We start from the raw sequence: 230686 nt of genomic DNA, 5'->3' as shown, positions 1-230686 counted from the left end.
CCGCGAAGCAGCAGACCACAGTTCTCGCCGGCCCAGGCCTCGTCGAGCTGCTTGTGGAACATCTCGATACCGGTGACGATCGTCTTCTGCGTCGGGCGGATGCCGACGATCTCGACCTCGGAGTTGATGGCCAGCGTGCCACGCTCGGCGCGGCCCGTGACGACCGTGCCACGACCGGTGATCGTGAAGACGTCCTCGATGGGCATGAGGAAGGGCTTGTCCTTGTCGCGCACCGGGTCCGGGATGGACTCGTCGACGGCGTTCATCAGCTCGACGATCGACTCGACCCACTTCTCGTCGCCCTCGAGAGCCTTCAGGCCCGAGACTCGAACGACCGGGGCGTTGTCGCCGTCGAAGTCCTGCGAGCTGAGCAGCTCACGGACCTCGAGCTCGACGAGCTCCAGGATCTCCTCGTCGTCGACCATGTCGCTCTTGTTGAGCGCCACGAGCAGGTAGGGCACGCCGACCTGCTTGGCGAGCAGCACGTGCTCGCGCGTCTGCGCCATCGGGCCGTCGGTGGCGGCGACCACGAGGATCGCGCCGTCCATCTGAGCGGCACCGGTGATCATGTTCTTGATGTAGTCGGCGTGGCCGGGCGCGTCGACGTGCGCGTAGTGGCGCTTCGGGGTCTCATACTCGACGTGCGAGATGTTGATCGTGATACCACGCTGACGCTCTTCGGGAGCCGAGTCGATCGACGCGAAGTCACGCTGCACGTTGGTCGCCGACGGGTACTTGTCGGCGAGCACCTTCGAGATCGCAGCGGTGAGCGTGGTCTTGCCGTGGTCGACGTGACCGATCGTTCCGATGTTGACGTGCGGCTTGGTCCGCTCGAACTTGGCCTTGGCCACTGGGTCCTCCTCAGGACGTTCATGTAGAGGTTCCGGTCGCTGGATTGCGACCGGTGCTCTACGGGGATGGGTGTCAGTCTAGACGACTGGGTCTGTATTCAGTTTGTGCGGCGTTTCGACTCGGCCCTGCGGGCCTCGCTCAACGACCGGGCGGGTGGTTACTCGCCCTTGTTCTTCTGGACGATCTCGTCGGCGACGGCCTTGGGGACCTCCGCGTACGAGTCGAACTCCATCGAGTACACGGCCCGACCCGAGGTCTTCGAGCGCAGGTCGCCGATGTAGCCGAACATCTCCGACAGCGGGACGAGGGCGCGCACGATCTTGATGCCCGACCCGTCCTCCATCGACTGGATCTGGCCACGACGCGAGTTCAGGTCGCCGATGACGTCGCCCATGTACTCCTCGGGCGTGCGCACCTCGACCGCCATGAGCGGCTCGAGGATGGCGGGGTTCGCCTTGCGGATGGCCTCCTTGAAGCCCATGGAACCGGCGATCTTGAACGCCATCTCGGACGAGTCGACGTCGTGCGAGGCACCGTCGAGCAGGATCGCCTTGACACCGACGACGGGGTAGCCGGCGAGGACACCCACGTTCATCGCGTCCTGGAAGCCCTGGTTGGTCGGCTCGATGTACTCGCGCGGGATACGGCCACCGGTGACCTTGTTCTCGAACTCGTACGTCTTGTCGGCCGTGACCTCGAGCGGCTCGAGCGCGAACTGGATCTTCGCGAACTGACCCGAACCACCGGTCTGCTTCTTGTGGGTGTAGTCGTGACGCTCGACGGCCTTCTTGATCGTCTCGCGGTACGCCACCTGCGGCTTTCCGACGTTGGCCTCGACCTTGAACTCGCGCTTCATGCGGTCGACGAGGATGTCGAGGTGCAGCTCGCCCATGCCCTTGATGACCGTCTGACCGGTCTCGGGGTTGAGCTCGGTGCGGAAGGTCGGGTCCTCTTCGGCCAGCTTCTGGATCGCGGTGCCCAGCTTCTCCTGGTCGGCCTTGGTCTTCGGCTCGATGGCGACCTCGATGACGGGCTCGGGGAAGGTCATCGACTCGAGGACGACGGGCTCGTTCGGGTCGGCGAGGGTGTCACCGGTGGTGGTGTCCTTCAGGCCGATCACGGCGTAGATGTTGCCCGCGGTGACCGAGTCGACCGGGTTCTCCTTGTTGGCGTGCATCTGGAAAATCTTCCCGATGCGCTCCTTCTTGCCCTTGGTCGAGTTGATGACCTGCGCGCCCGAGTCGAGGTGACCCGAGTAGACGCGGATGTAGGTCAGGCGACCGAAGAACGGGTGCACGGCGACCTTGAAGGCGAGCGCCGCGAACGGGTCGTTGGCGTCGGGGTGACGCTCGATGATCTTCTCTTCGTCCTTGGGGTCGTGCGCCTCGATGGCGGGCACGTCCAGGGGCGAGGGCAGGTAGTCCACGACCGCGTCGAGCATCGGCTGCACGCCGCGGTTCTTGAACGCCGAGCCACAGAGCACCGGGTACAGCTCGCCGGCGACGGTGAGCTTGCGGATGGCGCCCTTGATCTCGGCGAGCGTGAGCTCCTCGCCACCGAAGTACTTCTCCAGCAGCGCCTCGTCGGACTCGGCGACCGTCTCGAGCAGCTTCTCGCGGTACTCGGCAGCACGGTCGGCGAGGTCGGCCGGGATCTCCTGGACCTCGTACTTGGCGCCCATGGTCACATCGCCCTTGGCGTCGCCGGGCCACACCAGTGCGCGCATCTCGACGAGGTCGATGACACCCAGGAAGTCGTTCTCGGCGCCGATCGGAAGCTGAAGCACGAGGGGCTTGGCGCCCAGGCGGTTCACGATCGTGTCGACGGTGAAGTAGAAGTCGGCGCCCAGCTTGTCCATCTTGTTGACGAAGCAGATGCGGGGCACGTCGTACTTGTCGGCCTGGCGCCACACCGTCTCGGACTGGGGCTCGACGCCCTCCTTGCCGTCGAACACGGCCACGGCGCCGTCGAGGACGCGCAGCGAGCGCTCGACCTCGACCGTGAAGTCCACGTGTCCGGGGGTGTCGATGATGTTGATCTGGTGCTTGTTCCAGAAGCAGGTCACGGCGGCGGACGTGATCGTGATGCCGCGCTCCTTCTCCTGCTCCATCCAGTCGGTGGTCGAGGCGCCGTCGTGGGTCTCGCCCAGCTTGTGGTTGACACCCGTGTAGAACAGGATGCGCTCGGTCGTCGTCGTCTTGCCGGCATCGATGTGCGCCATGATGCCGATGTTGCGGACCTTGTTGAGGTCGGTGAGCACTTCTTGTGCCACGGGGTGTCCTTACGTGTGGTGTGACGGATGTCGTGGGGTGGCCAGCCGGGTGCGTACCCGGCCGGCCACCGAATCGCCGCTGGTTACCAGCGGTAGTGCGCGAAGGCGCGGTTCGACTCGGCCATCTTGTGGGTGTCTTCGCGGCGCTTGACCGCGGCACCCAGGCCGTTCGAGGCGTCGAGGATCTCGTTCTGCAGACGCTCGGTCATCGTCTTCTCACGACGACCCTTCGCGTAGCTGACGAGCCAGCGCAGCGCGAGCGTGTTCGCGCGGTGCGGCTTGACCTCGACCGGCACCTGGTAGGTCGAGCCACCGACGCGGCGGCTCTTGACCTCGAGGGTGGGGCGGACGTTGTCGAGCGCCTTCTTGAGCGTTGCGACGGCATCCTGGCCGTTCTTCGCCTCGACGCCCTTGAGGGCGTTGTAGACGATCGACTCGGCCAGCGACTTCTTGCCGTCGACGAGGATCTTGTTCACCAGCTGGGTGACGATCGGAGCACCGTAGACCGGGTCGTTGACGACGACGCGGCGGGGTGCGGGTCCCTTGCGAGGCATCGGACTCAGCCCTTCTTGGCGCCGTAGCGGCTACGGGCCTGCTTGCGGTTCTTGACTGCCTGGGTGTCCAGGGCGCCGCGAACGATCTTGTAGCGGACACCGGGGAGGTCCTTGACACGGCCTCCACGGACGAGCACGAGCGAGTGCTCCTGCAGGTTGTGGCCCTCACCCGGGATGTAGGCCGTGACCTCGGTGCCGTTGCGAAGCTTGACACGGGCGACCTTGCGCATGGCCGAGTTCGGCTTCTTGGGCGTGGTCGTGTACACGCGGGTGCAGACACCCGCCTGCTGCGGGTTCGCCTTCAGGGCGGGCGCCTTGGTCTTGGTGACCTTGGGCGTACGTCCCTTGCGAACCAACTGCTGAATGGTTGGCACGTTCTCTCCTTGTAAAGCTGTGCCGGCTCTCGCCTGCACAGGTGCTGCACGGTGACAGCGATGGTGGCTTCACCACAGATCCACCGGCGCGGCGGATGCCGAGCATTGGGTGGTGGATATGCCGTGGGGGCGGCCTGTTCGCAGACCGGTCCCGATCGTGTGCCGAACCCCGTCCGGATGCCGTGGCACGGCGGACGGCGCGCGTATACGCACACCCGGTCAATACTACGCCGTATGACGAACTCGGGCAAACGCGCCCGGTGAGTCGCGCTCTGCTCTCGCGACGCTCGTCTCAGCGTTCGATGCGCGCGAGGTGGAACTCCTCGTCGCCGAGGAAGAACCGCTCCCCCGCGTCGATCTTCGAGCCCGGCTCCACCTCGACCTCCTCGCCCATGAAGGTGCGAACGAGCACCCCGTTCGTCGAGGCCAGATCGGTGATCGTCCAGACCTCGTCGTGCCGTTCGAGACGGGCGTGGGTCTTGGACACGGTGAGGGCCTCGCCGGCAACGGCGATGAGCTGGGCCTTCGGGAAGGCCGCGTCGGCGGCCGGGCGGCGCCCGAGGATGACGACGTCTGCCGTGATCGCGACCGGCGCACCGGATGCCGGGACGAGCTGCCACACCGCCGCGCGAACCCGCCGCGTGATGACCGTCTGGTCGATGTCGTCGTCGGCGCTCTCGCCGCGGAGGTGCTGGGCGGCGACCGCGCCCGCGGCCGAACGCGGCGATCCCGCAGCCGGAGAGCCGATGACCGCCGACACCTCGCCCGACAGCTCCGGGAAGCCGTCGGGCTCGTTCGGAGCGACCGCGAACGCCGGCCACGGTCGCGCGCGGCGCAGCGGCGGCTCCGCCGCGTCGGGCGTGACCTCGGGCGCGGGGGCGGGGTCCGCTGCGGGGGCGGGCGCGGACCCGGGTGCCGCGGAGACAGGGATGTCCGAGGCCGTGTCGGCCGAGGGGCCATGCGAGGCGCGCGCCGCCGCTGCGGCGGCGGACACCCGCGGCGCGGGTGCCTCGGCCCCCGTCGCCTCGGCGGCGTCGTGCGGCGACGGCAGCGCGGTGCTGCGGCGGCCCGGCACGAAGTCGATGGGCGCATCGTCGGTGACCGGCGGCATGGCGTGGCGCCAGCCGGCGCCCGAGCTGGGCGGGAACGGGGACGGCGCGATCGCCGAGACGTCGTCGATCTCCGATGGCCAGGCCGCGTCGTCGTCGACGGCTTCTCCGGCGCGGACGGCGGCGGATGCCGACACGGGCGCCGGCGCCGGCGGGCGGACCACGGCGGCCGGCGACGGCGACGGCGACGGCGACGCGGCAGGATCATCGAGCGCATCGGCGTCGACGGCTCCCGCGGCGCGCGCGGTGGGGACCGCGTCTGCGGAGGGCGGCGCTGCGGGCGGTGCGGCTGCGGGCGACGCGGGCGAGGGCGGCACCGTCGTCTCCGGCGGTGTCCACGCCGGCGCGGCGGCGGCCTCCGGGGGCGCGAAGAGCCGTGCCAGGTCGTCGTCGTCCTCGCGCGCCCCCTCGGAGCGCCCGGCGGGCGCGGCCGCGTCGGGCGCTGCCGCCAGGGGCGCCGGCCCCGGAGGCAGCTCAGACACGACCGCGGCCTCCTGCGGGGTCGGCGCCAGGTCGGCGAACACTCCCCCGAGGCTCGCGCGGGGCTGCTCGCGCGAGGCCGCCGCCGCGCCGCTCGCGCGCGCGCCGAGCCACCGCGAGGGTCCGAAACCGAGGATGCTCGCCCAGACGACGAACAGCACCGCCGCGAGGACGGTCATGCCACCGCCGTATCCGAAGCCCGGATTGATCCGGTGAGCCGAGATGATCACCAGCACCCACAGCGCGATCGGCCCGAGCACCGGAAACAGACCGATCAGGATGAGCCACGGACTGAACCCTCCCCACCCGAGCACGGTGGCGACGTTGAGGACGGGCACCCACCCCTTGTAGGGGGCCTCGCCCATCTTGCGGAACATCGCGGCCAGGGCCAGGGCGGTCCAGACGTACAGGGCGAGGCCCGCCGCGAGGGCGACGAGGCCCAGCAGAGCGCCGACGGAGTCGCCGATGGGTGCGTTCATGCGGTGCGCCGCGGGCGCGAGGCCGCGCGGCTCCCCCTCTCGAAGTGTGACCGGAACGATCGCGGGACGAACGATCTCAACGATACGGCTGCACGCAGCCGGCGCCACCTGCTCGTCGTGAGCGCAGCACGCTCGTCCTCGACGATCCGCCAGAACTCATCGGCCTCGTCGGGGGCCATCGGGCGGGCGGAGAACACCGCTTCGTCGGCGGTGCGCGCCAGCGTGCCCGCCGCCGGACGCGCGAGCGCCTGTGCGATCTCGGAACGCGTGGCGGCCGGTGGCGGGCGGCGACCGGCGTCGACCGCGACATCGAGGTACTCGTCCCACCCCCCGGCGATCGCGTCGGCGGGACGGTCCTGGCGCCGCCGCCGGCGCCGCCGCAGCGCCTTGGCGATCACGATCGCCGCGAACGGACCGGCGAGCACGAGCAGAACCGCCAGGACACCTCCCGTTATGCCCAGCGTCGTCCACAGCCAGCGCAGGTCGAGAGGGTCGGAGCGGTCGGTCGGCGCGGCACTGTCTTCCTGCGCGGGACGCTGGGGCTGCACCTCGTCGACCCCGTCGGGGCGCACCGAGGTGGCGATCTGGGGGTCGGGCTGCTCGGTGCGCTCGGTGCGCGGCGGGCGCACGTGCTGGGGGGTGACGTCGACCGGGATCCAGTCCCCCGACGCGACGCGCACCTCCACCCACGCCGAGACGTCGCCGGCGCGACACACCCCGCCGGCGCAGGTCGCGGCATCCGGGTCGCTCGACGTGAGGCGCGTGCCGACGACCACCCGCGCCGGAAAGCCCAGCTCACGGGCGATGAGGGCGACGGCGGCCGAGAACTGCTCGTCGTCGCCGACGGCGGCCACGAGGTCGTCCGCGGCGACGGCGGCGGGGTCGGCCTCGCGGGCCAGCAGCGCCGTGAACATGGCGTCGATGCGCGCCAGCGAGTGTCCCGACGCGCTCGGTGCGAAGGTGTAGCCCGCCCCGAGCTGCTGCATCCAGGCGGCGCCGACAGCGGGCGGGCGCAGCGCGTGGCTCAGGTAGCCGCGGGAGCGCAGCAGCGTGACCAGGCCGTCCAGAGCCGCCCCGCCCGTGCCGACGGCATGCTGCTGCACCCAGGTGCGCAGGCTCGCCGGTGCCACGAGTTCGCTGCCGTCGGCGGCGGTCACCGACACTCCCGCCTGCCCACCGGGAGCAGTGACCGAAGACAGGGCGCTCACCGCCGGCGCGGCAGCGCGGAGACGGTAGGTGTCACCGGCGCTCCAGGGGGCCGTCTCGACCGCCGCCTCCCGTGCGCCGCTCACGTAGAAGCCGTCGGCCAGTGCGGCGGCGCGCGGCCCGGCGAAGTCGACGGATGCCACGGCTCCGGCCGTCGGCATCCAGATGCCGTCCAGCGCGCCGATCGTCACCTCGGCGTCGATGGGAGCCCCCTCACCGAGGACGCGTGCCGCGGCGAGCCGCACGAACGGCTCGCCGGCCGGGTCGGTGCGCCAGACCGCGCCGTCGTAATCGTCCAGAACAGCCAGTCGCACCCGGTCGGGAAGAGCGTCGCCGGTGACCCGGAACAGTTCTTCGTCGACGCGCGCGTCGGCGAACAGCGTCCGATACGAGCTCAACGGGCTGATCGCGCGGGAGATCTCCTGCCGGGGCCCCGTCGCCTCGCGCAGCACGTCGCGCTGCGTCGGCACCGCCACCGCCGGCACCGAGACGGCGACGGCCGCGGCGACGGCGACCATGCCGAACCCGAGCCCGAGCCGGCGCAGTCGCGGGCCCGCTCCCCGCGCGGCGTCGCCGGCCACTCGCACGCGAGCCGCGCCCGACCCTCGTCGAAGGGCCTGCACGCGCGCGGCGCGGCTGCGCCACGACAACCACAGCACGCCGGTCAGCAGCACTCCCGCTCCCACGGCCGCCTCGACCGGGGCAGGAAGGACGAGGGGGCCCACGACCAGGGGGGCGCTGACCTCGGTGCTGCCGAACAGCAGCCCGAAGCCGGCCATCGCGATCGCGACGGGCACGGCGAGCACGGCGAGCGCGTCCCTGCGCCAGCTCAGCAGCAGGACGCTGGCCGTACCGACCAGGAACACCACGAGCGCGGGCACCAGCAGGTTGCGATACGACCCGACCGGCAGGTCGACGGTGAGCAGGTCCTTCCAGCCCCACAGCAGTCCCGTGACGAGATCGCCCAGTCCCTGGAGGAACGGTGCCGGCGCCCCCGCACGGGAGGGGACGGCCAGGGGCACTCCCGCCACGAGGACGGCGCCGGCGAGCAGTCCGGCCGCGGCCCAGCCGCTCCACCGTCGCCAGGCGACGAGGGCCGCGATGGCCGCGGCGAGCACGGATGCCGCGGCCACCAGCAGCAGGAACGATCCGGACCGGTAGATGGGCCACGCCGCGACGGCGGCCAACACCACGGCGGCGAGCGCGTAGAGCGCGCCGGCCACGACCCTCACGAGCGCGCTCCGCGCAGGAGCAGTCCGGCGAGGTCCTCGAGCGCACCGATGGTCACGACGGTGAGCGGACCGACCGTCTGTGCGCGCGGGTGGGCGCGCTCGTCGCAGCGGACGGCGATGACCGCGGCATCCACCGGAAAGGCCAGCGTCGCCAGGCGCAGAGCCGCGAGAGGAACGCCCGAGCCGGCGACGAGGACAGCGACCGAGAGCCGTTCGTTGGCCTCGGCGGTCAGCCGGCACACCTCCGGGAACGGCATCGTCTCGACGAGGCGATCGACGCCGCTGAAGCCGTCGAGCACGGCGCGCGGGGCGCCCGCGGCGATGTGGCGGATGGCGCGCAGGCGCCCCCGGACGACGCGCGGGATCTCGGCACCGACGACGATGTCGAGGTCGCGCGCGTCGTGCACGGCGCGCAGGGCCAGGGAGGATGCCGCGCTGACGGCGAGTTCGAACTCGTCTTCGGATGCGTACTCCGCGCTCGACAGTCCCAGCACGACCGCCATCCGCGAGCGGCGCGACTCCTCGTACTGCCGGACCATGAGCCGGCCCGTCTTCGCCGTTGACTTCCAATGGATCTGGCGGCGGGCATCACCGGGCGCGTACTCGCGGATCGCGTGGAAGGACATGTCCGCATCGACGAGGCGCCGCGTCGCACTGCCGTCGAGGTCGCGGATGAGTCCGGCGCTGGTGGACGGCACGGCGACGGTGCGCGGGTGGACGAACAGCTCCTGTACGTCGTCGAAAGCATGCTCGCGGCGCAGCAGCCCCAGCGGATCGGAGCGGATCGTGGTCGCCGGACCGATGCGCACGATGCCGCGACGCTGCGGCGGCAGGTCCACCGCGTGACGGGAGACCTCGTCGGCGGCGAGGAGCGGAACGCCGAATTCGACCAGTCCGGGCCCGATCGGGATGTCGATGCGGCCGGGCAATGCCGTGGCGCGCCCGATGTTGCGCACGACGACGGTCGCCCGCGCCGCCACCCCCGCGACGACGCGCTCCCGGTCGAGCACGAGGCGCACCTCGTACGTGCGGGCACCGAGGAGGAACGGCAGGGCCATGGCGAGCAACGCCGCCGCGGCCGCGCCGGCGACGAGGGCCTCGACCCATCCGAACGCGAGCCCGGCCGAGAGGCCTGCGGTCGCCGTCAGCACCGCCAGGGCCCCGGCGGGCCTGATCGTCGCGCGGCACCACGCGGTGGCGGCGCGGACGGCCGCGCGCCCGCTCGCCCAGGCCCGCGAGGCGCGGACGGCCGCGCCCACGAGGCGACGGCCGCGGCGCGCCGTGACCTCGGTCCGCTCGCCGGTGAGTCCGGTGGCCGAGGTGCGCGTGAGCCGGGTGTCGGTCACGGACGAGCGGCTCTCGACGCTGCTCACGCGCTGTCCCGGCGGGTGGGCGGCGGCACGTCGAGAAGGACCTGGCCGATGACTGCCTCGGGGGCCACACCGTCGAACTCGGCCTCCGCATGCAGGATCAGCCGGTGGGCGAGAACCGGGACGGCGAGACGCTTGACGTCGTCGGGAGTGACGTAGGTGCGACCGTGGGCGGCGGCGGTGGTGCGCGCGGCACGCGTCAGGGCGAGGGCCCCGCGGATGCTGACGCCGAGGCGCACCTCGTCAGCGGCTCGTGTCGCATCGACGAGCCGCGCGATGTAGTCGAGCACGAGCGCGTCCACGTAGACGTCAGCGGCCAGTTCGCTCATACCGACCAGCGCGCCCGGAGTGAGCACGGGCGCCAGCTCCGCGGTCGCGACCGCGGCGCGATCGAGGATGCGGACGGTCGCCGCATGATCGGGGTAGCCGAGCGCCGTGCGCAGCAGGAAGCGGTCGAGCTGGGCCTCGGGCAGTCGGTAGGTACCGGCCTGCTCGACCGGGTTCTGCGTGGCGAGCACGAGGAAGGGGGCGCCGACGGCGCGCGTGACGCCGTCGATGGTCACGCTCCCCTCCTCCATCACTTCGAGCAGCGCGGCCTGCGTCTTCGGACTCGCGCGGTTGATCTCGTCGGCGAGGACGATGTTGGCGAAGATGGGGCCGGGGTGGAACTCGAACGCGCCGGTCTTCTGGTCGTAGACGGTGATTCCGGTGATGTCGCCCGGAAGCAGGTCGGGGGTGAACTGGATGCGGGTCGTCGTCCCCTGCACCGACTGGGCCACGGCGCGAGCGAGGGAGGTCTTCCCCGTGCCCGGCACGTCCTCGACGAGCACGTGTCCTTCGCTGAGCATGGCGGTCAGGATGAGCTCGACGACGTGACGCTTGCCGAGCACGGCGCGCTCGACGTTGTCGGCCAGTTGCGCGAAGGTCTGGGCGAACCAGGTCGCCTGCTCGGTGGTGATCGTCATGAGGACTCCGTCGGGTCAGCCGGCCGGGTTCGGCGCGGTGGAGGGCGTACAGCGTGTCGCGAGTTCTGCGCTCGCGGGGGCGAGGTTCCAGCCCTGCCCGGACCAGTCGACGACGACACGGATGCCGGTGACGCGCACGGCCTCCGCGGGCACCGTCCACGGGTCCGTGCCGGGAACCAGCAACGCGTCGTTCTTGTCGTAGTAGCGGATGCCGGTGGCATCGAACGTCACCGCGGCATCCGAGCCGCTCGCTCCGGCGTTGCGGGAGAGCGTCGTGCCACCGGTGCACGTGCCGAGCGACCACGAGGCCTGCACCTGATACGGCGCGCTGCCGGCAGCGGGGGTCACGTCGCCCCATGCCGACTGCCACCATCCGTCCTTGTGCTCGTAGCGCACCTCGATTCCGGGGTCTTTGTCGAACACGCTGCTCGGCAGTGCTCGGAAGACCACGTTGTTGTCGTTCGGTGGAGTCTCGGGCGACGTCGGCGTCTGATCGATCGTCCACGTGGCGCGACCCGAGGGGGTGCCGTCGCCGGCGAGGTGGGCGGTGGGACCGACCACGAAGGTGTAGCCGGTGGGCGCAGCACCGCTCTGCACCGCGCGCACCGTGTCGGTGACGGTGACCCGACCGAAGGAGCGGGAATCGAACCACGACTCCGCGCAGAGGGCGAAGGTGTACAGGCGCCCGTCCGGAAGACCGCGAAAGACGCGCTGTCCGCCGTCGTCGCTCGTGCGACAGCTGTCGACGGAGACCGGGGCGCCGTCCTGGCCGACGGGGCCGTCGAGACGCACGATGCCATAACGCACGCGGGCGCCGTCGCCCCCCGGCGTCGCCGTTCCCACCGCCGTGATGTCGACGCGGCCGCCGCCGACGTTGACGGCCGTGAGGGTCAGCGCGCCCTGCGTCGGCGCACCGATGCCGTGCGCCGACACCGTCATGGAGCCGATGGCGGGGCCGGGCAGGCCCGGCGGGGCCGTGTACCGCGACAGCGGTGTGATCGTCACGTCGGTCGCCGTGTTCGCGCCCACGCGGAACGCGGGCACCGTGACGCTGGTCTGCGACGAGCCGACGGCGATCGTCTGCGTCTCGCCGACCGGACTGGTGATCTGCAGAGATCCGGTGTTCGCGGCATCCACCCCGGAGATCGCCAGCGACGCGACGCCGCCGTCGGCGCCGGCGACGACGGGAGCCGCGGTCGCACCCGTGGGAGCGGACGGCGGATCGTACGCCCACGCGGTCGTGCGCACGGCGGTGAGCGAGGAGCCCACCGCGTTCACCGCAACGGCCTCGTACGAGCGCTGCTCGCCGTTCGGGGCGCTGATCGGCGGGCAGATGCCCTGCGGCGTGCACACGGCCACGCGCTGGCCGCCCTGACGGACCTCGAACCCGGTGAGCGCGGGGTAGGCGGCCTGCGCGGGCCCCGGATCGACCCGGAGGGTGAGCGAGCCGTCCGCGTAGGCGGACTGCGCCACGCTCGCCGGGGCCTTCGGGTAGCCCTGCAGGTCGAGCAGGATCCGTCCGTCTCGGGCGCTCGCGCTCTGGCGCCCCTGGGCGTCGCGGACGGTGAAACTCGCCGCGCATGTCGCACCGGGCGCATCCGAGGTCCACGTCGCGGAAACACGGCTGGGCGAGACCACCGCAAAGCTCACGCCGGTGCAGACGCCCGCCGGGGCGACGGAGACCACCTGCAGCGGTGTGCTCGGCAACGGGTTGACCTCACCGGCTGCGCCGACGACATCGATCGTGCACGAGGTGCCCGACGCCTGGCTGCACTGCTGCTGCACCGAACCGCCCTGCGGCAGCGTGGACGGGGCGGCGCCGACCCGCAGGGAGATCCGCGCCGGTGCGACACCCGGGTGGGAGGTCACCTGGACCACGACGCTCTCGATCGTTCCGGGCGCGGCCGCATCACGGCCCCGGACGCTCAGCTGCGCGCCCTGCAGCGCGAGGTCGAAGGATGCCGGGGTCCCGTCGACGCGGTAGACGATCGCCTCGGGGCGCCCTTGCCAGGTGGTCATCGCGCCGAGGTCGAAGACCTGGGTGTCGCCCGGCGCGACCTCGAGCGCGGCCGGCGACAGCCGCGGCTGCGGGGCGATCGGGGTCACCACGACCGGGATGGCCAGGACGGTCCAGGCCGGCTGACCGGCCAGGCGTACGAGCACCCGGCAGGTGTCCGTCCACGGCGCGTCCGCGCCGGCCGCGTAACGCAGGGTGGTTCCGCCGACGGCGGTGCACGATGCCCCGGGCCGCGCGCCCGAGGCGCGGGTCTCGCCCGACAGCTCCAGGGCGCGACCGCGCGGCACCGTGATGAGCGCGGCGAGGTCGACATCGGCCTGCGCGTTCTCGCCGACGGTGAGCGGGGGCGCCCCGGCACGCAGCGCCAACGGCGTATCGGCGGCGGCCGGGATCCTCAGGAACGCGTACGTCGTCACCGGCCCGGCGGACGTCTGCCCCGTGACCGAGAACGGGATCACGTGGGCGCGGTCGTCGACGGTGCCCACCAGGCGCGTCCCCTCGACGGTGATGCCGTCCACCGGTGCCCAGAGCCCGACCGACAGGTCGCCCGTGTCGCCTCCGGACCACAGCACCTTGCCGGAGAGCACGTCGATGCCTCGCGCCAGATCGGCGCGTCCGTCGGCGTCGAGCACGGTGTCGGAGACGACCGGGAAGTCGGCGACGCGCTGGTCGACCACCCGCACGACGATGAGGCCGCGGGCGGTGTTTCCGGCCGAGGAGACCACGTCGTAGAGGAACGACATCGTCCCGGGTGTCGGTCCCGCCGCGATCGTGACCGTGTCGTCGCTCTGCGACACGAGTCGCTGTTGCAGACGAGTGAACTCCGCCGTCGGCGACCCGTCCAACGCGAACTGAGGCACGTCGGGGCGCACCCGCTGCAGGGTCAGCGTGTCCTGCAGGGGGTCGATGTCATTGGCGAGGGGATGCACGCGCAGCACGTTGCCGTCACCGGCTTGCACCTGCACGTAATCGGTGTAGGTGATGGGGGCAGGACTGGCATCGCCGCTCAGCACCCCGACGCGGACGGTTCCGACGCCCGCGGCGCCGGACGGGTCCACCACCCGATAGGTGAACGTGTCCTGCCCCGAACTCCCGGCATCGCTGGAGTAGACGATGGACGCACCGTCGGCGGAGATGACGGCCGAGCCGTGCGCGGGCTGATCGACGATGCGATCCAGACGCACGACGTCGCCGTCCGGATCCATCCCGAAGCCGTCGAACGCGATGACCGTGGACAGTCCGCTGAGCACCCGCCCCGAGAGCGTCCGCGGCAGGGGGTCGCGGTTCGCTCCGTCGCCGACCACAATCAGGTGCACCGTGGCGGTGTCGCCGAGCGCCGGTGCGCCGGTCGTGAACGCCCGATAGGAGATCGTGACGTCCCCCGGCGTCGTGGGAGCCAGCACCCGCAGCACATCGCCGGCGGCGAAGGCGAGGACGTCGGGGCGCGAGGCGACGATCGACTCCGGGTCCAGGCGAGGGCGGGTGCCGACCGCCGCGACGTCGTTGTCCAGCACCGGGATGTCGATCTGCGCGCCCGCGCGCACGACGGCACGATCGTCGACGGCGATCGGCGCCTGCTCGGCGGCGGGCGGCAGCAGGTACACCGTCGCTTCACCGGTGATGGCCGAACCCTCGTCGGTCGTGCCGTCGCCGACCCGGTACGAGACGGTTCCCAGCAGACCCGACGCGCCGGATGCCGTCGAGCCCGACACCCGCAGCTGGCTCTGGGCCACGACGTCGGCCGACAGGGACGCACCGGTGACCGGGCGGATGACCAGATCGCTCAGCAGCAGCACCCGCCGGGTGGGGTTGGTGACCGCGGCCAGGACGTCGACGGTGGCATCGGCCTGCGGACGCACGAAGGCGACGACCGGCGAGGTGGACAGGTCGGCGGGCCCGCCGGGGTCGAGCAGCGTGAGTCGGACGGTGCCGGTGGCCTCGTGCCCTCCCGAAGACACCGTGACGGCGACACGGTAGGCGCCCGGCGACGCCGCGACGACATCGAACGTGGTCGAGCCGCCGACGACGGTCGCGGTGGCCGCCGCATCATCGAGCACGCGCGCCGCGGTGAGCGTCAGGTCGCCGGCGGTCCCCGTGACGTGCGGGGCGACGTCGACCGACACGCGCGAGCCCGCCACGTCGACGACCGCGAACGACTGCAGGGCCGGCTGCGCGTCGCCCCGGATCCGCACGACGAGCTGCCGGGTCGCGGTCGCGCCGCGGACGTCGGCGACGGTCACCGTGATCGACTCGGCCTGCTCGCCGGCCACCCCGGCGTCGCGGTGCTGGAACACGACGTCGCCCTCCGGGGTGGTGGCGACCTCGCCGAGACCGGAGTCGTCGCTCGCCGACAGGAGCAGAACGGGGTCGCCTTCGGGGTCCACCCAGTCGCCGAGCACGGGAACGGTCACCGTGCCCCCGGGAGCCACCTCGGGGCTCGGCCAGTCCTGGCGGCACCCCTCGACGCCGCACCACACCGGGGCGGAGTTCTCGTCCTCCGCCGCGACGCGCAGCGTCACCGTCGCCGGCGGCGACACGAGCCCGTCCGCCGTCGTGCCGTCGGTGACCGCATAGCTGAACGTCGCCGATCCCGTCGCTCCGGGGGCGACCCGCACCGCAAGGCGCTGGCGGTCGTCGGTGGTGGTCACGGTGCCGAAGGCGGGGTCGAGGCCGGTGACCGATGCCGGGTCGACGGCGAGGACGTCATCGTTGGGATCGTGGTCGTTCAGCAGGACCGGAAGGCTCACGAGCGCACCCGGCCGCACGCCGAACGCACCGTTCTCGGCGACCGGAGGGCGCGGGTCGATGATGGGCGGCGGCTTCTGGTCCGACGTCTTCGGCGCCGTCTTCACCTCGTCCTCGATGTCCCAGTTCTGGCTGGAGGGCAGCAGGCGCCCTTCCGGGACGGACCAGACCCACCCTGATCGCGCATCGTTGAGGATCACGCTGTCGCCGGCATCCACGAAGACGGGGCGCCGCTGGGAGCCCAGACCCTGCCCGCCGTAGTCCAGCGGCACATCCCCTCCGTTGGAGGTCCACAGCGTGCCCCCGCGCGTGCCCTCGGCAAGCCACGCGGCACTGATGACGCCGCCGCGACTGACCGGACGGGCGGGGGTGCCTCGCGAGGTGGTGCTGTCACCGAAGATGCGCTCGGCCGCGACCGCGGAGACGGGAATGCGCACCAGACCCGTGTCGTCGGCGACGTAGACGGCATCGCCGTCCACCGCCGGTCGGCTGACCGCGATGGTGCCCGTCAGCGAGATCGTGCCCGTCCCACGGCTTGTCCAGAACCGTCCCGCACCGCTGCCGGCAGTGTCCAGGAGCACCCAGTCATCGCCGGCGGCAGTGAGGACGGGGCGCTCCACCGTGGCCGCCACCTTGTCGGCGGCGGCGACCCTTCCCGAGGCGAGGTCGATCCGCGAAACCGTGCCGGCCGACGCCGAATAGCTGAAGACCACGCCCGACGATGCGGCCGCGACGGCGGCGGCGGCCGGAACGTCGATCGGCGCGGCGGGTCCGGCCGAGAGCCGCCCCGCGAAGACCGCCCCCGCATCGGTGCGGTAGGCCACGACGTCACCGGAGGCGTCGATGTCGGCCGTCCCGGCGGGCGCCGGCGTCGCGGTGCGCAGCCCCTCGGCGTCGAGATCGACCGGTGCGGCGTCGTCGATGCGCTCGACCTTGGCGTCGTTGTCGGTGAACATGTACGCACCGTCGGCGGAGGTCACGATCCGACTCGGATTGCTGACGGCGCGCACCGTGTCGATCTCTCCGATCGCGGTGTTCACGCGCGCGTAGCGCAGCGTGTCGGCCTGCAGAACCCACGCGGAGCTCTGCGACGGCGGGGTGCGCTGCGCGTCCAGCCCCGGCCAGACCACGCTGACCCCGGTGATGAGCGCCAACGCCGCACCCGCGGCGGCGAGACCGACGACGCTGCCCCGCTTCATCAGCGGATCACCGTCCACAGCGCTGCTCCCGCGGCGAGCAGTCCGCCCGCCGCCACCAGCGCGCCGACGATCGAGAGGGCGATCACCCGGGGCGACCACAGTGCGCGCGGGGAGGAGGCGCTCAGTCCGGTCGCGTCCTCGTCCGCGCTGGGCGTTCGACGCGCCGTGACCTCCGGCATCGATCGCCGGCGACCCTCCGCCACGCGGCTGCGCGCGGGGCCGCGCGCCGACACGTCGGTGAAATCGATCGCGTCGGATGCCGGCATCCACTCCTCCGTCGGCACCTCCAGCGGGGTGGGCGCGATCCCCGCCGCACGCTGGACCTCGCGGACGGCCTCGCCGAACTCCCGCGCCGAGGCGTATCGGCGGTCGGGGTCCCGGGTCATGGCCGTCGCGAGGACCTGCTGCAGCGCGTCGGGCACATCCGGACGGGCGATCGGCACGAACGTCGCCCGCGCGATGCGGCGACGCATCAGCTCGCGGGTGTTCTGATCCTTCTCGCGCCTCTCGAACGGGCTGTGACCGGCCAGCAGCGAGTACACGGTCGCGCCCAGGCTCCACACCTCGCTCGCGATCGTGCCGCCGCTGTGCTCGGCGACGACTTCCGGAGCGCTCCACGGGATCGACATCGCGAGGACGTCGGATGCCGCGCTGCGCTGCAACGACGCGGAGATGCCGAAGTCGGCCAGCACCGCCGACCCGAAGCTGGTCACCAGGATGTTGCTCGGCTTGATGTCGCGGTGGATCAGACCCGCGCGGTGCGCGGACTCGAGTGCCCCGGCCAGACGCACCGCGACGGCCATCACCTCGTCCACCGGCATCCGTTCGATGCGATAGCGCTGCGCGAGCGAGCCGGGGCAGTACTCCATCACGATATACGGGCGTCCGTCGGCGGAGATTCCCGCCTGATAGACCGTGACGATCGCCGGATGCGCCGACAGATGCGCCAGAACGTCGGCCTCGGCGTTGAACATGCGCAGCAGATCGGGGTCACGCTCGCCGGCCGGCAGCACCTTCACCGCGACCGCACGCCGCGGCATGTCCTGTTGATAGAGGAAGACGTCGGCGAAGCCGCCGGATCCCAGCGGACGCACGTAGTCGAGCCCCGGCAGCTGCGGCGGCGCAGACGGGAGCCTGCGCGTCATGGCACCCCTCAGTCATCTCGCGACCCCATCCCCGACGACCTCGGGAACCCGGCCATGCTAACAAAGCCACCTCGACACACCGCGGCGCCCGCTCCGCACCGCGTCGAGCCGGCACCGATCAGAGCTCGGGCAGGCCGGGGTCGGCGTTCGGCTCGAACGGTGCATCCAGCGAACGCGTGAGCTCCTCGAGCATGGCGGCGATCTGCGGCTCGACGTACTGCGCGATAGCGGCCTGGATACGCAGGCGATGGTGCAGCAGCACGGCGCAGACCTCGCGACCCACCATGTTCGCGTAGTCATCGGCCAGTCCGACCTCTTGACGGAGGGCCGCCTTCGCATCGTCGCTGAGCGGCGGCAGGGCCGGGATGTCGGCGTCCTCCTGCTCCGCGAGCCCGCCGATCGTGAAGAGGAACGGTGCTCCCGGGACCGGATCCGGATCGAGGGGAAGTCCTTCGAACTCGGGGTCGAGCCCTTCCGCGGGGCGGTAGCTGCGCGCCCGGTTGCGGGCGGCCTGCTGGTCGAGTTCGGCCTGCAGCATCGGGAGGTTGCGCGACGTGTACTCCGCGACGGCGTGATCGACGATCGTCTTGATGCGGGTTGAGAGCCCGTGCTGCACGCCGTGCGGAACATCCGCTCCCAGCCCCGCGGCCGACAGCACCGGCGAGCCGAAGCAGCGGCGGCACGGCGCGACGCGCCCGCGGTGGGTGGCAGGCTCCCAGCGCGGCAGCCAGCGCAGCCAGGCGTCCACCGCCTGGCTGACCTGGGTCTCGATCGACCGCTCCACGGCTCCATTGTTGCGGCATCCACGCGGATCGCGGGGGATTTCCGGCCACGACTCAGTCGTCGTCGCGCTCCCACGGCCAGCGAGGCCGTTCGGCTGCGGTGCGCACGAGCGCGATCGCCCCCCATCCACCCACCAGCGCGGCGGCCGCCAGCACGACGGCGAACCACGAGGTCGCGAATGCGCCCACAGCGGCCACGATGCGCGCGCCGTCCACTCCCGAGAGCACACCGCCGGCCAGTACACCGAACAGGTAGGCGAGCACCGTCGCCACCGTCACGATCGCCGCGCTGCCGTATCGCGTCCGCTCGGGGCGGACGGCGAACCAGGTCGACAGGGCGAAGGCGCCGACGGCGAACGCGCCCCCGACGATGCCGGGCAGCTGCCCCAGCCCGGAGACCGGCAGCACCTCCGCGCCCGTGAACAGGCTGAGCATCCCGAACCCGCCGATCAGCAGGGCGAAGAACCCCACGACGGCGAACGCGGTGGCCACCGGCGGGGTGAGCCCGCCTGCGCCACCGCGTTCGCGCGGATCGGTCATCAGCTCTGGTGCAGCCGCGGGCCCGCCTCGAGCGTGCGCTCGTACTCGCGCTGTGCCTCGTCGTTGAGCTCGGTGACACGCTTGCCCCGCGCGGCGACCCACGCGCCGAACCAGATCGTCAGCTCACGTCCGAGCACGAAGGCCACGATCGCGAGCGGGGCGAGTAGCTGCCCCTGAACGAGGTCGGCTCCCTGCCGCGCGGTGAGCGACCAGAACGGTGCCTGGAACAGCTGGCCGAGGAGGTGCCCCGCGTAGGCGACGACGCCGACGAGCAGGCCGAAGACGACCCAGTGGCCCCAGCGTCCACGATTGATGACGGCGCCGAGCAGCCAGAAGCCGATGAAGAAGACGACGACCGGCACCCACAGCCACCACGACTGCACCGCAGCGAGCGCGGCGGTGCCCACATTGGCTCCCGTCACCTCGCCCCGGATGGCCTGCAGACCGAGGGCGGCGCCGAGGTACAGGATGCCGAAGGCCACCGCCGCCAGCAGGCCGATCGCGCCCGCAGCGCCGCGGTTGCCGCGCTGACGCGGCGGCTCGGGAGCCTGGACGAAGATCGGCTGCGGTGCGGGCGTCACGACGGGCACGACGGGGACGACCGGCTCCGCAACGACGGAGGTCTCGGTCGAGGACGAGTAGGCACCCGGCACGTAGGTCTCATCGACCGGATCGTCGGCGAAGGAGGATCCGTAGACCGGCTCGGTGTGGGCGGCGGGCATCGACTCCGCGGGCGTGGGCTCGGCGACCACGGCCTGGGGCTCATGCTCCACGGCGTCCGACGACGGCGCGTGGACCGTGTCGCCGGACTCGGCATCCGCGGTCGCGGGGGCGTCGACGGCGGCCTGGCGCGAGGCGGCCTCGGCGTCGGCGAGCCCCGCATGGGCACTCGCGACGGCCTCATCGACCGACGTGGTCTCGACCGGGGTGGGCTCCTCGATCGGTTCGCCGTACTTGGGGTCGCTCATGGCGTGTGCTCCTCACGCGGGACGTGTGCCGCCGCACAGCGAGCGTAACGCCGGGGCAGGGCGCCGACGCGGAGCCATGCCGACGTGTCTTTACCCCGGCGCTGCCCGAGCCGCTTATCGTGAGGCCATGACGTCACGCCGACTCGCCGCCCTCGGGATCACGCTGTTCGCGGCTCTCGCGCTGACCGCCTGCGCCGGCACTCCCGACACCGTCGGGACGAGCGCGTCCGCCCCGGCGTCGCCTGCCGCGCCGACGCCGGCGATGACACTCGCCCCGTTCCCGATGGGCCCGGCCACCTCGACGACGCCGCTGCCGTCGAACCTGCCCCAGGGATGCCGGGACATCCTCACCGCGAGCGTCCTGCAGGAGCTCGACGGCGTGCCGCTGAACGCCGAGGGGATGGGCGGCGGCATCCGCAGTGACAGCACGCGCGTGTGCGTCTGGGGGGAGCCCGGCGCGGTTGGCACCCGCCTGGTGACCCTCATCGGGTATGCACCCGACCAGCCGGCGCGCGACGCGCTCTACGCCCTCGGCAACGACGGGTACACGTGTTACGAGCCGCACGGCGGCATCCGCTGCGAGAAGACCTGGCCGTCCGCGACTCTTCCCGTCCAGGAAGGACGCACGCTCTTCTACCGTGACGGCGTCGTCATCGACACGCAGTATTCGAACCTGGCCCCCGCCGGCTACACCGACGCCATCATCGACGCGCTCTGGCCGCCCGCCGGATCGGTGCCCCGGACGCCGGCCCCGACTCCCTCACCGTCCGCGACGCGATAGCGGTCGGCGCTCAGCCCCACACACGCTTCGCGATGCGGGTGACGTAATCCGACGGGTGCCAGCCCGTCTCGCTGGTGGACAGCCATCGCCCGCCACCTGCCTCGATCGTCTCCGTCAGCTCGCCCTCGGTCCGCGTGCACCGCGTGCGCTCAGCCTGCGATGAGCAGGTGAAGCCGGCCGACGGCAGCGCAGCGGCGGCGATGGGCCCGGCATCCGCCGGAACGGTCGCGAGCGTCGTGGTGACGGTTCCGGCGTCGGCACGCCACGCGCACGTGAAGACGACCTGCGGTCGGAGGGCGTCGACCAGCTGCGACGCGGTGGTCGTCGGGGCGTCCGAGGATGTCGTCAGCCCGGCAGCCCCGGGAGCGAAGGTCAACGCGGCATCGAGCGCCTCGTCGTAGAGGTCGGCGCAGCGGGTAGGCGCGCCATCGACGGATGCGACCTTCCCGGTCGCCTCCGCGGCCGGAGTCGACGTGGACGGGCGCCCGGCCGCCTCTGCGAGCCAGGACACGGATGCCGGGATCATGGGAATCGCGAGGAACGCCAGCACGCCGACGGTCGCCGCGCAGGCGAGGCCGACGACCCACGCGAACGCCGCGTTTCTTCCTCCGACCCGAGCCATGCGCCCAGGCTATCGCCGCGCCCCCGCACACCCCCCGCGCCCTTCCGCGAGCCGCCAAGATCTGGCCGAGCCGCCACGTTCCGGCGCGCCAGATCATGGCGGCTCGCGCGGAACGTAGCGGCTCGCGGGGATGGGAAAGGGCCCCGGGGACGGCTGTTCCCGGGGCCCTTTCGCCTCGATCAGTTGTAGGTGCCGGGCGTGAAGTCGTCCGTCGAGAAGCTGTCGAAGTCGACATAGCTCAGGTCGGCGTCACTGTAGGCGCCGTCCGAGGCGAAGATGCGGTTGGGGTACCGCTCGCTCTTGGCCTCCTCCGTCGCCTCGACCACGACGTTGCGGTACTTCGCAAGGCCGGTGCCGGCGGGGATGAGCTTTCCGATGATGACGTTCTCCTTGAGGCCGACGAGCGGGTCGCTCTTGCCCTCCATGGCCGCCTGCGTCAGGACGCGGGTGGTCTCCTGGAACGATGCCGCCGACAGCCACGACTCCGTCGCGAGCGACGCCTTCGTGATACCCATCAGCTCCGGACGACCCGATGCCGGGCGCTTGCCCTCGGCCACGGCCTCGCGGTTGATCTGCTGGTAGCGCTTGAAGTCGACCAGCTCACCCGGAAGCAGCGTCGTGTCGGCGTGGTCGACCACAGTGACCTTCCGCAGCATCTGGCGCACGATGACCTCGATGTGCTTGTCGTGGATCGGCACACCCTGCGAGCGGTAGACGCCCTGCACGCCGTTGACGAGGTACTTCTGCACCTCGCGGGCGCCCATGACGCGCATGACCTCCTTGGGGTCGAGCGTGCCCACCAGGATCGGCTGACCGACCGTGACGCGCTGGCCGTCCTCGACCAGCAGCGTCGCGCGCTTCAGGACCGGGTAGACGTGCGGCTCGTCGCCGTTGTCGGGCGTCAGGATGACCTTCTTGGCCTTGTCGGTCTCGTCGATCTTGATGACGCCGTCGGCCTCGGCGATCGGGGACGCACCCTTGGGGGTACGCGCCTCGAACAGCTCCTGCACGCGGGGCAGACCCTGCGTGATGTCGTCGGCCGACGCGGAACCACCGGTGTGGAAGGTACGCATCGTCAGCTGCGTGCCGGGCTCACCGATCGACTGGGCCGCGATGATGCCGACGGCCTCTCCGATGTCGACGAGCTTGCCGGTCGCGAGCGAACGGCCGTAGCACTTCGCGCAGACACCGACGGCCGAGTCACAGGTGAGCACGGAGCGCACCTTGATGGTCTCGACACCCGCGGCCACGAGCTTGTCGATGAGCACGTCGCCCACGTCGTCTCCGGCCTCGGCGACGATCTCGCCGGACGGCGCGACCACCTCGGCGGCGAGCGTACGGGCGAACACCGAGTTCTCGACGTTGGCGTCGCGCACCAGGGCGCCGTCGGCACCCGCAGCGGCGATCGTGAACTCGAGGCCCTTGGAAGTGCCGCAGTCGTCCTCACGGATGATGACGTCCTGCGAGACGTCGACGAGGCGTCGCGTCAGGTAACCCGAGCCAGCGGTACGCAGGGCTGTGTCGGCCAGACCCTTACGGGCACCGTGCGTCGCGGTGAAGTACTCCGCGACCGACAGCCCCTCGCGGTACGAGGAGATGATCGGGCGGGGCATGATCTCACCCTTGGTGTTGTTGACCAGGCCTCGGATACCGGCGATGTTTCGGATCTGCAGCCAGTTACCACGGGCACCCGAGCTCACCATGCGGTTGATGGTGTTGTCGGCCGGGAAGTTGGCCTTCATCGCCGCCTGCACCTCGTCGGTCGCCTCGGTCCAGATCTTGATCTGCTCCTGACGACGCTCGGCGTCGGTGACGAGACCCTTCTCGAACTGGCCCTGGACCTTCTGCGCCTGCTTCTCGTACTTGGCGATGATCTCGCCCTTGTTCGGCGGGGTCAGGATGTCGCTGAGCGCGACCGTGACACCCGAGCGCGTGGCCCAGTAGAAGCCGGCATCCTTGATGCGGTCCAGCGACGCCGCGACCTCGACCTTGGGGTACTCCTCGGCCAGCTTGTTGACGATCTGCGACAGCTTGCCCTTGTCGGCCTGCTCGCGAACGAACGGGTAGCCCTTGGGGAGCGTGTCGTTGAAGATCGCCTGGCCGAGCGAGGCGTCCACGAGGCCGTGGCGCTCGTAGCCCTCGGGGGCTTCGCCCTCGAGGAAGGTGAGACCCGGGATGCGGATGCGGACCTTGGCCTGCAGGTCGAGGGTGCCCTCGTCCTTGGCCAGGATGGCCTCGCCGACCGAACCGAACACGCGACCCTCGCCCTTGGCACCCTCGATGACCGTGGTCAGGTGGTGCAGGCCGATGATCATGTCCTGCGAAGGCAGGGTGACCGGACGGCCGTCGGAGGGCTTGAGGATGTTGTTCGAGGCGAGCATCAGCACGCGGGCCTCGGCCTGAGCCTCGACCGACAGCGGCAGGTGCACGGCCATCTGGTCACCGTCGAAGTCCGCGTTGAACGCGGCACACACGAGCGGGTGCAGCTGGATGGCCTTGCCTTCCACGAGCTGAGGCTCGAAGGCCTGGATGCCGAGGCGGTGCAGCGTGGGCGCACGGTTGAGCAGCACCGGACGCTCGCGGATGATCTCCTCGAGCACGTCCCAGACCTCGGGACGGGTGCGCTCGACGGCGCGCTTGGCGGCCTTGATGTTCTGCGAGTGACCGAGATCGATCAGGCGCTTGATCACGAACGGCTTGAACAGCTCGAGGGCCATCTGCTTGGGCAGACCACACTGGTGGAGCTTGAGCTGCGGGCCGACGATGATGACCGAACGGCCCGAGTAGTCCACGCGCTTGCCGAGCAGGTTCTGACGGAAACGGCCCTGCTTGCCCTTGAGCATGTCGGACAGCGACTTCAGGGCACGGTTGCCGGTACCGGTGACGGGCCGGCCGCGGCGGCCGTTGTCGAACAGGGCGTCGACGGCCTCCTGCAGCATCCGCTTCTCGTTGTTGACGATGATCTCGGGAGCACCGAGGTCGATCAGACGACGAAGACGGTTGTTGCGGTTGATCACGCGGCGGTACAGGTCGTTCAGGTCGCTGGTGGCGAAGCGGCCACCGTCGAGCTGGACCATCGGGCGCAGCTCCGGCGGGATCACCGGAACGACGTCCAGAACCATGGATGCCGGGCTCATACCGGTCTGCAGGAACGAGTTGACGACCTTGAGGCGCTTGATCGCACGGATCTTGCGCTGGCCCTTGCCCTCGGAGATCTGCAGGTGCAGCGACTCCGACTCGGCGGCCAGGTCGAACGCCTGCAGGCGGCGCTGGATGGACTCCGCACCCATGTAGGCCTCGAAGTACTGCCCGAAGCGGTCCTGCAGCTCGTGGAAGACGTCGTCTTCCTGCTTGAGCTGGCCGACCTCGAGGCCGCGGAACTCGTCCCACATGCGCTCGAGCTTGGCGACCTGGTCGTCCGCGTTCTTGCGGATGGAGGCCATCTCCTTCTCGGCGGCGTCCTTGACCTTCTTCTTCTGGTCGGCCTTGGCACCCTCGGCCTCGAGGGCCGCGAGCTCCTCCTCCAGCTTGGCCAGACGCGCCGCCACGCGGGCGTCGCGGCGGTCGCCGAGGTTCTTGATCTCCAGGCGCAGGTTCGCCTCGTGGGTCGGCATGTCGCGGTGACGGGCATCCTCGTCGACCGAGATCACCATGTACGCGGCGAAGTAGATGACCTTCTCGAGGTCCTTCGGCGCCATGTCGAGCAGGTATCCGAGGCGCGAGGGAACGCCCTTGAAGTACCAGATGTGGGTAACGGGGGCGGCGAGCTCGATGTGGCCCATGCGCTCACGGCGGACCGAGCTCTTAGTGACCTCGACGCCGCAGCGCTCGCAGACGATGCCCTTGAAGCGCACACGCTTGTACTTGCCGCAGGCGCACTCCCAGTCGCGCGAGGGGCCGAAGATCTGCTCGCCGAACAGACCGTCCTTCTCGGGCTTGAGGGTGCGGTAGTTGATGGTCTCGGGCTTCTTGACCTCGCCGAACGACCAACGACGGATGTCGTCAGCAGTGGCCAGGCCGATACGAAGCTGATCGAAAGTGGTGGACTCGAGCACTGGTTCTCCTGTGTCTCAGAAAAGTTTCGAAATCAGGCCGCGGGTCAGATCTCGTCGATCGACGAGGACTCGAAGCGGCTGGAGATGTTGATGCCGAGCTCCTCCGCGGCGCGGAAGGCCTCGTCATCCGTGTCTCGGAGGTTGACGGGCGTGCCATCGGCCGAGAGGACCTCGACGTTCAGGCAGAGCGACTGCATCTCCTTCATGAGCACCTTGAACGACTCGGGGATGCCGGGCTCCTGGATGTTCTCGCCCTTGACGATGGCCTCGTAGACCTTCACGCGGCCGACGATGTCGTCGGACTTGATCGTCAGGAGCTCCTGGAGCGCGTACGCGGCGCCGTAGGCCTCGAGGGCCCACACCTCCATCTCACCGAAACGCTGACCGCCGAACTGCGCCTTACCACCGAGCGGCTGCTGGGTGATCATCGAGTACGGGCCCGTCGAGCGCGCGTGGATCTTGTCGTCCACGAGGTGGTGCAGCTTCAGGATGTACATGTAGCCGACCGAGATGGGCGCCGGGAACGGCTCGCCGGAGCGACCGTCGAACAGCGTCGTCTTGCCCGAGCTGTCGATGAGACGCTCGCCGTCGCGGTTGGGCAGCGTCGAGTCGAGCAGACCCGCGATCTCCGCCTCGTGCGCACCGTCGAACACCGGGGTCGCGACCTTGGTTCCGGGAGCGGCCTCACGGGCCTCCTCCGGCAGCTGCACGGCCCACTCCGGGGTGCCCTCGACCTTCCAGCCCTGCTTGGCGATCCACCCGAGGTGGGTCTCCAGCACCTGGCCGAAGTTCATTCGACCGGGGATGCCGAGCGGGTTGAGCACGACGTCGACCGGCGTGCCGTCCGCGAGGAACGGCATGTCCTCGACGGGCAGGATCTTCGCGATGACGCCCTTGTTGCCGTGGCGGCCGGCGAGCTTGTCGCCCTCGGTGATCTTGCGCTTCTGGGCGATGTAGACCACGACGCGGCGGTTGACGCCCGAGCCCAGCTCGTCGTCGCCGTCCTCGGCGTTGAACTCCTTGACGGCGATGATCGTGCCCTGCTCACCGTGGGGCACCTTCAGCGAGGTGTCGCGGACTTCGCGGCTCTTCTCGTTGAAGATCGCGCGCAGCAGGCGCTCCTCGGCGCTGAGCTCGGTCTCGCCCTTGGGCGTGACCTTGCCGACGAGGATGTCACCGGGACGCACCTCGGCGCCGATGCGGACGATGCCGCGCTCGTCGAGGTCCTTCAGCAGGTCGGGGCTGACGTTGGGGAGGTCACGGGTGATCTCCTCCTTGCCGAGCTTGGTGTCACGAGCATCCACCTCGTACTCCTCGATGTGGATCGAGGAGAGGGTGTCGTTCTTGACGAGGTCCTGGCTGAGGATGATGGCGTCCTCGAAGTTGTGACCCTCCCACGTCATGAACGCGACGAGCAGGTTCTTTCCGATCGCCAGCTCGCCGTTCTCGGTGGCGGGGCCGTCGGCGATGACCTCGCCGACCTCGACCCGGTCGCCCGCCGAGACGATGACGCGCTGGTTGTAGGAGTTGCCCTGGTTGGAGCGGTCGAACTTGCGGAGGAAGTAGTCCTTCGTGCCGCCCTCGTCCAGCTGCACGGTGACGACGTCGGCGGAGACCTCCATGACGACACCGGCCTTGTCGGCGGTGATGACGTCACCGGCGTCGATGGCGGCGTAGCCCTCCATACCGGTTCCGACGAACGGCGAGTCGCTGCGCAGCAGCGGCACGGCCTGACGCTGCATGTTCGCACCCATGAGGGCGCGGTTGGCGTCGTCGTGCTCGAGGAACGGGATGAGGGAGGTACCGACCGACACCATCTGGCGCGGCGAGACGTCCATGTAGCCGATCTCGTCGGCGTGGAACAGGTCGACCTCGCCGCCCTTGCCGCGACGGGCGAGAACGCGATCGGTGGCGAACGAGCCGTCGGCGGTGAGCTCGGCGCCCGCCTGCGCGACGATGTAGTCGTTCTCCTCGGATGCCGTGAGGTAGTCGATCTGGTCGGTGACCTTGCCCTCGACCACGCGGCGGTACGGCGTCTCGATGAAGCCGAACGCGTTGATGCGGGCGAACGAGGCGAGCGAGCCGATCAGACCGATGTTCGGGCCTTCCGGCGTCTCGATCGGGCACATGCGGCCGTAGTGCGACGGGTGGACGTCGCGAACCTCGACGCCGGCGCGCTCACGCGACAGACCGCCCGGGCCCAGGGCCGAGAGGCGACGCTTGTGCGTCAGACCCGCGAGCGGGTTGTTCTGGTCCATGAACTGCGACAGCTGCGACGTGCCGAAGAACTCCTTGATCGCCGCCACGACGGGACGGACGTTGATCAGGGTCTGCGGCGTGATCGCCTCGATGTCCTGGGTGGTCATGCGCTCGCGGACGACGCGCTCCATGCGCGACAGGCCGGTGCGGACCTGGTTCTGGATGAGCTCGCCGACGGCGCGGATGCGACGGTTGCCGAAGTTGTCGATGTCGTCGACGTCCAGGCGGATCTCAGCGGCCTGGCCGTTACGCACGCCCGGGATGCTCGCGTCGCCGTTGTGCAGGGCGACGAGGTACTTGATCGTGGCGACGATGTCGTCGACGGTGAGCACCGAGTCGCTCAGCGGCTTGTCGAGGCCGAGCTTCTGGTTGATCTTGTACCGGCCGACCTTGGCGAGGTCGTAGCGCTTCGGGTTGAAGTAGAAGTTGTCCAGCAGCGCGCGGGCGGCCTCGGCGGCGACCTGCTCGCCCGGACGGAGCTTGCGGTAGATGTCGCGGAGCGCGTCCTCCTTGGTGAGGATCGTGTCCTTGCTCAGGGTGTCGGCGATCGACTCGTAGCCGGCGAACTCGGCGAGGATGTCTTCGCTGGACAGGCCGAGGGCCTTGAGGAAGACGGTCACCGACTGCTTGCGCTTGCGGTCGATGCGCACGCCGACCTGGTCGCGCTTGTCGATCTCGAACTCGAGCCAGGCGCCACGGCTGGGGATGACGCGGGCCGAGACGATGTCCTTGTCGCTGGTCTTGTCGGGGGTCTTGTCGAAGTAGACACCCGGGCTGCGCACCAGCTGCGAGACGACGACACGCTCGGTGCCGTTGATGATGAAGGTTCCCTTGCCGGTCTGCAGCGGGAAGTCGCCCATGAAGACGGTCTGCGTCTTGATCTCACCCGTGAGGTGGTTCATGAACTCGGCCTCGACGTACAGCGGGGCGGCGTAGGTCTTGCCGCGCTCCTTGCACTCCTCGATCGAGTACTTCTCCGGCTCGAGGTACGGGTTCGTGAAGCTCAGCTGCATCGTTTCGCCGAGGTCCTCGATGGGCGAGATCTCCTCGAAGATCTCCTCGAGGCCGCTGGTCTCCGGCACGTCGGTGCGACCGACGGACTTCGCCTCTGCGACGCGGGCCTTCCAGGCGTCGTTGCCGACGAGCCAGTCGAAGGATTCCGTCTGCAGCGCGAGAAGGTCGGGGACCGTCAGCGTGTCGGAGATCTTGGCGAACGACAGGCGCGAAGCGCCGCGGCCGTTCTTGGGGGTGGTGGTGGAATTGGTTGCGTTGCGCGCAGCAGCCAAGGGGATTACCTCCATGAGCCCGGGCAGGGGCTGGTTTCCTTGTCGTCAGGTGGAGTGCTCCGTTCCACTCCTGCGCGACGCCTCCGATGATCCGGGGGCACGTTCACTCAACGCAGGCACAAGCCGACCACCATATGAGGGCATGGGGGAAGGGAGCGCAACTACCCACTATAGTCCGCACGACGCGCCATGTCCAGTCGATTCTTGACGCGCCTCCCCGGCTGCGGTATAACCGCGCGGACGCGCTCTCAGAAGCGGCGCGACGATGTCCCGCCGGCGTGGCGGAAGCGCAGCCGCGTGCCCGGCCGCGCCTGGCCCAGCAGATCGCGATCGGCATCCGTCACCACCGCCACGACCGGGTAGCCGCCGGTGACCGGACCGTCCGGGCCGAGGATGACGGGGCGCCCGTCCGGGGGCACCTGGATCGCGCCGGGCAGCATGCCCTCGCTCGCCAGCTCCGAAGTATCGGTGCGCTCGAGCGGTGGTCCGTCCAGGCGGATGCCCACCCGGTCGGCCTGGGTGGACACCGTCCAGACCTCTGCGAACAAGGGCGCCAGCGTGGCGAACCGCTCGGCGCGCGGACCGGGCGCCACCGTGATCTCGAGCTGGGCGGCGGGCGGGGTCCACGGTCGCAGATCGACGGCGGGCACGGCCCCGACCACGTCGCCGCCCACGGCGAGCACATCGCCCGCCGCGAGCGGCGCCGGGCCGAGCCCCGCGAGAGTGTCGGTCGCCCTCGAGCCGAGCAGTGACCGCGCGGCGACGCCGCCGCGGACGGCGAGGTAGGCGCGCGTGCCGTGCGTGAACCCCTCGATCTCCAGCTCCGCGCCCGCCGGCCAGCGGTAGGCGACATAGGGATCGAGTGGGCGGCCGTCGAGGCGCATCGGCCCCCAGGCACCCGCGAGGGCGAACCAGAGGTCGTCCGCGGATGCCGCGGCATCCCGCACCGCGCGGAACCCGCCCATCGTGATCTCGATGCCGGCCGCGGCCGCCGCGGTGCCGACGAGCCGGTTGGCGACGCGCAGCGCCGCACGGTCGGCCGCACCGGACACCGCGACACCGGACGCGAGCGTGCCGCGCCGCCCCTGATCCTGCACGGTCGCCGCGAGGCCGGGCGCCTGCACCCGGATGCCGCCGCCGGCGCGCGACGCCGGTGACGCACCGCGAGCATCCACCGGGCGTTCCGCGGTGGAGCGGCCGGTCACGGGGACGAAGCGCACGAGGTCGCCGGGCTGCAGCAGGGCGGGGGACGCGGCGTCGGGGTCGAACAGCACGGCGGGCGTCGTGCCGATCAGCTGCCAGCCGCCGGGCGTCGACCGCGGGTACGCACCGGAGAAGCGTCCGGCGAGCGCGACGGCGCCGGCCGGCACGCGCGGCCGTGGGCGCGACCGCCGCGGCACGTCGTAGTGCCAGTCCGCGCTGACGAGATAGCCGAACCCGGGGGCGAACCCCGTGAACGCGACCGTCCAGTCGGCCGCCGCGTGGCGCGCCGTCAGCTGCGCGACGCTGATGCCCAGCTCGGCGGCGAGCGGGTGGAGGTCCTCACCGTCGTAGACGACCGGGATCTCGACGGTGCGGCCCGGCGTCGCGACGTGCGCGACGCCCGTCGGGGCCGAGAGCACCCACGTCCGCGCCGACGCGAGCGGCAGCATCGTCGGGTCTACGACGACGAGCACCGTCCGCGCCGCCGGCACGAGGTCGACGACGCCGGGCGGCCGTGTCGCCGTCAGCCGAGCGTGCAGCGCGAGAACGGCGTCGAGGTCGTCCACCTCCGCGAGCAGAGCGCGCTCACCGAAGGGCCGCAAGCGGATGCCGCCGGCAATCACCCCATCGCCGGGAACTACCATGGCGCGGCGATGTCGACGCCCGCGGCATCCAGGGCCGCACGCACGGCACGGGCCATGGCGAGCGCACCCGGCGAGTCACCGTGCACGCACAGCGACGCCGCCGCGGCCTCGACGAGGCTGCCGTCGATCGCCTCGACGACGCCGCCGAGGGCCAGACGCACGGCGCGCGCGGCCACCGCCTCGGGGTCGCGCAGGAGCGCACCGGGATCGCTCCGCGGCACGAGGCCGCCGTCGGGCAGGTAGCCGCGGTCGAGGAACGCCTCGCGCACGAACGGAAGCCCGGTGCGCGACGCCTCGTCGGCGATGACGCCGTCCAGACCCAGGATCGGAACGGCGCGGCCGAGCGCGGCGGACACCGAGGCCACGGCATCCACCACCGCGCGGGCGTGCCCGACGTCGGCGCGGACGGCGTGATAGAGCGCCCCGTGGGGCTTGACGTAGCGAATGTCGGCGACGGCGGCGAGGGTGCCGAGCTGGTCGTCCAGGCTCCGGCGGAGATCGGCTGCGCTCATCGCGAGGGGCGTCCGTCCGAAGCCGGCGCGATCGGGGTAGGAAGGGTGCGCTCCGATCGCGACGCCGGTGCGGGCGGCGCGCTCGACCGCGGCGCGCATCGAGGCCGTGTCGCCGGCGTGGCCCCCGCACGCGATCGACGCGCTCGAGATCAGCGCGAACATGGCGTCGTCGTCCGCCGTGGGCAGCCCGCCGACCGTCTCGCCGAGATCGGCGTTGAGATCGATGACCGCCACGATCCGAGCGTACCGGCGGCCGACCTCCGTCGGTGGGCTCGGCCGACCTGCCTCCGGTCACCTGACTGCGGCGTGCACAACTCCGCCTCACACGCGCCGACCGCGGCCCCCACACCCGGCAACGCCGATTCAGGCGGAGTTGCGCACGCCACGAGCCGAGTGCGGGCGCGCGAGTACCGTGGGAGGCATGGCTCGCGCGCACGTGGAGAACGACGAACCGCAGGCGCGCCTGTCGGACGGCACGATCGCGCGGGTCGTGCCGAGCCGCTACGCCGGCGGCTACGAGCTGGATGTGGACGGCACACCGCAGTCGCACGTCGACCTCGACGACCCCGGGCACCTTCACTTCGAGTACGTCGCGCGGATGGGCGCGGTCATCGACCGGCTGCGGATGCCGGGGCAGCCGCTCACCGCGATCCACCTCGGCGCGGGAGCGCTCACCCTCCCCCGCTACGTCGAGCACACGCGCCCCGGCTCGCGGCAGCAGGTGATCGAGCTCGAGCAGCCCCTCGTCGACCTCGTGCGCGCCCGTCTGCCGCTGCCGCGCGGCGCGCAGGTGCGGGTGCGCATCGGCGATGCGCGCGACGTCGCCGGTCGCCTTCCGGCCGGGCTGCAGGGTACCGCCGACCTCGTGGTCTCCGACGTGTTCGCCGGTGCGCAGACGCCCGCGCACCTCACCACCGTCGAGTACTTCCGCATCCTCGGCGGGCTGCTCGCGCCCGACGGGGTACTTCTCGTGAACGTCGCCGACGGCGCGGGACTCGCCTTCGCCCGCCGCGAGGTCGCCACCGTGCGGGAGGTGCTTCCCGAAGTCATCGTGCTCGCGGAGGTGCAGACGCTGAAGGGTCGCCGCTTCGGCAATCTCGTCATCGCGGCCTCCCCCTCTCCCCTGCCCGTCGAGTGGTTGCCGCGACTGATGGCCGCCGGTCCCCACCCGGCGAAGGTCGCGCAGGGCGCAGAGCTCGACGAGTTCGTCCGAGGCGCCCGAGTGGCGACGGATGCCGATGCCACCGCATCGCCCAAGCCCGCGGCATCCGTGTTCGAACGCTGAGAATCGGCGGCCGCGGCGTGTACAAGCGGGCCCCCCGACGGCCTCGGGTCACACTGGAGTGGTGCGCCTCACGCGGGCGCGTTCGCACGACGATTCGCACGACGAAGGGGGCCTGCCCGTGAGCTACATCAAGGGATACGACCCGCAGACGCTGCGCGAGACGGTGGACCCTCGCGAGTGCCAGGAGCGCCTCGACGAGTTGGGCGACCAGCGCAGCCTTCCGGCTCTGCTCGAACGGGTGTGGCTGCTGAAGGTGCTCGGTCGGTGGGACGAGTCCCTCGTCGTGTCGGAGCAGTCGGTGCGTGTGGCGCGGATGGGCGGGACCCGCAAGGATCTGCTGCGCGCGCGGATCCTGCACGCGAGCGTGCTGCAGGTGCGGGGAGCGTACGCCGCGGCCCACCAGGAGCTGACCACCTGCGCCGAAGAGGCGGAAGGACAGGGCTGGGCCGCCCTTGCGGCGTTCGCCTTCCAGCATCGCGGCAAGGTGAGCTACGACGCCGAGGACTACGCCGACGCCCGCGCCGACTTCAAGCGCGCGCTGTTCCTGCGTCAGCAGACGGGCGCGCCAGAGGAGCAGCTCGAATCGACGCTGCTGGCCATCGAAGCCGCCGACCGCCGTCGCAGCACGGCCGTCGCGAGCTGAGTGTCGGACATCCGTTCTAGCGTGTCCGTATGACCGATCTGGACGTCGTCCGGCGCGAGGCCGAGGCTCTCATCCGTGCGCATCTCGATGCGTCGTGGACGTTCGCCTTCGACAATGCGAAGCGGCGCGCGGGAGCCTGCGACTACACGCGCCAGCGCATCACCGTCTCCCGGTACCTCGCCGCGCGATACGACGACGAGACCAACCGCCAGACGCTGCTGCACGAGGTCGCGCACGCGCTCGCCGGTCCGCGGGCCGGGCACGGCGCGGCGTGGAAGCGCACGGCCCGCTTGCTCGGCTACACCGGCGGCACGACCCATCACGGCGAGACGGCCACCGAGCTGGCCCCGTGGGTGGGCGTCTGCCCCACCGGTCACATCGCCTATCGTCATCGCCGCGCCACGAGGCCGACGTCGTGCGCGCGCTGCTCGGCATCCTTCGACGACCGCTTCCTCTTCGTCTGGACGCGCCGCGAGATCTCACCGGCCACGCGTCGGGCGGCGATGACGCCGCGGGAGGCGGTCGGCGCGCCGCTCTGAGCGCGACTCAGGCGCACGCCGCGAACGTCCCGTCACGCAGCACGGGCGTCGACGACACGGCATCCACCTGCGCGGCGGCGAGCACGTCATCGCGCAGGCCCCGGTCGATGAGCTCCTGCCCCGATCCGCCGGCGGTCAAGAGGTGCCGCAGCGCAGGGCGCAGGCCCCGGAACGCCTCACCGGCGGCCGCCGCCTCGGGCGAGGTGTGGTCGATGCCGAGCGCTCCGAGCGCATCGACGATCGCGCCGGCGCCGAGGAGGTCTTCGACCGCGACGCGAAGGGCGGCGCCGGGTTCACGGGACGAGAGCTCGCCGGCGGCGATGACGAGGATGCTCGTGCGCGCCGCGCGGCGCTGCTGCTCGGCCATGACGGCGGCGGCCACCGCGGCGGCATTGACCAGTGCTCCCAGGAACACCACCGCGTCGCTCTCGGCGGCGCGGGCGGCGACGGCGGCGCCGTTCAGCGACAGGGCGTGGGCGGCGGCATCCAACGCAACGGTCTCGCCCGCCTCGATGCGCCGCGCGACCGTGCTCGAGAATCGGAGCACGTCGACGACGACCACGACATCGGATGCCGCCACGCGCTCGAGCCCCGAGGCGCCCCATTCCATGCGCACCTGATAGCGGGACTGATCGAACGGGGAGGCCATGTCTCCAGGCTACGGGCAGGCGGATGCGAGACTGGGCACATGCGGATCATGCTGAAGCTCGTCCTCGACTGCGATGCGGATGCCGCGTGGCGAGCGCTGCACTCGCCGCGGGCGGTGGCCGATCTGTACGGCCCCTTCGTGCAACTGGTGCCGATGGCGGCAGAGGGGCTGCCGTCGCGGTTGGAGGCGGGCGCCGACGTTCCCGTTCGCATGAGCGTCGCCGGGCGGATCACGCTCGGACAGCAGCTGATCCACGTGAGTGAGCGTCACGTGGACGATGCGAACGGTCCCGTCCGCATCTTCCGCGACAGCGGCATCCCGCTCACCGGTCCCCTCGCGGCCCTCGATGTCTGGGACCACCAGATGGCCGTCTCCCCCGCGCCGGGCGATCCGTCTCGCACGCTCTGGCGTGACCGGCTCGTCATCGGCGGTGCGGCGGCGGCCCCGCTGTGGCCCGTGCTCTGGGCGACGTGGCAGTGGCGCGGCACGCGGCTGAAGGCGCTGGCGCCGACCTGGGCGTACGACCCCGAAGCCGCGGAGGACACCTCCGTCGACCCGTCCGAGCGCTGACGGCCGCCTTCCCGAAAAAGCCGGCGGCCGCGGTCGAAGCCGTGACCGCGGCAGCCGGCGTCCGGGCGCTCCCGACGCGCCCGGATTCTCACTCGGCGAGGGCCTCCACGGCACTCACCCGCGTCGCCAGCCGCGTGGGAACGACCGTGGCGACAACGGTCAGCAGCGTCGTCGCCGCGACGACGCTGAGCACCGGCATCCACGGCACGGCGGGGGCCACGACCGTCGGCGCCGCGAACGACGGCGGCAGCGCGACCGAGCCGAGCAGCGACTGCGCCGCCACCCAGCCGTAGACGACGCCGAGCACGAGCCCGAACGCCAGCGCCGTGATCGTCACGTGCACGGCCTCCAGCAGCACCACGGTGCGCACCTGCGCGGACGACAGCCCCAGCGCGCGCAACAGGCCGAGCTCACGCCGACGCTGCACGACACCGATCGTCAGGAGGTTGACGAGTCCGACGGCGGCGATCACGGCCGACACCGCGACGAGCCCCATCATGATGGCCGCGAACGTGTCGAGCACGCGGCTCAGCTCGGCGGCCGGAACCCCATCGGCTGCGGCGGTCAGCAGCGCTTTCACCGACGCACTCGCGACCGCGAACATCACCACGAGGGTCACCCCCATCACGACACCGATCGCCATCCGGCTGGCGCGCTCGGGGTAGCGCAGCGCATTCTCGGCGGCCAGACGCGCGGGCGCGGAGCGTCCGAAGGCGCGTCCGCTCAGGCGCAACAGCGGCGGCATGACGAGGACGGCCCCCAGCGCGAGAGCGGTGAAGGACAGCACGCCCCCGAAGAAGGCGACGATGACACCCAGCGGCGATGCCGTCCCGACGACCACGCCGCCGGCGAGCAGCGCCGCACCGGAGGACCCGAGCGCGACCGCGACCGCGGTACGCCCGCGCGATCGGGCCTCGTCGCGCGTGCGCGGCGTCGCCCCACCGAGCGCCTGCAGGGGCGTCACCGCCAGCACCCTGCGCGACCCGCTCCAGGCGCCGGCCCAGGTCGTCAGCGCCACGACGGCAGCCGGAACCAGCAGCACCGGCTGCAGCACGGCATAGCCGACGGTGACGTGCAGCAGTGCGTCGGCGGCATGAACGAGCGCGGCGGCGACGGCCGCTCCCACGATGAGGCCCGTCGTGGCTCCGATGACGCCGACTCCGACGCCCTGACTCCCCACCTGGCGGCGCTGAGCCCGCGCGGACGCGCCGATCAGCCGCATCAGGGCGATCTGACGGGTGCGGCCGGCGACGATGGTCGCGAAGGTGTTGGCCGTCACGATCGCGGCGACGTACACGGCGACGCCGACCAGCAGGACGCTGAGGATGCCGAGGACGATCGCGACCGTCTCGCTGTCTCCCAGGTAGGGGTCGGTGCGCGCCCACGTCGCGATGTAGCCGGTGGCGGTCAGCAGCAGCACGCCGAACGCGGACGAGATCGCGGCGACCAGAATGCTCGCCCCCATGCCGCGCTCGCGCAGCCACGCCCCTCGTGTCCAGGCGCGGCGGGGCGCAGCCGTCGGCGGCGCCGCGCGGCCGGCGAGCGCGCTCACGCCCTCACCTCCGCGGCCAGCATGAACGCCGCGACCTGCTCGGCGGTCTGCGCGGGCTTGTCGGCGACGACACGGCCGTCACCGAGGAACAGCACGCGATCGGCATGCGCGGCGGCCACGGGGTCGTGCGTCACCATCGCGATGGACTGTCCGTGCTCACGGCTGGCGGCGGCGAGAAGGGAGAGCACCTCGCGGCTCGAGCGCGAGTCGAGGTTGCCGGTCGGCTCGTCGGCGAAGACGAGGTCGGGCGCCGTCGCGAGGGCGCGGGCGATGGCGACGCGCTGCTGTTGGCCGCCGGACAGCTCGTGCGGCCGGTGCTGCAGGCGTGCCCGCAGCCCCAGGGTGTCGATGAGGGCGTCGATGCGAGCCCGCTCCAGCGCCGTCGGGCGCCGTCCGTCGAGGTCGAAGGGCAGCATGATGTTGCCGATCGCGTCGAGGGTCGGCACGAGGTTGAACGCCTGGAAGACGAAGCCGATCCGACGCCGGCGAAGAATCGTCAGCTCGAGGTCGGACAGACCCGTGATCTCGGTGTCGCCGATCCACGCCCGACCGCTGGTGGCGCCGTCCAGCCCGGCCATGATGTGCATGAGCGTCGACTTGCCCGAGCCCGAGGGGCCCATGATGGCGGTGAACTCCCCGCGGCGGATGCCGACGGTGACGCCGTCGAGGGCGCGCACCCCGCTCTCGCCGCCGCCGTAGGTCTTGGTGAGGCTCTGCACGCGAGCGGCGAGCCCGAGTTCGGTCGTGGTGATCTGCATGATCTCGACGTTACGGAAGGCGTCTGCAGCCCCGCGTCGGCCTCGCGTCGCGGAGACGTACATCGCAAGGATGATGCGGCGACGACGCGCTCTCAGGCCAAGCCGTGCTCGAACGCGAAGACGACCAGCTGCACGCGGTCACGGAGTCCGAGCTTTCCCAGCACGCGGCTGATGTGGGTCTTCACCGTGGCCTCGGAGAGGAACTCACGCTGGGCGATCTCGGCGTTGGAGAGGCCGCGGGCGGCGAGGGCGAAGATCTCCCGCTCCCGCTCGGTGAGCTCGGCGAACGCCGGAGGTGCGGCACGCAGAGGGGACGAGAACTGGGCGAACAGCTCACGCGTGGCCGCGGCGGCGATGACCGCCGAGCCCGACTGCACCGTGCGGATGGCCGCGAGGAGGAACTCCGGATCGGCGTCCTTCAGGAGAAAGCCGCTCGCCCCCTGACGAATGGCCCGCGCGGCCGCCTCGTCGAGATCGAAGGTCGTGAGCATGACGATCCGCGGGGGTGCGCTCGCCAGCGTCGTATCGGACAGCAGCTCCGCGGTCGCAGCGAGGCCGTCCATCACCGGCATCCGGATGTCCATGAGCACGACGTCGGGGCGCGTCTGTCGGACGACCCGCACGCCTTCCGCCCCGTCGCCGGCTTCACCGACGACGGTCAAGTCCGGCTGCGAATCGATGACCATGCGGATGCCGGCGCGAAAGAGGGCCTGGTCGTCGACGAGGACGACACGGATCGGCGCGCTCACCGCGCCGCCTCCGGGACGTGCGAACCCGGCAGCGTCGGCCCGGGCACGCGGGATCCCGGCGTCATCGCTTCGGCGATCGGCAGCGAGGCACTCACCACGAAGACCCGCCCGCGGGGAGCCGCCTCGAGGTGCCCGCCGACGAGTTGTGCGCGCTCCCGCATGCCGATGAGCCCGTGCCCGCGCGCCTCGCCGTCGGCCCGGTCGCCGTGCGCGCCGGCAAGCGGCGACGGCGGATCGATGGGATTGCTCACGGTCAGCTCCACCCCTTCAGGGTGCCACGCCAGCCGCACGCTCACCTCGGAGCGTGCGCCGTGGCGCAGCGCATTGGTGAGCGCCTCCTGCAGGATGCGGAAGACGGCGAGCTGCACGGCCGAGGGCACCTCGGCGGCCGGCATCGGGTCGACATCGACGCGCAGTGCGACCCCCGCCGCGCGCACCTGCGCGTAGAGCTGTTCCAGGTCGGCGAGCGTCGGCTGTGGCCCTTCGGCCTGCGTGTGCCGCAGCTGCGTCAGCAGCATCCGGACGTCGGACAGCGCGGCGCGAGCCGTGGCCGAGATGGTGCCGAGCGTCGCTGCGGCAACGGCGGGGTCGGATGCCGCCGCGTAGCGCGCACCGTCGGCCTGAGCGATCACGACCGCGAGCGAGTGGGCGACGACGTCGTGCATGTCGCGGGCGATGCGGGTGCGCTCGGCCTCGGCGACCGCCGTCGCCTCGGCGAGTTCTTGCGCGCGGCGGTTCTCGCGCGCACGCAGCGTGGTGCGCACCAGCGCACCGGTCGTCCACGACAGCAGCAGGGCGAACGCGGCGGAGGCGAAGGTGGCGACGCTGGCGAACACGTACGTGCCGATGCCGTTCGGCGTGCCCGCTCCGAGCAGGAGCGGCACCACGACGATGTAGGCGGCGATCGCGAACGCACCGACCAGGGATGAGGCGAGCCCGAGCCAGAACGTGCGTCGGGCGCCGTATGCCGCGGTGGTGTAGAGCACACCGAAGATCACGACGTTCGCCGGCAGGGGCGGCAGGCCGCTGGCCATCTGCATGATCGCGGCCACCCAGCAGACCGCGAGCGCCAGCTCCGGCGCGAGGCGCCGGATCGCGCCGGCGGCCGAGAAGACCACGGTGAGAACCAGCGCGACGGCGAGCGCCACGTGCGGCGGCAGCACGCCCGAGCTCACCGAGTCCCAGGGGACGAGGGTGGCCAGCACGGCGAACATCGCGAAGACGCCGGCGGCGACGATGTCGACCGTCAGCTGCGTGCGGGTGAGCGCGCGGAACACGCTTCGACGCTACGCGACGGCGCGTGTCGCGGCATCCATCGCGGGATGTATTGCAGTCGGCGGCGCCCGGCGGCGCTAGGACGCGCCGAGCGGCACGATCGGCCGGTGCTCGTAGAACGTCTGCAGCACGACGGTGGTGCGCGTGCGGACCGACGCGGCGAGACGGATGTCGCGCACGAGGTCTTCGAGTGCGCGCGGCGAGGCGACCCGGGCGAAGAGCATGTAGCTGGCGTCGCCCGCGATGGAGTGGCACGCCTCGATGGCGTCGAGGTGCTCGAGCAGTTCGGGCGCATTGTCGGGCTGGGCGGGATCGAGCGGGGTGATCTCGATGAATGCGGCCAGAGGACGTCCGGCCGCGTCGGCATCGACGATGGCGCGATACCCGGTGATGACCTCGCGGGACTCGAGGCGCTTGAGCCGCGCCTGCACCGCCGAGACGGACAGTCCGACCGCGGCGGACAGGTCGGCGAGGGTCATCCGCCCGTCACGGGAGACCTCGGCAACGATTCGACGGTCGACATCATCTTCCACACATGGAAGAATATCCGATGCGAGCCGCTCAGGCCGTAAATATTCCTGTCAAACGATCGGAGGTGCCCACCATGTCCCTTCTCACGCCCGCGAAGTCCGTCATCGGAGAGCCCGAGGTCGTCGAAGACGACCGACCGATCACGCAGCTCGTCGAAGACGACCGACCGATCACGCAGCTCGTCGAAGACGACCGACCGATCACGCAGCAGCCCGCGTGGCTGGCCCTGAAGGATGCCGTCTCGCAGCTGCAGCCGCTGCAAGCGCAGGACGGCTCGGTGGCGGATCCCGCCCACCGTGATCACGCCGCGGAACTGGTCGCCGTGGTCGCGGAGGCTATCGCGAGCCTCGCCCCGCTGTTCCCGCACGATGGCGCCTACCTGTCGGCGTGCGTCGTCGACCTGCACCGGTGGGCCGACAGCGGCTTCGGCGTGCCCGACTTCCTCGACTCCTTGGTGACCTTCCAGCCGCAGCGCGACCGCGTCGACGGCCTGCGCCATCTCGTCGTCTTTCCGATGTACACGCAGAACGGCTCCCGCGACCGGCACCTGGAGGCGGTGCTCTGCGAAGTGATCTGGCCGGAGTTCATCGCCGAGGTGGAGCACACGTACACCAACGGCCTGTTCGTCTCCCTGCGCCTGCTGGATTTCACGTCCGGCTATGACACGAACTCCGCGGTGCTGTTCCCCGAGACGGTCGCCATGCGTGAGATTCCGGCGTTCACGTGGGGCGCGATCTTCCAGGATCGCGAAGCGGCGCGCTTCCGGCGCGTGGTGGCCGCGGCATCCGAGATCACGAAGCTCGACGTACCGGAGGGCGTCGCGCGCATGCTCACCGACCAGGGCCTGACCGAGCAGACCTTCGTGATGTGGGACCTGATCCACGACCGCAGTCACATGCGCGGCGACCTGCCGTTCGACCCGTTCATGATCAAGCAGCGCATGCCGTACTTCCTGTATTCGCTCGAGGAGCTGCGCTGCGATCTGACCGCGTACCGGGAGTGCGTCGGCATCGCCGCACGGCTGAGCGCGCGGGCCGATCAGGGCGAAGATCTGACGGATGCCGAGCGGGAGATGCTCGATCACGCGCGACTCGTCCCGTACGCCGTGCTCTTCGACCGGATCTTCCGGTTCGCCATCACCGGGACGCGGGTACGCAACTACGACGGTCTCGGCGGGCAGCTGCTCTTCGCCTGGCTGCACCAGCGCGGCGTGCTGCACTGGACCGACACCGCTCTCGCCCTCGACTGGGACGAGGTGCCGGCGGCGGTCATCGCCCTCAGCGATGCGATCGACCGGCTGTACTGGGAGTCGATCGACCGACCGAAGGTCGCGCACTGGCTCGCCGCCTACGAGCTCGTGAGCAGCGTCGTGACCCCTCACCCGGCGTCGCTCTGGGCGCGCGGTCTGCCCGACGACGTGCTGGCCGGAGCCCCGAAGGGCTACACCGACGCCGTGCTGGACGACGAGTTCCCGCTGTCGATGTTCTTCGAGGCGCTCGACAAGAAGATGCAGAGCGTCATCTCCTCGACCACGGGCATCACGGGCCGCGATGGGTGACGGCGTGCGCGGGCGCTCGGTCATGATCGCCGGTGCGACGAGCGCGAGCGGGCACGCCGCCGCCCGCGCGCTCGTGGCGGCCGGGGCGAGCGTCATCGCGGTGGGGCGCCGCGATGACGCTCTCGCTCCCCTGCGCGACCTGGGCGCGCGCACGGCCGTGTGCGACCTCGCCGACGAGGCGGAGGTCGCGGCGTTCGCGGCGATGCTCGCGGCGGACGGCGTGCGTGTCGACGGGCTGCTGCACCTCGTCGGGGGGTGGCGCGGCGGCGGCGGGCTGCGCGGCCAGACCGAGGCCGACTACCGCGCGCTGGAGAGCGGGCTGAGCGCCCTGCGACACGTCACGCGCGCGTGGTGGGACGACCTGAACGCCTCCCCCGCCGCCCGGACTGCGATCGTGTCGTCCACGGCGGTCGCGCGCCCCCTGGCGGGCGGGGCCAACTACGCCGCCGTCAAGGCCGCGGAGGAGGCATGGGCCCGCGCGATGGCGCAGGGCTTCGCGAAGGACGCGCGCGATCGCGGGGTCGCGCAGACCGCGGCATCCGTCATCTTCCGCGTCCGGGCTCTCGCGGGCCTGGAGGAGGCGCTCGGATCGGCCTTCGTCGGGCTCTGGGATGCCGACGCGGCCGAGGTCAACGACACGATCGTCGGCCTCGGCGCGCCGAACTAGATTGGATATCCGTGACCACCCTGCATGACACGACCGTCCGCGGCTTCGCCAGCGACAACTACTCGGGCGTCCACCCCGAGATCCTCGAAGCCATCGCCGCCGCCAATCACGGGCATCAGATCGCGTACGGCGAGGACGCCTACACGGCCCGGCTGCAGGAGGTGTTCCGCCACCACTTCGGCGACCACGCCGAGGCGTTCCCCGTCTTCAACGGGACGGGCGCGAACGTCGTCGGGCTGCAGTCGATGCTGCCGCGGTGGGGCGCAGTGATCGCGGCATCCACCGCGCACATCAATGTCGATGAGGGCGGCGCTCCCGAGCGCGTCGCGGGGATCAAGATCCTGAACGTCCCCACCGACGACGGCAAGCTGACTCCTGAGCTCGTCGACCGTGAGGCCTGGGGATGGGGCGACGAGCACCGCGCGCAGCCGCTCGTCGTCTCGATCACACAGTCGACCGAGCTCGGCACGCTGTACACGCCCGACGAGATCGCCGCCCTCGCCGACCATGCGCACGCCCGCGGTATGCGCCTGCACCTCGACGGCGCCCGCATCTCCAATGCGGCCGCGGCGCTTGACCTGCCGCTGCGGGCCTTCACGACCGATGTCGGCGTCGACGTGCTGAGCTTCGGTGGGACGAAGAACGGCGCGCTCGGCGGAGAGGCCGTCGTCGTCCTCGACCCGGCGGCCTCGGAGGGGCTGCTGTTCCTGCGAAAGCTGAACATGCAGCTGGCGTCGAAGATGCGCTTCATCTCCGCGCAGCTGGTGGCACTGCTCGAGGGCGACCTGTACCTGCGCAATGCCCGCCACGCCAACGCGATGGCCCAGCGCCTGCGAGCCGGTGTCGAAGCCGGGATCGCCGACGGGTCGATCGCGGGGGTGTCGTTCAGCCAGCCGACGCAGGCCAACGGCGTGTTCGCGGTGCTGCCCGACGGCGTCGCCGATGCCCTGCGCGAGAGCTTCCGCTTCTACGACTGGGGCCCCGCCGGCGGAGGCTCGACGGAGCGCGACGGCGATCCGTCGAGTGCCGGTGGGGAGGATGCGGCGAAGAACGAGGTCCGCTGGATGTGCTCGTTCGACACGTCCGAAGACGACGTCGACGCGTTCGTCGCCGCTCTCGCGCGCCTCACCTGACGCGCGCCGGCTCGACGCCGACCCGTCACCGGGTCAGGCGCCGGCGAGCCACGCCCGGTACGCGTCGAAGGAGTACGGCCGTCCGAGGAAAGCCTCGACGAGCGCGGTCGCGTCCCGGCTGCCGCCGGGCTCGAGGATCTCACGGCGGTAGCGGGTCGCCGCCTCGGCATCCATGAGGTCGCCGCCGAAGCCCGAGAGCAGGTCGCGCGCGATCACGAGGCTCCACTGGTACGTGTAGTAGCAGGCGCCGTACCCCGTGAGATGCCCGAATCCGGCGTACGAGTGCAGCCCGCGCAGCGGCTGCACCGGGCTCGTCGCGGCGTACCAGTGCTCGGTGGCCGCCTGCAGGTCTTCCGGACGGTCGACGTGCAGGTGGTACGACACGTTCGCGTGGCCGAGCTGGCGGCGCACCTCCAGGGCCCGCCCGAACCCGTCGGCGACGCGCATCTTGGCGACCAGATCGGCCGGGATCGGCTCGCCCGCGGCGTTCGCGGTGAACGAGGCGAGGACCTCGGCATCCCACGCCCACTCCTCCAGCAGCTGGCTGGGTGCCTCGACGAAGTCCCACTCCGTCGCGACACCCGAGAAGCGCACGAAGCGCTGCGCGCCGCCGAGGATGTCGTGCACGAGATGGCCGAACTCGTGGAAGAACGTGACGACTTCGTCGTGGGTCATCAGCCCGCGCGCGAAGTTGCACAGCAGCACCGCCTCGGGCAGCACACGCCCCGCGACGCCGGGGGCGAGGGGGAAGCAGGCGGCGTGGTTGTACTTGCCGTCACGCGGATGCAGGTCGAGGTGGATGCGTCCGAGCCGCTCGCCCGTGCGGACGACGTCGTACGAGCGCACATCGTCGTGCCAGGTGGGGATCTCGACGGGCACGTACTCGACGTCGAGCAGGCGCGCGGTCGTGCCGAGCACGCCCGGCAGCACCCGATCGAAGGAGAAGTACGAGCGCACGAGCTGAGCGTCCACGTCGTGACGCTCACGGCGCAGCGTGCTGAGAAGGTAGAAGAAGTCGGCGATCGTGACCTCGGTCGCCGCCGGGTCGTCCTGCTGCAGCCGTTCGAGCAGCACGGGGTACTCCGCCGCGGCGGCGGCCTGAGACGCCTCGTCGAGCCGCGCGAGGAACTCCGCGATCGCGGCGCTGCCGCCGTCGGGGCGACCGGCGCCGATCATGCGGGTCTCGGTCTCGTAGTCGGCCCAGTCGCGGTAGCCGAGCAGTTGCGCGCGCTCGGCCCGGACCGCGAGCAGCTCGGCGAGGACCGCGTCGTTGGCCGGCCAGGCGAGGTCGTTGTACGCCCCGACCAGCGCCGTGCGCGTCGCGCGATCGGTGGCGTATTCCCGCACCGGCATAAGGTCGGTGTACTCCGTCGTCAGGACGACGAGGCCGTCGTCGTCGGCCGGATGCGCGTCGATGAAGTCCTGCGGAAGGCCGGCGAGCGCCTCCGGCGCGACACGGATCTCGCGCCGTCCGTCGCGGATGTTGCGGGAGAATTCCAGGCTGAGCTCGGTGTCACGGTCGGTGAGCGCGCGGACCCGCTCGCGATCGGCCTCGGCGAGGGCGACGCCGCCGCGGCGGAAGTCGCGGCGCACGTGCGCGAGCAGGCGGGGTTGATCGGCGTCCAGGCCTTCGTCGGAGAGACCGTCGAAGGCGGCGAACAGGCGACCGTCGAGAAGGCGGGATGCCGAGAGCGCCTCGAGCGCCTGCACCTGCTCCTCCGCGATGCGGCGCACCTCGGCATCCGGGTGCGCCTCACTCAGCAGGTAGGCCTCGCACGTGGCCTGCCGGAGCGCCAGATCGGCGTCGTTCCACAGGTCCAGGCGCGTCGCGGCATCCATCTCGTCCGCCGCATCGATGAGGCGGGCGTCGACATCGGCGACGAGAGCGACAGCGGCGGCGGGTCGTCCGGACGCGAACGCCACCCAGTCGTCGGCGTCGGTCGGGAAGACGAGAGGCTCGATCGAGGTCATGATCCGAGCCTACGTCGGGGCTGCGACCTCAACGATCGGCGATCACGCGGGCGTCTGATCGCCGTCGTTCTCGGCTCTGCGAATGCCCGGTAACGGTGTCGATGATCTTCTGGGCCTTGACGCTCGCGCGATCGAGGATCTCGCGTGAGCGCAACCGCGCGTCGGCCTCGTGCTGCTGAGCCTGCGCGCGCATGAGCTTGTCGAAGTCGTCGGCCTTCGCCGTGATGCGCTGCGCGTGCTCCAGCGACGCGGCGACCTGCTCGTTGGCGTCCTGCGTGATGCGCTCGGCGTCCTCCGCCTCCGCGCGGAGCTGCTCCGTGTCGCCCAAGACGAGAGCACGCAGGGCCGCGGCGCTCTTCTCGGCTTCGGTGCGGATGGCAGCGGCCTCCTGTTCGGCCTGGGCGACCTTCTCGGCGGCGTGCGCCGCTTCGCGCTCGAGCTGGGCGGTGTGCGCCGTCAGCTCAGTATCGATCGTCAGTCTCGCCTGTGCGGCATCCGTCGCCGCCTGGGCGCGCACCGTCTCGATATCGGCGTGAGCCGCTGCGCGCTGCGCGGCGATCTCCTCGCGGGCGGCCTGGAGAAGACGCTCCGCCTGCACGCTCGCGTTCTTGATGATCACGGATGCCTGGTCCTCCGCGACCCGCAGCACGTCCTCGAACCGCTCGCGTTCGTGGGAGGACTCCGCGGCGGAGCTCACGAACTCCGCCGTCAGCGACGCCCGAGCACAAGATCGGTAAGGGTGGGCCGGAAGTGCCGGGCGACGTAGGTCACGGCTTCGTCGACGCCGAACGCGCGGGTCGAGTTGCCGACCCGCACCCACAACTCGCTGCCGCCCCCCTGGGCGACGAAGACGGGCTCGGGCGCTCGCGGGCAGCGTACGGCGCAGACCGTGGCGCCGTCGACCTCGGCGAAACGGATACGCGGCATGGCGGCGGCGTTCTTTCCGAGACTCGCCGTCAGCATGTCGCGCAGCCAGAGCTCGAAACGGTCGGCGTCGGGGGTGCGGAGGGTCGCGAAGTCGCGATCGAGACCCTGCACGCGGCCGTCGTCGTCGACGCCGATGAGCAGTGTTCCGCCCGAACTGTTGAGGAAGGCGGCGACGGTCTTCGCGACCACCTGCTCCATCCGCGCGTCCTTCTTGTCGTCACGGACGTTCCAGCGCGCGGTCTCCTTGAACTCGACGCGGTCGCTCTCACCCTTCTCCAGGAGCGCGGCGACGTCAATGGCTCCGTCGCGGCGCAGCAGCGCCGCGACTCCGGCGACGAGGAACGACAGCCCGAGGCTGCTGCCGACCGCAAGCAGCAGCGCCGTCGGCATCCACAGTCTCAGCCCGACGAAGAACCAGCCCGCCAGGAAGAGCCCGAGGCTCACTCCCAGCAACGACACGATCGTCATGACCGACAGCGGCAGGGACAGCCGAGCGCCGAAGAGGCGACGCAGCACCCACGCGATCATGAAGGACAGCAGCAGCGCGAGCGGCAGCGCGCCGGCGACCTCGACGAGCATCTCACTGCGGGGCACGGTGATCACCTGAAGACGAGGGACAAGGGACGACGGGCGATCAGCGCAGCGCGCCGACGCTGGCCAGAGCCAGGCGGATGAGCGTCGAGCGCCCGCCCTCCATCTCGGCAGCCAGCGCCTCCGACGAGGCCTCTTCGGGGGTCATCCAGGTGACCTCCAGAGCATCCTGGCGCGGCTCGCACGTGCCGGTGACCGGGATGACGAACGCCAGCGACACCGCATGCTGACGGTCGTCGTGGAAGGCGCTGACCCCGGGCAGGGGGAAGTACTCGGCCACCGTGAACGGCACCGGTTGCGGCGGAAGCTGCGGGAACGCCATCGGACCGAGGTCGTTCTCGAGATGACGGAAGAGGGCGTCGCGCACCGTCTCGCCATAGCGCACCCGCCCCGACACGATCGACCGGGTGATCTCCCCCAGCGGCGTCGCCCTCAGCAGCACGCCGACCTGCGTCACCGCACCCACGCCGTCCGTGCGCACCGGCACCGCCTCGACGTAGAGGATCGGCAGCCGCCGACGGGCCTCGGCGAGCTCGACGTCGCTCAACCAGCCGGGGTTTCCGGCGCTTTCCGGAGCCGGCGAGCCGAACGTGCCGTCGCCGAGGGGGTGGCCGGGCCGTCCCCCGCCGCTGCCGAAGCCGCGCAGCGGGTCACGGGGGTTCCCGTCGTCGTCGCGTTCGTTCGGATCGGGGTCGGGGGTGCGAACGGCCATGCCTCCATGTATACCCGTACCGCCGCCGGTGGCGCGCCCGTGCCGTCGGCCGGGCGGCGACGCGAGTGTCGGCGCCCCCTGCGAGGATGGTGGTCATGAGCGCGATCGCGATCGACGACGAGGCCGTCCTCTGGTCGGAAAGCCCCGAGACGCGGGCGGGCAGACCCCTCCTGCTGCTGCTGCACGGATACGGCTCGGATGAGCGCGATCTTTTCGGGCTCGCTCCCTTCCTCCCCGACGCGTTCGTGCTGGCCGCGGTTCGTGCGCCGCTGGCGCCGCCCTTTCCCGCCCCCGGCTGGTCGTGGTATCCCATCGAGGGACTCGACGGCCGCTCGAGCGGAGCGGTGACGGCCGCCGCCGACGCCCTGATCGCGTGGATCGATCGGGCGACGGATGTCGAGACGATCGGCATCCTCGGCTTCTCTCAGGGCGCCGCGGTCGCTCTGCAGGCTCTGCGCCTGCAGCCCGAGCGTTTCGCCTTCGTCGTGAACCTCGCCGGCTACGCAGACCCGTCACCCCTTCCGGGCGACGAGGTGCTCGCCGAACGTCGCCCCCCGGTCTTCTGGGGCCGCGGCGCCCGCGACGAGGTGATTCCCCCCGCTGCGGTGGCCCATACGGTGCAGTGGCTGCCCGCACACGCGGAGCTGAGCGGCCGGGTCTACGCCGGGCTCACCCACAGCGTGTCGCAGGAGGAGCTCGACGACGTCCACGTCTTCCTCGACAAGCAGCTCGCCGCGCTGTGATCCCGCGCTGAGCCGTCGATCCCTCCGTCCCTCCTCGGACACCGGGTTCTCCGACGCGTCGGCGCATCTTTATCCGCGCCGGCCGTCGATCCCTCCCGTCGTCCGGGAACAGTGTCGTGCGCGCCTGCGCTCCGACACTGATCTCGTCAGTGTCATCGACACCGACAGGAGGCACCCATGCCCCACGCTTCTCCCGCGGTCGTGCTCGACCGCGTCACCTTCACCTGGCCCGACGGCACCGTCGCTCTCGACGACGTCTCCGGGGCCTTCGCCGCTGTGCACACCGGACTCATCGGACGCAACGGCGCCGGCAAGTCCACGCTGCTCGGCCGCATCGCGGGCACCCGCGTCCCGGCATCCGGCACCGTCTTTCGCAGCGGCACCGTCGATGTGATGCCCCAGCGGCTCACCGCCGACACCCGCGTCGCGGCACTCTTGGGCGTCGATGCGGCGCTGGATGCCGTGCGGGCCATCTCGTCCGGCGACGTCGATCAGCGCGACTTCGACGCGGTCGGCGACGACTGGGACATCGAGGCACGCGCCACGGCTGCGCTCGCCGAAGCGGGCCTTCCCGAGGACGCTCTCGACCGACGGGTGGGCGCCCTCTCGGGTGGCGAGGCCGTCCTCGCCGCCCTCGTCGGCGTGAGACTGCGCGGAGCCCCGATCGCGCTTCTGGACGAGCCGACCAACAACCTCGACCGTGACGCGCGGGCGCGCGTCCACGATCTGGTGCGCAGCTGGCGCGGCACGCTCATCGTCGTCAGCCACGACACGGCGCTGCTGGAGCTGACCGACTCGCGCGCTTTCTGCTCCGCGCAGACACGGTGCTGCGGCCCGTGGCGGAGCTGTCCGGCGGCGGGCGCTTCCGGCTGGCCCTGGCCTGCCTGGTGATGGCCGACCCACCGCCGCAGCTGCTGGTGCTCGACGAGCCGACGAACAACCTCGACCTCGGCACGGTCGACCAGCTTGTCGCGGCGCTGGCCGCGTTCCGCGGCGCCGTCGTGCTCGTCAGCCACGACGACGGGTTCCTCGAGCGGATCCGCCCCCACCTCGTGCTGGAGCTGCGCGAGGGCGTGCTGACCGAGATGCGGTTCGAGTGAGCGCGGATGCCGCGGGTCGCGGCATCCGCGGGGTCGACCGGCGCGAGCGCCGCGGCACGGGTCGGCTCGTCCGTTCCGTATTCAGTCCGCGCGAACGCGACGGCGGCGCGCGGACCCGGGTTCTCCAGGCGCCGGCGGGGTCCGGGGGCGGAGAGACTGAGGACGGAACAGGGCGAGCGGGGGACGGCGGGGCGCGCGCCGCAGCCGCGGCGTCCGGGTGCGCCCGTGTACGCCCGGCGCGAGCATCCGCCCGCGTGTCGGAGGTCCGCGGGATGATGGAGCGATGGCTGATGTGCTGGAGCGGTTCGGTCCTGCGACCCAGGACTGGTTCCGCGGCGCCTTCGCCCAGCCCACGAGCGCTCAGGCGGGGGCGTGGGATGCGATCTCCGCCGGCAAGCACGCCCTCGTCGTGGCTCCCACCGGCTCGGGCAAGACCCTCTCGGCGTTCCTCTGGGCCATCGACCGCGTCTTCCGTGAGAAGGCTCCGGCGCCGCGAGCGTCCGAAGCGGCGGAAGACCCCGCTGCGCCCAAGCAGCCCGCTGCCGCCCAGCAGCCCCCTGGCTCCCGGAAGAAGGCGGCGAGGAAGAAGGATGCCGCCGGCACGCGCATCCTCTACATCTCTCCGCTCAAGGCGCTCGGCGTCGACGTCGAGCGCAACCTCCGCTCGCCGTTGGTGGGAATCGGGCAGGCGGCGAGGCGCCTCGGCATCCCGCTCCCCGAGGTCACCGTCGGCGTGCGCTCGGGAGACACTCCGGCCGCCGATCGCCGCAAGCTCATCGCCGACCCGCCCGACATCCTCATCACGACGCCCGAGTCGCTCTACCTGATGCTCACGTCGCAGGCGGCCGAGACCCTACGCGACGTCCACACGGTGATCGTCGACGAAGTGCACGCGGTCGCGGCGACCAAGCGCGGCGCGCACCTCGCGGTCAGCCTGGAACGGCTCGACGCCCTGCGTCGCGACGACGATCTCGATCGCCCTGCCGCACAGCGCGTCGGGTTGTCGGCGACGGTGCGCCCGATCGACGAGGTCGCGCGCTTTCTCGGCGGCTCCGCGCCGGTCGAGATCGTCGCCCCGCGTGCGACGAAGGCGTTCGATCTGCGCGTCGTCGTGCCGATGGCCGACATGCTCAACCCGCCCCCGCCACCCGAGCGGGCCGACCCCGAGACGAGCGCGGAGACGGATGCCGAGGGCGACGGGGACTGGTTCACTCCGTCACAGCCGTCCGAGATCACCGGATCGGTCTGGCCGCACGTGGAGGAGGCCATCGTCGACCGCGTGCTCGCTCACCGCTCGACGATCGTGTTCGCGAACTCGCGACGTCTCGCCGAGCGTCTCACGGGCCGCCTCAACGAGATCTACGCCGAACGGCTCGGTCTCGACCTTCCCGAGCAGACCGTTCCCGCCGCCACGATGGCCCAGGCAGGAGCGAGTGCCGGCGCCCCACCGGAGCTGGCAAAGGCCCACCACGGCTCGGTCTCGAAGGAGCAGCGTGCCCAGGTCGAAGACGAGCTGAAGCGCGGCATCCTGCGCTGCGTCGTCGCGACGAGCTCGCTGGAGCTCGGCATCGACATGGGCGAGGTCGATCTGGTGATCCAGGTCGAGGCGCCGCCGTCCGCCGCCTCGGGCCTCCAGCGCGTCGGACGCGCGGGCCATCAGGTGGGCGAAGTGAGCCGCGCCGCCCTCTTCCCCAAGCATCGCGGCGATGTGCTGCACACCGCCGTCGTGACGGAGCGGATGCTGGCGGGCCAGATCGAGGCGATCAGCGTGCCGCAGAACCCGCTCGACATCCTCGCGCAGCAGACGATCGCCGCGTGCGCGGTGGGGCCGGTCGACGTCGAGGGGTGGTTCGAGACGGTGCGGCGCTCGGCACCGTTTCGCACGCTGCCCCGCTCGGCCTACGAGGCCACGCTCGACCTGCTCGCGGGCAAGTATCCCTCGGACGAGTTCGCCGAGCTGCGTCCCCGCGTCGTCTGGGACCGCGATCACGGCACGCTCACGGCGCGCCCCGGTGCGCAGCGCGTGGCGGTCACGAGCGGCGGCACGATCCCCGATCGTGGCCTGTTCGGCGTCTTCGTCGCCGGCGAGACGCGCAACGCCCGCGTGGGCGAGCTCGATGAGGAGATGGTCTACGAGTCGCGCGTGAACGATGTGTTCACCCTGGGCACCACGAGCTGGCGCATCGTCGAGATCACCCACGATCGCGTCAACGTCCTGCCCGCGTTCGGTCAGCCGGGAAAGCTGCCGTTCTGGCACGGCGACGGGCTCGGCCGCCCCGCCGAGCTGGGCGAGGCCCTCGGCCGGTTCTCGCGCGAGGTGGCGGCGGCGGATGCCGAGAAAGCGACCGCACGCCTGCGCGAATCGGGGCTCGACGACAATGCGATCGGCAACCTGCTGGCCTACCTCGACGAGCAGAAGGAGGCGACCGGCAGTCTTCCGACCGACCGCACCCTCACAGTCGAACGCTCGCGCGACGAGGTCGGCGACTGGCGGATCATCCTGCATTCCCCGTACGGCATGCACGTGCACGCGCCGTGGGCCTTGGCCGTCAACGCGCGCATCCGCGAGCGCCTGGGTGTCGAGGGCTCGGCCGTCGCGAGCGACGACGGCATCATCGCGCGGGTACCGGATGCCGAGAGCGAACCGCCCGGAGCGGAACTGTTCGTCTTCGAACCGGACGAGCTCGGACAACTCGTCACCGACGAGGTCGGCGGCTCGGCGCTGTTCGCCTCCCGCTTCCGCGAGTGCGCGGCACGCGCCCTGCTGCTGCCCCGCCTCAACCCCAACAAACGCTCGCCGCTGTGGCAGCAGCGTCAGAAGTCGGCCCAGCTGCTGGAGGTGGCGAAGAACCACCCCACGTTCCCGATCATCCTCGAGACGCTCCGCGAAGTGCTCCAGGACGTCTACGACCTCCCGGCGCTGCTGCGCATCGCCCGCTCCATCGGCGACCGCCGCATCCGTCTGGTCGAGACCACCACGAGCACCCCCTCGCCGTTCGCCCGCGACCTGCTGTTCGGCTACGTCGGCGCCTTCATGTACGAGGGTGACTCGCCCCTCGCCGAGCGGCGCGCGGCGGCACTGTCGGTCGACCCCGCCCTGCTGGGCGAGCTGCTCGGCAAGGTCGAGATGCGCGAGCTGCTCGACCCCGCCGTCATCGCGCAGTTCGAGCGCGAGGCCCAGCGGCTCGACCCGTCGCGGCGCGTCCGCGGGCTGGAGGGCGTCGCCGATCTGCTGCGCCTTCTCGGACCGCTCGACGCCGCCGAGGTCGCGGCGCGACTGGCAGAGACGGCCACGCCGACGCAGGATGCGTCTGCCGGCGCCCCGCACACCACCACCGCGACCGCACCAGCACCTCCCCCGTCGGATGCCGAGACCGACGCGGCCGCACACGCGGCGGCATCCGCTTTCCTCGACCAGCTCGTCGCCGCGCGCCGCGCGATCCGCGTGAGTGTCGGCGGCGTGGAGCGAGTCGCGGCCATCGAGGACGCCGGCCGGCTCCGCGACGCTCTGGGAGCCGCGCTGCCCGTCGGCATCCCGCTGGCCTTCCTCGAACCCGTCGTCGACCCGCTCGCCGACCTGATCGCGCGCCACGCGCGCACGCACGGCCCGTTCCGCACGGCCGATGTCGCCCGGCGGCTGGGCATCGGCGCCGCCGTGGCCCGCCAGACGCTGCAACGACTGGAGTCGCAGGGGCGCGTGGCGAGCGGCTTCTTCCTGCCCGAGGGGGCGGCCCCGCGATCGGTTCCCGGCGACGAGGGCGGCGCCCGCACCGGCGTCGACGACGTGGAATGGTGCGACAGCGAGGTGCTGCGACGCCTGCGCCTGCGCTCCCTCGCCGCGATCCGCGGCACCGTCGAACCGGTGGCGCCGGCCTCCTACGCGCGCTTCCTCCCGGCGTGGCAGCACATCGCCGGGGCGGCCGGCGGACGTCCACTCGAAGGCGTCGACGGTGTGCTCGCCGTCATCGAGCTGCTCGCGGGCGTGCCCCTTCCGGCGAGCGCCTGGGAGTCGCTGATCCTGCCCCTGCGGGTGAGCGACTACACACCGGCGATGCTCGACGAGCTCACCTCGACCGGCGACGTCGTCTGGTCGGGCCACGGCTCGCTGCCGGGCCGCGACGGTTGGATCGCCCTCCACCCGGCCGACACCGTGACCCTCACCCTCATCCCGGCCGAAGACCCGGAGGAGCCCTCCGCAGCGGAGCAGCGCATCATCGACGCGCTTCGCGCCGGTGGCGCGTTCTTCGCCGGTCAGCTGGCGGCGATGACGCAGGCGACGAGCGAACAGGCCGTCGTCGACGCGCTCTGGAACCTCGCCTGGACCGGACGGGTGACCAACGACACGTTCGCGCCCGTCCGCGGGCTCCTCGCCGGGGGCTCGCAAGCCCATCGCACGACACGACGCGCGCCCCGCGCCCGGATGTTCCGCGGCACCTCCATCCCGACGACCCTGACGGCCGCGCGCGCCGCCGCACCGCGCGCGCCGATGGCCGGGGGACGCTGGTCGCTGCTGCCCGAGCCGTCCGCCGACGGCGCACTGCGCGCGACGGCCTCGGCGAGCCTTCTCCTGGAGCGCTACGGCGTCGTCACGCGCGGCAGTGTGCAGGCCGAGGGCATCCCGGGCGGGTTCGCGCAGGCGTACCGTGTGCTCGCCGGATTCGAGGATGCCGGGCACTGTCGCCGCGGCTACTTCATCGAGAAGCTCGGGGCCGCACAGTTCGCGGCATCCGCCACCGTCGACCGCCTCCGCGAGTACGCCGCTCTTGCCGACCCGCCCCCGCGTCGCGCCGTGACACTCGCGGCCACCGATCCGGCCAACCCGTACGGCGCCGCGCTCGCCTGGCCGGCGCTCGAGGGCGTCGCGCATCGTCCGGGACGCAAAGCCGGCGGACTGGTCACGCTCGTCGACGGTGAGCTGGTGTTCTACCTCGAACGCGGCGGCCGATCGGCGCTCGTGTTCGACGACGACGACGAGGTGCTGGCCGCCGCGGCCGCGAGCCTCGTCACGACGGCGCGCACCCATCGCCTCGACACGCTCACGGTCGAGCAGGTGTCCGGAGCCTTCGTGTACGGCACCGCGGCGGGGCGCGCCCTGCAGGCCGCAGGGTTCGTCGAGTCCAGCCGCGGCCTCACTCTGCGGCGTCAGCGATGAGCCGCCTCACCGCGTGCCCGCCGGGAGCCGGTCGTGCCTGAGGGTGACACCGTCTTCCGCACGGCGCGGCGGCTGCACGAAGCGATCGCCGGCGCCGAGGTCGCACGCTTCGAGCTGCGCGTGCCGCGGTATGCGACGGCCGACCTCACCGGCGAGGTCGTGCACGAGGTCATCCCGCGCGGGAAACACCTCCTCATGCGCATCGGCTCCTTCACGCTGCACTCGCACCTGAAGATGGAGGGGCGCTGGCTGGTGTTCCGCCGCGGCGAGCGGTGGCGCGCCCCGGCGTACCAGGCGCGCGCGATCGTCGGCACCGCGGAGGTGGATGCCGTGGGCTTCGAGATCGCGATGGTCGACCTCGTTCCCACCGCCGACGAAGACGAGCTGGTCGGCCACCTCGGCCCCGACCTGCTCGGCCCGGATTGGGATGCCGAGGAGGCCGCGCGGCGCATCCTCGCCGATGACCGGGCCGTCCACGTCGCGATCCTCGATCAGCGCAACCTCGCGGGCCTGGGCAACGAGTACGCCAACGAGCTGCTGTTCGTCCGCGGCATCCTTCCGACCACGCCCGCCGCCGCCGTCGATGCGGCCGGTCTCGTCGAGACGGCCTCGCGCATGATCCGGGCGAACCGCGACCGCGCGTCGCGCACGTTCACCGGCGACACGCGTCCCGGTCGGCAGAACTGGGTGTACCGCCGCGAGCGCAAGCCGTGTCTGCGCTGCGGCACGCCGATCCGCCGCACCGAGCTCGGCGCCACCGAGACCAGCGAGCGCATCGTGTTCTGGTGCCCGCTCTGCCAGACCTGACCGCACCCTCCCGCCCCGCCACGACGGCGGAGCCGCCGCAACAGATGCGGATCGTCGCAACAGAATCGGATGCCGCGGCATCCTTCGATCCGCATCCGTTGCCGATCCCCGCATCCGGTGCGGGCCGGGCCGCCGCGCCGGGCCGGGCCGGGCCGGCCCGCACCTCAGCGGCCGAGGTAGCGGCCGGGGCGGTGGTTGAGGGCGAGGACGAGGTTGAGGAGGATCGCACCGACGGCGCTCATCACCACGTTCGGCCAGGGCACCACCAGCAGCGCCAGCGCGACGATCAGCACATCGAAGATCATCATCGTCCAGCCCGCGCGGAAGCCGGTGCGGTCCTGGATCTCGAGGCCGACGATGTTGATGCCGCCGACGCTGCCGCGGTGCCGGAAGAGGATCAGCACCCCGACACCGGCGAGCAGGTTCCCTGCGAGAGTGCCGTACAGCGGCTGGAGACCGCTGATCGGGAAGAGCGCGTCGTGCAGCGGGGCGAGCACGGAGACCAGCGCGATGCAGACGATCGTGCGGATCGTGAAGTCCCACCCGCGCCGCCATACGGCCAGCAGCGCGAACGGCACGTTGACGGCGGCGAACAGCACCCAGAACGGCCATCCGGTGGCGTACCCCAGCAGCAGGGAGAGCCCGGCGGTGCCGCCGGTGACGGCGCCCGCCGCATGCAGCAGGTGCAGGCCCACGGACACGAGGAACGTTCCTGTGAGGATGCCGAGAATGTCCTCCGCGACCGAGTGATCTTGGGTCTTGGCTTCGAAGACAAGAGTGGGACCGGTCGTCGGGTCGCCCTCCGCAGGTGTGTTCACAGCATCCATCTTCGCAAGCCACACGCGACCCGGCGTCACGGGACTGGCCGTGGGAATGATCCGGCGGTCACCACCGTTGCGGATACCAGGAGGGATTCGTGGGTAAGAACTACATCGACATCGAAGACGAGCGCGGACAGACGCTGCGTTATCGCAAGCACGTCAACGGCCGCGGTCTGATCGCCAACGGCGCGAAGGTGCACGCCTCGGCCCTGGTCGAAGCGGGCGCGTATGTCGAACCGGGCGCGCAGATCGCTGCGGGCGCTCACATTGGCCGCGGCGCATGGATCGAACCGGATGCCGTCATCGGCCCGGACGTCGAGATCGCCCCGCACGCGCACATCGGATCGGGCGCGGCGATCGGCCCTCGCGCCAAGATCGGCGTTCGTACCGTGGTCGGCGCGCACGCACGCGTGGCGGGCGGATCGCTCATCGGCGACGACGAGCAGATCGCCGACGGCGAGCGCGTCGCGACCGACCGTCGGGGCCTTCGCCTCGCCGCCTGAGCCGCGGCGCCGGCGGCGGGATACGCTGGCCTGCATGGCCGGACGCGGAGCAGGAGGAGCAGGCGGGCGTGGCGGCAAACCCGCGCGCCCCTCGGCATCCTCTCGCCGTGCTCCTCAGAAGAGCGGGACGAAGAAGGGTGCTGCCCGCACGGGTGCGGCGCCCAAGCGCGCGAGCCCGAAGCCGGAGACGCCAACGGTGCCCGACGTTGCGCGCGGCCCGTTCCGCCTCGGCGCGGTCGAGGGCGCCACTCCCGGCAAGTGGATCGGCACCTGGCGTGAGCGGATGCCGCACGTGGCCCTCGAGCTCGTGCCGCTGACCGTCGCCGACCAACAGCAGGCGCTGGCGACGGCATCCGTCGACGCGGCACTCGTGCGACTGCCGCTAGACCGCACCGACCTTCACCTGATCCCCCTCTACGACGAGGTGCCCGTCGTCGTCTGCGCGGCCGACTCCCATCTCACGGCCGCCGACGAGCTGACCCTCGCCGACCTGGTCGGAGAGGTGATCATCGCGCCGCAGCATCCTCCCCTGGAGCTCGAGGTGGCGGGCGGCGAGATGCCCCGCTTCGCCCCGCCGGAATCCGTCGCCGACGCGATCGCGATCGCGGCGTCGGGTGTCGGGGTCGTGATCGTCCCGATGTCGCTGGCGCGCCTGCACCACCGGAAGGATGCCGCGCATCGCCCGCTCGCCGACGGGCCCACCTCGAGCATCGCCCTGGCGTGGCCGGCCGCCCCGGCGACGGCATCCGACGCCGCGTCCGGTGCGTTCGTGGAGACCTTCATCGGCATCGTGCGGGGGCGCACCGCCAACTCGTCGCGGTGAGCGGCGTCACACACCTGCCCCGTCGGAGCATGCCCGCCTAGACTCTCGACATGTCTCCGCTCGTATACGTGTGCGCACGCCCGCAGCAGGGCGCGGCAGCCGCTGAGTACGAATCGTTCCGCCAGGCGATGCGCCTGGACGAGAACGAGCTGGAACGCTGGGACCTCGTGCGCGATCCGTGGCCCACCGACGCCGCCCGGCGCTGGCGGGGTGCGGTCGTGGGCGGCAGCCCCTTCAACGTGACCGATCCCGAGTCGGCCAAGACCGACGCGCAGCGGCGCCTGGAGGGCGATCTCGCCCAGCTGGCGCACGCCGCGGCATCCGGCGAGACCGCCGTACTGTTCACGTGCTACGGCATCGGCGTCGCGACGCGCGCGCTGGGCGGCGAGGTGACCCGGGCGTACCCGGAGGACACCGGACCGACCACGGTCACACTGACCGCGGACGCCCAGCAGGATCGCCTCTTCGGGGGTCTCGCGTCGACGTTCGCGGCGCTGACGGCGCACAAGGAAGGCATCGGGCGCCTCCCCGAGGGCGCCGTGCTGCTGGCGACCAATGACGCCTGCCCCGTTCAGGCCTATCGGCTCGGCGACACGCTCTACGCGACCCAGTTCCACCCCGAACCCACCGGCCGGGCATTCACCGAGCGCATGGCCGTGTACCGCGACGACGGCTACTTCGCGGCCCCCGACTACGACCGCATCGCCGCCCGCGTGCTCGCCGCGTCCCTCACCGAGCCGGTGCGGATCCTCCGCGCCTTCTCGCAGACCTTCTGAGCGGGCAGGTCCGCGCGGCGTCGTTCAGTCGCCGATCGACCCGGCCACCACCCGACGCCGCAGCGTCGCGACCACGGCGGCGATCAGGATGACCGCCGCGACGACGAAGGCGGCCGTGGCGACGGCGGGCGCGTGCGGTTCACCGCTGGTGCGCGCGACACCGATCCACACGAGTCCCCACGACATCGCGAGAGCGGGAGCGATACGCCCGCCGGTGCCGAACGCGATCGCGATGCCCACGAGTGCGACCACCACGAGCACGATGACCCCCCAGAGCTGCTGACTGTCGGCATCCATCGGCGAGACGACCTCGGCGGACAGCCACGCCGTGATGTTCGCGACGGTGGCCAGGCTCACCCATCCGAGGTGGATGCCGACGGTCGCGTCCATGAACAGTCGCCGTTCAGCACGGCGGTGACGGCGATCCACCAGCCGGCGCGGCGCTGACGCTCCCGCGCGCGCTGGCGCGGCACCGCCTGCCAGATCGTGTACGCGATCATCAGCAGGTAGACGAGCGACCAGATCGAGAAGGCCGGTGTCGCCGGCGCGAGCACGGTGGCATCGGCATCCAGCGCCCCGCCCTGCAGCTCGCGCACATTGGTGCCGCCGAACAGGCCCGTCCCCACCATCGCCGCGATGATCATGAAGACCACGGTGGAGATGACCACGATCTGGCGGGCGAGGTCGGTTCCGGTCGGACGGGAGTCGTCCATGCGACCCACGGTATGAACGGATGCCGCCGCGCACCAGACCCTTGACACGCGCCCCACCGGCGCGCGACCAGCGGCCTCGCCCCCACGGATGCCGCAGAACGCGACACCGATTCAGCTCGCCGGCGCGCCGCCCACGCACCCGAGCGGGCGCTCAGTCCGCGGGCGTGTACACGGCGTGACCGCGGGTCGGTACCAGGCCGTCGCCGCCACGCGCACCGACGACAGCGGCGGAGTCGGCCGAGAGCACGAGGGGCCCGGCATCCACGAGATGCTCGTGCGCCGTCGTCGTCGCGAGCCACACCTCACGATCCGTGAGATCGACGGTCCACGGCTCGGGCGAGAGGTTCACGTACACCGACGCGGTGTCGCGGTGAAGGATCCATCGTCCGTCGCCGACGCTCTCGGCCGCATGGCCCCGGTGGTCGGGATCGGTCAGCTCGGCATGATCCCGCCGCAGTCGTGCGAGTGCCCGGTACAGCGACAGCAGGCGCGCGTGGGCGGGTTCGTCGAGTTCGGACCAGTCCAGCTTCGACCGCTCGAACGTCCCCGGGTCGTTGGGGTCGGGCACGAGCGACTCGTCCCACCCCATCCGCGCGAACTCGGCCTTGCGTCCCTCGCGGGTCGCGGCGGCGAGCTCGGGTTCGGGGTGCGAGGTGAAGAACTGCCATGGCGTGCAGGCCCCCCACTCCTCCCCCATGAACAGCATCGGAGTGCCGGGCGCCGTCATCGTGAGCACCGCCGCGACCTCCAGGCGTGCCGGCGTCAGCGACTGGCTGAGCCGGTCACCGGCCGCGCGGTTGCCGATCTGGTCGTGGTCCTGCGCGAACGTGACGAGGCGCCACGACGGTACCGCCGCAGGAAGGGGCGCGCCCCACTCGCGACCCCGGAAGGACGAGAACGTGCCGTCGTGGTAGAAGCCGCCCGTCCACGTCTTCGGCAGTGCCTGCGGATCGGCGAAGTCGGCGTAGTACCCCTCGGTCTCCCCGGTGAGGGCGACGTGCACGGCGTGGTGCCAGTCGTCCACCCACTGCGCGGTCAGCCCGTACCCGCCGGCCTCGCGCGGCAGGATCATGATCGGATCGTTCAGATCGCTCTCCGCGATGAGGCTCAGCGGACGGCCGACGTGCGCCGACAGTGCGTCGACCCGCTCGGCGATCTCCTGCAGGATGTGCACCGGGCTCGATGCGGACTCGTGCAGCGCGTGCACGGCGTCGAGCCGCAGGCCGTCGACGTGCATCTCACCGAGCCACATCAGCGCATTGTCGATGATGTAGTCGCGCACCGCCCGCTGGTCGAGGTCGATGCTCGATCCCCACGTGGTGCTCTGCCCGTCGCGCAGGTACGGTCCGAACTCGGGCAGGTAGTTCCCGGAGGGGCCGAGGTGGTTGTAGACGACGTCCTGCACGACCGCCAGTCCCGCTCCGTGAGCCGCGTCGACGAAGCGTCGGTAGGCCTCCGGGCCGCCGTAGTCCTCCTGCACGGTGTACCAGAGCACGCCGTCGTAGCCCCAGTTGTGGGTGCCGTTGAAGCCGTTGACCGGCAGCAGCTCGACGTGTGTGACACCCAGCTCGACCAGGTGGGGCAGGCGGCCGATCGCGGCATCCAATGTGCCCTCGCGGGTGAACGTGCCGACGTGCAGCTCGTAGATCAACCCCCCGGCGAGTTGCCGTCCGGTCCAGGCGGCATCGCTCCATACGAAGGATGCCGCGTCGTCCCACGCCGACAGATCGTGCACCCCGCGCGGCTGGCGGCGGGAGCGCGGGTCGGGGCGCACGTCGCCGTCGTCGAGCACGAATCCGTACTCCTCGCCCGGGTCGGGCGTCGCGAGAGTCGTCCACCAGCCGGCATCCCGCGGCGTCATCTCGATGTCCGGAGCGCCGTCCGGGAGACCGGCCAGACGCAGTCGCACCCGCGCCGCACGCGGCGCCCACACCTCGATCGTCATGCGACCATCCTGCCTGTCACGGACGGGTGCCCCGCACCCCTTGACGCGGAACGGCCTACGACGTGCCGTCGGAGTTGCCGTCGTCGTCTTCGTCGGGTGTCGGGCGGCGTCCGAGGAAGAAGAAGACGACGGCGAGCACGCCGAACGGCAGCGCCACCGTCCAGTTGTGCATCGTCAGCCCCATCGAGACGGCGATCGCGAAGAACGCGATGGCCACCCCGAGATAGCTCTGCTGCTGCCCGCTCGGCTCGGCCATGACTCGACGCTAGCGAAGACCTCCTGCCGCGGCATCCCCCGTACGACGAATCGACGCGCTCGCATCCTGCCGCGAACTCCGCAGAATGTGACGTACTCCGCACCGGATGCCGCGTCTGCGTGCGGAGTTCGTCAGGATCTGCGGAGTTCGTGGGGGCGGTCGCCGCGGGCGGCCACGAGCCTCAGTCCTCCCAGCGCGAGGGACCGCCGGATGCCGCGAACTCCGCGGCCGCCGCGGCGCGCAACTGCGGGTCGGCCGTGTAGGCGACCGCCGTGGCGGCGAGGGCCGCCGCGGCATCCACCAGGGCGTCGACGGCCGCGGGGAGCACGGTGAGCTCGGCGAAGGCCGCGTTGTGCGGGAACACGTCGTCGGGTCCGCCGAGTCCCAGCGACGGGTGGATCGACGGGACGAGCCGGCTGACGTTTCCCATGTCGGTCGACGGTCCGCCCTGCGGCGGCTCGCCCGGCGGCGGGACCTCGTGCCCGCGTGCGGCGAAGGCATCCACCCAGCGCGAGGTCAGCGCAGTGTTCGTCTGCAGCGGCAGGTACGGCGGGACCGGGTCGACGTCGATCTCGGCGCGGGTGCCGGTGGTGAGCGCCGCGCCCTCGAGTACCGCGACGACGCGATCGGTGAGCTCACGCAGCTGCCCGACGTCGGCGGATCGCACGTAGAAAAGAGCCGACGCCCGCTCGGGGACGATGTTCGGCGCGGCGCCTCCGTCGGTGATGATGCCGTGCAGGCGGTCGCTCGGCAGGATGTGCTGACGCAGCTGGGCCACGCTCTGGTAGGCGGTGACGACCGCGTCGAGGGCGTTGCGTCCGAGCCACGGCGCTCCCGCCGCGTGCGCCGCACGCCCGTGGAATGTCACCGCCACGCGGCGCACACCCGTCGTGCGCTGTCCGAGCACGGAGCTCGTGCCCGATCCGCTCGAGGGGTGCACCATGCCGGCGGCATCCACGTCGTCGAAACCGCCGGCGCGGATGATGAGCTCCTTGCCGCCGCCGTTCTCCTCCGCAGGGGTGCCGATCAGCGACAGACGTCCACCGAGGTCGGCGACCACCGGCGCGGCCGCGAGGAACGCCCCCACCGCGACCGCCGCGATGACGTTGTGCCCGCAGGCGTGACCGATGCCCGGCAGGGCGTCGTACTCCGCGATGATCGCGAAGTGCGAGCCGGATGCCGCGGCATCCGCGCCCGCCGTCGCCCGCAGGGCGGTGTCGAGGCCGAACGCGCCCACCTCGGCGTCCACACCGTGCGCGGCGAGCAGCGCCGCGATGCGCGCGACGGACGCATGCTCCTCGAAGCCGATCTCGGGCTCGCGCGCGAGCCGCGCGAGCTCGGGACGCAGGCGCTCGACGGCGGCCGCGAGGCCCGCGTCAACCGCGGCCGGCGACGGCGCCGCCTCGGCGCTCACAGCTCGACGAGCTCGCCGTCGGCGCGGCGCAGCGTGATCCGGAACCCCGGCTCCTCGCCCGTCACGACCTCCGCGACGCCGTCGCCCAGGCCGAACGCGGCGAGGATCTCCTGCAGCGGCGCCGGGTCGGGCTCGGTGCGCACGAGCGAGACGAGCTCGATGGTGGGGATGTCGCTGAGCCCCGGCTGCGCCGTGGTGCCCCAGTCGATGAGGAACGGCACGTCGAGGCGACGGTTCTCGCCGCGGGTGAGCCGCCACTCCAGCAGCGTTCCGTCGGGCGTGCGGCGCGAGAGGTCGCTGACATCGCCGGGGTCGTAGCCGCCGGCGCGCGCCGTGGCGACGGTGGCCTCGATGTCGGCCGGGTGCACCGCGTAGGCCTGCACACTCGGCCCGGTGAGGGTCGAGATGCCGAAGGTCTCCGGCAGTTCCGGCTCGGAACGCGCGGGGTTCGGGCCGATCAGCTCGATGTACTGCGGGCCGCGACGGCCGTCGACGGTGAGCGCGACGAGCGCGTTGGCGGTGCCGGTCGGGTGGGCGCCGCCGGGTGCGGCGACGACGCCGGTGCGCTCGGCGAACCACTCGACCAAGGCGGCCAGGTCGGGGCCGGCGATGACGACGTGGTCCAGAAGGGTGGGAATGCTCATGGTGTCCTCGTTCTCGGTTTATCGGGCGGACGGGCGGCGGGCGGGCACTTCGGGCTCGCCGAGCGACAGCATGAGCCGGTTCGCCCAGTTGAAGAAAGCCGCGCCGCCGATGACGTCGACGATCTCGGCGTCATCCAGACCGGCCGCACGCAGCCGTGCGATGGCGGCGTCGCCGAACGCGAGCGGGGTGTCGGCGAGCGCCACGGATGCCGCGACCACCGCGTTCCACGTCTCGTCGCCGAGGTCGGCCTCCACCCCCTCGTCGAGAAGGCGCTGCACGTCGGCCTGCCGGCCCGACTCGCGCGTGGCGGAGGCCGCATGCACCGACGCGCAGAAGACGCAGCCGTTGTGGCGCGAGGTCGCCGCGGCGGCGAGCTCGCGTTCGGCGCGGCCGATGCCGCCCGACACGTTGTAGAAGATGTCGAGGTCGGTGAGGGTGCGGGCGCGCAGCGCCTCGGGGTCGCGGGCGAGCAGCCGGAAGTACGGCATCTTCGCGCGCGCGGGCTCGATGAGCGCGTCGCGCTGCGCGTCGGTCAGCTCGTCCTCGGCCACGGGAAGAAGCCACGGCACCCAGCCGAGGCCTTCCTGCGTGAACGCGTCGGGTCGAGCCAGCTCGGCGTAGGTGGTGACGACGTCGGTCATGTCAGGCTCCTTCGGAGACGGTGGCGGACGCGGCGGAGGTCGCGAGCGGCGCGGATGCCGCGGCCAGCACGCGCAGCCCCCAGGCGACCCGCAGTTGGAAGCTCAGGAAGGCGACGAGCTGCGACAGCGACACGATGTCGTCGGGGCTCCACCCGGCATCCACGAGCGCCTGCAGCGCCTCGGCGCGGACCTCGCGCGGACGGAAGACGAGCAGGTGCGTGTGCGCCAACCCGGCGGACAGCCGCGGGCCCAGCGCTGCGGCTGTCTCGGCATCCGCAGCCCAGCGCACGCCGTCGGTCGACTCGTCCTGCAGGTTCGGCTCGCGGTACGCGCCGAACGGACCGGTCGCGGCGGCGTCGGTCGCGGCATCCGCGACGACGGCGATCAGCGCGGGCGCCTCGTCGCCGAGAAGGTCGCCGTAGAACGCCGTCGCCTCGGCGAAGCCGTGCAGCTGCGAGACGAACGAGGCGACGGCGTAACGCTCCGCCAGCGCGAACGTGCCGGGCGCGGACGGCTCGAGCAGCGCCTCGAAGCTGCGCTGCGCGTTCTCGCGGGCCTGGGCACGCTGGTCGCGTACGGCGGCGAGCGGGTCGTTCGCGGCGATGCCGGCGAGCAGGTCGATGATGTCGGCGGTGGGGGTGCTCATGCGAGTCCTTCCGAGGGGGCGGCGAGGGCGAGCGGGCGGTGGGCGTGGTGGAGCGCGGCGGCGGCATCCGCTCCGACGGCGAAGCCGAGGCGGGGGGCGACCTCGCCGGCCAGCAGCTCGAGGGAGCGGAGGGTCAGCTCATGGGTCGCCGCGATCGAGTGCACCTGGAACGAGACGTCGCTGGCGGCCGGCAGCGTCCGGTCGGCCGACAGCGATGCGACGACCTCGTCGACCGTGCCCACATGGGTGTCGGTGATCCGGACGAGCTCGTCGAGCGCGACCCCGTCGGTGTCGATGCCGAACATCGTGCGGGCGAGGTGGCGGAGGCCGTCACCAGCGAGTTCGAGAGCGCGCGTGCGGTCCTCGGGGTCGACGACGAGCGCGGTTCGCGACGCGAGCACGCGGACCGGCGCCCCCTCGGGCAGGGCGGCCCGGTAGGCCTCGATGATCGGCAGCTGCAGCTCGTGCAGGGGGGCGCCGGGAGCTTCCGGCGTACGGGGCTGGGTGCGCGAGAGCAGCAGACCGTCGCCGCGCTCTCCCGCGCGGCGGCCCCCGTCGACCGAGAACGTCGCCTGCCAGATACGGGACGACAGGTCGCCGGCGGCGGGATAGATGCGCGAGTCGGTCCCTCGGATGCCGCGACCCTCGAGCGCGTCGAGGAGCACGTCCAGGTGATCGGCGAAGATCTCGCGGCGACGGTCGGACTCGCGTCCGAACGCCGCGAACGAGGAGGGCGTGCCGCCGGTGGCGAGGCCCAGCTGCACACGTCCGCCGCTGAGCTGATCGAGCACGGTGGCGTCCTCGGCGACGCGCAGGGGGTCATCGAGCGGAAGCGTGACGACGCCGGTGGCCAGCGCGATACGGCTCGTGCGTTCCGCCGCGGCGGCCAGCAGCACGAACGGCGACGGCAGTCCTCCCTCGTGCTCGCCGAAGTGGTGCTGCGCGAGCCATGCCGAGGCGAAGCCGTGGCGCTCCGCGTGGGCGATCTGCTCGATCGCGAACCGGTAGCGATCGACGGCGGAGGCCTCTTCGAGCACACGGCTGAAGAAGCCGAGACGGGGACCGCTCATGCGGATACCTCTTCCTTGCGGGGGATGGACGGGGACGGCGATGCCGGGAGCTCCTCGCGCAGCGACGCCCCCGGGATCGCGGCGAGCAGCTCACGCGTGTACGCGTGCTGCGGACCGGCGAAGACCGCGGCGGCCGCGCCGTGCTCCACCTGACGGCCGCGGCGGAGCACCGAGACGGTGTCGGCGATCTGGCGAACGACGGCGAGATCGTGCGAGATGAACACGTAGGTCAGTCCGAGTTCGCTCTGCAGCCGCGCGAGCAGCCGCAGGATCTGCGCCTGGACCGTCACATCGAGGGCCGAGACGGCCTCGTCGAGCACGACCAGCTCGGGCTCCACGATCAGCGCACGGGCGATGGCCACGCGCTGGCGCTGCCCGCCGGAGAGCTCCCGCGGATGCCGCGACGCGATCTCGGGCGCGAGGGCGACGAGCTCGAGGTGATGCGCCACCCGGTCGGCCCGCTCGCCGCGGGTGCCGATGCCGAAGTTGCGCAGGGGCTCGGCGAGGATGTCGGCGATGCTCTGGCGCGGATCGAGCGACGCGTACGGGTTCTGGTAGACGAGCTGGGTGGTGCGGTGGAACGCGCGGCGTGACCGTCCGCCGGCGAGCGCGGTGACCTCGGTTCCGCCGACACGGATCGTGCCGCGCGTCGGGCTGTTGAAGCCCGCGATCGAGCGCCCTGTCGTCGTCTTGCCCGAGCCCGACTCCCCGACGAGGGCGTGCGTCGTGCCGCGGGCGACGGTGAACGACACGTCGTCGACGGCGACCAGCGGCGAGCGTCCCGCGCGGCGGAACTCCTGCGTGAGCCCGGAGACCTCGACGAGGGTGTCGGCGAGGGCGGCAGCATCCGGCGCCGTGCGCTCGACGACGCGGGCGAGTGAGGGTGCGTCGGCGAGGAGCGTGCGGGTGTAGTCCGACGTCGGCGCCGGCAGGACCTCAGCCGTGGGCCCCGCTTCCTGCACGCGGCCACCCTGCATCACGACGAGCGCGTCGGAGCGGTCTGCGGCGACGGCGAGGTCGTGCGTGATGAAGAGGATGCCGGTGCCCGTCTCGGCGCGCAGCTCGTCGAGAAGGTCCAGGACGGTCCGCTGCACCGTCACGTCGAGCGCGCTCGTGGGCTCGTCGGCGATGATCAGCTCGGGCTGCAGCGCGAGCGCCGCAGCGATCAGCACCCGCTGGCGCATACCCCCGGACAGCTCGTGCGGATACTGACGTGCGCGAGCCTCGGGGTCGTCGATGCCGACGCGTTCGAGCAGGTCGATGACGCGCGCCTGGATCTTGGCGCGGTCCTTCCACCCGTGGATGCGGAGGGCTTCGCCGACGCTCCAGCCGATGGTGGCCACCGGGTTGAGCGAGTTGCCCGGGTCCTGCGGGATGAGCGCGATGCAGCGTCCGCGCAGATGCCGCCAGCGGCGCTCGCCGAGACCGACGAGCTCGGTCGGCCCGTCGGTGCGCTCGGACAGTCGGATGCTGCCGCCGGAGACGCGGCCGTTGGCGGCGAGCAGGCCGATGACCGACTGGGCGACGGTCGTCTTGCCCGAACCGGACTCGCCCACCAGAGCCGTGACCGACCCCGCCTCGACGTCGAACGAGACCCCGCGGACGGCCTCGACGGCACCGCGACGCGTGCGGTACTGCACGGCGAGGTCGCGGATGGACAGCAGTGGCTGCGCGCTCATGCGGCATCCCCTCCTCGAAGGGCCTGGCTGAGGCGGTTGGTCGCCAGCACGACGAACACGACGATCAGGCCGGGCAGCACCGTGAGCCACCAGGCGGTGGCGACGTAGTTGCGTCCCTCGGCGATCAGCAGGCCCCACTCGGGCGTGGGCGGCGGGGCGCCGTAGCCGAGGAAGCCGAGGGTGGAGATCTGCAGGATCGCCGAGCCGAACTGCAGCGCCGCCAGCGCGATCACCGGAGTGAGCGAGTTGGGCAGGATGTGGCGCCACAGCACGCCGAAGAACGTGCCGCCCGAGCCGTAGGCCGCCTCGACGAAGTCGGTGACCCGAACGCTCACGACGCGCGAGCGCGCCAGGCGCGCGAACACCGCGATCGAGGTGACCCCGACCGCGACGGCGGCGCTCGTGGTGCCGAAGCCCAACAGGATCACGACGCTCAGCGACAGCAGCAGTGCGGGGATCGCGAGCAGCACGTCGACGACGCGCATGAGCACCTCGTCGACGGCGCCGCCGAGCGCTCCGGCCGCGAGGCCGATGGCGGTGCCCACGACGAGGCCGACGAGCACGGCGACGAGCGCGCCGATGATCGACTGCGAGGCGCCGTAGACGACACGGGCGTAGAGATCGCGGCCGGTGGCGTCGGTGCCGAACCAGTGCTCGGCGCTGGGCGCCTGCAGCGCGGGCGCGACCGTCTCGGTGGGGTTCTGGGCCGTGAACAGGCCCGGGAACAGCGCCCACAGCAGGGCGACGAGGATCACGAGCGCCGGCAGGACGAACCCGACGCGCGAGACGAGGCTCCGCCAGCGCAGGCGCCGGTCGGGAGCGGGGGCGCCGGGGCCCGGGTCGCCGGGTGCGGTGTCGCCGGCGAGTCCAGCGGTGGTGGCCAGGGCGGTCATCGGTTCCCTCCTCGGGAGGCGGCGGCCGCCACGGTGGCACCGACCTCGGCATCCACGAGCTCGTCGACGGCGCGGTCGGCGGCATCTTCGCGCGGTGCCGCGACCGACCCGCGGGTGGGCCCGGAGGTGCGCAGCCTCGCGTCGAGCACGGGGTACAGCAGGTCGACGATCAGATTGATGACGACGAAGGCGACGGTGGAGATCACGACGACGGCGAGCAGCACCGGGGTGTCGCGGTTGGCGACCGCCTGCGCCGTGAGCTGGCCGATGCCGGCGCGGGCGAAGACCGTCTCGGTCACGACCGCACCGCCCACGAGCTCGCCGAAGAGCAGTCCCGCCATCGTCAGGGTCGGCAGCAGCGCGTTGCGGGCGACGTTTCGCCACAGCAGCCACGGCGTGCTCGCCCCGCGCGCACGCACGACGGCGACGAACGGCTGCTCGCGCACCTCGTCGATCGAACGCATCAGCACCTGTGAGAGGGGCGCCGCGATCGGGGTCGCCAGGGTGATCACCGGCAGGATGAGCGCCTGCACGGGGTTGGCCCCGATGACGGGCACGAGCCCGAGCCGGAACGAGAACACCTGGATCAGGATGATGCCGATCCAGAACACCGGCAGGGAGACGAACAGGGGCGGGATGCCGCGGAACACCCGACGCAGCCCGCGACCCGCACCGTACGTCGCGGTGAAGGCGATCGTGACCGCGAGGAACACCGCCAATGCGAGACCGAGCACCGCCAGGGTCAGGGTGGGCGGCAACGCCGTCGCGATGAGGTCGGAGACGGCCGCGCCGCTGGCCACCGAGTAGCCGAAGTCGCCCGTGAGGAAGCCCGCGATCGAGCGGACGTATTGCACGATGAGGGGCTGATCGGCGCCGAGCGACTGGCGGATGGCCTCGATCTGCTCAGGGGTGAGGCCGAGCTCCGGCGCGCCGTACCGCGCGATGACGGCGTCACCGGGGAGGGCCGCCAGCAGCAGATATGCCGCCGTGTAGGCCAGAGCGAGGACGAGCACCGCCTGGCCCACACGACGAAGGACGTACGACATGGATTCTCCGTGAACCGATCCGAGGGCCGGTCGCTCAGCCCGCGAGCCAGGTCGAGGAGAAGGTCGGGCGACCGACCGACTCGGTCGCGAAGCCCTGGACCTTCGCGGTCAGGCCGAAGACCTGGGGCTCCTCGAAGATCGGCAGGATGTAGGCGTTCTCGGCGAGGTAGGTCTGCGCCGCCTCGGATGCCGCCTGACGCTCGGCCGTCGTGGGCTCGGACGCGATCGCCTGCAGGAGCGTGTCGAGCTGCGGGTCACCGATGCTGCCGTCCGCGGGGTTCAGGTTGAGCAGCGTGTTGCGGTTCTTCGAGAAGTACTGCGACTTCAGCACATCGAAGTCCGCGCGGCCGACCATGGAGTGGTACACCTGGATGACGCTCTGGTCGGTGGACGCCTTGGTCTGCGCGGCCATGTCGCCGGCGAACAACGACACCTGGATGCCGAGCTTGCCCAGCTGCTCCTGGATGAGGGTCACGACCTCCTTCGAGCGCGGCTGCGGCAGCGCCTCGTTGAAGCTCAGCGTGAGCTTCTCGCCGTCCTTGGCACGGATGCCGTCGGATCCGAGGGTCCACCCCGCGGCATCCAGCAGCGACGCGGCCTTGGCCGGGTCGTACGTGTAGTACGAGGAGGTGTCGACGTAGCCGAGGGCGGTCTTGGCGAGCGCGCCGGTGGCCAGCGGGTAGTTCTTCGTGAACAGGGTGTCGACGATCTTCTGACGGTCGATGCCCGCGATGATCGCCTGACGCACACGCACGTCGGCCAGACGCGGCTCACGGAAGCGGAAGCTCAGGCCGTTGTTGACGCCGTTGGTGGCGGCGGCGTGCAGCGACAGGCCGCCGGCGGCGAACTGCGCCTCGTCGGGGGCGGGGATGTTGCGGGCGATGTCGGCTTGGCCTGCGACGACGGTGCCGACGCGCACGCTGTTCTCGGCCGCGACGACGTAGTTGACGCCCGCGAGGTAGGCGGCGCCCTGATGCTTCAGCGACGGCGGCGCCCAGTTGTAGTCCTTGCGCGCGGTGACGCTGGTCTGCGTGCCGATCTGCTCGTCGGAGATGACGAACGGGCCGCTGCCGATGATCTTGGTGGCGTTGCCCGGTCCGAACTGCTCGCTCGTGCGGTCGAGGGTCGCATCCGACAGCAGGCCCGAGTTGATGGTCGAGACGGCCTGCGCGAAGCCGGGCGACGGCGCCGTGAAGTGGAAGACGACCGTGTGGTCGCCGGTCACCTCGCCGTGGTCGTAGTTGTTGATCGCCTCCGACACCGGAAGCGCCCGCGCCTTGTCGCCCTTGCCGTAGAGGTCGATGTTCTTCACGACGTTCGCGGCGGTCAGCGGCGTGCCGTCGGAGTACGTGACGTCGGTGCGCAGGTCGAACGTGTACTCGGTGGCATCGTCGTTGACCTTGTAGTCGGTCGCGATCCACGGCTCGAGTTCGAGCGTCTCGGGGTTCTGGTAGAGCAGGCGATCGGTCACGTTGTTGACGATGCCGCCGTTGGGGTAGAAGCCCGCGGACGGCGGGTACAGCGTCGTCCACGTCTGCGGCTCCAGGTAGGTGAGCGTGCCGCCGGTCTTCGGCTCGCCTCCGGCGGAGGCGGCGGGGGCGGCACTGCCGGAAGCGCAACCGGCGAGGAGGGCGACCGCGGCGAGGGTGGATGCCACGACGAGGGTCGTGCGGGTCAGTCGGGACATGGTGGTCTCCTGGTGTGCGCCGGGCGGCGCTGCGGTGAGCGGGATGATCCACCCCACCACGGCTGCATCCGGCGGGACCAACCGGCGGTCACGTGACGTAAGCGATCGTCACGAAACGTCATACGCACCCCTTTTCGACTCGCTGCGCTCGCTCGCGCCGAGCGGTCAGTCGGCCGCGACCAGCAGCGCGACCGGCAGGTCGGCGAGAACGACGGCCAGGGGCGCGGCCCCGCCGGCGAGCTCGCGTCCGGTGAACGCATCGCGCCAGCGTCCCGTGGGCAGCAGCACCGCGGTGTCGCCCCAGCCGCCGCGCGCGGCGAGCCCGACGGGCAGACGCGTCGCGACGGCGATCGCACCGCCCCGGTCGAACGCGACGGCGTGCGCGGATGCCGCACCGACGACGGGCAGCGGCGTGTACCGCGTGAACAGGTCGGGCCGGGCACGGCGCAGCCGCAGGGTCCGCGACACGACGAGGAGCTTGGCGGCACCGGTGTCGTCGACCGACGGCATCCATCCGTCGTCGAGCCGTGCGAGCAGCGCGCGGCGGCGGGCGACATCGACGGGGCGCCGGTTGTCGGGGTCGACGAGCGAGAGGTCCCACAGCTCCGTGCCCTGGTAGACGTCCGGCACGCCGGGTCCGGCCAACTGCAGCAGCTTCGCCGACAGGGAGTTCGAGCGGCCGGCATCCACGACGTCGGCGACGAGCGCCTCGACCGTCGGCCGCGCGGCATCGAACGCCGCGTCGACGAGTCCGTGGACGCGCGCTTCGAACGCCTCGTCGGGATCGGTCCAGCTCGTGCCGACGTCGCCCTCACGCGCGGCCTTCTCGGCGTACGCGTGCAGCCGCTCGGGCAGGGCCGGATCGTCCGACCATGCACCGATCACCGCCTGCCACAGGAGCGCATCGAGCGGGCCGTCCCCGGTGGATGCCGTCGCACGCAGCGCGTCCAGCGCCGCCGCCCAGCGGTCGGGGATCTCCGCGAGCACCGACAGGCGCGCCCGCACGTCCTCGGAGCGCTTGGTGTCGTGCGTCGTCAGCGCCGTGAGCGCGTGCGGCCACGACGCCTGACGACGCGTGAACGCCGCGTGGAACCCGGGGACGTCGAGCGCGAACCACGACGGGTCGCCGCCCACCTCGGTGAGCGAGCTCAGCCGCGTGTACCGGTAGAACGCGCGGTCCTCGACGCCCTTGGCGGTCACCGGGCCGGTGGTCTGCATGAAGCGCCGCGACAGTTCGGCGTCGGTATCGGCGACGAGCTCCGCCAGCACGACGAGGGCGTCGGCGAGGTCGGGCCGGCGCGCGGATGCCGTGGCCACGGCATCCGCCAGCAGCTCGCGGCCGGCCGGAAGGTACGCGCGGTAGACGGGGAAGGCGGCGAGCAGCTCGGCGAACGCGTCACGGGCACGGTCGTCGCCCAGGTCGGCGCGCACGGCGTCCGGCAGGCAGCGGATGAGGCGACCGACCTCGGCGGCCTGCGACGTGTCGGCGATCTCGCGCTTGGTGCCGGCGATCATGTCGTGCCAGTCCACGGGCCCGCCGCGCAGGCGCTCGTCGAGCGCGGTCAGCGCCGGCGCGCCGGCCGGGTCGACGAGCACCCGGTCGATCTCGCCGAGGGCGTCGTAGCCGGTGGTGCCGTCGGTGGCCCACCAGCCGGGCAACTCCTCCCCCGGCTCGAGGATCTTCTCCACGTAGACGGGAAAGGCGGGGGTCGACGCGGCGCCGCGGGCCTCCACGACCGCGGCCGCGAGTGCGTCGAGGTAGCCGCCCGGATCGGCCAGGCCGTCGGGATGGTCGATGCGCAGACCGTCGACGAGCCCCTCGCGCACCCATCGGAGGATCTCCCCGTGCGACGCGGCGAACACGTCGGGCAGCTCGACCCGCACGCCCGCGAGTGAGGTCACCGTGAAGAAGCGACGGTAGTTCAGCTCCTCGGCATCCCGCCGCCACGACGTCACCCGCCAGTGCTGGCGCTCCAGCACGTCGCGCACCGCGAGGCGGTCGGTCGTCGCGTGCAGCGGCGCGGTGCCGGGGGCCAGCGGCAGCACGAGGTCGTAGTAGCGCGCCGTGCCGAAATCGTCGTCGTCGGCCGCCGGGGGTGCCACCTCGATCTCGCCGGCGCCGAGCACCTCGTCGAGGGTGCCACCCAGCACGGGCAGCACGACACGCTCGGCGCCGTGCGCCCAATCGATATCGAACGCGTGCGCGTGCCGTGACGCCCGTCCGTGGGTCAGGACGTCCCACCACCACGGGTTCTCGGTCGGATCGGCCACGCCCTGATGGTTCGGCACGATGTCCACGAGGATGCCGAGACCGGCCTCCCGTGCCGCGGCGACGAACCTCTCGAGTCCGCCCGGGCCGCCCCGGTCGGCGTCCACCCGCGTGGGGTCCACCACGTCGTAGCCGTGGTCTGAGCCGGAGGCCGCCTGCAGGATCGGCGACAGGTAGGCCCAATCGACGCCGAGATCGTGCAGGTAGCCGGTGACGGAGGCCGCGGCATCCAGGTCGAACGACGCGCGCACCTGGAGGCGGTAGGTCGAGGCGGGCGCGCCGCGCGGGTCGTCGGCCACGGTCAGTGCGGCAGCTCGGGCTGCGGGGCGGGCGAGCGGACGATGTCGATCGGTACCGTCAGCGCCGCCAGCGACGCGGCGACGGAGTGGTCGACGTCCGGCTTCTCCTCCTGGTAGTCGCGCAGGACGACGAGGGAGCGTCCGGCCAGGTCGATGGCGTCGCCGCCGCGGAGCGGCTCGGTGTCGGTGAGCTGGCCCGTGGTGTCGACGACGATCTCCCACTGCGGGCTGAACTCCGCGCGGGGGATCGTGAAGGAGAGCCCTTCATCACCCGCGTTGAACAGGATGAAGAAGTGACGATCGACGATCTGCTCGCCGCGGCGGTCGCGCTCCCGGATGCCGTCGCCGTTGAGGAAGACCCCGACGGACCGGCCGAAGCCGGACTCCCAGTCCTCGGGCTGCATCTCGGTGCCGTCGGGGCGCAGCCACGCGATGTCGGGCAGCGGCGCGCCCTCCTCACGTCGGACGGGCCTGCCGTCGAAGAAGCGGCTGCGGCGGAACGTCGGGTGCTCGCGGCGCAGCCGGGCAAGGGCCGCCGTGAACTCGACGAGCGGCTGGTCGACGTGGTTCCAGTCGATCCAGGTGATGTCGTTGTCCTGCGCGTACCCGTTGTTGTTGCCGCCCTGAGTGCGGCCGAGCTCATCGCCGTGCGAGATCATCGGCACGCCCTGGCTCAGCAGCAGCGTCGCCAGGAAGTTGCGCTGCTGACGCGCACGCAGCGTCAGCACCCCCTGGTCGTCGGTGGGGCCTTCGACACCGCAGTTCCACGAGCGGTTGTGCGATTCACCGTCGTTATTGTCCTCGCCGTTGGCCTCGTTGTGCTTCTCGTTGTACGAGACGAGGTCGCGGAGCGTGAAGCCGTCGTGCGCGGTGACGAAGTTGATGGATGCCACGGGTCGACGTCCCGAGTTCTCGTACAGGTCCGCCGAACCCGTCAGACGTGACGCGAACTCTCCGAGCGTCGCGGGCTCGCCGCGCCACAGGTCGCGGACGGTGTCGCGGTACTTGCCGTTCCACTCCGTCCACTGCGGCGGGAAGTTGCCGACCTGGTAGCCGCCGGGTCCGATGTCCCAGGGCTCGGCGATGAGCTTGACCTGCGAGATCACCGGATCCTGCTGCACGATTTCGAAGAACGCCGCGAGCCGGTCGACCTCGTAGAACTCGCGGGCGAGGGTGGCCGCCAGATCGAACCGAAAACCGTCGACGTGCATCTCCAGCACCCAGTAGCGCAGCGAGTCCATGATCAGCTGGAGCGTGTGCGGGTTGCCGACGTTCATGCTGTTGCCGGTGCCGGTGTAGTCGGTGTAATACCGCTTGTCGTCGGCTTCGAGACGGTAATACGCCTCGTTGTCGATGCCGCGCATCGACAACGTCGGACCCATGTGGTTGCCCTCGGCCGTGTGGTTGTAGACGACGTCGAGGATGACCTCGATGCCGGCGGCGTGCAGCGCCTTCACCATGCTCTTGAACTCCTGCACCTGCTGGCCACGCTGGCCGGTCGAGGCGTAGGTGTTCTGCGGCGCGAGGAAGGCGATCGTGTTGTAGCCCCAGTAGTTGCTGAGGCCCTTCTCCTGGAGGGTCGAGTCGTTCACGAACTGGTGCACCGGCATGAGCTCGATCGCCGTCACGCCGATGTGTTTGAGGTGCTCGATGATCGCCGGGTGGGCGATCGCGCTGTAGGTGCCGCGGATCTCCTCGGGGATCTCGGGGTGGAGCTCCGTCAGGCCTTTCACATGGGCTTCGTAGATGACGCTCTCGGCATATGGCGTCTTCGGCAGCCGGTCACCCGCCCAATCGAAGAACGGGTTGACGACGACGCCCTTCATCATGGCGTGGGCGGAGTCCTCGTCGTTGCGGGAGTCGGGGTCGCCGAAGTCGTAGCCGAACACCTCCTGACCCCACTGCACCTGCCCCTCGACGGCCTTCGCGTAAGGGTCGAGCAGGAGCTTGTTCGGGTTGAAGCGCTGACCGTTGGACGGATCGTTCGGCCCGTGGACGCGGTAGCCGTAACGCTGGCCCGGCTGCACGGTCGGCAGGTAGACGTGCCACACGAACGCATCGACGTCGCGCATCTCGATACGCGTCTCCTTGCCGCGATCGCCGAACAGACACAGCTCGACGCGCTCAGCGCCCTCGCTGAACAGCGCGAAGTTCGTCCCGCTGCCGTCGAACGTCGCCCCGAGCGGGTACGCGGATCCTGGCCATGACTGCATGTGCGACTCCCTGTTCGGTGACATCGTTCGGTGACACCGTTGCCACACGCTCGAACCGTGACGAGACCATCCCGTGACGAGTTCAGCCTAGGCCTCGGACCCACTCGTCGGGGTGTGGCACGGTGGGTCTGGACGCGGGCGCGCGGAGTTGCTATACGCCGCGGCATCCCGCGAGAAACCAGCCTCGGAGCGAGAAACACGTGCAGACGTGATGTCTCGCGGCGGGGATGGTTTCTCGCTGGCTGCAGGACGCCGGCGGTGCGGGATGCCGTCAGGCGGAGAAGAGGCGGACGGCTTGACGGGCGGCCCCGAGCGCGACGTACTCGCCCACCGCGGGCACGTCCACCGGCACGCCGAGGACGTCGGGGGCGATGCGCCGCACCGCCTCGGACTGCGCGCCGCCGCCGACCAGCAGCGCCCGTTCGATCGGCACACCGAGCCCGCGGATGGCATCCAGGCCGGCCGCGAGTCCTCGCAGCATGCCCTCCACCGCCGCGCGGGCGAAATTCTCGCGCGTCGTGGAGGCGAGCGTCATGCCCGTCAGCTCCGCGGTGGCGTCCGGCAGGTTGGGCGTGCGCTCCCCCTCGAAGTAGGGCAGCAGGCACAGCCCCCCGGCGCCGGATGCAGCGGTCAGCGCGAGCCGGCTGAGCTCCCCGTGGTCGACGGCGAGCAGCCGGGCGGTCACGTCCAGCACGCGTGCGGCGTTGAGCGTCGCCACCAGCGGGAGGAAGTGGCCGTCGGCATCCGCGAAGCCCGCTACGGTGCCGGTGGGGTCGATCGTGCGCTCCGCACTGACCGCGAACACCGTGCCGCTCGTGCCGATCGAGACGACGACGTCGCCGACGTCGGCACCGACGCCCAGGGCGGCGGCCGCGTTGTCGCCCGCGCCGGGGCTGACCCGACGGCCCGCGGCATCCGACACCCACTCGTCCGGGCCGAGCACCCGCGGCAGGGCGGCGTCGTGACCGAGCGCGGCGACGAGCAGATCGCGATCGTAGGCGCCTGTCGCGGGGTTCCAGTAGCCCGTGCCGGAGGCGTCGGAACGGTCGGTGATCAGCTCGTCGAACGCCGCGGTGCCCTCAGCCACGGGCCCGAACCCGCGCAGACGCCAGGTCAGCCAGTCGTGCGGTAGCGCGACGGCGGCGACGGCCGCGGCGTTGTCGGGCTCGACGTCACGCAGCCATCGCAGCTTGGTGATCGTGAAGGATGCCACGGGCACGAGACCCGTGCGCGTGGCCAGTGCCTCGGCGCCGAACTCGGCGACGAGGTCGGCGGCGGCGGCCGCCGAGCGGGTGTCGTTCCACAGCAGCGCGTCGCACACGACCGCGCCGCGCGCATCGAGCGCGACCATGCCGTGCTGCTGGCCGCCGATCGCCCAGGCGGCGACGTCGGCGATGCCCCCGGCATCCGCGATCGCCTCCTGCAGCGCGACCCACCACGCCTCGGGATCGACGCTCGTGCCGTCGGGGTGCGCCGCGCGCCCCGAACGGACCACGGCTCCCGTCTCCGCATCGACGATCACGACCTTGCAGGACTGCGTCGACGAGTCGACGCCCATGACGAGTGCCATGTCGGCATCCTCTCTCGGTGGACCGCCACCACCCGCCCAGACACCGGATCCGCACCGAGACACCGGCGTGCGGCGGGTGTCTCGGTGCGGACGTGGTGTCTCGCGGGCGGGGCGGTCGGGCGGATGCCGGGGTCAGCGGGCGCCGAGCAGGTGCTCGGTGGCCAGCTGCTGCAGGCGGACGAAACCGAAGCCCTTGCCACCGAGGTAGGCGTCGGCGTCGAAGTCCTCGTAGGCGGAGCGGTCGGCCACGAAGTCGTCGTAGCTCTCGCCCTCGGCGAACGTCGGCTGAGCGAGCTCAGCCACGCGCGCAGCGGCGAGTGCCTCCTGCACCTCCGGATCGGCGCGGAAAGCGGCCGCGCGCTCCTTCAGCAGCAGGTACGTGCGCATGTTGGCGGATGCCGAGTCCCAGACGCCGATCTCGTCCTCGGTGCGCGAGGGCTTGTAGTCGAAGTGGCGCGGTCCCTCGTAGGCCGGGCCGCCGTTCGGACCCCCGTTTTCGAGCAGGTCGACCAGCGCGAACGCATTGTGCAGGTCGCCGTGGCCGAACACGCCTCCCATCCTCGCACCAATATGTTTCACATGACAACAAATATGGACCCGCGGCACCGAGCGCGCCGCGACGGGCGAGAACCAGCGGCGCACCGTGCGGCAGCGCAGCCGCGTCAGCGCAGCGAGAGCTGGTCGTCGAGGTAGTCGGCCAGCGGCCGACGCACGCCGGCCGCCGTCCACGTCACCAGCGGGATGCCGTCGACGAGCACCAACGGCCCGGAGCGCTCACCCCGGCGCACGGCGTCGAGGTCGATCTGCGTCGCACCCAGGTGCAGCACCTCGCCGTCGGCGAACCCGCCGCGCGCCGCCGCGGCCGCACGCTCCGAACGGGCGCGCTGCGCCTCCGCCGTGTAGCCGCGGACCGCCTCGGCGCGGGCGCGGAGGATCTCGCCGGTGGCATAGACCTCGGCATCCGCGATGAGAAGCACGCCGACGTGCCACGCCTCGCCGACCGGCACGATCCGCGGAGCGCGGCCGAAGCCCAGCAGCCGCCGGCTGTGGGCCCAGTCACCCAGACGTTCGCGCGGCGATCCCGCCAGACGACGGCGGGCGTCGGAGAGCACGGTGTCGAGCAGGTCGGCGCCGGCGGCGACCTCGTCGGTCATCGCGGGCCGGGTCGGACGGTCAGATCGCTGATGACCGCGTCACGCGGAAGATCGAGCGCCGTGAGCACGGCCGTGACGACCGACGCCGGGTCGATCCACCGGTCGGGGTCGTAGTCCGCCCCCTCCTGCGCGTGGACCTGCGCCTGCATGGGGGTGGCGGTGCGCCCGGGATACACGCTCGTCACGCGCACGCCGTGCTCGGCCTCCTCGCCGCGGAGGGCGTCGGCGAGGGCCTTGAGCCCGTGCTTGGATGCCGCGTACGCCGCCCACTGCGGATGCGCGGTGAGACCCGCGCCCGAATTGACGAACACCACCTGGCCACGGGCAGCGCGCACCCGCGGCAGCAGCAGCCGGGTCAGCTCGGCGGGCGCGGTCAGGTTCACGGCCAGCTGGCTCTCCCACGCCGATACCGGCAGATCGCCCACGCGGCCGAGTTCGACGATGCCCGCGGCGTGGATGACGCTGTCGATCCGGTCGGGGATGCCGTCGGCATCCTGCACCGCGTCGGCGAGCACGCCCGGGCGCGTGAGGTCGGCGACCACCGTGACGCTGCCCGGGAACGCGTGCGCCAGATCGTCGGCACGGGCGGCATCGCGCACGACGAGCACGAGGCGGTCGCCGCGCGTCGCGAGCCGCTCGGCGATGAGGTTTCCGATGCCGGAGCCCGCTCCGGTGATCACGTGGGTGGTCATCTGACCATCCTCGCACCGCGGTGGTTCAGACCGCCCTGTCCTCCATCCCCCACGGCGATCCGTAGCCGGCGGGCGCGGGCGCGGCGAGCAGGTCGAGGAACGGCTTCGCGTCGAAGGCCTCGGGGCCGAGCACGCCGGTACCGGTCCACACCCTCGTGGCGAGCAGCTCGAGCGCGATGACCGGGTTGATGGCGGTCTGCCAGACGACCGCCTGCGAACCGTACTCGCGCATCGTCTCCTCGTTGTCGGCCACGTGGTACAGGTACGTCGAGCGCGGCCGGCCGTCGATGCCCGTGCCCGTCACCCACACGCCGGCGCACGTCTTGCCGCTCATCTTGTCGCCGATGGTCGCGGGGTCGGGAAGGCACGCGGCGACCACGTCGCGCGGCGAAACCTCCACGCCCTTGACGTTGACCTTCGCGGTGCTGTCCAGGCCGAGCTTGTGGAGGGTCTTCAGCACGCCGATGAACTCGTCGCCGAGGCCGTACTTGAACGTCACGCGCTTCGCCTTCGTCCAGCGCGGCATGAGCAGCACCTCCTCGTGCTCGACGTTGACGCATTCCACCGGACCGATCCCGCCCGGAAAGTCGAACACCTCGGGCTCGCTGAACGGCTCCGTCGTGTACCAGCCGCGGTCCTTCTCGTAGATGACAGGCGGGTTGAGGCACTCCTCGATCGTCGTCCAGATCGAGAACGACGGTGCGAAGTCGTAGCCGGCCACCACGAGGTTCGCTCCGTCGCGCACGCCGAGCTCGTCGATCTCGCTGAACAGGTGATCTTCGGCATAGCGGGCGAAGACGTCCGACAGCCCCGGCTCGACCCCGATGCCGACGAGGGCGAGCCGACCGGCATCCTTCCACTGGCTGTCCTTGGCGAACTGCTCGTCGCCGAGCTTGACGCCCGGCAGCGCGTGCGGCTGCTCCGGGTGGGGCGTGGAGAGGCTCATCGCCATGTCGAGGTAGGTCGCTCCGGCGGCCAGCGCACCGTCGAAGATCGGCATGACGAAGCGCGGGTCGACCGCGTTGAGCACGTGGGTGATGCCGTGCGCCTCGATGAGCCCCGCCACCGCATCGGCGCGCGAGGCGTCGACCTGCGCCGCCTCCACCCGCGGGTCGGCGACCTCGTCGACGAGCGCCTGCGGGCGCGCCGGGTCGTAGTCGGCGACGACGAGCTTCTCGAAGAAGTCGCGGCGGACGGCGATGCGGACGGCGGCCGAGCCGACGCCTCCGGCGCCGACGATGAGGATACGCATGAGATTCCTTGTCGTTGAGAGGAAGGGGATGCCGACAGGCGCGGTCGTCAGATGCCGCCGTCGATGGAGCGGATGATGTCGCCGGGCTCCTCGGGAACGAGCACCGGGGTCTCGCGGTTCAGAGAGCGCCCCTGGAAGAACGGCTTCGAGCGCGGGAAGAGGTACCAGACGAACATCAGCACGACGCCGACGAGCAGCGCTCCGATGCCCACGACGAAGGTGCCGCCGATGCCGAGCAGCACCGTGTTGCCGTAGTTCACGTCGAACATATCGATGGCGGACTGCACGAAGGCGAAGGTCAGCATCAGGGCCCCGAGCAGAGGGAAGATGCCCTTCACCCACAGCTCACGCGTCGAGTTGCGCAGGTCACGGCGGAAGTACCAGACGCAGGCGTAGCCGGTGATGGCGTAGTAGAACGCGATCGCGAGGCCGAGCGAGGAGATCGAGTCCTGCAGGATGTTGTCGCTGATCAGCGTCATGCCGAGGTAGTAGCAGATGGCCACGGTGCCGCCGACGATCGTCGAGAACGACGGCGTCTTGTACACCGGGTGCACGTCCTTGAACCGCGCGGGCAGTGCGCGGTAGACGCCCATCGCGAGCGTGCCGCGCGCGGTGGGCAGGATGGTCGTCTGCGTCGAGGACACGGCCGAGATCAGCACGGCGACCACGAGCAGCCAGCCCCACGGGCCGAGCAGGCCGTCCTTGATCGCGAGGAAGAAGTCGTCGGCGTTGTCGGGGTTGGCCAGACCCGGCCCGTCCTCGCCGAGCCCGGCGTACATCATGGCGGCGATCGTGACCGAAACGTAGGTGAACAGCAGGATGACGGTGGTCAGCAGCGCCGCGCGCCCCGGGATGCGCTTGGGGTCCTTGGTCTCCTCGTTGAGGGCGAGGCACGAGTCCCAGCCCCAGTAGATGAACAGGGCGAGCAGCACGGCCTCGGTGAAACCGTGGTAGTCGGTGAACGCGAACGGATTCAGCCAGTTCCAGTCGAAGGGGGTGGGAGCGGGGGCGTTGCCCGCGAAGAACTCCCAGAGCGCCGCGACGACGAAGATCGCGAGGGCCAGGTACTGCACGCCGAGCAGCACGTTCTGGATGCGCTCGCCGATCTCGACACCGCGCCAGCTCACCCACGTCATCGATGCGATGAACAGCACGGCCACGAGGATGATGCGCCAGTCGTTGTTCTCGAGTTCCATGCCGAACAGCGCCCAGAAGTAGATCGAGCCGATCTGCGCGAGGTTGGCGAGCACGACCATGCCCGCGATCGCGACGCCCCAGCCGCCCATCCAGCCCACCCACGGCCCGAAGGCCTTCGTCCCCCACGTGAAGGTCGTGCCGCAGTCGGGGATCTTGTTGTTCAGCTCGCGATACGCGAACGCCGTGAACAGCATCGGGACGAACGCGATGATGAAGGCGATCGGCGCCTGCGCCCCCACGGCGAGGACGACGAAGCCGAGCGTCGCGACCAGGGAGTAGACGGGGGCCGTCGACGCCAGGCCGATGACGGTCGACCCCCACAGCCCCAGGGTGCCGGCGGCGAGGCCCTTGCCGTCGCCGCGTTCCAGATGAATCGGTGTGGTGCTGCCGAAGTCGCTCATCGCTCTTCTCCGCCCTCGCAACGTCATGGGTGCACCGTCGTCCCCAGTGACGCGGTGAGGGAAGACTAGAACGACACGATGCGCACGCGCGCACGACGCGAGGGCGAATCTGTGGCGCCCCCTCCGCCACCGCGTACATCACCCCGCCCGCCGGCACCCCCGCCCCCGGTCGTTGAGCGAGCGCAGCGAGTCGAAACGCCGACACCCTCAGTCGGCGGCGCCCTCGGCATCCACCAGGGCGGCGGCGGTCTCGAGACTGCGTATCGCTTCGGGAGCCGACGGGCGGACGAGAGCGAACGCCGCGACGACGAGCCCCGTGACGGCGTCGGCGAGGCGCGCACGGCGCGCGGCGGATGCCGCGGGCACCGCGACATCGACGCCGCGGCCGATCGCGGTCCGCAGCTCGGCACGGTAGTCGTCGATCACGTGCGCGACGTCGGAGTCGCGCGCGACGGGCGCTCCGGCGGCGTTGATGAGCAGGCAGCCGTGCGCGGCGGGCATCGAGCCGACACGGGCGAAGGCGTCGGCGAGGCCGCTGAGGTACGCGCGGAGCGCCCCGGCCTCGACGGTCTCCGCCTCGAGCGGGGCGAGTCGCGGACGCACGACCTCGTCGAGGTAGCTCTGCACCGCCTCGTCGAACAGGCCGCGCTTGGAGTCGAATGCGTTGTAGATGCTGGAGCGGTTGAGCCCGGTCGCCGCCTCGAGCCCCGCGATCGAGGCGTCCTCGTACCCGTGCTCCCAGAAGAACTGGCGGGCGGCGCGCACGACGGCGCCGCGATCGAACTCCCGAGTTCTCGCCATGACATCCACCCCGATTTCTAAAACGACCGTTTCAGTATATATTGAACCAGTCAGTTCAGAAACAGGAAGATCCCCCATGGTCGTCGTCGGTCTCGTGCTCGCCTCCCTCGCGGCACTCCTACACGTGTTCATCTTCTGGCTCGAGTCCATCGCCTGGACCACGCCGCGCGCCCGTGCCACGTTCGGCACCAGCGCCGAAGAAGCTCAGGCCACGCGCGAGATGGCCTTCAACCAGGGCTTCTACAACCTGTTCCTCGCCGTGCTGGTCGCCATCGGCGTCGTCCTCTTCGCCACCGGCGCCACCGCGGCGGGTGCGGCCCTCGTCTTCGCCGGCACCGGCTCGATGACCGCCGCGGCGCTCGTGCTGCTGCTCTCCAGCCCCGACAAGGCCGCCGCCGCGCTCAAGCAGGGCACCCTCCCCGCGCTCGGCATCGTCGCCCTCGCGATCGGCCTGCTGATCTGACGCACCGTCGTCGCGCGCCCCCGACCTCACTCCATCCCACAAGGAGAACGAATGACAGACGCCACCAGCACTCAGATCCAGCTCGCCGCCCGCCCCGTCGGGTGGCCCACCCGCGATGACTTCCACGTCGCGACGGTCACCTACGGCGCTCCGCCGGCCGGCGAGGTGCGCGTGCGCAACGAGTTCGTCTCCGTCGACCCCTACATGCGCGGCCGCATGAACGACACCCGCAGCTACGTCGCCCCCTACGCCCTCGGCGAGACCATCACCGGCGGCGCGGTCGGGCGTGTGGTGGCCTCGGCATCCGACGACCTTCCGGTGGGCACCGTCGTGCTGCACCAGCACGGCTGGTCGGACGTGGTCCAGGCGGATGCCGCGACCTTCCGCACCATCCCGGAGATCCCCGGCGTGCCGCTCTCACTGAACCTGCACATCCTCGGCATGACCGGTCTCACCGCCTACGTCGGACTCACCGCCATCGCGCACCTGAAGCCCGGCGACACCGTGTTCGTCTCCGGCGCCGCCGGCGCCGTCGGCACCGCCGTGGGCCAGATCGCCAAGCGCCTGGGCGCTGGTCGGGTCATCGGCTCGGCCGGAACTCCGGAGAAAGTCGCCCTCCTGACCGAGAAGTACGGCTATGACGCCGCTTTCAACTACAAGTCCGGAGATGTGCGCACACTTCTCGCGGAGGCCGCGCCCGACGGCATCGACGTGTTCTTCGACAACGTCGGCGGCGACCACCTCGAGGCGGCGCTCGACGCCTTCAACGACGGCGGACGAGCAGCTCTGTGTGGCGCCATCACCGGCTACAACAGCACCGAGCGCCGGCCCGGTCCCGACAACATGTCGAACATGATCACGCGCGCCCTCACGATGCGGGGCTTCACGCTCGCCGCGTACCTGCACCTGGCCCCCGAGTTCCAGCAGAAGATGTCGGGCTGGTTCGCCGAGGGCGGCATCGTCTACGACGAGACGATCGTCGACGGCATCGAGAACACCGTCGACGCCTTCCTGTCCATGATGCGCGGCGCCAACACGGGAAAGATGCTCGTGCGCATCTGATCGCCCGCCCACCCGGGCAGACCCGCAGAATCGGGGTCGCGTTGCGTCGCCAGCTGAGGCTGGTTACGACGGAATGCGACCCCGATCCGCGTGTGAGGCCGCAGAGGGGCGGGTCAGCGCAGGGCGAGCAGGCGCGCGGTGTCGCCGAAGACCTCCAGCCCCGCGCACGCGCCGACGCCCTCCAGGAGCACGCGCCCCGCGGCATCCGTGTGCCGGATGATCACGCGGGCATCGAGCGTCTCTTCCACGCGCTGGTGCATCGCGGTGCGCAGCGGCGCGTGCAGCAGGCCCCCGCGCACGCGCTCGGCCTCGAGTTCGAGCCGCCCGTCGGGACCCTCCATGCTCCACCCCACGCGGTCGTCGTCGATGGTGAGGCTGCGCTCCCGGGACCGGTTGTAGGTGGTCCAGCGGTGCAGACGACCGCCGTGGCGAAGTCCCACGATCGAGCCGCGGAACGAGCCCCGCAGCCACGGGATGATGGCGACGGATGCCACGAGTGAGGCGTCCGTCGCACCGCCGCCGACCGGGTCGATGTGGTTCGACGCAAGCCAGACGTACCCCGCGGGAAACGCCTGACCCCAGTCCTTCTCGATGTAGCCGCGCCCGCCGTCGAACGCGACCTGCTCGCCCTCGACCTGCAGCGTGCCGGTGAGGTCGTGCCCGAACGACACGACGCCGTGGAAGCACTCCATGAACGGCACGAGCCCGTACCAGCCCATGATTCCCGGCTCGCGAAACGTCACCGGCCACGGCTGCAGGGGTGTGGCGTACGAGATGCGCCCCCGCAGCTGGGGCAGATCGAGGGTCACTCCTTCGGAATCGAAGGTGTTTGCGCCCACGCGCACCTCGAACCGCCGGTCGGATGCCGCGAACTCCTCGAGGTCGAAGCGGTGGTACCACGCCCGACCCCCGACGCCGTCGAGCACCTGGACGAACGCCTCGTCTGCCGGCATGTCGCCGCGGCCATCGCCGCGGAACACTCCCGGGATCACGGCCCACCGATGCGCGCGGTCGGCGGAGACGAGCTTGACGTACCAGCCCTCGAAGTACGGCCGCCCGGCGCCGCGGCCGTGGAAAGCCTCGGGATGCCGGGCCCCGCGCAGATACGCCATCGGAGTCCGCATGCGGCTCACCCTACGCCGGGCGCACGCCGACGCGGTGGGTCAGCCGACGGCGGTGCCGAAGAGGGTGCCGACGAGGAAGGTGGCACCCAGCGCGAGCGCGCCGCCGATGACCGTCCGCATGATGGCGCGGCCGCGGTTGGCGCCGCCCAGCCAGGCGGCGAGGTAGCCGGTGACGGCGAGGGCGAGCAGCACGGACACGAACGTCCAGACGAGGCGCGCCGGATGCGGCAGGAGGAGGATCGTCGCCATCGGAAGAAGAGCGCCCACGAAGAAGGCGACGGCCGAGGCGAACGCGGCGTGCCACGGACTCACCACGTCGTCCTGCTCGATGTTCAGCTCGGCCGACAGGTGCGCGGCGAGCGCGTCGCGCGCGGTCAGCTCGGTCGCGACGCGCGTGGCCGTCTCCTCGCTGAGTCCCTGCTCGCGGTAGAGACCGACCAGTTCGACGAACTCGGCCTCCGGATCGTCGGCGAGTTCTTTGCGCTCCTTCTCGATGAGCGCGTGCTCGCTGTCGCGCTGGCTGGAGACCGACACGTACTCCCCCAGCGCCATGGAGATCGCCCCGCCGACGAGGGCGGCCGACCCGGCGAGCAGAACCGGCATGACCTCGGCCGTCGCGCCGGCCACGCCGACGACGACCGCCGCCGTGGAGACGATGCCGTCGTTCGCGCCCAACACTCCGGCGCGCAGCCAGTTGAGCCGCTGCGCGACGCCGCCGCGGTGCGGCTCGTCGGGGTGCGAGGATTCCATCTCGGTCATCCCGTCACCGTATGCCGACCGCCGCGGGCGGCGCCACCAAGGCAAGCCTAAGCAAACCCCGCATCCCCGCGCGCCCGCCGGTCATCGAGCGCGCGCAGCGAGCCGGAACGCCGACACCGCGGTCACGAACTCCGCAGAAAGCGACGAACTCCGCACCGCTCAGCGGCGATGGATGCGGAGTACGCACGATCCTGCGGAGGTGCGCGGTGCGGCGCGTCAGGCCAGTGCGTGCTCGTGCAGCGCCGACGACAGGCTCGTCCCGTTGACGTCGAGGTAGAGCTGGGCCTCCGTCACGGAGAGGGTGACGGCGTTGCGCCGCTCGACGGCGTCGGCGGCGGCATCCACGAATCCGGCATCGAACGTTCGCAGCACGATGTCGTCGGCGCGGTGGATCTTCTTGCCCGCCCACAGGGGCAGCAGCTTGGCCGGGTCGCGGTGACTGTAGACGACGGTGCGCTCGGCGAGCTTGCTGCCGCGGTGCAATCGGTCGGCGTCGGGAGCCCCGACTTCGATCCATGCCGTGATCGCCCCGGTCACGTCCCGCGCGAGAACGGCGGGTTCGTCGGTGGCCGAAACACCCTCGGTGAACGCGATGCCGTCCGCGTACTCGAGGCAGTAGGCGAGCAGGCGCGTCACCATGAACGCGCCCGTCTCGGACGGATGCTGCGCCATCCGCAGCGACAGTTCTTCGTACACGCCGCGGTCGATGTCGGCCACCTGGACGTCGAAGGTGTGCATCACTGCGCCGGTCGCCATGGGTCCAGCCTAGGTGCCCGCCACGGCGGAGCCCGCCGTTATCCTGGTCACAGCCGACAGGAGAGAACGCGTATGCCGATCACCGACACCGCTGCCCGTCTCGAGGCGATCGCCGACTACCGCATCGTCGGCGCACCGGCGGAGCCGAACCTCGAAGGCCTGGCTCGGCTCGCGAGGACGCTGTGCCACGCCGGCGGCGCCGCGGTGAACATCATCGACGACCGCTACCAGTATGCGGTCGCGACCGTCGGGATCGAGCCGGGCACCTGCACGCGCGAGGACTCGATGTGCGCCGTCGTGCTCCCTGACGCCCGGCACGTGTTCGTCACCGACGCGAGCATCGACGAGCGCTTCGCCGAGAACCCCTTCGTGACCGGCGTACGCGGCCGCGTGCGCTTCTACGCCTCCAGCCCGCTCATCACTCCGGCGGGCGTCGCGATCGGAACGCTCTGCGTCTTCGACGAGCATGCCGGCACTCTCACCGCGGAGCAGAGCTCCGCCCTGGATCTGCTGGCCGGGCACACCGTGGAGGTGCTGGAACTGCGCCGGCTGACGCACGAGCTGGAGCGCTCCAACGATCAACTCGCGCACTTCGCCGGTCAGATCAGCCACGATCTGCGCAACCCGCTCACGGCTCTCATGGGCCAGATCGATCTCGCCCTGGACGGCGTGGACGACGGCGACGGGTCGCGCGCGACCCACGCGCTACGTCGGGCGGATGCCGCGGCGGCGCGGATGAACGTCATGATCACCGAGCTGCTCGCCTATGCACGGGTGGGCGGCGCCGAGGCCCACCGCGAACGCGTCGCGCTGGGACCGATCGTGGAGGGCGTGATCGCCGACCTCGAACGAGCCGTCGCCGCGTTCGATGCCCGCATCACCGTGCGCATCGATCCCGACGACGCCATCGTCTGCGACCCGGCACTGATCGCGGTGCTGCTGCAGAACCTCCTCGCCAACGCCCTCAAGTTCGCGGCATCCGCCGGTGTCGCGCCCGTCGTCGAGCTCGACGCGCAGCACGGGCCGACGGGGTGGGCGATCACCGTCGACGACAACGGTCCGGGTGTGGCGGCGCCGCTGCGCGACCGCGTGTTCGACATCATGGAGCGCGGCGACGCCGCCGACGTGCCCGGACTCGGGCTGGGCCTTGCCACCTCCCGGCGCATCGTGCAGGCCCACGGCGGGCGCATCGGCATCGAGGACGCGGCGCTCGGGGGCGCACGCCTGCGGGTGAGCCTCCCCTCGGACTGACCGCCTCCGGACCGTCCGGATCGTCCGGGCGGCCCCGGGGTCGCAGGCATGCGGCAGAGTGGAGCGCGTACGTCGTCGTACGACCGACCGGAAGGAACCCCATGCAGCAGCGCACGATCGGACCGTTCACCGTCTCCGCGGTCGGGCTGGGCGCCATGCCGGTCTCGATGAACAACGACAACGAGCTGCCCGACCGCGCCGATGCGATCGGGACGGTGCACGCCGCGCTGGATGCCGGGGTCACCTTCATCGACACCGCCGACATCTACGCGCCCTCGTGGGATCAGATGGGTCACAACGAGCGCATCGTGCGTGACGCGCTCGCTTCGTGGGACGGCGACACGAGCGGCATCCTGGTCGGAACGAAGGGCGGCATCACGCGCACCGCCGAGAAGGACTTCGGCCGCGACGGATCGCTCGGCTACCTGCGCTCGGCGGTGCAGCGCTCGATGGAGAACCTCGGTGTCGAGGTCATCGACTTCTACCAGTACCACCGCCCCGACCGGTGGATGGTGTACGGCGAGATCATGCAGAACCTGAAGATCTTGCAGGACGAAGGTCTCGTGCGGGCACTGGGCATCTCCAATGCGAGCGTCGAGGAGATCGCGATCGCCGAGCAGGTGCTCGGCGCGGGCAACCTCGTGAGTGTGCAGAACCAGTTCTCGCCGCGGTATCCGGGCAGCTTCGGCGAACTGCGGTACTGCGACGCGCACGGCATCGCCTTCCTGCCGTGGAGCCCGCTCGGCGGTACCGGCGGGGCAGGACGCACGGTGGGCGAACGCTTCGGCGTCTTCCGCGAGATCGGCGAGGCGCACGGGGTGAGCGCGCAGCAGGTCGTGCTCGCGTGGGAGCTCTCCCTGAGCCCTCGCGTCGTGCCGATTCCGGGGGCGCGACGCGCGGCATCCATCACCGACTCCGCACGCGCCGCCGATCTCGTGCTCGACGCGGACGAGCTGGCGCGCTGCTCCGCCGCGGTCGGCCTCGAGCTCTGACGCCGCGTCTCGACTCGCTGCGCTCGCTCAACGACCGGGAGCCGCCGTCCCCAGCCGATCGTTGAGCGGGCGGCACAGTCGTGAGTCGAAACGCCCCCGACCATCGGCTGATTTTTCACGACACGCGTGCGCACGTGCCACACGGGCGAAATACGCCGCCTCCATGATTGCGGGATGACGGACAACGAGGCGCTCTCGCGCATGGATCCCGAGGACGCCCGCGAGAACGCGCGCGAGCTGACGGGAGATCGCACCGAGGCCGCGCAAGACTTCTCCAGCGAGGACGCCGGGTACCACAAGACGCTGCGCCCACGACAGATTCAGATGATCGCCATCGGCGGCGCGATCGGAACGGGTCTGTTCATGGGCGCCGGCGGCCGCCTCGCCTCCAGCGGCCCCTCGCTGATCCTCGTCTACGCCGTGTGCGGGTTCTTCGCCTTCCTCATCCTGCGCGCGCTCGGCGAGCTGGTGCTGCACCGCCCCTCGTCCGGCTCCTTCGTCTCGTACGCCCGCGAGTTCTACGGCGAGAAGCTCGCGTACGGCGCGGGGTGGATGTACTTCCTCAACTGGGCCATGACCTCCATCGTGGACGTCACCGCGGCGGCCCTGTACGTGAAGTTCTGGGCACAGTACTGGCAGCCGTTGCAGCAGGTGCCGCAGTGGACGATCGCCTTGATCGCCCTGGTGGTCGTGCTCTCGCTCAACCTCGTGAGTGTCAAGCTGTTCGGCGAGATGGAGTTCTGGTTCGCGCTCATCAAGGTCGCCGCGCTCGTGATCTTCTTGATCGTCGGCACCTGCTTCCTGATCTTCAACGGTGCGACCGATGTCGGAGCCACGGGCTTCAGCGTCATCGCCGACAACGGCGGGATCTTCCCGATGGGCTTCGTCGCGCCGCTCCTGGCGATCTCCGGCGTCGTCTTCGCCTACGCCGCGATCGAGCTCGTCGGCACCGCCGCGGGCGAGACCGCCCACCCGGAGAAGGTCATGCCGAAGGCGATCAACACGGTCGTCTTCCGCATCGCGATCTTCTACGTCGGGTCGATCCTGTTGCTGTCTCTCCTGCTGCCGTTCAGCACCTACGAGGCCGGACAGTCGCCGTTCGTGACGTTCTTCTCGCACATCGGCTCCCCCGAGACCGGTGCGATCGCGGGTTCGGTGATGAACTTCGTCGTGCTGACCGCCGCACTGTCGAGCCTCAACGCGGGCCTGTACTCCACGGGCCGCATTCTCCGCTCGATGTCGGTGAACGGCTCGGCGCCCGCCTTCACCGCGAAGATGAGCAGGAACGGGGTGCCCTACGGCGGCATCCTGCTGACGGCCGTCATCACCCTCGCGGGCGTCGGCATCAACGCACTGTGGCCCTCGCAGGCGTTCGAGATCGTGCTCGAGGTATCAGCTCTCGGCATCATCGGCGGCTGGGCGACCATCATCCTCTGCCAGCTCAAGCTCGTGAAGTGGGCCAAGGAGGGCAGGCTCCAGCGTCCGTCCTTCCGCCTGTTCGGGGCGCCGTTCACGTCATATCTCACGCTCGCGTTCCTCGTCTTCGTGCTCGTCACGATGGGCTTCTCCGAGACCGGCAGGTGGGTGCTGGCGTCGCTCATCGTGCTGATCCCGGCGCTCATCGTCGGCTGGTTCGGAGCCCGCGGCAAGATCCAGGTCGCCGTCGCGGCACGGGAGGGCTACACGGGCACCTACCCGGTGATCGCCGAGCGCCAGGCGACAGAGGCGGCCAAGCGGCGCCGTTGATCGAGTTGTCGTTACTGATCAGCGATCCAGATGCGAGAGGTGCTCGAGGAGCGACATCGGCGCGGCCGAACGTGGGCCGAAGAACTCCTCGTCGGCCGCCTCGACCGCGGCGTTAGCTGTGCGTGCTTTGTCGGCCCCTGCAGCGGTGGCCAGCACGCGCCGCGCCCTGGCGTCAGCGGGGTCGACGCGCCGTTCGACGAGCCCCTTTGCTTCCAGCGCGCGGAGCACCTGCGAGACCATCATCGGGTCGGTGCGCACGGTCTGGGCGAGGTCGACCTGGGTCATCCCCTCGGGGTCGGCTCGCCAAGTGAGGGCGGCGAGCAGCACGAATTGCACGTGCGTCAGGTCGAAGGGTGCGAGCGTCCGGCGCATCACGGCCTGCCAACGATTGGTCACGCGCCAGAGCATGAAGCCCGGGCTGGCATCGTCGGACTCGAATCGCGTGTTCAACCCCGCTGTCATGCGTCGTTCTTCGTCTCCTCGATCGGCACCGAGAACCACTCTGTCACGGGGTCTCGACGAGTGCGATGAGACGATCGAGATCCTCCGGGACCGAGCCCGAGAACCCCTTGAAGGCCGTCCGCGCCCACACCCGCGCGAGGGGACCGGTCATCCACACGCGGACGGTGAGCGTGGACCCATTGGGCGCGGACTCGACCGTGTGTCGGAACGTGAGGCGTGCCCCCGGCACGCTGCTGACGTCGGTGTACACGCGGTCCTGCTCGCACTCGGAGATCGTGAACCGGGTCTTCGGGCCGCCCACCGGCTTCAATACGCCCCGTGTGCCGGCGCGCACGGGGCCCTCCACACGCACCCACTCGGTGTCGGGCGACCACTCCGGCCATGACGCGTGGTCGATCCATCGCGCGAAGTAGTCTGCGGGAGCAGCGGAGGAGGTGCGGACGGCGGCAGCGAGTTCGATCATGGATTTAATATGCGCGCTTACTATGCGGATGTCAAGTGCCGTGACATTCGGGCCTGCCCGGTGCTCGTGATCAACGAGCACCGGCGCCGATATGGTCACCTCATGTCGATCCCCGCTGACAGACCCCTCGCCACGACCGCAACGGACTCGCGCTCGCGGGCGTCGTCATCGCAGGCGTCGGCGTCGCCGTGACGCTGGTGATCGTGTTCATGCTCGGCGCCACCCTGGTGGATGCCGGGCAGACCTGCGCTCGCCTCGGAGAAGGCGTGCACACCGTGGGCCCGCGACCTATACCTGCGGCCCCGGCTCCTTCTACGTCCGCTATGGCGGCTGACCGGCAGCGAAAGCACCGACGACGAAGGCCCCGACATCCGCGCGATTTCGCGGGAGTCGGGGCCTTCGTGATGGCGGTGACGGTGGGATTTGAACCCACGGTAGGGGGTTACCCTACACAACTTTTCGAGAGTTGCACCTTCGGCCGCTCGGACACGTCACCGCCGACTAGCTTACGACACTCCGCGGGATGCCGCGAACCGGCTGCAGCGAGGGCGGCCCTGCCCACCGCCTTCACGATGTCGCCGGGGCCGCCTAGCGTGAGGGGCATGGGTAAGCACCGGTGATGGCGCCGCCGATGACACCGCAGCAGCGGCTCGTGCTCCTGATCGCCATCCTGGGATCCTTCGTCGCTTTTCTCGACGGCACGATCGTCAACGTCGCCCTGCCGGCCATCGCCCGCGACCTGGGCGGCGGCCTGTCCACGCAGCAGTGGACGGTCGACGCGTATCTGGTCACCCTCGGCGCGCTCATCCTCGTCGCGGGCGCCGTGAGCGATGCTTTCGGCCGCATCCTCGTGCTGCGCATCGGCCTCATCGGCTTCGGCATCGCCTCGGTCGCCGTCGCCCTGTCCCCCTCCCCCGAGCTGCTCGTCGCGGCGCGCGCGGTGCAGGGCGCGGCGGGGGCATTCCTCGTCCCGAGCTCGCTCGCCCTCATCACCGCCACGATGCACGAACCGCTGCGCTCCCGCGCGATCGGCATCTGGACGGCATCCACCACCGCGGCCATGATCGTGGGCCCCCTGGTGGGCGGACTGATCGTCGACAACTCCTCGTGGCGATGGGCGTTCGGGATCAACCTCCTTCCCATCGTCGTCGCCCTGTGGCTGCTCACCCGACTCACCCACCGCGACGAGCGCCGCGCCGGCGCCCACGTCGATGTGCTCGGGGCGATCATGTGCACCCTCGGCCTCGGCGCGGCCGTCTTCGCCCTCATCGAGCAGCCGAACCTCGGCTGGGGGTCCCCGGCGATCTGGATGCCGGGGCTCGCCGGCCTCGTCCTGCTCGCCGGGTTCGTGTGGCGCCAGCGTCACGTTCCCGATCCGATCCTGCCCCTCGACCTCTTCCGCAGCCGCAACTTCTCCGCCGGCAACCTCTCGACTCTCTTCATCTATGCCGCCCTGTCGCTCAACGGCTTCGTGCTCGCGATCTATCTGCAACAGGGCGCGGGCCTCAGCGCCACCCTCGCCGGACTCGCGAGCCTGCCGACGACACTGCTCATGATCGCCCTGAGCGCACGCATCGGCGCTCTGGTCGGACGGTGGGGACCCCGGCTGTTCATGACCGCAGGCCCGCTGATCATGGCCGGCGGCGCCCTGCTCCTGCTTCTCGTCGCCGATGACTTCGACTACTGGTGGCAGGTGCTGCCGGGGATGATCGTGTTCGGTCTGGGACTCGCGCTCACGGTGTCGCCGCTGACGTCCACGATCCTCGGCGCAACCGACCCGCACCGCTCCGGCATCGCCTCGGCCGTCAACAACGCCGTCGCCCGCGTCGCGGGGCTCCTCCCGATCGCCGCGCTTGCGGTCATCACGGGCGGAACCCTCGATCTCGCGGGCTTCCACCGCGCGGCGATCACGACGGCCGCGCTCCTCGTCGTCGGCGGCCTCGTCGCGCTCGGCGGCATCCGCAACCCGACCTCCGCCGGGCGGGCTCAGCCGGCCGCGGATCCTCCCGGCCCGTAGAGCGCTGCAATGCCGGCCGACCCGATGCCGCCCTCGTACGTCGGATGCTGCGGCCACCCTGGCGGCGAATCCTCCCACGCCTCCTGGCGCCCGTAAGGCAGCACATCGACGAGGCCGTGGAGGTGCCCGAGTTGCTCGGTGCCGCGCCCGTCGGTGTGCCACGTGCGGTACACCTTCTCGCCGTCGCGCAGGAACACGTTGACCGCGAACCCCGCGTCCGGCGGCGCCCCCATGTCGACCCCGAACGGACTGTGCGCCGTCGAATACCAGTCCATGCGATTGCCGACCCGCTCCTTGTAGGCGAGCGCCTCATCGATGGGTCCCTGCGTCACGATGACGAACCGCGCGTCGTAGTCGTCGAGGAACTCCAGCCGCGTGAACTGGGCCGTCCAACCCGTACAGCCCGGACACTGCCACTGCTTCCCGTCCGTCCACATGTGGCTGTAGACGATCAACTGCCGCCTGTCGCCGAAGAGGTCGACGAGCCGCACGGGACCGTCGGGACCCTCGAGAACGTAGGCGGGCAGCTCGACCATCGGCAGGCGCCGCCGCTGGGCCGCGATCGCGTCGAGCTCGCGCGTGGCCGCCTTCTCGCGCACGCGCAGAGCGGCCAACTCGCGTCGCCACGTCTCGAGATCGACCACCGGGGGCAGCGCAGGGGCATCTTCCGTCATGCGGCCATCGTTCGCCCCTCGGATGCCGGCCGCAAGACCCCCTGCACGCCACGGTTTCGCACGGCTGCTGCACGCGGTGGCCGCGGCATCCCCCGGCCTGTCAGACTGGAGCCATGAGCGTGATCGAGAACTCGAAACTGACCGTCGTCGGCGCAGGAGCGGTCGGATCGTCCGTGGCCTACGCGGCCCTCATCCGCGGCTCCGCGCGCCACGTCGCCCTCTACGACATCGCCGCCGAGAAGACCGAGGCCGAGGTGCTCGATCTCGCCCACGGCGCCCAGTTCACCGGGTCGAGCGACATCATCGGCGGTGCCGACATCTCGGTCGCGAAGGGCTCGCACGTCGTCGTGATCACCGCCGGCGCGAAGCAGAAACCCGGCCAGACGCGCATCGAGCTGGCCGGCGTCAACGCCAACATCCTCAAGTCGATGATGCCGCAGCTGCTCGACGTCGCCCCCGATGCCACGTTCGTCATCGTCACGAACCCGTGCGATGTGCTGACGGTGCTCGCGCAAGAGGCCACCGGCCTGCCCTACGAGCGGATCTTCGCGTCCGGCACCGTGCTGGACACCTCGCGCCTGCGCTGGAAGATCGCGCAGCGCGCGGGCGTCTCCATCTCCAGCGTGCACGCCTACATCGTGGGCGAGCACGGCGACACCGAGTTCCCGCTGTGGTCGCACGCGACTGTCGGCAACGTCCCGATCCTCGACTGGCAGCCGCTCGACGGCCAGCCGAAGTTCACGGTCGAGGAGCTCGACCAGATCGCCGTCGACGTGCGGGATGCCGCTTACAAGGTCATCCAGGGCAAGGGAGCGACCAACTACGCCATCGGCCTGTCCAGCGCCCGCATCGTCGAGGCGATCCTCGACGACGAGCACGCGGTCATGCCGGTCTCGGCGGTGCTCGACGACTTCCACGGCGTCAGCGGTGTCGCCCTGTCGGTGCCCGCGGTCGTCTCGGCCGCCGGCGCCGTGCCGATCCGCGAGACGTCGTTCTCCGGCCACGAGCTCGGCCTGTTCCGTCGCTCGGCCGATGCGCTCCGCGAGGTCGCCGATTCCCTGCGCTGATCGTTCGCCCCGCCCGCGGGGCGCCCGACGCCACTGTCGGATGCCGCGACTAGCCTGAATGCATGGCATCCAAGCGCACCGCGACCACGAGCGCGTACCGCTGCACGGAGTGCGGCTGGACGAGCGCGAAGTGGGTCGGGCGGTGCGGCGAGTGCCAGCAGTGGGGAACGGTGGTCGAGGCGGTGTCGTCGGCTCCGGTGCACGCGGTGGCGCCGCTCACTCCCACCCGTGCGGCGCGCCCCATCACCTCGATCGACACCCGCGAGACACCGCGACGGACCACCGGCGTCGGCGAGTTCGACCGCGTGCTGGGCGGTGGGCTCGTGCCGGGAGCGGCGATCCTGCTGTCCGGCGAGCCCGGCGTCGGAAAGTCGACGCTGCTGCTCGAGGTCGCCGCACAGACCGCCCGGGCCGGTCGGCGCGTACTGTACGTCAGCGCCGAGGAATCGCTCGGACAGGTGCGGTTGCGCGCTGAGCGCACGGGGGCCCTCCACGACGAGCTCTATCTCGCGAGCGAGACCGACCTCGCGACCATCCTGGGCCACGTCGACGACACACGTCCCGAGCTGTTGATCGTCGACTCGGTGCAGACGGTCGCCTCCAGCCTCGTCGACGGAGCCCCGGGGCATCCCAGCCAGGTGCGCGAGGTGGCGTCGACGCTCATCCGCGTGGCGAAGGAACGCGATCTTCCGGTCATCATCGTCGGCCACGTCACGAAAGACGGGCAGGTCGCGGGGCCGCGCGTGTTGGAGCACCTGGTCGATGTCGTGTGCCACTTCGAGGGCGATCGGCAGACCGCGCTGCGTTTCGTCCGCGCCCTGAAGAACAGGTTCGGTGCGACCGACGAGGTCGGCTGCTTCGAGCAGACCAGTAGCGGCATCGCCGAGGTGCCCGACCCGAGCGCCCTGTTCCTGGGCCACGGGTCACGCGAACCCGGCACCTGTGTGACGATCGCCATGGAGGGGCGCCGCGCCCTGCCGGTCGAAGTGCAGGCGCTCACGCTGCCCGGCTCGGGACCGAACCCACGACGCATCGTCAGCGGCGTCGACGGCGCGCGCGTGGCGATGGTGCTCGCGGTGCTGGAGAAGCGCGCCGGCATCCGGGTGTCCGACCAGGACGTCTACGTCTCCACCGTCGGCGGCGTGCGCCTGATCGAGCCGGCCGCCGACCTCGCCATCGCCCTCGCCGTCGCGAGCGCGATCACGGGGCGCGCCACCCCGAAGGGGCTGGTCGCCATCGGCGAGCTGAGCCTCGCCGGCGAAGTGCGAGCGGTCACCTCCCATGAGCAGCGCCGCAACGAGGCGAACCGGGTCGGCTACCGATCCGTCGTCGACACGGCATCCCGCGACCTGCGCGGCGCCCTGCGTGACCTCGCACAACGCCATCCCGTCGAACCGGGCGACCGCCCCGACTTCTGATCGCACCGCGTTTCGACTCGCTGCGCTCGCTCAACGCCCGGGGGGTATCCATCTGTCGTTGAGCGAGCGCGCGCAGCGTCCGAGTCGAAACGCCCGCACCGGCCGCCGCGACGCGCGTCAGGCTTCGACCGCGAGCGCCGCCAGCAGATCCGCCGGGGCAGCCTGCATCGCGTGCGGTCCCGCGATGTCGAAGAACACCGTGGTGATCTCGGATTCGTGAGCCGTGAGGAAGGCGCGCAGCCAGTCGGGCGACTGCAGCGCGACGGCTGGGGGAAGAGCGGCGGGCTTGTTCGCGGCATCGCTGAACAGCAGCAGCGCGATGTCGCCGGTGTTCGAGTCGCGGTACGTCCAGACCTCGCCGGTGTCGCGCGGATCGTCGCGCTGCCCCGGCCGCAGGAGGGGGACCACCGTCGGACCGTGCCGCAGGGCGAACGCCAGCGCGGCCATGTCCTGCGTCTGCAGGGCATCCGCGAGCTGCGTGTTGCGGAATTCGAGCGGAGTCTTCGCGCGCTTCTTCCCGGCCATCCCTCCAGCATACGAGGGGCCTCGCACGCCGCGGCGGCTCGCCGGCCGCGCGCGACATCACGGACCCCGGCCAGAAAAGGCGGGCCCTCTCGATCCCCACATTGGGGGCTGGGAGGATCGAGAGGGCCTGGGCTCATCGGGCAATCTGCCGAACGCCGGTCTTGGGGGTGACACGACGACCGCCGTTGGGGGCGACGGTGGCTCACCACGAGAGCTAAAAACAAGGGTAGCCGCGCCCGCGGCGTGCAGGGACGCTCTCAGATGAGAAATCCCCCAGAGTCAGAGATATATCGCTATCTAGATATCGCCGACGGGCAAGAACACGGGTTCAGCGCAGTTCGAATACCTTCGTGTCCGCCGCCTGGATGCCGCCGATCGAGACCGACAGGTGGTAATAGCCGGGCGAGGCCTGCGGCCGCGACGATCCGCAGGTGTCGACCGACGATCGCGTGCGGTCCCACTGCAGCGGCGTCACGCTCGAGACCGTCTGGCCCGCTGCCAGCTGAACGACCTGATCGCTCGACTCCGACTGGCAGTCGGTCGAGCGCCACCACGTGTCGGTGCCGCTGGTGATCACGAACGACTGTGTGGCGGTTCCCACGTTGATCAGGCACGGCGCACCCGATGTGTTCGAGAGCGTGATCGACAGTTTGGGCAGCTCGCCGGCGCTGTACACGTCCTGATCAGTGACCGCCTGCACCGAGATGGCCGCAGTCGAACACGCCGCAACCGTGGGCGCCGTCCCCGACGCGTCGGAGGTGGGGTTCGGTGCCACCGGCGCCGCTGAGGCTTCCGCGGGCGCCGCCGACGCGGGAGGAGTCGACGCCGACGCGACGGGCGTGGTGACCGACGGGCTCGATGCGGGCACGGCAGCCTGTGACCCGCGCCACGGCTGCCAGATCGCGAGGACGATCGCCGCGATGATGACGAGGACGATCAGCACGGCGACGAGCCGGCGGCGCCGGTAGACGGCGGGGCTGGGGCGTCGCGAACGGCGCGTCGGGGTGCTCACTCCTCCAGGCTAGGGCGCGGCATCCCCGTCTCCTGCCGGGGCGCGCGGGGCTCAGAGGTTCTTCAGCATGCGCGTATTGCCGAGCGTGTTCGGCTTGACGTGCGCGAGGTCGAGGAACTCCGCGACACCCTCGTCGGGGCTGCGCAGCAGCTGCGAATACACGTCGGGGTCGACGACCTGCTCACCGATGGGCGTGAAACCGCGACGACGGAAGAAGTCGACCTCGAAGGTGAGACAGAACAGCCGCGACAGACCGAGGTCGATCGCGCGGGCCTCCAGCTGCGTCACGATCGCGCCGCCGACACCGTGATGCAGCCAGTCCTCCGCGACGATGAGCGTGCGAATCTCGCCCAGGTCCTCCCACATCACGTGCAGGGCGCCGCAGCCGATGAGCTCGCCGTCCTGCTCGGCGACGACGAACTCCTGCACCGATTCGTACAGGGTGACGATCTCCTTGCCGAGGAGGATCCGCCGCTGCACCCACGGCTCGAGAAGGGTGAGGATGCCGCGGACATCCGAGGTCCGCGCGGGCCGGACGACGGGGCGGGCCGGGCTGGTGCCTTCGGTGGGGTCGGCAAGGGTCACCGATCCACTGTATTGCCCCCTACGCTGGAGCCGGGAAGGACTTCGCCGTGAGTGTGTTGCGCGACTATGCCGCGACGGTGTCGCAGCCGACGCTGCCCTTGTCGCCGTCGGCCGAGGCGGTTCGCTACGACGAGTTCGTGGATGCCGACGGCTCGCTGCGCCCCGGGTGGAAGGCGCTGGCGGCGCACGCCTTGAGCCTCACCGGCGAGGATCTGCAGCGCGTCGACGGCGAGATCGCCCGTTTCCTCGCGGACGACGGCGTCTCGTACCTGCGCGGCGACTCCGGACCGCAGCCCTGGCAGCTCGATCCGGTGCCGTTCGTGTTCGACGCGGCCGGCTGGTCGCCGTTGGAGGTGGGCCTCGCGCAGCGCGCGGAGCTGCTGAACGCGCTGCTCGTCGACCTGTACGGGCCGCAGAACCTGATGCGCGAAGGCATCGTGCCGTCGGCCGTCGTGTTCGGCCACTCCGGTTTCACTCGACCGTTGGCGCGCGCCAGCGCCGTGGACCCTCACCCCCTGCTGCTCGCCGCCACTGATCTCGGGCGCGACGCCGAGGGCGAATGGCACGTCCTCGCCGACCGCGTGCAAGCACCGTCGGGCCTGGGCTTCGCCGCGGAGAACCGTCGGGTGATCTCGCAGGTGCTGCCGGACCTGTTCCAGGAGGAGAACCTCCACCGCATCGATCCGTACTTCTCGGCGCTGCGCGCGGCGCTGCTGTCGTCGGTGCCGGCTGAGATCGACGATCCCCGCGTCGTGATCCTCTCCCCCGGAACCCTCAGCGAGACGGCGTTCGACCAGGCCTTCCTGGCAAGCGCGCTCGGTTTCCCCCTCGTGCAGGGCAGCGACCTCGTCGTCCGCGACGGGTTCGTCTGGATGAAGCCCGCCGGCTGGCCCCGCACCCGTCCCGCCGACCGCATCGACGTCATCATCCGGAGAGTGGATGCCGCGTGGTGCGACCCCTTGGAACTTCGCGGCGACTCGCGGCTGGGCGTCGCCGGGCTGAGTGAGGCCGTACGCCGCGGCCATGTGCGCCTGGTGAACGGCCTCGGAGCCGGCGTGCTGGAGAACCCGGGGCTGCTCCCCTACCTTCCGGCGGCGTGCGAATACCTGCTCGGCGAGCAGCTGCGCATCCCATCGGTGCCGACCGTGTGGTGCGGCGAGCCGAAGGCCCGCGACAGCGTCCTGTCCCGCCTGCGCGCGGGCGACCGCGGTCTCATCGTGCGCACGATCGACGAACCGCGCAAGGCGTTCAGCGAGATGTCGGCCGACGACCTGATCGCGCGAGTCCAGTCGGCTCCGCACCGGTTCGTCGGGCAGGACCTGCTGCCGCTCTCGCAAACCCCGGTCTGGTCGAGCACCGACGATCTCGGTGCGCGTATCGACGCGCTGCCGTTGACGCTCCGCGCGTTCGCGTTGCGCTACGGGTCGGCGTACCGCCCGCTCGTCGGGGGTCTGGCGACCGTGCGGGAGAGCCCCGACGCTCTGCCGCGGACGAAGGACGTGTGGGTACTGAAGGCGTCGGAGGACGACCCCGACCAGAACCTGACCGAGATCGCACCCGCGCCCACGGCCCGCAGCATCCCGCCGCTGGCTCCCCGCGCACACGCCGACATGTTCTGGACCGGCCGCTACGCGGAGCGCGCGGAAGATCTGCTCCGGCTGCTGTTGACGGCGAAGACCGAACTCGACCAGCCGCGCGCCTATGTGGCGGGCCGGCTGGCCGAGAGCCCCCGCGTGCTGTTGGACGTGCTCGGGCGCCTGGCCGGCATGCGTTCGCTCGACCCCGAGGCGGAGTTCCGATCGCTGCTGCTGGACGTGCGCCGCCCCGGCTCGGCCGCGCACGCGATCGCGCGCCTGCGCGAGGCGATGGAAGGCGTCCGCGACCAGCTCTCCGGTGACACCTGGCGGGTCTTCGCGACGATCGATCGCGCCACCCGTGCACTGCGCGGCTCCGCGCACCCGCACCGGACGGCGGAGTCGGGGGGCCGGATGCTGTCGGCCATGCTGTCGCTGTATGGCATCACGGCGAACATGATCCGCGACACCGGCTGGCACATGATCGAAGCGGGCCGCTTCCTCGAGCGCGGGCTTCAGCTGTCCGAACTGCTGGCGACGGGTCTGGCTGAACGCCATGCTCCCCGCGCCGAGCGGAGCGTCTTGGAGGCGGTGCTCCTGGCCGCCGAGAGCGTCGTGACGCACCGCCGGCGCTACCGCGGATCGATGCGGGCGGCGGACGTGCTCGATCTGCTGTTGCTCGATCACAGCAACCCCCGCTCGCTTGCGTTCGCTCTCGCACGTCTGCGCGAGCATCTGGCCGCCATGCCGGCATCCACGGGCTCGACCCGCGCGGAGCGCCTGCTCGATCACCTCGAGACGGAACTCGCGGCCATCGATGTCGCCGCGCTGGATGCCGTCGAGAACGGTCGACGCGATGCGCTCGTCGAGTTCTTGGCCGGCGTGACGGCGCAGCTCGAACAGCTCTCGGATGCCGTCACCCATCTCCATTTCGAGAGCGGACCGCCGGCCGTCGCGATGACCGAGCTGTCCCTCGTCGAGTTGATGGAGGCGCGCGCGTGAGGCGTTACCGTGTCTGGCACCGCACCGCCTACACCTACGGCAAGCCCGTGCAGGACAGCGTCGGCCAGTTCCATCTCGTACCCCGCGGCCTGCCCTGGCAGGAGGTCACCGAAGCGAGCGTCCAGGTCGACCCGGCGCCGGGCGACATCGCGCCCGACACCGACGCGTTCGGAAACGCGGCCACCTACTTCCACCTCACCGACCCGCACGAGGCGCTGACGATCACCGCGTCGAGCGTGGTCGCCGTCGAGACGCCCGCGTACGATGCCGAGGCGCTCGCGCGCCCGTGGGAGCAGGCTCGGCCGATGCTGAACACTCATCTGCCCGAGGCGTGGCGGGCCGTCGAGTACGCGCTGGAGTCGCCGCGGGTGCGCCACGAACCGGAGGCCGCGGCGTACGGTGCCGTGTCGCTCACGCCCGGTCGGCCCATCGGCGAGGCCGCGACCGATCTGATGCAGCGGATCTACCGCGACTTCGACTACGACAAGACCGCGACCACCGTCACCAGCACCGTGGCCGATGCGATGCGCGCACGGGCCGGGGTCTGCCAGGACTTCGCGCACGTCGCACTCGCGTGCCTGCGCTCGCACGGGATCGCCGCGCGCTACGTCTCGGGCTACCTGGCCACCCAGCCGCCGCCCGGCAAGGAGCGGGTGTTCGGCGCCGATGCGTCGCACGCCTGGCTGGCCGTGTGGCTGCCCGGCACCGACCAGTGGCTGGCGATCGACCCGACGAACGATCAATGGGCGAACGACCGTTACGTGACGGTGGCGTGGGGACGCGACTACGGGGATGTCGCGCCGGTACGCGGCATCATCTTCACCAAGGCGAAGAACTCGACGTTGCGCGTCTCGGTCGACGTGGCTCCGCTCGGCGAGGCGACGCCCGCTTCCTCCCTCCCTCCCGCAGCGACAGGAATCGTATGAGCGCGCCCACCGCCGGCCGACGGCCCGTCGTCGGCCTCACGACCTACCTCGAGCGCGCCCAGCAGGGCGTCTGGGATGTGCGGGCGGCGTTCCTGCCCCAGGTGTACCTCGACGCGATCACGGCGGTCGGCGGCGCGGGGGTGCTGCTGCCACCGCAGCCCGACCCGGATGCTGCCGCCGACGCGGTGCTCGACGGTCTGGACGGGCTGGTCCTCACCGGCGGCCTCGACGTCGATCCCGCTCTCTACGGCGCCGCGCCCCACCCCGAGACCGACGAGCCCCGCACCGATCGCGATGCGTGGGAGTTGGCGCTGCTGGCCGGCGCACGTCGTCGCGGGATGCCCGTTCTCGGCATCTGCCGGGGTCTGCAGCTGGCGAACGTCGCCGCGGGTGGCACACTGCACCAGCACCTGCCCGACGCGCTGGGCACCGGTCGCTACCAACTCGGCGGCGGCGTGTTCGCGACGAACACCGCGACGGTCGAAGACGGCACACGACTGGCGGACATCGTCGGCGCCGGCGACCTGTCGGTGCGCAGCTACCATCATCAGGGCATCGACCGGGTCGGCGACGGTCTCGTCGTCAGCGCCCGCAGCGACGACGGTCTCCCGCAGGCGATCGAGACGATCGAAGGGCCGTGGTTCGTCGCGGTGCAATGGCACCCCGAAGAGGATGCCGCCGACCGGCGCCTGTTCGCCGCGCTCGTCGCCGAAGCCCGCCGCTTCCACGCCACGCGGTAGGCGTTCCGACACGCTGCGCTCGCTCAACGACCGGACAGGACCCCACCCGGTCGTTGAGCGAGGCGCGCCGCGCCGAGTCGAAACGCGCCGCGCCGCTGCGCGGACGCCGAAGGGGCGGATGCCGCAGCATCCGCCCCTTCGTACAGTGATCGAACCCGGTCAGCTTCCGGCGACGATGTCCGGCGTGGCCTCGATGGCGCCCGCGGCACCGACACCCACCGCGACCTTCTCGCCGCGGGGACCGTGCTCGAACAGGAAGGTGCCGTTCTCGGCATCCACCTTGACGTGGTCACCGGGGTTGAGCTCGCCGTGCAGGATCCGCTCGGACAGCTGATCCTCGACCTCGCGCTGCATGGCGCGGCGCAGGGGGCGGGCGCCGAGGGTCGGGTCGAACCCGATCTCGATGAGGCGGTCCTTGGCGGCGTCGGTGAGCTCGACCGTCATGTCACGGTCGAGCAGACGCTCGCTCAACCGCTTGGTGAACAGACCGACGATCTGGCGGAGCTCCTGCTTGTTGAGCTGCGGGAAGACGATGACGTCATCGACGCGGTTGAGGAACTCCGGCTTGAAGTGACGCTTCAGCTCCTCGTCGACCTTGCCCTTCATCCGCTCGTAGGTCGTTTGCGAGTTGCCTTCGACCTGGAACCCGACCGGGCCGCCGGCGATGGCCGACGATCCGAGGTTGGTGGTCATGATGATGACCGTGTTCTTGAAGTCGACGACGCGGCCCTGACCGTCGGTCAGGCGCCCCTCTTCGAGGATCTGCAGCAGCGAGTTGAAGATGTCCGGGTGAGCCTTCTCGATCTCGTCGAAGAGCACCACAGAGAACGGCTTGCGCCGCACCTTCTCGGTGAGCTGGCCGCCCTCTTCGAAGCCGACGAACCCCGGAGGGGCACCGAACAGCCGCGAGACGGTGTGCTTCTCGCCGAACTCGCTCATGTCGAGCGAGATCAGCGCACCCTCGTCGTCGAACAGGAACTCGGCGAGCGCCTTGGCCAGCTCCGTCTTTCCGACGCCCGTGGGGCCGGCGAAGATGAACGAGCCGCTGGGACGCTTCGGGTCCTTGAGGCCGGCGCGCTGACGACGGATCGTACGGCTGAGCGCGGCGATCGCCTCCTCCTGGCCGATGACACGCTGGTGCAGCGCCTTCTCCATGAAGACGAGACGGCTGGTCTCCTCCTCGGTGAGCTTGAAGACGGGGATGCCGGTGGCCTGTGCGAGCACCTCGGCGATCAGACCCTCGTCGACCACCGCGTGGCTCGCGACGTCGCCGCTGCGCCACTGCTTCTCGAGGCGCAGACGCTCGGCGAGCAGGGACTTCTCCTCGTCGCGGAGGGCCGCGGCTTTCTCGAAGTCCTGCTCCTCGCTGGCGGTCTCCTTGTCCTCGCGGACCTTGGCGATCTTCTCGTCGAACTCGCGCAGCTCCGGCGGGCTCGACAGGATCGACAGACGCAGGCGCGCGCCGGCCTCGTCGATCAGGTCGATCGCCTTGTCGGGCAGGAAGCGGTCGCTGATGTAGCGGTCGGCCAGGTTCGCGGCGGCGACGATCGCGCCGTCGGTGATCTGCACCTTGTGGTGCGCCTCGTAGCGGTCGCGCAGCCCCTTCAGGATGTTGATCGCGTGGGGCAGGCTCGGCTCTGCGACCTGGATCGGCTGGAAGCGGCGCTCGAGGGCGGCATCCTTCTCGAAGTGCTTGCGGTACTCGTCGAGGGTCGTGGCGCCGATCGTCTGCAGCTCGCCGCGGGCCAGCAGCGGCTTCAGGATCGAGGCGGCGTCGATCGCGCCCTCGGCAGCGCCCGCACCCACGAGGGTGTGGATCTCGTCGATGAAGACGATGATGTCGCCGCGCGTGCGGATCTCCTTGGTGACCTTCTTCAGGCGCTCCTCGAAGTCACCGCGATAGCGAGAACCGGCGATGAGCGAGCCGAGGTCGAGCGAGTAGACCTGCTTGTCCTTGAGCGTCTCGGGGACGTCGTTCTTCACGATCGCCTGGGCGAGTCCCTCGACGACGGCGGTCTTGCCGACGCCGGGCTCACCGATCAGGACCGGGTTGTTCTTCGAACGGCGCGAGAGGATCTGCATGACCCGCTCGATCTCCTTCTCGCGCCCGATGACGGGGTCGAGTTTGTTGTCGCGCGCGGCCTGCGTGAGGTTGCGGCCGAACTGGTCGAGCACCGCCGAACCGCCCTGGGCGGCCTGCTGGTTCTGCTCGCCGGCACCGGCGGCGACGCCCGCGGGCTCCTTGCCCTGGTATCCGCTGAGCAGCTGGATGACCTGCTGGCGCACCTTGTTGAGGTCGGCGCCGAGCTTGACGAGCACCTGGGCGGCGACGCCCTCGCCCTCGCGGATGAGACCGAGCAGGATGTGCTCGGTGCCGATGTAGTTGTGGCCGAGCTGCAGCGCCTCGCGCAAGCTCAGCTCGAGCACCTTCTTCGCACGGGGCGTGAAGGGGATGTGGCCGGTCGGCTGCTGCTGACCCTGGCCGATGATGTCCTGGACCTGCTCGCGGACGGCGTCCAGCGAGATCCCCAGGCTCTCGAGCGCCTTGGCGGCGACGCCCTCGCCCTCATGGATGAGACCGAGCAGGATGTGCTCGGTGCCGATGTAGTTGTGGTTGAGCATCTTCGCCTCTTCTTGGGCGAGGACGACCACACGACGGGCACGGTCCGTGAATCTCTCGAACATGTCAGGCTCCTCCGGGTGCCCAGTGTTCTGGCACCTACGTAGAGGCTAACGAGAGGCGGATGCCCGCATGCCCGTGTTCGCTGGGGGCGTGATGCCCCGGGGGGCTCTGCGCCCGCTCGCCGGCGCCGTGTTGCGGGTGCGTGCGTCCCGGTCCCGCACATCGGCGCCTCCGAGCCGCCGCGTCGCGGTGCTTGACCGGGGCACCCTTCGGGCCATATCGTTTCTCGATAACATCGACTATCGATATGGAGGATGCCATGAGCGTGGGAGGCCAGAACCTGTGGGCGTCGGTGCTGTGGTTGGCGCTGTTCGTGGCCGTCGCCGCCGTGATCGTGCTGATCGTCGTGTGGATCGGGCGCCGTCGCGGCAGCACGACGATCGCGTTGGATGCCGCGGACACGCTGTCGCGCGTATGGCTCGCCGCCGTCGTGCTCGGCGTCATCGCCGTCGTCATCCAGGGGTTCCAGCCGTTCGTCTCGCTGGCCGACGTGCCCGCGGCCCTCGACTGGCCCGGACGACCCGACGGCAGCATCGCTGTCACCGGAGACGTGCCGACTCTCGAATCCGCCACCGCACGAGCCGTCGACATCACCGCCGTCGGCGTCACCGCGGGAACCCGCGCGGCGATCGCCACCGGGGCCCTGCTGAGCCTCGCGCTGTGGGCGCTGCCGGCGGCGATCGTGCAGGTGATCACGCGCCAGACTCTGACCGGTCGCACGTTCGCGCGTCGGACCGCGAGCGCCCTCACCTGGGGCGCCATCGGCTTCCTCGTGTTCGGCACGACCGCCGACGTCGCCCAGCAGATCGGGAGGAATCTGCTCGCCCGAGAGGTTCTGCCCGCCGCGCACTCCGGTGGGGCGCTCACCTCGTTGGACTACCTCTCGCTCACCCTGCCCCTCTGGCCGGCGGCGGTCGCCCTCGCCCTCGCGGCGCTCGCGACCGTCTTCCGCTACGGCGCGGCCCTCGAAACCCAGACCGCTGCGCTCCGGCGCGACACCGAGGGGCTCGTGTGAGCCCTGCCGAGGACGACGAGCTCAGTGGCATCCATTGTCGACTCGACGAGCTGCTCGCCGAGCGCGGCATGACGCTCGCGCGGCTCAGCGAGCTTGTCGGGGTGTCGGTCGTGAACCTCTCGATCCTGAAGAACGACCGAGCCCGCGCGATCCGCTACTCGACCCTGTCGGCGATCTGCCGCGCGCTCGACTGCCAGGTGGGCGAGTTGCTCGTGCGCGCCGACTGACGGCGCTCGTGTAGGTTCAGCGGCGCCGATGTGCGGGTGATGCGCCGTGGCATCCACGATTCGACGCCACTGAAGCCGCGCCACCGGTCACCCGCGCGCGCCGACGGCGCGCCGGATCCGCTCGATGAGCCTCGCGGGGTCACGGAACACCTCCGACTTCGTGACCCGGATGACGCGCCACCCCGCTTCGACCAGGCGATCCATGCGGGCGATGTCCTCCGCCCACTGGGCGGGATCGGTGAGGTGGTGCTCACCCTCGTACTCGATCGCGATCTTCAGCTCGGCGTAGGCGAGATCGACCTGAGCCAGCCACCGGCCCTCCTCGACGACGTCGTAGTTGACCTGCGGCTCGGGGAGCCCGGCATCGACGACGGTCAGACGCAGCCACGTCTCGGCCCGTGAACGCGACCGCGTGCTCACCCGGGGGATGGCGATGCGCAGCAGATCGCGACCGACGCGACGGCCGGCGTGGAGCGCGCTCGTCAGGTGCCCGACCGAGGTGAGAGCGGGCGGGTCGCGGGGGTGCAGCGGCTCGCGCACGGCGGCATCCGCCACCGCGACGAGGTCGTAGAGATGCGGCATGCGCGCCGCGAGCATCGCCACGGTCGACGCAGGGCTCGCCACCCGCACCCGGCGCGCGGGATGGGTCACGACGTGGGCGAGACCCCTCCTCACCGTGTGTCCGGACACTCCGACGGATGCCGGGGCGCGCCGCGGCGCGAACACCGAGACGTCGAGACCGCTCGTGCGCACCGACGCGATGGGCAGCGGCAGCCCCCAGAGCACAGACGCCGCCGCATGGCTGAAGAACTCGTGTTCGGTCATTCGGCAGGCGTACTGCTCGACGAGTTCGAGCACCGCCGCTTCGGGACTGACCTCTATCCTGCGGCCGAGCGGCGCGACACGGACACCGTGGAACGGGTGGCCGAGGTCATGAGCGCGCAATCGCGACGCCGTGACACCGGCGGCGCGCGCGTCTGCGACGGCGAAGGCCGGGCCGAGCGACCTCGGCAGAGGTTGGCGATGCATCCAGCCACCGTGCCCGGCTCCGGCGCGCTCGACGCCGTTGTCCACAGGACGAGCGCCGCGCCCCCGCAGAAGCCGCCCTGTGGAGGAGGCGATCACGCCCGTTCGGCGGCGTCGATGTGCGGGTGTTGCGCCGCGGCATCCACGATTCGGCGCCGGCGAACCGGGCCCCGCCGGCGAACCGGGCCCCGCCGGCGAACCGGCAGCCGCCCGCGTCAGCCGATCACGGGCACCGTGACGGGCGTCGCGAACTGGGCGTCGGCGCCCGACAGGGTGATCGTGGTGCCGTCGTCGTCGGCGCCGAGGCCGGCGACCGAGACGAGGGTCGCGCGGGGCGCCATGTCCATCGTGCAGGGCTTGTCGTCCTGGTCGGCGAAGGTCACCGTGACGTTCTTGGGGTCGGATGCCGAGACCTCGGACACCACCGGGGCGCACGAGGACGACCCCCACGTGAGCACCGCGATCAAGTCGTCGTCGACCCACCCGGCCGACGGGGCGTAGTCGGTCGCACCGCCCGCGACGAGCCCGGCGACCCCGTCGAGGTCGGTGTCACCGCGCGTCCCGTGCGCGTCCGTGACGACGAGGTCGAGGTCCTTGGTCGGGACGACGCCCTCGGGCACCGGCACGAGGGTCACGCGGGGCGCGTAGTCGGCGGTGCACGCCGTGTCGGCCGGCCCGTCGTCGAGCGTGACCGCGAGCGCGCCGTCGGCCTGCACCGTGGCATCCGTCGCCGTCGGCACGCATCCGGACGAGCCCCACGTGACGAGCGCGATCTGACGGCCGCCGTCGAGCCAGCCGGCCTCGACTTCGAGCTCGCCCGCGGGCGTCACGGCGCCGGGGGTGCCGGAGGCGTCCGAGCCCGGGGTCGCGCCGGATGCGCAGCCGGCGAGGAGCAGCGCGCCGGCGCCGATCAGGGCGAGAAGCGACAGAGAGCGAGATGCGGCGGTAATGGGATCATCCTTGCGTGTTCGGGTCGACGATGCACGGAACGTGCGGCGGACGACGCGGGAGGGTGCACCTACTCGAACAGTGTCGCGTGCGAGGCATCCGTCTCACCTCACATCGGTGCGGGTCGCCGAGCCTCACTGCAGCGCCGAGGTGAGCCGGGCCAGATTGTCGAGCACGGTCGAGCGCAGGGGCTGCTTCTCCCACTCCTCGAGTGTGAGCTCGCGGCTCAGCGCCCGATACTCGTCTTCGACGGCGCGCAGTTGCGAGACGAAGTCTTCGCCCCGCACGAGGAGGGAGATCTCGAGGTTCAGACCGAAGCTGCGCATGTCCATGTTGCTCGAGCCGATGACGGCGACCTCGTCGTCGACGGACATCGACTTGGAGTGCAGGATGAACGGCTTCTCGTACATCCAGATCTTGACGCCGCCGCGCAGCAGCGCTTCGTAGTAGCTGCGCTGCGCGTGGTAGACCATCGCCTGATCGCCCTCTTCGGACACGAACAGTTCGACGTTCACGCCGCGTTGGCAGGCGGTCTGGATGGCGAGCAGCAGCCCCTCGTCGGGGACGAAGTACGGCGAGACGATGATGATCTTCTCGCGCGCGGAGAACAGCAGCGTCATGAACAGCTTCAGGTTGTTCTGGAACTCGAACCCGGGACCGGAGGGGATGACCTGGCAGTCGAGGTCACCGCTGCCGGTGTGCACCTGGAACAGTTCGATGCCCTCGAGGATCTCGTCGGTCTCGCTGTACCAGTCGCTGAGGAAGACGGCGTTGACCGACGCCACGACCGGCCCCTCCAGACGCGCCATCATGTCCACCCAATGAAGTCCCCGCTTGATGTTCTTGCGCAGGTTGTACGTGGAGTCGGTCACGTTCTGCGAACCCATGAACGCGATGTGGCCGTCGACGACGAGGAGCTTGCGGTGGTTGCGCAGATCGGGACGCTGGTACTTCCCGCGCAGCGGCTGCACCGGCAGCATCAGCTGCCACGTCGCTCCCATCGCATCGAGTCGCCGGCACGTCTGCGCGTAGAACGGCTTGCCGCGGTTGGCCCAGTGATCCAGCAGCACCCGCACGACGACGCCGCGCTTCACGGCATCCTCGAGGGCATCGAAGAATCCGGCCGTGGTGTCGTCGCACTGCAGGATGTAGAACTCGGCGTGCACGTACGTGGTCGCCTGACGGATCGCCGCCGCCATCTCGTCGATGCTGTGTTGATAGCCGGAGATGATGGTCGCGGCGTTCTCGCCCGACAGCGGCATCGCCCCGAGGTTGCGGTTGAGACGCACGAGCTGCGCAAACCACAGGGGCGGGTCGGGGCGGAGGGTTCCGAGGTCGAGCCCGTGACTCGTCGTGCGGATGTAGTCGTTGATCTGCTGCTGCTTCTTGCGGCGCTTGCGAGGCAGCCGAGGATTGCCGATCAGCAGGAACAGCAGCACACCGATGATCGGGATGAAGTAGATCGCCAGCAGCCAGGCCATCGCGGCCGTCGGGCGGCGGTTGCGAGGCACGATGATGATCGCCAGGATGCGCACGGTGACGTCGGTGACGAAGACCAGGATCACCCAGGCGAGCGCCCATCCGGTCTGATCCACGTCGCTCTCCCCGCTGTCGGACTCCGCTCAGCGTATCGAGAACGGGCGACTCAGGTGGCGCGCGGCGCCTCGGGGCTCGCCGGGTCGGCAGCGCCGACGGGCGGCAAGCCGCGCTTGGCGCGTTCTTCGTTCTCGATGCGCGCGTAAACGCGGCGCTCGGAGCGATCCATCCGGATGATGGCGCGCAGCACGAACACGAACAGTCCCAGCACGACGACGGTCGGCAGCAGCGACCAGGCGACGGCGGTCCAGTACGAGTCCATGGCTCCATGGTACGCCGCCGCGTGCAGGCTCCTCCCCAGACGCCGCGTGGTCACGGGTTCTCCACGGCGGCGCCGCCTCCCCGCATCCCTCGCGGCGAGAAGCCCAGACTCTCCGCATGTCCACGATCGTCCGCGCCGCCGATGCGGCACAGTTCCTCTCCGTTCTTCCCCACCTGCTCGGCTGCACGCCGCGCGACAGCATCGTGGTCGTCCCCCTGTTGCAGGGGCGCACCCTCGGCGTGATGCGGGTCGACCTTCCGTCCGAGACCGCGGCGGCCGGCGCCGCCGCCAGCATCATCGGCATGGCCTGTCGGATCGTCGACGTCGAGGCGGTGATGCTGGTCGTCTACACGGATGCCGAGATCAGCACCGATCCGTCGCCCGTTCTCCCCCACCGCGCCGTCATCGCCGCCCTCCGGACGCGCGCCGACGAGTGCGGGCTGCCGGTCGCGGAGGTCTTCGTCGTCGCCGCGAACGGCTGGGGCTCGGCGCTGTCGAATCGGCTGCCGCCCGGCGGCCACGACCGCGCACGCATCGCCCCGCGCGACGATCTGCCGCCCGAAGCCGTGGACGGCCCACCCGCGGTGGACCAGGCGGCCGGCGCACAGTTGCCGATACCCGGCGCTGCGCGTCGGCGGGCCGTCGGACAGGCGCTGCGGTCGCTGGACGCGGCACTCGAGACCATCTGCGGCATCCCGCGGGTGAGTGGGGCCGCGCCCGATCGCATCGACCCGGCGGCGCTGGAGGCCGCGTGCGCGCTCGACGACCTCCCGGCGCTGTTCGAGCGCGCACTGTCGTGGAACCCGGATGATCTGGCTCCCATGGATGCCGCGTCGATCGGCTGGTGCCTCGCCCGGGCAGGGCTCCGCGACGTCGCGCTGGTGCAGTGGGCGACCGATGTCGACGGCGGAGATGCCGCGATGGAGGCGCAGCGGCGCTGGGAGGACGGCGAGCTGTACCCGAGCGATCTCGCCGAGGTGATGTGGGGAGACGGCCCGCGCCCCGACGCGACGCGCCTGGACGCGGCGCTGCGCCTGGCGCGCAACGTCGCCGCCCTCATGCCGAAGAAGCGCCGGGCGGGCGCTCTGGCGGTGTGCGGTTGGATTGCCTGGGCGCGTGGGCGCTCCACCCACGCCGACGCCTACGTCCGCCAGGCCCTCCACGCCGACCCGCGGCACGGCCTGGCCGAGATCGTCGGGTCGTTCGTCGCCGCCGGACATCTGCCCGATTGGGCGTTCCGTGCGCGGTAGAGGTCAGGCCGGCGCCTGGTCGAGCTCACCGAAACCGTCGTCGACGAGCCGACGAACCGTTTCGACGGCGGCAGCGGCATCCGGTCCGCTCGCGCTGATGCGCACGGTGGCGCCGCCCCCGGCTCCCAGCGCGAGCAGCCCGATCATGCTGCGGGCGGATGCCGGGCCGGCACCGGTCGTCACGTTCGCGATCGAGACGTCCGCGTCGAAACCGCCGACGGTCTTGACGACGAGGGCCGCCGGTCGGGAGTGCAATCCCATCGGGTTGCGCAGCACCGCGTCGACGGACACGTCCCCCGCCGCGGCGTCAGCGGCGGCCGTGGAGGCCGCCCCGGGCGTCGGTGCGTCCATGGATGCCGCGGGGGCGTGCGCCTGCTTGGCCGCCAGCGCAGACGAGACCTCCGTCGCGACCTCGTCGAGACCGCCGCCCGTCGCCGCGCGCACGAGTCCGGCGGTGATGCCCTCCACGAACGGGCCGTCGCTGATCCGCACGGGGACGGTGCTCGTCCGCAGGTCGAGGGCGAGCTCCGAGCTGAGCACCGCGGAGCCGAGGTCGGTGATGATCAGCACGCCGTCGGTGTCGGCGAGCGCGTCGATGGCGTCCGCGATGGCCGCCGCATCCGTGCCGAAGCCACCGTCTGCCCCCGAGGCGATCCGCACGGGCGGCGCCTCGCCATGGATCATCTGCATCGCCAGGTCGACGGCGGCCTCGGCCAGAGCCTCACTGTGCGAGACGACGACGAACCCGATCACGCGGCTTCCTCGGCAGCGGCATCCGCGAAGGCTCGCAGCAGCAACGCTGTCGACGCCGACCCCGGGTCCACGTGACCGACGCTGCGCTCACCCAGATAGGAGGCGCGACCCTTCCGCGCCACGAGCGGCTCGGTGTCTGCGCTGCCCTGCTCGGCGGCGTCAGCCGCTGCCGCTGCCGCGTCGGCGAGCGTTCTCCCGCTCGACAGTGCCGTGTCGAGAGCCTCCAGCGCCGGGCCGAACGCGTCGATCATGGTTTTGTCACCCGACTGGGCGTGACCTCGCGCGACGACCGCAGCGACGCCGGCCGACAGCGCGTGCGCCCACTCCGCGGCCGACATCGATGCTCCGGCGGGCGCGTTCTTGCCCATGTCGAGGAACAGGGTGCCGTAGAGCGATCCGCTCGCCCCACCGACCTTGCTGACGAGGGTCATGCCGACGGCCTTGAAGAACTCCGGCACCGTCTGCGGCGGGGTGGCATCCAGCTTCGCCACGATCGCCGTGAAGCCGCGGAGCATGTTCGTGCCGTGGTCGGCGTCGCCGATCGCAGAATCGAGCGCGGTGAGGCGGTCGGCCTCCGTCGTCAGCCGCGCGGCGCTGAGCCGCACCCACCGGTCGAGAACCTCGAGCGTCACGGTGTCGGTCGTCGCGGCATCCGTCATCTCAGCGTCCCCACCGCAGAGCGCTCGTCTCGACGGGCGCATCCCACAGGCGCAGCACCTCGTCGTCGGCGCGCAGAAGAGTGAGCGAGCAGCCCGCCATGTCGAGGCTCGTGACGTAGTCGCCGACGAGGCTGCGGGCGACCGTGACCCCCTTCGCGGCGAGCGCGTCGGCGATGTCGGCGTACATCACGTACAGCTCGATCAGCGGGGTGCCACCGAGTCCGGTCAGCAGTGCGATCACCGGAGCGCCGGTGAAGTCCAGATCGGCGGTGATCGCCTCGACGAGCTCGGCGGCGATGTCGTGCGCGGGAGCGAGCGGCACGCGCGTGCGGCCCGGCTCGCCGTGGATGCCGACTCCCATCTCCATCTCGTCGTCCGGCAGATCGAAGCTGGGGTGGCCCACGGCGGGAACGGTGCAGCTGGTGAGTGCCACACCCATCGAGCGCCCGTGAGAGGCGACGTGTTCGGCGACCGCCTTGACCTCGGCGAGGCTCTTGCCCTCCGCCGCCGCTGCACCCGCGATCTTCTCGACGAGCAGGGTCGTGCCGACACCTCGACGTCCGGCCGTCCACGTGGAGTCCTTCACCGCGACGTCGTCGGCGACGATCACCGACTCCGAGGCGATGCCCTCGTCGGCGGCGAGTTCGGCCGCCATCTCGAAGTTGAGCACGTCGCCCGTGTAGTTCTTGACGATGAAGAGCACGCCCGCACCGGAATCGACGGCCTGGGCCGCGGCCAGCATCTGATCGGGCGTCGGCGAGGTGAACACTTCACCCGCGCACGCGGCATCGAGCATGCCCGCGCCGACGAAGCCGCTGTGCAGGGGTTCGTGTCCCGAACCCCCGCCCGAGATCAGCGCGACGCGACCCTCACGGGCAGCGTTGCTGATGACCACGCGATTCTCGTGGTCGACGGTGAGCTCGGGGTGGGCCGCCGCGACGCCGCGCAGGGCATCGGCGAGCACCGATTCGGCCGAGTTGATGAGCTTCTTCATGTGCGGGTCTCCTCTTCACTGAGTTGTCGCAGGTGGTTCTCGCCGGCGTTGTTCGACGGCCTCGTCGCGGGGGTGGCTTTTCGACATCATCGACTGCGATTCGTCTATGTCGAATATCTGCCCCATTTGCACCGGTGTCAAGAGGTAGTGTGACGTCAACCGTCCGCGCGCGAAAGGTCTCGGGATGATCCAGTCCATCGACCGCGCCGCGCGCATCCTCTCCCTGCTGCAGGGTGCGCGGCGCCTCGGCATCAGCGAGCTCGCCGTCGCCCTCGACCTGCCGCCGTCGACGGTGCACGGCCTCGTGAAGTCGCTGCAGGAACACGGTCTGGTGATTCAGGAGGCGCGCGGCAGCCGCTACGCCCTCGGCCCGGCGCTGCTCACCCTCTCGAGCGTGTACCTCGACACCCTCGACGTGCGCGCACGGTCGCTGCGGCGCATGCACGACCTGTCGCATCGCACCGGACTCGCCTGTCGGCTGGGTGTCGCGCACAACACCGACGTCCTCGTCATCCACCACGATCGCCGTCCCGACGGCACCGAGCAGATGCCCGAGACGGGGGTCACCCTCCCGGCCCACGCCTCCGCCCTCGGAAAGGTGCTGCTCGCCTACGACGACGACTTCCGCACGGAGGTGCTCGCTCACCCCCTGGCCGACCTGACCGGCGACACGGTCACCGACGCGGCCGCGCTGCAGGAGCAGCTGATCGTCGTGCGGGACGGTGCGCTGGCGACCGAGGACGAGGAGGCCGTCATCGGCGACGCCTCCGTCGCCGTTCCGGTCACGGGTGAGGACGGGACGGTGGTCGCAGCTCTCGGGGTCGTGTTTCCCGCCCCGGCATCCGCACTCGATGCCGCCGTGCTCAAGGAGCTGCGCGACGCGGCGCAGGCGATCTCCCGCGACCTCGGCGCCCCGGGCTGGCCACCGCGAGCGCTCGGCGGTCTGATCAGCACCACCGGTCGTTGAGCGCGCGCAGCGCGTCGACACGCTCCGCGGGCTACTTCACCAGCGGGAAGAGGATCGTCTCGCGGATGCCGAGTCCGGTGATCGCCATGAGCAGACGGTCGATGCCCATGCCCATGCCGCCGGTCGGGGGCATGCCGTGCTCGAGCGCGCGCAGGAACTCCTCGTCGACGCGCATCGCCTCATCGTCACCACGGGCCGCGAGCTTCGCCTGCTCGACGAAGCGCTCCCGCTGGATGACGGGGTCGACGAGCTCGGAGTACCCCGTGGCCAGCTCGAAGCCGCGCACGTACAGGTCCCACTTCTCGACGACACCCGCGACGGTGCGGTGCTCCCGGACGAGCGGCGAGGTGTCCAGGGGAAAGTCCATGACGAAGGTCGGCCGCTCAAGGCCGCCCTTCACGAAGTGCTCCCAGAGCTCTTCGACGTACTTGCCGTGCGTCGCGACCTTCTCGGGAACCTCCACGCCCACCGACGCGGCGAGCGCCTTCAGCTCGTCCAGCGGGGTCTCGGGCGTGATGGTGGTGCCCGCGGCATCCGAGAGGGACGCGTACATGGAGATGCGATCCCACTGGCCGCCGAGATCGAACGCCGTGCCGTCGGCCCAGGTGACCGTCGTCGAGCCGGCCACGGCGATCGCGGCGTTCTGGATGAGCTCCTGGGTGAGATCGGCGATGCCGTTGTAGTCGGTGTACGACTGGTAGGCCTCGAGCATCGCGAACTCGGGGCTGTGTGTGGAGTCGGCGCCCTCGTTGCGGAAGTTGCGGTTGATCTCGAAGACGCGGTCGATGCCGCCGACGACGGCGCGCTTGAGGAACAGCTCGGGAGCGATGCGCAGGTACAGCTCGGCGTCGAACGCGTTGGAGTGCGTCACGAAGGGTCGCGCCGCAGCGCCGCCGTGCTGCACCTGGAGCATGGGGGTCTCGACCTCGAGGAAGCCGTGGTCGGTGAAGGTCTGACGCAGCGACGCGTTCACCTTCGCGCGTGCGATGACCGTCTCCCGCGCCTGGTCGCGCGCGATGAGATCGAGGAAGCGCGAGCGCACCCGGCTCTCCTCGCTCAGCTCGCTGTAGAGGTTGGGCAGGGGCAGCAGCGCCTTGGCCGCGATCACCCAGTCGGTGACCATGATCGACAGCTCGCCGCGGCGGCTGGAGATGACCTGGCCCGTCACCGAGACGTGGTCGCCGAGGTCGACGAGGTCCTTCCAGGCCTGCAGCGAGTCTTCGCCCACCTCGGCGAGCGAGACCATCGCCTGGATACGGCTGCCGTCGCCGGCCTGCAGCGAGGCGAAGCAGAGCTTGCCGGTGTTGCGGCTGAACACGACGCGTCCGGCGACCGACGCGGTGACACCGGTCTCCGCGCCCGCTTCGAGATCGGCGTAGCGCGCACGCAGAGCGGCGATGGTGTCGGTGACCGGCACGGCGACCGGGTAGGCGCCGCCCGCGGCATCCGTCCGCTCGGCGAGCAGCCGCTCGCGCTTGGCGAGACGCACGGCCTTCTGCTCGTGCACGTCGGCGAGGTCCGCTCCCTCGGCGTCAGGGGCGGCCGGGACGGGCGTGGACGCGGCGTTCGGCGTCTGAGTCATGGTGCGGGGCTCCTCGGAATCGACGTTCCAGTCTATCGAGGCGCGCCCGCGCGCCTTCCGGCGCACCGCGACCCGCGCGGTCAGCCGCCGAGGACGTCGTCGATCAGCGGCGACCCGTCCTGCAGCGCCCGGTCGACGGCCGAGTGCACGAGCGTCGACAGGTAGCGTCCGGGCTCCTCAATGCCCGCCGAGCGCAGCAGCGACGTCGATTGGCGGACGACGGATGCCGAGAACGCCGTCGCCGTCGCGATGGCCTCGCCGTACGCGGCGCGATCGGCTTGGGCGACGACGACGGGCTCGCAGCCCAGTTCGACGGCGAGTGCCTGCGCGATCGGCAGCACCGCGGCCGGCGCCGTGACCGCCGCGAACGCATCGTGCAGCTGCCGGAGGTCCATCGAGCTGCCCGTGAAGGTGACTGCGGGATGCACCGCGAGCGGGATCGCGCCGCGGCGCGCCGCGGGGGCGAGCACGTCAGTGCCCCAGGCCGGGTCGGTGTGCAGAACGAGCTGCCCGACCTGCCAGCGATCGAGTTCGGCGAGACCGGCGACCAGGCTCGGCAGTTCGTCGTGCGGAACGGCGATCACCACGAGCTCGCTGCGGCGCACGATCTCGTCGGCGTCGAGCACGGGAACCCCGGGCAGAATCGCTTCGACCCGGTCGCGGTCGGAGCCGGCCGTGATGCCGACGAGGGCGTGTCCGGCGCCGGCGAGAGCCGCCCCGATGACGGGGCCGACGCGCCCGGCGCCGATGATCCCCACTCCCAGTCTGCTCGCGCCGCTCATGCGCGTCCTTCCTCTTCGTCGATGGTCGCGATCGTCGTCGGTGTCGGGTCGGCCGGCGGCGCGGCATCCCACCGGTGTGAACGATCGCTCGCGGCGGCCTCGATCACCGCCGTCGCCGCCTGCTGCCACACGGCGACCGCATCGTCTCGGTCGAGCGCCCCGACGGCTCCGGGCACCTGCCCGGCGACGGTGTGCCCGGTGAGGGTCGCCGCCTTCTGCGAGCGGCCGATCGGGCCCTGAGACAGCGCCACCGACTGCAGGCGCGCGAGCGGGAGGATCACGAGCGAGCGCCAGATGAGTCCGCGGCGAAGCAGGATCGCGTCGGGGGTGAGCAGCACACCGTTGCGACGCCACGACAGCGGCCGCAACCACCACGCGCGCCGCGGGGTCGTCACGTACGGGTCGCTCTCGTCGTACGGGCCGAGCAGGCCGTGCACGACCAGTTCCTGCCACTGCGCAGCCGAGATCCCGGGAAGGAACAGGCGGAGCACCCGCTCGACGTCGTCGCGGGTGCCGACGGGCAGCACGTCCGCGAACTGCTGCGACTGCGCGTCATTGGCCGAGCGCCCCGAGAGCCGGTTGACCCGGATCGACCACCAGCCGCAGCCGCGCCAGAGCAGCGGCTGACGGATCTCGAAAGCGTGCACGCGTCCCGGCGGCAACGTCTCGGTGATGGTCGTGAACAGTCCGAAGGTGATGCGCACCCCCGAGGGCGTGGGGGCGATCGAGTAGCGCAGCGCGCGGGTGATCGTACGGAACCAGTAGGCCGCGAACCCCAGCGCGGCCGGCACGAGCGTGAACAGCACCCAGGGGGTGCCGACGACCGAGCCGACGATGATGGCGGCGACCACGACCAGCAGCCACAGCGTCGACCCCGACAGCAGCCGAGAGCCGATGAGTCTTCCCGGCGGGATGTGCACGACGGATGCCGGTTCGGCGACGGGTTGTTCGGCGCCGTCGATCAGCCCGGTGAGCGCCGCGCTGACGGTGGCGACGGCAGCCCGCCCGCGGGGCACGGATCCTGCGGCATCCGAGGCTCGCGCGAGCTGGCGGCCGGAGGCGAGGCGAAGGATGTCGGCGCGCACGGCCTCGGCGTTGGTGGTCGAGAGGTATTCGAGCTTGACGTTGCTGTCGAGTCCCGCGCCGACGACCTCGAGCTTGGCCGCGCCCAGGAGCCGCGCGACCATCGGGCGGGTCAGGTTGACGCCCTGCACCCGATCCAGCGGCGCGCGGCGGTGGGTGCGGAAGAGGATGCCGCTTCGCACCTCGACGTCGTCGCCGGTGATGCGCAACGTGTGGAAGCGCCACGACAGCCAGAAGCCGCCCAGCAGGAGCAGCAGTACGGCCAGCACCGCCACAAGCGCGAGCAGGATGAGGTTGTTGCTGACGACGTAGTCGACGGGGTCGGCCTCGTAGCGTTCCAGGTCGGCGACGGCGGGGAAGAGCCAGCCGATGATGCGGTCGCGCAGGTTCGTGATGACGATGCCGAGCACGACGACGAGGAACAGCCCTCCGCGCAGCACGGGGGTGAGGGGGTGCAGCCGGTGCCACTCGCCGTCGCTGAGCGGCGAGCGCACGTCGGCGACGGCGGCGGGATCGGTCACAGGCCAGTCCGTCGGGTCTCTGCCACCGCGATCAGGGTGTCGCGCAGCAGCTCGGCGGCGGGCTGCGTGAGCCCGGGGATCACGACACCGGTGGTCGCCGCGGCGGTCACGAGCTTGAGCTGAGCGATGCCGAAGACCCGGTCGAGGGGACCGTGGGTGATGTCGACGAGCTGCATCCGGCCATAAGGAACCGCGACCATCCTCTGCCAGAGGATGCCGCGGCGGAACACGAGGTCGTCCTCGCGCAGCTGGTAGCCGTAGGCGCGGGCCTGGCGCGGGAGGATCACGAGCGTCCACACCGTCACGACCGTGACGACACCCGCCGGAATCCACACCCAGCCGAGCCGCAGCAGGACGGCGCCGACCACCGCGGCGGCGAGGACCAGCGCGAGGACGGCGAGCGTCGAGATCAGCCGCACCCAGACGTAGTTGCGCGACAACAGGTGCCAGGTGCCGTCGCCGAGCGGCAGCCGGTTGGCGCTGCGCGGCTCGAGGAGGCGGTCGTAGGTCCCCGCGTCGAGCACGCCACCCCCGGGCTCAAGGTCAGTCGTGGTGGGAGAGGCCGAACCCTGGTTCGGGAGGTCCGGGGTGTTCGTCATCGTCGTCCTTCCGGATGGTGCAGAGGTGCTCGGCGACGAGCCCCGCCGCGACCAGCACGAGGCCGCCGACGATCGCGGCGATCACCGGTCCTGTCGAGCCTAACGAGGGCGCGACCGGTCGCGTGATCAGGAAGGCCAGAAGTCCCGCCGCGACACCGGCGACACCGGCGCCGACGAGGGTCGACGCCTTGGCCAGCATCGCGACGCGGACGGCCCGGAAGGGATCGACCGGCGCGGTCTGCGCACCGGCGGTCGCCCGACGGATCGGCAGGGCGAACAGCACGAGGGCGATGCCGAGCAGCACGAGCAGGATCGGCAACAGGAACGACGGCGTGAAGGTGGGGCGCCCTGTCGCCGTCAGCACCTGGTCGACGGCGAACCCGAGGAACACGCCGATCGCGATGGCGACGACGATCGTGCCCGCTTTGGTGCGCTTCACGCCGCGCCCCCGTCCGGCGCCGGCTCTGCATCCGCGGACGCCTCGGCATCGCGCAGGTCTGCGAGGAGGTCGCGCACGCGACCGACGCCGGGCAGCACGGCCTCGGGGTCGACCTGCAGCCACGGCTCGAGCACGAACGTCCGCTCCGCCGCGCGCGGGTGCGGCAGGGTCAGCGCCGGATCGTCCGAGCGCACGTCGCCGTAGGCGATGAGATCGAGATCGAGCGTGCGGCTCTGCCAGCGGAGGTCATCGACCCGGCGCGGCGGCCGGCCGTGCGCCTCCTCGATGGCGTGGAGGTAGCCCAGCAGCACGGAGGGGGCGAGACGGGTCGTCACGAGCGCGACCGCGTTCAGGTAGGCCGGCGCGTCCGCATCCGGACCGTCCAGCGTCAGCGCGACCGTTTCGATGGGCGCGGAGGCGACGACGCGCGTCGTCAGCGGCAGGCGCGCGAGCTCTTCGAGGGCCGCCGTCATCGTCGCCTGCCGGTCGCCCAGGTTGGCGCCGATCGCGATCACCGCGATCGTCTCGGCGGAGTCGCGGGCGGGCATGTCGTCGGAGAAGCCCTGCGCGAGGCGGCGGTTCATGTGGGCACTCCTTCACGGGCGCGACGGATCGTCACGCTCACATCGTCGAACGGCACCGCGATGGGCGCCTGCGGTTTGTGGATCGTGACCTCGACGGCATCCACCCGGGCGTACGCGAGGGCCCGATCGGCGATGCGCTGCGCGACGGTCTCGAGGAGGTCGGCCGGGTCTCCGGAAAGCACCGCGGCGACCTGGTCGGCGAACTCGCCGTAGTGCACGGTGTCGGTCACGTCGTCGCTGCGGGCGGCGTCGGCGAGCGAGAGCTCCAGCACGACGTCGGCGATGAAGATCTGGCCCTCGCGACGCTCGTGCTCATAGACCCCGTGGTAGCCGGTGGCGCGGATGCCGGTGAGGGTAATCCGGTCGCTCATGCGCCTCCTCCGTCGTTCTGGCCGCTCCACCGCGCCCACACCGTCAGCGCGTCGCGGGTGGCTGCGGCGTCGTGTACGCGCACCGCCCACACGCCGGTCTGGGCCGCGAGCACGCTCGTGACAGCGGTCGCGAGGTCGCGTCGCGGGGTCGAGACCTCTGCGCCGTCGGCATCCGCCAGCGCCTCGGCGAGGAAGCGCTTGCGACTGGTGCCGACGAGGACCCGCGGCCCGATCGCGACGATGCGCTCGAGGGCGCGCAGCGCCTTCCAGTTCTGCCCGCCGCGCTTGCCGAACCCGATCCCGGGGTCGAGGATGACGCGGTCGGGCGAGATCCCGGCGGACGCCGCCGCCTCGAGGCGCCCCTCCAGTTCGACGACGAGCTCACGCGCGAGATCGTCGTAGGCGGCGCGCGCGTACATGTCGGCGGAGTGCCCCCGCCAGTGCTGCAGGACGACGTCGACACCGGATGCCGCGACCACCCCGAGCATGTCGGCATCTGCCAGCCCACCCGAGACGTCGTTGACGATGCGCGCGCCGGCATCGATCGCCGCCTGCGCGGTGCTCGCGTTCATCGTGTCGATGCTGACGAGGGCGCCCTCCGCCGCGAGCGCCGCCACCACGGGCAGCACGCGCGCCTGCTCCTCGGCCGGGGCCACCCGCTCGGCGCCCGGTCGCGTCGACTCTCCGCCGACATCGAGGATGTCGGCGCCGTCGATGCGCAGCGACAGGCCGTGCGCGATCGCGGCGTCGGCCGCGAGGAAGCGCCCGCCGTCGCTGAACGAGTCGGGCGTGACGTTGACGATGCCCATGATCGCGGTCATGCGGGCGTCCCCGTCACGAGCATCATGATCTCGGCGCGCGCAGACGGTTCGGCGAGCTCACCGCGCGCGGCGATGGTGATGGTCGCGGCATCGGGCTGGCGTCCCCCGCGCATCGTGACGCACTCATGATGCGCGGCGAGCACGACGAGCACGCCGCGCGCATCCAGGGCCGCGGCGATCGTGTCGGCGATCTGCTCTCCCAGCCGCTCCTGCACTTGCGGTCGCGCCGCGAGCACGTCGACGACCTTGGGCAGCGCCCCGAGGCCCACCACCTGCTCCCCCGGCAGGTAAGCGATGTGCGCGCGTCCCGCGAACGGCAGCAGGTGATGCTCGCAGACGGAGCGGAAGCGGATATCGCGCAGCAGCACCGCACCGGAGGGCAGCGTGTCGGGCGCCGGCCCGCGCGAGACGCTGATGGTGTGGGCCAGCGGCTCGGCGGCATCCTGCCCCACCCCGGAGAAGAAGTCGGCGTAGGCGTCGGCGACCCGCTGCGGGGTCGCCTTCAGCCCCGGGCGGTCGGGGTCCTCCCCGATCGCGACGAGGATGTCGCGCACGGCGGCGGCGACGCGGTCTCGATCGACGGCCACGTCACGAGCCTAGGCGGTGGCGGGGCGCGCCTGCCCGCTCGGACGTCGCTGCGCCGCCGTCTGCGCCGCGGGCTGCTCCTCCGCGACGGATGCCGCGGCCAGCCCGGCCTCGTCCTGACGACGGGGCACGTCCACCGGCGGCAGCATCGAGACGGGGCGGTCGTCGCTGGAGAGCCACTGGGGGCGCGGCGGCAGCTTCTTGACGTCGCGGAAGATCTCGGCGAGCTCGAGGTGGTCGAGCGTCTCCTTCTCCAGGAGGGCGAGGGCGAGCTTGTCGAGGATGTCGCGGTTGGCGTTGATCACCTCGTAGGCCTCGTTGTGGGCCTGCTCGATGAGATCGCGCACCTGCTTGTCGACGCGCTCGGCGATGCGCTCGGAGAAGTCACGGCCGTGACCCATGTCGCGGCCCATGAAGACCTCGCCGGACGACGAGCCGAGCTTGACGGGTCCGACATCGGTGGTCATGCCGTACTCGGTGACCATCTTGCGGGCGATGCCGGTGGCCTTCTCGATGTCGTTGCTCGCACCGGTGGTCGGGTCGTGGAAGACGATCTCCTCCGCGACACGGCCACCCATGGCGTAGGTGAGCTGGTCCTGCAGCTCGTTGCGGGTGACCGAGTACTTGTCCTCCAGCGGCAGCACCATCGTGTAACCGAGGGCCTTGCCGCGCGGGAGGATCGTGACCTTCGTGACCGGGTCGGTGTTGTTCATCGCCGCCGCCGCGAGGGCGTGACCACCCTCGTGGTACGCGGTGATGAGCTTCTCCTTGTCCTTCATGATGCGCGTGCGACGCTGCGGACCGGCGATGACGCGGTCGATGGCCTCGTCGAGTGCGCGCATGTCGATGAGCTGCGCGTTGGAGCGCGCCGTGAGCAGCGCGGCCTCGTTCAGCACGTTCGCGAGGTCGGCACCGGTGAAGCCGGGCGTCTTGCGCGCGATGACGGCGAGGTCGACCGAGGGCGAGAGCGGCTTGCCGCGGCCGTGCACCTCGAGGATGCGCTGGCGACCCTTGAGGTCGGGGGCATCCACGCCGATCTGACGGTCGAAGCGGCCCGGGCGCAGCAGCGCCGGGTCGAGGATGTCGGGGCGGTTCGTGGCGGCGATGACCAGCACCGAGGCCTTCGGGTCGAAGCCGTCCATCTCGACGAGCATCTGGTTGAGCGTCTGCTCGCGCTCGTCGTGACCGCCGCCCATGCCTGCGCCGCGGTGGCGGCCGACGGCGTCGATCTCGTCGATGAAGATGATCGCCGGGGCGTTCTCCTTGGCCTGGTTGAACAGGTCGCGCACGCGGCTCGCGCCGACGCCCACGAACATCTCGACGAAGTCGGAGCCGGAGATGGAGTAGAACGGCACGCCGGCCTCGCCGGCGACGGCGCGCGCGAGCAGGGTCTTACCGGTTCCGGGAGGGCCGTACAGCAGCACGCCCTTCGGGATGCGGGCGCCGACCGCCTGGAACTTCGCCGGGTCCTTCAGGAAGTCCTTGATCTCCTGCATCTCCTCGATGGCCTCGTCGGCACCGGCGACATCGGCGAAGGTGACCGTCGGGGTCTCCTTCGTCACGAGTTTCGCGCGCGACTTGCCGAACTGCATGACCTTGCTGTTGCCGCCCTGGGCCGCGGAGAAGAAGAACCAGAAGAGCAGACCCAGCAACAGGATGGGGATGAGCAGCGACAGCAGGCTCTCGAAGAAGGTGGTGCGCGGGACGACGTCGTTGTAGCCGTCCTTCGGGGTCGCGGCATCCACGGCCGAGACGACCTCGCTGGCGCGCGCGCCGACGTAGTAGAACTGCACCTGGTTGGCGCCCTGGAACGGCGCGGACAGGGTCATGTCCACCCTCTGGTCGCCGTCGGTGTTCGTCACCTGTGTGACGGTGCCGCCCTTCAGGAGGTTCAGACCCTCCTGCGTCGTGATCTGCTTGGCCCCGGTGAGCGTCGAGATCAGCGACATGCCGATCAGCAACAGGGCGCCGATGAGCAACACGTAGACGAACGGGTTGCGGCTGAGCTTCTTGAAGTCCATGATCCGCTCAGGGTACCGCGCGGGGACTATGGGGCGTCTGTGCATTCGCCACAGGCGAACCGGGAGCGCCGCGCACCCCCGGTCGTTGAGCGAGCGCAGCGAGTCGAAACGCCCCGCCGGTGTCAGCTGTAGACGTGCGGCGCGAGCACGGCGACGTCGCGGAGGTTGCGGAAGCGCTCGTCGTAGTCGAGGCCGTAGCCGACGACGAAGTCGGTGGGGATGTCGAAGCCGACGTAGCGGCAGTCGATCTCTACCTTGGCCGCTTCGGGCTTGCGCAGCAGCGCCAGGATCTCGATCGATGCCGCACCGCGCGACGCGAAGTTCTCCAGCAGCCAGCTGAGGGTGAGGCCCGAGTCGATGATGTCCTCGACGATCAACACGTGCTTGCCGGTGAGGTCGGTGTCGAGGTCCTTTCGGATCTGCACCACGCCGCTGGACCTGGTACCGGCACCGTAGGACGAGACGGCCATCCAGTCGATGACCACGTCGCGGCGGAGCTTGCGGGAGAAGTCGGCCATCACCATGACGGCGCCCTTCAGCACGCCGATCAGCAGCAGGTCCTTCCCGGCATAGTCGGCCTCGACGCGCTGAGCCAGCTCGCCGAGCTTCTCGTGGATCTGTTCCTCGGTGACGAGGACGGTGGACAACTGGTCAGCGATGTCGGCTGCGCGCATTCCTCGATTTTAGGCGCGCGTCGCTCACCGGTTGGACGCTAGTGATCGCCGCGGACGGTTTGGGGACTCACGATGGCGAGATCGAGGGCTTCGGCCTTGCCGGGAGCCGTGGAATACCACGCGATCTCCACATACCACCCGTCCTTGCGGTAGCCGTCGATCGTTCGCTCGCCGTCGGCGCGGACGTTCTTCTCCGACCAGCCTCCGGCGGTGAGGTGGGCGGCCATGGCCGCCGCCACATCCTTCGCCGCGTTCGCGACGGGAGCGGGGGTGACCGAGCGGTCGACGTTCCACCACGCCGGCGCGTCCGCGTCCTCATGCGACGAGATGTCGGCGCCGAGCGTCATGCGGGAATTCAACGCGCCCGTCGTGCCGGCGAGGGTCGCAGGGATGGTGGCGATCAGCTCGTCACTGAGCTTCTCCGCCTGAGCACGGTAGTCGTCGAGTCGGCTGTGCTGCGGGGGGGACATGCAACCTCCCAAGGAGATGGATGCCGCGACGACCGCGGCCAGGACGAGGAGACGGCGCCTGTTCATTTGACCTCGATATAGTGCGGGCTGTAGTCCGGGCTATCGACTCCATCGATGAACACCGGGCCCGCCCCACTGTAGGTGTTGACGAGGTCGTCGGGGGCGCAGAGCTCGGCTTGGGACCCCGTGATCACGGCCACCATGTTGTCGAATGACGTCGAACCGCGGGTGAAGACCTTGCTGTGACTGTCGATCACGCCCGTACTCTCCATGTCGCCTTTGCCGTGATCGCTCGCATCCACGAACCCCGTCTCCAGCCGCGTCACGGAGGGCGCGTTCAGCGGCGACTGGCCGTGGATGGCATTCCAATCGCCGTTGTTGCCCTGGATCAGGCCGACGACGGCATCGTGTCGAGCCATCATCGAGTAGTGCGGCACGTGGGCCGTGTTCGGACCGGAGGACACGTTCACGGAGTCGACGAACGACGCGAGGCGAGGCGCGAGCTTCTCGGAGTACGACGCCTGCGTCGCTTCGGGAATCGTCTGCGGGAACGCGCCGCCCGCCCACTGGAACACCGCCGAGTCGTAGCCGGACGCCAAGTAGAGGTCCTGCGCGCGACTTTCGGAGAAGTCCGCCATGTTGGCTCCGGTGCCCGGCACCGATACGGCAGTGTGCTTCACCCAGGCCGGGATGTCACCGGTCTGCGGATCGATCGGCCCGTAGTACGACCCGATGGCGGACGACGTAGGGTCGATCTGCTTCTGCAGATCGTCGACTTCGGATCGACGACGCGCGATCTCGTTCTGGATACTGATCCGATTCGCCGTGACACGGTCGCGCAGCGGGATGCCGTCGAGGTTTCCGATCACCAGCGGGTCGGCAGACGTCAGCTTCTCCCGCTGCGCGGGCCTCAGCGCGTTCCAGACCTCGCGGATCGTCTTCGGATCGCCGAGGCTCGCGATGGATGCCGCGGTGAGCGCGCTCAGGTCGCCCGCCCATACCGACGTCGCCGCCGCCAGGCCCCCCGGGAGGCTGCGCGCGGTGCTGTCAGGTAGCCACGATCTGAGAGGTAGATGCTCGACGAGATGACCTGGTCCCACGGGATCGCCCATCCCACGACAGCCTCCGAGGCTTGGTTCATCGCTTCGTGGCGTCGCCGCTGCAACCGGTCATACAAGTCGGACGCCGTCTGCAACCGACGCGCGGCGAGCGCCTTCAAGCCGTCGAGGCTGGATGCGTAGTCGTTGAGGATGCGTGCCGCGTCGAGGCTGGCGGTCGACGCCTCGCTGAAGCGTTGCGTGAGCAGCGACGTGCGCGCGACGAGTGCGCCCGTGGTCTCGGACTTGGTGGAGCCGAGCTCGGCGGAAGCCGACGAGGTGTGCGACGAACGCTCGGTGAGGTCGGAGGAACGGTGTGTGAAGATCTGCGCGAGGCCACGGATGCCGTCGGGATCGCCCTGGGCCGGGTCGCCGTCGATCATGGGCAGGCTCATCGCACCCCTCCGCCTGATCTGCCCTGCGCGAGTGAGGTATCCGCATCGTCGAAGACCTGAGCGGCAGTCGACACGTCAGCCGAAGCCCGCGTCGCCACGTCGACGAGTGCGGCCAGCGCGCCCCTCACGATCGTCTCGACCTCACCGAGCGCCGCTTCGACCGTTGTCGAGCCGCACGCATCGGTGGCGTCGCACGCGCCCGCCACGGGAGTGCTGGCCGAGTTCAGTTGTGTCACAGCGGCACGCAGGTGTTCTTCGTCGACCCTCAGATCGCTCACCGTCGTCTCCGCTCTTTCGTATCCATCTTGTGCGATCCGCGTCCACGCGGCGATGGGGAGAACTGCCCTCGTGGCCTTCAGCCCGACACGCGTGCGTGTATGCCCCGGCGGGGTTCACGCGGATAGCGCTGTGAAGGTCACCCGCGCCCCGCGGCGGTGGGCGCGGCATCCGGGGAGGTCGATCGGGCCCTGGCCACGCCAGTCGGTGACGAGCCGGGCGACCTCAAGGGTCTGGGTGCGGGTGAGGCTCACGCCGAACTCGCTCGCGACGACGTGGCGGATGATGCGGTGACGCAGCGCGGGCGGGTTGGCGGCGAGCGCGGGCACCGACACCGCGATGCCGGCTTCGGCGTGCTCGACGATGTCTTCGATCGTCTCGTCGATCATCTCGGCGAAGGCGGCGGCATCCTCACGCAGCTGATCGCTCGTGCGGGCGAGCGCCTCGGCGACGCCGGGGCCGAGCTCGGCTTCGAGCACGGGCATGACGTCTTGGCGCACGCGAACACGCAGGAACCGGCGGTCGAGATTGTGCGGGTCCTCCCACGGCGGCAGGCCCGCCGCGGTGCAAGCGGCGCGGGTGGTTGCACGGCGCACGTCGAGCAGGGGACGCAGGATGCGGATGCCGTCTTCGACCCGGTCGGGCGACATGCCCCCGAGGCTCGCGGCCCCGGATCCGCGAGCGAGACCCACAAGCACGGTCTCGGCCTGGTCGTCGAGGGTGTGGGCGAGCAGGATCGCTTCGGCCCCGGCATCCTTCGCGGCGGCGAGCAGGGCGGCGCGGCGGGCATCGCGGGCGGCGGCCTCGGGCCCACCCTCCGCACCGACCTCGACGCGGATGACGCGGGCGGGCAGGCCCCGCTCCTCCGCGACGGCGGCCGCGCGGGCGGCGACGCGGTCGGATCCCGCCTGCAGACCGTGGTCGATGATCGCCGCGGATGCCGTGACCCCGGCTTTCGGCGCCTCGAACGCGACCGCGTCGGCGAGCGCGAGCGAGTCGGCGCCGCCGGACAGCCCCACCAGCACGGGACCGGAGACCGTCGCGAGGACGGCGCGCACCGCCCGACGGATCTCGGCGACGGCGGGGTCGAGGCTGGGGCGGTGGTCCACGGCATCCACGCTAGCGACTGCGAGCCTGCCGACTAGGCTGGATGCCGGCATCCACCAGACCCTCCGAAGGAGAACCAGCATGGGCGCATACGACGCCGTCATCGAGATTCCGCGCGGCAGCCGCGTGAAGTACGAGGTCGACCACGGCACCGGCCGGGTGTTCCTGGACCGCGTGCTGTTCACGCCGATGGGCTACCCCGCGAACTACGGCTTCTTCGAGGACACCCTCGGCGAGGACGGCGACCCGCTCGACGTGCTGCTGCTGCTCGATCGCGACCTGTACCCGGGTGTCATGGCCAAGGTGCGCCCGGTCGCCGTGCTGAAGATGCTCGACGAGGCCGGCGGCGACGACAAGGTCGTGGCGGTGCTCGCGAAGGACCCGCGCTGGGCGCACATCCAGGACGTCGACGACCTCGACGAGTGGACCAAGGGCGAGATCGGCCACTTCTTCGAGCACTACAAGGACCTCGAGCCCGGCAAGTGGGTCAAGGTCGACCAGTGGGCCGGCGCCGAAGAGGCCGAGCGCCTGGTCGCCGAGGCGTTCCAGCGCTTCCAGGACGAGGGTGCGCAGACCGCCACCCAGGGTGAGGGCCACGCCCCCAAGACCATCTGAGACCCGGTCTCACACGCGAAGAGCGGATGCCGGTCGGCATCCGCTCTTCTGCGTTGCAGCACTCGTCAGTAGACGTTGATGCCGTGGTCGTAGAGCACGGGTGCCGGGTCGATGCGCACGCCCTGCCAGTAGACCTCGAAGTGCAGGTGGCAGCCGGTCGAGACCCCGGTGTTGCCGACGTACGCGATGACGTCGCCCGCGTTGACCCACTGGCCGTAGCTGACGTTGTAGCCGCCGTCGACGATGTGGGCGTAGCCGGTGATGACGCCGCCGCCGTGGTCGACCTTGACGTAGTTGCCCCAGCCGTCGCCCCAGCCGGCGTAGACGACCCGGCCCGACGCGGCGGCGTAGATCGGCGACCAGCAGGCGGTGGCGAAATCGATGCCGCGGTGCCCGGTGACGCAGCCTCCGGGGCCGCAGATGGTGCCGCGGTTGCCGAACCACGAGCTGATGTAGCCGGATGCCGGGCGCACCCACCCATCCGTGCCGGCGGAACCGCCGCCACCGCCGCCGCCTCCGCCACCACCACCGCCTCCTCCGCCGCCGTTCCCGGCGTTGGCGGCCGCTTCGGCTTCGGCCTGCTTGCGGCGTTCTTCGGCGAGGGCGGCCTGGCGCGCCTCCTCGGCCTTGCGGGCGGCTTCGACGCCGGCCTGGTAGTCGGCGACCGTCTTCGCGGTCTGGTCCTGGAGGGCCGCGAGCTGGGCCTGGAGGGTGCCGAGGTTCTTGTCCTGCTCGGCGAGCGCGGCCTGGGCGGCGGTCGCGGCATCCTGCGCGGCCTGCATCTTCTGCTGCGCCTCCTGCTGGAGGCGGTCGCGCTCGTCGCGGGCGACCCTGGCCTTGTCGCTGAGGCTCTGCGCATTGTTGCGAGCGCTGACCGCGTCGGCGTAGACGCCGCGGTTGGCCGCGACGAGGCGGTCCATCGTGCCGAGCTTGGCGAGCAGGTCGTCGGCGCTGGCCGCGGAGCCGGAGAAGAAGAGCTCCATCGACGGATCGCCGCCGCCGGCGCGGTACTGCTGGGCGGCGAGGCGTCCGAGCTTCTTGGCCGTCTCGGTCGCGCGGGCGGACTCCGCATCGGCTTGACTCTGCAGCGCGGTTGCCTCGTCGGCGGCCTGCTCGAACGCTTCCTGAGCGGCGAGGTACTCGCTCGCGAGCCGCTGCGCTTCGGCCTGCTTCGCCTCGACGTCGGCCTGGAGCGCGGCGATCAGACCCTGGATGCGGGTGACTTCGGCGGCCTTGGCGGCTTCGTTGTTCTTGGCGTTCTGCACGTCGTCCCACGAGGGGTAGTCGGCCGCGAACGCGGAGGGGCTGAACCGCAGTCCGAAGGCACTGACGGCACCGAGGCTGAGGACGCCGAGGCCCGCGAGGCCGAGGGCGGAGCGCCGGCTCATCGGGCCGCGCAGGCCCGCCATTTCTGTGGCGGTCGGCGCGCAGCCGCAGTCTTCCGTCGAAGCGGACTTGTCGGTCTTCACCTCGAACCTCCGTCTTTCACGCGCGTCGACCCCCGCCATCCCGCGATGGCAACACACGTCACACTAACAACATTCGTCACATTCGCCCAGGGGTTTCTCGTGATGAAACCGCTGGGAGACCGGGGTCATTCGGAGGCTCGCACGCGCCGCACCCGCGGCCATCCTCCCCCGCGGAGAGCGCGCGGCACGGCATCCCACGCCCTCGATTTCCGATTTGCTGGATGATCTCTTATGCTTGAGCGTCGGTAAGAATGAGCCTCCGGGTTCGCTCGGCCCCATCGTTTAGCGGCCTAGGACGCCGCCCTTTCACGGCGGTAGCACGGGTTCGAATCCCGTTGGGGTCACTCTCCGACACACAACTGAATACGTATGGCCCTGTAGCGCAGTTGGTTAGCGTGCCGCCCTGTCACGGCGGAGGTCGCGGGTTCAAGTCCCGTCAGGGTCGCTCCGAGCGACGGGCCCTTTTCTTTCGAGATCGAGGGCCCTTCGTGTAGGACGCGGCAGATTCTTCAAGCGGATGCCGCGCGGCTCTGTAGCTCAGTTGGTAGAGCGCACGACTGAAAATCGTGAGGTCACGGGATCGACGCCCGTCGGAGCCACACGGACCGTCGTTACAACGGTCCCAGAAACCCTCGCCTAGCTTCTACATGGCGGGGGTTTTGCTTTGGGCTGGTGGGAGCTGGTTTTTCTGCTCGTCCACCAGGCTCCGATCCCCCGGTCGTTGATCGGGCGCAGCGAGTCGAAACGGGTGCGGCGGATGCCGATTCGCTGGCCTCGTCGGAGGCTTGGGCCGGTCTGGGGCCGGTTGTGTCCCGAAATCGTTTGATCGAGACAGACCCTAGGTCAGCGCAAGTCGGTCGAGCACCTGTCGGTAAGTGTTCACGAAGTGGTCGACGACTGCCTCGACGTCGTCGTCATAAAAGGCGCCAGAGTCGATCCCGTGCAGCTCGTCGAAGCGTAGTTGCCTGCGGACACGCTTGACGTCATGTACCCCCACGCTAAAGTTTGCCCTCGGGTACCCCAGCTTTGCGGAGAACCGCCCCTCAGGGGTCTGACGGTAGACCTTGATGTAGTTCCGATCCGGTGCAGCAAACTCGCACCCCTGCGATTCAAGTTGCGCGCGGAGTTCCTGGAACATCATCGACTTGTCTCCACGAACAAGCGGCCGGGTGCGTGCCCCGAGCCAATCCGCGATACCCGCAACCTCCGAGTCCGATGAGCGCTCCTGTCCGTCGGGAAGGAGGAAGTCGTGGGCAGCGACTTGAGTCGCCATGTCGTAGAGATCATCCTCCGAGGTGTCGACCAACAGTGTGCGGTTCCATCTTCGAGGACTGGCAGCGGCGGTTCGAAGCTCGTGACATCAAGCCGGTCGATTCCAACGCGAAGACCACCCGCGTACGCCGCCCGAAGAAGGCGTGAGCGCCAGCTGTGAGAATCTTCTTTACTCGTTCAAGGCCGGCCTCCGGCCGGCGAGAGTGGATCCCGTGGCGCCCCTGCGGTGCGTCCGGTCCTCGCTCCGCTGCGGTCCGGGCGCTCCTCGTAGCGCCACCGGATCCACTCCCCAACGAACCAGCGAACGCGCGGACCGACCGCGACGCAATGTCCCTTCTCGCCCTTAGGGTTAGGCCATGACCATCGCGCACGACGGCAGAGCCAAGGTAAGCGGCGCGAGCGGGGTCGTCCGAAACGGCGACGCATACGATCTGTTCCCCGAGATTCCCGCAAACTCGGTGGACCTAATCTTGACGTCGCCGCCCTACTGGGGGCTGCGCGACTACGGGCTCGACCATGACCACGAGATTCTCAAGCACTGGGTCGCGGCTGGCAACGATGCGGATGACGCGCCGTCGTACGAGTGGTACCGATCGAATGGCGGAGTTCTCGGCTTGGAACCACGGCCCGAGTGGTTCGTAGCCCATCTAGTGGAGATCTTTCAGCGCGGGGCGCACGCGCTGAAGCCCGGTGGCAGCTTGTGGGTGAATATCGGCGACACGTACTTCGCGCGATGGGCAAGCATTCGCAACGACGGTCGCCAAGGTCTCGGGAACACCGAACGCGCACGGCGCAGAGCACCAGTCGGCGGCTTCCGCCAGGAGAAGCAACTGCTCTTGATCCCCGCGCGTTTTGCGATAGCGATGCAGGACCGGCGCTGGATCCTGCGAAACGACGTCATCTGGAACAAACCGAACGTGCCACCGCGACCAGAACGCGACCGTTTGCGTCTCTCGCACGAGCACTTCTTCCACTTCGTGAAACGTCCAACGTCCGGCCGCGCGAGCTACTACTACGACCTAACCGAGGTTGAAGACGGCGCGCGCGACGTGGTGACGACCAACGTGCGGGCGGGGCAGGATGGCCACTCCGCAACTTTCCCGCGAGACCTCATCCGACCTCGGATCCTCAGTTCATGCCCTCCGGGAGGAACAGTGCTCGACCCCTTCTGCGGAACGGGGCGCACCCTAAGCGTCTCTGTCGAGAGCGGTCGCAACGCGATTGGGTTTGACTTGAACACAAGCTTTGCCGCGGTCGCGGCCTCGAACTCGGGAGACGGGCATCGCTAGGTCGAACGCCGGTGAAGCTGGAAACATCATCGCCGAGTGGTTCGGGCATCGGGTGTATCCCGTAGCGGCGAGTACTTCCGCCGCGAGAGCCGACCAGCGCAACGAATGTTGCCCTTTTCTCAGCGATGTCACCGAGACGCAGGTGACTTGCGTCAAGAGCGCCAAGTCGAAGGGCGGCTCGTCAAGCGGAGTGTCCCGCGGAGTATGCACGATCTCGAGCACCAGCAACGGGCTTCGGCAGGACTGGCTTGCGTGCCCGTTCCGAGCGCTGGACGTCGGGATGCTCGAGGATGCCGCGCGGCGGCTGTTCGAGCTCGATGGTGACCGCCCTGTCCAGCTCATAGCGGCTCCGTCGCTCGCGAATGAAGCGAAGCGGCAACTGTTCCGCCAAGCGCTGCTCGACGGCGAGGCAGGCGTGGCCTACTTCCAGGGCAAGCTCGGCGGGGAGATCAGCGTCCGAGCAACTGAGCGGTCGCCGGAACTCAATTTCGACGCGACCATGGTCGAACTCACGCTGGTCGACGGAGTCCTCCGTGTCGGACGCTATGCGATCTTCGAAATTCAAACGATGGATTTCCACGGCACCTACAAGCGGGCCGTCGACAATATTTCCGCGGCGAGTCATCTTCACAAGGACGACTTTGCAGCTGCTGTGGAGGCACATCCCGACTGGCTGTCGGAGGGCGTTGAAGGTCCGAACATCTCGAACGCCTTCAAGCGCACGTTCTACCAAATGATGTTCAAGTTCCAGATCGGAGCTCACGGCGCTTCGGCCGGCTGCGTCCTCGCTATACCGGAGGCCGTCTGGGGCAGCTGGCAACGATTCCTCGGCAAACCCGAATTGATTCCCGCCGAGGATGGAACGTGGCGCCTACTGGGAACGCCATCGGACGAACGCCCACCGGCCTGGATCTACGTCTTCGATCTCGCAACCCACACTGGCCTCACTCCCAACCCAGTTCAACTGAAGAAAGTGATCGGCACAACTGCCGCAGCGCTCTCCCATTTCGCGCTTGACGTTGCTCCGGAAGCAGCGCTCGAAGCGGGCGGCAGCGTGGACAACCTGCTCGAAACGATCAAGGCACGGCTGATGCGGTTCGACCCCGATATCGTCTAGGTCGGCGAGTTCAAGTTCGAGTCGACCCACGCGAGCGCGGCTGTAGCATCAAACGCCCCATCGCGAAGCCCGACGCCGGCATCTGTCAGGAGCGTCGCGATGTGACCGGTGTCGAGCCCGACCACTCCGCTTGCTGCGAGCAGTCGCAATCCGTCAGCGCTGATTGACCCGGTCGTGAGGAAGAGATAGAAGACGGGATCGCAGACTCTCGGCTCGAATCCCTCGAGTGCGCGTCCGTCATCAGCGACAGCGCCAGTACGTGCAAGTTCCACGGATCCCACGAGCTCGCGGAGGTCGGGCGTCGACACTTGAGTCTTCGAGTAATGCTTCGCCTGTCCGACCATCCATACTTCTAGGCGCCGGTCTGGAGACGGTAGATGAGACGAGATGTCCAGGCGTCCCTCGAGGCTCAATCGACCAAAGAAGTCAATGCCCTGGTCATTGGCCGACACCGTGAGGCGGGGATCCTTGCAACCAAGGAGGGCAAGAATACCGCGGCAACAAGCCTCGAACTGCCGCTAACTCAGTCCCCGAAGAAAGGCGCCATACTCGTCGAAGTCCAGCCGACGGCGCTTGGCATCCGCGATCGGCGTCCCCTCCTCTTCCGGAGGTACAAAGCAACTGCCCTGCAGGTGTTCGTCGGAGGAGCTGTTGAAGGCGAAGCGAGCGAAGGTCCCGGAGGGCGTGGCGACGTCCAGAATGGACTCCAGCTCACGCTTCACGCCTTCTAGCCGCTGTTCTGCAAATTCCGCAGCCTCATCAGGCGTGAATGAATGCTCAATGATCATGACGCCCGCAATGAGGTCGACGACGCGCGTTGGTGGCTCAGCGAGCGAGATCGTTGCCGCGATGTGTTCAGCGACGGCAAGCGATCTAACTCGCTTGCTGCTCACGCGATTCCACGATCTCGGCGATCAGATCACGCAACTCCGCCAACTTTTCGACCTGACCGTCCTCAAGCTGGCGAATCTCGCGGATTCCGAGGTGGTCAAGAGCGGCCAGAGCTGCGTTGATTTTGGACAGCCAGTTGCGTCCAGCGTCCGCCGATTTCACGAGCGCGGAGGCATCGCTGAACGGTTTCTCGAGGTCGAGCAGCGATTGCACCGCGTCTTCGTTATCCAGAATCGTCTTGAGCTCTCGGATCTCTGAGTAAGACGTGATCTTTGGCGGACGCTTGACGCCGGCAGTGTCTGTGTACGGCGACAGCAACGAGTAGAACTTCTCCCGCTCGTCCTCATCCTCAAAGCTCATGCTGCCGTCTTCCCATGAAAGCCAGGTACGAACCTTGGGGCTGACGAGCGCCTCGTGAAAAAGTGGGTACAGCTCGCTAGTGACGTGGTCGGAATACTCCTCACTCGCTCGCATCTGCTCCATGGCCTCAAACGCGCGGTACCGCCGATTGATCTCCACGGCCGAAAGGCCGAGACGCGAGCCCACATCCTGCGCGGAGAGCGAGTGCTCTTTTCGCAGCTCGTGCACAAGCTGCGCACTCTGGTAGCCGCCCCACTCCTTGACGCCGCCAACGTGGCGAATGCCCATAATGGCGAGATATGCGCTCTCGTCGTCAGACTCCAAGACCACGACTGGCACGGCATCAAAAACCTCGAGTACTTGCTCGGGAAGATCGATCCCTGCCTCGTGGTCGGACTTCAGCCATCTGAGAGATGCCAAGCGGCGATTACCCTCTAGGACGACGAAGAGCTCCGGGGCGGCGACGGGTTCGACAACGTCGCCCTCAGTAGGCACTGGGTCGACCACGCTTGCTTGCCCGCTTAGCTTCCGAACAACGATGCGCTCGACAGGCACGAAGCCGTTCGACATGATCGACTGCTTCAGTTCGGTGAGCCCGTCAGCTTTCAATCGCGCAAACGCCGCGTTCTGAACTCCGTCCTCCGAGAACTGACTCGCCCCGGCGTGTCCGGAGACAGGATTCCTTGGAAGGATCTGTCTCATGGGACGTCCCAGTAAGTACCCGCGCGAGCTTCGTGAGCGCGCTGCCCGTATGGTCGCCGAGGTGCGATCCGACTATCCGAGCGAGTACGCCGCGATGACCGCTGTCGCGCAGATGCTCGGCGTCGGGTCGCCAGAAACGATCCGCACCTGGATCCGCAGGCAGCAGGTCGACGCGGGCGACCGGCCCGGAGTCACGACCGACGCCGCGGTGGAGATCAAGCGACTAAAGCGGGAGAACGCGGAACTGCGGCGGGCGAACGAGATCTTGAAGGCGGCCTCGGTGAACTCAACCCGTCAGCGCAACACCATCGATGATCATCTCGGAGGTGTGGCGTGGCGAAGATCGGGAGACCGGGTTTACCGTCGGATCGGCGGCAACAGGTGTGGGAGCTGTGGAAGGCGGGAGCGTCGATCAGTGAGATCTCTCGAACGGTGGGGTCACCGCCGGGATCGATCTTCTCGATCCTGTTGCCGTTCGGCGGCTTCTACCAAGCGCCGCAGCGCCGTCGGGCGGGGACGCTGACCCTCGAGGAGCGTGAGGAGATTTCCCGGGGTCTCGCGGCAGATGAGTCGTATCGTGCGATCGGGCGCCGGCTCGGTCGGCCCGCGTCGACGATCAGTCGGGAGGTGGCCAAGAACAAGGGACCGCGACGATATCGCGCTGTCGATGCCGACGATCGTGCCTGGCGCCGTGCGCGGCGTCCGCAGAGATGCGCACTTGCCCGCAACCCGGTGCTGCGTGGTTACGTCGCCGCTCGCCTTCGGGAAGACTGGTCGCCCGAGCAGATCGCCGGGGCGCTGCGGAAGCGTCACCCGGCGGGGAGCGGGATGCGGGTGTCGCACGAGACGATCTACAAGTCCCTGTTCGTGCAGTCCCGCGGCGTTCTCGCGAAAGAGCTGCAGAAGCATCTGCGATCCGGGCGGCCGATCCGCCGCAGTGTTCACAACAACGTCACCGGGCAATGGCGATCCCAGATCAAAGACGCCGTCTCCATCTCCGAGCGCCCTGCCGAAGCCGAAGATCGCGCGATCCCGGGGCATTGGGAAGGTGATCTTTTGATGGGGCGGCACTGGAGCCAGATCGCGACTGTCGTCGAGCGCGCGACACGATTCACGGTGCTCGTCCAGATCGACGGCCGCGACATGGAGTCCGTCACAGCGGGCCTCTCGCGTGAGATGAACCTGCTCCCCGAGCAGCTGCGCCGATCGCTGACCTGGGATCGCGGGATGGAACTCGCCGACCATAAGACCGTCACGCGCAACACCGGCCTCGACGTCTACTTCGCCGACCCCCGCAGCCCCTGGCAGCGCGGAACGAACGAGAACACGAACCGGCTGCTACGTCAGTACTTCCCCAAGGGCGTCAGCATGAAAGACCTCACCCAGACCGACCTCGACACCGTCGCCGCGCGCCTGAACTCCAGACCGCGGAAGACCCTCGACTTCGACACCCCAGCCGATAGGCTCCAAGCACTGTTGCGCTGACGGGTTGAGTTCACCTCGGCTTTCTTCGCGGCCGAACTCGACCGGCCACACAAGCGATAGTCGGCTTCATCGACGCGCACAAGGACCGCGCCGACGGAGGGCTCCGATGGGGTGTCGAGTCGATCTGCGCCGTGCTCACCCAGCACGGCGTGAAGATCGCCCCATCGACCTACTACGACGCGAGAGATCGCGGTCCGTCACCGCGGATCGTGTCGGACGAGAGGTGGAAGCCGATCATCCTGACCACGTGGCAGACGCACCGGAAGGTGCTCGGGGCCCGGAAGCTCTGGCTGCGGTTGCGTCGCGACGGGCACGACATCGCCCGCTGCACGGTCGAACGCCTCATGCGCGAGCTCGGGATCGCCGGTGTCGTCCGCGGGAAACGGAAGCGTCCCGTGGATGCGGATCTGCGGGAGACCAGGCCCGCCGACCTCGTCGACCGGCACTTCGCCCGGTTCCGCACGAACCAGCTCTGGGTCGCCGACTTCACCTACGTCTGGACGTGGTCCGGATGGGTCTACGTCGCGTTCGTGTTCGACGCGCACTCCCGCCGCATCATCGGGTGGAGAGCGGCGACCTCGATGACAACTCCGCTCGTGCTCGACTGCCTCGACATGGCTCTGTTCACCCGCCGCCGCGAAGGCGTCACCGGGTTCGCCGGGCTCACGCACCACACCGACGCCGGCAGCGTCTACACCTCGATTGCCTTCACGGACCGGCTCGTCGACGAAGGCATCGACCCCTCGGTCGGGTCCGTCGGCGACGCCTACGACAACTCCCTCGCGGAATCGCAGATCGGGCTCTACAAGTCCGAGCTCATCCACCACGACGGGCCCTGGCGCGACATCGACCAGGTCGAGGCGGCAACCGCGTCCTGGGTGCTGTGGTTCAACACGGAACGCACCCACGGCTCCATCGACGACCTCACACCCCTTGAGGTCGAGCAGCTCGACTACGCTCGCAACGAACCGGTCGGAAAAGCCGGCTGACACCAGTAAAACGCTCTCCGGACACGCCGGGGCGAGTCAAACCGCGCTTCGGCAACTCTGCGGACGGCAGCGTCACCCTGGAAGCGGAAGTTGTTTGGATCCAGAAGAATTTGAGAGAGCGGTAGCGTTCTCGGTTCGTAAGTAGTCATTCGGTCCTCAGCTCAGTCGGCCGTATCAGTGTGCCAGGAGCGGAGGCCTCCGCGTGTCGGCGAGGTGCTCCGGGCCGGTCTCGGGCCGGGAGCCCGGCTGAAATCATCCGCGACCAGCCACCACCAACGAGCACAACTTCCGCAGAATCACGCGGCAAACGAGCGCTCGTGAGCACCCACAAACCCGGCGCATACAACTGAAAATCGTGAGGTCACGGGATCGACGCCCGTCGGAGCCACACGGACCGTCGTTATAACGGTCCCAGAAACCCTCGCCTAGCTTCTACATGGCGGGGGTTTTGCTTTGCCCTGTTCAAGGGCGGTTTTCGCCTCCCGTCGCGGGAGGAACGGAGCAAGACGAAACGCGCCTCCTCTCTCCGGTCGTTGAACGAGCGGAGAGAGACGAAACGGGCTCTTCGGAGACGTTGTGCCGGTTTTGTGCCGGTTACGGCGCCTTTCGACGCGGCGAACACGACGCATCGGCACCTTCCAATCTGCCTCGAGCTGCGAAGATGCCCCGGGCGGCGGACGAGATCTCCCCAGTACCCGAGTAGGCTCCCGATGACGTCGTCACGCGAAGCGCCCGCAGGGTCGGGAGCCTACTCGGGTACTGGCAAGACGAAACCCCGGCGATGTGGCTGAGCCAGTGATCGTTCCGGGGTCTTCGTGTACAAGCATACGATCAGGATCCTGAATGTCAACCGAACGAGCCGCCCTGAGCGCTGAGGACTATGAATCGCTCCTCCCGCTTGTGACTGCCGAGCGGCTGGGCTCGTACTCCCGAGCAACAGATGGCGGCACCGCAGCCGCCTTCGCTCTCTATGAGTGGAACATGCGCGCAGCTGCGAGCGTGATGGAGCTCACCTCGATGGTCGAAGTGATCGCCCGTAACGCCCTCGACACGCAGTTGCGCAGTTGGGCGACCCGCAAGCACGGCCACCCGTCTTGGCTTGATGTCGTGCCGGTCGATCAGCAAGGACGCAAGGACATTCAGCATGCCCGAGATCGAGCGACCCACCGGGGACGCCGGCCGGAAGTTCATGGGCGCGTCATCGCCGAGCTTTCGCTGGGGTTCTGGCGGTACCTGGTCGAATCGCGCTATCTGACCTCGCTTTGGGTGCCTTCGACGCACGCCGCGTTCGCTCACGGACATCCCGACCTCCGCACCAGGCAACGCGACGTCGCGTTCCGGATGCAGCAGCTCAACTTCGTCAGGAACCGCGCCGCCCATCATGAGCCCATCCATCAGCGTGATCTCCGACGCGATTTGGGACTCGCCCTCGACCTCGCGCAATGGATCTCGCCAACCGCGGGCGAATGGGTCGAGAACACGACGTCACTCCCCGCTGTTCTCGCCGAGCGCCCGAGTTTCTCATAGTCTTCGCATCCAGTACAGCTTTTGTCCTCGATTCGGGGTACAAATGCCGTATGGCCAGTTCGACCATTGCAAAGCTCGGCGCGATCGCCGCTGAGCGCTGGGGGATGGTCACGACAGCGCAGGCGGCCGAAGTCGGGGTGTCTCGCAAGACCCTCTCGAATCTCGCGGCCTCTGGTGCCCTCGAGCGTGTCGCGCAAGGCGTCTACCGGATGGCCGGTGCACCGACGGGCATGCTTGAGGTCGACACCATCAGGATCCACTGGCTCGCTCTCGGCGGCACGGCATCCGTGATCGCATCGGGAAAGTCGGCAGCGGCGCTGCACGAGATCGGGGACTGGCTCCCTGGAGCATCCGAGTTCGTCGCCGCCACTCGACGGACCACGAGGATCAACGGGGTTCGAATCCGTGTCCGATCACTGGCAGCCGAAGACATCGTGTTCGTCGACGGTATGCCGTCCATGAGCGTCGAGCGGACGATCGCGGACCTCATCGAATCGCGGGAAGACCTATCACTCGTGTCCGATGCCGTCGCGCAGGCGATTCAACGAGGGATTCTGCTGCGTCCGAATCGCCTGAAGGAGATGCTCGAACCGCTTGCCCGCCGATACCGAGAGCCGTCGGGGGCCGCGCTCATGGATGGACTCAGTGAAGCGGTGCCAAGCTAGGCCGCGTTTCGGAGGCCAGGCGGGTTCACTCGAACCGCGACGACGACGTAAGTGGAGTCCCGCATAGTGGTGTAGCGCGCGGTGACCAAGCTCGTCGTTCACGACGTGAGCGCGGTCACCGTGTGATCCTTCGAGGAAACTCTCACATCCCACTCGAACGGAATCATCACGATGACCGCACCTCATATTGTCGACCCTGCGAGCGTGCTCGCTGAAGCCCTGTCCGATGCGTCGCCGGATCTGATGCGCAGCCTGCTGCAGACCATGATCAACGTGGGCTGACCCCGTTTCGTAGGCCCAGTTGTTATGAGAGTCGTCCTGTTGCCCGCGGTCGCGGGCAGGGAGACTGGTCAGATCATGACGAACAGCAGGAAGCGTCACACCCCGGAGCAGGTCGTCCGTAAGCTCGCGCAGGCCGACAGGATGCTCGCCGACGGTCAGAACGTCGCGGCGGTGTGCCGGGAGCTCGGGGTGTCCGAGCAGACGTACTACCGGTGGCGGAACCAGTACGGCGGCCTCAAGGCCGACGACGCAAAGCGCCTGAAGGAGCTGGAGAAGCAGAACGCGACCCTGAAGCGTCTGCTCGCGGAAGCGGAGCTGGAGAAGGCCGCGCTCAAGGAGCTGGCTGAGGGAAACTTCTAAGCCCGGACAGGCGCCGCGCCGCCGTCGATCACCTCAAGCGCAAGCTGTGGGTGAGCGAACGGATGGCGTGCCGTCTGGTCGGGCTGAGCCGCTCCGCGTATCGGCGACCGCTCAAGGGCGACACGGCCTTGGACCCGGATCGGGCGTTCAGGGAGTGGCTGCGCGCCTGGACGAAGGACCATCCCCGCTACGGGTATCGGCGGGCGTACCATGACGCCCGCGCCGAGGGGTGGGTGGTGAACCACAAGAAGATCCAACGCCTGTGGCGTGACGAAGGGCTCCGGGTCCCGCAGCGGCGTCGACGCAAGCGCGTCGGGTCCTCGACCGTCGACGCGCCGACGGCGGACGCGCCGAACGTGGTGTGGGCGGTGGACTTTCAGTTCGACGCCGACGAGCACGGCCGACCGATCAAGATCTGCTCGATCGTCGACGAACACACCCGGGAGTGCATCGGCGGCCTCGTGGAGCGCTCGATTACCGCCGACCGCCTCACCGCCCACCTCGAGGACCTCGTCGCCGCCCGGGGCGCCCCGGCGGTGCTCAGGTCGGACAACGGGCCGGAGTTCATCAGCGAGGCGATGGCCGACTGGGCCGGCACCCGCACCGGCCTGTCCTACATCCCTCCGGGCTCGCCGTGGCGCAACGGGTACGTCGAGTCGTTCAACAGCCGGATCCGCGACGAGTGTCTCAACATCAACAGCTTCTACTCGCTGCTGCACGCGCAGGTCATCATCGGCGACTGGAAGGACGAGTACAACCACCACCGCCGGCACTCCTCGCTCGGCTACCTACCCCCAGCCGAGTACGCTCGACAGTGCACCCATCAAATGGAAACCGACGACTCACAAAACGTCCGGACCGAATGAAGGGGGCGGCTCAAACGCGCTGCTGTCCGCCGACGTGGACGCCGTCGTCGGCGCCGAATGGGGCAAGCCCAGCGCTGACCGTGTCGCGCAACGCAACGGGTACCGGCACCGCGACCTCGACACCCGGGTCGGGACCGTCGACGTCGCGATCCCGAAGCTGCGGCAGGGGACGTACTTCCCGGACTGGTTGCTGGAGCGCCGCAAACGTGCCGAGACGGCGATGATCACCGTCGTCGCGGACTGCTACCTCGCCGGTGTCTCCACCCGACGGATGGACAAGCTGGTCAAGACCCTCGGGATCCACTCGCTGTCCAAGTCCCAGGTCTCGCGGATGGCGGCCGAGCTCGACGAGCACGTCGACCAGTTCCGGCGCCGGCCCTTGGGCGATGCCGGCCCATTCACGTTCGCCGCCGCCGACGCGCTCACCATGAAGGTCCGCGAAGGCGGGCGTGTCACCAACGGCGTCGTGCTCGTCGCGACCGGGGTCAACGCCGACGGGCGCCGCGAAGTCCTCGGCCTGCGCGTCGCGACCAGTGAGACGGGAGCGGCCTGGAACAGCTACTTCGCCGACCGGCTCCTGGACTATGTCGACGACAAGCTCCCCGACGCGCACGAGCACCTCGACAACGCCCGAGCAGACATCCTCGCGTTCGCCGGGTTCCCCGAGGGCCTCTGGCAGCAGATCTGGTCCAACAACCCCAACGAGAGACTCAACCGCGAGATCCGCCGCCGCACCGACAGCGTCGGCATCTTCCCCAACCGCGACGCGATCATCCGCCTCGTCGGCGCGGTCCTTGCCGAGCAGACCGACGAATGGGCCGAAGGCCGCCGCTACCTCGGCCTCGACGTCCTCGCCAAAAGCAGACTCACCCTCATCGCCGACACCGACATCGAGGAGGTGACCGACACCACCCTCGAACTCAGCGCCTAACCCCTCAGATCGAAGGACCAAGCGCTACACCACTGCCGGGGACTTGACCAGCGAGCGCAGCGAGTCGAAATACCTCGCGACCGCCTCTCATCGGAGGCACCCCGGGGCCTTTGAGCCGGTCTGCGGCCGGTCGCAGCAAGGAAGTGCGGAGACCCCGGCGGGCCGGCGTTCGACGCCGAGCGGATGACGCAGATCTGGGATGCCGCGCCGCGCGTGGCCGCGCAGCGACGGGCAGCCGTCGTCGACGCACTTGGGGTAGGGCAATTCGACTCGGCGCGCGGCGCGGCGCCCAACGACCGAGAAATGCTCGAGGGACGGCATCCGTCCACAGGCTGAATACTCGCGGTGGCGCTCGACGCGATTCGCGGGGTAGAGTCGCCCACGACGCACGCGTGACAGCCGGGGGGTTGGTCCGCAGGAGACGGGGGTCTTCGCGTCGTCTTACTGGGGGTGGACGGATTTCGATTCGTCCGTCGGTTTGCTGGGGGGCAAAATGCCGACTGCATTGCAGCGTTCGTCCGTGCTGGGGATCACACGATGAGCGCGCTTCACGACGCCACGGGCATCGCGACGACCGGGTTCGTTTCCCCGTTCCCGACCATCGCGTCCCGGGCGTCCGCGGCCGCACCACCGTCGCGCGCTCTCGAGCGCCGGCAGTCGTGGGAACGCCGCTACCGCTGGATCCTGCGCACGAGCGACGCCGCCGCGGTCGCCTTCACGTGCGCAGTGGCCTCGGTGGCCTCGATCGGCGCGGTGAGCGGTCCGCTCGCCGTCGCCGATCCTGGCCTCGTCTTCCAGATCGCCGCCGCGACGGCCGTGATCTGGCTCCTGATGCTCTCCGCCTTCGCAACGCGAGACGTCAAGCTCATCGGCTCGGGCGCCGCCGAGTACACCCGCATGATCCACGCGACCGGGTTCGCGTTCGGTCTTCTCGCCATGATCGATGTGGCCATCGACGTCGACGGCATCCGCGCGCAGCTCTTCGTCGCGCTGCCGCTCGGCATCGGCGTCCTGCTGTTCGAGCGCTGGCTCTGGCGCCGTTGGCTCATCCGCCGTCGACTCGCGGGCGCGTACACGACGCGCGCGGTCGTGGTCGGCGAGCGCGCAGACGTCGAGTACGTGATCCGCTCGATCGCCGACCCCGGCCTGGGCTACCAGGTGGTCGGCGCCTCGCTGCGCGGGGACGACCTCGACAGCCTGCGCGTCGGCGACGCCATCTACCCGGCGATGCGCACGCACAGCGTGGCCGAAGCAGCCGCAGCACTCGACGCCGACACGATCATCATCGCCAGCCGCGGAGACGAAGGCGCCGACGAGATCAAGCACCTCGCCTGGCAGCTGGAGAACACGGCCGCAGAACTGGTGATCTCCAGCCGCGTCTCCGATGTCGCCGGGCCGCGCATGTCGCTGCGGCCCGTCGAGGGGCTGCCACTCATCCACGTCGAGATCGCCTCGTTCACCGGCCGCGCCTACCTCGCCAAGCGCGCACTCGACATCGCGGTCGCTTCGATCGCACTCCTTTTCTTCGCGCCGATCGCGGCGGTCATCGCCATCGCGATCAAGCTCGACTCGCCCGGTCCGCTGTTCTTTCCCCAAGCACGGGTCGGGCGTGACGGCCACGAGTTCCGGATGATCAAATTCCGCTCGATGGCCGTGGATGCCGAGGAGCGGCGCGCCGCGCTGCTCGCGGCCAATGAGGGCGCGGGCCCGCTGTTCAAGATGCACGACGACCCTCGGATCACCCGCGTGGGCCGGATCCTGCGGAAGTACTCGCTCGACGAGGTTCCCCAGTTCTGGAACGTGCTGGTCGGCGACATGAGTGTCGTTGGCCCGCGCCCTCCCCTTCCGAGCGAAGTCGCCACCTACGACGACGACGTCTTCCGTCGCCTCTACATCAAGCCGGGCATCACCGGCCCCTGGCAGGTCGGAGGACGCAGCGACCTCAGCTGGGAGGAGAGCGTGCGGCTGGACCTGCGGTACGTGGAGAACTGGACGGTGATGACGGACATCGTCCTCATGTGGCGCACGGTGCGCGTCATGCTGCGACCGGACGGAGCGTACTGATGACACGCACGGTCCGCATTCTCGGCACGCACGGCGTCCCCGCCGCCTACGGCGGGTTCGAGACTGCCGCACAGCATGTCGCGATGTACCTGCGCGATCGTGGCTGGAACGTCGTGGTCTACTGCCAGCTCGACGGCGACGGCGACATCACCTCGGATCGCTGGAACGGGATCGAACGGGTGCTCGTTCCGGAACCGCGCGAAGGCTGGAAGGGCACGTCCCACTTCGACCTCGTCTCGATCCGCCACGCCACCGCACACCACCGCGAGGGTGATGTGTGGTTGACCTTCGGATACAACACGGGCGTCCTCGACGTCATGCCGCGCCTTCGCGGCATCCCGAACGTGATCAACATGGACGGGATGGAGTGGACCCGCCGACGCTGGGGGCTCGCCAAACAGGCCATCCTCCTGGGCAACGAGCGTCTCGCCGGTCTCGTCGGTGACGTGCTCATCGGCGATCACCCCGTCATCTCCGCGTATCTGCGGCGTCACTTCGGCGCACGGCGCGTGCAGACCATCACCTACGGCGCACCGGAGGTCATCAGCGCACCCGTCGCGCCGGTCTCCGACCTCGCTCTCGCCCCCGACGCGTACGGCATCGTCGTCTGCCGGCCGATTCCGGAGAACTCCGTGCTCGAGATCGTGACCGCCTGGTCGGCACGCCACCGCGGGATGCCGCTCGTCGTAGTCGGGCCGTACACCGACACCGACCCGTACCACCTCGCCGTCCGCTCCGCCGCCTCGGACGAGGTGCGCTTCCCCGGTGCGATCTTCGACGCGGATCGGCTCGCCGCGTTGCGCCTGCACGCGGCTGTCTACGTGCACGGGCACACCGTGGGCGGCACGAATCCGTCGCTGGTGGAAGCGATGGGCGCGGGCAACGCGGTCATCGCCCACGACAACCGCTACAACAGCTGGGTCGCCGGACCCGACAACGCGTACTTCCGCGACGCCGACGATCTCGCAGTCCTGCTCGACGAGCTCCTGCCGAACGCCGAGCGGCTGCATCGGATGGGCGAGGCCAGTCGAACTCGGTACCGCGAAGAGTTCACCTGGGAGCACATCGGCGCCCAGTACGAGCACGCACTGCTCACGGCGCTCGCGCGCCACGGCCATGTTTCACAACGAACGGAGGTGCTGGTGTGATCGATGTCGCCGTCGTGGGCCTCGGCAAAATGGGGCTCTCTCACCTGTCCATGATCAAGGCGCACCCGGAGGTCAATCTCGTCGGTGTGTGCGACGCCACCGGCTATCTGCTCGACATCCTGTCGAAGTACACCGGGGTGGCGACCTATAAAGACCTCGGCAAGATGCTCGACGAGGCGGCGCCCGAAGCCATCATCGTCGCGACGCCGACGCATCTGCACGCCGGGATGATCCGTGAGGCGTTTCGCCGCGGCATCCACGTGTTCTGCGAGAAGCCGTTGGTCATCGATCCCGCCGAGAGCGTCGAGCTCGCCGCCCTCGCCGAGGAGAAGGGCATCGTCACGCAGGTCGGCTACCACAACCGCTTCGTCGGCGCGTTCCGCGAAGTGCAGCGGCTGCTCGAACTCGGCGCGATCGGCACGGTCGAGACCGCGCTCGCCGAAGCGTACGGGCCGGTGGTGCTGAAGCCGGCCGGACGCACCTGGCGCAGCCAGCGTGCCACCGGCGGGGGCTGCCTCTACGACTATGCGGCGCACCCGCTCAACCTGCTCACGTGGTACCTGGGCGAGCCGGAGTCGGTCAGCGGCAGCCAGCTGACGAGCATCTTCTCGGCGCAGATCGACGATGCCGTCGCGGCGACGCTGCACTACCCGCAGGGCACCGCGCAGATCATCGCGAACTGGTCGGACGAGTCGCAGCGCAAGATGACGACCAAGATCACCCTGTGGGGTGAGCACGGGCGCATCCACGCGGACCGGCAGGAGATTCAGGTGTACCTGCGCGACACCGCTGAGATCCCGGAGGGCTATCGCGCGGGCTGGAACGTCCGCTACACCACCGACCTCACCGAAGCGCCGTGGTTCTACCTACGCGGCGAGGAGTACAGTGCGCAACTCGATGCCTTCGTCTGGCGTGCGCGCTCTCGTGCCGTCCACGGCCAGAACGACTTCGGTTCCGCCGCGGCGACCGACCGCGTCATCGCGATGATCAGCGAAGACGCCACCCGCGTCGACGCGCGACTCGCGGCATCCGGCCACACCGCGACCATCACCCCGCTCGCGCCGCGCCGCGCGAGCCGATTCGGCACGGCACTGCGCGCCCTGCGAGGAGGAGCACGATGACTCTCATCACCCCGTCCACCCGGACGATGGACCGCCTGCTGTTCGGCGACAACCAGTTCTTCGGCGTCAACCACATGTCCGAGGAGAAGGCGCGTGCCCAGCAGATGCGCTTCCAGGACACCGACGCGATCATGTCGGTGCTGGACGCCGCCTACGACGAGGGCGTCCACACGTTCATGTGCACGACGCACGACCGCATCGGTGAGATCGCCGACCGGGTACGCGCGGATCCTGACCGGTACGACCAGATGACGTTCTTCCCCTGCATGCCGTACGCACACAAGTACGCCAATGCGGTCACCGACGACGGGTTCCTCGGCGCGGTGCGACGCTTCCTGCCGGAAGAGGGGCTGCTGGATTCCATCGCGCGGGGCGCGTCGTCGTTCGCGCGCAAGGACATCGAGGGCGTCGCCACGCTGCTGATCGACGCCGAGCTCAAGATGTTCTCGGGCCTGGCGACGCCGGTGATCTGGCTGCAGAACGTGATCGTCGATCTGCTGTCGGGCCTGGGCTTCACCGATGCCTTCCGCATCTTCGCGGACCATGTTCGAAAGCGCTACAACGCCGAGCCGGGCTTCATCACCATGAACCTGCCGCGACTGCTCGACGATCTCGACCGCGCCGGCGTGGAGAACCCGATCGTCTGCTCCAACATCAACAAGCTCGGTTTCCGCATGTCCGGCGGCGTGGACAGCTACCTCGACGCGATGCAGAAGCGCCCGTTCCGCGCCGTCGCGATGTCGGTCTTCGCCAGTGGTGCGATCTCGCCGCGCGAAGCGATCGAATGGGTCACCGCGCTACCCAACCTCGAAGCGATCGTCTTCGGCGCCTCAAGCCGGGCCAACATCGCCTCGACGGTGAGCCTGGTCGACGAGTACTGGCCGGAGCACTGAGATGGTCTCCGCCGCACGCGGTCGTACTGTCCTGATCGCCAACCCCTCCGCCGACCTCTACGGATCGGACCGGATGATGCTCGAGGGTGTCCGCGGACTCGTCGAACTGGGCTGGCACGTGGTCGTGACAAGCTCGGACGACGGTCCTCTCATCCCGCTGCTGCGAGCCGCCGGCGCCGACGTCGTGTTCCTGGACGCGCCGGTGATCCGCAAGAGCGCCCTGCGGCCCGGGGGACTCGTGCGACTCATCCGCGAGATCGCCACGCAGACGCCGCGCATGCGTCGCCTGGTCGCCGATCTCGAAGCCGACGTGGTGATGGTGAACACGGTGACCATCCCGTTCTGGCTGCGCGCCGCACGGCGGGCGGGAGCCGCCAGCGTCGTGCACGTGCACGAAGCCGAATCCACGCTGTCGGCGCCCGCGCGCGCACTTCTGACCCGACCTTTGCGGTGGGCGAGCGGCGTCGTCTTCAACTCCCAGACCAGTCGTCGCGTGTCGGGGTCTGCATGGCTCGAGCGGCGCGATCGCGCCCGGGTCGTCCTGAACGGTATCGCCGGCCCCGACCGACCGTCGCCGGCCCGTATCCACCTCGATGGACCCCTGCGGGTCGTGTACGTCGGACGTCTGTCGCCGAGAAAGGGAGTGGATCTCGCCATCGATGCGATCGATCGCCTCCGGTCCGCGGGGATCGACGCGGAACTCGACATCGTGGGCGACGTCTTCCGCGGTTACGAGTGGTACGAACGACAGCTCCGCGAGCGGATCGCGCGGCTCGCACTCGAAGACCGCGTTCGTCTCGTCGGTTTCCAGCGGATGGTGTGGGACATCGTGTCCGCTGCCGACGTGGCGGTCGTTCCCTCCCGCGGGGACGAATCGTTCGGCAACGTCCTGATCGAGGCCCTGATGTGCGCACGCCCGGTGGTCGCCGCTGATCATTCGGGGCTGCGCGAGGCCTCCGGGGGGCTCGAAGCGGCCGTCCTCGTTCCGACCGACAGCGCCGATGGCCTCGCGAGAGGTCTCACCGGAGTGCGAGACGACTGGGCCGCAATGCGCGACCGGGCGTGGCGAGACGCCGAGACGGTGCGACGGCGCCACTCGCCGGACGCCTACCATCGCGCTCTGTCCGACGCACTCGCCGAGCGCATCGGAGATCTCGGCGCGCGAACGCCCGGTCGGACGGCGGCGTCGACGATGAGCGAGTCGGAACCCCTCGTGCTCGAGGGGAGAGGGCGATGAGGCGCACGGTCGCGACGTCCGCACGTCCCCGCCCCCGAGCCGCCACGATCGGTGCGGCAGCGGCAGCGCTCAGCCTGACCCTCGTTCTGACCACCACGGCCTGCTCCGCCCCGCTCCCGGAGGGGGCATCCGCCCCGGCAGCGACACCGGCGGCTCCGGCCTCCAGCGCACCAGTGTCCACGGGAGAGGCTGTCAGCGAAGCCCCCACGGCGTCACCCGCTGCCGACGCTCCCGTCGCGAAAGTCGGACGAGGCGGCGGCACCGCCACCGTGAGCGCGGCGGCATCCGCTCCCGATGCACCGGTGGTGTACGCGGACGGTGTCACGCTGCAGATCACGGATGTCTCGTACGCCACCGAGACGTCCCAGGGCCCCGGCACCTCGACCGGACGCGAGTTCGCGCGGCTCACCGTCGAACTCACCAACGGGTCGTCGCAGCCCATCGACGTCTCGACGTCGGTCGTGACGGTGCTGGATGCCGAGGGCAACCGTCTCACCCCGGTCTACACCCCGGAGTCCGGGGCGCGCGACTTCAGCGGCACCGTCGACCCGCGGCAGACCGCGACCGCGGTCTACGCGGTTGCCGCGCCGACCGACCACTCCGCCCCGCTCACGATCGTCGTCGACTTCGACGCGCTCCACACGTCCGCGGTGTTCCGCGGCGCGCTGACCTGACCCCGCCGTGTTCCGCCCGGCATCCGTTGCCCACTCCGCCCGAGGAGCATCATGACCCGACCCGCCGCGCACTCGTCGCGCCTCACCCGCTTGATCGCGCCCGTCCTGGCGGCTGCGGTGATCATCTCCGGCGGTCTTGCCGCCGCACCCGCCGCGGCGGCAGATACCGCGCCGGCCACACCGGAGACCGTGACCGTCGACCTGCTGCCGACCTGGCAGATCAACGGCGTCGTCTGGAGCCAGGCCGTCGTCGGCACCACCGTCTACGTGACAGGCAGCTTCACGAAGGCGCGGCCGCCGCAGGTCGCGGCGGGCGGCGCCGGCGAGATCGACGCCAACAACGTGTTCGCCTTCGACATCACCACCGGCAACCCCGTCGCGGGGTTCGCGCACGCCTTCGACGCCCAGGGACTCGTCGTCCGCGCCGCTCCCGACGGGAAGACCGTCTACTTCGGCGGCGACTTCACCACCGTCGACGGCCAGGCGCGTGCACACGTGGCCGCCTTCGACGTCGCGACGGGTGCGCTGACGCCGTGGGCACCGCGTACCGATGGACAGGTGCGCGCCTTCTCGTTCATCGGCGACACCGTATACGCGGGCGGGAACTTCCGCTCCAGCAACGGCCAGCCGCGCACCGAACTGGCGGCGTGGAGCGCGACGACCGGCGCGCTGACGTCGTGGGCGCCCACCGCGTCGGGCGACGGTTTCGTGTGGGACATGGTCACCAGTCCCGACTCGTCGCGGCTGATCGTGGCCGGATCCTTCACCCTGCTCAACGGCGCCGCCGCGTATGGAATGGGAGCCCTGGATGCCGCGAGCGGTGCAAGCCTGCCGTGGGCCGCTGTCGACCGCATCCGCAGCGCCGGTCTCAACGGGGCCATCTCCAGCCTGAGCACCGACGGCACCCAGGTCTATGGGTCGGGGTACGCGTTCGGCGCGGGAGCCTCCTTCGAGGGCACCTTCGCGGCCGACCCGTACACCGGAGCACTGAACTGGATCAACGACTGCCTCGGCGACACGTACTCCACCTTCCCCCAGAACGGCGTGCTGTACGTGGCGAGCCACCACCACGACTGCAGCGTCGTCGGCGGGTTCCCCGACACGAACCCGCGCTCGCGGTGGATGAAGGCGACAGCGGAGCCGACGACCCCCGTGGGCACGATCACGCGCAAGGACGCCTATGGGTGGGACTTCACCGGCCTGCCGTACGCGGGCCTGCTGAACTGGTACCCCGACCTCGACTTCGGCTCGTACACGTCCGCCCGCCAGGCCGCGTGGAGCGTCACGGGCAACAGCAACTACGTCGTCCTCGGCGGCGAATTCCCTAAGGTGAACGGCATCGCCCAGCAAGGTCTGGCCCGGTTCGGCAAGCGCACCGCGTCACCGCATCTGAGCGGTCCGATCTACACCGCCGCGATGACGCCCACACCGTACTCGAACGAGCGCGGGCTGGTGCGTGTGCCGTTCAGCAGCGCGTGGGACCGCGACGGAGCGGCCATCACCTATGACGTCTTCCGCAGCCCCGCGACCAAGATCGCCACGTTCAGCCGCACCGACGGTCGCTTCTGGTCGCTGCCGAGTCTCAGCATCGTCGACAGCGGACAGACTCCCGGCAGCCAAGTGCGTTACCAGGTGAGAGCAAAGGATGCCGACGGCAACATCCAGTGGAGCGCGTGGTCACCCTGGATCACCGTCTCCGACGCGGCCACCTCCGCGTACCGCGCCGCCGTCCGCGCCGGCGGAGCCTCGCACTACTGGCGACTCGGAGAGCCGAGCGGGGCCACGCGACTGTTCGATGATGTGGGCGACGCTCCCGGCATCCCCACCGGGCTCACGCTCGGAGCGTCCGGGGCGCTGCAGGGCGACACGGATGCCGCGATCACGTCGGCCGGCGGCAGTACGCCACGCATGACGACGGTGGATGCGCTGCCGAGCGACACGGCGGTGTCGGTCGAGGCCTGGGTGAACACCACGAGCACACGCGGAGGGCGCATCGTCGGCTTCGGGGACTCCGCCGCCGGGACCTCGTCCTCCGGCGGCACCGACCGCGTGCTCTACCTCGACACCGCCGGACGCGTGAACTTCTCCATCAACGATGGCGCCTACCGCACCGTGTTCAGCCGCGGCAGCGTGAACGACGGCCAATGGCACCACCTCGTCGGCACGGTCGACGGCACGGGGATGCAGCTCTTCGTCGACGGTGTACGCGTCGGGCGCTCCCAGGCGGCGACCACGCCGAAGTCCTACACGGGCTACTGGCGCATCGGGGCCGACCAGACGTCGGGCTTCACGAATCGTCCCACCGACGCCGGGCTCGCCGGCAGCATCGACGACGTCGCGGTCTACCCGAAGGCGCTCTCGCAGACGGATGTGCAGTCGCACTACACCGTGAGCGGTCGCACGGGCGCATGGGGCACCGCCGGGTCGGACGCGTACGGCACAACGGTGTCGGCCGATCGACCCGATCTGTACTGGCGTCTCGACGAAGCCACGGGCACCGCACTCACCGACGCCGCCGGCGGCGGTCCGGTCGGAGCACTGTCCGGTACCGTCACACGCGCCGTCGGCGGGATCACCCCCGGCAGTAGCGCCACCACCTTCAACGGGAGCACAGCGCTCGGAGTCGCTCAGGAAGCGTGGGACGCTCCGCAGGCGTTCAGCGCAGAACTGTGGGTCAAGACCACGAGCACGAAGGGTGGCAAGCTCATCGGGTTCGGCAACACGTCCTCCGGGCTGAGCAGCAGCTACGACCGGCACGTCGTGATGCAGAGCAATGGACGCGTGAACTTCGGCACGTACAACGGTACGCAGAACACCATCACGAGCACGAACGCCTACAACGACGGCCAGTGGCACCACATCGTCGCCTCGCAGGGAGCCGACGGGATGAAACTGTGGATCGACACGCAGCTCGTGGCGAGTTCGCCGGTGACCACCGCACAGGTCTACCGCGGCTTCTGGCGCATCGGTGGCGACAAGACCTGGGGCAACACGTCGAGCAACTACATCGCCGGCACCCTCGATGAGGTCGCCGTGTATCCGAGCGTCCTCAGCGAGAGTCGTGTGCGCGCGCACTTCGCCGCGGCGGGCCGCGTACCGAGCGAACGCGCACCGGTGCCTTCGTTCACGGTCGCTTCGACCTATCTCACGACGACCGTCGACGGCTCCGCGACGACGGATGCCGACGGCAACCTCGCCACCTACGCATGGAACTTCGGCGACGGCACGAGCGCGTCAGGACCGACGGCGACGCACACCTACGCCGCCGCCGGCACGTACACGATCACGCTCACCGCCACGGACGCGACGCTTCTCACCGGCGCACTGTCGAAGACCGTGACCGTGGCGCCGAACCAAGCGCCCACCGCGGCCTTCTCCCCCACCATCGACCATCTCGCCCTCAGCGTGGACGGCAGCACATCGCACGACAGCGACGGCTCCATCGCCGCCTTTGCGTGGGACTTCGGCGACGGAACCTCAGCCTCCGGGACGAACGCCGCGCACACCTACGCCGCTCCGGGCGACTACACGGTGCGGCTCACGGTGACCGACAACGACGGGATGACGGGCACGGTGACGCGCGTGGTGACGGCGAGCGCCGTTCCGAACCAACCGCCGACAGCAGCCTTCACGGAGACGACGGACTTCCTCTCCGTGAGCGTGGACGCCAGCGCCTCCACCGACCCCGATGGCACCATCGCTTCGTTCGCGTGGGACTTCGGCGACGGATCCACGGGCGCGGGAGCGACGGCCTCGCACGTCTACACATCGGCCGGCACCTACACGGTCTCGCTGGTGACGACAGACGACAAGGGGGCCACCACCACCGCGTCCCACGCGATCACAGTGGTGGCCGATCAGCCGCCGGTCGCCGCGTTCGTCACCGGGGTGACCGACCTTCGTGTTGCCGTCGATGCCACCGGCTCGACGGACCCGGACGGCAGCATCGCCTCGTATACCTGGGATTTCGGAGACGGGACGAGCGCGACAGGCGCCACCGCCGTGCATGACTACGCGGTGGCCGGGTCCTACACGATCTCGCTGACCGTGGCCGACGATCACGGTGCGACATCCGCACAGACCGCTCCCGTGACGGTCACGGCCCCGCGGGTATGGGCGCGCGACGACTTCGAGCGCACCGTCGCCAGCGGTTGGGGCGCTTCCGATGTGGGCGGAGCCTGGGCGATCACACCGAACACGGCGACGGCGGTCGGCAAGTTCTCCGTCTCCGGCGGAACAGCGAAGGTCACGCTGTCGGCGGGCAACTCGTACACGGCGTCGCTGCCCGCGGCGACCGCGTCGACCGACGCCGAGGAGCGGTTCACCGTGACGTTCAGCCAGCCGTCGACCGGGGGCGGGTACTACTTCTCCGCGATCGGTCGACAGGTCGATGCCGCGAACGACTATCGGGCGAAGGTGCGTGTGGCCTCGACGGGAGCCGTGGCCGTGTGGCTCACCCGCACGGTGGCGGGCACCGAGACCGTGCTGACGAGCCTGACCATCCCGAACACGACGGTGACCGCCGGCGATGCACTCAGCATCCGCTTCCAGGTGAGCGGGGCCAACGCGACGAGCCTCAAGGCCAAGGTGTGGCGCACCGCGACGGCGGAGCCCGCATCGTGGACCCTGACATCGTCCGACGCCACTCCGGCCCTCCAAGTGCCCGGCGTCGTCGGCATCAACAGCTACCTGTCCGCCAGCGCCACCGCGGTTCCCGTGCAGTACTCCTACGACGGCTTCTGGGCCGGACCCGCGAAGTAGTTCCGACGGGGTCGGGCGCCGATCACGGCATCCGCGCCCCGACCCCGTCGACCGATCCCGTCCACCACGCCGCTGCGCGCGGAGGGCGGGGTTGCGCGACACCTGGGTGCGACACATCGCCCAGCAGAGAACCGGTGGGGGTGGTCACCGGGCGACCGTCGATGGAGATCGAGTGCAGGTCCTGGCCCGTGATCGCACGGTAGCCGTCGAGCGTCGTGAAGCCGAAGGGATTCACGTTCGCGGCGCCCCGGGACCATACGACGAGCCACGCGGGCTGCGATGCTCCCGTGCGCTGGAAGATGTTGCCGTCCGATCGGATGTTCAGCTCACTCGCGGCGAAGCGGTGCGAGTAGTCCTCGACACACAGGGTGCACGCGCCGCTGCTGCCTCCCACCACATTGTTGCCGAGGGCGATGTCCCGGATCGTCCACGGCATGTCGGGGTCGGGGAACGGACGCCGCGGATCGTGGCCAGGGACGGACGCGTCCTCCTGGCTGCGAGAGTCTTGGACGATGTTGATCGTCCGGTTTCCGCCGACGATCGTGTTGTTCCAGATCTGCACGTCGCCGGTGTTGTTGATCTTCAGCGCATTGCCGCCGTTCCCGACGATGAGATCGTCGACGATGTCGACCTTCTGAGTCAGCTCGATGAAGGCGCCGTGCCCGAGATTGCCGATCAGGTCGCTCCTGGCGATCGTGAGATCGAAGACGGACTGGTCCGTCCAGATCCCCGGGCCGTCGTTGCGGAGGAAGGCGGAATCGACGACGCGAACACCGCGCGACTTGGCGATCTTCACGCCCCCCGACACCGGAGCCTGGTTGAAGTGCTCCGCGTTGTTCTCGAGGGCCAGGACGTTCTCGAGACGCAGATCGTCCGCCAGGTTCGCCCCGATGCCCAGCAGACCGTTGCGAGCGAGGGTCACGTCGCGCAGAGTCGCGCGCGCGGCCCCCACGAACACTCCCGTCGTCGCGTTGTCGGCGACGGTCACCCCCTGAAGGGTGACATCCGGCGCCTCGATCGTCACGGTGCCCATCATCCAGACCGATGTCGCATATCCCCGGATGCCGATGTCACGGATGACCGTGCCGGCGCCTCGGATCGAGAGCGCCTTGGTCTCCGATGACGCGCGCACCTGATGGCTCTCCGGCGAGGAACCGATGTACAGGCGATCGGCGGCGGTATCCACGAAGAAGGTGCCGGGACGCACCTGATCGCGACTGCCGACCTGTGCCAGCGCCGCGCCGTCGATCCAGATCTGGTCGGGATGGGCCGCCATCGGGTGTCCCGCGCTGATCCACTGCCATCCGCTGGTCGTGCCGTCGGGGGCACCACGGGTGAACGTGGGGCTGGAATCGAACTGCGCCGTCCACCCGTCGACGACCCACGTCGTTCCGGCGCTGCGCCACCCGGTGACGGGGCGAGCGCCGTCGAGCCAGACCTGCGCACCGGGCGCGGATTGGATCGTCACGCGCTTACCGGCCGGTACGGTGACGTTCTCGTTGTAGGTGCCGCTGTGGACGACGATGACGGCACCGGTGCTGGCGCGGTCGACAGCGCTCTGGATGGTGGAGAAGGGTGCGGAGGCCGACCCGGTGCCCCCGGCGCGTGCGGAACCGTCGACGATGACGGCGCCGACCGGAATCGGCGCGCTGGACACGCCCGGCAACGGGGCACCACGGTGGCGCCGTGTGCCGGACTCGTCCCAGGTGAGCGTGGAGCTCGACGACGGGTCGGGCTGCACGGACGGAGACGGAGTCGGCGCGGGGGACGGCGTCGGCGCGGGTGTCGGGGACGGCGCGAGTGTCGGGGACGGCGTCGGGGAGGGGCGCGGCGTCGACGGCTGCGACGGCGTGGGCTGAGGGCTGTTGCTGCCGGGACCGGCCCCCGTCGGCGCGACGGCGACACGGTAATCGTCGAAGACGAACTGCTGAGCAGACGAGCTGCTCGAGAGGTAGCCGCCCACGCTGACCGCGCCGGCGGCGGCGAGACGGGCCGAGCTCGCGTCCGTGGCGGCGAGCCGGGTGGTGACACCACCGACCGTCACGACGGCGTCGACCGCCACGGAAGTAGTGCCCCTCACACTCGCTTCGAGGACGATGGAGGTGTGGGCGCGGAGCCGGGTCGAGAGGGTGGTGCGAGCGAGCACGACTTGGCGTGATCCGGTGACTCGGAGCGCCTCGAGCACCGCGGAGCCCTTCGGATCGACGACCACCTGCACGTGGTAGAACCCGGAGGCGGTCTTGCGCGCCTGCAGATTCAGATACACCCCGCGTCCGAACGCGGGAAGGCTCGGCACCGTGAAGGCGACCGATTGCGTCGTGTCCAGCGCTGTGAGCCCGGACGGCGATGCGGCCACCGACGTTCCGGGAACGCGGATGACCGCACGCGCCGCTCCGCCCGAGACGGAGAAGGCGCGCGGGTCGGACATTCGGTACGTGGCCGCGCCCGAGGCCCCGCCGAGTCCCGTCGCGACGCTGCGCTGCATGTCGTCCGCGAAGACCACGGCGGGTGCCGCAGCGGTCACAACCGTCGGCGAGGAGGCGATGTCACGATCGACGGCGAGGGCGGCGGTGGGAACGCCGCCGGCGAGGAGCGCGCTGACGAGAAGGACGGCAGACGCCGTGGAACGCATGAGGAGTCTCTTTCTCCCCAAGAGTCCACCACGCGGCAACGATCGCACGCGGGGTGTGTCGAGCGTAGCAAGTGCGCAGAGCGCCCTTGCCGACTATGAGACTCTTCTCACCGCGAGCGCGGCGCACCGCGCGCTCATCCGAGGTGCTTCATGCGGCGAAACCACACCGGCAGCGCCGCAACGAGGTGCGCGAGAGCCGTCAACGCGAGCATGGAGTACACCACGACGAACACCGGCGGTGCTCCCCACAGCACGAACGAGAGACACCAGACCCCGTAATCGACAGGGAGCCCGAGGATCGATCGCAGCGGCGACGATCCTCCCGCCTCCGCCGCCTGGGCCACGCCGGCGCGAGCGCGCAGCAGATCGTTCAGGATCATCCCGAAGAACGCGACCGTCGCAACGATCGTGAAGCCCAGCGGTACCAGGATCCACGCCACCGGCGCATCGAAGAAGCGCAACGCCCCGACGGCGACCGCCACGTGCAGACTGACCAGCTTGGCCGCATCGACCACGTGATCGAGCCACTCGCCGGCCAGAGACCCTCCGCCGCGCAGCCGGGCGACCTGCCCGTCTGCGCTGTCCCAGGCGTAGCCCGCGGCGAGCAGCAGCCAGACGACGACGCCGAGGAGCAACGACGGAGGTACCGTCGCGAGAAGGACGATCCCCGTGAATGTCAGCCCGGCACTGACGGCGGTCACCTGATTGGGTGTCAGCCCGACCGCGTATGCGCCGGCCGCGATGACCCGGCCGACCGGACGGTTGACGTAGAGCGAGTACGCCGGAGCTCCGCGTCCCCGGCCCTTCTGCGCGGCGCCGAGCTGCGCGTAGGCCGCTGCGACGGTCACGGCACCACGACCTTCGCCTGGAAGTCATCCACGAGCACGACGAACGGCAGGCCTGTGAAGCCCGTGCCCGCGTAGGTGGTGAAGCCGGTGAAGCCCGCCGACTGCAGCGCCGCCGTGGTGTCGGTGGTGCTCAGCTGCCATGCCGAGGGCTCCGCGGTGCCCGCGGGCCAGATCTTGCTGCGCAGAGCGGTCGTCCCCGTACCGTCCACCTGCACGCGCACGGTGTACACGGTGTTGGCCGCGAGGGTGAATCCGGGAAGATCGAGCGAGGCCAGCACCGTGCCGCCGCGCGCGAGCTGCGCCTGCACGCCCCCACCCGGCGCGATGACCCACCGCGCGCGGTAGTCGTCCGACCCGACGACGCGGCCGAGGGCGGAAACGTACATGCGCGCTCCGGTCGGCAGCGCCGGCAGTGCGAACCCGAAGGTGAGATCGGTGCTCGCCGAGGTCGTCGCGTTCAGCGTCGCCGAGCGCGTCTGTCCCGCGGCCTGCGAGGTGAGCTTCGCCCTTCCTGCGTCGATCGCGACGTTGGCGGTGCCCTGGGTCTGGGTCCACGTGCCGCCCACGACCGCCACGCCCAGCGCAGTGCCGGAGGCGCGACCGAAGTCGTCGGCCGCGAACGGCGCAGCCGCGGGGGCGGCGACGGTGACGGCGCTCGTCGTCATGCCTGTCGCCCCCTTGTCGTCGGTCACGGTGAGCTTCACCGTGTAGGTTCCCGATGCCGCGTAGGCGTGTGTGGCCGTGACCCCTGTGCCGCTCGTCCCGTCGCCGAAGTCCCACGCGTAAGCGGATACGGTGCCGTCGGCATCCGTCGACGCAGACCCGTCCACGGCGATCGACAATCCCGAAGGCGTCGCCGTGAAGGCCGCGGTCGGTGCCTGGTTCGGCGGTCCGGCCGGCGCGGTGACCGTCACCGATGTCGACGAGCTCCCCGTCGCACCCTTGTCGTCCGTGACGGTGAGTTTCACCGTATAGGTGCCCACGGTGGCGTAGGTGTGCGAGGCGGTCGCTCCCGTGCCCGATCCCCCGTCGCCGAAGTCCCAGGCATATGCCGACACGGTCCCGTCCGCATCGGAGGACGCGGAGCCGTCGACGGCGACCGACAGCCCCGAGGGGGTCGCCGTCACCGCGGCGACGGGCGGCTGGTTCGCGGGGGCGGTCCCCGCGGACGATCCCGTCCAGAGGTTGTCGAACCCGGTCTCGAACGGAACGTTCGTCGCTCCCCCGCCGAGATAGACGCCCAGCCCGACAGAGCCGGCCGCCTGCAGTGCCGCGGTGGCGTCGCTCGCCGTCGCGGTCCATGCCGCCGGTTCGGCGGTGCCCACCTTCCAGACCTTGACGCGCAGCGCCGTCGGTGCCGTGCCGACCGCCTCGACACGCAGGTGCAGCGCATCGCCCGCGGCGACGTTCAGCGTCGTGCCCACGTTGGTGAGCGTGGTCGTCGTCTGCAAGAGCTGCACGGTGACCCCGCCCGACGGGGCGACGATCACGCGCGCACGGTAGTCGACGGCGCCGACGCGCCGTGCGTGCACCGTCGCATACGCGCTGGCGCCCACCGGCCGCTGAGCGAAGCTGATATCGACGTTCACCGCAGTGTCGGTCGAAGACACACCCGTCAGGTACGCGTAGCGCTGCGCCGTGGCGGAGGGCTGGATGAAGACGGCCTTCGTCCCATCGACCCGGTAGTTGGACGCCGTGTTCGACAGTGTCCATGCACCGCCGTTGTCGGCCGTGCCGAGTCCGGATGCCACCGTACGGTTGAACGAGTCGTTGGCGTACGTCGACCCCACCACCGGCGCCGTGACGGTCACGGGGATCGCCTGCGTCGCCGTGGCGCCGTCGTTGTCCGTCACGGTGAGCGTGACCGTGTACGAGCCGGCAGTGGCGTAGGTGTGGGATGCCGTCGCTCCGGCGCCCGCGGGGGTCCCGTCGCCCCAGTTCCAGGCGTAGGAGGTGACCTGACCGTCACTGTCGGTCGATCCACCGCCGTCCACGGAAATGGTCAGGTCCGCCGCCGTCGAGGTGAAGGACGCGGCGGGCGCCTGGTTGGCGACCGCGGTGACGGGCGTCGAGGACACACCCGTCGCCCCCTTGTCGTCGGTCACCGTGAGCGTCACGGTGTACGTGCCGGCCGCCGCGTAGGTGTGCGTTGCCGTTGCACCGGTGCCGTCCGGCGACCCGTCTCCCCACGACCAGCTGTACCCGGCGACCGTCCCGTCGCTGTCGCTCGAGCCCGTACCGTCGACCGCCACGGCGAGTTTGGTGACCGCCGAGGTGAACGACGCGGTCGGCGGAACGTTCGCCGGCGTCCCCGTCGCGCCGAGCGCGTAGTGCTGCACGACGTCGCTCGCCGCGAGCGGCATCGGATACACCGCGACCTCGTCGATCTGTCCGTCGAACTCCCAGTCACCCGGGCCCCAGGTGACGTCGCCGCCGACGTGCCAGTAGCCGGTGTAGTCCTGCGCGTTGGCCTGACCGTTCGACCCCTTCAACGCGCCGTCGACATAGAGCCTCATGCCCTCGGCGCCCTGCGTGGCGACGACGTGGTGCCACGCACCGTCGTTGTAGCCCGGCGCCGTCTGGAGCGTCTCACTGAAGCCGACCCATACGCCGTAGATCAGGCTGCCGTCCGGCGTCATGTAGACGTGCCGATCGTAGTTGTTGGAGTTTCCGTCGGGGCTGTTGCCGAACCCGATGATCTTTCCGCCGGTCGTCGTCGATGTCTTGAACCAGGCCTCGAGCGAATACGAACGCGGGTTGGAGAACGTGTTCTTGCTGATCACCTGCCCACCGGAGAACGTCGCCGCCGTGTTGCTCACTCCACTCAGCGCACCCGCCGCGCCTTGTGCGACCGCGCCGACGTAGGTGCCGGGTTGGCCGAAGCCGGAGGCGTCAGCGGCGATGTTTCCGGAGCTCTCTCCGAGCCGCCAGTACAGCGACGGCTCGAGCGTGTAGACGGCGGCGCCGTAGGCATCGGCGGGCGCCGTGGCGGCGGCGAGCGTGCGCCCCGAGGCGACGTAGTGGGCGGCCACCTGCTGGCGGGTCAGCGGCGCGCCGTAGATCGCGACGTCGTCGATCGCCCCGGCGAAGAACGCGGCACCGGACCACGGGCTGTCGCCGCCGACCCGCCAGTAGCCGCTGTAGGGCTGAGCGGAGGTGACGTCGGTGCGCATCGCGACGCGCACGCCGTCCACGTACAGGACCATGCCGCCCGAGCTCAGGCCGGCCGAGATCTGATGCCACTGACCGTCGTTGTACGACGCCGAGGACGTGATCGTCTGGACCGAACCGGGGTAGACACCGAAGGTGATGCGGCCGTCCGGCTCCATGTACACATGCCGGTCGTAACTGCCCGACGTTCCGGTCGAGCTGTTTCCGAACCCGACGATCTTGCCGCCTGCCGTCGTGGTCGTCTTGATCCAGGCCTCGATGCCGAAGGTGTCGGGACCTGCGATCTGCTGCGTCGTGGATGCGAATCCGGCGCTCGATCCGTCGAAGGTGGACGACGGGCGCGTGTCATTGAGCATCGCGCCGGCGCTCCCTCTGGTGACTCCGCTGTTGACCGTGAGGTCGGCGGCGCCGGCCCAGTCGTAGGACAGGGTGGAGGAGTCGTCGTCGAGCGGCCAGTAGTCCAGGGGGGTGTCGGCCAGCACGGCGTCGCGATACGCACTCGCGGTCGAGGTCCCCGTAGCGGTCACCGTCGCCGTCCCACCCAGGATGGAATGACCCTGCGCATCGGTCGCCCGCACCCGATAGGTGTACGTCGTGCCGTTGGACACCGAGTTGTCGATGTAGGCCATCGCCGCCAGACCCCAGTCGGGCGACTTCGATCGGACGTTCTCAAAGGTCTTCACGACGACGTTGTTGCGCAGCACCTCGTACGTCAGGAACTCGCTGTCACGGTCGTAGTTGAGCGGCCAGCTGACGCGGACGGATCCCCCGGACAGCGCGATCGCCGTCGCCGGCCACGCCGTGTTCCACAGCAGGGGCCCCTGCGCATTGGTCGACTTCGATGGGACCGCGAAGCGCACGAGACCCTGTTGCCCCGTGTTGTTGACGCGGGTGAACTCGCCGCCGTAGACGAGGTACTGGGAGTTGCCGTTGACCGTCCAGGGTCCCTGCGAGGCGCCGCTGACCGAGCCGGCGTTGAAGCTGGGGAACCAGTGCAGCAGCCGAGGTGCCGGGTTGCCGCCGAAGTCGAAGTAGCCGTTGTTGAGCCCAGACGGCGTGATCCGGGCGGGCTCGTTCGTCACCGCGATGCCGCGGTAGAAGGTCCAGGGTTCGCTCTGGGGGAAACCGTCCTCCAGGCTGCCGCAGTAGTGCGGATGACCGGCGGCGTACACGGCGTCGCCCATGGGCTGCACGTCGTATTCATCGCCGTGGCAGTCGTTGACCCAGATGAGGTCGCCGGTGGCCCAGGAGGATCGGAAGCTGCCCTCCAGATTGCCGCCGTCGCCGAACACGTAGCCGGTGCCGTAGAACGATCCGGCACCGTCGGATTTGAGCGACATGATCGACGCGTCGAGCCCGGCGTTGCGGATCACATTGTTGGTCTGGAACGGCAGCAACGAGGCATCCGCGGCACTCACCATCGCGAGGCCGTACCCGGGATTGCTGCTGCCGTTGAGCGTCTGGAAGTTGCCGCCGAGGACCACCTTGGTGCCGTCGGGCGAGACGACCACGACGCGACCCTGGCGTCCCTCGAGCACGGGGGCCCACGGCAGGAGCGCCCCGGCGCGTGTGACCGCGGCGGCGCCGGCGCGGTCGTTTCCCGACATGCGGCCGAAGGTGCCGGTGAGATACACCGTTTCGTTCGTCGCCGCGACGCCGGAGGTCACTCCATTGGAGTTCGGGTTGAAGGTCGAAAGGGTCCCGCTGGGCAGATCGAAGGCGGCGACGCGGTTGCGCGTCTGACCGTTGACGGTCGTGAAGTCGCCGACGATGTAGAGGCGGGTGCCGTCGGGCGACGCCTCGACCTGGCGCACCTGCGCGTTGATCGACGGCGCGAACGACGTGATGAGGTTGCCCGTCGTGATGTCGTACGCCAGGAGGTTGCTGCGCGGCGTCTCGTTCGTTCCGGCCGCCGCCCCCGCCGGGCGGGCCGAGGTGAACTTGCCCGCCGCGTAGACCACATTGCCGACGACGGCCTGGTCCCAGACGATGCCGTTGATCTGGACGGTCGGCAGCGCATCGGCCGTGACGGTCGACGGCGTGCCCTCCGGCGGACTGACATCCGCACGCGCGGGCGCAACGACGACGAGACTGCTGACGATGACGGCGGCGGCAGCCGCAAGAACCGTCGCGATGATCCGCGTCTGCTGTCCGCTGACGCCGGTACGAATGCGCACCATGACTCCCCCAGTCATCCCTCGCAGCCGGATCCCCATCCGTTGATGCCGCGAAGGCGATAATCCCCCCAAGCCTCCTACGGCCGCGGGCCGACGAAGACGATGTCTGGCTCAGACGCCAGCAGGTCGACGGTAACACGGATATCCCCCTCCGCCGCAAGGGGTGCGACGAAGGTGAAATCCGCGGTGGCCTCGGCGCCCGGAGCAACCGATGCCGGGAACACGCGCGCCTTCTTGTCGGTCACGGCGATGCCCGGCGTGCGATCGTCTCCCCCGTAGGTCAGGTTGACGCCCGCCGCGCCGGTGTCGATGGGTGCCGAGCCGTTGTTGACGACGCGCACCGACACGGTGATGGCGTCGCCGCTCGGCTCGCCGGGCACATCGCCCGTGAACGTGCCCGTCGTCACCGCGACGAGCTGCACCGTCGCGCCGGCCACCGCTGGTGCAGGCTGGTCGAGAGGCACCTCGGCATCCGTCGGCGGCTTGGTGATCTCGGTCGTCGAACCCGCCGCGGGTGTCTCGAACGCCGTCGGCTGCGGCGTCGGCGTCGCCCACGACGGGCTCGGAGACGCGGCCGCGGATGCGTCCGGCTGGCCCTGGCCGACCACCGCCCACACCACGCCGCCGACCAGCAGCGCCGCCACGACCACGAAAACGATCCACGGAGCGCGTCCGCGTCCGGCTGTCGGCATGTCTTGTGCCATGCGAAAAGCACCTCCCCCATGTGCCCCGCGCCGCGGCGGGCCCCAGTTCCCCGCGTGCGCTCCCTCAGCGTACGCCCGGCATCGTCACAGAGCGAGCACGAGTTTGGTTCTCGTGACCCGGCGGCCCGGACGCCTGTCGCGACCTTCTGGTCAGCAGCGCCGAAAGCGTCACGAACAGGAGGAACGGCATCGCACTGTCGACCATGCCGCTCTCGGTGAATGTGCGGATGACGAACATCGCGAGCAGCGGCAGCAGAAGTCCGCGCCGCGAGGCGGCCGTGACAGCGGTGACCACGCACCATGCCACCAGCAGACCGATGAGCAGCACTCCGAGCAGACCTGCCTGCGCCAACAGCGACACCCAGCTGCTGTCGAGCACCTGGGACGAGCGCCACTTCTCCTGGACCGCGACTTCCTTCACCGACAGACCCACACCGAGCCATCGCTGCCACGACGCCCAATCCCAGCCGAGAACCACCTGCCAGCCCGTGAGACGGGAGTCCAACGCGGTGCTCTCCGCCGACGTGCCCCCGCGGCTGGCGAGCCCATCCACGACGCGCGTGAAGACGATGACACCGTAGATGAGAGGAACGAAGACGAGAAGCGTGTAGAGGACGCCGCGCCGTCGCACACCATTGGTGACCAGCGCCACGATCGCCCCGACGAGGATCCCGACGAGGGCGATGCGCGACCCGGTTGCCACGACGATGCCGAAGAGCACGACGCTCGCGATCACCGGCGACACCCGCAAGCCGCGGCGCAGGATGAGAACGACGAGGGCGATGAGCGGAAGGGCGGCGAGTCCGGCGAGCTCGTTCGGATGGATCTCCGGGATGCCGCCGCCCAGACGGCCCTTGACGAGCGTCCGCGCGCCCGTCGCGGCGGCGACCACGGCGAGAATCCCCATCGCTGTCAGCAACGCGGCGACGGCCCGATCCCACGGCGCGTTCGTCAGCAGAAGCAGCAGGGTGGCCATGACGATGAACACCCGCACGACCAGCACGGCCGTTGCGGAGCCGTTGCCGGCGACGACACCGCCGAGGAGACTGATCATGAGGGTGACGGCGATCACCGCCGCGGGTCCGAGACCCACCGGCATCCGTCGGCGCGTGAAGAGGGTCAAGCCGACGGCCCCGCCCAGTGCGACCACGGCGATCGCGGCCTTCGCGACGACCACCGGATCGAGCCCGCCCGTGTAGAACGACTGCGGACGCCACGGGATGACGCTGACGATCACCAGCAGGAACAGCGCGACGAGCGCCGCGAACCGCCGACGCGTCGGCCGCGAGGCATCCGCGTGGACGCCCCCGTGCACCCGTTGCCCGCGCATCCCGAGCCCTGCGGACGTCATGGCCGTGCGGCCGAGCCCGTTCCGGCGGTCCCCACGGGCACCGCATCGCGCCAGGTCTCGGTCACGACGCCGGACGCATGTCGGGCGGCACCGGTCAGGACGACGCCCAACGGATGCACGTCCACGAAGGAGAGCTTGGTGATCAGGGCCGACAGCGCCGATGCCGCCGTCGATCCGCTCCGCACCGCGACCACGACTCCGGTGGCGTCGTCGACGAGTTCTCGCACCACGGCGACGGATGCGGCATCCACCACCACCACGACGACGTCGACATGCGCCCGCAGGGTCGAGCGGAGGGCGGGCAGTGCGTCCTGCAGCGCTGCCGCCGCGACCGGCAGAGGATCGGCGAACTGCCGGCCCGCGGCCTCACACACCGCGGCGTCGACGTCCTCCCCGTCGAGCACCTCGGCGAGCGAGCGCGTCTCGGCCGCGGCGTCGGATGTGGCGCGCGTCTCCAGGATCGTGACGGTACGGCCCGCAGCAGCGAAGGCAGCCGCCAGACCACTGCGCTCCGCCTGCCCGATGGCATCGTCCGAAGCGGTCAGAACGAGCACGGACGAGAGGTCGCTGCCGCCCAGCACCCCGAGATTGGCGACGGTCTCGTCGAAGGCGACGGACTCGTCCTCGTCGTCCGAACGCCTCCAGCGGCGACGGCGGGGGATGCGCCCGACGACACGGATGCCCACGAGGCGGCGCACGTCGGAGATGGTGATGACGTTGCGGTTGGTCACCGTGCGATAAACGGCGACGATCCCGCCGACCGCCAGCCCGACGATCAGTCCGAGCCCGACGATCGCGAGCGTCTGCGGAGACACCGGCGCGAGCGGTTCGACCGCCGGCAGCACCACGGTGAGGTTCACCTGGTAGCGCTCATCGGCGTCGGAGTTCTCCGTCGACTGGATGAGTTTCGACAGGTGCGCTGCGGCCGCATTCGCGACCGCCGCGCTGAGCTGCGCAGTGGGAGCCTCGGCGCGCACGACGAGCAGCACGGTGTCGGTCGTGTTGTCCGCCGACACCATCTTTCGCAGGTCGCGATCGCTGTACTCGTCGGCGGAGAGGTGCAGATCGCTGCGGATGCCGGCGATGACCTCCGGACTGTCGACGAGCTCCGGATACGAACGGATCCGCGCGAGGCTGAACTGGTTGCGCTCGAACAGCGACGCTTCCTTCGAGTCCACCTGCAGCATCAACGTCGATGTCGATGCGTACGTCTCCGGCAACAGCTTCGCGATGCCGTAGGCGCCACCCGCGCCCAGCAGCGCGAAGATCAGGACCAGCAACCACCCTTCGCGGAGTATCCGCGCGTACGGGACGTCCTCCATGCTCCCCACCCCCCAAGATGAGCCCGAGCGCCGGACGTACCCCTGTTCCCCCGCCCGACGCCTTCGTGCTGCGCCGAACCTACCACCAGTCGGCGCTGCCTGCCGAGCCTTCTCAGCCGGTTGAGAGGATCACGGTGCCGACGGCGTGTTCGCGGCGATCCAGCGCAGGGCGACTCCGCCGAGCGCGGATGCCGCGGCGAGGGCGAACGGAATGAGGGCCGGACTGCCGCCGACGAGGACGATCACGACCGTCAGCACCAGACCGAGAAGAGTGTCGCTGAGGCGAACCATAAAGACCACCCGCTGACGTCCGGCGACGGCGCTGAGCGCGCCGTAGGGCGTGACCACCGCAACCGAAAGCCCGAACACGAGCCACGCCACGAGCATCGTCGGATCGAACGCGACACCGAACGCCAGCGGACCCAGCCACGGTCCGAGTCCGAGCGCCACCGCGCTCATCAGAACGGTCGCGCCGACGAGCACGACCACGACGCGGTCCGCCTCTCGCAGCGAGTCGAACCGGCCCTCGCGCCGATGGTCGGCGAAGCGGACGAAGAGGAACGACGACAGGCCGCCGACGACCAGGAGGAGAGGGGAGGTGTAGGTGCGTGCCGCCTCGAGCATGCCGACGGCGGCCGCGCCGGTGGCCGCAAGCACGACCACACGCACGCCAGTCAGCATCGCCGGCCGCAGGGTCTGCTGCAGCCCTCGCCAGGCCCCGTAACCCCAGACGGTGCGCAGGTTTGCACCCCGCCAGCCGACCAGGACGCGTTCCGATCGGGGAACCAGACGCCACCCGACGATCGCGCCGATGGTCTGCCCGGCGGCGATGGCACCAAGGAAAGCACCGAGCGAGAGTGCCTGCACGGCCGCCGCCCCGGCGAGCACCGCGAGGCTGACGACGAAGCCGGTCAGATCGGCGGCGATCACTCGCGGGAAAGCGTAGCCCGCCATGAGGAGGCGGCGGACGATCTCCTCGACCACGAAGGCGATCATCGCGAGCGCGAACAGTCCCGCTTCGGCAGGGCTGGCGAAGCCGCTGGCTGCGGCCGCGGCGGCGGCGAGCGCCGCACTGGTCGCCGCCGCGATCGCGAGCCAGACCTCGAGTCCGGCGCGGATCCGTCGGTCCGCGCGATCCAGCACGATGAGCGCGTCTCCGACGAGCCCCGTGACGACGCCCGACGCCAACACGATCACGCCGTAGAGGATCGCGAAGCGTCCGTAGTCGGCGATGCCGAGCAGGCGTGCGACGAGGATCTGCAGCGCCAAGCTCACCGCCGCCTGAGCCGCTTGCGCGGCGATCGCCCCCAACGCCTTCCGCTTCACGCGCGCCCCTTCCCCCGGCCCCATCTTGCCCGACGGTGCGCCGGGGCGGCAGCCTTCCTGCGGTTGGCGCTGCCGTCGCGGTGCGCGCCACTGTCGCCTCGTGCGCACCTGCGGTAATGTGCAGACGTGGGCCGGGGGGCCCGCATCGAGCCGGGGGGCTCGAACCGGACCGGCGCTCGTCGTCGGGCTCGGATCATGTCGAGAGCTGGGGGAGCTCGCTATGGCTGTGTCGATCGGCTATGCCGCAGGTGCGTTCGATCTGTTTCACATCGGACACTTGAACATCCTTCGCCATGCGAAGGAGCAATGTGACCTCCTGATCGCGGGTGTGGTCAGTGATGAGATGCTGCGTGAGGTCAAGGGCGTGGAACCGTTCGTTCCGACGGTCGAGCGCGCGCAGATCGTGCGCGACATCCGCTACGTCGACCATGTCCACATCGAGACGGTGCCCGACAAGCTCGAGGTGTGGCGCGAGGTCGGCTTCACTCATTTCTTCAAAGGTGATGACTGGCGCGGCACGGAGAAGGGTCTGCGCCTGGAGCGCGAGTTCGCGGCCGTCGGCGTGCAGGTCGTCTACTTTCCCTACACTGCGCACACGTCGAGCTCGCAGCTGCGACGCGCGCTGGACGCGGCCATCGTGGCGAAGGACGAACGTCGCGGCATCCGCTCGGACGTCGGGTAAGCCCCCCCCCGAGCGGGGGGAATCTGCGACGAAAGTCGAAGAAAACACCCGCCGAACCGGTGATTTCCGGTTCACGACACCTTGTCCCCCTAGGATGAGCGCGGCGCGGGGGCGCGCCGTCGACCTTGGGGGTTGTTTTCATGGGTTTCGTGCACCGCCACCGCGGCCTCATCCGCGCGCTCACCATCGGCGTGGTCCTGACCGCGACAGTCGTCGTCGCCGGCTGCGCCACGGAGAACACGGATGCCGCGACCTCGCCGACGCCGGCCACGCACGCGCCCTCACCTTCCCCGACCCCCACGCCGCTCACCCCGGCTCAAGCGCTCCTGGCGGCTCATGCCGATGTCCCGGGAGCGTGCGCGGTCAGCTTCAGCATCGACGGCACGACGCTCGAGCCGCAGCTGCAAGTGCAGGACCGGCTCTACGACCACCTGCCGATCCCACGGGCGGCCGGCCGCGTGTTCGCAGGCTGGTACGCCGACGCGGCGACGGCGGCCGCGGCATCCGCCGATCCCGCTGCACATGCCGGCAGTCCCGCGACGCGGATCAACGGCTCGCGGCCGGTCGCCTGCACCGCCCACCAGCAGACGCTCTACGGCGCGTGGACGACGACGGATGCCGTGGCCGCCGCCAAGGCGCGCGTGCCGATCCTCATGTACCACCAGTTCACCGCGAAGCCCGAGGGCGAGTCCGGCTGGCTGCGCGGCAACTACGCGTACATCGAGGACTACCGCGCCCAGATGCAGTACATCAAGGATCAGTCCTTCTACCTGCCGACCTGGGACGAGCTGAGCGCGTTCATCGACGGAGCGCTCTACCTGCCCGACCACGCGGTGATCATCACGGATGACGACGCCGATCCGAGCTGGCTCACGATGGCCTCGCCGATCAACGAGCAGCTCCAGCTCATGGCGACCTCCTTCGTGATCACCGGTTCGGGCGTTCCCGCCCAGAACCGGTTCATCCTGCAGCGATCCCACACGCACGACATGCATCACGCGGGAGCCAACGGCAAGGGCCAGATGGTGAACCTGACCGCTCCCGAGATCGCCGCGGACATGACCGCCTCGGCGACCGCGCTCGGCGGAGTCAAGGAAGTGATGGCGTACCCGTACGGGCACAACAACGAGACCTCGCACGAGGGCCTGCGCCAGGCGGGCTTCGAGATGGCCCGCACGATCGAGCAGGGCTACGTGTCGGTGGGCAGCGACAAGCTCACCCTCCCGTGCGTCCGCATCAACTACGGCATGGGCGTCAACGCTCTCAAGAAGCAGATCGGCTGAGGACCGTTGGTGAGCGGGAGCCAGAAGATGAGCGGGAGCCAGCAAGAACTGACAGAGCACGCACAGGAGTTGCCCAACTCCGCCTCGGTAGGCTGAAACGGTTCTGTCCCTGACCGATCGCGAGCGCATCCCCATGGATCTTTCCGTCATCGTTCCCACCTTCAACGAAGGCGGGAACGTCGCCGAGCTGGTCCGCCGCATCGGTGCGGCCCTCGACGACGTCGATTTCGAGGTCGTCTTCGTCGACGACTCCACCGACGACACGCCCGCGACGATCCAGGCCGTCGCCGCGTCCACGGACTTCCCGGTGCGCCTCATCCATCGCGACGAACCCGAAGGTGGACTCAGCGGCGCCGTGCTCGAGGGCTTCCGCAACGCGCAGGCCCGCTGGTGCCTGGTCATGGACGGTGACCTGCAGCATCCGCCCGAGGACATCCCGCGCATGCTCGACCGCGCCGCCCTCGGCGACGTCGACATCGTCGTCGCCTCTCGCTACGTCGCTGGCGGGACGGCGGGCGGCCTCGCCGGCGCCACGCGCACCGCGGTCTCGCGGACCTCGACGCTGCTGACGAAGGCGATGTTCCCGCGGAAGCTCCACGGCTGCACCGACCCGATGACCGGCTTCTTCCTCGTCGACCGCGACACCGTCGATCTCGACGACCTCCGCCCGCGCGGATTCAAGATCCTGCTCGAGATCCTCGCGCGCCGTCAGATGCGCATCGGCGAGATCCCGTTCGCGTTCGCGACCCGCTTCGCCGGTGAGTCCAAGGCCACCTTCAGCCAGGGCATGCGCTTCCTGACGCAGCTGGCGATGCTGCGCTTCGGCCGCATGTCGGCGTTCGCCCTCGTCGGCGGTGTCGGGGCGATCGCGAACCTGGTGATCATGTGGGGCCTGATCCACCTCGGCATGAACTACCTGACGGCCGCGATCATCGCGAGCGAAGTGACGATCATCGGCAACTTCCTGCTGCTCGAGTACCTCGTCTTCGCCGACATGCGCTCCGAGTCCGGCCAGATGTGGGTGCGTTTCCTCAAGTCGTTCGCCTTCAACAACGTCGAAGCCGTCGTCCGCATCCCGATCATCCCGCTGCTCGTGCAGGGCGCGCACATCCCGAGCGTCCTGGCGGCAGCGATCACACTCGCCGCGGCGTTCGTGGTGCGCTTCGTCTACCACGCGCTCTGGGTCTACGCCCCGAAGAACAAGTCCACCTCCCGGGTGGCGACCCGGGGCGTCACCCGCGCGGCCGAGCGTACGCTGGAATCATGACCTCCGAGAACACCCAGATCACGATGTTCGGTGCCGATTGGTGCCGCGACTGCGTCCGCACCAAGAAGCAGCTCGACGAGCTCGGTGTGCCGTACACCTACGTCGACCTGGTCGCCGACCCCGCCGCTGCGGACGTCGCCCGCGAGATCTCCGGTCGCACGAACATCCCCGTCGTCGTCTACCCCGACGCCTCCCACCACGTCGAGCCGACCAACGCCGACGTCGAGGCGAAGCTGCGCGAGCTCTCCCTCATCTGAGGGGCGTCGGCGAGACGACGCGACATCGCGTCGCACCTTTTCGGGAACCGCGTCTCATCCGGTCGTAAGCTGGAGGCCCGCGCGCGAGCGCGACCACCGCTTCGAAGGAGAACGCCGTGACCGCAAACGCTCCGAGCGCACCGAAACGGTCCACAGTCGCGCCCACCCTCGCCGATGACGTGCGCGCCGATCTGGATGCCGCGATCACGGCTCTGCGCACAGGGCAGCGCGCCTGGAGCGCGCTCACTCTCGCGCAACGTCGCACGCTGCTGCAGCGCGTCCGCGTCGCGACGTCCGCGGTCGCGGCCGAATGGGCCGACGCGGCATCCGTGTCGAAGGGTCTCGCCCCCGGCCACCCGCTCCGAGGCGAGGAGTGGCTGTCGGGGCCGTACGCAGCCATCGTCGCCCTCGACGCCTACGCCGACACGCTCCGGGCTCTCGCCGTCGGGCGATCGCCGCTGGACGGCGTCCGCATCGGCGCGGCTCCCGGAGACCGCACGGTCGTCCACACCTCGCCACTGTCGGCGACCGACGCCCTGCTGCTGTCGGGCTACGCCACCGAGGTCTGGCTGCAGCCGGGGGTGGATGCCGCGACGGCCCGCCGGGAGGCGGGGCTCGGCCAGCTCGATCCGGCGAGCGCGGGTGGCGTCGGGCTCGTGCTGGGCGCCGGCAACATCACCTCCATCCCCTACCTCGACGTGCTGTACGAGCTGCTGGCGTCCAACCGCGTCACGCTGCTGAAGGTCAATCCGACGCAGGACGCGCTCGTGTCCGTCTTCGAGCGTGCCCTGGCACCGCTCATCGAGCCCGGGTTCCTGCGGATCGTCCGCGGTGGGGGCGATGTGGGCGCCTACCTCACCCAGCATCCGGAGATCGACCACGTCCACATCACCGGATCGGAGGCGACGTTCCGCTCCATCGTGTGGGGTCCCTCGCACACCCCCGCCGCGGCGGGTGCCGCCACACGTCGCCGCCGCGACGGCAGACCGCTGCTGAAGAAGCCGATCACGGCCGAACTGGGGGGTGTCTCGCCGATCATCGTCGTGCCGGGGAGGTGGTCGAACGCCGACCTGCGCTTCCAGGCCGAGCACGTCGTCACCATGCGCCTGCACAACAGCGGCCACAACTGCATCGCCGGCCAGGTCGTGCTGCTCTCGGACGACTGGGCGCAGCGCGACGCGTTCCTCGACGCGTTGCGCACGGCGTACGACCGCGCGCCGTCCCGCCCCGTCTGGTATCCGCAGAGTCAGGGCAAGCTCGACGCTGCCCGCACCTCGTACCCGGATGCCGCGTGGTGCGGCGGCGGCACACGCGCCCTCATCGAGACGACCCCGGCCGACGCCGGGACCCTCGAGACGACGGAGTACTTCTCGCCGGTTCTCGGGGTGGTCGCCCTGCGCGGCACGGGCCAGGAGTTCCTGGACAGCGCCGTGGCGCATGCCAACGAGCGCCTCGTGGGCACCCTCGGCGCCAACGTGCTGATCGATCCCGAGACGCAGAAGTCTCTGGGCGATGGGTTCGAGAGGGCGCTCGCCGACCTCCGCTACGGCACGGTCGCGATCAACGCGTGGACGGCCTTCGGCTTTCTCACACCGACCGCCACCTGGGGCGCCTTCCCCGGCGGCACCCTCGAGGACGCGCCCAGCGGCATGGGCGTCGTGCACAACGCCCTGCTGCTCGACCACGTCGAACGCACGGTCGTGCGGGGACCCTTCCGACCGTTCCCCCGCTCGGCGTCTTCGGCGATGCGGGGCTACGGACTGTCGGTGCTGCCGAAGCCGCCGTGGTTCGTCACGTCGCGCACGGGCGCTGCCGTCTGCGAGGGATTCACCCGCTTCCGCATCGACGGCAATCCGGCCAAGATGGCGCTCACCCTCGTCAAGGCCTTCGGCGCATGAGCCCGCGACGGCCGGCGACGGGCGGCGCCCTCGACGCCGACTATGTGATCGTCGGAGCGGGTTCGGCGGGCGCCGCGCTCGCGGCCCGACTCACGGAAGACCCCGCCGTCAGCGTGCTGCTGCTCGAAGCCGGCCCCACCGATGCCGCCCTCGAGCTGCACGTGCCGGCGGCATTCTCGACGCTGTTCCGCGGTCGCTACGACTGGAACTACGACACGGTCCCCCAGCGGGAGCTCGAGGGGCGCACGATCTACTGGCCGCGCGGCAAGACCCTGGGCGGATCGTCATCGCTGAACGCCATGATGTGGATCCGCGGGTTCGCGGCCGACTACGACGCGTGGGCGGAGGGCGCCGGCGACACGTGGTCGTGGGACGCCCTCGCCCCGTATTTCGTGCGGGCGGAGGCCACCCAGGACGCCGCCGATGCCACCCAGGGCACCCGGGGGGCGCAGCCCGTCGAGCACCAGCGCGACCCCCGCCCGCACACGGCCGCGTTCCTCCAGGCGGCGCGCGAGCTGCGGCATCCGGTCACTCCGGCGAACCTCCCGACGAGGCAGGGCTTCTCGCAGACGATGGTCACGCAGCATCGCGGAGCCCGGGCTTCGACCGCCGACGCCTACCTGCGTCCGGCGCGTCGACGCCGGAACCTCCGCGTGCTCACCGACGCGCTGGTGCGGCGGGTCACCTTCGCCGAGCGCGATGCCGGTGCGGCGCCGCGGGCCACGGGCGTCTACGTCGACCTCGGCGGCATCACCCGCCACGCCCGCGCTCGGCGCGAAGTCATCCTCTGCGGGGGCGCGATCAACACCCCGCAGCTGTTGATGCTGAGCGGCATCGGGCCAGAGGATCACCTCGCCTCCCACGGCATCCCCGTGCGCGTGAACGCACCGCAGGTGGGCCAGAATCTCCAGGATCATCTCGTCGCCGGTCTCGCGCCCGCGGCGCGCGGCGGAACGCTGTACGGAGCGCGGCGGCCCGCTCAGCTCGCGCGCTATGTGAGCGCCCGGCGCGGCATGCTGAGCTCCAACGTCGCCGAAGCCTACGGCTTCGTGCGCACGGCCGTGGCCGATCGCAGGGGCGCGCCCGCCGACCTGCCCGACATCGAGATCATCTTCGCGACGGCACCGTACGTCGGCGAAGGCCTGGTACCGCCGCCCGCGGAGGGCATCACGGTGGGTGCGATCCTGCTGCAGCCCCGCAGTCGCGGCACCATCCGCCTCGCCTCCAGCGACCCGACGGATGCCGCGATCATCGATCCCGCGTATCTGACCGACCCCGCAGGCATCGACGCCGAGACCCTGCGCGCCGGCCTCGCGGAGTGCGAGCGCCTCATCGAGGCCCCGGCACTGCGCGCCGTGACGACGGGCGGCTGGGTGCAGCCGGTCGGTGGCGAGCGCATGAGCGCGGCGGAGCGGATCGAGCTGTCTCTGCGGCGCTACTCCCACACGCTCTACCATCCGGTCGGGACGGCGCGGATGGGGCTCGACGCGGCATCCGTCGTCGACCCCGAGCTGCGGGTGCGGGGCGTCGACGGCCTGCGGGTCGCGGATGCGTCGATCATGCCGACGGTCATCCGCGGGCACACGAACGCGCCCGCCATCGTCATCGGCGAGCGCGCCGCCGATCTGATCCGCGGCATCTGAGCGCACGGATCGGATCAGCGGGCGATCGAGATCAGCGCCCGGCGCGTCGCGGTCCGCCGTTCTGGCGGACGACGGAGCCGACCATGAGCTTTCCGCCGCCGGTGCCACCGCCGTGCGAGGCACGACGGCCGGTGGCGCGGGCGTTTCCGGATGCCGCGGGCTGCGCCGACCGCTCGGCAGGGCGGTGGTCGCGAGCAGGACGCTGCTCGCGCCCGGCGGCGGAGCGCTCGGCGGCCGGACGACCGGAACGGTCGGTGCGGGGCTGACCCGCCTGCGCTCCCTGACCGGCGCCGCGGCCACCACGGCCGCCCTGACCACGAGCGCCGCCCTGGCCCTGGGCGCCTTCTCGCGCGGCGCGCTTGCGCTGCGCGTTCGCTCCCTGGCTGCGACCGCCGCCGCCCTGGCCACGGCCGGGCTGCTCGGACTTCGGCGCGGGCGCGACATAGGGGGCGACCTCGCCGACGAGCGCGGTGACCTGCGGGGAGGTCGGCGTCACAGGCACGGGGGTCGCGGTGATCGCCGCCTTGCGAAGGAGGTCCTTGACGTCCTTCTCCTGACCGGGAAGCACGAGGGTGACGACCGAGCCTTCGGCGCCGGCACGGGCGGTACGGCCCGAACGGTGCAGGTAGGCCTTGTGCTCCATGGGCGGGTCGACGTGGATGACGAGTTCGACGTCGTCGACGTGCACACCGCGCGCCGCGACGTCGGTCGCGACGAGCACCTTGGCGGCACCGGAGCTGAAGGCGGCGAGGTTGCGGTCGCGCGCGGGCTGCGACAGGTTGCCGTGCAAGTCGACCGAAGGAATGCCCTGCGACGTCAGCTGCTGCGCGAGCTTCTTGGCGTGGTGCTTGGTGCGCATGAAGAGGATGCGACGGCCGGTGCCCGAGGCGAGCGTACGCACGAGCTCCTTCTTCTCCTCGACGCCGCCGACGTGGAACACGTGGTGGGTCATCGCGGCGACGGGCGAGTTCGCCTCGTCGACGGAGTGGAGGACCTCGTTCTGCAGGAAGCGCTTCACGAGCTTGTCGACGCCGTTGTCCAGCGTCGCGCTGAACAGCAGACGCTGGCCGTCGCGCGGGGTCTTGTCGAGAATGCGCGTGACCGACGGCAGGAACCCGAGGTCGGCCATGTGGTCGGCCTCGTCGATGACGGTGATCTCCACGGCATCCAGCTTGACGAAGCCCTGCGAGATGAGGTCTTCGAGACGGCCGGGGCACGCGACGATGATGTCGACGCCGGCCTTGAGCGCGGCGACCTGGCGGTTCTGGTTGACGCCGCCGAAGATGGTGGTCGTCGTCATGCCGTACGCGGCGGCGAGGGGCTCGAGGGTCGCGTTGATCTGCGTCGCGAGCTCACGGGTGGGCGCGAGCACCAGACCGAGCACGCGGCCGGAGCGGCGGGTGCCGCCGGCGAGGGGACCGCCGAGGCGCGCGGCGAGCGGGATGGAGAAGGCGAGCGTCTTGCCCGAACCGGTCTTGCCGCGGCCGAGCACGTCACGACCGGCGAGTGTGTCGGGCAGGGTGTCGACCTGGATGGGGAACGCGGTGGTCTTGCCGTCCTTCGCGAGGACGTCGAGGAGGGGGGCGGGCACGCCGAGCGCGCCGAAGGTGATGTCAGACATGGTGGTGTTTCTGGGCACGCGGGCCCGGATCGGTGGCCTCTGCGCGGATGCGCACAGGGTCGCCGTACGAAGAATGTCAGCCGATCATCCGGTCAGAACCGGGCGGCGAGGGAAGCGTTCTACGACGCGAGAGGCACCCGAGTGGTGCCGCAAGTGGTTCCAGCCTACCAGCGCCGCCGGTTCTCCGGCGGCGGAGGCCACGGCATCCACCCCGCCGGTGTCCCACTTTCTGTCGCCCGCACCCCGCTCGGGAGACAGAAAGTGGGACACCCTCCGCCCAAAGTGGGACACGGCGTGCGGGGGTGGGGGTGTCAGGTGGCGAAGCGGTCGGTCGCGGCGCGCAGGGCGCGGGCGATGCCCGGCTCGGATGCCGCGTGGCCGGCGTCGTCGACGACGACGAACTCGGCCTCCGGCCAGGCCCGGTGCAGATCCCACGCCGTCATGATCGGCGTGCAGATGTCGTACCGGCCCTGCACGATGACCGCGGGGATGCCGCGGATCGCGCCGACGTCGTCGATGAGCTGCCCTTCGCGCAGCCACCCGCCGTGCATGAAGTAGTGGTTCTCGATGCGCGCGAACGCGACCGCGGTGGCCGCATCGGTCATCGAGGCGACGAGGTCCGGGTCGGGATGCAGCGTCAGCGTCGACATCTCCCACGTGGTCCACGCGATCGCGGCCGGCTCGTGGACGGCGGGATCCGGGTCGGTGAGCCGGCGATGATACGCCTCGATCAGCCGCGAGCGCTCCAGAACCGGGATCGGTGCCAGATAGCTCTCCCACCGGTCGGGGAAGATCGCCGCGGCGCCCCCCTCGTAGAACCATTCCAGCTCGTGCCGCCGCAGGGTGAAGACGCCGCGCAGGACGATCTCGCTCACGGCATCCGGGTGGCATTGGGCGTAGGCCAGCGCGAGCGCCGAGCCCCACGAGCCGCCGAAGACCTGCCACGTCTCGATGCCGAGGTTGCGTCGCAGCAGCTCGATGTCGGCGACCAGGTGCCAGGTGGTGTTGAAGCGCGGGTCGGCGTCGGGCGCGCTCATGTGGGGCGTGGACTTTCCGCAGCCGCGCTGGTCGAACAGCACGATCCGGTACTTCTCCGGGTCGAAGAACCGCCGGTGCCACGGGGAGGTGCCCGAACCGGGACCCCCGTGCAGGAACACGACCGGCTTGCCGTCGGGGTTGCCGGACTGCTCCCAGTAGACGCGCTGCCCGTCGCCGGCCAGCAGGTATCCGCTCTCGTACGGCTCGATGTCGGGGTAGAGGATGTCGTCCAGGTGGGCGGGGCCGTTCACAGTTCTCCTCCCGACACCGAGAAGGTGTCACAGGCTCCGAGCCCGTTCTGATACCCCGCCGTGAACCAGCGCTGCCGCTGGGCGCTCGAGCCGTGGGTCCAGGTCTCGGGGTTGACGCGGCCCGACTGGGCCTGGATGTTGTCGTCGCCGACGGTGGCCGCGGCGTCCAACGCGTCGCGCAGTTCCGCGTCGGTGGGCCGCTGGAGGTAGGCGACACCGTTGGCGTCCTTCGCCTCCGTCGCGTCGGCGATCCACGCGCCGGCGTAGCAGTCGGCCTGCAGTTCGGTGCGCACCCCGTTGCTGGCCGGGCCGGTCCCGTCGTTCGGGTAGCGGTCCATGATGCCGGTCAGCTGCTGGATGTGGTGACCGTACTCGTGGGCGAGGACATACAGCTGGGCGAGGCTGCCGGCCTGCGCGCCGAACTGGCTGCGCAGCACGCCGAAGAACGTCGGGTCGACGTAGATGGTCTCCTCCGGCGGACAGTAGAACGGACCGGTCGCGTTGGAGGCGGTACCGCAGCGGGTCGAGGCGGCGCCGTCGACGATGATCAGCTGCGGCGCGCGGTAGCCCTGCACGTGCGTGGACCAATAGGCGTCGAGCGCCTTCTGGCCGAAGACGAGGCGGCAGTCGTCGTTCGCGTTCGCGTCGGCACCCGTGTCGCAGCCCTGGATCGCCGAGTCCTGCGCGGTGCCGCCGGCGCCGCCGAGCAGACTCGTGACGTCGCCGCCGGTGAAGAGGATGAGCAGGAGCACGGCGATGCCGCCCAGCCCGGCGAGACCGCCGCCGGCGACGGCTGCGGCACCTCCCCCGCGGCCTCGTCGCCGTGCGGTCGTGCCTCCCAGCTCTGCATTGCTGTTGAACGTCATGCCCCACCGTATCGTCCCGTGACGCGTCGCCGTAGGCTCGAGACATGGATGCCACGACAGTCACCGTGACCGGGGCCGGCGGACAGATCGGCTACGCGCTGCTGTTCCGCATCGCCGCCGGCGACATGCTGGGAGCCGGCCGCCCGGTGCGACTGCGCCTGCTGGAGATCCCCCAGGGGCTCAAGAGCGCAGAGGGCGCGGCGCTCGAGCTGCAGGACTGCGCCTTCCCGCTGCTCGCCGATGTCGAAATCACCGACGACCCGCGCATCGCCTTCGACGGAGCGAACCTCGCAATGCTGGTCGGGGCGCGCCCGCGCGGCGCCGGCATGGAGCGCGCCGACCTGCTCGCGGCCAACGCGGGCATCTTCGGACCGCAGGGCGCGGCGCTCAACGAGGTCGCCGCCCGCGACATCCGCGTCCTGGTGGTGGGAAACCCCGCCAACACGAACGCGCTGATCGCCGCGGCGGCCGCGCCCGACATCCCGGGCGAACGCTTCGCCGCACTGACTCGGCTGGATCACGATCGGGCCCTCGCCCAGCTCGCCGCCGCTCTGGAGGCGCCCGTGGCGGCGGTGCAGGGCGTCGCCATCTGGGGCAACCATTCCGCGACGCAGTTCCCGGACGTCGCCCACGCGAGCGTGGACGGTCGTCCGGTGCTCGAGGCGCTGGCGGAGAAGCTCGGCGGGGCGGATGCCGTGGCATCCTGGCTCGACGACGTCTTCGTGCCCCGCGTTGCCAAGCGCGGGGCGGAGATCATCTCGGTGCGCGGCTCGTCCTCGGCGGCCTCCGCGGCCAACGCCGCGATCTCCCACGTCCGCGATCTCGTCCACGGCACGGCGAACGGGTGGACCTCGGCGGCGGTGCTCTCCCACGGCGAGTACGGTCTGCCGGCGGGGCTGTACTCCTCGGCACCCGTCACGAGCGATGGCACGGCTTTCCGCGTCGTGGAGGGGCTCGACCTCGACGCCCGCGGCCGCGCACGCCTGGACGCCTCCGTCGCCGAGCTCGTCGCCGAGCGCGACGCGGTGCGGGTCCTCGGCATGATCTGAGTCGACCGTGACCGACCTCACGTGGCTGATCGCCGGCATCGCGGTCATCGGCGTCTCGACGGTGCTCGCGCGCCGACTGGGTGTCGCCGGCCCGCTCATCCTCGTCGCGATCGGGCTCGTCGCCTCACTCCTGCTGCCCGAGTTCTCGGTGCCCCCGGAGCTGATCCTCGTCGGCATCCTGCCCCCGCTGCTGTACGCGTCGGCGGTGCGCCTGCCGGCGATCGAGTTCCGCCGCGACGCCCTGCCGATCGCCGGGCTCGCCGTCATCCTCGTCGTCATCAGCGCCCTCGCGCTGGGGACGCTCTTCTACGTCGCCATCCCGGGACTCGACTTCGCCCTCGCCGTGGCCCTCGGGGCGATCATCAGCCCCACGGATGCCGTGGCCACCTCCATCGCGAAGAAGCTGGGCATCTCCCCGCGCGTCATCACGATGCTCGAGGGTGAGAGCCTGCTCAACGACGCGACGGCGCTCGTGCTGCTGCGCAGCGCCGTCGCGGCATCCGCGGCGGGATTCTCGCCGGGCAGCACGATCGGCGCCTTCGCCTGGGGCGTGCTCGTCGCCGTCGTGATCGGCGTCGCGGTGGGCCTGCTGACCCTGCGGGTGCGGCGGTGGATCGGCGAGCCGGTGGCGAACACCGCCGTCGGCTTCATCGTCCCGTTCGTCGCCTACCTGCCGACGGAGCACCTCGGCGGGTCGGGACTGGTCGCAGCGGTCGCCGCCGGCATCACCGCCGGCCAGGGCGCCGCCCGATGGTCTACCCCCGAGCAGCGCGTGTCGGACGAGCTGAACTGGCACACGCTCGAGCTGCTGCTGGAGGGTGCGGTCTTCCTCATCATGGGGTTGGAGCTGCGCGACATCGTCAGCGCCAACGTCCAGAAGCACAGCGGCGTGGGCGTCGGGATCGGCCTCGCCGTCGCCGCCCTGGCGATCGTGCTCGCGGTGCGGGCGCTGTACGTGTCGGGGCTGGTGACACTCATCGGTCGTCGCGCCCGCCGGATGCAGCGCGACCGATTGCAGGCGTTCAGCGATCGATTGAGCGCCTTCGACGTCGAGACGGGCAACCTGCGCGATCTGCGCCCGCAACCCGGCGAGAATCCGAACCCCGCTCCGCGAAGCGGCGGACTCGTCCGGCGCACGACTGGGCGCGCGGCGCGTCGCGTCGCGCGGCGATGGGCGCGGCGCACGCCGGATGCCGCCTCCGCCCAGCGTCGGGTCGAGGGCGTGCGCGCCCGCGTCGGGCGCGTCCTCAACGACATGGACTACTACCAGGCATCCCCGCTCGGCTGGAAGGAGGGCGCCGTCATCGTCTGGGCCGGGATGCGGGGTGTCGTCACCCTCGCCGCGGCGCAGACGCTCGATCCGGACACCACGCCCGCCCGCGAACTGCTGATCCTCATCGCGTTCGTCGTCGCGCTGGTGAGCCTGATGGTGCAGGGACTGAGCCTGCCATGGGTGATCCGCATGCTGCGCATTCCGTCTGCCGCCGGCGACGGCAGCAGCGAGGAAGCCGACCGCCTCGCCGACGAGCTGCGTGAGGCCGCGCTGGCCCACGTGCGCACACCCGGGCTCGCCGACTCCTCGGGCCAGCCGTTTCCGCCCGAGGTGCTCTCCAAGCTCGCCGAGCGCATGAGCAGCCCGCCGATCGAGGCACCCGAGATCAGCACCGCGAGTGTCATCGACCTGCGGATCTCCCTGATCGAGGCCATGCGCGAGCGTCTCGTCGACGTATCCAGCGAGGGGTCGTACTCCTCGGCGACGCTCCGACACGCTCTCGCGCAGCTGGACGCCGACCAGCTCAGCATCCAGCTGCGACGCGACCCCGACGACTGAACCGGATCGCGCAGCGGATCGGCTCGCGTGTCGGCGCGGTAGGACACAATGGATGCCGTGAGCACCGATCAGCCGGACGACCAGCGCGCCCCCGCCGACTACGCCGAGTCGGTCGCCCTGCCCGCCGTGACGTCGGCCGTGCCGGTCGTGGTGTCCGGCACCGACTGGTGGGCCGCTCGTCCCGACGGCTCACGCCTGGTGGGACTCGTCGTCGCGCGCGACGATCTGCCCTCGGTGATCGCGCAGCGTGACGCCCTCGCAGACTTCGGGGTGCCGATCGAGGGCTTCCGTCATCCCGCCCCCGAGACCGGGGAGAGTTGGGCCGAGCGCCTCAACCGCCTCTTCGGCCGTCTCGTGTCGGGCGACGTCGTCGTCGTCGCCGACAAGCATGCCCTCGGTCGCACGGTCGACGAGGAGACGCACGCCATCGCCGAGCTGCGGCGCCGCGGCATCATCGTGAAGGTGCTGGGCCACTACCGCAGCTGAGCGTCAGGCCGCGTCAGCCGCGCCCCACGACGATGCGGCGACGATCGCGTCGAAGAAGCGCAGCATCGCGTGCGGGATGTCACCGAGCGGCGTCGACATGTTCACCAGCGCGACTTGTTTGCTGTTCGGAACGGTGTACCAGTAGCGCGCGACCAGACGTCGCTGCACGGCCGACTGCCCGTCCTCCTCGATCACCTGCGTGCTCACGGCGTGCAGACGCAGCACCGCCGAGCCGGCGGCATCCATTCGTGTCGCCGTCTCCAGATCGGGCTCGCGGGTGTGGGGCAGGCTCAGCTCGAAAGCGCGCATCACCGACTCGGGAGCCGTTCCCACGGCAGGCGTGATCGTGATCGGGGTGTGGACCGTGATGGCGACAGGAGTTGGCACGCCCGGCGCGATCTCGCGGCAGATCAGCAACAGGCGTGCCGAGGCCTCGCGCGCTGCGGCAGCCGCATCGTCCAATCCGGACTGGATACGGCGACGGAGCAGCGGCGCATCGTCCGCGGGCCCGACGATCTCCCGGGCGAGCGACGCATTGTGATCGCGAGCCGCGTCTTCGTCTCGCGGGTCCACCGAGATCCACTCCCCCGGCAGGCGGAAACGCAGCTGTGGGCCGACGCTTTCACTCATTGCCGACCGGCGAGCCGGCGAACATCAGCGGCGCTGAGCTCGAGGAACTCCTCGGCCCCTCGACCACCCACGGTCTCCGCGACCGCCGCCATGACGGGAACTCCCGACGATCCCAGCACGACGCGGTCGGTATGGTCGGCCGGCGAGCCCTCGACAGCGGCGAGGGTGAGGTCCTTTCCTGCCAAGTCCGGGTCGTTGGCTGCCACGCGCGCGACGCGGGTGACGTCGTCGGCAACGGCCGGAGCGCTCGTGTCGTCGACGAACATCCACACCACGATCTTCTCGTTGGTGGGCAGACCGGGGTGCTGCACTTCCACGAGCGCACCGTTGAGACCAGCCTCGCGGCCGAGCCGGTCGGACACATCCTTTTCATTCATTCCCGAACATCCCGTCAGAATCAGCGCGAGGACTGCGGTGGCAGCCATCGCGTGCCAGAGTCGATTCCTGGACATCTCTCGTCACCTCTCTGCCGCTGCGTTCACCCGCGCACGTAGACCTCTTCGTGCACGTGCTCCGTGGTTCCGACCGCGTTGCCGGCGAAGAAGATCTCGTCTCCGGGGCGCACGTCGGGGACCACGTCGTCCGCGAGCTCACCGTACATCGTCGAGTCGTGTATCCGCGGGTCGACGGGATGGAAGGTCTGCCAGTTCGGCCCGGGAACGTCGTCACGACCGTACCCGACGAGCTCCAGGTGGTGCACCGGATCCCAGACGTTGTTGACCTGTGTGACGCGCACCGACGGATCGATCGCGTCGGCATACTTGTCGATGGCCGACCCGGCCGTCACCACGGACTGCACGCGCCCGTCGAGGGCCGGATCGGTGGCGATGTCGCCGGCCATCATCCCACCGAGGCTCCACCCCGTGAGCATGATGGGTGCATCGCTGTCGAACACACCCGCCCGGCGCATCGCGTCGTACACCGCGCGTTCGTACTGCGTATGCACGGAGGGATTCAGGGCGAGCATCGCATCGGTGGAGAGGTCATTGAGTCCTCCGTGCTCGTTGAAGGGGCTCCAGTTCTGGGTGCTCGGCAGCTGCACCCGCCAGGCCACGACCTTTCCGTCCTGCATGATCGCGACCACCCGGATGTGCGTCGAGTCCTGCCCACCGCGAACGTCCTGCCTCCCGACATCCTCGAACAGGTCTCCGTAGTCGGCCGGGGCTTCACCGTGGGCGTCGGGGGCGGCCGGCGACCGGTCGAAGGTCTTGGACGCATCGTCCACGTGTCGAGGCTGGCGCGAAGAGCTGCCGTCGCGCAGGGTGAACAGAAGCAGGAGGGAGCCGACGATCAGTACCGCGAGCACCGCGAGGGCGATCCAGCCGATCACGGCAGCGATCGCTGCGAGCAGGGCGACCACGATGACGATCGCGACGAGGATCACGACGATCGCCACCAGAACCGCCAACAGCTGGCCGAGGAACTCGAGCACGCCCTTCAGCACGTTGGCGGCCCAGTCGCCGATCCACTTGGCAGCGCCCTCCCAGAACTGGTTCCAGTTGTCGTACGCCGAATCGCTGTCGCCCTCGATGGCCGTTTCGATCTTGGCGATCGCGGCGTCGGCGATCGCGCGCAGGCGGTCACGAGCGGAGGAGAGCTGCTGCCGGGCATCCTGCAGCTGGGCGTAGGCGTTCGACTCGGACCGACGCAGGCGCCGCAGATCGTTCTCGATCTCGTCGATCTGATGTTGCGGCGCGTCGACGGCCTCGGCGCGCAGCAGGTCGCCCTCGCGCCGTGAGATGTCGTTCGGTAACGTCGCCGACCTCTGGTCGTAGTATTCCGCCGTGGCGATCGCCGCGCGGGCGTCCTTCTGGATGGGGCGCAGATCCGCGGCGTAGGTCTGCAGGGCCTCCCCGGTGTTGCGGTATCTCGTGCGGGCCTTGTTGAGCGATCGCGCGACCTCCGTCGCGGTACGGGCCAGGGCATCCGTGGACTGCGAGATCTGCCCGTCGATGAGTCCTCGGAGCGACTGCGCCGCCTGCTCGATCGCTGCCGCCGCCGTGACGAGGTCGGCCGCGCGGGGGTCGAGCTGGTCGGGGTTACCGAGAAGGACATCCTCGAACTCAACCGAGATGGCGCTCATCAGCCCTCCCCCTCGCCGTCGGTCTGCGTCTCGGGCGCGGCCTCTTGCGCCTGCCGCGCGAGTTCGTCGTCAACCTCGGTCATGCTGTCGACGATCGCATCGATGCTGTCGCGCAGGAACTGCAGCTTCTCGGTGAGCTTTCCCCGGTTGTAGTCCCAGTTGTCGGCGAAGTCTCGGACCTTGCCGGCAAGACGATCCTCGCCGGTGAGGACGGCAAGGTCGTCCCCGACCGTTCCGGCCGACCCGAATGTCGAGAGCGCCTCATCGACGCGCACGCGCGCGGCGCGCAGGGCGTCGAAGTCGAGCTGCACATCTGTCATCGTCATCCCCCAAGGTTCGCGAGGCCCTCCACCTGCACACTCGGCGCACCGGCGCGAGGTGGAAGGCCTCGTGAACCTGCGGGGCGCGCGAGCGCCCCGCAGGTTCCCGATCACTGACCGAGCTGGCTGGCGAGCTGCTCGTCGGTGGACTGCAGGGCCTGAGCGGCCTTCTCGAGGAACGAGGCCATGCCCTCGATGCCCTGGACCGTCTTGGTCGCACCGGTCGTGAACTCGGTGTAGGAGGCGTCGAAGGCGCCCGAGGCGCGGCTCGTGGTGAAGCCGTCCTGGACGAGCTGAGCGACGAGCTGACGCAGGCGCTGCAGGTTCGCCTCGAGCTCGTTCTGTCCGTCACGCAGGCGCGAGGCGGCCGAGTTCATCTGGTCGTAGGTGACATTCAGATTGGCCATGAGGGCCCCTTTCATCTGGCCCGGCCGGTGTGCCGGGAGGTCTTGTTGTTTCGAAGATAGGCGGCGTCGCGGCCGGTGACCATGGGGAGAACTCCCCATGAGCGCCCGCGCGCCCGGCCCACCGCGGTCATGTCTGCGCCCCCGAGGAGGCGAGGGTACCCGACTCGACGCCGACCGGGACGTCCCCGACCACCAGCGGGAACTGGATGCGCACGGTCTTGCCGCGATGAGCCAGGATTCCGCGTCCCACCGGGAGCTCGCCCCGCACCAACCGGGGGAACGGCGTCTTGAGAACGACCTCGCCGTCGATCGTCTCCGGCTGCAGCACGACGCCGCGCCGCGCCGCCTTGATCTCGCCGAGCAGCCCGAAATTCGTCGTCCACTCGCTCATCTCCCCGACCACGACGAAGAACACCTCACCGCGACCGGCGCGTTTGACGAGCGTGGAGAGGTTCATCTCGATGATCGACGTGGCGAACTCTCCGATGCCCTCCAGCACGACCAGCGGCACGGGTCCGCCCGCCTGGGCGCGGTCGGCCGCCTCATCGACGGCGCCGAGCACCGCCATGGCCGCCGAGGGAGACTCGGCGGTCGCGGTCCACGCGACGACGTCCTGCACGGGCGATCGACGGTCGCCGATGTAGAACGCGGGCGTGTCGGGCCGCGCGCGCAGCGTCTGCCGCGCGATCGCGGCGGCGGCGGTCGAACGGCCCGCGCCGGGCGAGCCGGCGACGATGAACGTGCCGTGGGCGTCGATGCCGAACGGACCGAGGTCGAGATCGGACAGCCCGATGGCCACCCCCGTCGGCGTCGCGGGCGGCAGCTCATCGGCCGTGTACTCGGTGGGCAGCGCGCGGATCGCGGGCGCAGCGACCGTGCCGCGGCGGATCATCACCTCGGCCATCCGATCGATCGCCAGCGACTGGTCCTTCGTGCTGGAGGTGCCCCCGATGACGGCGATCTGCGCCTCGTGGTCGTCGACGATGGCCCGACCGGGCGCTGCGTCGACGCCGAGGATGTCACGCGGCATCCCGAGGAGTGCATAGCCGTCTTCGTCGGCCATCCGCAGCACGATGCGGCGTTGGATCATCGCCTGAAGAGAGGTGGGCACGCTCTGGCCGCGGTCGGCGGTGAGGGCCACGTGGATGCCGAGGCCGCGACCGTCGGTGAGCACCTGCTGGAACGCGCGGTAGGCCTCCGCGCGCCCGGACACACCCTCGAACGCGGTGCGGAACGCGGGGAACCCGTCGATGAGCAGCAAGATGCGCGGCTCGTCGGGGCGACCCGCGAGGGCGCGGTACTCGGTCAGGGTGGAGGCACCTGCCGCGGCATACGCGTCACCGCGACGGTCGAGCTCGCTGCGGAGCGTGGCGAACAGGCGATCGATGCGTTCCGTGTCGTCGCCGGAGATGACGGCACCCACGTGCGGCAGCGACTCGAGCATGCGCAGGCCCCCGGTCGCGGCGTCCAGCCCGTAGACGTGGACGGGACCGCCGCGCGGGGTGATCCCGGCCGACACGGCGAGCGTGCGCAGGGTCACCGACTTTCCGGAGCCGCCGGTGCCGAAGATCGCGAGGTGGCCCTCGGTGTCGGGTTCGAAGAAGAACGGCACCTGGTCCTGCCGCTCGGGCACGTCCACGACGCCGAGCACCAGCCGGGCGTCGGTGCGCTGGTGCAGCTTGGTCTGGTCGAAAGTGGTGGCCAGCTCGTCGAGCCACGGCCGACGGGGCGGCGCGATGCGGGCCAGCTGCGCGGCGTCGCCGAAGCGCGCCACGAGCAGCTGCTGATCGTTGGGGCCGAGGTCTTCGGTCTCGGCAGGCGCCTCGACGGCGGGCTTCTCCCACGCCGGCGCGTCGCCGAGCAGGAACGGGCGCACCTCGACGGCGGGTTCGGCTTCGGCCCGGAGGCTCCAGCCTCCCGAGTAGGCCGACTGGAAGAGGTTCATGCGACCGGGACCGGTCTTGGCGATGCCGCGACCGGGGATGCCGGGATCGAACAGGGCGGCCTCCTTCGACCCGATGACGTCGTCGGAGTCGGTCTCGTCGGCCATGCGCAGCGCGACGCGGAGGTTGGTGTTGGCACGCAGGTTGTCCTTGATGACACCGGCGGGGCGCTGCGTCGCCATGATGAGGTGGATGCCGAGCGAGCGCCCGCGCTGGGCGATGTCGACGACGCCGTCGACGAACTCGGGCACCTCCTTGGCGAGTGCGGCGAACTCGTCGATGACGAGGACGAGTGCGGGGGGAGCGTCGGGGTCGGCGGCCTTCTCGAGCTCGAGGAGGTCTTTCGCCTTCTTCCGGTTGAACAGGTGCTCGCGGTGGTGCAGTTCGGCGCGGAGGCTCGTCAGCGCCCGACGGACGAGATGCGGGCTGAGGTCGGTCACGAGGCCCACGCAGTGCGGGAGGCTGACGCAGTCGGCGAAGGCCGAGCCGCCCTTGTAGTCGACGAAGAGGAACGTCACGCGCTCGGGGCTGTACTCGGCGGCCATGCCGAGCACCCAGGCCTGCAGGAACTCGCTCTTGCCCGAGCCGGTCGTGCCGCCGACGAGCGCGTGCGGACCCTGCTGGCGCAGATCGAGGTGCAGAGCGCCCTGCGCGCCCTGTCCGACGAGGGCACGAAGCTTGGGCTGGTAGCCGGCGCCGGAGCGCGTCGCACGGATCGACGCATTCTGCGTCCACCGGTCGATGACGGCGTCGGCGCTGGTCGCCATGTCCGACCCCAACAGCTGTAGCAGGGGGATGGTGCGCGGCACGTCCCCGGCGTCCTCCGCGACATCGCCGATGTCGGTGATGCGGGCCAGGGCCCGGGCCACGACGCCGAAGCGCGCGGCATCCAACGCCTCGACACGCAGGGGGGCGATGACGGTGCCGAGGCGCACGAAGTTGGCGCTCGCCTCCCCGTCGGCGGGAAGCTCGACCCACGTGCGGCAGGCGGCGGGCAGGTCGGACACGCGCGAGGTCGCCCACACCGGGATGACACCGCTGCCGGCGGCACGCTCACTCAGCTGGATGAGCCGACCCCGGTCGACGGGCGCGTCGGGCGTGATGATCACGACGTATGCCGGAAGCGGCATCTCTTCCTCGCGCCCCCGCGACTCGCCGACCTCGGCGCCGGCGGCGGTCGCGGCATCCGTCGCCTTGAGCGCCCGCAGACGCCGCAGCTGCTTCGTGCGGGTGTCGACCAACTCCTCCAGCTCGGCCAGCAGGCGCGAGGCGGTCGCCGCGTTGTCGGCGATGGGGGCCGTGCCGAGGGCGTCCTCGGCGGCCCACGTGTGCGGCAGCCACTTGAGGTCGGCAAGCGCCGCACGGGTGGCCGGGCCGACGAAGGCGACGATGTGGACGTCGGACGGCGCGTGCAGCCCCGCCGTCTGGGCCAGCAGCGCCCGCGCCGTGTCACCGACGCGCGCCGTCGAGCCGGCGATGCCGATCGCGCCGGCCTCGGCCAGCGACTCGAGGATCGGCACGTCGTCGACCTCGCGGAACGCGTCGACGACCTCGTCGAGGCGGTCGACGTACGACGGGATCGCCGCGTCGCGCTTCGTCGACTCGGCGACGGAGTTGCGGCTCGGGGCGGTGCCGTCGCCGAGACGGACGTGCAGGAACGACCAGTGCTCGGGCCGGCGCGTCCACACCAGAGGCCCGGCGGCGAGCGCGTCGGCGCAGATGGGATCGAGCTCGGGCACCTCGCCGCGGCGGACGCGGCGCTCGGTCTCGCGCTCCTGCTCGAGGCGGGTGGACAGGCGGGTGAGCTGCTGCTCGAAGCGGTCTTTGTCGCGCTGCAGCTGCGCGCGGCCCTGCAGGCGCGTCGTCAGCCAGGTGCCGAGCATGAGGAGGGGCGACGCCGCGACGAACACGAGCGCCATCGGATTCTTCATGACGAAGAAGAGCACGACGCCCATGATCACCGGAGCGATCATCGCGAGCCACGGGAACATCTGCGGCGCGGGCGGTGCCGGCAGGTCGGTGCCGGGCAGCTCCTCGCCGAGGTAGCGCGCCTCCACCCGCGGCGAGCGCACGAACGGCACCTGCCGCCACGTGGAGGGCGCCGCCGTGGCGTCGGCGGGAGCCGCCGTGATGCGCAGGCGCGTGTCGCCCAGCACGGCGTCGATCTGGCCGTCGGCGGCCGTCAGGTAGGTGACCGGCGCCCCGTCGACGAGGATGCCGTTGGCGGAGTTCAGGTCGACGAGTTCGGCCCGGCCCTGCCCGACCTCCAGCCGCGCGTGCCGCTTGGAGACCAGCGGATCGTCGAGCACGATGTCGCACTGGGGGTCTCGTCCGATGATGACCACCCCGCGCTGCAGCGGGATCGTGGTGCCGGCGCCGGCACCCGAGGCGATCTCGACGTCGCCGAGTTTCTGCGGCGGCTGATAGCCAGTCGGCACGATGCGCACGGCCGAGCCCGCACCCAGCTGGACGTGCGACACGGATGCCGCGGCATCCAGCACCTCTCCCGGGCCCGGAGCGATCGTGCCGAACGCCTCGAGCGTCACCTCGTCGCCCGCCGCCGCCCCGCCGCCGCGCGGATCGAGCTCGGCGATGGTGCGTGCGAGGTCGCCGACGGTCGCATCGGCATCGGCGTTGATGACGAGATCTTCCGGCTCGCCTCCGGGGCGGACCAGCGTGGTGCGCAGCTTCATCCCTGTTCCTTCCTGCGCGGTGCGTCATCGGCGGCGTCGCGATCGAACGCGGCGGGGTCGTCCAGCATGGCGAGGTCCTCTCGCACCACCAGTCGCGAGGCGACGGCGTGCTCCACCAGGCGCACGCGGCGGTTCGTGGCCGAACTGGTCACGCCGCCGCGCAGGCCCGGCACGCCCTGACGGTCGAGCTTGTCGCAGACGTTGTCGAGCTTGCGATTGAAGCGGGTGATGCTCCAGCCCAGGCGCTGCGCGGCAGCGGCCGAACTGGGCAGCTCGCTCATCCCGGTGCCCTCGCGCCGCAGCACCGGCTCGGCCAGAGCGAGGATCAACAGCTTCTGGCTCGGTGTCAGGGGAACGGCGCCGATCGTCGACTCCCCGTCGAGGACGCTCTCGGCCGCCGTCTCGCGGAAAGCCGGCTGCGCCGTGTGCACGGACAGCTCGTAGGTGGTGGGACCGGCGCTGAAGACGACCGTGGTCACTCCGAACACGATCGGCAGGCGGGCGCCCGGGGCGAGTTGGGCCTGCACCCGCCCCTCCGTGTCGGTGACGGTGGCCGACAGGCGCGAACCGATGTTGACCAGCCACCACAGCCCGGCGGACTGCTCGATCGAGAGGAAGTGGCGGTGCAGGAACCGGTTGTCGTCGATCGCGAGATCGCCCTCCCGGCCGATCGTGAACCGTGTGCCCGACGGCACCGTGATGTACTCGCCCGCGAACTCCACCGTGATGTCGCTGCTCGCAGCATCCGCTGCGGCCTCGTCGAGGGGCGGAACCGTGTCGTGAATGTCGGTCATGGGACGCACTTCCGCATCTCGGTGCCCGCCACGCCGCTCTTGCGGACAAGAGTGACCGCGACGCAGGTGGTGCCACCGGCATCCACGGGAACGGACACCGTGGGCTCGGTGACCTTGCGGACGTCGCCGTTGCCGGCCAGCGTGTACGCGTACCAGAGGTAGCCGTCGCCGTCCTTCGGGTCGGGGTTCGTCCAGGTGAAGACGACGTTGCCGCCCTCGATCCGGCCGGCGAGCTGCGTCACGGCAGGCACGACGTCTTCGAACGGATCCTGCGCGACCGCGGTCGTCGACGGCGTCGGAGACGCCTGCGGCTCGACGGCGGGCGTCAACAGGCTCGCGCCGACGGCGACGGCTCCCACAACGACGACGGCCGCGGCGATGCCCAGACCGATCCACAGACCGCGGCGAGACCGGGGGGTCGCCGTCTCGTCCGCACCGGCAGCGGTCTCCGGGGCGGTCGCCGTGCGTGCGTCCGTGGGATCGAGCGTGTGCGCGGGCAGCGGTGCACCCGTGGCAGGGCGGCGGATGGTCGACGAGGTGTCGATGTCGACCTGCGGGGCGATCGAGACGGGTCCGCGCAGCAGCGTCGGCTCGGCCGTGTCGGCCGGGGCCGCCGCGACGGTGGATGCCGCCGGCAGCGTGCCCGTCGTCTCGGGCGCCCACGGGTTGTCCCTGTCACGGCGGCGCGTGGGGCCGGCGGCCGGGTTCGTGTTCGGCTCGATGCTCACGATGCCGCGGACCCGGGTGAGCTCACCGTCGGCGTCGTCCTCGGCATCCTCGTGCGGGGCATCGTCGAGGATGTCGATCGGGGTGACCGAATGGGCGAGCTCGATCTGCACGCGCTGCAGGGCACGGGCGAAGGCGAGGGCGGATTCGTACCGATCGCCCGGACGCTTGGCCATCGCGCGCTCGAGCACCAGTTGCAGCGAGGCAGGGGCGTCGGCCCGCGTCAGCGGCGGCACCGGCTGCGACTCGATGCGCTGGATGAGATCGGCGCCGCCGTTACGGCCGCCGGGCTGCTCGAACGGCGAGCGCCCGGCCAGCAGCGTGTAGACGGTCGCGCCCAGCGCATAGACGTCGGTGGCGACGCCGGATGCCGGTGCATCACTGAACGCCTCCGGCGGCGACCACGGAATCGACATGCCTCCCGACGACTCCTCCGACTCCGCCGTCGTCGCGATGCCGAAGTCGGTGAGCGCGGGCCGGTTGTACTCGGTGACGAGGATGTTGGCCGGCTTGATGTCGCGATGCAGGATGCCGGCGCGATGCGCGGTCTCGACGGCGGCCGCGACCTGCACACCCACCCGCAGCGCCTCGGCGACGGAGAACGCCGCCGTACGGGAGCGCACCTGCAGGTTGGGCCGCGAGCAGTACTCCATGACCAGGTAGGGCCGGCCGTCGTCGGACACGCCGGCCTGGTAGATCGTCACGATCGCCGGGTGCGTCGACAGCAGGGCCATGACGTTCGCCTCGGCGGTGAACTGCTCGGCCGACCCCGAGGCCAAGCGGTCGGGCAGCATGACCTTCACCGCGACGCGGCGGCGGGGAAGCTGCTGCTCATAGAGATAGACGTCGGCGAACCCACCCGAGCCGAGCACGTCGACGTAGGTGAATCCGGGCAGGGCGGGCGGCGGTGCCGGCGGACGCTTGGCGGCGCTCACGGGAGGTCCTCGAAGGTCACGGTCACGTCATCGCCGAGATCGAGGACGTCACCCGTGACGACCATCGTCGGCTCGTTCGGGTGCAGCCGCACCGGTTCGCTGCCGCCGCGCAGCAGCACGGTTCCGTTCGTCGTGTCGAGATCGGTGACGAGCACGTGCTCGCCTTCGGCACGGATCTCGACGTGATTGCGCGAGATGTCCTGATCGGCGCTGTCGACCGCGACCAACGTCGGCAGCTCGGCTCCCGTGGTGCGGGTCGATTTCGGGCGACGGCCGATGATCACCGGGCGTTCGAGCTCGACGACACGTCCGGTCGACAGCCGGATGCGTCCGCGCGCCGGCCGACGCGCGGGCACGTTGTCGGTCGAATCGAACGCGGGTCGCTCGGCACGAAGGGCCCGCATCTCGGCGACGGCGATCGTCGCCCCGTCGTGGTCGCCGAGGTCGCCGTCGCCGGCGGAGGTCGCGTTGTTCGCGGCGGGCGCCGCGGGGGACGCTTCGGCCGCTGACTCCGCCTCGGGGTCGACGGCGGCGATCGCAGCGGCGGACACCGGACGGGCCACGGTCTCGCCCCAGAGCAGGTCGTACTCGTCGACGGGGGCGGCGACCTCCTCGGCGGCGGTCGCCTCGGGGATCAGCGTGTCGGCCGAGGTGTCGGCAGCCGGCGCCGCCGGCGCGGCCTGCGGTTCGCCTTCCGGCGCGGGCTGCGGTACGGGGGCGCCGCCGAACAGCCCCGGCGGCACCGAATCTATGACGGATGCCGAGGAGATGGCGGATGCCGAGGAGGTGGCGATGCCCGGTTGCTCCTCGGCATCCGACGCATCCTCGGCAACCGACGGCCCGGTGGCCGGGGCCACGGCGACGGCCACCGCCGGAGCGGAAGCTGCAGGAGGAACAGGAGAAGCGGACGCCGCGGACACGACGGCGAGGTCGATCTCGACGAGATCGGTGCGCACCACTCCGGACCGCAGCGGCAGGTCCGCGGCCGGCGCCGGCGCGCCCGCGTGAGGGGCGACGCTCACGCGCACGGCCCCCGGCACGAAACGCTCGGTCCACGTCGCCACGCCCGCGCCCGACACCGCCTCGGGGTGCTGGCCCTCGACGACGACCTCGACGTCACCGCGCACGGCCACGCGCACGCCGCCGGCCTCGGCGATCGCGAGGGCGAACGGCGGGATCGCCGTGAGCGACGTGCCGAACGCGCTCGTGAGCGCCTCGAGGACGGCGCCGATGCCCCCCGTGCCCAGCCCGCGCCACACGCCGGTGGCCGTGGCCGCCGACACCGCCGGAGACAGCAGCACGACGGCATCGCCGTCGACCGCGAGCCACCACGCGTCGTCCGTCGCCGCCGGCCGGTAGTCGACCCGCGTCTTCGTCATCGCATCCGTCATCACACATCACCTCTCGTGCCCGCGCGCGGTCGGGTGTCGCCGTCCGCCTCCGCCTGGCGCGCCCCCGCGGGGGCCGTGTCGTACACGTCGTCGTAGCCGGCGACGTGGACGGCATCCACGACCACCGCGGTGACGTTGTCGCGTCCGCCGTGCAGCAGCGCCTCATGGATCAGTCGCGTCGCCGCGGCTTCGGGATCGCTCTCCTCGGCGAGGATGTCACGCAGCCGATCGGCCGGCACCTCGCCGGACAGCCCGTCGGAGCAGACCAGGATGCGATCGCCCGGCTCGGCCGGCACCATCCAGTAGTCGGCCTGGCCTTCGCTTCCCGCCCCGATCGCCCGCGTGATCTCGTTGCGGCGACTGTCGGTGGCGGCATCGGCTCCCGACAGCACGCCGGCGTCGAGGAGCTCCTGCACGACCGAGTGGTCGACGCTGATCTGCTCGAGCACGCCATGCGCGAAGCGGTACGTGCGGGAATCGCCGACGTTGACGGTCAGCCAGTATCCGACCCCGCCGACGTCGGCGACGACGACGCCCGACAGTGTCGTGCCCGCCGCACGTCCTTCGCTGGCGATCGCCTCGACGCGCGAGCGCGCACGACGCAGCGCCGCGCGCACCTGGTCGATGGCGAGGCTCGGACCACCGACCAGGTGGGCGAACTCGGCCACGACGGCAGCGCTGGCGCGGTCTCCCGCGTCATGCCCGCCCATCCCGTCGGCGACGAGGAAGAGGGGAGCCTGAGCGAGGTACGCGTCTTCGTTGACGCGGCGGCGAAGACCCGTGTGCGACGCCGCGCCGACGCGGACGACGATCGGGGGCTCCGCCGGCGTGGCGTCGATCACGAGGTCACCTCGACGCTCACCTGCCGGTCGCCGAACACGAGCACGTCACCCGCCCGGACCCGAGTGCGCTCCCCCGGCTCCAGCGGGAGCAGGTCGTCGCCGCGGCGCACCGCGACACCGTTGGTGGAGTGCCTGTCGACCACCGACACGGCGCGATCATCGTCGGGGATCAGTTCGAAATGCGTCTTCGACAGCGACAGGGTCTCATCGCGCACGGGTGAGACCATCGCGCCCGTCTCGGGGGCGGGATTACGGCCGAAGAGCGTGCGGCCGTAGAGCGCCTGCCGCGTTCCGTCGTCCCACACGAGGCGCGCGAAGGGACGTTCGCCGGTGGAGATCCGTGTCTCATCGATGCTCTCGATGACCACGCCGGCACCGGATACGGGCCCGCGATCGGCGGCCGGCGCGCCGGAGACCGGCGGCGGCGCGTCGGACACCTCCACCGTCGGCAGGCCGGGTGCGGGCGCGGGCGCGGGCTGATCGAGTCGGTCGGCGTCGCTCACCCCGGGGACGAAGGAGATGACGCCGCTCGCGAGCGGAGTGCTCCGCACCGGCGCGGGAGGCTCGGCGGGCGACCAGCCGCCGAGTTCGGGCGCCTGCCCCACCGGCAGAATCGGGGCAGCCGGCAGCACCGTCGGCGCCAGACTCGACGGGGACGACGGTGGCGCCGCCTCCGCGCGGGAATCCGCTGCCGGCACCGGCGAGCGGCCGGCGACATCGGTCATGACGGCCCCCGCGGCGCGGTCGTGCCATCCCCGGTGCCACGGCGACGAGTCGAAGAGCGGGGAGAAGTACCCGACGACGATCGCACCGCCCAACGCCCAGACGAGGTTGCGGCCGAGCGCGCGGCCGAAGCCGAGGCGCGATGCCGGGGCCGACGCATCGACCGCCCCACTCTCCCGCACGAGTCGCAGCCCGAGCGCGCGCATGCCGAGCGAGCCGGCGCCGGCCTGCATCAGGGTGTAGACGACGAACCAACCGAGACCGATCACGTACGCCAGGGCCACGGCCAGCGGCAGGGGCAGCGCCCCTCCCGTGCCGAGGGAGATGCCGGCGAAGACGCCCACGGCGATCAGCAGGACGACCATCCCGGTCGCCGCATCGATCAGATAGGCGCCCACCCGCCGGCCCAGCTGAGCCGGGCGCCGCACGAGATCCAGATCAGTCATCGGAGGACTCCGTTCCACGAGGGCGGATGCCGCGGCGCACACGAGCGACGACGGCGCGGCCGGTGCCCGCGACCGCGTGGCCGACGGCGTGCCACGACCAGCCGCTGCGGCGCAGCGACCGCACACTCAGCCGCGCGCGCAGCCGCTGCCACACGGTCGTCGATCCGCGCATCTGGCCGACGATCTCATCGACCTCGCGCCAGAACGCGTCGACATCCTCGGGTGCCGGGTCGCCCGGACCGAAGACATCCACATCGGCGCGGGTGGCGAGCTGCGTGACGCGCGGGTCGTCGAAGGTCGAGCCGACGACGAGCGCGCTCTCGGCACGGGTCGCCCCGATCGCCACCGGAGCCCGCAGGTCGACGGCCGAATCGACCAGTTCGTCCCAGCCTCCCGAGATGCGGTCCGCGGTGCGCTCGGCGTTGCGGCGGCGCGCGCGGCGCACGCCCTTGATCACGCCCATCACGATGAACGGCGCCGCCAGCAGCAGCAGGATGCCGAGGGTGAGGCCGCCGTACAGCAGCACGGGTCCGAGCCAGCTGAGGTCTGCGGCCTGCTCCTCGTCCTGGTCGCGGTTCTCCGCGATCGCCGGCGGCAGGTCGGCGGGCTGCTGGGCGGGCGGCGGCGGCTGGAGCACCTGCGGCTTCGGGTTGGCCTTCGGCTTGGTCGACTGGTCGTTGGGCTTGTTGTCCTCGTCGGGGGTGGGATCGAACGGAACCCAGCCGTAGCCCTGGAAGGCGATCTCCACCCACGCGTGCAGGTTGCCGCCGGTGGCCGTGAGCGTCGGACCGTCCTGCGGGTGCTTCTCGTCGGCGTGCCAGCCCATCACGACGCGTGCCGGCATGCCCAGCTGCGTCGCCATCAGAGCCATCGCGACGGCGTACTGCTCGTCGTCGCCGACCATCTGGTCGCCGCCGAAGAGCGACGTGATGCGGTTGGCCCCGTGTCCCGACAGCGAGACGACGTCGTCGCCCAGGCCGTGGCTGAAGAAGCCCTGCGTGTGCAGGTAGCTCTCCAGTGCCCGCGCGCGCTCGATCGGGGTGTCGGCGCTGGCGGTGGCCTTGGAGGCGATGTCGGCGATCTTCTCCGGAATGCCCGTCTGCTTCGGCATCTTCAGAGCCGCGAACGGCACGTCGGCCAGCGCCGTGTCGCTCGGGAGGTCGGGGATGACGGTGTCGATCGTGTACGCGTCGCCGGACGCAAGCCCCGCAGGGGCGACGGCGGCGCCGGTGGCGTCGTTGAAGTGCGTCGTGCGGGCAAGCTCCGGTGCCCGCGGGCCGTCGAAGGTGAAGTCGCGGACGGCGCCCACATCGGGCACCCACACTCCGCTCAGGTCGCCGATCTCCACCCGCAGCGTGGCCGCGGTGCCGGTCGCCGCGGGAGACATGTTGGAGCGGATCGGGGTGAACGCGCTGGAGGAGCCGGCCCCGTCGTCGGACACGTTGTAGACGATGCCGTCGTACGCGTCCATCGTCGCCAGCCGCACGCGGCCGTCCTTGGGCAGTCCCGTCACGGTGAACAGGGTCTTGTCGGCGTCGTCGCGCACGTAGCCGCGGAAGGACTGCAGCGGACTCGGATAGTCGGTGACGTCGAACGGCGGCACGATGAAGTCGCGCAGGATGTACCGCGGCGGGGTGGCGACCGCGGCGGTGGCGATTCCCGCCGCCGAGGCGACGGCGAGCACGATCCCACCGGCGACGAGTCGGCGCGTGCGCGAACTGCGCACCGCCCCGGCATCCGAGGCCCCCGCCGACTCGATCCGCACCGCGGCGCGGTCGTGGTCCCACGCGCGCCGGAGCGCGAGCCAGACCGTCGCCACGACGGCGAAGACGATGCCCTGGACGAGTGGGGCCGCGGGCTGCGCGACACCCAGCAGGATCGTCGCGACCAGCACCGCGAGCGCGGGCAGCAGCGCCCACGTGCCGTGGCGGGCCCGGAGAGCCAGCGATCCGGTGAGGACGGCGCCGACGAGAGTGAGGATGAAGGGGACCACGAGATGGCCGTCGGATGCCGCGACCGGCGGCACCGTGGTCAGCAGCTGCTTCCACGACGTGATCGTCCCGAGGGCGAGCTGCTGCAGGGTCTCCAGCGTCGGGACGACGCCGAGCAGCGCCGTGTGCGGCAACGCGAGCGCACCGCCGAAGACGATGTAGGCGCCGATCGTCGCGCCGGTCAGGCTCAGCACCCCGAGACGCCACCGGGCTCCCGCCCAGGCCAGCGCCAGCCCGAGAGCGAGCCCGCCGACGCCGGCGACGAGGTACTGCGGCGAATCGAAGGTGGGGGCGAACCCGACGATCGACACCGCGAGCAGCAGGGCGGCGGCGGCCAGGTCGAGAGCGAGAACGCGCGGCTCGATCGTCGCCGCCTGTGCAGCGGGGCGCGGGGCGCGACGCGGCAGCCGCGGGCGCGCGCTCACGAGAGCACCTTCCGGACGGCCCGCGGCAGCTGGTCGAGCGCACCGACGGTGACGACGTCGGCCTCGCCGATGCGCTGCAGTGCCGGTGCGTCCACCCGGGTGTCGGCGACGACCGCGAGTGCGCGTACGCCGAGCGGCAATCGTGAGCACGCGAGGCGGAGTTCGGCCGCGTCGGTGCGCGAGCCCGTGACGAGCACGACGACCGCGGCATCCGGTGCATGGGCCGCGATGCCGCCGGCGAGCGCGACGATGCCGCCGAGCCGGGCGCGCGAGTGCCCGAGCATCGAGAGCTCGTCGAGGAAGCGACGGGAGCTGAGCGAGCGCAGCGGCCCCTGCTGAGTGCGCGCATCGAGGACGCGGGAATCCCGCAGGGCGCGCAGGCCGATCGACCCGGCGACCGAGATGGCGAGTTCGAACTCCGCCGCCTCGCGATACTCGTCGGGAAGCGTGGACAGGCCCACGACGAAGTGCGAGCGGCGCGTCTCTTCGTACTGGCGCACCATCACCTCGCCGACCCGCGCGGTCGACTTCCAGTGCACGTGGCGCAGGTCGTCGCCGGGCTGGTACTCCCGCAGCGCGTGGAAGGACACGTCGTCGCGCGCGAGGTGCTGCACCGGCAGACCCTCCAGGTCGCGGAGGTGGCCGAGCGACAGGCCCTCCAGCGCCGTCGTCTGCGGGTGCACGTACAGATCGACGGCCTGGCGGCGGTCGTGCGCCCGTTCGAACAGCCCCAGCGGGTCGCCGCGGCGAACGCTCACCGGTCCGACCGAGAGCACACCGCGTGTCGTCGTCGGAATCGCGAAGACCTCTTCGTGCTCCTCGTCGGGGGCGAGGCGCGGCACCTGGAAGACGCCGCGCCCGGCGCCGACGGGAAGGATGACCTCGGAGGGCAGCAGCGTTCGCGGCGTGCGGTTGGCGAGCATGAGCCCACCGACGGCGCGCTCGCCCACGACGACGCGAGTGCGCGTGAGGTCGAGCCCGATCTCGTACGTCGTGCGGCCGAAGAGGAAGCCGAGGCTGATGATCAGGGTCACCGTGATGACGGCGGCGATGACGAGGAACTCGCGCCAGCCGTAGGCGAAGGCCAGCCACCAGACGAGCACGGCGGTCGCGATCAGCACCCACCCCAGCGGCTGCACCACGTCGCCGATCGCCCGCAGCACGCGAACGACGCGGCGGCGCACCGCCTCGATGCGCTCCCGCCGGCGCTCGGCCGCGGTGGCCTCCCGGGGAGCGACGAGGGGCGCGTCGGCTTCGCCCTCGGCATCCGACGTCGGCGTCGTCGGGGCGACGGGCGCGGCGGCGTCCGCGGGCACGCCGGAATCATCACCCCGTCGCCGCGCGCGGCGCGACGAAGTGAGAGTGTCGGGTGCCGGCGACATCAACTGGCGGCCCGCGCCAGGGGGGCCTCCACGGCGGAGACCGCCCGCTGGACGATGCTCTCGGCGGTCGTTCCGGAGAACTCCGCCTCGGGGTCGAGCACGAGGCGGTGCGCCCACACCGGCACGGCGAGGGTCTTCACGTCGTCGGGCACCACGAAGTGGCGACCCTGCGCGGCCGCGTAGACCTTGGCGACGCGCATCATCGAGATCGCTCCGCGCACCGAGACGCCGAGGCGGGTCGCGTCGGACGCGCGCGTGTGCTCGACGAGCTGCGCCGCGTACCGCGCGACCACGGGGTCGACGTGCACGGTGGCGGCGAGGTCCGCCATGTCGGCGACCGCGCTCGTCGTGATGATGGCGCTGAGGGATGCCGAGGGGTTGCGATCGACCGCGCCGGCGAGAATGCGCTCCGTGACGGCGAGCGTCGGGTAGCCGATCGACGTCTTCAGCATGAAGCGGTCGAGCTGGGCCTCGGGCAGCTTGTACGTTCCCGACTGCTCGATGGGGTTCTGCGTGGCGATCACGAGGAACGGACGACCCACCTCGTGGGCGACGCCGTCCACCGTGACGCGCGACTCCTCCATGACCTCCAGCAGCGCCGACTGCGTCTTCGGCGAGGCGCGGTTGATCTCGTCGGCGAGCACGATCGAGGAGAAGACCGGTCCCCGGTGGAACTCGAACCGGTGGTTCTGCTGATCGTAGATCGTGACGCCCGTGACGTCGGAGGGCAGCAGGTCGGGCGTGAACTGGATGCGCGTGCTCGTTCCCTGCACCGACGCGGCGATCGCCTTGGCGAGGCTGGTCTTTCCCGTTCCGGGAGCGTCCTCGAGCAGCACATGGCCTTCAGCCAGCATCGCCGAAAGCACGAGGCCGACGACCTCGCGCTTGCCGAGGAGCGCCTGATCGACGTTGTCGACGAGACGCGTGAAGGTGTCGCGGAACCACGCGGCCTGTTCGGGGGTCATGCTCATTCGTTCGTTCCTTGTCGTCGTTGATCGATGCGGCCGGGTCAACCCCGTGGCCACCATGTCTTCTCGGTGTCGACCGACCCGCCCCATCCGAGGATGTCGACCCACGCGTTGTTGCCGTCGGCGCCCTTCCAGCACTCGAGCTGGACGGAGCCGTTCGCCGGCAGGTTGAAGGCGAACGTGCCGCCGAACTGCGTAGGGCCACCGGTGTCGTGCCAACACTGGATGCTGTACCGGCCGGCGGGGAAGTTCTGCGTGTTCACCACGTACTTGTAGCAGCCGTTGACGCATCCGCCGCCCGGGACGTAGTCGCCACGACTGACCCACACCCGTGGCTGCGGGGGCGGCGGGGCATCGACCGTGCGTGCCGAGTCGGACGCCGTGGTGGTCTGGCCGGCCGCGCTCGTGCGCACCTCGATGCTGTGCGTCTCGCTGTAGCCGTAGCCGCGCGCGATCGAGCCGCTCGCGTCACGGCTGACGAGGCCGCCGTCGATGTACACCTCGGTGGCGATGTCGCGCCCGTTGCGGGACGGCGAGGACCACGAGTACGTGATGTTCGTTCCGGATGCCGAGGCGTTCGCTGACGGGTTGCCGATCGGCCCGTAGGGCGACACGGCGTTCGAGTCGTTGGAGGCCCCACTGGCGTAGGTGCTGCCGTCGACGGTCGAGACAGCGCGCACGCGGATCGTGTACGTGCCGTTGTTGTTGACCTGGCCGTTGCCGATCGTGCCGGCGCCGTTGGTGCCGCCGCCGACCCAGTCGCCGCGCCAGCCGCCGCCGTTCACGGAGTACTGGTACTGGATCTCGTTCGCGGTGGCACCGTTGCCGGAACCCGCCTGCCACGTCACACCCACCGTGTTGTTGCCCTCGGTGGCGGCGACCCCCGTCGGCGCCGCCGGAGCGGTGACACCGCGGCGCGGGGCGGACTGCGGGCTGCGATCGCCCCAGCCGGCCTTGTTCTGGGCGCGGACGTCGAAGGTGTAGTCCGTCGTCGACGTGTCGACCTTGACGGCCTGGCTCGTCTGGCTGCCCGAGACGGGGATCGTGTTGACGACCGAGCCTCCGCGCAGAACGCGCAGCTCGTAGCCGGAGATCGTGTCTCCGTTGTTCGCGGGCGCTTTCCAATCCACTCGGATCTGCGCTTGCGACCCTACGGGGTCGAGAAGCGTCGTCGTCGGCGCAGCCGGCGCATCCGGCTTCCCGGCGGGCACCATGGCGGCCGACCACGGGCTGAACTCACTCGGATCCGGTGCCTTGTTGTGGGCGCGCACGCGCACCTGGTACGACGCCCCGTTCTCGAGGCCGTCCCAGACGATCGACGTCCCGGTGACACCCGTCTTCTGGACGATGCCCGACGGCGGCGCCGGCGAGATCTCCAGCGTGTACGACGTGACCGGAGAGCCCTCAGAGCGCGGCGGGACCCACGAGACCGTGAGGCTGCGGTCGCCGAACTGCAGCGTCGGCGGCGCCGGGGTGTCGGGGCGCACGTCGGGACGCGCGGTCTCCGACGGCATCGACGGGTCGGAGGTGCCGACCTTGTTGCTGGCCGTGACCACGAAGTTGTACTCGACGTTGTTGGTGAGCCCGTCGAGGGTGCACGTGGTCGACGCGCACTGCTTCATGTAGTTGTTCGCCGTCGACGTCACGGTGTAGCCGGTGATCGGCGAGCCGTTGTCGGTCGGCGGCGTCCACGAGAGCACGACCGTGCGGCTCTGGATGCTGGAGACGACGGGGCGACCCGGGGCATCCGGCTTTCCCTGCACCGTGATGCGGATGCGTCCCTCGACGGCGCGATCGGGGTCGCCGGTCGCGTCCATCACGCGGTAGCGCGCGATGACGGTGCCGACGAACGCCTTGTCGCTGGTGACCTCCACCCGGTCGCCCTTGACGGCCACCTGGGCCTGCCCGGTCTCCAGCACCGCGCTCTCGATCTTCAGCGGCGTGTCGGGGAACGGATTGACGTCGTTGGCGAGCACCGGCACCGACTCGGTCGAGCCCTGGTTCGACTCGGCGATGACGTCGTCGTTCGCGCTGGCCAGCGGCCTCGTCGACGCGGTCACCGTGATCGAGATCGTCGCCTCCGCCGGCGTCGTCGTCCCGTCGTCGGCGGTGACCGTGAGGTCGGCGCGCGTCCCCTTCTTCGTGGATGCCGCGGCCGACACCTTCAGCTGCGTGCCGTCGACCGAGGCGGTGAGTCCGTCGGGCGTGGAGCCCTTGATCGCGAATTTCAGCTTGCCCTGATCGCCGGGGTCGGGATCCGTCGCGAGCGCCGCGAGGTCGAGCACGGTGGCATCCTCGCCGGGCGCGACGTTCATGGAGGCGCCGAGCATCGTCGGCGACTGGTTGTCGGGCGGCAGGACCGTGATCGGGATCGTGAGCGTGGCCTTGCGCCCGGTCGGGTCGTCGGGACCGTCGCCGTCGGTGACCTCGAACGTCAGCGCGTCGGCACCGAAGTAGCGGTCGGCCGAGGTGTAGACGAGCGTCTGCTGGTCCTTGATGAGGTTCGCGCCGTTGGCGTGCACCGCCGACACCTTGGCGGCCTCGGTGATCACGACGCTCTTGCCTCCCGCGGCACGGACGTACTGCGAGAGCGGAAGCGAGATCGTCTCGCCGCTCTTGACCTCGACGGGTTTGGTGGAGATGAGGCTCGGCGGCAGCTCCGACAGCGCCGGCACCCGGATGAACGCAGAGTCGGTGAGACCGTCGGGGTCGGTGACCGTGTACGTGATGAGCTGGCGCTGGTCGGTGACCTGCACCCGCACGGTGCCGTCCGCGCCGACGCGGGCGTTGTCCCCGCCCGCACCGAGGGTCACCGTGAGATCGCTCTTCGTGCCGTCGGGATCGTCGTCGTTCTCGAGCACCGCCACATCGGCCGTGGTGCCGTCCTTGACGTCTTCGGCGCGCACGCGGTCGTCGCGGGCGATGGGACGCTCGAGCGGAACGTTCGGGTCGACGGTGATCTGCACGCTGGTCGAGGCCCGCGCGCCGCGCGAGTCGGTGATCGCGTACTGCAGCGACGTGTTCATCTGCTCGTTCGGAGCCGTGATGAGCAGATACTTCCCGCTGACGCGCGCCTTCAGGCCGGGGACGTTCGGCGGCAGCGTCACCGGGTCGTCCGGGGCGAAGCCGAACTCGTCGCCGTCGGGGTCGGAGTCGTTGGCGAGGACCGGCACCGCGACCTCGCGTCCCGGGCGGATCGTCACCGTGTCGCGCACCGCGTAAGGCGCCTGGTTCACGGATGCCGCGGGTGCGATTCCGACCTGCACGGTGGCCGTGGCGTCCTTGCCGAGGCTGTCGCGCACCCGGTAGGAGAACCGGTCGACGCCCGCGGAGTCGCCGAATGCCTCGTAGGTGAACGAGTTCGCGCCGGTCTCGACGATGCGCCCCTTCTTCGGCGCGTCGGCGATGCCGACCAGCTCGACCGAGTCACCGTCCTGGTCGATGCCGTCCAGCGGCACGGGGATCGTGACGGTCGAACCGCTGAGCGTCCGCGCGGTGAGATCGCGCGGCTTCGGCGCGGAGTTGGCCTCGTCATTGCGCGGCAGGATCTGGATCGTGACGTACCCCGCGTCGCGCTGACCGGTCGAGTCGACGGCCTCGTACGTCACGTAGACGGTCTTCGGGGTGTTGCCGGCACGGAAACGGACCTTGTCCTCGGAGACGAAGGCCTCGCCGTCGGCGGGGTCGACCAGCGGTGGCACGAGATCGGGGGCGACGTGCATCGTGTCGCCGTTGGGGTGGTAGTCGTTCGCCAGCACGGGAATGGTGACGGTGTCGCCGACGCGCACGACGGCTTGGTCGTCGTTGGCGACCGGCGGGCGCAGCTTCGCGGGCGGCGGCACCGGGATCACGACGATCTCGCCCTCGGCCGTGCGCGACCCGTTGGAGATCGTGTATCCGACGCGCACCTGCTTGCTCAGAGAGCCGACGTCGCTGATGCGGACGGTCTCGTGGCCGAGCACGGCGGCGGCGACGCCCGAGCCCGGGACCGCGCTCACCGATTGCACGACGAGGATGCCGCCGGCCGGATCGGTGTCGTTGGAGAGCACGTTGACGAGCACGTCGCCGCCGACGGGCAGGAGTGCGATGTCGCGCACCGCCACGGGTGGCAGGTCCTCGTTGGATGCCGGGAGCACGTCGATGCGGACGAGACCCGGAACGGAGTTGGGGCCGGCCGATACGAGGTACTGCGGATAGTACGTGCCGGGGCTGGAGGCCGTGAACGTGAAGGTCTTGTTCGCGAAGTCGGGGACGATCGTCGCGCCGGGCACCTCGTCGACGCGGGTGAGGCGCAAGGGCTCACTGCCGGAGCTCGTGTCGTTCGTGAGTGGAGAGACCGTCACCGTGCGTCCGACCTGTGTGACGACGTGGTCGGAGTTGGTCACCGGCACGGTCGTGCCGAGCGGGCGGATGTCGTAGCGCGCGATGCCGGGGCCGTCCGCCGTGCCGTCCGAGACCACGATCGGCACGTCCTTGCGCCCCTGGACGCCGCCGATCGCACGGTACGTGATCTGCCCATCCGGCGTGAAGTCCGCCTCGTCGCCGCCGTCGGCGGCGACGTCCTTGAGGAAGATGTCATCGCCGTCGGGGTCGATCCAGTCCGACAGCACGTTGTACGAAGCCGTGCCGCCGGACTCCACGGTGATGGGAGTGGTGCGCTTCTGCACGGGAGCCGCGTTCACGTCGAACGGGTGCACCGTCACCGTGACGGTCGCGGTGGCTTCGCCGCCACGGCCGTCTTCCACGGTGTAGCGGAAGCTCGTCGAGCCGGTCGCCCCCTCGGGGGCGGTGAACTGCAGGGCCGCCCCGTTGTTGATCGGCTCGACGCTGCCGAACGCGGGGGTCGAGGCGGGTGCGGCGACGAGCACGTCGCCGTCGGCATCCGTGTCGTTGTCGAGCACCGGCAGCACCGTCGTACGGCCGGGTCGCACCCCGTACTGGTCGTCCTGCGCGATCGGTGGCGTGTTCTGGTCGGTGCGCTCGGGGAGCGTGGTCTGCACCGTCTCCTCGGTCGTCTTCTCCTCGTCGTCGCCGTCGCCCTCGGGCGGCGTGATGTCCTGCCAGTTGTCGACGCGCTGCATCGAATCGGAGGCCATCCACGCGGCACCGCCGAAGACGTCGTTGAGCACGACGACGTCGCGATTGACCCGGAAGCGCAGCACGCTCGTCGCCTCGACGCCGGGCACGTCCCGCGCGGCGTCGTCGGCGTCGCCGGGACAGTCGCGGACGAACCGTCCGCTGCCTGACCAGGCGCCGTACGCGCAGCCGGCCACATAGACCGGCTCGGCGGGCGTGCCCTTCGAGCCGCCGGCCTCGATCGTCTGGGGGTCGCCGCCCCCCGTGGGGATGCGCACCAGCGACGTCGGCGTTGCGAGGGTCACGGCGTCGGCCGTGCCCGACGGTTGCTGGAGCACGGCGTCGCCCGGCACCTGCACGCGCAGCCCGTCGCCGCCGTAGAGCGTGTTGGTGTCGTGGTCGAGCACATACGGCGTGGTGCCGACGACGGTCAAGGAGAGCTTGTGGTCGGCCGTCACCCCGGGAAGATCGCGCGACGACTTCTGCACGGTGGTGCCGTCGTCGCCCTGGCCGTACGAACGGACGGCGGCCTCCGACGCGGAGGCCGCGTACACCGTGCCGTCGACGCCGACGGCGATCTTCGCGTTCTTGCCCTCGTCAGCGACGGGCTCGGCGCCCTGGGCCCCGATGCCGCTGATGGCCGTGAACGGGCTCGTCCAGAGTGAACCGGTGGGCTCGATGACCGCGACGGTGTCGGCACCCATCGCGACGGCGGACCCGGGCTTGAGTTCGGCCGAGTCCGACATGATGACGCGAGCGGGATCGACGGCCGCGATCGACGACGCCGTCGAGTCGACGACGAGCACACGGGTGCCGCTCTGCAGGATGTCGTAGTCGGACGTACCGGCACGCAGGCCCCCGTCGAGCACGCGCGAGGAGTGGTTGAAGTGGCCGATCAGCAGGCTCGACTGCTTCGTGACCCACACACCGCCGTCATTGAGGTCGACCTCGGTGGTCGGCTTGCCCTCGTACGACACCGCGAAAAAGCCGACCACGAGAGCGGCCGCGGTGACCGCGGCGGTCGAAATCAGCGTACGCGGGCGCGCGCGAAGCCACGCAAAGGACTTCATTGTGGGCTCGGCTCCCCTCCGGGCTCGTATTCATTTGCGTGGCGTCGGGACCTGTTGCTGAAGCAGGCGCACACGTCGTGCAGACCCGGATAGCCTACGTCACGAAATCAACGGCTGCGTGGCCTTGCGCATGGGGAGAACTACCCACTATCGGATCGTCATGCTCCGACGTAGGTAGCCAGATGACGAGCCGTGAGCGTCTCACCCGTGGCGATCAGGTCCTCAGGTGTTCCCGCGAACACGACTCGACCACCCTCGCGACCGGCGCCCGGACCGACGTCGATGATCCAATCGGCGTGCGCCATGACCGCCTGGTGGTGCTCGATCGCGATCACCGAGTTGCCGGCATCCACGAGACGATCCAGCAACGCGAGCAGGTTGTCGACGTCGGCGAGGTGCAGGCCGGTCGTCGGCTCGTCGAGAACGTACACGGCGCCGGGCTTGGCCATCGCGATCGCGAGCTTCAGACGCTGCCGCTCACCGCCTGACAGCGAGGAGAGCGACTGGCCCAGCGTCGTGTAGCCCAGCCCGACGTCGATCATCCGCCGCAGGACCGCGTGGGCCGGCCCCGTGCCGACGAAGGGGGCAGCCTCGTCGGCCGACATCGCCAGCACCTCCGCGATCGTCTTGCCCTGCCACCGGTACTCGAGGACGGTGTCGCTGAACCCGCTGCCGCCGCACAGCTCGCAGCGGGTCTCGACACTCTGTGTGAACCCGAGATTGGTGATGATGACACCGAGGCCTCGACACGCGGCGCAGGCGCCTTCGGAATTGGCGCTGAACAATCCGGGCTTGACGCCGTTCGCCTTCGCGAACGCGTTGCGGATCGCATCCAGCACACCGGTGTAGGTCGCCGGATTCGAACGGCGCGAGCCTTTGATGGCCGTCTGGTCGACGACGACGACGTCGTCGAACGCCGGCAGGCTGCCGTGGATGAGCGACGACTTGCCCGATCCCGCGACTCCCGTGACGACGGTGAGGATGCCGAGGGGCACGTCGACGTCCACGGAACGCAGGTTGTGCAGACTGGCGCCGCGGATCTGCAGTGCGCCGCGCGCCGTACGCGTCGCAGTCTTGAGTCGCGCACGGTGATCGAGGTGGGTGCCAGTGAGCGTTCCCGAGGCACGAAGCCCCGCGACGTCGCCCTCGTACACGATGCGTCCACCGGCGCGGCCCGCACCGGGTCCGAGGTCGACGACGTGGTCGGCGATGGCGACGACCTCGGGCTTGTGCTCGACGACGAGAACCGTGTTGCCCTTGTCACGCAGGAGCAGGAGCAGGTCGTTCATCCGCTGGAGTCCCGAAGACGAGACTCGACTTGCCCGAGCCGCTGACGCCGGTGAAGACCGTGAGCCGACGCTTCGGGATCTCCACGTCGACGCCCTGCAGGTTGTTCTCGCGTGCGCCCACGACGCGGATGAGGCCGTGGGAGTCGGCGACGTGTTCGGATGCCGGTGTCATGGCGACAGTCTGCCGCGAGGGTGCGACGTCGCACAGTCCCGCGTCGACCCGCTCGCGCGTTCACACCGCGCGATGACACCCCGCGAGGTGATCGTCGACCATCCCGGCCGACTGCATGAGTGCGTACATCGTCGTCGATCCCACGAAGCGGAAGCCGGCGGCACGCAGCGCCTTCGAGAGCGCATCGGATGCCGCCGTCACGGCCGGCACGTCGGCGAACGCGACCGGACGCTCGCCCTCGGCCCGCACCGGCGGCGCGAACGACCACATGACATCGTCGAGCGCACCCGGCTCCATCTCCCGCACCAGGCGGGCGTTGCCGATGGTCGCGAGGATCTTCGCGCGGTTGCGGATGATCCCGGCATCCGCCATCAGCCGCTCGACATCGTTTTCGTCGAACTCCGCGACCACGGCGGGCTGGAAGTTTGCGAACACCTCGCGGAATCGGGGGCGCTTGCGCAGGATCGTGATCCACGACAGCCCCGCCTGGAAGCCCTCGAGGCTCATCTTCTCGAAGAGGGCGCAGTCGCCGTGCAGGGGACGACCCCACTCCTCGTCGTGGTAGCGCCGGTACTCGGCGTCGTCGCCCACCCAGCCGCACCGGAGCAGGCCGTCCGGGCCTTCGCGCAGATCATCCACTCGGTCAGGCTAACCGCGGGCGCCGACATCCCCGCCGACGCCGGCGCGGGCGCCGCGCGGGGCGGCTGATGCGAGACTCGCTCGCAGCGCCTCCTCCAGGTCACGGTGCGCGAAGACGAACCCGGCCGCGGTCAGCCGCTCGGGGACGACCCAGCGGCTCTTCAGCACGAGCTCCGGCTCGGTGCGCAGCAGCCACATCGCCGGCTCCAGCATCCAGCGGACGGCGGGCACCCCGAAGGGAGCGCCGACGATGCGCCGCAGTGTGCGCATGAGCGTGCGGTTGTCGGAGGCCTGCGGCGCGACGACGTTGACGACGCCGGCCAGCTCGTCACGCTCGATCAAAAAGTGCATCGCGGCCACGACGTCGTCGATGTGCACCCAGCTGAAGCGCTGGCGTCCGCGGGTGCGGTGGTGCGGCGCGCGCCCGTCGCCGCTCGGATGCGGCCCGATGCCGCGGTAGCGGCGGTGCTGCAGCCACCAGCCGTCGCGCTGAGATCCGCCGAGGCCGAGGCGGGCGAGCGTCGTCAGCATCCGGGTGGCGGGGCCGTCGCCCAGCACGATCGCCATCCGCATCGCGACACGGCGCGTCTGCGGAAGCTCTCCCGCGAAAAGCTCCTCCTCCCACGCCCGCGCCACGTCGACGGAGAATCCCGTGCCGAGCTCACCGGCATGCTCGGTGTGCGGGGCATCGGTGCGGTGCCGGTAGATCGTGGCGGTGGACGCGTTCAGCCACACGGCCGGAGGCGACGACGCCGCGGCGATCGCCGTCCGCAGGGCGCGCGTCGTCTCGATGCGTGAGCGCAGGATCTCGTCGCGGTTGCGGTCGGTGTAGCGGCAGTTGACCGACTTCCCCGCCAGGTTCACGACGACCTCGGCTCCCTCGACGGCTCTGACGAGTGCGGCGGCGTCGTTCCAGGCCACCCCGGCGGTGCGACCGACGACCGTGACCTCGTCGCCACGAGCGCGCAACGACTCGACGACGGCCCTCCCGATGAAGCCCGACGCCCCGGCGACGACGACGCGCCGCCGTGTCTGCTCGTGCACCGGCATCCGCTTTCTGAACATGTTCAAAACAAGCTACCCTCGGAGGCATGAGCGCGTCCAGTGGTGCGGCCGTCTCCCGCGACGTGCCGCAGCTTCACCTACGAACTCCGCAGAATGCACGAACTCCGCACGATGCGGGCGCAATCGTGCGGAGTTCGTGACATTCTGCGGAGTCGGCGGGGCAGGCAGCCTCCGCCGCGCGGCTACTTCTTCTTAAGCGACTTCTCCGAGACGGGGGCCTCGCCGGAGGCGGCGAGATCGGCGTAGTACGCCCGCGCCTCGCGCTGGCGCTCCTGCTCGACCCCGGAGGCGATGGGTGCGCGCACGTGCTCCGGCTCGAACGCGAACGCGTCGACGAGGTCCTGGGCGTGGGGGCGCAGCCGCAGCAGCAGGCGGTCGATGTACTTCGAGACGGATGCCGCGCGCTGCGCCGACAGTCGGCCGTTGATCAGATACCAGGCGAGGTGCTTCTCGATGAGGTGCAGACCGAACAGATCGCGCAGCCACCCCAGCACCTGCGCCGTGCCGGGATCGGAGATGCCGGCGATGCCGTCGCTGAACGCCTCCCACTGCAGCAGCTCGCCGTGTGCCCGCGCCGCCTCGATCAGCGCGGCCTGATTGGCATTGAAGATCGCCGCCGCCTCGGCGGGCGATGCCTTGGATGCCGGGCGCAGCCGCCCGGCGATGTCTTCGATCATCTGCCGCACGCGCTCCGCGAGCAGCTCGTGCTGCTGCTCGGCCCGCAGCCCGAGCTCGACCGAGCGCGCGGTGGAGCCGAAGTCGGTGACGGCCTGACCGAGCTGGCGCAGCCCCGCCCCGTGGAACACCTTGCCGGCGGTCTGCTTCGCGGCGAAGGACGCGAGCTTCGCGGCATCCGCGCCCTTGAACTGCTTCGCGAAGTCGTTGAGCAGGCGCTTGCCGACCAGCTGGAGCAGGACGTTGTTGTCGCCCTCGAAGGTGACGTAGACGTCGAGGTCGTGGTGCAGCCCGACGAGACGGTTGTCGGCCATGAAGCCCGACCCGCCGCAGGCCTCGCGGCATTCCTGGATGGTGTCGAGAGCGTTCCACGTGGACAGGGGCTTGAGCGCGGCGGCGAGGGTCTCGAGGTTCTCGCGCTCGTCGGGGGTGTCGGTGCGTCCGCTGAACACGCCGTCGAACGTACGCAGCAGCTCGTCGTTCGCGAAGAACTGCGCGTACACCTGCGCCAGTCGGGGCAGCAGGCGCCGCTGGTGCTTGCCGTAGTCGAGCAGCACCACCTCGTCGCTGCCCGACCCCGAGTCGAACTGGCGACGCTGACCGGCGTAGGTGATCGCGATGTGCAGCGCGAGCGCGGTCGCGGTCGTCGCCGCGCCGTCGAGCGAGACCCGGCCCTGCACGAGCGCGCCGAGCATGGTGAAGAAGCGGCGTCCGGGGCTCGGGATGTCGGAGCTGTAGGTGCCGTCGGCGGCGACATCGCCGTAGCGGTTCAGGAGGTTGAATCTCGGGACGCGAACATGGTCGAACGCCAGCCGTCCGTTGTCGATGCCGTTGAGCCCGCCCTTGACCCCGTCGTCCTCGCTCTGCACGCCCGGCAGCATGTTGCCCTCGTCGTCGCGGATGGGGACGAAGAAGCAGTGCACGCCGTAGTTGACGCCCCCGGTGATCAGCTGAGCGAACACGGTCGCGGCCCGACCGTGCACGGCGGCGTTGCCGAGGTAGTCCTTCCACGCGCCGCGGAACGGCGTGTTGATGACGAACTCCTCGGTCTCCGGGTCGTAAGTGGCGGTCGTGCCGATCGCGGCGACGTCGGAGCCGTGCCCGATCTCGGTCATCGCGAACGCACCCGGCAGCGTCAGCTCGATCACGTCGCGCAGCCACGCCTCGTGGTGCTTCTCGGTGCCGAGCTGGTAGATCGCGGAGCCGAACAGGCCCCACTGCACGCCGGACTTGATCTGCAGCGACGGGTCGGCGAGCACGAGCTCCATGAAGCCGGCGAGGTTGGCTCCGTTGTCCTCGAGGCCGCCGTACTTCTTCGGGAACGCGCGCCGCGACCCGTTGTTGTCGACGAGGATCTGCAGCTGGCCGAACACGCGTTCGCGATGGTCGGCGACCGACAGCCCTTCGATCTTCCAGAGCGCCGGATCCTTGATCATCTCGCGGGCTTCGCGCCGGGTCTGCGCCCACGTTCCCAGCAGCAGATCGGTGACCGTGTCGACGTGGATGCGCGGCTCGTGGGCCTCTGCGGCGGTGTGTGCCGCGGTCGGGGCTCCGCCGGCGGGCGTTCGCGTGTTCGTGGCGGGCTTCTTCGGACGGACGGCGGCGTCGGTCATCGGCGTACCTTTCGACAGCGGACAGGAAAACTCATGCTCGACGGTAGGAGCGCGTACGGCGGCTCGCAAAACGCTTGCGCGCTGCCCACAAAGCGGCGCGCCTCCGCGGCATCCTCCCCTGTGTGAGACCCACACCCACGTTTTGTGAGACCGAGTTCCACCGTGGCTCCCCGCGAAAGCCACGGCGCCTCCGCACGGGCACGAGCGCCCGGTGCCGTCGCATCGGATGCGCTCGAGGCCGTGACCGAAGCGGAAGAGCGGGTCGGCGGTGTCGAACGGGACGTCGGGACGCGAGGCCTTCACCGCGTCCATCGACCGCGGCAGATCGAACGGGAGCTTGCCGCGCACCGGCGCCCGGCCCGACAGCACGCCGAACAGCGCGGCAGTGCCGGCGCCCCAGTTCGCGGTGAGACTGACGCCGAGCGCGGCGAAGGCCGTGAGGATCGCGGGACGATCGAGGAAGACGTGTATGCGGCGCTCGTCGGCGAAGGCTCCACCCGGGGACACCCCGCCCACGCCGCGATGCGCGAGCGCTACAGCCGGCTGCGCGAGGTGTTCGTCGCCCAGCTGTCCGAAGCCCGCACCGTCGGCGCCGTGCATCCCCGCCGCGACGGTCACGGTGAGGCCATCCGCATCGCGGCCGTCTGGGACGGCCTGCAACTGCTCCAGCTCTACCTGCCCCGGCGCATGGACTTCGCGCAGCGCTTCGCCGCCACGATCGACCATTTCACCGCCGTCCTCCGCGCGGCGCAGCGAGATGGTGACCTGCCGCCGCACCGCGATCCCGCGCGTGAGGCGATGCGGCTCGTCGCACTGTGGGACGGCTTGCAGTACCAGTGGCTGTACGACCGCGAGAGCGTGGACGTGGCCGCAGAGCTCGCCGCCCACCTCGATGACATCCTCCCCCGGGGCTGACCGAGGGGCGCGGGGCGCGGGTGGCCTGCGGACTACGGCTCGCATCGGATTCGGTCGTCGCTGCATGGACGGGCACCCCGCTGAGCCCGCAACTCGCGCACGCGCGTCAGTGCGCGGCGATGACCGCGAGGACGCCCTCGCCGTAGGCCTCGCGCTTCTTCGCGCCGATGCCCGTGATGCCGTCGAGCGCCGCGATGGATGCCGGGCGCTGCTCGGCCAGCGCCCGCAGCGTCGCATCGCCGAAGACGATGTACGCGGGCACGCCCTGTTCCTTCGCGACCCCGGCGCGCCAGGCGCGAAGGGCTTCGAAGAGGTCGCGGTCACCGTCGGCGATGGCGTCGGACGCCGCGGCCTTGCGGACGCGCGCCGCACCCCCGCCGCGCCCGAGGACGTCGCGGCGCAGCGGCACCGGGCTCTCCCCGCGCAGCACCGCCGCGCCCTCGTCGCCGACCGCGAGCACGCCGTACTCGCCACGGGCGACGATGACGCCACGGGCGAGCAGCTGTCGGATGACGCTGCGCCAGTCCTGGTCGCTGAGGTCCGCTCCCAATCCGTAGGTGGCGAGCGCGTCGTGGCCCTGCTGACGGATGCGCTCGGTCGATGCTCCGCGGAGGATGTCGACGAGGTGCCCGGCGCCGAACGCCTGGTTGCGCTCGCGCTGCAGCCGCACGATCGTCGACAGCAGCTTCTGCGCGGGAACCAGCCCGTCCCAGGTGTCGGGGCTGTCGAGGCAGGTGTCGCAGTTGCCGCACGGCTCGGAGCTCTGCCCGAAGTAGGCGAGGAGGTTCTGCCGACGGCACGACACCGTCTCGCAGAGCGCGAGCATCGCGTCGAGGTGCTGGCCGAGCCGCATCTTGTACGACCGCTCGCCCGGCGATTGGTCGATGAGACGCCGCTGCTGCACCACGTCGCCGAGCCCGTAGGCCATCCACGCGATGGCGGGGTCGCCGTCCCGGCCGGCGCGACCCGTCTCCTGGTAGTAGCCCTCGACCGACTTCGGCAGGTCGATGTGGGCGACGAAGCGCACGTCCGGCTTGTCGATGCCCATCCCGAACGCGATCGTGGCGACCATCACCACGCCGTCTTCGCGAAGGAAGCGCTGCTGGTGGTGGGCGCGCACCGCGGCATCCAACCCCGCGTGATACGGCAGAGCGTCCACGCCCTGCGTGCGCAGATACTCGGCCGTCTGCTCCACCGACTTGCGGCTGAGGGCGTAGACGATCCCGGCAGAGCCGGCCGGCTGGGCGCGAACGAACTGCAGCAGCTGACGGCGCGGATCGACCTTCGGCTCGATGCGGTACTGGATGTTGGGCCGGTCGAAGCTCGCGACGAAATGCCGTGCGTCGGGCAGGCGCAGCCGCTCGGTGATCTCCTGATGGGTCGCGCGCGTGGCCGTCGCCGTGAGCGCCATGCGCGGCACCCCGGGGAAGCGTGCGCTCAGATCTCCGAGCGCGAGGTAGTCGGGACGGAAGTCGTGACCCCACTGACTGACGCAGTGCGCCTCGTCGATGGCGATCACACTGAGTGTGCCCCGCTGCAGCAGGGCACTCGTCGCGGGAGCGCTGAGGCGTTCGGGCGCGACGTAGAGCAGGTCGAGCTCGCCGTCGAGGAAGTCCTGCTCGACGCCGGCACGTTCGGCCGCATTCTGGGTGGAGTTCAGGTACGCCGCCCGCACACCGTTGGCCCGCAGGGCGTCGACCTGGTCGTGCATCAGTGCGATGAGCGGGCTGATCACGAGCCCCGTGCCGGGACGAACGAGCGCGGGCACCTGATACGTGATCGACTTGCCGCCGCCGGTGGGCATGAGCACCACGGCGTCGCCGCCCGCGACGACGTGCGCCACGATGTCGGCCTGATCGCCGCGGAACTCGTCGTAGCCGAAGACCTCCTTCAGGACGGCCTTCGGGTCGGACGCAGAGGCGGCTCGCGGCGCGGCCGGGCGGGCGGGTGCGGTGGCGGCCGGGTTGGCGGCCGGTGCCGCGTCCCGTGTCGCGCGAGCGAGCGCACCGGCATACCCGTCGTACTCCGGCGGCGGTGGGGCGTCGGCGTCGTCGGGCGGAGTCAGCTCATCCACATCCCACGGCACGTCCGCGTAGGGGTCGTCGTACCGATCGGTGGCTGCACTCACCCGTCCAGGCTAGCCGCGGCATCCGACACTCGACGCCGTCCTCCCCACCCGCCCCGCGAGCCGTCGTGATCGCACCGAGCCGCCACGACAGACGATGGTGGCTCGCGCGGAACATAGCGGCTCGCGGGTGGTGGAGGTGGGAGGGGGCTACAGCCGCACGAGCTCGATCACGCGGACGACGGCGGCGCCCTCCTCGACGGAGGCCGCGAGATCGACCTCGGCCCGGATGCGCCAGTCGTGGTCGCCGGCCGGATCGTCGATCGTCTGCTCGACGCGCCAGAGGCCGGATGCCGCCGCATCCGCCGTGTCGATCACGCAGAGCCGCGGCGAACGGGCCGGCCCACCGGTGAGGATCTCGTCGTGCTCGTCGTAGTAGCGGTCGAGGGCTTCGGGCCAACCGACCTCGGGGTCGAGGGCCACCAGCGCGTCGTCGTCCTGCAGAGCCGCGAGCTGCACCCGCCGAAAGAGCTCGTTTCGCACGAGCACCGTGAACGCGCGCTCGTTCGTGAGGATGGAGGGCGGCGCCGGCGGCACGACCGGAGCGCCGTCCTCGGGCAGCACCGCCGTCGGGTCGATGAGCGCCGACCACTCGTCGACGAGACTCGAGTCGACCTGGCGCACGAGTTCGCCGAGCCACTCGATGATGTCGCGCAGCTCGTCGGTTCTCGCATCAACGGGAACGGTCTGGCGGATCGCACGGTCGGCGTCGGACAGGTAGCGCAGCACCAGTCCTTCACTGCGGGACAGCTGATAGAAGGAGACGTATTCCGCAAACGACATGGCCCGCTCGAACATGTCGCGGACCACCGATTTGGGGCTCAGCTCGAAGTCGCGCACCCAGGGCTGCGACGAGGCGAACACCTCGAAGGACTGCGTCAGCAGGTCGGCGAGCGGTTTCGGGTAGGTGATCTCCTCGAGCAGCGCCATGCGCTCGTCGTACTCGATGCCGTCGCGCTTCATGGCGGCAACCGCCTCGCCCCGGGCGCGGTACTCCTGCTGCCCGAGAATGGCGCGCGGATCGTCGAGTGTGGCCTCGATGACGCTCAGGACATCGAGGGCGTAGTGGCCGGTGCCGACACCACCCGCCGCGGCGGTCGCCGGGGCGGTCGCTGGGGCGGGCTGTTCATAGCTCCGGAAGGACGACGTAGTTTCGTTGGAATCGGACGCTGTGGGCTCCTCGGCGGCGAGATCTCCGGAGTTGTGAACACGCGCCCCGGCGCCCGGAGCCACGTCGTCGTCCGGCGACAGCAGTTCGATGGCGGCGAGCGCGAAGGGCGACAGCGGCTGATTGAGGGCGAAGTTCGGCTGCAGGTCGACGGTGAGCGCGATGCGAGGGCGCGATGGCGCGGAGCGGTCGATCTCGACGATCCCGGCATCCACGAGCGTGCGGAAGATCGCGATGGCGCGTCGGGCGAGGGCGAACCGACGCGCGGCCGGCTCGTGGTTGTCGAACACGAGTGCGCGCACGTGGCCGAAGACGTCTCCCCCGCGGCCGATGACGTTGATCAGCATCGCGGCGGTGAGCTTCAGCTGCGGCACGAGCGGCTCGGGAGCGGCAGAGATGAGCCGCTCGTACGATCCCTCTCCCCAGTTGACGACGCCGGTGGGGGCCTTCTTGCGGACGATCTTCTTGCGCTTGGCCGCGTCGTCGCCGGCCTTCGCGAGCGCGACCGCGTTCTCGATCTCCCACTCGGGCGCCATGACCACGACATTGCCGTAGGTGTCGTAGCCGGCGCGCCCGGCACGGCCGGCGACCTGGTGGAACTCGCGCGCGCTGAGCTGGCGCATCTTCGTGCCGTCGTACTTGCTCAGCGCCGTGATCATGACGGTGCGGATGGGCACGTTGATGCCGACTCCGAGGGTGTCGGTGCCGCAGATGACCCGCAGCAGCCCGCGTTGGGCGAGAGTCTCGACGAGTCGCCGGTAGCGCGGCAGCATGCCCGCGTGGTGCACGCCGATGCCGGCCCGAACGAGCCGCGACAGTGTCTTGCCGAAACCCGTCGTGAAGCGGAATCCGCCGATGGCGTCGGCGATCTCGTCGCGCTGGGCGCGTGTGGTGAGGGTGACGGATGCCAGGGCCTGCGCACGCTCGAGGGCCGCCGCCTGTGCGAAGTGCACGATGTAGACCGGCACCTCACGCTCGTCGACGAGCATCGTCAGCACCTCGTGCACGGGCCGGCGCTCGTACGAGAAGTGCAGCGGCACCGGCCGCTCGACGCCGGTGACGAGCGCCACGGGGCGCCCGGTGCGGCGCTCGAGGTCTTCGGCGATCGGCGTCACGTCGCCGAGGGTGGCCGACATCAGCAGGAACTGCGCCTGCGGCAGCAGCAGCAGCGGCACCTGCCACGCCCATCCCCGGTCGGGGTCGCCGTAGTAGTGGAACTCGTCCATGACGACCTGATCGACCTGCGCATCCGCGCCGTGGCGGAGGGCGATGTTGGCGAGGATCTCCGCGGTGCAGCAGACGATCGCGGCATCCGGATTCACCGACGAGTCGCCGGTGACCATGCCGACGTTCTCGGCGCCGAACACCTCGACCAGCGCGAAGAACTTCTCACTGACCAGCGCTTTGATCGGCGCGGTGTAGTACGAGCGGCCGCCCGCGGCGAGGCAGGCCGCGTGAGCGGCGATCGCGACGAGCGACTTGCCGGTGCCCGTCGGTGTCGACAGGATGACGTTGGCACCCGAGACCAGCTCGATGACGGCCTCGTCCTGCGCGGGGTACAGTGCCAGCCCGCGGCCGGCGGCCCAGGCGACGAAGCCCTCGTACGCGGCATCCGCCGTCGCTCCGACGGGCACGAGGTCGGTCAGTGCCGCGGGCGAGGTCATTCCCCGAGTCTGCCAGGCGCGGCGGCGCCCGCGGTCGCGCGGCGCCGCGGCGGTGCGGTCAGGGGCGCGCAGCCTTGGCGGCGAGCACGTGCCGCGCGGCGTCGTCCACACGCTGCGCGAACGCGGGATCGGCCTGCGCTTTGGCGAGCACCGCGTCGTACATCTCCGCGAACACGCTCGGATCGGTCGATGCCAGCACGACGTCGACCCCGGCGCTCAGCGCGAGCACTGCGCGATCGGCCGGCCTCCACGCCTGCACCGCCTGTGCCGCGGAGAGGTCGTTGGTGACGATCATCGCGTCGGGCCCGACGAGCGACCGGGCGAGGCCCACCACCGTCGGTGAGAACACCGCCGGTGCAGAGGGGTCGATGTTCTGGTAGATCGCGCTCGAGACCATCACGGCGGCGGGGCCGCCCTGCAGCAGACGGCGGTAGACGGCGACGTCGGGGCCGTCCGCGGTGACGGTCGTGTCGACCACGTTCGCGGTGGTGTCGGTGTTGGCGGTGACGTGACCGAGCCCCGGGACGTGCTTGAACACCGGCATGACACGCGAGGCCCGCATCCCGTCGGCGAACGCGCCGGCCTTGGCGACCACCGTCGCCTCGTCGTAGCCGTACTGACGGCCGAGGGCCCCGATGGGCGGATTGTCGAAGCGGGTCGCCTCGCTCGTGACGATGTCGACGACGGGCGCGAGGTTCAGCGTGACACCGGCGGCGGCGAGCTGCTGTCCCCACGTCGTGGCCGATGCGCGCAGCTGTTCGTCGGGCAGGTCCGCCTGCCGGATCGCGAACGGCGACGGGCCGTAGGCGCCGCAACCGGTCAGCGCGACGGCGATGGCGGCGGCTGCCGCGGCAGCGCGCAGGGCGCGCGCGCGGGGTCGCGAACGGCGGCGGGTGAGGGATGTCACCCCGCCATCCTCCCGATTCGCGCCTCGCAACGACAGGCCTGGTGTCGCGGCCCAGACCCGGCCTACGGTGGGAGAACACCTGCACACGAAAGGGACGTCATGAGCGACGACATCCGCATCGCCCGCAACGACGACGCCGACCGCTACGAGATCCTCGTCGACGGCCGGGTCGCCGGTTTCACCGAGTACGAAGCGGATGCCGAGGGCCGCCACGTCTTCCCGCACACGGAGATCGACCCCGCCTACGGCGGACGCGGGCTCGGCACGAAGCTCGTCGCGGCGGCGATGGAGGGTGAGGCCGCACGCGGGATGAGCGTGGTGCCGGTGTGCCCCTTCGTCGTGCGATACCTGCAGAAGAACGAGGTGCCCGGCCTCGCTGTCGCGTGGCGCGAGGGTGACGTCGAGGCGGCGGCCCACGCGTCGACGGCAGAGCCGACCCCGGGCGACGAAGGAGTCGGGTCGTCCCGAGCATGACCAGGCTCGACGACGCCGCCCCCGGCCTGGCCTGACCTGCCGAATGCGACGGCCCTCGCGCACTTGCTGCTCGAAGCCCGCGAGGTCCCTCTCGGAGGCGTGCGTGCAATGGAGGTGCACCGCAGTCTGCCCCAGCGCGCCCTGCCGATGGTCGGCGTCTGGTGCTTCCTCGATCGGTTCGGTCCGCAGACGGCGCGCATGCGCGTGGAACCGCACCCCCACATCGGCCTGCACATGGTGCCCTGGCCGCTCGTGGGCGAGGTGCGCCCCCTCGACGGCGGGCCGGACGCCGGCGGCGCCACGGCGACGGTCGTCGTCGGCGACTTCGCCGGCGCACGCTCGCCCGCGACGATGCACACGCCGATCGTCGGCGCCGAGATCCACGTGCCCGCGGGATCGCGTGTGCGCCTCCCGCTCGATCCGGTCTGGGAGTACGCCCTCGTCGGCGTCGCCGGAGTGCCCGAGGTGCACACGGCGCCGGATGCCGCGACCGCTCTCCCCGACCAGGGACTGCTGTACCTCGGCATCCATCGAGACGGTGTCGAGGTCAGCGCGCAGCGCGAGACGACACTGTTCCTGCTCGGCGGCGAGCCGTTCGAGTCGGACATCGTCATGTGGTGGAACTTCGTGGGCCGCTCACACGATGAGATCGTCGCCGCGCGCGAGGCTTGGGAGAGCGAAGCGGACGACACCGAGCGCGCCGACGCGCGGTTCGGGCACGTCATCGGACACGACCGTGAGCGGGTGCCGGCGCCTCCGCTTCCGGCGGTGCGACTGACTCCTCGACGCCGCACGGTCTGAGGGTTTTTCCCAGCCCGGGCTCCGCGAGCGCGCAGCTACGCTGGAGGCGTGGCCCGAAACACCGTCCTGTCGACGCGCGTCCTGCTGGTGTGCGCGGCGATCGGCGTGGCCACCGGCATCCTGGGCGGCATCGCCGGACTCGTGACGCCGATCGTCCTCTCCGTGCCCGGTCTGGCCATCGTCTATGGCCTCGTGCTCGGCGCACACGTGCTCCCCGGCATCATCGCGCAGGAGGTGCTGCGCCTGCCCCTGGTGGCTGTGCTCACGCACGTCCTGGCCGCACTCGTCGCCAGTGCCTTCGCGCCGATCTGGACCACGCGTTTCCTCGGCACGGCGCTGCTGTTCGGCGCGATCCAGGAGGGTGTGGCCGCCCTCACCCGCTACCGCGCGTGGGGTGCGTGGCGGTTCTTCATCTCCGCGGCCGTGATCGGTGTGCTCGTGGCGGTCGTGGTCTTCTTCGCCGCGCACCTGAGCGCCTACCCGCTCTGGGCCCAGATCGCCTATCTCGCCCTGTCGGTGTGCGGACCGGTGGCCTGGACGGCGATCGGACTCAGCGTCGGCGCGTCGCTGCGTCGAGCCGGAGTCGCACGGCAGACCGCTCGGCGCTGATACGGGGTTCCGGACAGGAGCTAGGTGGGAGAAGTTAGGTTCGACTAACCTGAGGGGAGACCCCCGACCGATCCTGGGACGAACCGTGACCACTGCTGAGTCTGGAGCGGATGCCGCGGTGCCCGATACCCGCGCGTCCGGTGCTCTGCTGAGCGTGCGCGATCTCGGCATCCGTCACGACGGCGCGGATGCCGAGGCTCCCGCCGGCGCCTCGTTCGTCGTCAACCGCGGCGAAGTGGTGCTGCTTCTCGGTCCGAGCGGGGCCGGGAAGTCGACGCTGGCGCTCGCGCTCAACGGGCTCGTCCCCCACGCGGTGCCGGCGACCGTGCGCGGACGGGTGGAGGTCGACGGTCTCGACACCGCCGAGACCCCGGTGTCGGTGCTGAGCACGCGAGTGGGCATGGTGTTCCAGGATCCCGACGCGCAGCTGGTGACGGGAACCCTCCTCGACGAAGTGGCCTTCGGCCCCGAGAACCTGCGTCTTCCCGTGGCGGACGTGCTGGAGCGCGCGGAGGAAGCCCTGCGCCGGGTCGGCCTGTGGGACCGGCGGCACGAGAACCCCGACCGTCTGAGCGGAGGCGGCCGCCAGCGCCTCGCGATCGCGTGCGCGCTCGCGATGGGCTCACCGCTTCTGGTGCTCGACGAGCCGACGGCGAACCTCGACCCGCAGGGCGTCGAAGAGGTCTACGCGACGCTCGGCGCGCTGGTCGCCGCCGGTGATCGCGCGATCGTGCTCGTGGAGCACAACCTCGACGCCGTCGTCGGCATCGTCGACCGGGTCGTCGTGCTCGACCGCACCGGGCGCACCATGGCCGACGGCACGGTCGACGAGGTGCTGCGCGCCCGCGCCGCCGAGCTGCATGAGATGGGGGTCTGGCTGCCCGTCTCGACCCTCGCCGCACTGCGTCTGCGCGCCGCGGGATGGAGGCTCGATCCTCTGCCGCTCGACCCGACCGAACTGCGCACCGCCCTCGACGCGGCGGACGCACCGGCCGGCTCGCCCGCGGCATCCGTCCCTTCCGCAGCCGATGTGGCGCCGGTCGCCTCCGCAGAGCCGTTGATACGTGTCCGCGGGCTGCGCACTCTGCGGGGTCGTCGCGAGATCCTGCACGGCATCGACCTGAATGTGGCGGCGGGCGAGTTCGTCGCCATCGTCGGCGCGAACGGCGCGGGAAAGACCACGCTGCTGCAGTCGCTCGCGGGAGTCGTCCCGGTGCCGCGGGGGCAGGTGGTGCTCGACGGCATCGACGTCGCGCGCAGCGATCCGCGCGAGCTGTCGCGGCGGATCGGCTTCGTGTTCCAGAATCCGGAGCACCAGTTCATCGCACACACGGTGTTCGACGAACTGGCGCACGGCCTGCGGCGGCAGCGGCTCGCCGAGAACGAGGTGCGCGAGCGGGCCTTCGATGTGCTTCGCCGGTTCGACCTCGACGGCAAAGCCGACGTGCACCCCTTCCTGCTCTCCGGCGGGCAGAAGCGGCGCTTGTCGGTGGGCACCGCTCTCGTCGCCGGTGCGCCCGTGCTCGCCCTCGACGAACCCACGTTCGGTCAGGATCGGGCGCGGGCCGACGAGCTCATGGATCTGCTGGAGGGCCTGAGCGCCGACGGCACGACGATCCTCGTCGTCACCCACGACATGCAGCTGGTCACCGAACATGCGCATCGCACGATCATCATCGGCGACGGACGCGTGGTCGCGGATGCCGCGACCGCCGCGGTCTTCGCGGACGACGCCCTGGTGCGCGCGGCGGATCTGCGTCAGCCGCCGCTGCGACGCGCATTCGCGGGGATGACACGGCATCCCTCTCTCGCCGGCGTCACGCGCCTCGCCGACCTGCCTGCTCCGGAGACGGCACCGTGAGCGCGGCGATCACCGATCCGTGGGCGACCGCCGACCGCGAGAACGCGCGTGCGCTGGAGCGCATCAATCCCCTGGCGAAGCTTGCGGCGCCGCTGCCCGCGATGGTGCTGCTGGTGTTCACCCGCGATCTCGCCACCCCGCTGGCCTTCATCGTGATCGCCTACGTCATCGTGCTCCTCGGTGCGCGACTGACCGCTCGGGTCATGCTGCTCTTGTTCGTCGCACTCCCCGCGGCGGCCGTCGTCATCGGAGCGTCGATGAGCCTCTGGACCGACCCCGCTCGCGTCGGCGGCACGGTGCTCGCGCACGTCGGCTCGTGGACCTGGACCAGTGGAGCCCTGGCGGTCGGGTTCGCGACGGGGCTGCGACTGGCCGCGATCGTCGCGCTCGCGCTGATCGCGGGGCTGACGACCACCGGCCCCGACCTTGTGCGGGCGAGCGTGCAGCAGCTGCGCGTGCCGTACCGGGTCGGCTACACCGCGTTGGCGGCCTTCCGCTTCGTGCCGCGGTTCGGGCACGAGCTCGACGTGATCCGTCAGGCTCACCGGGTGCGCGGATCGCATGGCGGCCGAGGGCCTTTTGCCGCGATCGCCCGCTGGTGGGGCTATCTCGTGCCGCTTCTCGCAGGCGCGATCCGCCACGCGGAGCGCGTCGCGCTGTCGATGGATGCCCGCGCCTTCGGCGCCCACCCCGACCGCACCGAGCGTCACCTCGTCCCGTGGCGGGCACGCGACACCGTGTTCGTCGTCACGTTCTGGCTGGTGAGCACCGGCATCCTCATCGCCCTCTTCCCCTGGACCCCGCCGTCGGTCAGCTGACCGCGCCGCGGAGAGCATCGGCGACCCAGCGCGCATAGCGATGCCAGGGCGGGATGCCGTCGGCGAGCGCCACCGCGTGCGCGCGGAGTTCCGGCGCGGCACGGAACCACTCGCCGCCCTCGCGGAGGTGCGCGAACTGCACATGACGCGCGCGATCGACCGCGCGCCCGCCGGGCTCGAATGCGAGCAGCTCCTGATGCCAGATCGCGGCGAGGCGCTGGCGCGGTTCGCGACTGGTGCCGATCTTGATGCGCTCGCCCCACCGCACGTAGTAGACGACGTCGACGCGCGGGCGCGGCAGGTCGGGATCGGGGCTGTCGCCGAGGCGCCACCCGCACACCGGGCAGGTCAGGATGCCGCCGGCATCCGCCTCTGGCCGTGCGAGCCCGCACAGCACGCACTCCTCCCGCCGCGACACACCCGCACGCTATCGCCCCCCGCCGACACCCGCCCCGCCCACGCCGCCCCCGCCCCCGCCCGCGGCCCGCGGCCCGCGGCCCGCGAGACACCGTCTGCGCACCGAAACACCGGTTGTGGCCAGGTGTCTCGGTGCAGAACCGGTGTCTCGCGGACGAGGAGGGATGCCGCGGGAGCGCGGGCGGGCGGATCAGCGGGCGCGGGCGGATCAGCGCTTGCCGACGATCTGTCGCGACACGATGTCGCGCATGATCTCGTTCGTGCCGCCGTAGATGCGGTGGACGCGAGCGTCGAGGTAGGCGCGGGCGATGGGGTACTCGGTGATGTACCCGTAGCCTCCGTGCAGCTGCACGCCGATGTCGAGCAGCTCCGCCTCGCGATCGGTCGACCAGAACTTGACCTTCGCCGCCTCCTCGGCGGTGAGCTTCTTGTCCTTGTAGAGCATCATCGCGCGGTCGTTGTAGGTCCACATGACGTCGACCGTCGTGGCCATGTCGGCGAGAAGGAACCGCGTGTTCTGGAAGTCGGCGATCCGCTCACCGAACGCCTCCCGGCTGAGCACGTAGTCGCGCGTCCACGCGAACGCGGCCTCGCCCGCCGCGGCGGCCGCGACACCGATGGACAGCCGCTCGAGCGGCAGGTTCATCATCAGCTGGATGAAGCCCAATCCCTCCTTGCCGCCGATGAGGTTCGCCTCGGGGACGAACACGTCGGTGAAGCTGAGTTCGGCGGTATCCCACCCGTGGAAGCCCATCTTCTCGAGCTTCTTGCTGTGGTCGAAGCCCTCCATGCCGTCCTCGAGGATCAGCAGGCTGAAGGCATCCGGGCGGTTGCCCTCGCCGGTCTTCACGAACGTGACGACCATGTCGGCGGTCTTTCCCGACGAGATGAACGTCTTCGCACCGTTGACGAGGTAGCCGCCGTCGACCTTCTTCGCGGTCGTCTTGATGCCGCGCAGGTCGCTGCCCGCGCCCGGCTCCGTCATCGCGAGCGCCCCGAGGATCTCGCCGGTCGCCATGCCGGGCAGCCACTTCTCCTTCTGCTCCTGCGTCCCCATGTGCACGATGTACGGCACGGCGAGGTCGTCCTGAATGCCGAAGGCACCGGCCAGGGACCCCTGTCCGGCGCCGATGGTCTCCTCGAGCACGATCGAGCGGAATCGATAGTCCTGCAGCATGCCGGCGCCGCCGAACTCCTCGGGAACGCTCAAGCCGATGATGCCGGCCTCGCCGGCGGCGAGCATGGTGGCGCGGTCGATCTCGCCGTCCGCCTCCCACTGCTTGCGCTTCTCTTCGGTGGCGAAGCGCTTGAGGAACTCCTTCACGACGTCGCGGAACGCCTCGTGGTCCTCGTCGTAGATCTCGCGCTCCATGGTGCGCCCGTCCTCTCGTCCTCGAGTGTGGAATCTGCCGGATGCCGCGGGAAGGACCCCGAATGCCGATGGCATTGCATCTCAGCATCCATGGTACTGGGTTTCACCGCGAGCGCGACGAGCGGGATTCAGTAGCCGGGCGCGGCAGGAAGAACGAAGAAATCCTCCAGCGTGTGGAACCCGCCGTCGTGGTACGCCTTGGCGAGCTCGGGGCCGATGTAGCGCAGATGCCAGGGCTCGGCCTCGTAGCCGGTGGTGGAGGTGTAGCCACTCTCGTAGCGCACGATGTAGCCGAACCGCCACGCATTCGCGGCGACCCAGGCGCCCTGACGCGTGCCGCCGAACGATTCGATGGCGCCGCATCCGCTGTCGCAGGCGGCGACATCGGTGGCCAGCCCCGTCTGGTGCTCACTGAAACCGGGGCGGGCGCTCTGCTGGTCCGCCGCGTCGCGGCCGAGCGAGTTCACGTAACCGTTGTACGTGCGCGTCTGAGATGCGAACGACCGGTACGCACTGTTCAGACCGATCGCACCGACACCCTCCTGAGCGGCGGCGGCCACGAGAGCCGTCAGCGCCTCGGCAGCCGCCGGCTGCAGCCGGCCGTCGACCGTGCGCTGCATGTCGGCGGGGGCGACCAGCTCGCTGGGCTCGACATCCAGCGGGTTGAGGGGACGCTTCTTGTCGACGACGATCCAGAGCCGGTGCGGGTCGCCGAGATCGACGCAGGGTGCGACGCCGTCGACGACGGCGCCGCGGAAGGCCGCGCCGCCGCCGAAGGCGGTGACGACGTCTTCGTCCTTGCCGGCGGCGAGCGCGGTGACCACAGCGGGATCGTCGCACCGTGCCGCCGCGCCGGTCTGAGCGGGAACCGGCAGCCCTGTGGCGGGTGCCGCCGACGCATCCGCTCCACCGGGCAGCGCCACAGCGGCCGCCGCCGCGTTCGATGTGGCCACGGGCGCGGCGCCACCCGGACCGCGGGCGCCGCTGAGGGAGAACGCCGAGACGGCGAAGACCGCCGCCACAGCCCAGAAGGCGATCGCGAACGCCGTCCACCGCACCCGCAGCGGCACCTTCGACATCCACGCTCCGCGGGCGCGCGGGGGCGCAACGGCGGCGCGCGCGGCGCGGCGACTGATCGGCTGCTCGGGGTGCGGCACCCGCCCATTCTGCCCGCCGAGCCCGTGCGGCGCCTGCACATTGCGCATTTGTCGTATCTCTGTTCGAATGTACGACATGCGGTGGCGTGGACAGAGTATCGATGCGACGGATGCCGCTGCCCTGCCCGGCATGGAGCGCCTCGACGGTCTGGTCCGCACCGTCACGACCCCGGAGTTCGCGGGCATGACCTTCCACGAGGTGGCGGCGAAGTCGGCGCTGAATCATGTGCCCTCGGCATCCGCGATGCCGTTCGACTGGACCGTCAACCCCTACCGCGGGTGCAGCCACGCCTGCTCGTACTGCTTCGCGAGGGGCACCCACACCTACCTCGACCTCGACGCCGGGCGCGATTTCGACGAGCAGATCGTCGTGAAGGTCAACGTGGCCGAGGTGCTGCGACGCGAGCTGGCCGCACCGTCGTGGCAGCACGAGCCGGTCGCGCTCGGCACCAACACCGACCCGTATCAGCGGGCGGAGGGGCGCTACCGGCTCATGCCCGAGATCATCGACGCCCTCGCGGCCAGCGGAACGCCGTTCTCGGTGCTCACCAAGGGGACGCTGCTGCGGCGCGATCTTCCGCTGCTCGCGGAGGCGCGACGTCGGGTGCCCGTCCACCTCGCGATGTCGATCGCCATGCCCGACGAGCAGCTGCGGCAGACCCTCGAAGCCGGAGCACCGACGTTCCAGGCACGGTTGGACACCGTGCGGGCGGCGACCGAGGCGGGGTTCGCTGTGACCGTGTTCCTCATGCCGATCGTGCCGCACCTGACCGACTCCGTGACGGTGCTCGACGATGCGCTCGCGCGGATCGCGGCATCCGGAGCGGTTCGTGTCGTCTTCGGAGCACTGCACCTGCGTCCCGGTGCCCGGGAGTGGTTCTGGCAGTGGCTGGAGCGCGAGCACCCGGGACTCGTGCCCGCGTATCGCGGGCTCTACCCCGGCGCCACGGTCTACGCGCCCGCCGGGTACCGGAAGTGGCTCGCGGCTCGCGTGCGCCCGCTGCTGCGACGGCACCGGCTCACCGGTGGTCCCGAAGACGAGGTCGAGACGCGGCCCGCACGGCCGGGCCCGGTACGGACGACCGCCCGGGCGGCGGCATCATCGGCATCCGCGGCATCCGCCCCCGCGATGCTGTTCTGACCGGCCGATCAGCCGATACTGCGCTTCGCGGCGTCCAAAACCAGCGGCACAATCCGCGCGGCCGGTCCGAGTGAGCCTCCTGCGAACCACGAATCTCCGACGAAGACGTAGACGGTGGACGTCAAGAACTCTCCTCCGCGGTCCTCGTAAGAGAAAGCGACCGCCCCAGGAATCCCAGGGTCGACACTGTTGTACTCGGGAGTCGACCGCAGCGAAGAGAGCAGGCTCGTCGCCGCCGAATCGGAGATCCGATAGACACCCAACGCAACATAGGCCTCAGTTGCCAGCTCCGGCCACCACAGGCATTGCAGCTTCGCTGTCGCCTCGGTAGCCGCCGACCGCGCCTGCGGGCCCGGGATGATGCTCTCGAGCGTCGGCTCCTGGGAAGCAGCAACCCACGTCTTTCCCATCGCTGCCGATACGGCGTCGACAGTCGCGAGCGCATCGCAGGAGTTCGGGATGTTCACGACGACCGCCGACGGCGAAGTGGTCGCGGATGGTGTCGCAACGGAAGACGATGCTTGGGGTGAGACCGAGCGCGTCGGCGCGGCCGTCGTCGGCGCAGGGATCGTCGATGCCGCACAGCCACTCAGAACAACGACGGACGCGGCGAGAAGAATCACCCGGGACCAGCGGATCACCCGGTCAGCCTATCGCGGCATGGTTGCGTCCCCCGGGACGCCGGAGGGGCCGCGACGCGAACGCCACGGCCCCTCCGGAAAGCGCGACTCAGCGGTCGACGTGCGCGGCCTGACGGCCCGAGATCTCCTCGAGCACGTCGTCGCCCGGACGGGCATCCTCGAACGGCGCGTCGATCTCGGCGCGGTCGAGCATCTCCGTCATGCGACGGCGGCGCTGGCGGGGGATGAGCGTCACGACCGTGCCGACGCGGCCCGCGCGGCCGGTGCGGCCGGAGCGGTGCAGGTAGGTCTTGTACTCGTCGGGCGCGTCGGCCTGAACGACCAGGTCGATGTCGTCGACGTGGATGCCGCGGGCGGCGACATCCGTGGCGACCAGCACGCTGACCCGACCGGACGTGAGGCGCTCGAGGTTGCGCGTGCGCTTGGCCTGGTTCAGGTCGCCGTGGAGGGCGACGGCGTGGATGCCGGCATCGTCGAACTGCTCGGCGAGCATCTCAGCGTAGGCGCGAGTGCGGGCGAACAC

At 70.5% G+C, this 230686-nt stretch carries 182 protein-coding genes, 4 tRNA genes and 7 pseudogenes (2 of these 193 running past the window's edge); 66 read left to right on the top strand and 127 right to left on the bottom strand.

Features of this window, described 5'->3' with window-relative positions; all coding sequences use genetic code 11:
• The 13 genes from tuf to JOE53_RS01145 all read right to left on the bottom strand — a co-directional run.
• Positions 1-851, bottom strand: the 5' portion of a protein-coding gene (gene tuf / locus JOE53_RS01205; protein WP_204946510.1) for an elongation factor Tu. The gene continues 343 nt to the left of window position 1, outside the view; the window shows 851 of its 1194 coding nt (coding positions 1-851); it begins with the start codon at positions 849-851; its stop codon lies off the left edge, out of view.
• A 158-nt stretch (positions 852-1009) separates the two neighbouring features.
• Positions 1010-3124, bottom strand: a complete 2115-nt coding sequence (gene fusA / locus JOE53_RS01200; RefSeq protein ID WP_204946509.1) for an elongation factor G — start codon at positions 3122-3124, stop codon at positions 1010-1012.
• Positions 3125-3207: 83 nt separating this feature from the next.
• Positions 3208-3678: a 30S ribosomal protein S7 gene (gene rpsG / locus JOE53_RS01195; RefSeq protein WP_005050524.1), complete on the bottom strand. Its 471-nt coding sequence runs from the start codon at positions 3676-3678 to the stop codon at positions 3208-3210.
• A 5-nt stretch (positions 3679-3683) separates the two neighbouring features.
• The gene (rpsL, locus tag JOE53_RS01190) at positions 3684-4052 is read right to left on the bottom strand and encodes a 30S ribosomal protein S12 (RefSeq protein ID WP_005050525.1); all 369 of its coding nucleotides are present in this window, start codon (positions 4050-4052) and stop codon (positions 3684-3686) included.
• 292 nt (positions 4053-4344) lie between these two features.
• On the bottom strand, positions 4345-6120 hold the full coding sequence (locus tag JOE53_RS01185; protein ID WP_204946508.1) for an FHA domain-containing protein: 1776 nt from the start codon (positions 6118-6120) through the stop codon (positions 4345-4347).
• A complete protein-coding gene (locus JOE53_RS01180) occupies positions 6117-8549 on the bottom strand; it encodes a transglutaminase domain-containing protein (RefSeq protein ID WP_325168436.1) in 2433 nt (810 codons plus the stop codon). Before JOE53_RS01180 ends, JOE53_RS01185 begins: the two co-directional genes overlap by 4 nt.
• A gap of 5 nt (positions 8550-8554) precedes the next feature.
• A complete protein-coding gene (locus JOE53_RS01175; protein WP_271170991.1) occupies positions 8555-9904 on the bottom strand; it encodes a DUF58 domain-containing protein in 1350 nt (449 codons plus the stop codon).
• Positions 9905-9927: 23 nt separating this feature from the next.
• Positions 9928-10893: an AAA family ATPase gene (locus JOE53_RS01170; protein WP_204946505.1), complete on the bottom strand. Its 966-nt coding sequence runs from the start codon at positions 10891-10893 to the stop codon at positions 9928-9930.
• 15 nt (positions 10894-10908) lie between these two features.
• Positions 10909-16854 carry an Ig-like domain-containing protein gene (locus tag JOE53_RS01165; protein WP_204946504.1) on the bottom strand — a complete coding sequence of 1982 codons (5946 nt, stop codon included), beginning with the start codon at positions 16852-16854 and terminating at the stop codon, positions 10909-10911.
• Positions 16854-17999, bottom strand: coding sequence for a serine/threonine-protein kinase (locus JOE53_RS01160; protein ID WP_204946503.1), 1146 nt, complete (start codon positions 17997-17999; stop codon positions 16854-16856). The genes JOE53_RS01165 and JOE53_RS01160 overlap by 1 nt, the downstream gene beginning before the upstream one ends.
• 118 nt (positions 18000-18117) lie before the next feature.
• Positions 18118-18783: a hypothetical protein gene (locus JOE53_RS01155; RefSeq protein WP_005050534.1), complete on the bottom strand. Its 666-nt coding sequence runs from the start codon at positions 18781-18783 to the stop codon at positions 18118-18120.
• Positions 18784-18835: 52 nt separating this feature from the next.
• On the bottom strand, positions 18836-19321 hold the full coding sequence (locus JOE53_RS01150; RefSeq protein WP_005050536.1) for a hypothetical protein: 486 nt from the start codon (positions 19319-19321) through the stop codon (positions 18836-18838).
• Entirely contained in the window at positions 19321-20289 is a 969-nt protein-coding gene (locus JOE53_RS01145) for a hypothetical protein (RefSeq protein ID WP_005050537.1), read from the bottom strand. The genes JOE53_RS01150 and JOE53_RS01145 overlap by 1 nt, the downstream gene beginning before the upstream one ends.
• A gap of 127 nt (positions 20290-20416) precedes the next feature.
• Here JOE53_RS01145 and JOE53_RS01140 point away from each other — a divergent pair, with 127 nt between their 5' ends.
• Positions 20417-21070 carry a hypothetical protein gene (locus JOE53_RS01140; protein ID WP_204946502.1) on the top strand — a complete coding sequence of 218 codons (654 nt, stop codon included), beginning with the start codon at positions 20417-20419 and terminating at the stop codon, positions 21068-21070.
• A gap of 10 nt (positions 21071-21080) precedes the next feature.
• Here the strand turns inward: JOE53_RS01140 and JOE53_RS01135 are convergent, their stop codons facing one another.
• From JOE53_RS01135 to JOE53_RS01115, 5 genes are all read right to left on the bottom strand, one after another.
• Entirely contained in the window at positions 21081-21692 is a 612-nt protein-coding gene (locus JOE53_RS01135; protein WP_016463585.1) for a hypothetical protein, read from the bottom strand.
• Positions 21693-21871: 179 nt separating this feature from the next.
• Positions 21872-25747 carry a DNA-directed RNA polymerase subunit beta' gene (gene rpoC / locus JOE53_RS01130; RefSeq protein WP_204946501.1) on the bottom strand — a complete coding sequence of 1292 codons (3876 nt, stop codon included), beginning with the start codon at positions 25745-25747 and terminating at the stop codon, positions 21872-21874.
• Positions 25748-25791: 44 nt separating this feature from the next.
• Entirely contained in the window at positions 25792-29292 is a 3501-nt protein-coding gene (gene rpoB / locus JOE53_RS01125) for a DNA-directed RNA polymerase subunit beta (RefSeq protein WP_036282932.1), read from the bottom strand.
• A 248-nt stretch (positions 29293-29540) separates the two neighbouring features.
• Positions 29541-31139 (bottom strand): 5-oxoprolinase subunit B/C family protein, encoded by a 1599-nt coding sequence (locus JOE53_RS01120; protein WP_204946500.1) that lies wholly within the window; start codon positions 31137-31139, stop codon positions 29541-29543.
• Positions 31133-31885, bottom strand: coding sequence for a LamB/YcsF family protein (locus JOE53_RS01115; RefSeq protein ID WP_204946499.1), 753 nt, complete (start codon positions 31883-31885; stop codon positions 31133-31135). The genes JOE53_RS01120 and JOE53_RS01115 overlap by 7 nt, the downstream gene beginning before the upstream one ends.
• A 187-nt stretch (positions 31886-32072) precedes the next feature.
• On the opposite strand from JOE53_RS01115, the gene JOE53_RS01110 reads away from it, so the two are divergent.
• From JOE53_RS01110 to JOE53_RS01100, 3 genes are all read left to right on the top strand, one after another.
• Positions 32073-32936 (top strand): spermidine synthase, encoded by an 864-nt coding sequence (locus JOE53_RS01110; RefSeq protein WP_005050548.1) that lies wholly within the window; start codon positions 32073-32075, stop codon positions 32934-32936.
• Between the two features lie 118 nt (positions 32937-33054).
• Positions 33055-33579 (top strand): tetratricopeptide repeat protein, encoded by a 525-nt coding sequence (locus JOE53_RS01105; RefSeq protein WP_005050549.1) that lies wholly within the window; start codon positions 33055-33057, stop codon positions 33577-33579.
• Positions 33580-33608: 29 nt separating this feature from the next.
• Complete coding sequence (locus JOE53_RS01100) at positions 33609-34118, top strand: SprT-like domain-containing protein (RefSeq protein WP_005050550.1); 510 nt, start codon at positions 33609-33611, stop codon at positions 34116-34118.
• A 7-nt stretch (positions 34119-34125) separates the two neighbouring features.
• Here JOE53_RS01100 and JOE53_RS01095 read toward each other — a convergent pair whose 3' ends face one another.
• Positions 34126-34767, bottom strand: a complete 642-nt coding sequence (locus JOE53_RS01095) for a 2-phosphosulfolactate phosphatase (RefSeq protein ID WP_204946498.1) — start codon at positions 34765-34767, stop codon at positions 34126-34128.
• A gap of 39 nt (positions 34768-34806) precedes the next feature.
• On the opposite strand from JOE53_RS01095, the gene JOE53_RS01090 reads away from it, so the two are divergent.
• Positions 34807-35337, top strand: a complete 531-nt coding sequence (locus JOE53_RS01090) for a hypothetical protein (RefSeq protein ID WP_204946497.1) — start codon at positions 34807-34809, stop codon at positions 35335-35337.
• 88 nt (positions 35338-35425) lie between these two features.
• Here the strand turns inward: JOE53_RS01090 and JOE53_RS01085 are convergent, their stop codons facing one another.
• The 5 genes from JOE53_RS01085 to JOE53_RS01065 all read right to left on the bottom strand — a co-directional run bounded on the left by JOE53_RS01085 (position 35426) and on the right by JOE53_RS01065 (position 40204).
• Positions 35426-36889, bottom strand: a complete 1464-nt coding sequence (locus tag JOE53_RS01085; RefSeq protein ID WP_204946496.1) for an ABC transporter permease — start codon at positions 36887-36889, stop codon at positions 35426-35428.
• Positions 36886-37647 carry an ABC transporter ATP-binding protein gene (locus JOE53_RS01080; protein ID WP_036284644.1) on the bottom strand — a complete coding sequence of 254 codons (762 nt, stop codon included), beginning with the start codon at positions 37645-37647 and terminating at the stop codon, positions 36886-36888. The genes JOE53_RS01085 and JOE53_RS01080 overlap by 4 nt, the downstream gene beginning before the upstream one ends.
• A gap of 92 nt (positions 37648-37739) precedes the next feature.
• Positions 37740-38396 (bottom strand): response regulator, encoded by a 657-nt coding sequence (locus tag JOE53_RS01075; RefSeq protein WP_061683103.1) that lies wholly within the window; start codon positions 38394-38396, stop codon positions 37740-37742.
• The gene (locus JOE53_RS01070) at positions 38393-39673 is read right to left on the bottom strand and encodes a sensor histidine kinase (RefSeq protein WP_061683102.1); all 1281 of its coding nucleotides are present in this window, start codon (positions 39671-39673) and stop codon (positions 38393-38395) included. The genes JOE53_RS01075 and JOE53_RS01070 overlap by 4 nt, the downstream gene beginning before the upstream one ends.
• Before the next feature lie 75 nt (positions 39674-39748).
• Positions 39749-40204, bottom strand: coding sequence for an Lrp/AsnC family transcriptional regulator (locus JOE53_RS01065; RefSeq protein ID WP_082784295.1), 456 nt, complete (start codon positions 40202-40204; stop codon positions 39749-39751).
• A 71-nt stretch (positions 40205-40275) separates the two neighbouring features.
• Between JOE53_RS01065 and JOE53_RS01060 the strand changes: the two genes are divergently transcribed.
• Genes JOE53_RS01060 through JOE53_RS01050 form a run of 3 tightly spaced genes read left to right on the top strand, consistent with a single transcriptional unit; the run spans position 40276 to position 43560 of the window.
• Positions 40276-41760, top strand: a complete 1485-nt coding sequence (locus tag JOE53_RS01060) for a DUF6421 family protein (RefSeq protein ID WP_204946495.1) — start codon at positions 40276-40278, stop codon at positions 41758-41760.
• A complete protein-coding gene (locus JOE53_RS01055) occupies positions 41753-42427 on the top strand; it encodes an SDR family NAD(P)-dependent oxidoreductase (RefSeq protein WP_204946494.1) in 675 nt (224 codons plus the stop codon). Before JOE53_RS01060 ends, JOE53_RS01055 begins: the two co-directional genes overlap by 8 nt.
• A gap of 11 nt (positions 42428-42438) precedes the next feature.
• Complete coding sequence (locus JOE53_RS01050; protein WP_204946493.1) at positions 42439-43560, top strand: threonine aldolase family protein; 1122 nt, start codon at positions 42439-42441, stop codon at positions 43558-43560.
• 33 nt (positions 43561-43593) lie between these two features.
• On the opposite strand, the gene JOE53_RS01045 is transcribed toward JOE53_RS01050, so the two are convergent.
• The 4 genes from JOE53_RS01045 to JOE53_RS01030 are packed head-to-tail and all read right to left on the bottom strand — an operon-like array spanning position 43594 to position 47761.
• Positions 43594-45531 (bottom strand): M3 family metallopeptidase, encoded by a 1938-nt coding sequence (locus JOE53_RS01045; RefSeq protein ID WP_204946492.1) that lies wholly within the window; start codon positions 45529-45531, stop codon positions 43594-43596.
• Between the two features lie 28 nt (positions 45532-45559).
• Positions 45560-46228: a hypothetical protein gene (locus tag JOE53_RS01040; protein ID WP_233449447.1), complete on the bottom strand. Its 669-nt coding sequence runs from the start codon at positions 46226-46228 to the stop codon at positions 45560-45562.
• A gap of 11 nt (positions 46229-46239) precedes the next feature.
• On the bottom strand, positions 46240-47052 hold the full coding sequence (locus tag JOE53_RS01035) for an AlbA family DNA-binding domain-containing protein (protein ID WP_271170988.1): 813 nt from the start codon (positions 47050-47052) through the stop codon (positions 46240-46242).
• A gap of 40 nt (positions 47053-47092) precedes the next feature.
• Positions 47093-47761 carry an NUDIX hydrolase family protein gene (locus JOE53_RS01030; protein ID WP_204946491.1) on the bottom strand — a complete coding sequence of 223 codons (669 nt, stop codon included), beginning with the start codon at positions 47759-47761 and terminating at the stop codon, positions 47093-47095.
• A gap of 95 nt (positions 47762-47856) precedes the next feature.
• Here JOE53_RS01030 and JOE53_RS01025 point away from each other — a divergent pair, with 95 nt between their 5' ends.
• The 4 genes and pseudogenes from JOE53_RS01025 to JOE53_RS01010 all read left to right on the top strand — a co-directional run bounded on the left by JOE53_RS01025 (position 47857) and on the right by JOE53_RS01010 (position 55563).
• Positions 47857-48504 carry an alpha/beta hydrolase gene (locus tag JOE53_RS01025; RefSeq protein ID WP_204946490.1) on the top strand — a complete coding sequence of 216 codons (648 nt, stop codon included), beginning with the start codon at positions 47857-47859 and terminating at the stop codon, positions 48502-48504.
• A 177-nt stretch (positions 48505-48681) separates the two neighbouring features.
• A pseudogene (locus JOE53_RS01020) lies at positions 48682-49604 on the top strand (ATP-binding cassette domain-containing protein).
• Between the two features lie 283 nt (positions 49605-49887).
• Positions 49888-54756, top strand: a complete 4869-nt coding sequence (locus JOE53_RS01015) for an Lhr family ATP-dependent helicase (RefSeq protein WP_204946489.1) — start codon at positions 49888-49890, stop codon at positions 54754-54756.
• 33 nt (positions 54757-54789) lie between these two features.
• The gene (locus tag JOE53_RS01010; RefSeq protein WP_061683095.1) at positions 54790-55563 is read left to right on the top strand and encodes a DNA-formamidopyrimidine glycosylase family protein; all 774 of its coding nucleotides are present in this window, start codon (positions 54790-54792) and stop codon (positions 55561-55563) included.
• A gap of 164 nt (positions 55564-55727) precedes the next feature.
• Here the strand turns inward: JOE53_RS01010 and JOE53_RS01005 are convergent, their stop codons facing one another.
• Positions 55728-56390: a YitT family protein gene (locus tag JOE53_RS01005; RefSeq protein WP_061683094.1), complete on the bottom strand. Its 663-nt coding sequence runs from the start codon at positions 56388-56390 to the stop codon at positions 55728-55730.
• 89 nt (positions 56391-56479) lie between these two features.
• Between JOE53_RS01005 and JOE53_RS01000 the strand changes: the two genes are divergently transcribed.
• The 3 genes from JOE53_RS01000 (at position 56480) to JOE53_RS00990 (ending at position 58486) form a co-directional block, all read left to right on the top strand.
• Positions 56480-56887 (top strand): UDP-3-O-(3-hydroxymyristoyl)glucosamine N-acyltransferase, encoded by a 408-nt coding sequence (locus JOE53_RS01000; RefSeq protein ID WP_005050582.1) that lies wholly within the window; start codon positions 56480-56482, stop codon positions 56885-56887.
• A gap of 196 nt (positions 56888-57083) precedes the next feature.
• Positions 57084-57710, top strand: coding sequence for a LysR family substrate-binding domain-containing protein (locus tag JOE53_RS00995; RefSeq protein WP_061683093.1), 627 nt, complete (start codon positions 57084-57086; stop codon positions 57708-57710).
• Between the two features lie 50 nt (positions 57711-57760).
• Positions 57761-58486 carry a glutamine amidotransferase-related protein gene (locus JOE53_RS00990; RefSeq protein WP_061683092.1) on the top strand — a complete coding sequence of 242 codons (726 nt, stop codon included), beginning with the start codon at positions 57761-57763 and terminating at the stop codon, positions 58484-58486.
• A gap of 24 nt (positions 58487-58510) precedes the next feature.
• Here the strand turns inward: JOE53_RS00990 and JOE53_RS15175 are convergent, their stop codons facing one another.
• The 22 genes and pseudogenes from JOE53_RS15175 to JOE53_RS00885 form a co-directional block, all read right to left on the bottom strand.
• Positions 58511-58876, bottom strand: coding sequence for a hypothetical protein (locus JOE53_RS15175; RefSeq protein WP_407663919.1), 366 nt, complete (start codon positions 58874-58876; stop codon positions 58511-58513).
• Positions 58840-59199: a hypothetical protein gene (locus tag JOE53_RS15170; protein ID WP_407663918.1), complete on the bottom strand. Its 360-nt coding sequence runs from the start codon at positions 59197-59199 to the stop codon at positions 58840-58842. Before JOE53_RS15170 ends, JOE53_RS15175 begins: the two co-directional genes overlap by 37 nt.
• Positions 59200-59350: 151 nt before the next feature.
• Positions 59351-61144: a malto-oligosyltrehalose trehalohydrolase gene (gene treZ, locus JOE53_RS00980; RefSeq protein WP_204946488.1), complete on the bottom strand. Its 1794-nt coding sequence runs from the start codon at positions 61142-61144 to the stop codon at positions 59351-59353.
• A 55-nt stretch (positions 61145-61199) separates the two neighbouring features.
• Positions 61200-61400, bottom strand: a complete 201-nt coding sequence (locus JOE53_RS00975) for a preprotein translocase subunit YajC (RefSeq protein WP_204946487.1) — start codon at positions 61398-61400, stop codon at positions 61200-61202.
• A 181-nt stretch (positions 61401-61581) separates the two neighbouring features.
• Positions 61582-62814 carry an amidohydrolase gene (locus JOE53_RS00970; protein WP_204946486.1) on the bottom strand — a complete coding sequence of 411 codons (1233 nt, stop codon included), beginning with the start codon at positions 62812-62814 and terminating at the stop codon, positions 61582-61584.
• Entirely contained in the window at positions 62811-63458 is a 648-nt protein-coding gene (locus JOE53_RS00965; protein WP_016463609.1) for a VOC family protein, read from the bottom strand. The genes JOE53_RS00970 and JOE53_RS00965 overlap by 4 nt, the downstream gene beginning before the upstream one ends.
• Positions 63459-63476: 18 nt before the next feature.
• On the bottom strand, positions 63477-64100 hold the full coding sequence (locus JOE53_RS00960; RefSeq protein WP_005050592.1) for an alkylhydroperoxidase domain protein: 624 nt from the start codon (positions 64098-64100) through the stop codon (positions 63477-63479).
• Between the two features lies 1 nt (position 64101).
• On the bottom strand, positions 64102-64746 hold the full coding sequence (locus JOE53_RS00955; protein WP_204946485.1) for a CMD domain protein: 645 nt from the start codon (positions 64744-64746) through the stop codon (positions 64102-64104).
• Complete coding sequence (locus JOE53_RS00950) at positions 64743-65816, bottom strand: putative FMN-dependent luciferase-like monooxygenase (RefSeq protein ID WP_005050594.1); 1074 nt, start codon at positions 65814-65816, stop codon at positions 64743-64745. The genes JOE53_RS00955 and JOE53_RS00950 overlap by 4 nt, the downstream gene beginning before the upstream one ends.
• A complete protein-coding gene (locus JOE53_RS00945; protein WP_204946484.1) occupies positions 65813-67495 on the bottom strand; it encodes a dipeptide ABC transporter ATP-binding protein in 1683 nt (560 codons plus the stop codon). The genes JOE53_RS00950 and JOE53_RS00945 overlap by 4 nt, the downstream gene beginning before the upstream one ends.
• The gene (locus tag JOE53_RS00940; RefSeq protein ID WP_005050596.1) at positions 67492-68388 is read right to left on the bottom strand and encodes an ABC transporter permease; all 897 of its coding nucleotides are present in this window, start codon (positions 68386-68388) and stop codon (positions 67492-67494) included. Before JOE53_RS00940 ends, JOE53_RS00945 begins: the two co-directional genes overlap by 4 nt.
• On the bottom strand, positions 68385-69434 hold the full coding sequence (locus JOE53_RS00935; protein WP_005050597.1) for an ABC transporter permease: 1050 nt from the start codon (positions 69432-69434) through the stop codon (positions 68385-68387). The genes JOE53_RS00940 and JOE53_RS00935 overlap by 4 nt, the downstream gene beginning before the upstream one ends.
• 34 nt (positions 69435-69468) lie before the next feature.
• The gene (locus tag JOE53_RS00930; RefSeq protein WP_005050599.1) at positions 69469-71121 is read right to left on the bottom strand and encodes a TIGR04028 family ABC transporter substrate-binding protein; all 1653 of its coding nucleotides are present in this window, start codon (positions 71119-71121) and stop codon (positions 69469-69471) included.
• Between the two features lie 165 nt (positions 71122-71286).
• Entirely contained in the window at positions 71287-73689 is a 2403-nt protein-coding gene (treY, locus tag JOE53_RS00925) for a malto-oligosyltrehalose synthase (protein ID WP_204946483.1), read from the bottom strand.
• A 2-nt stretch (positions 73690-73691) separates the two neighbouring features.
• The gene (gene glgX, locus JOE53_RS00920; RefSeq protein WP_204946482.1) at positions 73692-75902 is read right to left on the bottom strand and encodes a glycogen debranching protein GlgX; all 2211 of its coding nucleotides are present in this window, start codon (positions 75900-75902) and stop codon (positions 73692-73694) included.
• 271 nt (positions 75903-76173) lie between these two features.
• Complete coding sequence (locus JOE53_RS00915; protein ID WP_204946481.1) at positions 76174-77472, bottom strand: xylulokinase; 1299 nt, start codon at positions 77470-77472, stop codon at positions 76174-76176.
• Between the two features lie 132 nt (positions 77473-77604).
• Positions 77605-78021: pseudogene (locus JOE53_RS00910) on the bottom strand (xylose isomerase); the annotation flags it as partial.
• A 113-nt stretch (positions 78022-78134) separates the two neighbouring features.
• Positions 78135-78626, bottom strand: coding sequence for a hypothetical protein (locus JOE53_RS00905; RefSeq protein WP_061683079.1), 492 nt, complete (start codon positions 78624-78626; stop codon positions 78135-78137).
• Positions 78623-79318: an SDR family oxidoreductase gene (locus tag JOE53_RS00900; protein ID WP_204946480.1), complete on the bottom strand. Its 696-nt coding sequence runs from the start codon at positions 79316-79318 to the stop codon at positions 78623-78625. Before JOE53_RS00900 ends, JOE53_RS00905 begins: the two co-directional genes overlap by 4 nt.
• A gap of 25 nt (positions 79319-79343) precedes the next feature.
• Positions 79344-80570 (bottom strand): saccharopine dehydrogenase family protein, encoded by a 1227-nt coding sequence (locus tag JOE53_RS00895; protein WP_204946479.1) that lies wholly within the window; start codon positions 80568-80570, stop codon positions 79344-79346.
• A gap of 47 nt (positions 80571-80617) precedes the next feature.
• Complete coding sequence (locus JOE53_RS00890) at positions 80618-82168, bottom strand: APC family permease (RefSeq protein WP_039416430.1); 1551 nt, start codon at positions 82166-82168, stop codon at positions 80618-80620.
• 207 nt (positions 82169-82375) lie between these two features.
• Complete coding sequence (locus JOE53_RS00885) at positions 82376-82969, bottom strand: TetR/AcrR family transcriptional regulator (protein ID WP_005050627.1); 594 nt, start codon at positions 82967-82969, stop codon at positions 82376-82378.
• Between the two features lie 76 nt (positions 82970-83045).
• Here JOE53_RS00885 and JOE53_RS00880 point away from each other — a divergent pair, with 76 nt between their 5' ends.
• Together JOE53_RS00880 and JOE53_RS00875 are read left to right on the top strand one after the other, a co-directional pair.
• The gene (locus JOE53_RS00880; protein ID WP_005050629.1) at positions 83046-83432 is read left to right on the top strand and encodes a DUF1304 domain-containing protein; all 387 of its coding nucleotides are present in this window, start codon (positions 83046-83048) and stop codon (positions 83430-83432) included.
• Between the two features lie 51 nt (positions 83433-83483).
• On the top strand, positions 83484-84494 hold the full coding sequence (locus tag JOE53_RS00875; protein ID WP_204946478.1) for an NADP-dependent oxidoreductase: 1011 nt from the start codon (positions 83484-83486) through the stop codon (positions 84492-84494).
• A gap of 113 nt (positions 84495-84607) precedes the next feature.
• On the opposite strand, the gene JOE53_RS00870 is transcribed toward JOE53_RS00875, so the two are convergent.
• From JOE53_RS00870 to JOE53_RS00860, 3 genes are all read right to left on the bottom strand, one after another.
• Positions 84608-85618, bottom strand: coding sequence for a tocopherol cyclase family protein (locus JOE53_RS00870; protein WP_204946477.1), 1011 nt, complete (start codon positions 85616-85618; stop codon positions 84608-84610).
• A 39-nt stretch (positions 85619-85657) separates the two neighbouring features.
• Complete coding sequence (locus tag JOE53_RS00865) at positions 85658-86368, bottom strand: VIT1/CCC1 transporter family protein (protein WP_005050633.1); 711 nt, start codon at positions 86366-86368, stop codon at positions 85658-85660.
• Positions 86369-86593: 225 nt separating this feature from the next.
• A complete protein-coding gene (locus tag JOE53_RS00860; protein ID WP_204946476.1) occupies positions 86594-87133 on the bottom strand; it encodes a YaeQ family protein in 540 nt (179 codons plus the stop codon).
• Positions 87134-87205: 72 nt separating this feature from the next.
• Between JOE53_RS00860 and JOE53_RS00855 the strand changes: the two genes are divergently transcribed.
• The 3 genes from JOE53_RS00855 to JOE53_RS00845 all read left to right on the top strand — a co-directional run bounded on the left by JOE53_RS00855 (position 87206) and on the right by JOE53_RS00845 (position 91122).
• The gene (locus JOE53_RS00855; RefSeq protein ID WP_204946475.1) at positions 87206-88384 is read left to right on the top strand and encodes a sensor histidine kinase; all 1179 of its coding nucleotides are present in this window, start codon (positions 87206-87208) and stop codon (positions 88382-88384) included.
• 101 nt (positions 88385-88485) lie between these two features.
• Positions 88486-89376, top strand: a complete 891-nt coding sequence (locus JOE53_RS00850) for an aldo/keto reductase (protein ID WP_204946474.1) — start codon at positions 88486-88488, stop codon at positions 89374-89376.
• 174 nt (positions 89377-89550) lie between these two features.
• On the top strand, positions 89551-91122 hold the full coding sequence (locus JOE53_RS00845; RefSeq protein ID WP_204946473.1) for an amino acid permease: 1572 nt from the start codon (positions 89551-89553) through the stop codon (positions 91120-91122).
• An 18-nt stretch (positions 91123-91140) separates the two neighbouring features.
• On the opposite strand, the gene JOE53_RS00840 is transcribed toward JOE53_RS00845, so the two are convergent.
• The 3 genes from JOE53_RS00840 to JOE53_RS00830 all read right to left on the bottom strand — a co-directional run bounded on the left by JOE53_RS00840 (position 91141) and on the right by JOE53_RS00830 (position 92543).
• Positions 91141-91584 (bottom strand): MarR family winged helix-turn-helix transcriptional regulator, encoded by a 444-nt coding sequence (locus tag JOE53_RS00840; protein WP_036287062.1) that lies wholly within the window; start codon positions 91582-91584, stop codon positions 91141-91143.
• 43 nt (positions 91585-91627) lie between these two features.
• Complete coding sequence (locus JOE53_RS00835) at positions 91628-92047, bottom strand: SRPBCC family protein (protein ID WP_204946472.1); 420 nt, start codon at positions 92045-92047, stop codon at positions 91628-91630.
• A gap of 405 nt (positions 92048-92452) precedes the next feature.
• Positions 92453-92543, bottom strand: a tRNA-Ser gene (locus tag JOE53_RS00830).
• A gap of 123 nt (positions 92544-92666) precedes the next feature.
• Between JOE53_RS00830 and JOE53_RS00825 the strand changes: the two genes are divergently transcribed.
• The gene (locus JOE53_RS00825) at positions 92667-94064 is read left to right on the top strand and encodes an MFS transporter (protein ID WP_061682770.1); all 1398 of its coding nucleotides are present in this window, start codon (positions 92667-92669) and stop codon (positions 94062-94064) included.
• Here the strand turns inward: JOE53_RS00825 and JOE53_RS00820 are convergent.
• Entirely contained in the window at positions 94034-94738 is a 705-nt protein-coding gene (locus JOE53_RS00820) for a DUF899 domain-containing protein (protein ID WP_204946471.1), read from the bottom strand. The genes JOE53_RS00825 and JOE53_RS00820 overlap by 31 nt on opposite strands.
• 113 nt (positions 94739-94851) lie before the next feature.
• On the opposite strand from JOE53_RS00820, the gene JOE53_RS00815 reads away from it, so the two are divergent.
• On the top strand, positions 94852-95805 hold the full coding sequence (locus JOE53_RS00815) for an L-lactate dehydrogenase (protein ID WP_061682772.1): 954 nt from the start codon (positions 94852-94854) through the stop codon (positions 95803-95805).
• Positions 95806-95867: 62 nt separating this feature from the next.
• Positions 95868-97223 carry a DNA repair protein RadA gene (gene radA / locus JOE53_RS00810; protein WP_061682773.1) on the top strand — a complete coding sequence of 452 codons (1356 nt, stop codon included), beginning with the start codon at positions 95868-95870 and terminating at the stop codon, positions 97221-97223.
• 117 nt (positions 97224-97340) lie between these two features.
• Here radA and JOE53_RS00805 read toward each other — a convergent pair whose 3' ends face one another.
• The 3 genes from JOE53_RS00805 to JOE53_RS00795 form a co-directional block, all read right to left on the bottom strand.
• Positions 97341-97748 (bottom strand): hypothetical protein, encoded by a 408-nt coding sequence (locus JOE53_RS00805; protein WP_061682774.1) that lies wholly within the window; start codon positions 97746-97748, stop codon positions 97341-97343.
• A 328-nt stretch (positions 97749-98076) separates the two neighbouring features.
• Positions 98077-98760 (bottom strand): hypothetical protein, encoded by a 684-nt coding sequence (locus JOE53_RS00800; RefSeq protein WP_231860840.1) that lies wholly within the window; start codon positions 98758-98760, stop codon positions 98077-98079.
• Positions 98761-98811: 51 nt separating this feature from the next.
• Positions 98812-99345, bottom strand: coding sequence for an amino-acid N-acetyltransferase (locus JOE53_RS00795; protein WP_061682775.1), 534 nt, complete (start codon positions 99343-99345; stop codon positions 98812-98814).
• Positions 99346-99392: 47 nt separating this feature from the next.
• Between JOE53_RS00795 and JOE53_RS00790 the strand changes: the two genes are divergently transcribed.
• From JOE53_RS00790 to JOE53_RS00780, 3 genes are read left to right on the top strand one after another with little or no spacing between them, the layout of a single operon-like run.
• Positions 99393-101921, top strand: coding sequence for a circularly permuted type 2 ATP-grasp protein (locus JOE53_RS00790; protein WP_204946470.1), 2529 nt, complete (start codon positions 99393-99395; stop codon positions 101919-101921).
• A complete protein-coding gene (locus JOE53_RS14610) occupies positions 101918-102847 on the top strand; it encodes a transglutaminase family protein (RefSeq protein WP_204946469.1) in 930 nt (309 codons plus the stop codon). Before JOE53_RS00790 ends, JOE53_RS14610 begins: the two co-directional genes overlap by 4 nt.
• Positions 102844-103587 (top strand): gamma-glutamyl-gamma-aminobutyrate hydrolase family protein, encoded by a 744-nt coding sequence (locus JOE53_RS00780; protein WP_204946468.1) that lies wholly within the window; start codon positions 102844-102846, stop codon positions 103585-103587. Before JOE53_RS14610 ends, JOE53_RS00780 begins: the two co-directional genes overlap by 4 nt.
• A 159-nt stretch (positions 103588-103746) precedes the next feature.
• On the opposite strand, the gene JOE53_RS00775 is transcribed toward JOE53_RS00780, so the two are convergent.
• Positions 103747-106272 carry an ATP-dependent Clp protease ATP-binding subunit gene (locus tag JOE53_RS00775; protein ID WP_005050649.1) on the bottom strand — a complete coding sequence of 842 codons (2526 nt, stop codon included), beginning with the start codon at positions 106270-106272 and terminating at the stop codon, positions 103747-103749.
• A 257-nt stretch (positions 106273-106529) separates the two neighbouring features.
• Between JOE53_RS00775 and JOE53_RS00770 the strand changes: the two genes are divergently transcribed.
• Positions 106530-107285 carry a hypothetical protein gene (locus tag JOE53_RS00770; protein WP_204946467.1) on the top strand — a complete coding sequence of 252 codons (756 nt, stop codon included), beginning with the start codon at positions 106530-106532 and terminating at the stop codon, positions 107283-107285.
• A complete protein-coding gene (locus tag JOE53_RS00765) occupies positions 107282-107512 on the top strand; it encodes a helix-turn-helix domain-containing protein (RefSeq protein WP_061682780.1) in 231 nt (76 codons plus the stop codon). The genes JOE53_RS00770 and JOE53_RS00765 overlap by 4 nt, the downstream gene beginning before the upstream one ends.
• A gap of 87 nt (positions 107513-107599) precedes the next feature.
• Here JOE53_RS00765 and JOE53_RS00760 read toward each other — a convergent pair whose 3' ends face one another.
• From JOE53_RS00760 to JOE53_RS00745, 4 genes are all read right to left on the bottom strand, one after another.
• Positions 107600-108586 carry an endonuclease domain-containing protein gene (locus JOE53_RS00760; RefSeq protein ID WP_325168435.1) on the bottom strand — a complete coding sequence of 329 codons (987 nt, stop codon included), beginning with the start codon at positions 108584-108586 and terminating at the stop codon, positions 107600-107602.
• Positions 108587-108753: 167 nt separating this feature from the next.
• Complete coding sequence (locus JOE53_RS00755) at positions 108754-109368, bottom strand: hypothetical protein (protein WP_061682781.1); 615 nt, start codon at positions 109366-109368, stop codon at positions 108754-108756.
• Positions 109369-109620: 252 nt separating this feature from the next.
• Positions 109621-111081 carry a cardiolipin synthase gene (cls, locus tag JOE53_RS00750; protein ID WP_204946466.1) on the bottom strand — a complete coding sequence of 487 codons (1461 nt, stop codon included), beginning with the start codon at positions 111079-111081 and terminating at the stop codon, positions 109621-109623.
• 50 nt (positions 111082-111131) lie between these two features.
• Positions 111132-111344: a hypothetical protein gene (locus JOE53_RS00745; protein ID WP_204946465.1), complete on the bottom strand. Its 213-nt coding sequence runs from the start codon at positions 111342-111344 to the stop codon at positions 111132-111134.
• Positions 111345-111460: 116 nt separating this feature from the next.
• On the opposite strand from JOE53_RS00745, the gene JOE53_RS00740 reads away from it, so the two are divergent.
• Positions 111461-112594, top strand: coding sequence for a DUF4192 family protein (locus JOE53_RS00740; protein ID WP_204946464.1), 1134 nt, complete (start codon positions 111461-111463; stop codon positions 112592-112594).
• A 3-nt stretch (positions 112595-112597) separates the two neighbouring features.
• Here JOE53_RS00740 and JOE53_RS15050 read toward each other — a convergent pair whose 3' ends face one another.
• The 3 genes from JOE53_RS15050 to dhaK are packed head-to-tail and all read right to left on the bottom strand — an operon-like array spanning position 112598 to position 115000.
• The gene (locus tag JOE53_RS15050) at positions 112598-113347 is read right to left on the bottom strand and encodes an HPr family phosphocarrier protein (RefSeq protein WP_204946463.1); all 750 of its coding nucleotides are present in this window, start codon (positions 113345-113347) and stop codon (positions 112598-112600) included.
• Positions 113344-114006 carry a dihydroxyacetone kinase subunit DhaL gene (gene dhaL, locus JOE53_RS00730; RefSeq protein ID WP_061682786.1) on the bottom strand — a complete coding sequence of 221 codons (663 nt, stop codon included), beginning with the start codon at positions 114004-114006 and terminating at the stop codon, positions 113344-113346. The genes JOE53_RS15050 and dhaL overlap by 4 nt, the downstream gene beginning before the upstream one ends.
• Position 114007: 1 nt before the next feature.
• The gene (gene dhaK / locus JOE53_RS00725) at positions 114008-115000 is read right to left on the bottom strand and encodes a dihydroxyacetone kinase subunit DhaK (RefSeq protein ID WP_036286005.1); all 993 of its coding nucleotides are present in this window, start codon (positions 114998-115000) and stop codon (positions 114008-114010) included.
• A gap of 184 nt (positions 115001-115184) precedes the next feature.
• Here dhaK and JOE53_RS00720 point away from each other — a divergent pair, with 184 nt between their 5' ends.
• Positions 115185-115967 carry an IclR family transcriptional regulator gene (locus JOE53_RS00720; RefSeq protein WP_204946462.1) on the top strand — a complete coding sequence of 261 codons (783 nt, stop codon included), beginning with the start codon at positions 115185-115187 and terminating at the stop codon, positions 115965-115967.
• Positions 115968-115998: 31 nt separating this feature from the next.
• Here the strand turns inward: JOE53_RS00720 and lysS are convergent, their stop codons facing one another.
• The 15 genes from lysS to tilS all read right to left on the bottom strand — a co-directional run bounded on the left by lysS (position 115999) and on the right by tilS (position 129385).
• Positions 115999-117549, bottom strand: coding sequence for a lysine--tRNA ligase (lysS, locus tag JOE53_RS00715; RefSeq protein WP_204946461.1), 1551 nt, complete (start codon positions 117547-117549; stop codon positions 115999-116001).
• Between the two features lie 80 nt (positions 117550-117629).
• The gene (locus JOE53_RS00710; protein WP_204946460.1) at positions 117630-118331 is read right to left on the bottom strand and encodes a DUF2520 domain-containing protein; all 702 of its coding nucleotides are present in this window, start codon (positions 118329-118331) and stop codon (positions 117630-117632) included.
• Positions 118328-119935, bottom strand: coding sequence for a PH domain-containing protein (locus JOE53_RS00705; RefSeq protein WP_204946459.1), 1608 nt, complete (start codon positions 119933-119935; stop codon positions 118328-118330). Before JOE53_RS00705 ends, JOE53_RS00710 begins: the two co-directional genes overlap by 4 nt.
• Positions 119932-120534 (bottom strand): PH domain-containing protein, encoded by a 603-nt coding sequence (locus JOE53_RS00700; RefSeq protein WP_204946458.1) that lies wholly within the window; start codon positions 120532-120534, stop codon positions 119932-119934. The genes JOE53_RS00705 and JOE53_RS00700 overlap by 4 nt, the downstream gene beginning before the upstream one ends.
• A complete protein-coding gene (locus tag JOE53_RS00695; RefSeq protein WP_061682792.1) occupies positions 120479-120973 on the bottom strand; it encodes a DUF3180 family protein in 495 nt (164 codons plus the stop codon). The genes JOE53_RS00700 and JOE53_RS00695 overlap by 56 nt, the downstream gene beginning before the upstream one ends.
• Positions 120970-121557: a 2-amino-4-hydroxy-6-hydroxymethyldihydropteridine diphosphokinase gene (gene folK, locus JOE53_RS00690; protein ID WP_061682793.1), complete on the bottom strand. Its 588-nt coding sequence runs from the start codon at positions 121555-121557 to the stop codon at positions 120970-120972. Before folK ends, JOE53_RS00695 begins: the two co-directional genes overlap by 4 nt.
• Positions 121554-121928, bottom strand: coding sequence for a dihydroneopterin aldolase (folB, locus tag JOE53_RS00685; RefSeq protein ID WP_061682794.1), 375 nt, complete (start codon positions 121926-121928; stop codon positions 121554-121556). The genes folK and folB overlap by 4 nt, the downstream gene beginning before the upstream one ends.
• Positions 121925-122749 carry a dihydropteroate synthase gene (gene folP, locus JOE53_RS00680; protein WP_061682795.1) on the bottom strand — a complete coding sequence of 275 codons (825 nt, stop codon included), beginning with the start codon at positions 122747-122749 and terminating at the stop codon, positions 121925-121927. The genes folB and folP overlap by 4 nt, the downstream gene beginning before the upstream one ends.
• Positions 122746-123336 (bottom strand): GTP cyclohydrolase I, encoded by a 591-nt coding sequence (gene folE / locus JOE53_RS00675; protein WP_061682796.1) that lies wholly within the window; start codon positions 123334-123336, stop codon positions 122746-122748. Before folE ends, folP begins: the two co-directional genes overlap by 4 nt.
• A gap of 9 nt (positions 123337-123345) precedes the next feature.
• Positions 123346-125355, bottom strand: a complete 2010-nt coding sequence (gene ftsH / locus JOE53_RS00670) for an ATP-dependent zinc metalloprotease FtsH (protein WP_204946457.1) — start codon at positions 125353-125355, stop codon at positions 123346-123348.
• Between the two features lie 122 nt (positions 125356-125477).
• A complete protein-coding gene (gene hpt / locus JOE53_RS00665; RefSeq protein WP_204946456.1) occupies positions 125478-126029 on the bottom strand; it encodes a hypoxanthine phosphoribosyltransferase in 552 nt (183 codons plus the stop codon).
• A gap of 38 nt (positions 126030-126067) precedes the next feature.
• Positions 126068-126565 (bottom strand): toprim domain-containing protein, encoded by a 498-nt coding sequence (locus tag JOE53_RS00660; RefSeq protein ID WP_036285980.1) that lies wholly within the window; start codon positions 126563-126565, stop codon positions 126068-126070.
• Entirely contained in the window at positions 126562-127611 is a 1050-nt protein-coding gene (locus JOE53_RS00655; RefSeq protein ID WP_233449445.1) for a hypothetical protein, read from the bottom strand. The genes JOE53_RS00660 and JOE53_RS00655 overlap by 4 nt, the downstream gene beginning before the upstream one ends.
• A gap of 376 nt (positions 127612-127987) precedes the next feature.
• Positions 127988-128269 (bottom strand): type VII secretion target, encoded by a 282-nt coding sequence (locus JOE53_RS00650; protein ID WP_061682800.1) that lies wholly within the window; start codon positions 128267-128269, stop codon positions 127988-127990.
• 114 nt (positions 128270-128383) lie between these two features.
• Positions 128384-129385 (bottom strand): tRNA lysidine(34) synthetase TilS, encoded by a 1002-nt coding sequence (gene tilS, locus JOE53_RS00645; protein WP_036285976.1) that lies wholly within the window; start codon positions 129383-129385, stop codon positions 128384-128386.
• 70 nt (positions 129386-129455) lie between these two features.
• Between tilS and JOE53_RS00640 the strand changes: the two genes are divergently transcribed.
• Positions 129456-129989, top strand: a complete 534-nt coding sequence (locus tag JOE53_RS00640) for an inorganic diphosphatase (protein ID WP_036285974.1) — start codon at positions 129456-129458, stop codon at positions 129987-129989.
• 65 nt (positions 129990-130054) lie between these two features.
• Here JOE53_RS00640 and JOE53_RS00635 read toward each other — a convergent pair whose 3' ends face one another.
• Complete coding sequence (locus tag JOE53_RS00635) at positions 130055-131458, bottom strand: peptidoglycan DD-metalloendopeptidase family protein (protein WP_036285972.1); 1404 nt, start codon at positions 131456-131458, stop codon at positions 130055-130057.
• 271 nt (positions 131459-131729) lie between these two features.
• Here JOE53_RS00635 and JOE53_RS00630 point away from each other — a divergent pair.
• The 3 genes from JOE53_RS00630 to JOE53_RS00620 all read left to right on the top strand — a co-directional run bounded on the left by JOE53_RS00630 (position 131730) and on the right by JOE53_RS00620 (position 132057).
• A tRNA-Glu gene (locus JOE53_RS00630) sits at positions 131730-131802 on the top strand.
• 27 nt (positions 131803-131829) lie between these two features.
• A tRNA-Asp gene (locus JOE53_RS00625) sits at positions 131830-131903 on the top strand.
• 81 nt (positions 131904-131984) lie between these two features.
• Positions 131985-132057: transfer RNA gene (locus tag JOE53_RS00620), tRNA-Phe, on the top strand.
• Between the two features lie 239 nt (positions 132058-132296).
• Here JOE53_RS00620 and JOE53_RS00615 read toward each other — a convergent pair.
• Positions 132297-132764, bottom strand: coding sequence for a hypothetical protein (locus JOE53_RS00615; RefSeq protein ID WP_061682803.1), 468 nt, complete (start codon positions 132762-132764; stop codon positions 132297-132299).
• Positions 132765-133086: 322 nt separating this feature from the next.
• On the opposite strand from JOE53_RS00615, the gene JOE53_RS00610 reads away from it, so the two are divergent.
• On the top strand, positions 133087-134019 hold the full coding sequence (locus tag JOE53_RS00610) for a DNA-methyltransferase (RefSeq protein WP_061682804.1): 933 nt from the start codon (positions 133087-133089) through the stop codon (positions 134017-134019).
• Between the two features lie 280 nt (positions 134020-134299).
• Positions 134300-135136, top strand: a complete 837-nt coding sequence (locus tag JOE53_RS00605) for a PDDEXK family nuclease (RefSeq protein WP_231860843.1) — start codon at positions 134300-134302, stop codon at positions 135134-135136.
• Here JOE53_RS00605 and JOE53_RS00600 read toward each other — a convergent pair.
• The 3 genes and pseudogenes from JOE53_RS00600 to JOE53_RS00590 form a co-directional block, all read right to left on the bottom strand.
• Positions 135133-135642: pseudogene (locus JOE53_RS00600) on the bottom strand (hypothetical protein); the annotation flags it as partial. The gene JOE53_RS00605 and the pseudogene JOE53_RS00600 overlap by 4 nt on opposite strands.
• Before the next feature lie 12 nt (positions 135643-135654).
• Positions 135655-136029, bottom strand: coding sequence for a hypothetical protein (locus JOE53_RS00595; RefSeq protein WP_204946455.1), 375 nt, complete (start codon positions 136027-136029; stop codon positions 135655-135657).
• Positions 136010-137089, bottom strand: a complete 1080-nt coding sequence (locus JOE53_RS00590) for a hypothetical protein (protein WP_204946454.1) — start codon at positions 137087-137089, stop codon at positions 136010-136012. Before JOE53_RS00590 ends, JOE53_RS00595 begins: the two co-directional genes overlap by 20 nt.
• Here JOE53_RS00590 and JOE53_RS14605 point away from each other — a divergent pair.
• From JOE53_RS14605 to JOE53_RS00525, 14 genes and pseudogenes are all read left to right on the top strand, one after another.
• Positions 137088-137372, top strand: a pseudogene (locus tag JOE53_RS14605) (transposase); the annotation flags it as partial. The gene JOE53_RS00590 and the pseudogene JOE53_RS14605 overlap by 2 nt on opposite strands.
• 50 nt (positions 137373-137422) lie before the next feature.
• Complete coding sequence (locus JOE53_RS00585) at positions 137423-138574, top strand: IS30 family transposase (RefSeq protein ID WP_204946453.1); 1152 nt, start codon at positions 137423-137425, stop codon at positions 138572-138574.
• A gap of 56 nt (positions 138575-138630) precedes the next feature.
• Positions 138631-139563: an IS3 family transposase gene (locus JOE53_RS00580; RefSeq protein ID WP_204948146.1), complete on the top strand. Its 933-nt coding sequence runs from the start codon at positions 138631-138633 to the stop codon at positions 139561-139563.
• Positions 139564-140406: 843 nt separating this feature from the next.
• A complete protein-coding gene (locus tag JOE53_RS00575; RefSeq protein WP_051498741.1) occupies positions 140407-141090 on the top strand; it encodes a hypothetical protein in 684 nt (227 codons plus the stop codon).
• Between the two features lie 50 nt (positions 141091-141140).
• Complete coding sequence (locus JOE53_RS00570; protein WP_061681006.1) at positions 141141-141755, top strand: type IV toxin-antitoxin system AbiEi family antitoxin domain-containing protein; 615 nt, start codon at positions 141141-141143, stop codon at positions 141753-141755.
• A 357-nt stretch (positions 141756-142112) separates the two neighbouring features.
• Positions 142113-143263 (top strand): IS3 family transposase gene (locus JOE53_RS00565; RefSeq protein ID WP_204948145.1). Its coding sequence is split into 2 segments (ribosomal slippage): positions 142113-142383 and positions 142383-143263, totalling 1152 coding nucleotides; the frame shifts between segments, so codons are not numbered across the junction.
• Positions 143264-143276: 13 nt separating this feature from the next.
• Positions 143277-144194: pseudogene (locus tag JOE53_RS00560) on the top strand (IS256 family transposase); the annotation flags it as partial.
• A 537-nt stretch (positions 144195-144731) separates the two neighbouring features.
• Positions 144732-146258, top strand: coding sequence for a sugar transferase (locus JOE53_RS00555; RefSeq protein ID WP_204946452.1), 1527 nt, complete (start codon positions 144732-144734; stop codon positions 146256-146258).
• Positions 146258-147406, top strand: coding sequence for a DUF1972 domain-containing protein (locus JOE53_RS00550; RefSeq protein WP_061681013.1), 1149 nt, complete (start codon positions 146258-146260; stop codon positions 147404-147406). The genes JOE53_RS00555 and JOE53_RS00550 overlap by 1 nt, the downstream gene beginning before the upstream one ends.
• Positions 147403-148527: a Gfo/Idh/MocA family protein gene (locus tag JOE53_RS00545; protein ID WP_061681014.1), complete on the top strand. Its 1125-nt coding sequence runs from the start codon at positions 147403-147405 to the stop codon at positions 148525-148527. The genes JOE53_RS00550 and JOE53_RS00545 overlap by 4 nt, the downstream gene beginning before the upstream one ends.
• Complete coding sequence (locus JOE53_RS00540; RefSeq protein ID WP_197461851.1) at positions 148524-149420, top strand: hypothetical protein; 897 nt, start codon at positions 148524-148526, stop codon at positions 149418-149420. The genes JOE53_RS00545 and JOE53_RS00540 overlap by 4 nt, the downstream gene beginning before the upstream one ends.
• Before the next feature lies 1 nt (position 149421).
• Positions 149422-150657, top strand: coding sequence for a glycosyltransferase (locus JOE53_RS00535; RefSeq protein WP_061681015.1), 1236 nt, complete (start codon positions 149422-149424; stop codon positions 150655-150657).
• The gene (locus JOE53_RS00530; RefSeq protein WP_082784203.1) at positions 150654-151331 is read left to right on the top strand and encodes a DUF4352 domain-containing protein; all 678 of its coding nucleotides are present in this window, start codon (positions 150654-150656) and stop codon (positions 151329-151331) included. Before JOE53_RS00535 ends, JOE53_RS00530 begins: the two co-directional genes overlap by 4 nt.
• 51 nt (positions 151332-151382) lie before the next feature.
• Positions 151383-156092: a LamG domain-containing protein gene (locus tag JOE53_RS00525; protein WP_061681019.1), complete on the top strand. Its 4710-nt coding sequence runs from the start codon at positions 151383-151385 to the stop codon at positions 156090-156092.
• Positions 156093-156114: 22 nt separating this feature from the next.
• Here the strand turns inward: JOE53_RS00525 and JOE53_RS00520 are convergent, their stop codons facing one another.
• The 7 genes from JOE53_RS00520 to JOE53_RS00490 form a co-directional block, all read right to left on the bottom strand.
• A complete protein-coding gene (locus JOE53_RS00520) occupies positions 156115-158724 on the bottom strand; it encodes a right-handed parallel beta-helix repeat-containing protein (RefSeq protein WP_204946451.1) in 2610 nt (869 codons plus the stop codon).
• 134 nt (positions 158725-158858) lie between these two features.
• Positions 158859-159572 (bottom strand): CDP-alcohol phosphatidyltransferase family protein, encoded by a 714-nt coding sequence (locus JOE53_RS00515; RefSeq protein ID WP_204946450.1) that lies wholly within the window; start codon positions 159570-159572, stop codon positions 158859-158861.
• Positions 159569-164938, bottom strand: a complete 5370-nt coding sequence (locus JOE53_RS00510; protein WP_204946449.1) for a PKD domain-containing protein — start codon at positions 164936-164938, stop codon at positions 159569-159571. The genes JOE53_RS00515 and JOE53_RS00510 overlap by 4 nt, the downstream gene beginning before the upstream one ends.
• 59 nt (positions 164939-164997) lie before the next feature.
• Positions 164998-165624: a hypothetical protein gene (locus tag JOE53_RS00505; protein ID WP_204946448.1), complete on the bottom strand. Its 627-nt coding sequence runs from the start codon at positions 165622-165624 to the stop codon at positions 164998-165000.
• A gap of 64 nt (positions 165625-165688) precedes the next feature.
• On the bottom strand, positions 165689-166975 hold the full coding sequence (locus JOE53_RS00500) for an O-antigen ligase family protein (protein WP_204946447.1): 1287 nt from the start codon (positions 166973-166975) through the stop codon (positions 165689-165691).
• Positions 166972-168297: a YveK family protein gene (locus tag JOE53_RS00495; protein ID WP_204946446.1), complete on the bottom strand. Its 1326-nt coding sequence runs from the start codon at positions 168295-168297 to the stop codon at positions 166972-166974. The genes JOE53_RS00500 and JOE53_RS00495 overlap by 4 nt, the downstream gene beginning before the upstream one ends.
• Positions 168298-168426: 129 nt before the next feature.
• Positions 168427-169623, bottom strand: a complete 1197-nt coding sequence (locus JOE53_RS00490; protein WP_204946445.1) for a polysaccharide biosynthesis protein — start codon at positions 169621-169623, stop codon at positions 168427-168429.
• A 220-nt stretch (positions 169624-169843) separates the two neighbouring features.
• Here JOE53_RS00490 and JOE53_RS00485 point away from each other — a divergent pair, with 220 nt between their 5' ends.
• The 6 genes from JOE53_RS00485 to JOE53_RS00460 all read left to right on the top strand — a co-directional run bounded on the left by JOE53_RS00485 (position 169844) and on the right by JOE53_RS00460 (position 176653).
• Entirely contained in the window at positions 169844-170305 is a 462-nt protein-coding gene (locus tag JOE53_RS00485; protein ID WP_204946444.1) for an adenylyltransferase/cytidyltransferase family protein, read from the top strand.
• Positions 170306-170445: 140 nt separating this feature from the next.
• A complete protein-coding gene (locus JOE53_RS00480; RefSeq protein ID WP_204946443.1) occupies positions 170446-171588 on the top strand; it encodes a polysaccharide deacetylase family protein in 1143 nt (380 codons plus the stop codon).
• A gap of 133 nt (positions 171589-171721) precedes the next feature.
• The gene (locus JOE53_RS00475; RefSeq protein ID WP_005054519.1) at positions 171722-172855 is read left to right on the top strand and encodes a glycosyltransferase; all 1134 of its coding nucleotides are present in this window, start codon (positions 171722-171724) and stop codon (positions 172853-172855) included.
• Entirely contained in the window at positions 172852-173112 is a 261-nt protein-coding gene (locus tag JOE53_RS00470) for a glutaredoxin family protein (protein ID WP_005054517.1), read from the top strand. The genes JOE53_RS00475 and JOE53_RS00470 overlap by 4 nt, the downstream gene beginning before the upstream one ends.
• A 116-nt stretch (positions 173113-173228) precedes the next feature.
• Positions 173229-175010 carry an aldehyde dehydrogenase family protein gene (locus JOE53_RS00465; RefSeq protein WP_204946442.1) on the top strand — a complete coding sequence of 594 codons (1782 nt, stop codon included), beginning with the start codon at positions 173229-173231 and terminating at the stop codon, positions 175008-175010.
• Entirely contained in the window at positions 175007-176653 is a 1647-nt protein-coding gene (locus JOE53_RS00460) for a GMC family oxidoreductase (RefSeq protein WP_204946441.1), read from the top strand. Before JOE53_RS00465 ends, JOE53_RS00460 begins: the two co-directional genes overlap by 4 nt.
• 31 nt (positions 176654-176684) lie before the next feature.
• On the opposite strand, the gene JOE53_RS00455 is transcribed toward JOE53_RS00460, so the two are convergent.
• From JOE53_RS00455 to ypfJ, 3 genes are all read right to left on the bottom strand, one after another.
• A complete protein-coding gene (locus JOE53_RS00455; protein WP_204946440.1) occupies positions 176685-178274 on the bottom strand; it encodes a DEAD/DEAH box helicase in 1590 nt (529 codons plus the stop codon).
• 311 nt (positions 178275-178585) lie between these two features.
• Complete coding sequence (pip, locus tag JOE53_RS00450) at positions 178586-179563, bottom strand: prolyl aminopeptidase (protein WP_081767936.1); 978 nt, start codon at positions 179561-179563, stop codon at positions 178586-178588.
• Positions 179560-180429 carry a KPN_02809 family neutral zinc metallopeptidase gene (gene ypfJ / locus JOE53_RS00445; RefSeq protein ID WP_204946439.1) on the bottom strand — a complete coding sequence of 290 codons (870 nt, stop codon included), beginning with the start codon at positions 180427-180429 and terminating at the stop codon, positions 179560-179562. Before ypfJ ends, pip begins: the two co-directional genes overlap by 4 nt.
• Positions 180430-180473: 44 nt before the next feature.
• On the opposite strand from ypfJ, the gene JOE53_RS00440 reads away from it, so the two are divergent.
• The 3 genes from JOE53_RS00440 to JOE53_RS00430 are packed head-to-tail and all read left to right on the top strand — an operon-like array spanning position 180474 to position 183795.
• Entirely contained in the window at positions 180474-181478 is a 1005-nt protein-coding gene (locus JOE53_RS00440; RefSeq protein WP_204946438.1) for a malate dehydrogenase, read from the top strand.
• Positions 181479-181485: 7 nt separating this feature from the next.
• The gene (locus JOE53_RS00435; RefSeq protein WP_204946437.1) at positions 181486-183309 is read left to right on the top strand and encodes a cation:proton antiporter; all 1824 of its coding nucleotides are present in this window, start codon (positions 181486-181488) and stop codon (positions 183307-183309) included.
• A gap of 48 nt (positions 183310-183357) precedes the next feature.
• Positions 183358-183795, top strand: a complete 438-nt coding sequence (locus tag JOE53_RS00430; RefSeq protein ID WP_204946436.1) for a recombinase family protein — start codon at positions 183358-183360, stop codon at positions 183793-183795.
• Between the two features lie 3 nt (positions 183796-183798).
• Here JOE53_RS00430 and JOE53_RS00425 read toward each other — a convergent pair whose 3' ends face one another.
• From JOE53_RS00425 to JOE53_RS00330, 20 genes and pseudogenes are all read right to left on the bottom strand, one after another.
• Positions 183799-184425 (bottom strand): hypothetical protein, encoded by a 627-nt coding sequence (locus tag JOE53_RS00425; protein ID WP_036284362.1) that lies wholly within the window; start codon positions 184423-184425, stop codon positions 183799-183801.
• Complete coding sequence (locus tag JOE53_RS00420; protein WP_233449443.1) at positions 184422-184850, bottom strand: hypothetical protein; 429 nt, start codon at positions 184848-184850, stop codon at positions 184422-184424. Before JOE53_RS00420 ends, JOE53_RS00425 begins: the two co-directional genes overlap by 4 nt.
• Positions 184851-184903: 53 nt before the next feature.
• Positions 184904-186508 carry a hypothetical protein gene (locus tag JOE53_RS00415; RefSeq protein WP_204946435.1) on the bottom strand — a complete coding sequence of 535 codons (1605 nt, stop codon included), beginning with the start codon at positions 186506-186508 and terminating at the stop codon, positions 184904-184906.
• A complete protein-coding gene (locus JOE53_RS00410) occupies positions 186508-186834 on the bottom strand; it encodes a hypothetical protein (protein ID WP_051498702.1) in 327 nt (108 codons plus the stop codon). Before JOE53_RS00410 ends, JOE53_RS00415 begins: the two co-directional genes overlap by 1 nt.
• A gap of 104 nt (positions 186835-186938) precedes the next feature.
• A complete protein-coding gene (locus JOE53_RS00405) occupies positions 186939-187235 on the bottom strand; it encodes a WXG100 family type VII secretion target (RefSeq protein ID WP_005054492.1) in 297 nt (98 codons plus the stop codon).
• A gap of 127 nt (positions 187236-187362) precedes the next feature.
• Positions 187363-191871, bottom strand: a complete 4509-nt coding sequence (locus tag JOE53_RS00400) for an FtsK/SpoIIIE domain-containing protein (protein WP_204946434.1) — start codon at positions 191869-191871, stop codon at positions 187363-187365.
• Positions 191868-192665 (bottom strand): FHA domain-containing protein, encoded by a 798-nt coding sequence (locus JOE53_RS00395; protein ID WP_036284352.1) that lies wholly within the window; start codon positions 192663-192665, stop codon positions 191868-191870. The genes JOE53_RS00400 and JOE53_RS00395 overlap by 4 nt, the downstream gene beginning before the upstream one ends.
• Positions 192662-194326: a serine/threonine-protein kinase gene (locus JOE53_RS00390; RefSeq protein WP_036284350.1), complete on the bottom strand. Its 1665-nt coding sequence runs from the start codon at positions 194324-194326 to the stop codon at positions 192662-192664. Before JOE53_RS00390 ends, JOE53_RS00395 begins: the two co-directional genes overlap by 4 nt.
• Complete coding sequence (locus JOE53_RS00385; RefSeq protein ID WP_204946433.1) at positions 194323-195717, bottom strand: FHA domain-containing protein; 1395 nt, start codon at positions 195715-195717, stop codon at positions 194323-194325. The genes JOE53_RS00390 and JOE53_RS00385 overlap by 4 nt, the downstream gene beginning before the upstream one ends.
• Complete coding sequence (locus tag JOE53_RS00380) at positions 195717-196559, bottom strand: PP2C family protein-serine/threonine phosphatase (protein WP_204946432.1); 843 nt, start codon at positions 196557-196559, stop codon at positions 195717-195719. Before JOE53_RS00380 ends, JOE53_RS00385 begins: the two co-directional genes overlap by 1 nt.
• The gene (locus JOE53_RS00375) at positions 196556-197728 is read right to left on the bottom strand and encodes an RDD family protein (RefSeq protein ID WP_204946431.1); all 1173 of its coding nucleotides are present in this window, start codon (positions 197726-197728) and stop codon (positions 196556-196558) included. The genes JOE53_RS00380 and JOE53_RS00375 overlap by 4 nt, the downstream gene beginning before the upstream one ends.
• A complete protein-coding gene (locus tag JOE53_RS00370; RefSeq protein WP_204946430.1) occupies positions 197721-200144 on the bottom strand; it encodes a transglutaminase family protein in 2424 nt (807 codons plus the stop codon). Before JOE53_RS00370 ends, JOE53_RS00375 begins: the two co-directional genes overlap by 8 nt.
• Complete coding sequence (locus JOE53_RS00365) at positions 200141-201526, bottom strand: DUF58 domain-containing protein (protein WP_204946429.1); 1386 nt, start codon at positions 201524-201526, stop codon at positions 200141-200143. Before JOE53_RS00365 ends, JOE53_RS00370 begins: the two co-directional genes overlap by 4 nt.
• The gene (locus JOE53_RS00360) at positions 201526-202497 is read right to left on the bottom strand and encodes an AAA family ATPase (RefSeq protein WP_204946428.1); all 972 of its coding nucleotides are present in this window, start codon (positions 202495-202497) and stop codon (positions 201526-201528) included. Before JOE53_RS00360 ends, JOE53_RS00365 begins: the two co-directional genes overlap by 1 nt.
• A gap of 38 nt (positions 202498-202535) precedes the next feature.
• Positions 202536-208640, bottom strand: a complete 6105-nt coding sequence (locus tag JOE53_RS00355; protein ID WP_204946427.1) for an Ig-like domain-containing protein — start codon at positions 208638-208640, stop codon at positions 202536-202538.
• Between the two features lie 158 nt (positions 208641-208798).
• Positions 208799-209938: pseudogene (locus JOE53_RS00350) on the bottom strand (ATP-binding cassette domain-containing protein); the annotation flags it as partial.
• Complete coding sequence (locus JOE53_RS00345; protein WP_204946426.1) at positions 209901-210101, bottom strand: hypothetical protein; 201 nt, start codon at positions 210099-210101, stop codon at positions 209901-209903. The pseudogene JOE53_RS00350 and the gene JOE53_RS00345, both read right to left, overlap by 38 nt.
• Before the next feature lie 60 nt (positions 210102-210161).
• Positions 210162-210740 carry a DNA-3-methyladenine glycosylase I gene (locus tag JOE53_RS00340; RefSeq protein ID WP_204946425.1) on the bottom strand — a complete coding sequence of 193 codons (579 nt, stop codon included), beginning with the start codon at positions 210738-210740 and terminating at the stop codon, positions 210162-210164.
• Between the two features lie 9 nt (positions 210741-210749).
• The gene (locus JOE53_RS00335) at positions 210750-211790 is read right to left on the bottom strand and encodes an epimerase (RefSeq protein ID WP_204948144.1); all 1041 of its coding nucleotides are present in this window, start codon (positions 211788-211790) and stop codon (positions 210750-210752) included.
• Positions 211791-211987: 197 nt separating this feature from the next.
• Positions 211988-214093 (bottom strand): acyl-CoA dehydrogenase family protein, encoded by a 2106-nt coding sequence (locus JOE53_RS00330; RefSeq protein ID WP_204946424.1) that lies wholly within the window; start codon positions 214091-214093, stop codon positions 211988-211990.
• A 240-nt stretch (positions 214094-214333) separates the two neighbouring features.
• Here JOE53_RS00330 and JOE53_RS15045 point away from each other — a divergent pair, with 240 nt between their 5' ends.
• Entirely contained in the window at positions 214334-215008 is a 675-nt protein-coding gene (locus JOE53_RS15045; protein WP_325168434.1) for a TetR family transcriptional regulator C-terminal domain-containing protein, read from the top strand.
• 106 nt (positions 215009-215114) lie between these two features.
• Here the strand turns inward: JOE53_RS15045 and recQ are convergent, their stop codons facing one another.
• The 3 genes from recQ to JOE53_RS00310 form a co-directional block, all read right to left on the bottom strand.
• Positions 215115-217136, bottom strand: coding sequence for a DNA helicase RecQ (recQ, locus tag JOE53_RS00320; protein WP_204946423.1), 2022 nt, complete (start codon positions 217134-217136; stop codon positions 215115-215117).
• A gap of 147 nt (positions 217137-217283) precedes the next feature.
• Positions 217284-219965 carry a DEAD/DEAH box helicase gene (locus tag JOE53_RS00315; protein WP_061681077.1) on the bottom strand — a complete coding sequence of 894 codons (2682 nt, stop codon included), beginning with the start codon at positions 219963-219965 and terminating at the stop codon, positions 217284-217286.
• A gap of 58 nt (positions 219966-220023) precedes the next feature.
• Positions 220024-220872, bottom strand: a complete 849-nt coding sequence (locus tag JOE53_RS00310) for a glycoside hydrolase family 3 N-terminal domain-containing protein (protein WP_036289692.1) — start codon at positions 220870-220872, stop codon at positions 220024-220026.
• A 99-nt stretch (positions 220873-220971) separates the two neighbouring features.
• Here JOE53_RS00310 and JOE53_RS00305 point away from each other — a divergent pair, with 99 nt between their 5' ends.
• The 5 genes and pseudogenes from JOE53_RS00305 (at position 220972) to JOE53_RS00285 (ending at position 225435) form a co-directional block, all read left to right on the top strand.
• On the top strand, positions 220972-221346 hold the full coding sequence (locus JOE53_RS00305) for a GNAT family N-acetyltransferase (protein ID WP_036289690.1): 375 nt from the start codon (positions 220972-220974) through the stop codon (positions 221344-221346).
• Positions 221343-222147: pseudogene (locus tag JOE53_RS00300) on the top strand (pirin family protein). The gene JOE53_RS00305 and the pseudogene JOE53_RS00300 overlap by 4 nt, the downstream one beginning before the upstream one ends.
• A 48-nt stretch (positions 222148-222195) precedes the next feature.
• Positions 222196-222756, top strand: a complete 561-nt coding sequence (locus JOE53_RS00295) for an ECF transporter S component (RefSeq protein WP_204946422.1) — start codon at positions 222196-222198, stop codon at positions 222754-222756.
• Between the two features lie 85 nt (positions 222757-222841).
• Entirely contained in the window at positions 222842-224617 is a 1776-nt protein-coding gene (locus JOE53_RS00290; protein WP_204946421.1) for an ABC transporter ATP-binding protein, read from the top strand.
• Entirely contained in the window at positions 224614-225435 is an 822-nt protein-coding gene (locus JOE53_RS00285) for an energy-coupling factor transporter transmembrane component T family protein (RefSeq protein ID WP_204946420.1), read from the top strand. Before JOE53_RS00290 ends, JOE53_RS00285 begins: the two co-directional genes overlap by 4 nt.
• Here JOE53_RS00285 and JOE53_RS00280 read toward each other — a convergent pair.
• The 3 genes from JOE53_RS00280 to JOE53_RS00270 form a co-directional block, all read right to left on the bottom strand.
• On the bottom strand, positions 225428-225853 hold the full coding sequence (locus JOE53_RS00280) for a GIY-YIG nuclease family protein (RefSeq protein WP_061681085.1): 426 nt from the start codon (positions 225851-225853) through the stop codon (positions 225428-225430). The genes JOE53_RS00285 and JOE53_RS00280 overlap by 8 nt on opposite strands.
• Before the next feature lie 207 nt (positions 225854-226060).
• Positions 226061-227224, bottom strand: coding sequence for an acyl-CoA dehydrogenase family protein (locus tag JOE53_RS00275; RefSeq protein ID WP_204948143.1), 1164 nt, complete (start codon positions 227222-227224; stop codon positions 226061-226063).
• A 128-nt stretch (positions 227225-227352) separates the two neighbouring features.
• Positions 227353-228429 (bottom strand): M15 family metallopeptidase, encoded by a 1077-nt coding sequence (locus JOE53_RS00270; protein WP_204946419.1) that lies wholly within the window; start codon positions 228427-228429, stop codon positions 227353-227355.
• Between the two features lie 28 nt (positions 228430-228457).
• Here JOE53_RS00270 and JOE53_RS00265 point away from each other — a divergent pair, with 28 nt between their 5' ends.
• The gene (locus tag JOE53_RS00265) at positions 228458-229522 is read left to right on the top strand and encodes an Rv2578c family radical SAM protein (protein ID WP_204946418.1); all 1065 of its coding nucleotides are present in this window, start codon (positions 228458-228460) and stop codon (positions 229520-229522) included.
• Positions 229523-229530: 8 nt separating this feature from the next.
• Here JOE53_RS00265 and JOE53_RS00260 read toward each other — a convergent pair whose 3' ends face one another.
• Positions 229531-229989: a hypothetical protein gene (locus JOE53_RS00260; RefSeq protein ID WP_036289676.1), complete on the bottom strand. Its 459-nt coding sequence runs from the start codon at positions 229987-229989 to the stop codon at positions 229531-229533.
• Positions 229990-230251: 262 nt separating this feature from the next.
• Positions 230252-230686, bottom strand: partial view of a DEAD/DEAH box helicase gene (locus tag JOE53_RS00255; protein ID WP_204946417.1) — the 3' end only. The gene runs 1584 nt beyond the window's last position; the window shows 435 of its 2019 coding nt (coding positions 1585-2019); its start codon lies off the right edge, out of view; its stop codon occupies positions 230252-230254.

This window comes from Microbacterium laevaniformans (assembly GCF_016907555.1).
Classification (GTDB): Bacteria; Actinomycetota; Actinomycetes; order Actinomycetales; family Microbacteriaceae; genus Microbacterium; species Microbacterium laevaniformans.
This window is presented reverse-complemented; position numbering and strand designations above follow the sequence as displayed.

What these genes read in the sequence shown, in the direction of transcription:
- JOE53_RS00550 (WP_061681013.1), top strand. Translation starts at nt 146,258, where the DNA reads ATGACACGCACGGTCCGCATTCTCGGCACGCACGGCGTCCCCGCCGCC.
- JOE53_RS00485 (WP_204946444.1), top strand. Translation starts at nt 169,844, where the DNA reads ATGGCTGTGTCGATCGGCTATGCCGCAGGTGCGTTCGATCTGTTTCAC.
- JOE53_RS00945 (WP_204946484.1), bottom strand. Translation starts at nt 67,495, where the DNA reads ATGAGCGCGCAGCCACTGCTGTCCATCCGCGACCTCGCCGTGCAGTAC.
- folK (WP_061682793.1), bottom strand. Translation starts at nt 121,557, where the DNA reads ATGAACCGCCGCCTCGCGCAGGGCTTCTCCGACGACATGCCCGCCCGC.
- treZ (WP_204946488.1), bottom strand. Translation starts at nt 61,144, where the DNA reads ATGACGATCGAGGTGTGGGCGCCGCGTGCGGCGCGGGTGCGACTGCGT.
- JOE53_RS00855 (WP_204946475.1), top strand. Translation starts at nt 87,206, where the DNA reads ATGCCGATCACCGACACCGCTGCCCGTCTCGAGGCGATCGCCGACTAC.
- glgX (WP_204946482.1), bottom strand. Translation starts at nt 75,902, where the DNA reads ATGCAGTCATGGCCAGGATCCGCGTACCCGCTCGGGGCGACGTTCGAC.
- JOE53_RS00950 (WP_005050594.1), bottom strand. Translation starts at nt 65,816, where the DNA reads ATGAGCGGTCCCCGTCTCGGCTTCTTCAGCCGTGTGCTCGAAGAGGCC.
- JOE53_RS00845 (WP_204946473.1), top strand. Translation starts at nt 89,551, where the DNA reads ATGACGGACAACGAGGCGCTCTCGCGCATGGATCCCGAGGACGCCCGC.
- JOE53_RS00960 (WP_005050592.1), bottom strand. Translation starts at nt 64,100, where the DNA reads ATGACCGACGTCGTCACCACCTACGCCGAGCTGGCTCGACCCGACGCG.
- JOE53_RS00820 (WP_204946471.1), bottom strand. Translation starts at nt 94,738, where the DNA reads ATGACGGAAGATGCCCCTGCGCTGCCCCCGGTGGTCGATCTCGAGACG.
- folB (WP_061682794.1), bottom strand. Translation starts at nt 121,928, where the DNA reads ATGAGCGACCGGATTACCCTCACCGGCATCCGCGCCACCGGCTACCAC.
- JOE53_RS00500 (WP_204946447.1), bottom strand. Translation starts at nt 166,975, where the DNA reads ATGACGTCCGCAGGGCTCGGGATGCGCGGGCAACGGGTGCACGGGGGC.
- JOE53_RS00590 (WP_204946454.1), bottom strand. Translation starts at nt 137,089, where the DNA reads ATGAGACAGATCCTTCCAAGGAATCCTGTCTCCGGACACGCCGGGGCG.
- JOE53_RS00875 (WP_204946478.1), top strand. Translation starts at nt 83,484, where the DNA reads ATGACAGACGCCACCAGCACTCAGATCCAGCTCGCCGCCCGCCCCGTC.
- JOE53_RS00425 (WP_036284362.1), bottom strand. Translation starts at nt 184,425, where the DNA reads ATGAGTGAAAGCGTCGGCCCACAGCTGCGTTTCCGCCTGCCGGGGGAG.
- JOE53_RS00405 (WP_005054492.1), bottom strand. Translation starts at nt 187,235, where the DNA reads ATGGCCAATCTGAATGTCACCTACGACCAGATGAACTCGGCCGCCTCG.
- JOE53_RS01055 (WP_204946494.1), top strand. Translation starts at nt 41,753, where the DNA reads ATGGGTGACGGCGTGCGCGGGCGCTCGGTCATGATCGCCGGTGCGACG.
- JOE53_RS00470 (WP_005054517.1), top strand. Translation starts at nt 172,852, where the DNA reads ATGACCTCCGAGAACACCCAGATCACGATGTTCGGTGCCGATTGGTGC.
- JOE53_RS01005 (WP_061683094.1), bottom strand. Translation starts at nt 56,390, where the DNA reads ATGGATGCTGTGAACACACCTGCGGAGGGCGACCCGACGACCGGTCCC.
- JOE53_RS01120 (WP_204946500.1), bottom strand. Translation starts at nt 31,139, where the DNA reads ATGGTAGTTCCCGGCGATGGGGTGATTGCCGGCGGCATCCGCTTGCGG.
- JOE53_RS00525 (WP_061681019.1), top strand. Translation starts at nt 151,383, where the DNA reads ATGACCCGACCCGCCGCGCACTCGTCGCGCCTCACCCGCTTGATCGCG.
- JOE53_RS00975 (WP_204946487.1), bottom strand. Translation starts at nt 61,400, where the DNA reads ATGGCCGAGCCGAGCGGGCAGCAGCAGAGCTATCTCGGGGTGGCCATC.
- JOE53_RS00420 (WP_233449443.1), bottom strand. Translation starts at nt 184,850, where the DNA reads ATGGCTGCCACCGCAGTCCTCGCGCTGATTCTGACGGGATGTTCGGGA.
- JOE53_RS00570 (WP_061681006.1), top strand. Translation starts at nt 141,141, where the DNA reads ATGGCCAGTTCGACCATTGCAAAGCTCGGCGCGATCGCCGCTGAGCGC.
- ypfJ (WP_204946439.1), bottom strand. Translation starts at nt 180,429, where the DNA reads ATGACGTTCAACAGCAATGCAGAGCTGGGAGGCACGACCGCACGGCGA.
- JOE53_RS00410 (WP_051498702.1), bottom strand. Translation starts at nt 186,834, where the DNA reads ATGACGATGACAGATGTGCAGCTCGACTTCGACGCCCTGCGCGCCGCG.
- JOE53_RS00990 (WP_061683092.1), top strand. Translation starts at nt 57,761, where the DNA reads ATGTCTCCGCTCGTATACGTGTGCGCACGCCCGCAGCAGGGCGCGGCA.
- JOE53_RS00640 (WP_036285974.1), top strand. Translation starts at nt 129,456, where the DNA reads ATGGGCGCATACGACGCCGTCATCGAGATTCCGCGCGGCAGCCGCGTG.
- JOE53_RS00345 (WP_204946426.1), bottom strand. Translation starts at nt 210,101, where the DNA reads ATGACACCGGCATCCGAACACGTCGCCGACTCCCACGGCCTCATCCGC.
- JOE53_RS00835 (WP_204946472.1), bottom strand. Translation starts at nt 92,047, where the DNA reads ATGATCGAACTCGCTGCCGCCGTCCGCACCTCCTCCGCTGCTCCCGCA.
- JOE53_RS00475 (WP_005054519.1), top strand. Translation starts at nt 171,722, where the DNA reads ATGGATCTTTCCGTCATCGTTCCCACCTTCAACGAAGGCGGGAACGTC.
- JOE53_RS15175 (WP_407663919.1), bottom strand. Translation starts at nt 58,876, where the DNA reads ATGGACGCGACCGTCGGCATCCACCTCGGATGGGTGAGCCTGGCCACC.
- JOE53_RS01150 (WP_005050536.1), bottom strand. Translation starts at nt 19,321, where the DNA reads ATGACCGATCCGCGCGAACGCGGTGGCGCAGGCGGGCTCACCCCGCCG.
- JOE53_RS00865 (WP_005050633.1), bottom strand. Translation starts at nt 86,368, where the DNA reads ATGGAATCCTCGCACCCCGACGAGCCGCACCGCGGCGGCGTCGCGCAG.
- JOE53_RS00870 (WP_204946477.1), bottom strand. Translation starts at nt 85,618, where the DNA reads ATGCGGACTCCGATGGCGTATCTGCGCGGGGCCCGGCATCCCGAGGCT.
- JOE53_RS00440 (WP_204946438.1), top strand. Translation starts at nt 180,474, where the DNA reads ATGGATGCCACGACAGTCACCGTGACCGGGGCCGGCGGACAGATCGGC.
- JOE53_RS00330 (WP_204946424.1), bottom strand. Translation starts at nt 214,093, where the DNA reads ATGACCGACGCCGCCGTCCGTCCGAAGAAGCCCGCCACGAACACGCGA.
- JOE53_RS01090 (WP_204946497.1), top strand. Translation starts at nt 34,807, where the DNA reads ATGCGGATCATGCTGAAGCTCGTCCTCGACTGCGATGCGGATGCCGCG.
- JOE53_RS00955 (WP_204946485.1), bottom strand. Translation starts at nt 64,746, where the DNA reads ATGAGCACCCCCACCGCCGACATCATCGACCTGCTCGCCGGCATCGCC.
- JOE53_RS00575 (WP_051498741.1), top strand. Translation starts at nt 140,407, where the DNA reads ATGTCAACCGAACGAGCCGCCCTGAGCGCTGAGGACTATGAATCGCTC.
- JOE53_RS00825 (WP_061682770.1), top strand. Translation starts at nt 92,667, where the DNA reads ATGGCGCCGCCGATGACACCGCAGCAGCGGCTCGTGCTCCTGATCGCC.
- JOE53_RS01185 (WP_204946508.1), bottom strand. Translation starts at nt 6,120, where the DNA reads ATGAACGCACCCATCGGCGACTCCGTCGGCGCTCTGCTGGGCCTCGTC.
- JOE53_RS00530 (WP_082784203.1), top strand. Translation starts at nt 150,654, where the DNA reads ATGAGGCGCACGGTCGCGACGTCCGCACGTCCCCGCCCCCGAGCCGCC.
- JOE53_RS00880 (WP_005050629.1), top strand. Translation starts at nt 83,046, where the DNA reads ATGGTCGTCGTCGGTCTCGTGCTCGCCTCCCTCGCGGCACTCCTACAC.
- lysS (WP_204946461.1), bottom strand. Translation starts at nt 117,549, where the DNA reads ATGACTCAGACGCCGAACGCCGCGTCCACGCCCGTCCCGGCCGCCCCT.
- JOE53_RS00540 (WP_197461851.1), top strand. Translation starts at nt 148,524, where the DNA reads ATGACTCTCATCACCCCGTCCACCCGGACGATGGACCGCCTGCTGTTC.
- JOE53_RS00770 (WP_204946467.1), top strand. Translation starts at nt 106,530, where the DNA reads ATGAGCGTGGGAGGCCAGAACCTGTGGGCGTCGGTGCTGTGGTTGGCG.
- JOE53_RS00385 (WP_204946433.1), bottom strand. Translation starts at nt 195,717, where the DNA reads ATGACGGATGCGATGACGAAGACGCGGGTCGACTACCGGCCGGCGGCG.
- dhaK (WP_036286005.1), bottom strand. Translation starts at nt 115,000, where the DNA reads ATGAAGAAGCTCATCAACTCGGCCGAATCGGTGCTCGCCGATGCCCTG.
- JOE53_RS00860 (WP_204946476.1), bottom strand. Translation starts at nt 87,133, where the DNA reads ATGGCGACCGGCGCAGTGATGCACACCTTCGACGTCCAGGTGGCCGAC.
- JOE53_RS00710 (WP_204946460.1), bottom strand. Translation starts at nt 118,331, where the DNA reads ATGAGCGGCGCGAGCAGACTGGGAGTGGGGATCATCGGCGCCGGGCGC.
- JOE53_RS00805 (WP_061682774.1), bottom strand. Translation starts at nt 97,748, where the DNA reads ATGGCCGGGAAGAAGCGCGCGAAGACTCCGCTCGAATTCCGCAACACG.
- JOE53_RS00510 (WP_204946449.1), bottom strand. Translation starts at nt 164,938, where the DNA reads ATGACTGGGGGAGTCATGGTGCGCATTCGTACCGGCGTCAGCGGACAG.
- JOE53_RS01015 (WP_204946489.1), top strand. Translation starts at nt 49,888, where the DNA reads ATGGCTGATGTGCTGGAGCGGTTCGGTCCTGCGACCCAGGACTGGTTC.
- JOE53_RS00885 (WP_005050627.1), bottom strand. Translation starts at nt 82,969, where the DNA reads ATGGCGAGAACTCGGGAGTTCGATCGCGGCGCCGTCGTGCGCGCCGCC.
- JOE53_RS00375 (WP_204946431.1), bottom strand. Translation starts at nt 197,728, where the DNA reads ATGACTGATCTGGATCTCGTGCGGCGCCCGGCTCAGCTGGGCCGGCGG.
- JOE53_RS00745 (WP_204946465.1), bottom strand. Translation starts at nt 111,344, where the DNA reads ATGGACTCGTACTGGACCGCCGTCGCCTGGTCGCTGCTGCCGACCGTC.
- JOE53_RS00655 (WP_233449445.1), bottom strand. Translation starts at nt 127,611, where the DNA reads ATGGGCGATCCCGTGGGACCAGGTCATCTCGTCGAGCATCTACCTCTC.
- JOE53_RS00720 (WP_204946462.1), top strand. Translation starts at nt 115,185, where the DNA reads ATGATCCAGTCCATCGACCGCGCCGCGCGCATCCTCTCCCTGCTGCAG.
- JOE53_RS00930 (WP_005050599.1), bottom strand. Translation starts at nt 71,121, where the DNA reads ATGTCCCGACTGACCCGCACGACCCTCGTCGTGGCATCCACCCTCGCC.
- JOE53_RS01095 (WP_204946498.1), bottom strand. Translation starts at nt 34,767, where the DNA reads ATGGCCTCCCCGTTCGATCAGTCCCGCTATCAGGTGCGCATGGAATGG.
- folP (WP_061682795.1), bottom strand. Translation starts at nt 122,749, where the DNA reads ATGACCGCGATCATGGGCATCGTCAACGTCACGCCCGACTCGTTCAGC.
- JOE53_RS00850 (WP_204946474.1), top strand. Translation starts at nt 88,486, where the DNA reads ATGCAGCAGCGCACGATCGGACCGTTCACCGTCTCCGCGGTCGGGCTG.
- JOE53_RS00315 (WP_061681077.1), bottom strand. Translation starts at nt 219,965, where the DNA reads ATGACCTCGCCCGCGGCACTGACCGACCTCGTGCCCGTCGGAGCGACG.
- JOE53_RS01110 (WP_005050548.1), top strand. Translation starts at nt 32,073, where the DNA reads ATGGCTCGCGCGCACGTGGAGAACGACGAACCGCAGGCGCGCCTGTCG.
- JOE53_RS01100 (WP_005050550.1), top strand. Translation starts at nt 33,609, where the DNA reads ATGACCGATCTGGACGTCGTCCGGCGCGAGGCCGAGGCTCTCATCCGT.
- JOE53_RS00815 (WP_061682772.1), top strand. Translation starts at nt 94,852, where the DNA reads ATGAGCGTGATCGAGAACTCGAAACTGACCGTCGTCGGCGCAGGAGCG.
- JOE53_RS00495 (WP_204946446.1), bottom strand. Translation starts at nt 168,297, where the DNA reads ATGGAGGACGTCCCGTACGCGCGGATACTCCGCGAAGGGTGGTTGCTG.
- JOE53_RS00535 (WP_061681015.1), top strand. Translation starts at nt 149,422, where the DNA reads ATGGTCTCCGCCGCACGCGGTCGTACTGTCCTGATCGCCAACCCCTCC.
- JOE53_RS01080 (WP_036284644.1), bottom strand. Translation starts at nt 37,647, where the DNA reads ATGCAGATCACCACGACCGAACTCGGGCTCGCCGCTCGCGTGCAGAGC.
- JOE53_RS00480 (WP_204946443.1), top strand. Translation starts at nt 170,446, where the DNA reads ATGGGTTTCGTGCACCGCCACCGCGGCCTCATCCGCGCGCTCACCATC.
- JOE53_RS00520 (WP_204946451.1), bottom strand. Translation starts at nt 158,724, where the DNA reads ATGCGTTCCACGGCGTCTGCCGTCCTTCTCGTCAGCGCGCTCCTCGCC.
- JOE53_RS01160 (WP_204946503.1), bottom strand. Translation starts at nt 17,999, where the DNA reads ATGACGCGCAGGCTCCCGTCTGCGCCGCCGCAGCTGCCGGGGCTCGAC.
- JOE53_RS00890 (WP_039416430.1), bottom strand. Translation starts at nt 82,168, where the DNA reads ATGAGCGACTTCGGCAGCACCACACCGATTCATCTGGAACGCGGCGAC.
- JOE53_RS00275 (WP_204948143.1), bottom strand. Translation starts at nt 227,224, where the DNA reads ATGGAGCGCGAGATCTACGACGAGGACCACGAGGCGTTCCGCGACGTC.
- JOE53_RS01030 (WP_204946491.1), bottom strand. Translation starts at nt 47,761, where the DNA reads ATGGCCGTTCGCACCCCCGACCCCGATCCGAACGAACGCGACGACGAC.
- JOE53_RS00335 (WP_204948144.1), bottom strand. Translation starts at nt 211,790, where the DNA reads ATGCCGGTGCACGAGCAGACACGGCGGCGCGTCGTCGTCGCCGGGGCG.
- JOE53_RS00365 (WP_204946429.1), bottom strand. Translation starts at nt 201,526, where the DNA reads ATGTCGCCGGCACCCGACACTCTCACTTCGTCGCGCCGCGCGCGGCGA.
- JOE53_RS00360 (WP_204946428.1), bottom strand. Translation starts at nt 202,497, where the DNA reads ATGAGCATGACCCCCGAACAGGCCGCGTGGTTCCGCGACACCTTCACG.
- JOE53_RS01060 (WP_204946495.1), top strand. Translation starts at nt 40,276, where the DNA reads ATGTCCCTTCTCACGCCCGCGAAGTCCGTCATCGGAGAGCCCGAGGTC.
- JOE53_RS00660 (WP_036285980.1), bottom strand. Translation starts at nt 126,565, where the DNA reads ATGAACAGGCGCCGTCTCCTCGTCCTGGCCGCGGTCGTCGCGGCATCC.
- JOE53_RS01165 (WP_204946504.1), bottom strand. Translation starts at nt 16,854, where the DNA reads ATGAAGCGGGGCAGCGTCGTCGGTCTCGCCGCCGCGGGTGCGGCGTTG.
- JOE53_RS00555 (WP_204946452.1), top strand. Translation starts at nt 144,732, where the DNA reads ATGAGCGCGCTTCACGACGCCACGGGCATCGCGACGACCGGGTTCGTT.
- JOE53_RS00700 (WP_204946458.1), bottom strand. Translation starts at nt 120,534, where the DNA reads ATGACGAACACCCCGGACCTCCCGAACCAGGGTTCGGCCTCTCCCACC.
- JOE53_RS01045 (WP_204946492.1), bottom strand. Translation starts at nt 45,531, where the DNA reads ATGACCTCGATCGAGCCTCTCGTCTTCCCGACCGACGCCGACGACTGG.
- JOE53_RS01170 (WP_204946505.1), bottom strand. Translation starts at nt 10,893, where the DNA reads ATGACGATCACCACCGAGCAGGCGACCTGGTTCGCCCAGACCTTCGCG.
- JOE53_RS00605 (WP_231860843.1), top strand. Translation starts at nt 134,300, where the DNA reads ATGCTCGAGGATGCCGCGCGGCGGCTGTTCGAGCTCGATGGTGACCGC.
- JOE53_RS01145 (WP_005050537.1), bottom strand. Translation starts at nt 20,289, where the DNA reads ATGAGCGACCCCAAGTACGGCGAACCGATCGAGGAGCCCACCCCGGTC.
- JOE53_RS01025 (WP_204946490.1), top strand. Translation starts at nt 47,857, where the DNA reads ATGAGCGCGATCGCGATCGACGACGAGGCCGTCCTCTGGTCGGAAAGC.
- JOE53_RS00840 (WP_036287062.1), bottom strand. Translation starts at nt 91,584, where the DNA reads ATGACAGCGGGGTTGAACACGCGATTCGAGTCCGACGATGCCAGCCCG.
- JOE53_RS00895 (WP_204946479.1), bottom strand. Translation starts at nt 80,570, where the DNA reads ATGCGTATCCTCATCGTCGGCGCCGGAGGCGTCGGCTCGGCCGCCGTC.
- radA (WP_061682773.1), top strand. Translation starts at nt 95,868, where the DNA reads ATGGCATCCAAGCGCACCGCGACCACGAGCGCGTACCGCTGCACGGAG.
- dhaL (WP_061682786.1), bottom strand. Translation starts at nt 114,006, where the DNA reads ATGACGGATGCCGCGACGACCGACACCGTGACGCTCGAGGTTCTCGAC.
- JOE53_RS15170 (WP_407663918.1), bottom strand. Translation starts at nt 59,199, where the DNA reads ATGGACGACTCCCGTCCGACCGGAACCGACCTCGCCCGCCAGATCGTG.
- JOE53_RS00460 (WP_204946441.1), top strand. Translation starts at nt 175,007, where the DNA reads ATGAGCCCGCGACGGCCGGCGACGGGCGGCGCCCTCGACGCCGACTAT.
- JOE53_RS00775 (WP_005050649.1), bottom strand. Translation starts at nt 106,272, where the DNA reads ATGTTCGAGAGATTCACGGACCGTGCCCGTCGTGTGGTCGTCCTCGCC.
- JOE53_RS00915 (WP_204946481.1), bottom strand. Translation starts at nt 77,472, where the DNA reads ATGGCACTCGTCATGGGCGTCGACTCGTCGACGCAGTCCTGCAAGGTC.
- JOE53_RS00355 (WP_204946427.1), bottom strand. Translation starts at nt 208,640, where the DNA reads ATGAAGTCCTTTGCGTGGCTTCGCGCGCGCCCGCGTACGCTGATTTCG.
- JOE53_RS01140 (WP_204946502.1), top strand. Translation starts at nt 20,417, where the DNA reads ATGACGTCACGCCGACTCGCCGCCCTCGGGATCACGCTGTTCGCGGCT.
- JOE53_RS00400 (WP_204946434.1), bottom strand. Translation starts at nt 191,871, where the DNA reads ATGAAGCTGCGCACCACGCTGGTCCGCCCCGGAGGCGAGCCGGAAGAT.
- JOE53_RS00305 (WP_036289690.1), top strand. Translation starts at nt 220,972, where the DNA reads ATGAGCGACGACATCCGCATCGCCCGCAACGACGACGCCGACCGCTAC.
- JOE53_RS00740 (WP_204946464.1), top strand. Translation starts at nt 111,461, where the DNA reads ATGTCCACGATCGTCCGCGCCGCCGATGCGGCACAGTTCCTCTCCGTT.
- JOE53_RS00270 (WP_204946419.1), bottom strand. Translation starts at nt 228,429, where the DNA reads ATGCGCAATGTGCAGGCGCCGCACGGGCTCGGCGGGCAGAATGGGCGG.
- JOE53_RS00430 (WP_204946436.1), top strand. Translation starts at nt 183,358, where the DNA reads ATGGATGCCGTGAGCACCGATCAGCCGGACGACCAGCGCGCCCCCGCC.
- JOE53_RS00940 (WP_005050596.1), bottom strand. Translation starts at nt 68,388, where the DNA reads ATGACCGCCCTGGCCACCACCGCTGGACTCGCCGGCGACACCGCACCC.
- ftsH (WP_204946457.1), bottom strand. Translation starts at nt 125,355, where the DNA reads ATGGACTTCAAGAAGCTCAGCCGCAACCCGTTCGTCTACGTGTTGCTC.
- JOE53_RS00265 (WP_204946418.1), top strand. Translation starts at nt 228,458, where the DNA reads ATGCGGTGGCGTGGACAGAGTATCGATGCGACGGATGCCGCTGCCCTG.
- JOE53_RS00415 (WP_204946435.1), bottom strand. Translation starts at nt 186,508, where the DNA reads ATGAGCGCCATCTCGGTTGAGTTCGAGGATGTCCTTCTCGGTAACCCC.
- JOE53_RS00395 (WP_036284352.1), bottom strand. Translation starts at nt 192,665, where the DNA reads ATGACCGACATTCACGACACGGTTCCGCCCCTCGACGAGGCCGCAGCG.
- JOE53_RS00935 (WP_005050597.1), bottom strand. Translation starts at nt 69,434, where the DNA reads ATGTCGTACGTCCTTCGTCGTGTGGGCCAGGCGGTGCTCGTCCTCGCT.
- JOE53_RS01135 (WP_016463585.1), bottom strand. Translation starts at nt 21,692, where the DNA reads ATGGCTCGGGTCGGAGGAAGAAACGCGGCGTTCGCGTGGGTCGTCGGC.
- JOE53_RS00965 (WP_016463609.1), bottom strand. Translation starts at nt 63,458, where the DNA reads ATGAGCATTCCCACCCTTCTGGACCACGTCGTCATCGCCGGCCCCGAC.
- JOE53_RS00455 (WP_204946440.1), bottom strand. Translation starts at nt 178,274, where the DNA reads ATGTCTGACATCACCTTCGGCGCGCTCGGCGTGCCCGCCCCCCTCCTC.
- JOE53_RS00900 (WP_204946480.1), bottom strand. Translation starts at nt 79,318, where the DNA reads ATGACCACCCACGTGATCACCGGAGCGGGCTCCGGCATCGGAAACCTC.
- JOE53_RS00905 (WP_061683079.1), bottom strand. Translation starts at nt 78,626, where the DNA reads ATGACCGACGAGGTCGCCGCCGGCGCCGACCTGCTCGACACCGTGCTC.
- JOE53_RS00505 (WP_204946448.1), bottom strand. Translation starts at nt 165,624, where the DNA reads ATGGCACAAGACATGCCGACAGCCGGACGCGGACGCGCTCCGTGGATC.
- hpt (WP_204946456.1), bottom strand. Translation starts at nt 126,029, where the DNA reads ATGCGCGCAGCCGACATCGCTGACCAGTTGTCCACCGTCCTCGTCACC.
- JOE53_RS00780 (WP_204946468.1), top strand. Translation starts at nt 102,844, where the DNA reads ATGAGCGCGCCCACCGCCGGCCGACGGCCCGTCGTCGGCCTCACGACC.
- rpsG (WP_005050524.1), bottom strand. Translation starts at nt 3,678, where the DNA reads ATGCCTCGCAAGGGACCCGCACCCCGCCGCGTCGTCGTCAACGACCCG.
- JOE53_RS00610 (WP_061682804.1), top strand. Translation starts at nt 133,087, where the DNA reads ATGACCATCGCGCACGACGGCAGAGCCAAGGTAAGCGGCGCGAGCGGG.